Origin of the sequence: Oxalobacter vibrioformis (genome assembly GCF_027118995.1) — a bacterium.
Classification (GTDB): domain Bacteria; phylum Pseudomonadota; class Gammaproteobacteria; order Burkholderiales; family Burkholderiaceae_D; genus Oxalobacter; species Oxalobacter vibrioformis.
This window is the reverse complement of the sequence record NZ_CP098242.1, coordinates 683708-914393: the sequence shown is the minus strand read 5'-3', so window position 1 is coordinate 914393 and position 230686 is coordinate 683708. Positions and strand designations below refer to the sequence as shown.

Below are 230686 nucleotides of genomic sequence, written 5' to 3'. Positions count from 1 at the left end.
GCTGCAGGTAACCCTGCTGGATGAGATATGGCTCGAGTACATCCTCAATCGTATCCACTTCTTCGCTGATGGCGGCGGCCAGATTGTTGATGCCGACAGGGCCCCCGCCGAATTTGAACAGGACGGCTTCCAGAAGTTTGCGATCCATCACGTCAAACCCGACAGGGTCGACATCCAGCATTTTCAGCGCATCGTCGGCCATTTTCTGGGTGATCTCTCCCGTTCCCTTGACTTCGGCATAGTCCCTGACCCGTCTCAAGAGGCGGTTGGCAATTCGGGGGGTGCCGCGGGCACGGCGGGCAATTTCCTCTGCGCCGTCTTCCTGTATCGGGGTATTCAAAAGATTTGCGCTGCGCATGACAATCCGGGTCAGGTCTTCAGCGTTGTAAAACTCAAGGCGAGCAACGACGCCAAACCGGTCCCGCAGAGGATTGGTCAGCATGCCTGCACGTGTTGTGGCGCCGACGAGGGTAAAGGGCTGCAGATCCAGTTTGACAGAGCGCGCAGCAGGGCCTTCCCCGATGAGGATATCTATCTGGTAATCCTCCAGCGCCGGGTACAGGATTTCTTCGACGACCGGTGACATGCGATGAATCTCATCGATGAAAAGCACATCATTGGCTTCGAGATTCGTCAACAGTGCGGCGAGATCGCCAGGCCGTTCCAGCACGGGGCCTGATGTCTGACGCAGGTTGACCCCCATTTCCCGTGCGATGATATGGGCGAGCGTGGTTTTGCCGAGGCCCGGCGGTCCGAAAAGCAGGGTATGGTCCAGCGCTTCATTGCGCTTTCTTGCTGCAGCAATGAAGATTTCCAGCTGTTCGCGTGTTTTATGCTGGCCAACGTATTCATCAAGATGCTTGGGACGAAGCGCCCGCTCAATGGCTTCTTCGTTGGGGGAGGCCGGTGTCGATGAGATAATGCGCTGTTCGGAAAAATCGTCCGTCTGTATGCTCATGCGAGGGCTTTCAATAACATCATGTCAGTGATTATCCTTTTGACAGGGCCTTGAGTGCAAGCTTGATGCCGTCTGAAACCGAGCTGTCAGCCGGTACCTGCTTGAGTACGGCATTCACTTCCCTGGAAGAGTAGCCCAGGGCCAGAAGGGCATTGAGGATGTCGGCCATATTGTCGCTGCCTGCCGCGTTAGCACTGGCGATATCAAGATCAGCTCCCAGCTTGCCTTTGAGTTCCAGCAAGAGGCGTTCTGCCGTTTTTTTGCCAATGCCGGGAATGCGGGAAAAACGGGTCGTGTCCTGCAGGGTAACGGCCTGAACCATTTCCGCGACTGACATGCCCGAGAGCAGCGACAGTGCGGTTCTGGCGCCAATGCCGGAGATACGGATCAACTGGCGAAACAGGCTGCGTTCTTCAAGGTTGCCGAAACCATACAGGAGATGGGCGTCCTCCCTGACGGCAAGGTGGGTAAATAGGGTCACCTTTTCCCCAAGGGCAGGCAGATTGTAAAACGTGCCCATCGAAACATCGATTTCATAACCGACGCCCTGGCAGTCAACAAGGATGGTGGGAGGGGTTTTCTGAAGCAGGATGCCACTGATGCGACCTATCATATTCGGATCCGGAAAAAAGAATCAAAGTCATATATATACCACATCCCGCATCCCTACTGGATCAGACGACCGCGCCGGATGCGAAAGCCGCTCTTTGGTTTCAGTGAACCGGCCTCCTGCATGGCTCTCAAGGTATCAAAAGCATTGGCATGGCAGATGGCAACACCCAGGGCATCTGCGGCATCACTTTTGGGCGGCGCAGGCAGGGAAAGAAGGCGTTTGACCATATCCTGCACCTGCTTTTTTTGTGCCTTGCCATGTCCCACCACCGCCTGCTTGACCTGCAATGCCGTATATTCCGAAATGGCAAGATCGGCGCCGACGAGTGCGCAGATAGCAGCCCCTCTGGCTTGTCCCAAAAGCAGGGTGGATTGCGGGTTCACATTCACAAAAACTTTTTCAATGGCGGCACAGTCCGGCCGATATGTCTCAATGATTTCCCCGACACTTTTCAGGATGATTTTCAGGCGGTCCGGAAGATCGGCTTCTGTCGGGGTGCTGACTGTGCCGGACGCCACATAGGAAAGCTGCGCCCCCTGTTTTTCGATGACGCCAAAACCGGTGATTCTGAGTCCGGGGTCAATGCCGAGAATTTTCATAAGCAGTGTCTCCCTGACGGCTGGAAAAGAATCAGTGCCGGAAATGGCGTATGGCGGTGAAGGCCATGGTCAGCCCACGCTCATCTGCCGCATCAATGATTTCCTGGTCCCGTATGGAGCCACCCGGCTGGATGATGGATGTTGCGCCGGCATTTGCCACAATATCCAGCCCATCCCTGAACGGAAAGAATGCGTCAGAAGCCACAGCCGTTCCTGCCAGTGACAGTCCGGCATTTTTCGCTTTCATGACAGCCGTACGCGCAGCATCCACCCGGCTCATCTGGCCGGCGCCGATCGCCAGCGTCATGCCGTCACGACAGAAAACAATCGCATTGGATTTGACAAACTTGGCAACCCGCCAGGCAAAGAGCATATCCTGCATGGCCCTGTTGTCAGGCTGTTTTTTGGTGACGACTTTCAGATCGGGAACTGCAATATTGGTGGCATCGGGTGATTGCAGCAACAGGCCGCCCCCCACCCGCTTGACTTCATATTCATTCAGGTCTTTCCCCAACGGGATTTCCAGCAGGCGGACATTTTTCTTGCCAGAGAAAATAGCGCGGGCTTCCGGTGAAAAAGCCGGTGCAATCAGGACTTCCACGAAAAGCTTCGATGCCTCTTCGGCCGCATTTTTATCCAGCTCGCGGTTGAACGCGATGATGCCGCCAAATGCGGCTTCGGGGTCTGTCTGCAATGCACGCTCATAAGCGTCTTTCGGATCGTTTCCGACAGCAACGCCACAGGGATTGGCATGCTTGATAATGACACAGGCAGGTTCGTCAAACGTTTTGACACATTCCCATGCCGCATCGGCATCACTGATATTGTTGTATGAAAGTTCTTTTCCCTGCAGTTGCGTGTAGTCTGCCAGTGTCCCGTGCGGCACGCTGCGCTCACGATAAAAAGCGGCTGACTGGTGCGGGTTTTCGCCATAACGCATCTCCTGCACCTTTTCAAAATGCAGGTTCAGTGTCCGGGGATAAAAACTGCGGGCGGTATGTTCCTTGTCTTCCCCCAGGCTTGAGAGATAGTTGGCAATGGCGCCATCATACTGGGCGGTATGGAAAAAGGTTTTCCTGGCCAGATCAAAGCGGCTGTTTTCAGTCAGGGCGCCGCCGTTGTTTTTCATTTCCTGCAACACCTGGGCATAATCCGCAGGGTCGCAGATAACGGTGACATCACGGTAATTTTTTGCCGCGGAACGCAGCATGGCCGGGCCGCCGATATCAATATTTTCCACGGCATCTTCGAGTGTGCATTCAGGCGCTGCTATCGTTTGCTGGAAGGGATACAGGTTGACCACGACCATATCAATGGTGGAGATACCCTGGCTGGCAATGGCCGTGGTATGCGAATCCAGGTCGCGCCTGGCCAAAATGCCGCCATGCACCTTGGGATGCAGGGTTTTCACACGGCCATCCAGCATTTCAGGAAATCCAGTGTAGTCGGCTACTTCAGTGACGGCAATGCCGTTTTGGGCAAGCAGCTCTGCCGTGCCGCCGGTAGAGAGAATGGATATCCCCATCTCAGTAAGTGCACGGGCAAAGTCGACGACGCCTGTTTTGTCAGAGACGGAAATCAGGGCAAATCGGGTCATGATAATTCAGTGTAAATGAAATAACGGAAGCGGGAAAATACAGGGAAAACGCTATAACAGTTCATGCTCCAGCAGTTTTTTTCGCAGGGTGTTGCGATTAATGCCAAGCATTTCTGCTGCCAGTGACTGATTGTTTCTTGCATGTGCCATCACAGTGGCGAGAACCGGCTTTTCAACGGTGTGCATGATCATGTCATAGATACCGGTTGGTTTTTGCCCATCCAAAACATTGAAATAATCCTGCAGACTTTTTGAGATGGCTTCCTGAATTTGCTCTTTGCTCATTTTTGTCTTATTGAGTTTGCGAGAAATCGGCGTCAGGGCTAAGCGATTCTTGCGTTTGGTTCCTGTAGTGTAATCTTTCACCATGTTCGAGCTGTGATTCAAAAAAAACATCAACACGCCTGAGTTGCTCCTCACAGGAATCAATCTGGTTAATGTGTTGTTTGAATACATCCGAACCGGGAAGACTATTAATATACCATCCAATGTGCTTTCTGGCACTCCGGACACCGATTATTTCACCGTGAAATGCGTAGTGATCCAGTAAATGCTGGTGCATCAACCGGCGAATTTCCTCGACACGGGTGCCGGCATCAGTTCACCGGTTTGAAGATAATGGGTAATCTCACGAAATATCCAGGGGCGTCCCTGTGCCGCACGCCCGATCATGATGGCATCCGCATTGGTTGTCTCCAGTACTTTTCGGGCTTTTTCCGGTGAGTCGATATCGCCATTGGCGACCACGGGAATGGATACGGTTTGCTTGACCTGTGCAATGGTTTCGTATTCTGCCTCTCCCCGATAGGCATCTTCCCGGGTACGGCCGTGGAGCGTCAGCATGGCAATGCCTGCCGATTCGGCAATTTTGGCAATCGTCAGTGCATTTTTGCTTTCACGGTTCCAGCCGGTGCGGTATTTGAGCGTAACCGGAACATCAACCGCATTGACGACGGCATTGAGGATGTCTGCCACGCGCTTTTCATCCTGTAAAAGGGCGGAGCCGCACCAGTTGTTGCAGACTTTTTTTACCGGACAGCCCATGTTGATATCAACAATCTGGGCGCCCAACCCGACATTGTGGCGCGCGCACTCAGCCATCATTTCCGGATCGGCACCGGTGATCTGGATGGCGCGTGGCGCAGCTTCATCCTGATGCGCCATCCGTTTTTTGCTTTTTCGGGTCTGCCAGAGTGCCGGATTGGCTGCGACCATTTCGGAGACGGCATATCCCGCGCCAAGCTGCCGGCACAGTTGGCGAAAAGGGCGGTCTGTTACACCAGCCATAGGCGCAACAAAAACATTATTGGGCAGGGTATAAGGACCGAGCTGCATGGCGTGAAAGTCAAAAAAAGCGCTATTTTACCAAAGCCGGTATGCCAGAGACATCCCGAAAAAATGACAGATCAGAAATGTTTGAGGTAATCAGCCGGTTTTTGCTGTGGTTCAAGATGTCCATCATCTCCCCACGCAATGAGTTCTATGCGGTTTTCACAAACCCTGAAACGGTTGATGCTGGTGTTTAACACAGGTACCCGGCTTCTGACTTCGAGCGGCATGTCATGAGCCACGCGATAGGCGGACTCGATGATGCCGAAGTGGGCGATGAGCACAATTTTTTTACTGGCATAAGGCCGGGCGATCCGCTGGATTGCTTCAATGGCCCGATGGTGAAAAGCACGGATGCTTTCGGCAATCCGCTCTCCCGGCGGAAAAACATGATCCGGGTCAGCAGCATACCAGGCGGCATGGGATTCGGGATAGCGCGTTTTGATCTCATCACGGCTCAAGCCTTCAAAGGCACCATAAGAGCGTTCACGGAATGCCGGATCAACTGTGACAGGCAGATTGTGCCATTTTGCAATTTCTTCTGCCGTTCGCAGGGCGCGCTGGAGGTCACTTGAAAAAATGGCCTCCAGCTTTTCTTCCCTTAAGGTGTCGGCAAGCGCAAGTGCCTGCCCGATTCCTTTCTCGTTTAAAGGCGTATCGCTGTGCCCTTGCAGGCGTTTGGTTGCATTCCAGTCTGTCTGCCCGTGACGGATGATCAGTACTTCTGTTGATTGCATCATGTTGCCAAAGACTCAGATGGTGTCAGCCAGCTCCGGATTGAGTGTATAAATGCCGGTAATGCTGGCTTTGCCCAGAATGTGCCCTTCCATTGCCGCCATCATATCCGGTCCGGTGAATTTGTCTTCGACAGCCAGCCTGTCGATATCAAGGGCATACACCGTAAACACATAATGATGGGGAATGGTGTCATTCCACGGGGGGCAGGGGCCATCATAGCCGTAATAGTCGCCGGACATATCCTTGTCGCCGGCAAACCAGGGGCTGTAGTCATTGATACCCTGGCGTGCGCCATGCAATGTCGCCGGACCGCTTTTTCCGCGGGGGGTGACACTGCTGGAAAATTCACCATCACCTACAGATTGCACTGTCGGCGGCAGATCAATCAGGAGCCAGTGGTAAAAATCGACCCGTGGAAGGTCTGCCGGCACTTTTTTGCCTTCCTGATTGACGTCATCTCCCCTGGAAGGAACATCATAGTCATGACAGATGACGGCCAGTGATTTAGTCCCTGCCGGCACATCACTCCAGGCCAGGTGCGGATTGCGGTTGTCTGACAGCGCAACATGTGTTTTGGGGTCGATCAAGCCGAAAGCATATTGCGGGGGGATGGCCTGATTGTCCTTGAAAGAATCACTCCATATTTTCATGCGTCCTCCTGTGTCTGGTCGTTTTTATCATAATGTCCTGCTATTTTGCCAGATGAAGGCGGTTTTTCGCACAGTTTGCGCAAATTAATGAGTCCTGACCCTAAGCAGGGGTATCAGCCGGTGGTGTATGCAGCCAGATGGTAACCGGTCCGTCATTGACCAGTTCAACTTCCATATGGGCGCCAAATCGGCCCGTCTGAACGTGAGAGACTGTTGCTTTGGCCTGGCGGGTAAAATAGTCAAAGAGGCGTTGCCCGACATCCGGTGATGCGGCAGCAGAAAAGGAGGGGCGGGTTCCGGATCGGGTATTGGCCGCCAGGGTGAATTGGGGAACCAGCAGCAGATCGCCTTTAACGGTATCAAGCGACAGGTTCATCTTGCCGTCACTGTCATTGAAAACCCGGTAATTCACCAGGCGGTTCAACAGGGCATCCGCTTCTTTTTCAGTATCGCCGCGTTCTGCGCAAAGAAGGACAAGCAGGCCTTTTCCGATACGGCCAACAATTTCCTCCTCTACAACAACCTGTGCACGGCTGACACGCTGAAGCAGCGCGATCATTCAGCAGCTCCGGTTTTCCCGAAAAAAGCGGTCACGTCTTTATCCATCATGCCCGGATACAATGCGCCTAAGATACGCGGGCCATGTGCGCCGGTGACGCCTGGCAGGTTGCCGGGAAGGCGGTTGGTGAAACGATGGGCCAGCCATGCGAAAGCCAGTCCTTCAATATGGGTTGGGTCAATGCCGATGACTTCGCTGGTGACAACGTCAGTGTCAGGCATCGGTTTTTCCAGCGCAGCCTCAAGTCCGCTGACAAGATGGGTGTTTCTGGCACCGCCACCGCAGATAAAGATTTTATCGGCATCAGGCGCATAGCGGGTGATGGCGTCTGCGATGGTCGTGATGGTAAAGGCAGCCAGTGTTGCCTGGATATCGACTGGAGACAGAACGGTAAATTCCAATGCGGAAGCCAGTTTTGCTTCTACCCATTCCTCATTGAACAGGTCCCGCCCTGTGCTTTTGGGTGGAGGGAGTGACAGGAAAGGTTCTTTCAGCATAACGGCCAGCAATTCGCTGTCAGGTTCGCCGCTGGCGGCCCATTGGCCGTTTTCATCATAAAGCAGGCCCTGGTATTTTGCGATCCAGGCATCTAAAAGGACATTGCCAGGCCCGGTGTCAAAACCGATTGTTTTGCGATCCCGTGTCAATATGCTGATATTGGCAATGCCGCCGATATTGACGACCACACAGGAGTTGCCGCTGTTGCCAAACAGGGCATGATGAAAAGCCGGAACCAGCGGGGCTCCCTGGCCGCCTGCGGCCAGATCACGTGAACGGAAGTCCGCAATGACATCAATGCCGGTGAGTTCCGCCAAAAGCGCGGGGTTATTGGTTTGCCGGGTATAGCCCAGTTCAGGGCGATGACGGATGGTTTGTCCGTGCACGCCGATAGCGGTGACAAAACCGGGCGTGAGGCATGACTGCTCGAGCAGCCGGAAAACACAGCGGGCGTAAATGTTTGCCAGATCATTGGCAACAAGCGCTTCCCGCTCGATTTCATTGTCGCTGGGCAGTTGCAGGGACATTAAAAGACGGCGCAGATCCTCGTTAAAAGGGATATGCGCCGCACTCGTCAGCGGGAGAAACCCACCCGTGTAATTATCCGGAATTTCAACAAGCACCCCATCGACACCATCCATGCTGGTGCCTGTCATGAGGCCGATATAAAGACGGCCGGAAGTGTCTTGGCTGGGCAATGTTATTTCGAGGCGACTTTTTCGTAACTGCCACCCGGGTTCATCAGAGAGAAACGGTGGCGCATGTCAGCAACAACAATCCGGAATTTCTCCATTTCACTGGCAGTCAGCGGCTGGATATTCGGCATTTCAATCTGTCTCGGGTCACGCTGAACCCCATTGATCCGGAACTCATAATGCAGATGCGGTCCTGTGCTCATGCCGGTTGAGCCGACAAAGCCAATGACGTCACCCTGCTTGACCTTGGTGCCTTTTTTCATGTCAGGGTTAAAGCGGCTCATATGGCCATATGCTGTTGTATAGGCGCCCCAGTGTTTGACAACAATGAAGTTGCCATAGCCGTTTTGCCAGCCGATGAATTCGATGGTGCCATCAGCAGCTGAACGGATCGGTGTGCCGGTCGGGGCGGCAAAGTCAATGCCTTTATGCTGCTTCCACAAACCGGTGATGGGATGTTTGCGCATGGAGAATGCGGAGGAAACACGCGTAAATGCGAGCGGATATTTCAGGAAGGCTTTTTTCTGTGACTTGCCGTTGAAGCTGTAGTAGCCGCCGGGTCTTGCGCCAATACCATCAAACCAGACCGCCTGATAGATGTTGCCGGCATTGATGAATTCAGCAGCAAGAATACGGCCGGAACGCAGGAAGGTGCCGTTACGCCAGTAGGATTCATACACGACATTAAAACGGTCGCCACGGCGCAGATCCGAACTGAAGTCGATATTGGTGGCGAACATGTCAACCAGTTTGTTGGTGATGATGTCCGGGATTTCCGCCGTATCCGTCGCAGCGAACAGGGAAGAATAAATCACGCCGGAACGCATTTCGACACGGCGCTCAATTGCCGCATTGTCATTGGAGGAGACAAATCCCCTGTCAGTGCGTGTGACCACGATGTCACATGGCATGTCGTCCTTGTCCGTTGTCGACATATAAAGCCAGTGCAGTTGTCCGGCATTATCGGTTTTTGCCTGAATAATTTTCCCGGCCTTGAGATGCAGCATTTCCCTGGCGATGTCATCTGACTTGATGAAGGCGATCGCCGGGGCATCATCGACTCCCAGGCGGGTGAGCAAAGAACCGAGGGTGTCACCCGAGCGGACCTTTTCTTCACGCATGAAATAGTGTTTTTCCTGGCTCAGTGCAGCGATTTGCTCGGAAAGAGAAGGCAGCTTGATTTCTTCGGAAATCGAGCGGATTTCAATATGGCTGGTATCAGGTGGCGCGCCGGGGGCGACAGCGGCAGCACCAATGGCAAAAATGGCGAGGAGAAGGGATGCAGCAGAAATAATACGGGTTTTTCTTGTTGTGCCTAAAAGTGTTGAAGCTATTTTTTGAAAAACATCGCGCATGAAAATCCTCTTCTCTTCGTGGAGCAATCAGTTAAAATCTTTACTTTTAGGTAATGCGATTTCTGTTGCGAAGGAAATATTAACAGAAAGCAACATGGATTTAAAGCAAAATTATAGCAAATATAAAGCAAAAAAATGAATAAAAAACATGAATCTTCCGGTATTTCTGACGATTTGCCACTATCATCAGCCGTCAAAGAGGCAGTAGACGTTATCAAACGCGGTACAGAAGAACTGCTGGTTGATACAGAGCTTGCCCAGAAACTGGCGCGTTCTGAAAAGACAGGAAAGCCGTTGCGGATCAAGCTGGGACTGGACCCTACCGCCCCTGACCTGCACCTGGGACACACGGTTGTGTTAAACAAAATGCGGCAGCTGCAGGATCTGGGACATACGGTGATTTTCCTGATTGGCGATTTCACTTCCATGATCGGTGATCCGTCGGGCCGCAATGTCACTCGTCCGGAGCTGACCCGTGAGCAGGTCAAGGAAAATGCTATGACGTATTTCAACCAGGCCAGCCTGGTGCTTGATCCTGGCAGGACAGAAATCCGGTATAACTCCGAGTGGAGCGACAAGATGACCGCGCGGGACATGATCCAGCTGGCATCGCGTTATACGCTTGCCCGTATCATGGAGCGTGAGGATTTTTCAACCCGTTTTAAAAACGGCTCCCCCATTGCGATTCATGAGCTGCTTTATCCTTTGATGCAGGGGTATGACTCCGTGATGCTTGAATCTGACATGGAGCTGGGCGGTACAGACCAGAAATTCAATCTGCTGGTAGGACGGGAATTGCAAAGAGGGTACAACCAGGAGCCGCAATGCATTCTGACCATGCCGCTTCTGGAAGGGCTGGATGGCATTGAAAAAATGTCCAAGTCCAAAGGCAATTATGTCGGCATTACCGAACCGGCCAATACCATGTTTGCCAAAGTGATGAGTATTTCTGATGAGATGATGTGGAAGTACTATGACCTGCTTTCCTTCCGCTCACTTTCCGATATCGGCAATCTCAGGGATGCTGTGAAAAACGGCCGCAATCCGCGGGATGTGAAGGTGGAACTGGCGCAGGAAATCGTCACACGCTTCCATTCAAAAGCCGCCGCCGAATCCGCACTTGAGGATTTCATGCTGCGTGCGCGGGGCGGTATTCCGGATGATGTGCCTGAACTCAGCCTTTCCGGTGCGCCGATGGGTATCGGACAATTGCTCAGACAGGCCGGATTATGCGCATCCACGTCAGAAGCGCTACGCATGGTTGATCAGGGCGGGGTCCGTATTGACAGTGAAGCTGTCAGCGATCGGGGGCTGAAAGTGGAAGCGGGGACTTTTGTGGTGCAGGTCGGCAAGCGCAAGTTTGCCCGGATAACGCTGAACTGAGGAGAAAAGGCCGAGCGGATCAGTTCCGTTCCCGACCTATCTGCGTGACGCCGGGAATATGACGTACCCGGCGCATCAGATTCGCCAGATGCGTCCGGTCTTCTACCTGTACAGTAAACCGTAATACGGTGAAATCCTCCTGTGTTTCCATGCCGACATGGACAATATTGGCGTTGGACTCGCTGATTTCTGCCGCAACACGGGCAAGGATTCCTTTTTCCTCATGGACAGTAACTTTCAGGCGGCAGTCGAAACTGCGATTCAGGTCCTCACCCCAGGCGACATTGATCCATTTTTCCGGTTCTTTGGCGATCTGTCTTTTTGCCACAGGACATTCGGCCTGGTGCACGACCAGACCGCGTGTCATATTCAGTTCGCCCATGATGGTGTCACCCGGAATGGGAAGGCAGCAGGATGCCAACTGGACATTGACACCCTCACTGCCATAGATAATGACAGGCTGTGGAGCCGCCGTTTTCGGCTCTTCTTTCTGTCTGGTGCGTGATTCCTTTTTTCGCTTGACTTCGTCAGTCAGACCGATAATCCGCCGAGCCACCAGTGCGGCAAGCCGTTTGCCCACGCCAATATCCATATAGATATCGTCAAGCGTTTTTGAACCGGTTTCGTACAGCAGTTTGTCAATCACGGGCTGATCAAGGGCCGGATCCATGTCTACCGACTGCAGAGCCTGCTGCAAAAGTCGTTTACCCAATTCGATGGAGTCAGCCATGTTGACGGAACGCAGATGGCTTCTGATACAGGAACGGGCTTTCCCCGTCCGGACAAAGGAAAGCCAGGCAGGATTGGGGCGGGATGTGGGAGACGTGATGACTTCCACGATATCGCCGTTTTGCAGTTCGGTTCTTAAGGGGGCCGGCTCGTTGTTGATTTTGACAGCGACCGTCTGGTTACCCACATCGGTATGGATGTTGTAGGCGAAATCCAGTGCGGTCGCTTCACGCGGCAGGGCGATGATTTCCGCTTTCGGCGTAAAGACATAGACCGAGTCCGGAAAGAGGTCAACCTTGACGTGCTCGAGAAATTCAGCGGAATTACCGGTTTGCTGCTGGATGTCCAGAAGGGATTGCAGCCAGCCGAGACTGTGTTTCTGGATATCCGTCAGGTTTTCATTCGGATTCTTGTAAAGCCAGTGGGCGGCAACACCGGTTTCTGCAACATGGTGCATGTCGTGTGTGCGGATCTGAAATTCAACGGGGGCGCCATACGGGCCAACCAGCGTGGTGTGCAAAGACTGGTATTTATTCAGCTTGGGCATGGCAATGTAATCCTGCACCTTGCCCGGCATGGGTTTGTAGAGGGAATGCAGCACACCCAGCGTGGCGTAACATTCTGCGATCGTATTAACCACTACCCTGAAGCCATAAATATCGAGTACCTGCGAAAAAGCCAGATTCTGCTGGCGCATTTTCCTGTAGATCCCGAAAAGGGTTTTTTCCCGGCTGTAGATCTCGGCATGAATCCCGCTCTTTTCAAGAGCTGAACTGACCGTATCATGAATCCGGCCCAGCACTTCATGCCGGTTACCCCGGGCGGTACTGACCGCTTTATCCAGGGTTTCATAGCGGTAAGGGTGCATATTGTGAAAAGCCAGGTCCTGCATTTCACGATAGAGATTGTTGATGCCAAGACGGTGTGCGATCGGTACGTACACTTCCATGGTTTCCCGGGCAATACGCCTGCGCTTGGACATGTCCATGACATCCAGTGTGCGCATATTGTGAAGGCGGTCTGCCAGCTTGATCAGAATGACACGGACGTCTTTTGCCATGGCAAGCAGCATTTTTCGGAAGTTTTCTCCCTGAGCGTCCACATGGTTCTGAAATTGCAGCTTTTCCAGTTTGGACAGGCCGTCAACCAGTCCGGCAACGGGCGCGCCAAAGCGTTCGATCAGTTCTTCTGTTTTGACATCCTGATCTTCCATGACGTCATGAAGTAGCGCAGCCATGATGGCCTGGGTATCCAGTTTCCAGTCTGCACAGATTTCAGCGACTGCCAGGGGATGCGAAATATAGGGCTCCCCGGATTTTCGGATTTGTCCCAGATGCATTTCATCCGCGTAGCGAAAAGCTTCTCTCACGCGCTGCATGTCCGCTTTTGAGAGATAGGTTTCGAGCTTTTGTGTGAGGTGGGAAAACGTGGCAACGCCAGGGACAGGCTGAGAGCTAGCCACAACTGACGGTGCCGTCTGGGGTGTTTGCGGCTCGGTCAGTATCTGGTTTGCGGAGAAGACACCAGTGTCTTCTCCTTTGTGTGAAGATAACCCGGACTTGTCTAGCATCAGTGATTACGTGAAATATACCTTAATGCCTTAACAATAACACAGCTGTGTTATTTTGCATCACAGCCGTGTCGGGATATGATCCGGCACAAACAATCAGCCGGGTACTTTTTTCAGCATTTCCGTACCGACTTTGCCTGCTGCGATTTCACGCAGGGCAAGAACGGACATTTTGTCTTTTGCGTCAACCTGGGGGGTATGTCCCTGGAGCAGTTGGCGTGCGCGGTAAGTGGCACACAGGGTCAGCTCAAAATGATTCGGGATTTGCTGAAGACAATCTTCAATAGTAATACGGGCCATAGATACTCCTGCCTTGAAATAAAACGGAAAATTAACGGATATCAGAAATGATACCGAATTGCTCAAATAATCTGGTATGTGTCACGACTTGTCGGGGAAGTCTGCAGCGGGTGGCCTCTACAATGGCGGCAAGCTGGGAGAGCGCGTGATCAAAATCGTCATTGATGATAACATAATCAAAGCCACATGCATGGGATATTTCTTCGCTTGCAGCTTCCATCCGCCCGGCAATAATTTCGGGAGAATCCTGTCCACGTCTGTTCAGCCGTTCCTCAAGCGTGGCTATTGAGGGGGGCAGAATAAAGATACTCACGGTTTCTGCAATAAGCTTGCGTATCTGCATGGCGCCCTGCCAGTCGATTTCCAGCAGGGTATCCTTGCCGTTTGACAATCGCTCCAAAATGGCGCGGCGGGATGTTCCGTAGTAATTGCCATGGACTTCGGCGTATTCCAGAAACTCGCCTTTTTTCTGTTTTTCCAGAAAATCCGAAACGGTTGTGAAATGGTATTCCCTGCCGTCTTCTTCGCCAGGCCGTGGCGCGCGCGTGGTGTGGGATATGGAAATCCCCAGGCTGGGATCCTGTTTTGTCAGTGCTTTTAAAAGCGATGATTTCCCCGCACCGGAAGGGGCCGTGATGATAAACAGCGTGCTTCCCGAGAGCGGTGTGAGAGCAAGTTCGGTTTTCATGTGGTCATAAAAACAAAAACGGTTTCAGACAAAGCAACGAAAAACAGGGGTGGGAATCCGGGGTTACCAGAATTTCCACCAGACGGCTTCGGGCTCTTTCGTCCCGCCTGAAGGCAGGACACTGTCAGGGTAGTTTTGCTGGAAGATGCGGTTGGCATCATCGCGCAGATCGTTCAAGCCCATTTTGTCGTATGCGCGCACCATGATATAAAGCGCCTCCTCACTGGAGGAGGTGTCCGGATACTTGGCAACAGCGCCCTGCGCCCGGTTCAGCGCAGCGACATAGGCGCCACGCTTGTAATAATACTTGGCCACATGAATTTCATAGCGTGCCAGCATATTGATCAGATACTGCATGCGGATACGGGCATCTGCCGCATAAATACTGTCAGGGAAACGGGTTACCAGCAGCCTGAATGAGTCAAAGGCTTCCTGCGCGGCTTTCGAGTCGCGTTCTGACAGATCCTGTTTGAAGGCAAAGTTCATGATGCCCACACGGTCATTGAAGTTTATCAGCCCGCGCAGATAATACATATAGTCAATGTTGGGGTGGTTCGGGTGCAGCTTGATGAAGCGTTCCACAGCAGCAAGCGCCTGGGGCTGGTCATTGTCGCGGTAATATGCGTAGGCGATTTCGATCTGGGCTTGCTGGGCATAAACCCCGAAAGGATAACGGGCTTCCAGCTTTTCAAGATACTGGACGGCCTTTTCATAGTCGCCAGCATCCATCATTTGTTTGGCTTCCCGGTATAGTTTTCCGGCTGGCCAGGAAGCGGTTTCATCAATTTCATCAGGTAGCAGCCCACAGCCCGCAACCAGGAGTACCATGATAATAGCGAAAAATTTTAATAGATTCTTTTGCATGGTTTTTGCAAAATGCAGATAACGCGAGAAAATGATCGGATAATCGTGGAATTATAGCTGATAGTAACCCAAGTGAAAGAAAATGAAAGCCTGAATATGCCATATCCGGAAAAAACCCCTGTTGAGGAAGCCGAAGATTTTGATGAATTTTCAGAGCAGCCGACCATTCACCGCTTCCGTTTGACTCCTGAAGACGGTGGCGAGCGCTTAGACAAGGTATTGGCCCAGCTTTTGCCGCAGTTTTCCCGAAGCCGCATCCAGCGGTGGATTGATGAGGGATTTGTTACAGTTGACGGTGAGCGTTTTCTCAGGAAGCATACGATGATTGGCGATGAGGAAATCCAGGTTGTGCCGCAGCAGTCTGATGAAGAGATGGCTTACCAGCCCGAACCGATGGATTTACCGGTTGTGTATGAAGATCCGGATATTCTCGTTATCAATAAACCGGCGGGCCTGGTGGTGCATCCGGCGGCAGGTAACTGGTCCGGGACGTTGTTAAACGGGCTTTTGCATCATTTTCCGCCCATTGCAGCGGTGCCACGGGCAGGGATTGTTCATCGGCTGGACAAGGATACCAGCGGCCTCATGGTTATTGCCAAGACGCTGGAAGCACAGACCAGCCTGGTGCGGCAGTTGCAGGACAGAACGGTTCATCGGCAGTACCTTGCACTGGTCTGGGGTGAGCCCTCTCCCAAACGAATTATCAGTGCCGCAATCGGCCGCCATCCGCGCGACCGGGTGAAAATGGCGGTTTCTGAAAGTCCTTATGCCAAGCCGGCAGTTACGCATTATGAGCGTATAGCGACAGGCCGCCTGGGCAATATGGGAGTCAGTCTGCTGGTTTGCCAACTGGAAACCGGCCGCACCCACCAGATCCGGGTGCACATGCAGTCGCTGGGATTTCCGCTGGTCGGCGATCCGCTTTATGGCAAGCAGCACTTATCGTCATTTTTCGGGCGGCAAGCGTTACATGCGCAAAAGCTCGGGCTCATACACCCGGCGAGCAAAAAGGGGTATGAATGGGTGGCTCCGGTGCCTGATGACTTTGCCAGGTTACTTGATGATGCGGGAATAACGGAATATGAGAAATAAACCTGAGCTGATTTTTCCGGATTGGGATGCGCCTGATAACGTGCGCGGATTTTCCACAACCCGTGGCGGTGGCGTCAGCCTCTTTCCGTACCATGGGAAAACGGTGTCGGAGGGTGGTTTTAATCTGGCCTTGCACGTGGGTGACGATAGCGGCTGTGTTGAGCAAAACCGGAATCACCTGAGAAAATGGCTGCCTGCTGAGCCGCTATGGCTGAATCAGGTTCATGGCACCCAGGTGGTTCAGGCCGGGGCTGTCCCCGGTTTGCCGGAAGCGGATGCCAGTTTTTCAACAAATCCCCATGCCGTCTGTCTTGTCCAGACCGCGGATTGTCTGCCGGTGCTTTTTTGCGATGTGACCGGCCGTGTGGTTGCTGCGGCACATGCCGGATGGCGCGGGCTGGCTGAGGGTATTCTGGAAGAAACGCTTTCCCGGATGCGGCAGGTCGGTGCGGCTGAAATCCTTGCCTGGATGGGACCCGCCATTGGCCCCGAGCGCTTCGAGGTGGGAGAGGATGTGCTGGCGGCGTTTGCTGCCAGGGATGTGTCTCTCGCGGGATATTTCAGGCCCAGGGTTGGTGAGTCTGGGAAATATCTGGCGGATATTTATGCACTTGCGCGCCATATTCTTGAAAAACAGGATGTCAGCAGAATCAGCGGCGGAAATTTTTGCTCGGTCTCTGATGCCGCCCGTTTTTATTCCTACCGCCGTGACGGGGTAACCGGGAGGATGGCAACGGGTATCTGGCTGGTTTGACCGGTTTGGTGCAAGGTATGGTTATTTTCAGGATAATACCGTCTGCCGCATTATTTAAACAAAAGATATACGCGAAATGAATACATTAAAAAGGATCGGCTTTGTTTCACTGGGCTGCCCCAAGGCGCTGGTGGATTCCGAGCACATTCTGACCCGTTTGCGTGCAGAAGGGTACCAGACTGCTGCCACCTATGACGATGCCGATCTCGTTATCATCAATACCTGCGGATTTATTGACGCTGCCGTGGAAGAATCGCTGGAAACCATCAGCGAGGCGCTGGCTGAAAACGGCAAGGTGATCGTTACCGGCTGTCTTGGTGCCAAAAGGGATGATGCCGGTCAGGGCTTTATTCGCCAGGTTATGCCTGATGTGCTTGAAATAACCGGGCCGGATGCGCTGGAAGAAGTCATGCAGGCGGTCCATAAGCATTTGCCAAGACCGCATGAACCCTTTATTGATCTCGTTCCCCCGCAGGGTATCAAGCTGACGCCCCGCCATTATGCCTATCTCAAAATTTCCGAAGGCTGCAATCACAGCTGTACCTTTTGTATTATCCCCTCGTTGAGAGGCAGGCTTGTTACGCGTTCTGTCGGTGATGTTCTCTCTGAAGCCGAGCGGCTTTTCAATGCCGGTGTGAAAGAGTTGCTGCTGGTTTCACAAGATACCGGCGCTTATGGTGTGGATATGAAATATCGGACCGGGTTCTGGGAGGGGCGGCCGGTAAAAACGCATGTTACCCAACTGGCAGAATCCCTGGGGAAGCTCGCCCGGCGATATGATGCCTGGATTCGCCTGCATTATGTTTACCCCTATCCCCATGTCGATCATCTGGTTTCCCTGATGCAGGATGGATTGATTCTGCCTTACCTGGATGTGCCGCTGCAGCATGCGCATCCCGATGTGTTAAGGAGAATGAAGCGCCCGGCCAGTGGAGAAAAACATCTTGAGCGAATGATGGCCTGGCGTGACATGTGTCCGGATATTACGATTCGCTCTACCTTCATTACCGGCTTTCCCGGTGAGACCGATGCCGAATTTGATTATCTGATGGATTTTCTTAAAGTGGCCAGAATCGACCGGCTCGGGTGTTTCCCCTATTCACCTGTGGAGGGTGCTGCCGCAAATTATCTTGCTGATCCCGTGCCGGAAGCCATTCGTGAAGAACGCCGCGCGCAGTTGATGATCATGCAGGAGGAAATTTCTCGCGAAAAACTTCAGGAGAAAATCGGGAAAACCCTGCGTATCCTGACCGACGAGCCGGTACGAGGTGGCGCCATTGGCCGTTCGTTTGCTGATGCCCCCGAGATTGACGGTGTGGTTTATGTCAAAAAGCCGAAAGGAATGCGGAGAAAACTCAAGGCGGGAGAATTTGTCTCTGTCAGAATTACTGATGCGGATGCGCATGACATGTGGGGGGAGATGGTGCCCTGATTAGGCTTTGTCCTCACCGTCTGCACGTATCAGAAGGATACGGTAAGATGGGAACCATCAACCATACAGGAGAGTGAACATGAGTAAGTCAAAAGAACGTCAGACGAAGCTCCTTCACAGTGACTATCAGCCACCGGCTGATTTCGGGGCTTTCCCCACACCGGTATATCACGCCTCAACCGTGCTTTTCAAAAGTGTGGCTGCCATGCGTTCACGCGACTGGCAGAGCCGTGATTCTTACACGTATGGTTTGCATGGCACGCCAACGACTTTTACGCTGGAAGAACAACTGGCGCAAATTGAAGGCGGCAACCACTGTATTCTCGCGCCCAGCGGACTGGCGGCTATTGCCATTGTTGATTTTGCGTTTCTCCGTTCCGGGGATGATGTGCTGATCCCGGAAAATGTCTACAACCCGAATCGTGAACTGGGCAATTGGCTGACCCATGATTTTGGTGTCACCGCCCGTTATTATGATCCGATGATTGGTGCCGGCATTGCTGATCTGATTCGTCCCGATACGCGCTTGATCTGGGCAGAGACGCCGGGTTCTGTCACGATGGAAGTGCCGGATATTCCTGCTATCTGCAAGGCAGCACACGAAAAAGGAGCTATTGTCGCCGTGGATAATACCTGGTCTGCCGGTCTTGGTTTCGATGCGCTTTCGCATGGGGCTGATGTTGTCCTGCATGCGCTGACCAAATACCAGGGCGGTGCTTCTGATCTGCTCATGGGCGCGTTGATTACCCGGGACGATGATCTGCACCGGAAGCTGAGTGTTGCGCACATGCGTTTTGGCATGGGGGTGGGGGCAGACGATGTTTATCTTGTTTTACGTTCCCTGCCGACGATGAAACTTCGTTTTGAAAAACACGGCAAGGCAGCAATGGAGATTGCCAGTTGGCTGAAATCACGCCCTGAAATCAGCCGCGTTCTGCACCCGGCGTTTGAGGATTGTCCGGGCCATGAATTTTTCAAACGTGACTTCACCGGTGCCGGCGGGTTGTTTTCCGTTCTCTTTGACAAGCGGTATAGCGAAAAACAGACGGATCGTTTCGTTGAAGCGCTGCAGCTCTTCAAGCTCGGGTTCAGTTGGGGAGGCGCACACAGCCTGTGTGCGCCGTTTCGCATTATGGATGACCGCAAGGACTGGGGATATAACGGACACCAACTGGTGAGGTTTTATATCGGTCTTGAAGAAACCCAAGATCTGATAGCCGATCTGGAGCAGGCCTTTACGGTGTTTTCCTAAATCAAAAACCGGGCGGAAGCCTTGCTTTCGATTTCTTCGGGTGCGGATGCATCACGCAGTTTTGTCACGAGTGTCTTGGGATCTGCTGCGGTAAACAGCATGTCAGCATAACGGGTATCGACAAATCCCTGGTCAACCAAGTGGTCGATTAAGCCGATCAGGTTGTCATAAAAACCATCGATGTTGAGGATGCCGATCGGCTTTTCATGCACGCCCAGCATGCTCCAGGTGAATGTTTCAAATAACTCGTCCAGTGTGCCCATGCCGCCGGACAGGGTGATGAACCCGTCTGCCAGTTCGGCCATCATGGCTTTTCTTTCGTGCATGTCCTTGACAATGTAAAGACGGGTCAAACCATCGTGCCCGACTTCTTTTTCAAGCAGGTCCTTGGGGATAACGCCTGTGACCTCTCCGCCCAAACGCAAGACTTCATCTGCGAGAATTCCCATCAACCCGACATGTGCACCACCATAAACCAGCGCAATATTGTCATTGACCATTTCCTGGGCCAGTGCCCGAGCTGCATCAGCATGGATTTCGGAATTTCCCATGCGCGAGCCGCAATAAACACAAATTGATCTCAGCATTATTTTTATTTCTGTCCACCTGGCTGACCGGGTCACCCAAGTATGTGAAGAGGGTTACAACATACACGCCATGTTAGCGCAGGCAGGATGATATTTCAAAAGAAATATCAACTATTGATAAATGAAGGCGCTCTAAAAGCGGTGAATCAGATGGCTTTGATCGTCCGTGTAGTGTATTCCTCCACATAGTCGATCAGACTGTCGCTGGCTTTTTCCGCTTTTTCCTCGTTTCCTTCTGCAATAGCACTGGCAATGGCGGCATGGAGCCGGCAGACCTTGGGCAGGTCGCCAAAGTGCTTGAAATAGAGAAACCAGAAACGGCGGGTTTGTGCCTGGATGGAAGACATGGCCAGCCGCGCATATTTATTGCGGGCGGAATCTGCCAGCAACTGGTTGAATTCCCTGTCCGCCTGAATAAACATGCTTTCATCATTGGCTTTGGCGGTTTTCATAAATTCTTCGCTCAAGGCGGCAAATTGTTCTTTTTCCGTTACGCTGGCAAATTGTGCCGCCCGATTTGCCATGATACGTTCCAGTCCCCTTCTGACTTCAATCAGCCTGAACTGGTCTGTCATATCGATTTCCGAGATCGTAATGCCGGAGCGCGGTGTAATAATCACCGTTCCCTCATAAGCCAGCTTTTGCAAGGCTTCCCGAATAGGGGTTCTGCCAATGCCCAGCCGCTCACTCAACAGGTTCTCGGAAATTTTCTGGCCGGGTTCCAGTTTGAGGCTGACAATCATCTCTTCAATCAGTTCATAGGCTTTCTGGGCCTGGCTGGGCATTTTGTTTTCTGATGTATCCATTGGGGTTCCTGGGTTGGAGGGCCAATAGGGCCAAATGAAGATGCAGCATCTCAGAATTGTATTTTGAAAGTGCAAGAGAATGCATTTTTTCGTTTCAAAATGTTTGCCTTTTCTCAAAAAAATGTATACTGAAAATGCTCACCTGATATATCAGATATTAAAAATTCGTATATCAGGCGAGGGTGTTGCACGAAGAAGCGTTTTCATCATTCTTAAGGGGCTTGTATGAAAAAGACAAAGAAAAACATTCTGGTAGGCATGCTTGTCGCATTAGGCTGCCTGTCGGTTGCCGGTACGGCGCTCGCCGAAAAGTCGCCGGGGAAGTATTGTGAAACGGCCGGACGCTGCATTGATCCTATTGCCACCAATGGTGTTGTAACCACACCACATTACCTGGCCTCTGAAGCCGGGCTTGCTGTTTTGCGGCAGGGAGGCAATGCGGTTGATGCCGCGATTGCCGCCGCCTCAACGCTGGCAGTGGTTTATCCGCAGATGAACACCATCGGCGGGGATAACTTCTGGCTGATATATAACGCCAAAACGGGGGAAGTCAGGGCATTGAACGCCAGCGGCCGTTCGGGTGAAAAAGCCAGCATTGAATATTACAAGAGCAAGGGCCTGGATAAAATCCCGGCTCGCGGATATCTCGCTGCCAATACCGTACCGGGTGTGGTTTCCGGTTGGGATGCGGCTCACAAATATGCCAGAAGCAGTATGGGAAATACCGGTATGCCCTGGAACCGGCTGTTTGACAGCGCGATTTCCTATGCACAGAAAGGTTTTCCGGTCACACCGTCATTACAGCGGTGGGCGGAAATCAATGTGGACCCGAAGGATTCAGAATTCCGGAATCTGCAGCGCTTTGACGGATTCCGTCAGACCTATCTGAAACCGGATGGCGCACCTTACAAGGTAGGGGAAATCATGAAGCTGCCGGAACTGGCCACTTCGCTTGGATTGATTGCCAAAAGCGGTGCCGATGTATTTTATCGTGGCGTCATTGCGAAAAAAATCGTGGCAGACTTGCAAGCCAATGGCGGCATGCTGACCGAAAAGGATTTTGCCAGCCACAAGGCAGACTGGGTAAAACCGCTGACGGTAGATTATCGAGGCTACAAGGCATACAATCTGCCGCCGAATACCCAGGGCATGGCGTCACTTGAAATCCTGAATATCCTGAACAACTTTGATGTCAAGAAACTGGGCGAAGGCTCTGCGGACTATTATCACCTTGTGGTAGAGGCGACAAAGGAAGCCTTTGTTGACCGCGACAAGTATCTGTCCGACCCTGACTTTGTGCAGATTCCGTTGGAAAGGTTGCTGTCCAAACAGCATGGACAGCAACAGGCCAAGCGCATCAGAATGGATCAGACCGCACAGAACCTGAAGCTGCTGGAACCCAAGGGTGACACGATCTGGCTGGGTGTGGTTGACAAGGACGGCAATGCGGTTTCACTGATCCAGAGTATCTACCACGACTTTGGTTCTGCCATTGTGCCGAAAGGAACCGGTATCCTTCTGCAAAATCGTGGCAGTTTCTTCTCGCTTGATCCTGCACATGTGAACCGGCTTGAGCCGAAGAAGCGGACTTTCCATACACTGAACGCGGCCATGCTGCTGAAAGACAACAAGCCTTATCTCGTTTATGGCACGATGGGTGGTGAGGGGCAGCCGCAGACCCAGGCAGCCATTGTCACCCGCGTGGTGGATTTCGGTATGTATCCACAGGATGCGATTACAGCTCCCCGCTGGTTAAATGGCCGGACATGGGGCGCCGCCTCAAATGACCTGAAAATGGAAGGGCGTATTCCGGAAGAGGTGCTTTCCGAGCTGAAACGCCGTGGACATCCCGTAGTGAAGGTGGATGACTATACCGATACCATGGGGCATGCCGGAGCTATTATGGTTGATCCAAAAACTGGTCTGAAATATGGTGCAACCGATCCCCGTGGGGATGGCCTGGCTGCTGGTTATTGATCACGCATCCCGAGCGGGAAAATGAAGGCCGGCATGTCCGGCCTTCATATATTTCAGTGATTGGCAGTCTGTTTGTTCAGGTTTTGCGTATGCTGATTATAAAAGCGGATGAAGTCATCCGGTGGAAGGGGGGTGCTGAACCAGTAACCCTGGATGGCATGGCATCCCAGTTCTTTTAACAGGACATATTGTTCCGTTGTTTCGACACCTTCAGCAATAACCTGATATTCCAGACTGTTTGCCATATTGATGATGGCGCTGATAATGGCGCGATCATTGATATTTGTAACCATATCATTAACAAAGGCACGATCAATTTTCAGGACATTGGCATCGAATTTTCTCAGATAGGCAAGACTTGAGTAGCCGGTGCCAAAATCGTCAATACTGATTTGCATGCCAAGTTCCTGCAGTTCCTGAATAATCAGGAGTACCCGCTCGGTATCTGTCATCATGAGTGTTTCCGTCATTTCCAGTTCCAGTTGGCTCGGAGGAAACGTATTTTTTTCCAGCACCACCTTGATACTGTTAAGCAGATCCCGGCGCTGAAACTGGATGGGAGAAATATTGACCGCAACCCGGATAGAGGCGCTCAGTTCATCATTCCAGGCTTTCACCTGGCGACAGGCTTCATCAAGTATCCAGGGACCAAGCGAATTAATAAAGCCTGTGCGTTCGGCGACCGGAATAAATTCAGCGGGAGAAATCAACCCTCTTGTGGGGTGTTGCCAGCGGATCAAGGCCTCGCAGCCAATCAGTTTCCCGGTTTTTAAAGAAAGCTGGGGCTGGTAAACCAGGAAGAATTCCTTTTGCTCCAGGGCTTTTTCCATGTCTGCATCCAGTCTGTTGCGGGCGGCCAGATCAACAGACATTTGCGTGTGATAGAAAGCATATTCGGCACGTCCTTTTTCCTTGATACTGTAAAGCGCCGTATCGGCATGCCGAAGTATTTGCGATGCTGTCTGGCCATCGGTAGGATACATTGCGATGCCGATACTGGCGGTCAGGCGCAGTGTTACTCCGCTGACATCCAACGGTGCATGGATGGCTTCCTGAATTTTGATGGCAATGTTTTCCACATCTGAAGGAGAGCCAATATCATTCAAGAGCGTGATGAAGGTATCTTCGGTTCGGCGAATAATAGTGTCCGTTTTGCGGATAACTTCCTGGATCCGTTCGTTGATGACTTGCAGGATGTTGTCTCCGGTTTCATAATCGAAGGTGTCATTGACTTCCTTGAAAGCATCCATGTCGATGTACATCACAGCAAATTGTTTGCCTGACGCGTCCGCACGCGATATTTCCCGGTTGATCAATTGCTTGGCCATCGCCCTGCGCTGCCGAATGCGCTGGAGTATCTGGAACTGATAGGCCACGACAGTCAGCACCAGAAAGAAAAGCATCCCGCCACCGATCAGTATGATCAGAAAGAGGCGGTGTTCCGTTCTGGCAAGGAGACTTGACGCATCAATGGCCGTCATCAGTGTGAATTCATCGCCCATGATTTTTGTTGTCATCACATAAAAGGGTGATGACAGATCACCAATCTGCATGAGCTGGATTTTGTCGATTCCTTCCCATGGTGTAATTGACAGCACCGGAAATTCGGTACGGTTGTAACGATCCATGCGATGCTTTTCAGAAAGCATATGAACCGTTGCATCGGGCAGGGACATCATTTCAAACTGATGGTTGCCTGCCTGGATAATGACGCCGTACTTGTCAATGAGAATCCCGTTGATCTGACTTACCCAGTTGTAGAGATAGGAAAGATTGACCTTGCTGGCAACCACACCGATGGTGTGGTTATCCTGGCGGATGGGTGAGGCAAAAAAGAGGCCGGGAATCCCGGTGCGCACACCGAAAGCATACTGGTGCCTTTTCTTGCCGCTGATACCGTCAATAAAATAGTTGCGGTAATCAAAACGGGTACCCACGAAACTTTCGCGATCGGATGCATTGCCTGAAGCGATCGTAATGCCGTCTTTTTTCATGATCCAGATATTGCTGATCACATCGGCATCTTTGGCGGCATAAGCCAGCTCTTCGTTTATCAGGCGCAGGCGTGGCTGTTTTTCATAATAGAGTCGGCGCTGTTCTTCGGGCAATTGACTGATGGCTGAGTGACGGTTTTCCCGGTCTACTGCCTCCCGGATATTTTCATATCGGCTGAGAAGATCGGTGACATATTGCAGTAACCGGATCGTTCTGCCCAGTCCGTCTTCCAGCTCATGCATTCCTTCTTTGGCTCGTTCCTCAATCGTTTCCTGTGCCTGTTCGGCTTGCCAGGTGGTGTAAAGACGCGTTGAAAACCAGGCGAGCAGAGCCCAGATCAGTGAAGCGAACAGGAAAAAGAAGACAAACGGCTGGCGTTTCAGGGATTGTGGGCTCATTGTTATCTGGAGGGGACAGATATTACTCAGGGTTTCAGGGGGGCTACTCACTGGACAAATATGGACTAAGACATTTATCCAGATTACTCGGGTTCATAAAAAATACCACAAATACTCCAAGGACAGAAGTTTTAATACGATAGACGCAAAAAAAAGACAGGCGCCCCGTTTCGTGACGCCTGTCTTTTTTTGAATTCAAAGCGTTATTTTTTCTCTGGTATCAGACGGGTCTGTCCATTCATGTAGGGTTGCAGCACGGTGGGGATTGTGACGCTGCCGTCAGCCTGCTGAAAATTCTCCAGAAAGGCAACCAGTGTGCGGCCCACGGCCAGCCCGGAGCCATTTAAGGTATGTACCAGTTCGGGACGCCCTTTGTCATTACGGTAGCGGGCCTGCATCCGCCTTGCCTGAAAGGCCTCACAATTGGAAACAGAAGAAATTTCCCGATAGGTGTTCTGCGATGGCAGCCAGACTTCCAGATCATATGTTTTGGAAGCCGAAAATCCCATATCACCTGTGGACAGGGCAACGACACGGTAAGGGAGCCCCAGTTTTTCGAGAATGCGCCCGGCATTTTTGACCATTTCATCCAGGGCCTCATAGGATTTTTCCGGATGGACAATTTGTACCATTTCCACCTTGTCAAACTGGTGCATCCGGATCATACCGCGTGTATCGCGGCCATAACTCCCGGCTTCCGAGCGAAAACACGGGGTGTGTGCCGTCAGTTTGACCGGCAGATCATCTGCCGGGAGGATCTCATCCCTTACCATGTTGGTCAGCGTCACTTCGGCGGTGGGGATCAGGTACAGATTTTCTTCATCGCTTTCCTGTCCGCCCTTTTTGGCGGCAAAAAGATCATGTTCAAATTTGGGAAGCTGCCCGGTTCCAAAGAGGCTTTGAGCATTGGCGATATAAGGCGTATAGCATTCGGTGTAGCCATGTTCGCATGTCTGGACATCGAGCATGAATTGCGTCAGGGCACGGTGAAGCTGTGCCATTTTCCCTTTCATCACACAAAAACGGCTGCCGGTGATTTTGGTCGCTGATTCAAAATCCAGTCCCAGTGGCACGCCAACATCGACATGATCCCTGACCTCAAAATCAAACTCCCGCGGAGAACCCACACGGCGGACTTCCTGATTGGCTGATTCATCGGCACCCACAGGTACCGACTCGTGCGGCAGATTGGGAATATTCTGGACAAGTTCATTGAGTTTTGCCTGAACTTCTGCCAGCAGGGTTTCGTTGGATTTCAGGCTGTCTCCCAGCCCGCTGACTTCAGCCATCAGGGTGGAGGTATCCTCGTTTTTTCCTTTCAGGATGCCGATCTGCCTGGAAAGCGAGTTTCGTTTGGCCTGCATGTCTTCTGTTTGCGTCTGGATTTGCCGGCGTTCCTGTTCAAGAACGTTAAAGGCCGGAATATCCAGTTCAAAATGACGGGTTTTTAAACGTGCCGCAACAGCGTCAATGTCTTTGCGAAGAAGTTGAATATCGATCATGTCTGATGAGAAGGATAAAAAACCATCATTGTAGCCTCAGTGCGTCATTTTGACTGCTCATTCATCAATTAAAGGCGGCTTTGGCAAGCCGCCTGAGCTGTGCAGCGGATTTGCTTGTGATGGGCCTGTGGATAACCTGAAAATAGCCATTTACTTGCTGCCATTATCTTGTAATAATGGTTCCCCCTGCCATATATGGGGGAATGGGCGGTCTTTCCTTTCATGTGCAAAGAAAATCTGAAAGGGAGCTGCTCATTTTGTTGCAGAAAAAGCCATTTTTCTGTCGATTGGCAATTTTTTAGATTGGATGACTCAATGAAATTAAGAAGTCTCGAAGATTTTCTGGACGGGGTCAAAGCACGCGATCCCAATCAGCCTGAGTTTCATCAGGCTGTAACAGAAGTAATGGAAAGTCTCTGGCCTTTCCTTGAAAAAAATCCGCGTTATGCACAAAAAGGTCTTTTAGACCGTCTGGTTGAGCCGGAACGCCTGATTCAGTTCCGGGTTTCCTGGGTTGATGATAATGGCAATGTTCATGTCAACCGTGGCTACCGTATCCAGCACAATTCTGCGATTGGTCCGTATAAAGGCGGTTTGCGTTTCCATCCCTCGGTCAACCTTTCCATCCTGAAGTTTCTGGCATTTGAGCAGACCTTCAAGAATGCACTGACAACGCTGCCTATGGGCGGTGGTAAAGGCGGTTCGGACTTTGATCCGAAAGACCGCAGTGAAAATGAAATCATGCGTTTCTGCCAGGCCTTTATTACCGAACTGTATCGCCATGTCGGATCCGACACGGATGTTCCGGCCGGTGATATTGGTGTTGGAGCACGTGAAGTCGGCTTTATGGTGGGCATGAACAAAAAACTCACAAACCGCTCCGATTGTGTTTTCACCGGCAAAGGCCTTACCTACGGAGGTTCCCTGATCCGTCCGGAAGCAACCGGTTATGGCACGGTGTATTTTGTCGAGGAAATGCTCAAGCGTGCCGGCAAGGATCTGAGCGGCATGAAGGTATCGGTTTCCGGTTCTGGCAACGTGGCGCAGTATGCCATTGAAAAGTGCATCCAGCTTGGCGCGAAAGTGATTACCTGTTCTGATTCCGGTGGTACGGTTGTGGATGAAGACGGTTTCACGGCAGAAAAGCTGGCGACCCTGATGGAAATCAAGAATGTCCAGTATGGTCGTTGCAGTGAGTATGCATCCAAGGTTGGCGCCAAATTTGTCCCACAGGCGACGCCATGGCATGTCCCGGTAGAAATCGCTTTGCCATGTGCAACGGAAAACGAGCTTAATGAAGCGGACGCAAGAACGCTCGTCAAGAATGGTCTTATCAGTGTGGGTGAAGGTGCGAATATGCCTTCCACTGCAGAAGCTGTCAGGCTGTTTGAAGAAGCCCGCATTCTGTATGCCCCGGGTAAAGCCAGCAATGCAGGTGGTGTGGCAACTTCCGGTCTTGAAATGTCCCAGAATTCACTGCGGATGTCCTGGACCCGTGAAGAAGTTGACCGGAATCTGAACAACATCATGAAAAACATCCACAATGCATGCGTTCAGTATGGAGCACGTTCTGATGGCACAATCAGTTATGTCAATGGCGCGAATATCGCGGGCTTTGTCAAGGTTGCTGATGCAATGCTTGCGCAAGGTGTTATTTAAGCGAAGCCTTTCGCAGGAAGAGGGTCTGGTTTTCCAGACCCTTTTTTATTTTTTGCCGGCCTTTTTGTCGAGTTCAGCCAGCCAGGCCAGTTTTTCCGCAATCCTGCTTTCAAGGCCTCGCGGTGTCGGGCGATACCAGTAAGGTTCTTTCATTCCTTCCGGTAAATAGGTTTCTCCCGCCGCAAAAGCTTCCGGTTCATCGTGGGCATAGCGGTAGAGTTTTCCGTAACCCAGCTCTTTCATCAGTTTGGTCGGTGCATTGCGCAAATGTTCCGGCACCGGCCAGGTCTTGTCCTTGCTGATGAAGGAACGCGCGGCATTGTATGCCATGTAAACGGCATTCGATTTTGCCGCGCAGGCCAGATAAATCACGGCTTGGGCCAGTGCAAGCTCACCTTCGGGCGAGCCGAGCCTCTCGTACGTTTCTGCCGCGTCTAGCGCCAGGCGTAGCGCCCGGGGGTCAGCCAGGCCGATGTCTTCTGTTGCCATGCGGATAATACGTCTTGCCAGATAACGCGGGTCAGCACCCCCATCCAGCATACGGACAAACCAGTACAGGGACGCATCCGGATTGGAGCCGCGGACTGACTTGTGCAGCGCAGAGATCTGGTCATAAAAATTGTCCCCGGCATTGTCAAAACGCCTGACAGCATCCCCCAGCGTTTCCCCAAGCAGGACAGCATCAATTTCTGCCTGTCCTTTGACTTCGGCCGCATGTGCGGTTATCTCCAGTGTATTTAAGAGCCGTCGGGCATCCCCATCGGCATTGGCGACCAGTATATCGCTGGCATCAGCCGTAACGGTAAGCGGGGATAGCAGCGTTTCCAGCGCACGGTTCAAAAGGAAGAGCAGGTCACCCTCTTCCAGAGGGTGAAGGACATAGACTGTTGAACGGGACAACAGCGCATTATTCACTTCAAAGGACGGGTTTTCTGTCGTGGCACCGATAAAAGTGAAAAGACCGCTTTCCACATAGGGTAAAAAGGCATCCTGCTGACTTTTGTTAAAACGGTGTACCTCATCAACAAACAGAATGGTTCGCCTGCCGGACTGGCTCCGGGTATATTCTGCACGTTCAACCGCTTCGCGGATGTCCTTGACGCCGGATAAAACAGCAGACAGCGCAATAAATTCAGCATTGAACCCATCCGCCATCAGACGGGCGAATGTGGTTTTGCCAACGCCAGGCGGACCCCACAGGATCATGGAGTGGGGTTCACCGGACGCAAAGGCAACACGCAAAGGTTTACCGGGGCCCAGCAGATGCTGCTGACCGACCATATCGTCGATGGATCCCGGACGAAGGCGTTCTGCCAAAGGTACCTGTGTCATGAAAAAAACGGGTCAGATAAAAAGAATAGTCTAGCCGATAGCAGGGTAATGTGACAAAGAAAGCGTTAATATCATAAAAGAACCGATTACTGATTTTTTACGTTGAGACAAACCATATGATTTCTTCTGACAATGAGGCGGCACTGCCCGGGAGTAACCTGGATGAAACAGCGCTTGAGAGCCGGATCATGCACAAGGGGCTTTTTTTTGACGTGTATCGGGACAAAGTCCGCCTGCCGGATAATGAAACCTCCCAGCGTGAATATATCCGGCATCCTGGTGCAGTAGTGATTCTGCCCATGCTGGATGATGGCAGGTATCTCATGGAGCGGCAGTTTCGCTATCCCTTAAACCGGGTTTTTCTGGAATTTCCTGCCGGGAAAATCGATGCAGGGGAGGAGCCTTTCGACACGGCAAAAAGAGAACTGATGGAAGAGACCGGTTATACGGCCAGCGACTGGCAGTATGTGTGCACCATTCACAATGCCATTGGTTATTCGGATGAGGCGCTTACCATCTACCTGGCCAGGGGGCTTAAGTCAGGAAAAGAGCATCGTGATGAAGAAGAGTTTATTGAAACCTTTTCGGCAACGCTCTCCCAGTTGCTTTCATGGGTAAAGGAAGGACAGATTACGGATGCCAAAACCATTATCGGCACGTTCTGGCTCGAAAAAATCCATTCCGCGCAGTGGGAATTATCACATCCTGGGTAAAAAGGTAGCCAGAAGCGGTCTCTGTTCTGCTAAAATGGGCTGTTGCACTGGTTAAACATAATAAAGGTCGCCCAGGCTTTCCTGTGTGTTCTGGTGCAATAAATGGTTAGATGAAAACCTGGATTAACTGAAATAGGAAGAAGTAATGGCAACTGGTACTGTTAAATGGTTCAATGATGCAAAAGGTTTTGGTTTTATTACGCCGGACGAGGGTGGAGAGGATGTGTTCGCGCATTTTTCAGCCATCAAATCCGATGGTTTCAAGTCTCTCAAGGAAAATCAGCGCGTATCTTTTGAGATCAATACCGGTCCAAAAGGCAAGCAGGCTTCGAATATCGAAGCAGCTTAAGCGTGCATTGAGCATGGCAAACCCCGCTAAAGCGGGGTTTTTTAATGGGTGAGCGCCTTGTCCGGTTATGCGGTGATCATTTCACGCACGGTATCAGGCAATGGTGAAGACTTTCCGGTGCTTCTGTCTACCCATACGACCCTTGCACCGCCGCGGGCATATACGGTATCAGGATCATCCGTGCGGCGTATTTCCTGCAGGATTTCAAAACTGGTCCGACCGGGTGAGCCGGCGTAGGTACGGACTTCGATTTCACCCGGATAGGTGAGGGCGACCATAAACGAACAATGCGCATTGACGACAACGGTTTCCATACCGGCGTTTTTTTCACGGCCAATGAAAGCGTACCATTCGATACGCGCCTGTTCGAGATAACGGAAATAGACGGTATTGTTGACATGCCCCATGGCATCCATGTCTCCCCATCGCATCGGGATGATCGATGTATAGACATGTTTCATATTCTCAAGAAGGTCTTTTTTCATTGTGTTTTAATTCCATTTGTATCTGTCATGAAAAGGCTGCAGCCGATATGATTGCATGATTGCAGAGGATTTCGTACCCTGTCGGATAAAAATGACGTTGGAGTAAATGGTTTGACCAGGTAAAAATGGCTGAAAACAAACAGAACCTCTCAGAGTCACGAGACACAATGGATTACGACATTGTGATTGTCGGTGCCGGCCCTGCCGGCCTGGCGGCTGCCATTCGCCTGAAACAGCTTGCCGCTGAAAGTGAACGGGCGCTGTCTGTCTGTGTACTGGAAAAAGGGTCCGAACCGGGAGCGCATATTATTTCTGGCGCGATCATGGATCCAAAGGCTTTGGATGAGCTGCTGCCGGGCTGGGAAAAAAAGGGCGCGCCCGCGTCCGTTCCTGTCTCTGCGAACCGCTTTTCCTTTCTTACACAGGGGAAGGCTTTTCCGCTTCCGGATATGCTCTTGCCCCATTCGCTGAAAAATACAGGGAACCATGTGCTCTCGCTGTCGCGTTTGGTGCGCTGGCTTGCCGAGCAGGCCGAAATACTGGGGGTGGATGTCTTTTCGGGATTTGCCGCAACAGAAATCCTCTATTCGGAAAATGGCAGTGTTAAAGGCGTGGCGACTGGTGCCATGGGAATCGGGCGGGATGGCAGGAAGACATCACGGTATCAGCCAGGCGTTGAGATTTTTGCATCATATACATTTTTTGCTGAAGGTGCACGCGGACAACTGGGACAGCAGCTCGTTTCGCAGTTTTCCCTGGATAAGGGGCGCGATCCGCAGGGGTATGCCCTCAGCCTGAAAGAAATATGGCAGGTACCTCCCGAAGACCATAAGCCTGGTCTTGTCATTCATACCGCGGGATGGCCGCTTGACCATGCAACATACGGCGGTGGTTTTCTGTATCATATGCCGGGCAATCGGGTTGCGGTCGGCTTGATGGTCGGACTGGCTTATGACAACCCCTATCTTTCGCCTTACAGCGAATTTCAGCGGCTCAAGACCCATCCGGCTATTGCTGTTTTCCTCAAGGAGGGGAAATGCCTGGAATATGGCGCAAGAGCGCTGGCAGCGGGCGGCCTGCAGGCATTGCCGGAACCGGTTTTCCCCGGAGGCGTGTTGGTGGGCTGCTGCGCAGGATTCATGAATGGTGCCAGTCTGAAGGGTATCCATACAGCGATCAAGTCAGGCATGCTCGCCGCTGAAGCCGCTTTTGAAGCGCTGTGTGCCGGACGTAAGCAGGATGTGCTCAAGGCGTTTCCCCGCCTTTTCCGCCAATCCTGGCTGTATGAAGAACTCTACCGCGCCCGGAATTTCAAACCCTGGATGGGCAAAGGATTGCTGCCGGGCAGTTTCATGTTTGGCCTTGATCAGGTTGTCCTGCGTGGAAAGGCACCCTGGACACTTCACCGCCACCAGCCGGATCATGCAAGCCTCAAGCCTGCCGCATCCAGCCGCCGGTTGTCATACGATCAGGATGGTGTACCGGAAAATGCCATGCTGTCGTCACTTTATCTTTCCGGCACCCACCATGAAGAAAATCAGCCATCGCACCTGCTGCTCAAGAATGAGCAGGTGCCGGTTGCGGTTAATCTGGCAAAGTATGCCGGGCCGGAATCACGGTATTGCCCCGCGGCGGTCTATGAATTTGTTACGGACGAGACGGGAACACCTCATCTTCGTATCAATGCGTCCAATTGCCTGCACTGCAAGACCTGCGATATCAAGGACCCGACCGAAAACATCATCTGGGTTGCGCCTGAGGGCGGTGATGGCCCGGAATACCAGGATATGTAGTTTTCCGGCATTTCATTCTGTTTTGGCTGAAGCCTGTCATAAAACATACAGAAAAAACAAAAAAGTTGCTCCGGAATATCATTTTTCCCGGAGAAAATGTTTTACCATTGATTATAAGGTCGCCTTGACCTCGTTGTTGATCAAAGGCAGTTTTTCATCGGGTCGTTGTATTTTGAGGATAGACAATGCCAGAAACCATCATGCCGGATTCAGCCTTGCAGGCCCTGATAGCGGGAGATCATCGCGATCCGTTCTCTATCCTGGGCATGCACAGGGAAAAGGGGCGGCTTCTTGTCCGTGCGCTGATTCCCGGGGCATGGCATGTTTCCGTTATCGATACCGCCAGCGAAAAGGTGGTGATGGACCTGCCAAGGGTCAATAACAGTGCCCTGTTTGAAGGGTATTTTGACGATCGCCGTGAACCTTTCGCCTATCGTTTGCGTGTCAACTGGGGGACACATGAGCAGGATATGGAAGACACCTATCGTTTTCCCAACGTCCTGGGTGACATTGATGTCTGGCTGCTGGCAGAGGGAACGCATCACCGCCCTTATGAAAAAATGGGCGCCCATCCCAGGGAATTTGATGGCGTGCCGGGCGTAACGTTTGCCGTATGGGCGCCCCATGCGCGACGGGTATCTGTTGTCGGCGATTTCAATGATTGGGATGGCCGCCGCCACATGATGCGCTACCGGGTGGAGTGTGGTGTCTGGGAAATATTCATCCCCCATCTCATGCCCGGTGACTTGTATAAATATGAGATCAAGACACAGTCGGGAGACATTCTCCTGAAAGCCGATCCCTTTGCCTTTCGTGCAGAGCTTCGTCCGGATACGGCGTCCATTGTTCACTGGCTTCCCGAGGTTTACCCCTCACGGGAGGATCGCAAAAAAGCGAATGCGCTGAATGCGCCGGTGAGTATATATGAGGTGCATCTCGGCTCATGGCGGAAAAAGGATGGCTGGCGCTGGCTGACCTATCGCGAACTGGCAGAGGAACTGATTCCTTACGTGAAAGACCTGGGGTTCACCCATATTGAGCTGTTGCCGATTTCCGAGCATCCGCATGACGGGTCATGGGGATATCAGCCGATTGGCCTTTATGCGGTTACCTCGCGTTTTGGCACACCGGATGAATTCCGGGATTTTGTCGATGTGGCACACGATAACGGCATTGGCGTCATCCTTGACTGGGTGCCTGCGCATTTTCCTTCTGATGCGCATGGTTTATACCGCTTTGATGGCACCAGCCTTTATGAACACGAGGACCCGAAAGAAGGGGTGCACCAGGACTGGGGCAGCATCATCTATAACTATGGACGTTCAGAAGTCAGCAATTACCTGGTGGGCAATGCCCTGTACTGGATAGAGCGGTACGGTATAGATGGCCTGCGGGTTGATGCGGTTGCTTCCATGCTTTACAGGGACTACAGCCGGGCGCCTGGTGAATGGGTTCCCAACCAGTATGGTGGGCGCGAAAATCTCGAAGCCATCGTCTTTTTGCGGAAAATGAATGAAATCGTTGGTACCGAGAGGAAAGAAGCTGTCACGATGGCAGAGGAGTCCACCAGTTTCCCGGGGGTTTCCCGTCCTGTCTGGGATGGTGGCCTGGGTTTTCATTATAAATGGAACCTGGGATGGATGAACGACACGCTGTCGTATATGAGTGAAGATTCTGTCTACCGGAAATATCACCATGACAAGCTGCGCTTCGGCATTATGTATGCCTGGTTTGAGAATTTTATTCTGCCCCTTTCGCATGATGAAGTGGTGCACTGCAAGGGCTCACTGATTGGCAAGATGCCAGGGGATGAATGGCAGCGTTTTGCCAATCTGCGCTGCTATTACGGATTCATGTGGGGCTTTCCCGGGAAAAAACTGCTTTTCATGGGAGGGGAGATTGCACAGTATGCTGAATGGGATGCCAGCGGCAGTATTGAATGGCATCTGCTCCAGTACCCGCTGCATGCCGGTGTCCATCGCCTGATTTCCGATCTGAATGCGGTCTATACCCGTTATCCTGCCCTGTACGAACAGGATTTTGAGCCGGCAGGATTTGAATGGATCATTCATGATGATGTCGATAGTTCGGTGGTGTCTTTCATTCGATGGGATGCCAACGGTGATTTTGTGATGGTGGTGTGCAACTTCACCCCCATTCCCCGTTACGGATACCGGATTGGCGTACCCAGGGCCGGATGGTACCGTGAAATCATCAATACGGATGCCCATATTTATGGTGGAAGCGGCATCCACAATGGGGAGCTTCAGACGCAGGCGGTATGGTCAAATCACCATGATTTCTCATTGGAGATAACCGTGCCGCCACTGGCGACCTGCATGTTCATAAGAAAGGAATGATGAATGGCTTTCAGCGATCTGGGCAAACTGGAACCTGGCTCACATCTGCCTTTAGGCGCCCATTGGGATGGAAAAGGCATCAATTTTGCCCTGGTCGCGCCCCATGCGGAGTCGGTTGCACTCTGTATTTTTGATGATGCCGGCCAGCATGAAGTCAAACGCTATCGGCTGTCATCACGGGAAGAAGGCATCTGGCACGGTTATCTGCCGGAGGCTTCGCCTGGTCTTGTCTACGGCTATCGTGTTGCCGGCCCTTACCGGCCGGAAATGGGTCACCGCTTCAATGCAAACAAACTGCTTTTGGACCCCTATGCCAGGCGGGTCATCGGGCAATTCAGGGGGGAAGATGATTTTCGTGATGACAGCCCGGCTGATACGGGTGCCATCGCCCTGAAAGGGCAGGTTATCCATGAGGTGTATGATTGGGAAGGGGTTGCCCGTCCGGATATTCCCGTTGCAGAAATGATTATTTATGAAACCCACGTTAAAGGGTTTACCCGGCGGCATCCGGATGTGCCGGCGGCGTTGCAGGGAACGTATGCCGGGATGGCGCATCCGGCAGTACTGGATTATCTTGAAAATCTGGGCATTACGTCAGTCAGCCTGTTGCCGGTTCAGGCCCGTGGCGATGAGCCGCGCCTGCTGAAAATGGGGCTCTCCAACTATTGGGGATATTCCACGATTGGTTTTTTTGCACCGGAAAGCCGGTACTGGTCCGGCCGGCCGGGGACAACGCCGGTTTCGGAATTCAAGGATATGGTCAAAGCCCTGCACAGCCGGGGGATCGAAGTGATTCTGGATGTGGTTTACAACCATACTGTCGAAGGTGGCCGGGATGGTTCCATGCTGAGTTTTCGCGGGATTGATAATGCGGTTTACTACCATCTGCCGCCCAATAACCGGGCAGAGTATGTTGACTGGTCGGGTTGCGGAAATTGCGTGAATCTGGGGCATCCCAGGGTATTGCAGTTGGTGATGGATTCGCTGAGATATTGGGTTGAGGAAATGCATGTCGACGGATTCCGCTTTGATCTGGCGCCCATCCTGGGCAGGGACAGGGAAGCGTATTCCCCAACTGCCGGTTTTTTCACGGCTATTACGCAGGATCCTGTTCTCTCACGGGTCAAGAAAATTGCCGAACCCTGGGATCTGGGGCCAAACGGTTATCAACTGGGATACTTTCCGCCAGGCTGGATGGAATGGAATGATGTTTACCGCGATACGATGCGGGCATTCTGGCTGCATCAATGGCCAACACTGGGGGAATTCACCAGACGTTTTGCCGGATCAAGCGATATTTTCAGACATGAAGGCCGCATGCCTTCGGCTTCCGTCAATTTTATTACTGCCCATGACGGCTTCACCCTGCAGGATCTGGTCAGCTATAACCACAAACATAATGAAGCAAACGGGGAAGATAACCGGGACGGACATAACAAAAACCACAGTTGGAATTGCGGTGTGGAAGGACCGGCAACCGGGGCCAATGTGAATGCGCTGCGGGGGCAATACAAACGGGCCATGATGGCCACGCTGCTGTTTTCCCAGGGGACCCCCATGATTTTAGCCGGGGATGAGTTGGGGCAAACCCAGCAGGGCAATAATAATGCGTACTGTCAGGATAATGAAATTACCTGGTTGAACTGGCAGGATGCCGACACGGACTTCATGGAATATGTCCGTGAACTGATCCGTTTGCGTAAGCAATATCCTGCGCTGGGGTATTCACGATGGTTTGAGGAAGAAACGGTCGCTCTGGCCAATTCCGATTACACGATCCGCTGGCTGTCGAGTGCCGGAGGTGAAATCTCGGGAGATGCATGGAACAACAAGAGTAATTATTGTATGGGGCTCTTGATTCGCACCAATGGCGCATCACGTGATTGCCTGGTACTGATGAATGCATCAGCACAGGAAGTGGTTTTCCGGTTACCAGGAGGAAGATGGCAACTGGAGATGGATAGTGATGGTGAAATGGAAAAGGGAGCGCACCTGGAGTTTCAGGCGCTCTTGCACCCTCGTACCATACTGCTGGCAGTTCCTCGTTAAACTTGATAACATAGGTTAAGGCGTCACTGATAAGAGCGCATCAGTCCTGACTTCAGTTGATGAGACGACATTACCGGTTGTTTTTTCGAACAGGAGAGCAAACATGTCCATTCAGACGATATCAACAATACCAGTGGCAGGGCAGGAGCCCGGGACATCGGGTTTGCGCAAGAAAGTGACCGTTTTCCAGCAACCCCACTATCTTGAAAATTTTGTCCAGTCCATCTTTGATTCACTTGACGGGCTTTCCGGGCAAACGCTGGTGCTTGGCGGGGATGGGCGTTATTACAATCCTGTTGCCATTCAGACGATTTTACGTATGGCGGCAGCCAATGGATGGGGACGCGTTCTCGTTGGGCAACATGGCATTCTGTCTACCCCGGCAGTGAGTTGCATTATTCGTAAATATGAAGCATACGGCGGTATTGTCCTGTCGGCCAGCCATAATCCTGGCGGACCGGACGGGGATTTCGGCATCAAATACAACATCAGAAACGGCGGCCCTGCGCCGGAAAAAATCACTGAAGCTATCTATGCCCGTTCGCAGGTGATTACCGGGTACTGTATCAGCGATGCGCCCGATGTCGATTTGAGCCGGATCGGTACGACAGAAATGGAGGGGATGAAAATTGAAGTCATCGATTCCGTTTCTGATTATGCCGGGTTGATGCAATCACTTTTTGATTTTGATGCGATCCGTTCGCTTTTCTCAGGCGGATTCACCATGCGCTTTGATGCCATGCATGCTGTATGCGGCCCCTATGCCACCCGGATTATTGAGGGTGAACTTGGTGCGCCGGAAGGAACAGTTGTGAATGCGGTGCCGCTTGAGGATTTTGGCGGCCATCATCCGGATCCTAATCCGGTTAATGCGCATGAACTGATTGAAATCATGAATGGGTCTGATGCCCCGGATTTTGGTGCAGCAACCGATGGTGATGCGGATCGCAACATGATTGTCGGACGCCATTTTGCCGTGAGTCCCTCTGACAGCCTGGCCATTTTGGCGGCCAATGCCACCCGGATACCGGGATACAGCAAGGGAATTGCCGGTATCGCGCGATCCATGCCAACGTCAACGGCTGCCGATCATGTGGCTGCGGTACTGAAGGTTCCCTGTTATGAAACGCCCACCGGCTGGAAGTTTTTTGGCAACCTGATGGATGCCGGCAAAATCAGTTTGTGTGGCGAAGAAAGTTACGGAACCAGTTCGAGCCATATACGGGAAAAAGACGGGCTTTGGGCAATTCTTTTCTGGCTGAACCTGATTGCCGCTACCGGCAAATCAGTCAATGCGCTGGCCGCAGAACACTGGTCGCGTTATGGCCGGAATTACTATTCACGGCATGATTATGAGCACGTGGACGCTGAGCGTGCCAATACGCTCATTACGGACTTGCGGAAAAAACTGCCTTCTCTGGCAGGCATGCGCTTTGGCTCAAACGTGATTGAGCGGGCAGATGATTTCAGCTATACCGATCCGGTGGATGGTTCGGTTTCGGAAAAACAGGGTATACGCATTTTGTTTGCTGATGGTTCACGCATTATCTTCCGTCTCTCGGGTACGGGTACGGTTGGTGCGACATTGCGTGTTTATTTTGACCGGTATGAATCCGACAAGAATATGCATGACCTGGACCCGCAGGCCGCGTTGGCGGATCTGATTGGCATTGCATCAGAAACTGCCGGTATTCTTGAGCACACCGGGATGAAAAGTCCTACTGTGATTACCTGATTTTTTTATGACAATTAAAACAAGAAGTACGAGGGAGGCCTGAATGAAACTTGTTGTAGACAAGCTGTTGCTGGCAAGCCAGCTCCCCAGACGTACCATTGCCCTTGTCCTGGCAGGGGGACGGGGAAGCCGTCTGATGCAGTTGACGGAAAATCGCGCTAAGCCGGCGGTATATTTTGGCGGAAAGTTCCGCATTATCGATTTCGCCCTGTCCAATTGCATTAATTCCGGCATTCGCCGGATCGGGGTGATTACCCAGTATCGCCCCCATTCGCTTATCCGCCACCTGCAGCGCGGCTGGAGTTTTTTACGCGGCGAGCAAAATGAGTTTGTCGACCTGATGCCTGCCGGGCAGCAGATGGAAGAAGGACTCTGGTACAGGGGAACCGCCGATTCTGTTTCCCAGAATATGGGGATTTTGCGCTCCTATCAGCCAGACTATATTCTGGTTCTGGCAGGGGATCATATTTACAAGATGGATTATTCACAGCTGCTTTTGGATCATGCGGAGAAAAAATCCGCCTGTACCGTCGCCTGTGTTGAGGTGCCACGCGAAGACGCCTCGGGTTTCGGGGTGGTTGCTGTGGATGAAAACCGGAAAATAACCGGTTTTCTGGAAAAGCCGGAAAATCCGCCAAGCATGCCGGGCAACCCGAATATGACATTGGCCAGTATGGGCGTGTATGTGTTCAACGCGGATTATCTGTATGAGCTTCTGGCAGAAGATGCGGAAGATGCCACGTCTGCCCATGATTTTGGCAAGGACATCATTCCCAAGGTGGTTGGTCTGGGAGAGGCCATGGCGCATTATTTCAGCATGTCGTGCGTGCCGCCCTCCAGCCTTGTCAGGCCTTACTGGCGGGATGTCGGGACGGTGGATGCCTTCTGGTCCTCCAATCTGGATTTGACATCCAATATGCCCGAGTTGAACCTGTATGATGAAGACTGGCCTATCTGGACGTACCAGGAGCAGGAACCGCCCGCCAAGTTTGTCCCTGATCCGCATGGTATGGATGGGGTGATATCCAACACGATGGTTTCCGGCGGGTGCATCATTTGTGGATCCAAAATATCCAATACGGTTCTTTTTTCCAAAGTGAGGGTGAATCCTTTCTGCAATGTCGACCAGTCGGTGGTGTTGCCTGATGTTGAAATCGGTCAGGGATCCCGTATCAAAAAAGCGATTATTGACCGGGGATGCCGGATTCCGGAAGGTACCGTCATCGGTGAGGATCACGAACTGGATGCGCAACGCTTTTACAGAACACCGAATGGCGTCGTGCTGGTGACGGATGAGATGCTGGCAAAGCACTATAATTTTGAACATGTTCCCAGGGTCGAATAAGTGAGATCCAAAAAACGTGCCCTACGGGTTCTGCATGTCTGCAGCGAGATATTCCCTTATCTGAAAACAGGTGGCTTAGCCGATGTAACAGGGGCCCTGCCGCCTGCGCTTGCCAAAATGGGGTGTGATGTCAGGATGCTGGTTCCGGGTTTTCCTGATTTTGTTAACCCTATCCAGAACAAACATCTTGTGGCGGAGTTGCCCCCCCGTTTTGGTGCCCATGCGCTTCGGCTTTACTATGGTACGTTGCCGCAGACAGGACTGTCGGCCTACTACATTGATGCGCCGGGGCTTTATGACCGTCCAGGCAATCCCTATATTGATATTTATGGCCAGTCATACGGGGACAACCATCGCCGTTTTGCACTGCTTGGATGGATGGCCGCCCGCCTGGTTGAGGGATTTGATTTTTTCTGGCGGCCTCAGATCATGCATGGACATGACTGGCATGCCGGACTGGCTTTTGCCTATCTTCAGGTGCTTCAGCGGGCAAAGGGTGAAAAGCTGGCGGGTTCTGTTTTTACCATCCATAACATGGCTTATCAGGGGAATTTCCCGGGACATGTTTTCGGGGAGCTGGATTTGCCCGATGACCTTTTCAACCCGGAAGGGATGGAGTTTTATGGTCAGGTTTCCTTTCTCAAGACCGGTCTTTCCTATGCGGATAAAGTAACAACCGTCAGCCCCACCTATGCCCGGGAAATCCATGGCGGAGAGCAGTCATGCGGGCTCGGTGGTGTCGTCCAGAGGCGGGATCCGGATGTCGTCGGTATTTTGAATGGTATTGACACGCAGGTATGGAACCCTTCTACAGACGATACGCTGGCCACAACCTATAACGCAAGGTCCATTAACGGCAAAAAGCAGTGTCGGCTTGCCTTGCAGCAGGAGATGGGATTGCGTTCACAGAATACCGCCCCGCTTTTTTGCGTGGTCAGCCGTTTTGCGTCGCAAAAAGGCTTGAATCTCGTGCTGGGCGTGATGAATATGCTGCTGGAAAAAGGCGCTCAGATTGTGATTGTCGGCAATGGAGAACATCATCTGGAGCGGGCTTTTTCAGATTATGCCCATCATCATCCCCAGCAGGTTGCTGTCAGGATTGGCTATGATGAAGCCCTTGCCCACCGGGTGATTGCCGGCAGTGATGTCATTATGGTTCCGTCCCGTTATGAGCCGTGCGGTCTGACACAGTTTTACGGATTGCGGTACGGTACATTGCCCCTGGTTCATCGTGTGGGCGGGCTGGCTGATTCTGTTACCGACACGACGCCGGAAAATCTGATGGACAAAACGGCGACAGGCTTTATCTTTGATCATTTTGATATTTCCGCGATGGAAGATGCCGTTAACCGGGCATTTGCACTTTTCAGCCAGCCCCGTGAGTGGCGGGTGGTTCAAAGACAGGGAATGAAGCAGCAATTGGGCTGGAAGCATTCTGCCAGCGAGTATAAAAAGCTGTATGACGAAATCAGGGTATAAGCGGACATCATGTGATCCAAAAATGGACTGAGGCGGAATCGCTGACTTTTTGTTTCTTAATGGCAATTTTTTGACGTTCATGCTTGCCAAAGGGATGGCTGTAAGGTTATATTCATAGCATAAGGTTTCGGGCCTGCCCTGTTAGGCGGGCTGTGTTTCTGTCTAGAACTCATTTCATAAATCATTTTGGAGTAATTTTTAGCCGATCATGGAGATAAAAGTGGTGGAAAGTGCCACTAAAATGAGCAAAAAATCGCATTTTTAATGCAAAACGCTTTTTATATCGGTTCTCCGGCCGATTTATGAAATGAACTGTATACACCCGGACAGAGGAAATGGCCTGGAATCAGGCCGAAGCCGCTCCATTCACCCTTCGCTGGAGACTACTTATGGATGTCATTCGATCAGAGCAGGCAGGATTTTTGGCTAGTGATGTGGAGGCGCTGAAGCGGTCCATATCCAATAATCTGCGTTATCGTTCCGGCAAGATCCCCCTTACTGCAACACGCGGCGACTGGCTGCTTGCTGCCGAGTTGGCTGTGCGCAATCGCCTTGTTGAACGCTGGATGCGCTCAAACAGGGCCTATTATGAACAGAATTCCAAGCTGGTGTATTACCTCTCCATGGAGTTTCTGATTGGCCGCACTTTCCATAATGCCTTGCAGGCGTTAGATATCAGTGAAGACATGCAGGAAGCCTTAAAAGAGCTGTCGGTGGATATGGAAGAAGTTTCCAATCACGAGCCGGATGCCGCGCTGGGCAATGGCGGTCTTGGCCGTCTTGCCGCGTGCTTCCTGGATTCCATGGCGACCCTGAATCTGCCGAACATCGGTTATGGGATCCGTTATGAGTATGGCATGTTCAAACAGGAGATCCTCGATGGCTACCAGGTGGAAACACCTGACTACTGGCTCTTGACCCGTGGTAATCCGTGGGAGTTTCCGCGGCCTGAGGTTCAGTTCCATGTTCGTTATGGTGGGCATATCCGCCAGGAGGGCGGGCGCGCAAGATGGGTCGATACCCACAGTGTGCTTGCCATGGCGTATGACACGATCATCCCCGGGTATGGGACAGAATGTGCCACCACGCTCAGGCTGTGGTCTGCCAAGGCGGCATCTGAAATCAACCTGTCCGACTTTAATCAGGGTAACTATTCCAGCGCTGTCGAATCCAAAAATATGTCGGAAAACGTGACGCGCATCCTGTATCCGGATGATTCGACGCTGCATGGCCGTGAGCTGCGTTTGCGGCAGGAATATTTCTTCGTTTCGGCCAGTGTGCAGGATATGATCCGCCGTCACCAGTTGAACTATTCCAGCTTTGATGATCTGGCCGATAATATTTCCATCCATCTGAATGATACCCATCCGGTACTCGCCGTGCCTGAACTGATGCGTATCCTGGTGGATGAGCAGGGCCTGCGCTGGGATCATGCGTGGTCCCTGACGCAACGGATTTTCTCCTATACCAACCATACGCTCATGAGCGAAGCACTGGAGACCTGGCCGATCGATATGATGGGCCGTGTTCTGCCGCGCCACCTCATGATTATTTTTGATATCAACAATGAATTCCTGTCCAGGACAGCAGAAAAATTCGGTAATGATACGGAACTCATGCGCCGGATCTCGCTGATTGATGAGGCGGGTGAAAGACGGGTGCGGATGGCTTATCTGGCCGTGGTTGCCAGCCATAAGATCAACGGGGTATCCAAGCTGCATTCCGAACTGATGAAACAGTCCATTTTTGCGGATTTTGCGAAGATTTTCCCTGAGCGTTTCATGAATATCACCAATGGCATTACGCCTCGCCGCTGGGTCTCTCAGGCTAATCCGCTTTTGTCACAACTGATTGACGGGTATATCGGCAAGAACTGGCGCACTGACTTTGAGCAATTGAGCCAGGTGGAGCCGCTGGGTTCGGAGGAGCGCTTTATTACCGCATTCCGTTCGATCAAGCGGCAGAACAAGCAGCGGCTGGCCCGATGGGTGCGTAACAATGTGAACGTGAACCTGAATCTGGATTCACTTTTTGACGTCCATATCAAGCGGATTCATGAATACAAGCGACAGTTGCTCAATGTGCTGCACGTCATTACCCGGTATAACCGGATTGTGGCTAATCCGGAAGTCAACTGGGTGCCGCGTTCCGTTATTTTTGCCGGGAAGGCGGCATCGGCTTATCAAATGGCAAAAGACATCATCAAACTGATCAATGATGTGGCGGTCAAAGTCAATAATGATCCCAATGTGGGCGACAAGCTGAAAGTCGTGTTTATTCCGAACTATGGTGTGAGCCTGGCTGAAATGATTATTCCTGCTGCCGATCTGTCGCAGCAGATATCCACAGCAGGAACAGAGGCTTCAGGTACCGGTAATATGAAGCTGGCGGTCAATGGCGCCCTGACCATCGGTACGCTGGATGGCGCCAATATTGAAATCATGGAGAAAGTCGGGGCCGACAATATCTTCATTTTTGGCAATACGTCCGAGCAGATTGAGGATCTGCGCCTGAGCTATCAGCCTCGTGAGATTTATGAGAAAAATCCTGAGCTGAAGATGGCGCTTGACCAGATCCGGGATGGTTTTTTCTCTCCTGGTGACCCCGGACGTTTCCGCCCGATTTATGATTCCCTCATTAATTATGGTGACCGTTATCTGCTGCTGGCTGATTACGAGAGTTATGTTGCCACGCAGGAACAGGTGGATGCGCTTTATCGCCAAAGCTTGCGCTGGGACAGAAAGGCTATCCATAATATTGCCAATATGGGGTATTTTTCTTCGGATCGTTCCATCTCGGAATATGCACAGGAAATCTGGGGATCGGTGCCGATCCAGTTTTAAGTCACCGGCCGCCGGCTTTCAGGGGCCGGCGGCCTGACTTTTCTCACGTAAGCAGTTATGACAAAAACACCCTTGAGTCCCTATGAACAGGCCAGCTATGATCTGAATCTGTTTCGCGAGAGGCGGATTGCCGAACGTCGCAAAGCCGACCGTCACACGTCTGATCGCCGCAAAGGGAAGAAAAAAAACGGCAGTCAGCCGGATGCAGACACTTTCCCGGAAGGCATGCATTGACTGGTTCAGCGCATCCGGCAAAAAATTCCATCAGGGACGATGGAATTTTTTTATGCTGGCAGCAGGCTTTTGGCATGGTTTTTTTCATCAGGCGACTTTCTGGTACCTGGAATGACAGCCGAATGAGATTTAATTGGTATACTTGTCACCTTAAAAGGTGACAAACTCAATAACGTAAGGTTTTTTCATGGCGTTGGTTAAGTGCAAAATCTGTAAAAATGATGTGATTGAAACTGCGGACAAGTGTCCGCATTGCGATTCGCTTGGTCCAAAGAAAAACCGGCGTGTCATGTGGATGATGATCGGCCTGGTTATTGTTCTGGCAGGGGCAATGGGCCTGATAATCTTTAATCGCAGCCAGGAAAAAGTCCGTACCCGTGCAGAGATAGACGCAGCAAGACGCGCAGAAAAAATTCACCAGCGCATCATGTCAGCGACTTTCCTTCTTAAAACCAGCGTAGCTGATCCGGATTCGGTTCAGATGGATGACATCAAAACCAATATTGATGGCAGCGTGCTTTGTTATCAATACAGCGTGAAAGACCGCAACGGAAAAATGCAAAAGAAAAAGGCGGCTTTTGCCGAAGGTGATTTTCATTATTCCGCCGGCAGTTGGGGTATCTATTGCCAGAGCAAGGATATCATGGAGGTACCTGACAAACCCCCGCCAATTGATTAACAGGGCGCTTGCCCTTTCATTATGAGCGGCGGAAAAAAATCCGCCGTGTTGCCATCAGGATAAACCCTGCCGAAAGACAGGGTGCCCAGATCCATTTGAGTTCCGATATCAAAACGACGTAGCCACGCCGGGAAAGAAAATCAGAAATCCGGATGGGGGAAACTTCAATGACCTGCCAGGGAAGAAAATAACGCTTGTTTGACCAGGGCCAGAAAAAGACAACGCCCAGTCCTCCATTGGTTATGCTGTCAAGCAGGGTATGCGAAACCGTTGTCAGCAGCAGAAAGAAAAAAGTGGCCCTGGCTGTTGTACGAAACCACTTGAAAAACAGGGTGCCAAACAGCGCGAGCAGGACAGCAAAGACAAGGGAATGAGTCAGCCCCCGGTGGCCGATCGTGGAACCATATGCAATCCCTGTCCAGAAACCGATGCCATCAAAGTCCGGTATGACTGAAAAAAGGATGCCTGTCACCAGCAGGCGGGTTGGAATGGTTTTTTTCCCCAATCCTATACCCAGTCCCACAGGAATTGCGGCATGTGTGAATAGGGTTGGCATGGTGATGGTTAAAAATCAGGCGGGCCTACCGCTTGTGCCATTGAGCCCGCTTGTCTGGGACAATAAGCCAACATGCTGATTATTCGGCCATTACCTGCTGCATCATGTTGGAGAAGCGCTCCATCATCACGCCCATTTTCTCCTGGGAAATCGCTGATGTACGCTGGATGACCAGCGGCTGTTTCTTGATAAAGGACTTGCCTGACGGGGTTTGGTAAAAAGCGGCAAGATCATCAATTTCCTGCTGTGTGAAGGTTTCCATGTAAATCTGGACATACTGGGATTTCATTTTGTCCCAGCTCATCTCTTCCTTGATGATCGTGTCCAGTTGTGCCATGGCTTTTTTGAACTTGCCCTGCTTTTCTGGCGGGATACGGTTCATGATGCGGGCGGTGGACTGGTCAACCATTTTGGTCATTTCCTGCATGGTTGCTTCATACATCTGTTTGGTTTCCGTTATTTCAAGCAATTGCTCAATGGAAGCCTTGCTTGCCGGCTGGCTGGTCTGCGCAAGGGCGCCGCATGAGACAAAAGCAGCCAGAATAAAAATCATCAAACGTTTCATTGTTTATCCCTGGTTAAGTGTTAAAAAGAATAGTCTTGACTCATTGGCTGTCACCGGGAGTCATCTGCGCCCTTTTCCCGTTCCAGATCAGATCAGGACGAGTACCGCAATACGTTCCCCAGTTTCCGTCAAAAGATTCATACTGCTCATCAAAACGGACATCCATAATGCCCGCGCCATGCTTGTCATGCCACTGGCAGATAACCTGGTGTTCCGGCTTGAACTGGCAGCGGCTGATGGAGCCGGTTACCCAGTAATCATTTTCCCGGTACATGAAAGTGCCATACATCTGTTTATTTTCATCCAGCGGTTGTGCATAAAATGTCGTGAAAACAGGGACAATCCCGGCACTGAATATATTGCCGGCATAAGTTCCGTCAGGCGTGTCCAGTGTGGAGCAGCCGGACATAAGAAGCGATGCCATGCACAGGGCGAGCAATCCGGTTTTGGTTTTGGATGAGGTCATATCCTGTCTCCATGAAAGCAATTGCAAGAGAACTCACAGCTTATCAAAAAACATCACAGACAGGAATAAGGCAGAGCCATCAGAAACTTAAAGTGCATTATTCCCCGGACGCTTTTTCGGGAGGGGTTTCTTTCGTGCAGCATTCCTTGAGTGCCAGCAGCCGATGAAACTTTCGGCGAAGAGAAAAATACTTTTCAGGAGCGTATTCTTGTGAAGGTGGAAACGGCCCTTTTCCGAATAGTCCGGATCATCCAGTGGCGCGTTGCTGATGGCAAATGTGATTTCTTTCTTTTTCCCGTTAAAAAGCTGGGTTTGCGTTTCAAGAATATCGCGTCGGTACCGGATCTCAAACAGTGACTTGTCCATCAGCCCACATTATCAAAGAGAAAACATCAGTTTATCCAGCACATCATGATTCGGATAGCGATATAATTATTCCTGTTATCTTTTTGATGCGACAGGATATTTTGTTCTTGTCGCTCTGTTTTTTTGTCAGTCAGCCGCAGTTATGCCAGATGTTTCTTCTTTTCGCTCTTTTTTGGGGATATCCCTGCCGGATACGCCGGTTGAGATGGGCTGTTATGCGCTGACAGAAGGTCTGGATGAGCAGGCGCATCCGTTTTCGCCTGAAGCGCTTTTCGGGCCGGATGCACTGCTTGGTCCGGTTATGCCGGCTGTTGGTGATGCGGCAGCTTTTTTTCGTGTTCCCGCACCGGTCTATCTTTGTGACGAAGTGAGCTCGACCTTTGCGGTTGCCCATACACTGGCGCAAAAGGGGGTATTGCCTGCCTGGGGCGCTGTGCTGGCGGCCAGTCAGACAGCGGGAAGAGGGCAGTTTCGCCGGCACTGGCAGTCGCCGCGCGGCAATCTGTATGTCACATTTCGCCTGCCGGATACGCCGGTTTTTCAGTCGGATGCGGCAGCGCTTGTTATCGGGGTTTTGCTGGCGGCTGCTTTTTCGCGTTTGGGCTGCCCTGTCCGACTCAAGTGGCCAAATGATCTGCTGAATCCGGAAGCGGGAAAAGCGGCGGGGATTCTGGTTGAAAACCGGGATGGCGTCATGCTGGCAGGGGTGGGGGTCAACCTCCGTATTCTGCCGGAGGCTGAGCAATTACGCCGCGAGCGGGCCACACCGGCCGGACTCTTGCTAACGGGCGATAAAACGCCGATTTCGCAGGCACCATTTTCCCTATGGCAAGCACTTGTAAACGAGATGATTTTTGCGTATAGTCAATCGTTTGCCCAATCCGCAACAAAAATGTTGCCTGAATTGGCTGATCCGTTTCTCGCATGGAAGGGAGAAGCCGTCTCTGTCACTGACACGGACGGCGCCACGCTCAGCGGCAGACTGAGTGGTGTAAGCCCCAATGGAGGCCTGCTGTTACAGGCTTTCGACGGAAAGACTCATGAAATTTTCAGCGGGAGCCTCGCTCGGACCTGATGTGCCGTCAAAGCGATGGATGATTTGTCGCCGCGCACGATATATTGTGTGTGGTTGTTAGATAGTTTGCCGCCGTGCACCGTGGTGCGCGGTTATTAGTTTGTTGAGAGGAATAAGCATGTCCAGAAAAACATTTGAGCAAGTTGCAAAGGAACTGAAGGGAAAGGCTATTCTGGTAGCCAACCGGGGTATCCCGGCCCGACGAATTTGCCGCTCTATCCGTGAAAGTTTTGATGCGGTTGCAGTCATGACGGCGACTGATGTCGACAAAACGGCACCAGCAGCTTCTGCGGCACTGGAATTGATGCTCCTCGGCGAAGATCCGCGCGCCTATCTGGATGTGGAACGCATTGTAAGGCTCGCCAAGCAGCGCGGGATTTCGGCTATTCATCCCGGCTGGGGATTCGCCTCTGAAGATGAAAATTTTCCGCGTATCTGTAAAGAAGCCGGCATGATTTTTATTGGTGCCGAACAGGAGCCGATGCGGCTTTTAGGCAACAAGGTGCAGGTTCGTGCACTGGCAAAAACGCTGGATATTCCTGTTGTCCCCGGTTCGGATGGTGCAGTGGATGTGCCTGAGGCACGCAGAAATGCCCACGAGATCGGCTTCCCCATTATGCTCAAGGCAGAAGGCGGTGGTGGTGGCCGCGGTATTTTTGAAGTCCATGATGAAGCCGGACTGGAAGATGCCTTCTTCAAGGCATCCACCATGGCACAGGCGTCCTTTGGTAATCCGCATGTGTATGTGGAAAAATTCCTTCGCAATGTCCGTCATATTGAAATACAGGTAATCGCTGATAAATACGGCAATGTCTTCGCCTTTGATGAGCGTGACTGCAGCCTGCAGCGTAACAACCAGAAACTGGTAGAGATCACGCCTTCGCCGTGGGTCATGATTACCCCCGAATTGCGTGAAACCCTGAAGGAATATTCAAGAAAGCTCGTCAAGGCAGTGGGTTATCACTCCCTGGCGACAGTGGAATTTCTGGTGACGGCTGAAGGCCAGCCATACCTGATCGAGGTGAATACCCGTTTGCAGGTAGAGCACGGCATTACCGAGTGCCGCTACGGTATTGACCTGGTTGAAGAGCAGATTGCGATTGCTTTTGGCAGTGAGCTGCGCTTTAACGAAGAAAACACCAAGCCGTTCCACCATGCCATGCAGGTGCGTATCAATTGTGAAGACCCGCAAAAAGGCTTTTCACCCAATTCCGGGCTGATCAGCCGGTACGTTTCTCCGGGCGGTCCGGGTGTGCGGATTGACTCCAATATGAGTGCGGGCTATGAATTCCCGTCAAACTATGACTCAGCCGGCACACTGCTTATCACTTATGCGCATGAGTGGGACAAGGTGCTGGGTATTATGGAAAGGGCGCTTAGCGAATATACGGTCGCCGGTGTCAAAACCACCATTCCTTTTTATCGCGAAGTCATCAAAAATCCATTGTTCAGGCAAGGTGAATGCGATACCCGTTTTATCGCCGCCCATCCCGATCTGATGGACTATACCGACGCCTTGCGGGAGTCCGAGCGTACGGCCCGTCTGATTGCAGATATTTCCGCCCTGGGCTACAACCAGTTTGTCCAGCTTGGCCAGTACAGAACGCGTGAGACACCACGCATGCCCAAGTTTGAGCCGGTTCTGCCATCGATCCCGTCTTCGATCCGTCATGCCCCTTCACCGTATCCCCGAGGCGACAGAAAAGCGCTGCTTTCCTATATCCGGGATTCGGGTCATGTGCACTTTACCGACACGACCACCCGTGACAATACCCAGTCCAACAGTGGCAACCGTTTCCGTCTGGCCGAAGATCTGCTGGTTGCTCCTTACCTCGACAACTGTGATTTCTTTTCCCTGGAAACGGGCGGTGGCGCACATTTCCACGTCAACCTGATGGCTAACATGACTTCGCCTTTTATTGAAGCGAAGGAAATGAACCGGGTTGCACCCAAAACCATGAAGCAAATCCTCATCCGCTCCACCAACGTACTGGGTTACCGGCCGCAGCCTCGTAATCTCATGCATGCAACAGCAGAGAAGATTTGTGAAGATTTCCATATCATCCGCAGCTTTGACTTCCTGAACCATATCGAAAACATGAAGCCATTTGCTGAGGTGATACTGCATACCCCGAGCGTGGTATTTGAACCGTCACTTTCGCTGAGCTACGGACGTGGCTTCACGGTGGATCACTACCTTGGCGTGACCGAGGAAATCCTGAACCAGACCGCCCAGATTCTCGGCGTGGATCTGCAGGAAGCATCCAGAAATATCATCCTTGGTCTGAAGGATATGGCCGGTAACTGCCCGCCCCATTTCATGCGCGATCTGGTGACGGCACTGCGCAAACAATGGCCGGAACTGGTGCTGCACCATCATCGCCATTACACGGATGGTCTCTTTATTCCTGCAGTGGCTGAGGCTGCAAAAGCGGGTGCCCATATTATTGACACTTCCATGGGCGCTGCCATGCGCTGGTATGGTCAGGGCGAAGTCCTTTCCACTGCGGCCTACCTCGAAGAACTGGGCCTGAAAACCAATCTGAACCAGCGTATGTTAAGAGAAGGCAACTTCGTGCTCAAGCAGATCATGCCTTACTATGATCGGTATACTGCGCCTTACTTCCAGGGCATTGATTATGATGTGGTACACCACGGTATGCCGGGTGGCGCGACTTCCTCTTCGCAACAGGGCGCCCTTGATCAGGGGTATATCCACCTGTTGCCCCAGATGCTGCGCTTCCTTGCCGGTGCGAGACAAATTGTTCACTATCATGACGTGACACCAGGCTCACAGATCACCTGGAATACCGCTTTCCTTGCGGTTACCGGTGCATACCGGCGCGGTGGTGATGCGGCTGTACAGAGCCTGCTGGAAGTGCTTGAGCACGTAGCAGGCCGTGCCGAAGATGATATTTCTCCAGAGATGAAAGAAGCGCGCCTGACGATCTATCGCGATTGTAATGATGCCTTCCGTGGTTTGCTGCTGGGTGAATACGGCAAGCTGCCACTGGGATTCCCTGCTGAATGGGTGTATCAAAGCGCGTTCGGTGAAGAGTGGAGAAAGATGATTGCCAAGCGTACTGAGCATTCACCGCTTGATTCTCTGCCTGAGGTGGATTTTGATGCAGAGCGCGCTGCACTGCATGAACATCTGCATCGTGAGCCGACTGAAGATGAGCTGCTGCTGTACCTCAACCATCCTGCAGATGCCCTGAAGATGTTCGATTTCCGCCTTAACTACGGTAATCCGAACAACCTGCCGCTGGATGTCTGGTTTGAAGGCATGGAGCCGGGTGATGAGCTGAACTTTATGGACAGCCAGGGCAAGCCGCATCATGTGTCACTTCTGAGTATCCGCAGCCCGGATGAAAACGGCATGTCCATTGTCCGCTATGTGCTTGATTCCGAAATCATGAGTTCCGAAGTACAGGTGGCCAAGGCCGGAGAAGGTGGCAAGGGCAATATTTCCAAAGCCGATCCGGATAACCCTTATCACGTGGCCGCACCAAGCAATGGCGATCTGTGGGTGACATATGTCAGCCCGGGACAGGTCGTGAAGAAAGGCGATGATCTGTTTAACATCTCCATCATGAAACAGGAAAAGGCCGTGCTCGCGCCTATGGACGGTGTTGTCAAGCGTGTGGTGAAAACAGCAGACTACAGCGAAACCAAACAAATGGTACCCGTGCGTGAGGGTGAGCTCATTGTTGAACTGGCTCCGGTTCCGGCAAGCTGTACTTCCTGTGCCAAACCATTGCCGGCAGACAGCTTCACTTTCTGCCCGTATTGTGGTGAAAAAAGGGAAGGAGACGCCTGACGATAGAATGTGTCAGGATTTCTGATGACACAAGCCCTTCCTGGACCCGATCAGGAAGGGCTTGTTGTTTAGAGATAAAAAAACGGTTAGTGACAACCATCACTAACCGTTTTGTATTTTCTGGTCGGGACGGTGTGATTCGAACACACTACCCCTTGCACCCCATGCAAAAAAATGACCATCCACCGGTATTCACCGCTGTCCATTGATGGTTGTATTTATCCGTTAAAAACAGTAACATAGCGCATATTGTCGTCTGTGACTGTTCACAGCCGTTCATCAGAATCCACGAAAAAAGTGCTACCAAAAGGCTACCAGGAAGAGTTTATGAAACTGACCGTAACTTTTATCGAGCGTTACAAACCCGCGAAAGCGGATGAGCATATCCGTGACGGAGGGGGCCTTTTTTTACGGTTTCGAAGCACATCAACAGGTCTTTCCCGCAACTGGTTCTACCGATACAAAGTTGAAAATAAAAATGCATACCTGATTTTGGGAGAGTACGGTTCAGCGCTGCCAGATGCCCTGTCGGACTTGTACAAGTTAAACCAGGGCGAACGGCTAACGCTGGCGGTCGCCCGGCGGATAGCGGCAGAGCTGACCGATTGGCGGCGGCGTGGACTTGACCCGCGCGAACATATTGAAAGCGAGATGCAGCGGGAAAAAAAGGAAAAAGCTGCGGCAGCAAAAAAAGAAAAGGAAAATAAAAAGAAGGAGCAGGCGGAAAATCTGACGGTCGAGGATTTGTTTTCAGAATGGATAGAAAACGGCGTGCGGCGGCAGGACGATAATGTCGAACTGGTGCGCAGTTTCGGCGCGGATGTTATTCCGCAGATCGGTCGAAAAAAGATAAAGGAATTGTCAGAGGCGGACTTGCGGAACGTGCTTCGGCGCATGGTCGGCAGAGGGGTAAACCGATCCGCGGTTGTGATGAGAAACAACTTGGTGCAGATGTTTGGCTGGGGAGAGAAACGCCAACCGTGGCGGCGGTTGATGGTGGATGGTAATCCTGCTGATCTCCTGGAAATTGAAAAGATTGTGGACAAAGATTACGACTTTGATAACGTCCGAGATCGCATCCTGTCTGACAGCGAAATCCGCGAGTTGAGAGACATTTTTCAGCGGATGGAAGGGGAGTATGCAGCGGCCCCCGACAGACGTGCTACAGCACAGCCTTTTACGCGCACTTCGCAACACGCTGTCTGGCTCATGCTGGCAACACTTTGCCGCGTGGGCGAGCTTTCAATGGCGCGCTGGGAGAATGTTGATTTTGAAAAAAAAGAATGGTTTATTCCTCGGAAAAAATGTGAAGGGGAAACTGTCGGATTTGACTGTCTTTTTATCTGATTTTTCATTACAGCAGTTTCGCAAATTGCACGAACTGACGGGTAACAGCGAGTGGTGTTTCCCGGCAAAAAATAAAGACGGACATGTTTGTACCAAGTCGCTGACTAAGCAAATCGGCGACAGGCAAAGCCGGTTCCGACTGGGGCGCGACGGTCAGCCGCGGCAGCCGATGAAAAACCGCAGGAATGACGATACGTTGGTATTGGCGGGGGGCAAAAATGGAGGCTGGACACCACACGATTTGCGCCGCACCGGAGCGACGATGATGCAAAGTTTGGGAGTGGAGATGCACATAATCGACAGATGCCAAAACCACGTTTTGGAGGGCAGCAAGGTTCGCCGGCATTACCTCCACCACACGTACTCAGATGACATGCGCGCCGCCTGGCAAAAACTTGGTAAAAGGCTAGCTGCGATATTGAGAAAAAAGTAACCAGGATTCGGGCCGTAAGGCTGTAAATTTTGGTAGAAATCGTCCCCCCATCCCCTCCAATATTTTTCTGCTAGTTGCATAAAAACAGTGACTTGCGCGCGAAAAACGCGCGGACATATGTCCGGCAATTTGCACAAAAAAGTGGCAAGTCAGGCGGGGTTACGGCGTGGCGTCCTGGCTTGGCCTGGTTGGCTGGGATTCAGGCGAAAACTGTAAATTTTGGGAGAAATTCACCGCCTGTCTCCCCCGTTATTTTTGGGCGAACGCAATGAATACAAAACCTTGCAGCATTTTTTTTGCGGACACGTGTCCGCAAAATTAGCATAAAAAATAAGCACTTTGAAGAGCGGCCACCAAGCCGCTTTTTTTTTGCTTTACATGCTTTGCAGATTGCAACCCCTCCCACTTGACCTAGATCAAGATTCCCAAACACAACTCCCGAAAACCCTGTTTTCGTCGAAACGTGCCCAAAACGACCCACGTTTCGACCTTGCCCGTCGATTTTTTGATGGTGGAATAGGTGTGTGCATTCGGGCACATACCTTTTTTTTTTGGAGGACAAAAATGAATGAACTGGAACTGAATCGACGCTTGCCGACAAGGGAGGTTATGCGCGCCCTCGGCCTGGCGCGCTCCACCCTCTATAAGCGAGTGCGAGAAGGCCACTTGCCGCCGCCGGAGAAAGACGGCAGCTGCTCGTTTTGGAGGGTGAAAGACATCCTTCAATACATGAACGGGGGGGAGGGCGCAGAGTAAAAAAGAAGCAGAACGGGCAGTAAAAAATCACTCAATTTTTAAGGAAGAAAATATGAAAAATGCGAAAGAAACGATTCAAAAAAACTGGCAAAAATTCCTAGGGTGCTGGGGAGTGGCGTGGCTCGCGATTTTGATGGCGGCGGTCTTCGATGTCCTCACCAGCTCAAATTTCGGGTTTTCGGCGCGCCTCAAGGGTGAATTTTTAACCGCACTTTTTTATCAAAAAATCGGCCTTGGCTGGACGGAAATGAGGCCGGATCTGGTGATGAGAGAGAGTGGTGAGCAAGTGGTGACGACGGCGGGGGAGCTGGTGGACTGGTTTCTGAATTGCCGATTGGATTGCTCGGAATATGAAGTGTGGTTGCAGCAGTTCGAGATGCTATTAACAACGCCACTGGTCGCGGTGCCCCTCGCGTTCGCTGTGGTCGCGCTGCTCAACGCGAGCAAACGGGAGTGCATGCGATGAAGGCGGCGAAACAGCGATCGGAATGGGGCGTCGTGATCGGCAGGGGAATCGTCATGTTCATACTCCTTGTGGCGATGGGATGGGGCGGGTTGTTGTGGCATTACACCCGACCTCACTCGCTTCTGCCCGGCCAGAGCGCGAGCTGGAAAATTTCCGCGCTCACGGCCACGCTGGCAACCGGCTGGGGGCTGGGCGACACGGTGATGATCTGGCCGCCAGGCCACCGGCTGCCGGTCCGGGTAGATAAGTGGCTACCCGGCCAGTACGGATCGATGCCCGTGGCGCACCAGGAGCGGCTCGCGATGGAGTGGGTGATGATGAAAAAAGTTCCCTGGGCAGCGGGGGCGGTGGTGTTCATTATTTTTGCAGGTTTTTATACATATCGGAGATTTGGAGTTAGGCATGAAAGATGAAACAAAACAATCTCTATCAGAGGTAAAAGGGGCGGTATTTGAAACGCTGTGGCTCTCGAATTGGGGCCGCAATCTAATCACATTCCCCACCGTTTTTGCACTGCTCGCGTTCACTTTAATTGCCGCACTTTTCGGCGGGCAAGCGGGCTGGGGGGCGGGCGTTGGAATTTACGTTTTATTCTTTTGCTTTGGCCTTTTCGGTTGTCTGAAAGACGCGTTCTTCAGCAAGAAAAGTGGTGACGTTTTCCGCCGTGGGGCGCAGATCGAGGACCCAGGAAAAATCGCTCGGGCCACGGCCGGGAAGGGGCGATACAGCATTGGCGGCGTCACTATTCCCGCGTCAGCCGAGGCGCAAGGTTTTTGTTATGTGGGGAGCCCTGGCAGCGGTAAATCGACTGCCATTTTTCGCAATATGTCGCAGGATCGGGAGGAGGTGAAAGCGATTGTTTTTGACCTCGGGGGGGAGTCGCTTTCCCGCTTTTATCGAGGAGGTGATCGAATAATGAACCCGCTCGATTCGCGGGCTGCGCCAATCTCGATTTTTTCCGATCTGACGGACGAAATGGTGGACCCCGCGAGGCTCGCACAGGCGCTCGTCTCGGCAGACACGAACGATAAATTTTGGAGCGATAGCGCGCGCACATGCATCGCCGACCTGGCTGGGGCATTGATCGAGAGCGGCAAGAAAACTAATCGTGATTTGCTCGGGGCGCTGACCACAATGACGAAGGCCGAACAAGTCGCTTTGGTAGGCGGCAGGCCGGCTGCGACACTCCTGGGCGGTGAGGAAAAAATGTCGGCTTCCTTGCGGTCAATTATCTCGCAGGCGGGCCAAGTCTTGCGAACCCTGGACGGTGACGTTGACCAGTCAGGATTTTCAATCCGCCGCTGGATGGAGGACGACAATGACCGGTCGTGGTTGTTCTTTTCAGTACGCAACGATCAGCTCCCGCTGCTAAAAGGTTTGTACAGTTATCTTCTTGAGACGGCGATCAGTTGCCACCTGTCCATGTCATCGAATCTGGATCGCCGGATTGTCTATTATCTCGACGAATTTTCCACCCTTCCGCCCATGCCGAGCTTGCTCCAGCTCGCCGCGCTCGGGCGCAAATTTGGATCGGTGATGCAGCTTGGTTTTCAGAGTATGAGCCAACTGCGTAGCTGCTACGGTAGGGAAGATGCGCAGTCACTTTTAAGCTGTCTTGGCACGTGGACAATCCTACGATCGAATGATAGCGAGACCGCGGAACAGTTGAGCCGCATGGTCGGTCAACAGGAAATTTTGCGGACAAATATTTCCAGTGCCCACGGCGAAAAAGGGAGCAGCGAAAACCGCAGCCAGCAGGTCACGCAGACGCAGATTTTGCTGCCGAGCCAGATTCAAAATTTCGCCGATCTTCATGGCGTTTTAAAAATTCGTGGTGACTTCCCTCTGTGCGCGATCCAGCTGCGTCGCGTTGACTTTCCGGCAGTGACCGAGCCCTTCATCGCGAAGAAAAAGGCGGCTGCATTTGCTGCCGCGGATTGAGCGGGGAAAGTAAAAATGAAGAGCGCGATGCAAGCCATTAAAACGACCCTGGGGAGGTTTTTTAGTTTGGGTTGCAGCGAAGCTGCGGCCCACATTTCCCGCGCGTCAGCGCGTCTGGAATCGGTTCCTGCGAGCAAGGCCGGACGGCAGTCCGGCAAGGTAATGGATGGGATGGACAACCATCCCATCCATTACATCCTCACCTCCTTCTCATCCATCAATCCCTGTCAAAAATTTATCGCTCACCCTGCTCCAAAATCGGTCAGCATCTTCCACGAAATCGCAATTTTTAGCTCCGTCAAATCTCTGGTCGATTCTCTCCACACACCACGCTCCTTCGGTGCAGCACATGGCATACCGAAATCAGCCGCAGAGCCGCATGGCTGTTGGTTTTGCGCTGTGCCGACAAAATGCCGACACGGCAAACCTCAAATCAGCCGGAAACCCGCGCCAGTGCTGGTTTTCGGTCTGTCGACAAAACTCAATTAACACGAAAGGAAAAAATCATGAAAAAGCAAATCAAAAAATCAGACGCAATCGAAACAAAAATCAAGGCGTTGCAGCAGCAGCTTGTTGCCACAAAGAAACATGAGAAGGCAGCGGAAGAGAGGGCAAGGCTGGACGCGCTCATCGCCGCCGCGCGAGGCATCGGCCTGCTCGAAAAGTCGCCCGACGAAATCCGCCAGGCGCTAAAAAAGTTGGGAGGTCAAGCAGATGGCAATCAATAAAAATTCAGTGAAAGTTACCGCTCGGTTGGGCCGACAGGAAGCCGAAATTTTTGATGCGCTGCCAGGCAAAAGCCAAGCGGAAAAAGTGCGCTTCCTCATCCGTCTGGCGGCCGCAAAAGCAGCCGACCAGGCCGGACAGGATGAGCTCATCGAGCGCATCAAAACAGAAGTTTTTTCTGCACGGCCAGCGGCACCGGCAACTGAAAGTCAGGCCAGCGCTGACGCGCTGTCGGCCGCGGAGGCTAGGAAGATTTTTCACCAAATTTTTCATCTGCTTTCTCTCAATTTTTACTGCTTGCAATCGGGCGGGATCGAGGCCGCGCGCGACAAAAACAGCATGTCAAATTCAATAGGTGAGAGGGTCCTAAAAGGAGAATTTCAATGATGTCAATTTCTCAAAAATCGGCAGCCGGCGCGGAACATTACTACCTCCACATGCAAGAACGCAGCGGCAAAATCGAGGAATATTATTCGCGTGAAGGAGCCGGCGAATGGCATGGCGCAGGGGCGGAAAAACTCGGGTTGTCAGGAGAAGTTGCCGCCGAAGATTTCCGGCAAATGGTGCGCGGGTTCGATCCAAAAACTGGTGAAGCCATGACCCAAAATGCCGGCGCAGATAACCGTCGAGCCGGCTGGGATTGCACGCTGTCGGCGCCGAAAAGTGTGAGCGCTGCCTGGGCGGTTGCGAGCGACAGCGATAGGGAAAAAATCGAGGCCGCGCACAAAAATGCGGTGGCGGCTGCACTTGATATAGTTCAAGAAAAAGCCGCGTACACGCGGACCGGCGCCGGCAGTGTTGTCCACGAAAAAGCTGAGATCATCATTGCGAGTTTCGACCACTTCACCAGCCGCGCGGTTGAACCACAATTGCACACCCACAACTTTATTTTCAATGCCTCAATCCGCGCTGATGGCACGGTCGGTGCAATTGAGTCGCGCTACCTTTACCAATGGCAAAAAGTTGCAGGCACAGTCTACCAATCAGAACTAGCGCGCGGCCTCGAAAAAATTGGTTACACCACATCAAAGGATGGTGACGAATTCATCAAGTTAAGCGTTGTCCCTGAATCACTCTGCGACGCCTGGTCGAGCAGACGCGCCGCAATCGAAACCGAGCTTGAAAAACGCGGGGCAACGTCAGCCCGAGCGGCCGAAGTTGCCGCCCTGGGCACGCGGGAGGCAAAACAAAAAAACCATGACGCCCATGAGCTCCGTCAGCGGTGGCAAGCCGAGGCCAAGGAGCACAATTTCACCACCGAAAACGTGCAGTCAGGCCCTGAAATTGTTCGGCCTGATGTTGACCCTGCAGGCCTGGCCGACACGGGCCTGAAGGGCGCAACCGAGCTTGATAGTCTGGTGACTGAAAAAGATTTGTACTTGTCCGCCGCGAGGCAATCGCTCGACAGTGCCGGCGGCAAGGCGCAGATCGAAAAAGTCGTCGCAGAAATGAAAAGTCAGGCTATTGAAATGGTGCGCGACACCTCTTTCCAGAGCCGTGACGGTCGCACCATCGACCGCGAAGAAATCAAATACACCACCCGCGAAATTCTCGAAGCTGAGCGGTTTGTCTTGAACAATTCGCTCGTGCGGATGGGCGAGGGAAAGCATGTGCTGCCGGCTGAAACCGTTCGCCAGGCGGTTGCTGAATATCAGCAGCGGAAAGGGTTCGAACTGACGGACGATCAACTGCGATCAATCGAGCATATCGCGCACGGCAGGGATGGCGTCGGGCTGATCATCGGCGACGCCGGCACCGGGAAGTCAACGATGAGCGAGGTTGTAAAAAAAGCATTCGAGTCGGAAGGTTTTACTGTGCTCGGCGCAGCCCCAAGCAATAAAGCCGCCAGGGGGCTGCAAGAGAGCAGCGGCATCCGTTCTCAAACCATCGACAGGTTGCTTATCGACATTGAAAACAACCCGCAAAAAATCGATAGCAAAACCGTGATTTTGCTCGACGAGGCCGGGATGGTCGGCAGCCTGAACGCGGCCGCGCTGCAAAAGGCGGCGGACCAAGCAGGGGCGAAGCTGGTTTATCTCGGCGACAACAAACAGCTTCCGAGCGTTGCCGCCGGGGGGATGTTTTCGCGCGTCGCGGAGCAGTGCGGGTATGAACGACTGGACACGAACATGCGGCAAAGAGAGGCCGAACACAAGCAAGCCGTCACGCAAATGTCGAGAGGCGAAGCAGCAGAAGCCATGAAATTTTATGTGGAGAAAGGCAATGTTTGCGTCGAGGCAACGTACAGGGCGGCCGTTGAAAAATGCGCAGAGAGCTACCTCTCGGATCGTGCGAAGGTTGGTGCAAATAACACGATCTGCCTTGCTAGCACCAATAAGCAAGTTGATGACATTAACTCCAAAATCCGCGAGAACCTGAAAGAGCAGGGCGAACTGGGCAGGGAGAAAGAATATCAAATCGGGAAAGACGCCCAGCCGCTGTCCCTGGCGGTCGGTGATCGCATCATTTTCAATGAAAAGCATAAAGAGTCGGGCGCGCTGAAAGCCGATACGGCCACCGTCCGTGCCCACGCTGAAAACGGCCAGATTTTGATCGAGAGAGACGGCCGGCAGCAAACGGTTGACCCTTCAAGCATCGAAATCAAGCACGGGTATGCATCCACCACACATAAAGCACAGGGCGCAACGCTGGAAAGGGCGACGGTCTTTTCCTCGGCGCAAACCAGCCGCGAGATGGCGTATGTCCAGGCCAGCCGGGCGAGGGAGGAAACAACATTTGTTTTTACCAGCCACACGATCAGGGAGATGGAAAAACAGGCGCAGCCGACTCCTGAACTGATCGAAAAAGCAGAGCGGGCAGCGGCCAGACAGGGGCAGGAGTTGCCGGAATCTGCCCGCGAATCTTTCTATTCAGCAAAGCAATATTTGATCGACAACGGTATTGCTGACCTGCGCGTCAGGGATGCAAATGAAATGCGGCTGGAGGCCATGCGGGAGACCTTGGACGCCATGGCGCAGAGCCGACAAAAAGAAACCACCCACGATTTCACGCCGCGAGATGAATTCGAAAAGGCGAGACTTGCGAACGAGAAAACGGCTGAAACAATCGAGAAAAAACCAACAGAGAAGGAGGTCAAAGAACCAGCGAAAACCCAAGAAAAAACGGCTGCTCCACAAAAAGAGACAGCCGCAAAGGATGATTTTACTTACTCAAAATGAAGGAAACAACCATGAATACTACCACCATTAGCACCCGAATTTTCGCATTCCCGAGGCTCCAAGAAATCCTGCCGGCGGCCGAAAACTATATTTATCAATATGCTGACTGCACGGAAAAGAGGAAGGCGGCCTATTTCGAGGGAGTGCGCGCCGCGCTCAAGCCCGGTGAAATGCAAAACCCACACCGCGGCAACGAAGGTGATGGCGAGAAAGCCGCGATGTTCTACCTTGGTTTCACCCTCACCCGCGCCTACCGCGACGGGTACGAAAGCCCGACACCGCGTCCACCCGGGATTTACAGCTGGTCGGTCAGGGAAATGGAAACGTATTCGCTTGGCAGGGCCGACGCCAAAAAGGCCGCAGAAGCACAAGCAGAAGCAGCATAAACTTACGGAGAAAAAAATGCATTTAAAACAACAACTTCACCGAGCAAACGAGCGCGGCCACCTGGCCGCCGAGGCGCTCTACCCCGCGATTTTTTGTAAGGGGTCAGAAATGCCGATTTGCCCATACCCTTTTAAATCCATTGAATCCACCGCATTCTGGGAGGGATTCAATGAAAAAATGGTCTGGCTGGCGGGATACCGGGCGCCGCGTCACGGACTGTTTTCATCGGCAAATCCGCATACGTCATGCGAATTCCTGTCAAAAATCTGGCAGGACGGGTTTGAGGGGGGAGCGAGGAACATTGTCGCTGTGAGTATAACGAGGCGTTTGATACAACCATCGAAAATCCTTATTCGCACACGTCACCCGAATTTTTCTCGTTTCAGGCAGGCCGGCGGCATGTGGAATGGATGAACGAGGGAAACCGGCTTCGTCGAATCGAAAGGAAAAAGGAGAGGGCGGCGCAGCGCGCACAGCGGAAACGATAAACCCGCATAAAAAAGTGCTACCAAAAGTGCTACCAAAGCACCAGCCAAAGAAAAAGGGTTACAGCGTAAAATCTGTAACCCTTTGATTTTATTGGTCGGGACGGTGTGATTCGAACACACGACCCCTTGCACCCCATGCAAGTACGCTACCAGGCTGCGCTACGCCCCGACATCTCTTTATTATACCAGTTGTTACTGAAGCTTTCATGCTCCTTCATAGGGGAAAAGAAAGAAATATCAGGGGAAGGACCTGCTCTTTTCAGGAGGGAAAACACGCTTTATTGAATGGGTTTGATGGACCGGCACGATATGGTATAAAAGCTTTTCGATTGATAAGGGCAATGGCAATGGGAGTAGAGATTGAACGCAAGTTTTTGCTGGCGAATGACGGGTGGAAAAACAGGGTAAAGGGAGACACCATCCGGCAGGGATACCTGTCAGCGGATCATGATCGTGTGGTGCGTATCCGGGTCATGAACCAGCAAGCCTTTGTTACCATCAAAAGCAGTACAGACGGGTTATTCAGGAACGAATGGGAATATCCGATTCCGCTCGAAGATGCACAGGAGATGCTGGAGAACCTTTGTGTCAGGCCCCTTATTGAAAAGGTTCGTTACCGGATTCCTCATGACGGCATGATATGGGAAGTCGATGAATTTTTTGGGGAAAATGCCGGGCTTGTCATTGCGGAAATCGAGCTGGAGGCTGTGGATCAGACATTTGACCTGCCGGACTGGGTGGGGCGGGAAGTAACGGAAGACCCTCACTACTACAATACCAACCTGATGCGTAATCCGTATCAGGCATGGAGCGATAAGGGAAAATAAAACCGGCATCAAAAAAGGCGCAACGTGATGCGCCTTCTTGCTGATTGACCTGATGCAGGGATCAGGACGGCAAGTCGCTTGGCAGATTTTTCACGGACTCACGTCCATGTTCTTTTGATTTTGTTTTGTGTTTCACAATCTGCCGATCCAGTTTATCCATCAGAATATCAATCGCAGCATACAGATCCTGTGCAGCACTTTCTGCATGTATCGTCTTGCCACTTATGTTCATTTTGATCTCTGCCCGTTGTCTCTTGTCCTTGTCTGAATTATTGTCCACAGCCAACAGGACAGAGATGTCGATCACGTTGTCAAAATTCCGTTTCATCCGGTTCAGCTTGTTTTCTACATGACTGCGGATGGCCGGTGTTACTTCGAGATGATGTCCACTGATCGTGAGATTCATAAGTTTCTCCTAAAGATTGTCATCAGTTATCACCTGTTAAAACAGCATTCGGGTGATGTTTTTTGCTCTGCCAATGGAAGTTACAGAGACAGAGACTTTCGCATATGAGCGGAAGGAATTTTCAGGGTTTCGCGGTATTTCGCGACGGTTCGACGGGCAATCACCAATCCCTGTTCTCCCAGTATCTGTGCGATTCGGTTGTCTGATAAGGGTTTTTTCTGGTCTTCTGCTCCTATAAGTTGCCGGATTCGTTCCCGAATGGCTGTTGATGAAACGGTGTTGCCTGATTCCGTTGTCAGATGGCTTCCGAAAAAGGACTTCAGTTCAACTATACCATGCGGCGTGTGCATGTATTTCTGGTTTGTCACACGGGAAATCGTGCTCTCGTGCAGTTCTAGTGTATCAGCTATTTCGTGCAATACAAGTGGCCTCATCGATATGGGGCCATCAGAAAAGAACGGCTGCTGTCTTTCCGCAATGGCCTGTCCTGTTTTGAGAATGGTCTCATAACGCTGCTGCAGGTTGCGGATAAACCAGTTTGCTTCCTGTAACTGTGTATTCATGGTTTGGCGGTTTTCCGCATTTTTCATGATGTCGGCATACAGGGAGCTGATGCGGATCTTTGGCAGGGCTGCCGGATTCAGTCCGATTTGCCACTGGCCATCCTGATAAAAGGCCAGCAGTTCCGGCACCAGGGTATGGGCTTTTTCAGCAGAAAAGGATGCTGCAGGATGCGGATCACAGGAATGGATGGCTTTTCGGGCATCTGTCAGATCTTCATCATCGCAATCCAGCAGCTTCTTCAGCCGGGAAAAATCCCGTCGGGCCAAAAGAGGCAGATGATTTTCAACAATCGTAATGGCTCTTTTACGCGTGACATAAGGCAGTCCCGGCAGTTTTTTCAACTGGATAGCGAGGCATTCGACGCTGTTTCTTGCCGCAATGCCGGGAGGCTCGAGATCCTGCACTTGCCTTAAGGCCGTTTCCAGCTCGGACCGCTGGATATTGAGCGCTTCAGGTAGCCACTCAAGCATCTCGTCAAGCGTCTCAATGAGGAAGCCGTTTTCATCCAGCGCATCAATAATCAGCTCAGCCAGAGCCAACTGACGCTGCTCATTCAAACGCATGTGTATCTGGGTTGTCAGATGCTCTCGCAGAGAAGGGGATGGGGCTTCCATCGGGGAAGCCATATCGTCATTATTAGGAACCTGTGCGGTATGGGACGGGCTCCGGAAGTCCAGAGACCCATCAGCCGGCGCTTCGCTATCAATTGTTACCCGATTTGCGGCAGATTCGTTGCTGATAAGTGTGTCATCCGCGGTGAGATGCAGTGCACTGTCCAGCAGGTTGTCCACGCGTTCCAGAAACGGATTATCTTCCAGCGCCTTTTCAATTTCCAGGTTGAGGCTGGTGGCTGACAGCTGTAAAAGCCGGATGGCGCGCTGTAGACGGGGAGTGAGCGCAAGTTGCTGTGTAAGGCGGGATTGCTGTTTCAGTTTCATGCGCTCTTGTCTTTACAGCCGGAAGTTTTCTCCCAGGTAGACCCGCCGGACAGATTCATCCATGATGATTTCTTCCGGATGACCCTTGGCTAAAACGGTGCCCTGATTGATGATGTAGGCATGATCACAGATGCCGAGCGTTTCACGCACATTGTGGTCCGTGATCAGCACCCCGATTCCCCGTTCTTTCAAAAAGCGCACAATACGCTGAATTTCAATGACGGCAATCGGATCAATACCGGCAAAGGGTTCATCCAGCAGAATGAACTGTGGGTCTGTTGCCAAAGCACGGGCGATTTCAACACGGCGTCTTTCACCACCGGAAAGGGAAGAGGCGGAGTTTTCCCGCAGCTTTTCAATCTGGAGCTCAGCCAGTAACGCATCAAGCCGGGTTTCTATTTCATATTTTGAAAACGGTTGCCCATCCTTGTGCTGGAGTTCCAGCACGGCGCGAATATTGTCTTGAACATTCAGCTTGCGGAAAACGGAAGCTTCCTGCGGCAGGTAGGAAAGGCCCATCGCGGCTCTGCGGTGAATGGGAAGGTGAGAGATATCTTCCCCATCCAGGTCGATCGTGCCGGCATCAGAGGGTACCAGGCCGACAATCATATAAAACGATGTGGTTTTGCCAGCACCATTGGGGCCGAGCAATCCCACTACCTCCCCGCTTTTGACTTCCAGCGAGACATCATGGACAACCGTACGCTTGCCGTATGTTTTTTGCAGTCCCTGAACAACCAGCCTGTTCACATTCATTTATGGTGCCTTCTTTTCACGTGGCTCGATGACCGCCTTTACGCGTCCTGCTCCTGGCGCTGACTTGCCATCCGAGGTGTTGTGTACACGGTAAAACTCGCTTTTGCTGTCATAGGAAATGTATTCCCCTTTGATATCATCTGTTAGGGTTTTTCCATCCAGGCGTTTCAGGTTGGCGTGGGTAAAAAATTTGATGGTCTCGGTTTTGTTATCATATTCAATTCGCTCACCATAGCCTTCTGTCCACAGATTCGGACCCCCATCCCGTTTTTCACGCAGTGAGGCCAGTCCTCCCGGACCGGCATAAAGCGTTGTGTACTGATAACCCTGCGGATCCTGGACAAGCACAACCTTGGCGGCTTTGGCAACCCGGGATCCTTGCGTCATGATGACATTGCCGGTAAAAACCGTTACCTGCTTTACATCATCGGCAACCATCTGGTCTGCTTCGATTTCAGTTGGCTTGTCTCTGTCTGCTCTTTCCGCATAAACGGAAAGCGGCAGACTCAAGGCAAGGATTAAAAATAGGAAAAGGCGTCGCATGGGCTGATCATCCGGTTATTTTTTCTGGTTAGCAGGCGGATACACAACTTTTGCCCGGCTTAACAGGAAGAGCTCGCGCGTGGCATTATTGGATTCCATCCCGATTCCTGTCATGGTTGCGCTTCCCTGGTAGGCGATGACTTCCCTGTCTGTGCGCATGATGTCTTCATCCGGCAGCACCAGCAGATATTCGGTGGTCATCCGGAAAGCTTCCGTATCCCCTGTTGGCGGACGGATAACAACCACATTTTCATGCATGTGGATTTTACTGTTTACGTCTTCAATAAAGGCCCAGTCGGAATAAGTGATCTGCGGACGCTGCCGTTCATCAAGAGATTCCATGACCGGGAAATTGATCAGATAACTGTCATTATCCGGGTAGTGTGTCATTTTCTTTCCGGTAAGTTCGAAGTCTGCCTCACCGGTAAGCTTTAAGGTGAAGTGACGGAAATTGTCCATATAGTAGTCAGGATCTTCCCGTACCACTCCCGCTTTTTCATCTGCTGAGCTTCTTTTCAGCACCATATTGACCCATGCACTGCCGACAGCCAGTACGGCGGCAAAAGCAAAAATCGCTGTCAGCCGGAATCGGCGTGCAGAACGCGCACTCATTTCAGATAAGACTCCATCAGCGCAGCATATTTATCCTGCGCCTGCAAAATCAGGTCACAGACTTCACGAACAGCACCATTGCCACCCGTTGCTTCTGTCACATAATCCACTCGTGAACGAACCTCGATATGCCCGTTTGGCACGCTGGCAGAAAAACCGGCACGGGTCAGGATGGGCAGGTCAATGACATCATCGCCAATATAGCCGCAATGGGCAGCTGTCATGCCGGTTTTGCTCAACAGCATGGTAAATGCCGACAGTTTGTCCTGTATGCCGAGCTGGACATGTCCGATGCCCAGGTCTTCAGCGCGGCGCATGACCATATCGGATTTGCGAGCACTGATAATAGCGGTTTGTATGCCGGATTGTTGCAGAAGCTTGATACCGTGCCCGTCCAGGACATGAAAGATCTTGAGCGCTTCACCATCGGAACCAAAGACGAGTTTGCCGTCGGTCAGTATGCCATCCACATCAAATATCATCAGCCTGACCTGGCGGGCTTTGCTAAATGGTTTGTCGGGCATCAGATCACCTTGGCCTGGGTAAGGTCATGGATATGCACGGCACCAATCAGTTTTCCTTCTGTATCAGCTACGAGCAACTGATTGATCCGGTGTTGTTCCATGATGCTGATGGCTTCTGCGGCGAGCTGCCCCGGGCCGATCGTTCTTGGATTGCGTGACATGACATCAGAGATGGGGATATTGGCAAAATCCTGCACGGTTTCCAGAAGACGGCGTAAATCGCCATCAGTAAAGACACCGATGGCCTGGTGGTTTTCATCCACAACAGCGGTCATCGCCATCCCTTTTTTCGTGATCTCGAAAAGGGCTTCACGAAGGGGGGTATCGGATGTCACCGCCGGAACCGCATCACCGCTTCGCATCACATCACTTACCAGCGTTAACAGGCGGCGTCCCAGTGCGCCACCAGGATGCGAGCGGGCAAAGTCATCTTCACGAAAACCCCGTGCGTCGAGCACGGCAACTGCCAGTGCATCACCCAAGGCCATGGTTGTGGTCGTGCTGGCTGTCGGGGCCAGGTTGAGCGGACAGGCTTCTTTTTCCACCTGGATGCTCAGATGAATATCGGATAATTGCGCCAGCCCGGAATATTCCTTTCCGGTCATCGCAATCATCCTAGCTCCCATCCGCTTGATGAGGGGGCAGATTGACATCAGTTCGGCGGCCTCGCCGGAGTAAGAAATGGCAATAAAGACATCGTCCTGGGTGATCATGCCCAAGTCGCCATGCAGTGCTTCAGCTGGATGGACAAACATGGCAGGAGAACCGGTTGAAGCAAAAGTTGCCGCGATTTTGCGGGCAACATGGCCGGATTTGCCGATTCCAGAGACAACGATGCGACCGGTACAATCCAGCAGCATGGCGGTTGCTTTTTCAAAATGGTCGGCATCTTCGCCAGCCAGCCGTTTTTTCAGACTGTCCAGTGCGGCAGTTTCGATTTCCAGTGTTTCGGCAGCGAGATTCAATGCGCGTTTGGCATCAAAAGCTGGTGGTTTTTTTTGAGTATTTGCAGACATGTCAGCAGTATAAACGAATTCATTCAGGCAAGAATCCCGACATTAACAAAAGGATACAGAAAAGTGTTTGGCCATGTGCTGGCTGTGAAATAGCATAAAAAAAGGGAGTGAGGTGTTATCCCGATAAAAAGAATTGAAAGAAGCTTGAATTACATATGGAAAAACAAGAACTTTTCTTTGTATACTCTAGTGTTACCTGATGTTCATGCAAATTAAATTAAACAAGGGGAATATCAACTCGGGAAAATGGTTGTTTTTGACCCGATAACACCTTATGCAATCATCACTTTCGTTTGTCATCCTGATGCTTGGTGCCGCCGTTCTTGGCGTCGTGGTGTTTCGTATTCTTCAGTTGCCCCCGATTCTGGGTTATCTCACCGTCGGTATCATCATCGGGCCGCATTCGACCCGGCTGGTCAGTGATGCCGAATCGCTCAGTGGTCTTGCCGAATATGGCGTTGTCTTTCTGATGTTCTCCATTGGGCTGGAGTTTTCCCTGCCCCAGCTTTATGCCATGCGGCGACTTGTCTTCGGGCTCGGGCTAAGTCAGGTGGTTACCACTATAGCGGTCACTATGGCGATCTGTCTCGGGTGCACGTATCTCTTTTCCGCCATTGATATCAGCTGGCATGCTGCGCTGGCATTGGGTGGTGCCATTGCCATGTCTTCAACCGCGATCGTCTCCAAGATGCTGGCTGAGAAACTCGAACTGGAAAGCGAGCATGGCCGACGGATTATCGGCATTTTGCTTTTCCAGGATCTGGCCGTTGTTGTTCTGCTCATTTTAGTGCCTACCCTGGCAAACAATCCGGGCAATATCTGGATGGTGATCGGCTTGGCGTTAGGCAAGGCCATCCTGGTCATGGCAACGATTCTCTTTTTCGGGCAGAAGCTGATGAGCAAATGGCTGAGCCTTGTTGCACGGAGAAAGTCCCAGGAACTTTTCATGCTCAACCTGTTGCTTATCACGCTGGGTGCGGCATGGATAACGGAGCATTTTGGTCTCTCACTGGAATTGGGTGCGTTCATGGCTGGCATGCTGATCTCAGAGACGCGATACAAGCATGAGGTTGAGGCTGATATCAAATCATTTCGTGATGTCCTTTTAGGGCTGTATTTCATCACGATAGGCATGTTGTTGAACGTCCGGCTGGTGATTGCCCACTGGTGGGCAATCCTGCTGCTTATCATCGCACTTTTTGTCGTCAAGTTTGTCCTGATCGCCTGGCTGACCAAAATGTTTGGTGCTTCAAGAGGTGTCAGCATCCGCACAGGGCTGGCGCTTGCTCAGGTGGGTGAATTCGGCTTTGTTCTGTTGAATCAGGTGGGTGGGCTCAACATGCTGGAACCCTGGCTGGTTCAGGTGCTTCTGGCATCTATGGTGCTGTCGATGCTTACCGCGCCATTCATCATTGCTCCGTCTGACCGGGTTGTCATGAAATTTTCCGCCAATGAGTGGATGCTGCAGTCTTTAGCATTGACCCAACTGGCCAGCAGTACCATGGGAACCAAGCAACACGTCGTGATTGCCGGTTTTGGCCGGACAGGGCAAAGTGTCGCCAGGCTTTTGAGTGATGAAAAAATCGCCTATCACGCGCTTGACCTGGATCTGGAGCGTGTCAGAAGAGCCGAAGCCGCTGGTGAGCATGTGTCATATGCGGATGCGACAAGGCGTGAGAGCCTGATTGCGGCAGGTATTCATCGTGCGTCTTCACTGGTCATCACGTTTGCCAATACCCATGCTGCACTGACAATCATGCATTACGCCAAGGAGTTGGCGCCGTCATTGCCGGTGATTGTCCGCAGTCATGATGACACAGATTTTGAGCGCCTGAAGGAAGGTGGTGCTGACGAGATTGTGCCTGAGGCTATTGAGAGTAGCCTGGTGCTGACCTCGCATGCGCTTTTGGCGGCTGGCATTCCCATTCGCCGGGTGATGCGCCGCACCCAAGAGGCACGGATGGAGCGTTATGTCTCACTCAGGGAATATTTCCATGGCGAATCGGATGCCAGCCTGGTGGATGAAGATACCTACCGTCGCCTGCATTCATTACGGATACCCCCAGAATCCCATGCAGTGGGACAGACGCTACGCGATCTCGGGTTACCATCCTCCAATGTCGAGGTCACCATGGTACGCCGCGGCAAGGAAAAGCTGGAAACCTACGCCGACATGAAAATCGAGGCGGATGACGTGCTGGTGCTTCGTGGCACGTCTGAAGGGATTACCCTGACCGAAGAGCGTCTGCTCAAATAAGCGGTTTATTTTTTCTTCCTGCCCAGCATGGGCGCCAGATAGTGTCCGGTAATACTGTCCGGGTTTTTCGCGAGTTCTTCGGGTGTGCCGGTCGCGATAATACGGCCTCCGCCCTCACCGCCTTCCGGTCCCAGATCCACAATCCAATCGGCTGTCTTGATCACATCCAGATTGTGTTCAATGATGACAACGGTGTTGCCCTGGTCGCGCAGCCGATGGATGACTTTCAGGAGCAGGTCAATATCATGGAAGTGCAGTCCGGTGGTTGGTTCATCCAGAATATAAAGGGTGCGGCCAGTATCCCGTTTGGACAACTCAAGGGACAGTTTGACGCGCTGTGCCTCACCACCGGAAAGCGTTGTGGCGCTTTGACCGAGGCGGATATAGCCCAATCCCACATCCAGAAGGGTCTGCAGCCGTCTGGCGACCATCGGAACCGCTTTGAAAAACTCGAAAGCCTCTTCCACTGTCATGCCAAGCACCTCAGAGATGTTTTTATCCCGATAGTTGATTTCCAGCGTTTCGCGGTTATAGCGTTTGCCATGGCAGACATCGCAGGGCACGTAGATATCAGGCAGAAAGTGCATTTCCACCTTGATGACACCATCACCCTGACAGGCTTCGCAGCGGCCGCCCTTGACGTTGAAGGAGAATCGCCCTGGCGTATATCCTCTCTCACGAGAGGCGGGCACATTGGAGAAGAGTTCGCGTACCGGGGTGAAAAGCCCGGTATAGGTAGCCGGATTGGAACGCGGGGTTCGCCCGATGGGTGCCTGATTAACGGCGATAACCTTGTCAAAATGTTCCAGTCCGCTGATCGATTCAAAAGGCGCCGGTTCTGTCTGTGATCCGAAAAGATGCTGGGAGACTGCGGCATACAGGGTGTCATTTACCAGCGTGGATTTGCCGGAACCGGAAACACCGGTCACACAGGTCAGCAGTCCGACAGGCAGTTTGAAGGTGATGTCTTTCAGGTTGTTTCCACTGGCGCCCTTTATCACCAGTTGGCTTTTTTTATCCTGGCGGATGCGTTTTTTGGGAACCGGGATCGAGAGTTCGCCATTCAGGTATTTTGCCGTCAGGGATGTTTTGGATTGCAGGATCGATTCCGGCGCGCCCTGCACAACGACATTGCCGCCATGAACCCCGGCACCGACCCCCATGTCAATGATGTGATCGGCTGTGCGGATCGCATCTTCATCATGTTCAACAACAAGGACGGTATTGCCAATATCCCGCAGGTGCTTGAGCGTGGCTATGAGGCGGTCATTATCCCGCTGGTGAAGGCCGATGGAGGGCTCATCCAGCACATACATGACACCCGTTAAGCCACTGCCAATCTGCGAGGCCAGGCGGATACGCTGGGATTCGCCGCCAGAGAGGGTATCTGCTCCCCGGTTCAATGCGAGGTAGTCCAGCCCGACATTATTCAGAAAATGCAGCCGGGAAATGATTTCGCTCACAATCCGTGCCGCAATTTCCTTTTTGGCGCCGGTTAGGGCCAGTGTTTCAAAATAATGCAGCGTTTCATTCAGTGGCAGGCGCGTGATTTCATGGATGGCCCGCTCCTGCCCGTCATTACCGACCGTCACAAAACGGGCCTCAGTACGGAGCCGGGCGCCATGACACGACGGACACTCTTTTTCATTGATCAGTTTGGCCAGGTCTTCGCGTACCGCCATTGAGTCCGTTTCACGATAGCGACGCTGCAGGTTGTTAATGATGCCTTCAAAGGTGTGCTCACGCAGCCAGGGACGGCCTCTTTCATTGATATAGGTAAACGGAATTTTTTCTCTGCCTGAGCCAAAAAGCACCACATCACGAACATTTTCGGGCAATTCCTCAAATGGCGTGTCAATGTCGAAATCGTAATAGGCTGCCAGGCTTTGCAGCATCTGGAAGTAAAACTGGTTGCGCCGGTCCCATCCCTTGACGGCGCCTGATGCAAGCGAAAGGCCTGGAAAGAGCACAACCCGCTTGGGGTCAAAAAATTCGATATGACCCAGGCCATCGCATTCCGGACAGGCGCCCATCGGGTTATTAAAGGAAAAAATGCGGGGTTCCAGCTCATGCAGGGAAAATCCGCAGATGGGGCAGGCAAACTGGCTGGAAAAAATCTGTTCTTCACCGGAATCCATGTCTACGGCAAGTGCCTGGCCATCTGCCATCCGCAGCGCGGTTTCAAAGCTTTCTGCCAGCCGTTGCTTGATTTCCGGATTGATACGCACGCGGTCGACAACGACATCAATCGTGTGCTTTTCATTTTTTTTCAGTTTGGGAATGCTTTCCATATCAAAGACATCCGCTTTTTTGGTGCCACTCTGTACCCGGAAGCGGACAAATCCCTGTGCCTGCATCTGTTCAAAGAGGTCAACATGCTCGCCTTTACGATTGTTGACGACAGGCGCAAGAATCATGAGCCGGGTGCCTTCCGGCAGTGCCATGACAGCGTCCACCATCTGGGAGACAGACTGGGCCGCCAGTACGATTTCGGGATGGTTCGGACAGTGTGGCGTCCCGACGCGGGCGAACAGGAGGCGCAGGTAGTCATAGATTTCGGTAACGGTACCGATGGTCGAGCGCGGGTTGTGCGAGGCGGCTTTCTGGTCAATCGCGATGGCAGGCGACAATCCTTCTATCAGGTCGACATCCGGTTTTTCCATCAATTGCAGAAACTGCCGGGCATAAGCGGAGAGCGATTCAACGTAACGCCGTTGCCCCTCGGCATAGAGGGTATCGAAGGCGAGCGAAGACTTGCCGGAACCTGAAAGGCCGGTGATGACAATGAGCTTGTTTCGGGGGATGTCCAGATTGATGTTTTTCAGGTTGTGCGTGCGGGCGCCTCTGACAAGAATGATTCCGCGTTCTTCCATGATGAAAATCTTTATTGGTTAACTGATTATTTATACAGGTTAATTTGATACTATAGCGCATTTGCAAAACTTTGGCAGAGAGGCAGAACAAACCACATGCACATGCCAAAACTTCTGGCATAATGAACTTCATTTGGCGCCAGGCACATCAGAAACAGGCAAAATATCAACATCAGGAGAACTTATGGCATCAATCAACAAAGTCATCATTGTCGGCAATCTGGGACGTGATCCGGAAAATCGTTATATGCCGAGTGGTGAGCAGGTAACCAGTATTGCCGTTGCAACCACCGATCGCTGGCGCGATAAGGCTTCCGGTGAGCAGAAAGAGGCAACAGAATGGCATCGGGTGTCATTTTTCGGCAAGCTGGCGGAGATTGCCGGGCAGTATCTCAAAAAAGGATCGCAGGTATACATTGAAGGGCGGCTGAGAACCCGGAAGTATACCGACAAGGAAGGTATCGAGCGGTATGCGACGGAAATCATTGCCGATACGATGCAGATGCTGGGCAGCCGTCCGGGGCAGGGTGAGCCAGTGGAAGACAGGGGCGGATCAGCAAGGCAATCCTCCGGTAATGCACAGCGTTCAGCGCCAAGCCGAGCACCGAATCTTTCCGACATGGATGACGATATTCCGTTCTGATAATATAAATTTTTATAAATATGGAACAGGCTCAAGCGATTTCTTTGCTTCGAAGAATTCTCTCAGAAATTAGACTACCTTCAGGTGCCGTTGCATTTGAAAAATTCATTGGGCTAAGAGATGTTGATTCAAAAGTAAGAGATGTGAGACACATTATTGAGAGTGTTGATGGGCTTCCTAAAAATTTTGTAATTAGATTTGATGAAGACCATAACTTTCAAGAAAATAGCAGAAGAGTTAGATTAGAAGCGCTTGTTGGACATATACGAAGTGCTCTAACTTTTCTGGAAGCTAATGAAACGATTAAACCCAAAAAAATAATAACGTCACCACCAGATGTTTCTAAGCTTACTTCAACGCTTCCCTTATTAAATGATGTAATTACTCGCAGATGGCGTGAAGCACAAAAATGTGTCCATGTTGAATGCTACACAGCAGCGGTTATTATGATGGGGAGTATCTTGGAGGCTCTTCTCTTAGCTCGAGCTCAACTGGATCCTGCAACGGCTCACAAATCTTCAAAAGCTCAAAAAGACACTAAAACGGGAAAAGACATCGCACTTCAAAATTGGAGCCTTAATGTTTTGATTGAGGTTGCTGTAGATGTCGGCTGGCTGAAGAGTGATAGAGCTAAATTTGGACATGCTTTACGCGAATCTCGTAATGTTGTACACCCTTGGGTTGAGATAACTTCTAATGCAAATTTTGATAATGCCACTTGTAGAACTTCGTGGGAAGTTCTTAAGGCCTCAGTCAATGATTTGTTGAAATCAATTTAATAATTTTATCCCAATATAAATTTTTAGAATGGCCTGATCCAGACCGGGCGAAGGTTGGCATCATGAGGGGCATTGAGTGCCGTATCGATCTGGTCCATCAGCCGGGATTTATCCTTGCCCAGCACGCCTTTCAGCACCAATTGGTTGGAGGCATGATCACTTCTGAAAATGGTGGATTTCAGTTCCAGCGCACTGACAAACTGGCGCAATTCCCGAAAAAGAGAAGGCTGCTGCATGTAGTCAAACTGCCCTTCGAATGCTTTCTGGTGACGTGCATCCCCATGGGGAAGGTTGATCACCAGCGAGGCCAGAAATTCCGGCTGGGTCTGGTTGGCGAGAGCTGCCGAGTTGAGCGCATGCTGCTCACTGAAACGCTCGCCGCCGAGACCGTTGATAATCATGACAGAGCGTTTGACACCGGCATCTGCAAGCCGGTTGAGCGCATCCACGGTGCTTTGTTGTGTCTCACCCTTGTTGATGCTTTTCAGGACAAAGTCATCGCCGGATTCGGCACCCAGGTAGATAAGATCCAGGCCGGCTTTATGGAGTTGTTTCAGTTCTTCATCCGATTTGCCGGCGACGTTGCGGGGAAGGCAGTAAGATGCCACGCGGCTGACATGCGGCAGGTGTTCCCGGATAGCGTGCAGAATGTTCAGCAGGCGCCGTGTGGACAGGACCAGTGCATCCCCGTCCGCGAGAAAAACACGGCGCACACGGGACAGGTGCTGTCCGGCCCACTCGATTTCTTTCAAAACCGCATCTTCCGGTTTGAGGCTGAATTTTTTTGCGGCTGCGTATACATATCGCAATACGAGCACCGGCTCCAGCTGCATCCGTTGGTGATCTGCAGGATAAGCGAACGCGCCTCACTGGGCGGACGGAAAAGCGGCTCGATATAGGTGATGGGTGGCGTCAGCGGCATAATCAATCAGAGCGTGGCCTTGACACCATCCACTGACTGTTTCAATGCGTTGGACAGGTCATCAATTGCTTTTTCACGTGTCAGGCCGGTCTGATATTGCAGCATTTCCTGGGCCTTTTTCGTGCTGATGGGCCAGTCATCCGCCAAAAAGGCGCTGCCTTTCCATTCGTCATGGGGTACGGCGTTTACTTTTGCCTCGGGGTTGGCATGATTGATGATGAGTTGTGCCAGTTCCGCCCAGGTCAGGTAAACGCTGCCCAGATTGAAAAGCTCGCCTTTCGGGCGTTTTTCAAAGATAGCCAGTACGGCTGAGACAAAGTCATCCAACTGCAGGAAATTACCGCCACTGCCTGCCGGTACTTCCACGACGCCTTTTTCAATGGCGTCGCGTGCCATTGCCCGGATATTGCGGCCCCCGATGCTTTCCCCGTAGGCGTACCAGATCATGACGTTATTGACCGCCATGTCGTGCTGCACGGTATAAATTTTGCTCATTTCTTCCGTAATGAGTTTGGCCAGGGCATAGGCGGGATTACGGGATTGCTCGACCAGGTGGGGATGGGTTTCATCAACCGGATTGGTTACGGGTTTGCCATAGGAAACGGCTGTTGTTGCATTGATGATGTCCTTGACACCATATTCCACTGCGGCATCCAGAATATACTGGTAAGCCTTGATGTCGATATCGAGCAGGTCAATGAAACCCTCGGAAAAGCTCCATGCCAGATGCAGGACGGCGTCAACGCCATTGACGGCCTGCCTGACCAGCTCTTTGTCAGCCATATTGCCGGGTATCGTTTCGATATTGTCACCGGCCAGTTTTTTCAGGCCGTCTTCATCCTTGTCCAGAACGCGTACCTGGTGCCCTTTTTTCGCCAGCGATTTCACGACGTGGACGCCCATGTTTCCACAACCGCCGGTAACCAGAATTTTCATGTTCTTCTCCTTAATCAAAATGAATGACGCATAACAAGACACACAGGCACAAGATGACGTATCAAGGTGAAGCGCCCGGACTGAATCCTGAATATTACCCCATTTATTTAAAGAGTAAAATTGATGCGGATAAGTAAATATGGGGGAATCCCTTTCACGGGACAAAGCGGGAAATAATGGTATATTGCCTCAACCGGCCTGATGAGCCGCCTGTTATTTGAAGACTAACAAAACGAGACGAACAGCCAGTGGGTGAAAAAAACAAAAGTTTCATAGAGAAAACGCATCTGTCAGCCGTCATCAACGGCAGCTGGCGGACTGCGATGCGGCATCATGCCCGCAAACACTGGATGATAGCGCTCTGTATGTTCGTATCGTTTGCGGCGATTATCGTCATGCTGATACACAGCCTGATGAAAATTGGCGACCCGGTTTTTGATCAGGCGCTCAAATTGGCGATGATTGGCGGCACGGTTGCTTTTGTGATGACGGCTGCGGGCGCCCTTCCCGCCTTGCTGATCAAAAAAATTCCGCAGCCCGTTGAAGATACCATGCTGGGATTTGCCGCAGGCATGATGCTGGCGGCGAGCGCTTTTTCCCTGCTGCTACCAGGTTTGCAGGCCGGGGTGGAAATGACGGGCAGCAGGGTCATGAGTGCCGGGGTTGTTGTTTTCGGGATGGCGCTCGGGATTTTCCTGATGTTGAGCCTGGAGCAATTTACGCCACATCTTCACACCACCCTGGGAACATTTGGTCCCGGACACGAGCGGGTAAACCGGTTATGGCTTTTTGTTTTCGCCATTGCACTGCATAATCTGCCGGAGGGCATGGCTATCGGTGTGAGCTTTTCGCGGGGTGACATGAATGTCGGCCTGCCGCTGACGACTGCGATTATTTTGCAGGATATCCCCGAAGGGCTGGCGGTTGCCCTTGCCTTGAGAAGTGCGGGCATCTCACGGCTTCGTGCGGTGTTACTGGCGGGAGTGACAGGTCTTCCAGAGCTTTTTGGTGCGTTGCTCGGTGTCGGACTCACCAGCGGACTGGCCATTTCCTATCCGGTCGGCCTGGGACTGGCCGGCGGCGCCATGATTTTTATTGTTTCCCATGAAGTGATTCCCGAAACCCATCGCAACGGGCACCAGACCCCTGCAACGATCGGCCTTCTGGTCGGGTTTGCGTTAATGATGGTTCTTGATACCATGCTGGGGTAATCAATCAGGGTTGGGAGAACAAAACCATGCTTTCCGCAATTGACCTGGGGTCCAACAGTTTTCGCCTGCAGATCGGTGAATATGTGGATGGTGCTATCCGGGTCATCAGGGCCGCCCGGGAGCCCAACCGGCTGGCTGCCGGACTGGACAAAAACAATCACCTGACTGATGCAGCAATACAGGGCGGTCTGGATGCGTTGCGCAGCCTCAGTTCTATTTTAAAACCGTATCCTATCAGTGTGCTTCGTGCTGTCGCCACCAATACGCTGCGGGTCGCGGTCAATGCGCCGGATTTTCTGGTACAGGCAGAAGCAGCCCTTGGTTATCCGATTGAGGTGATTTCCGGTGAGGAAGAGGGCCGGCTTATTTATCTGGGGGTGGACAATCTGCTCGCCAGGCCGGATGAAAGACGCCTGGTGATTGATATTGGCGGGGGTTCAACCGAAATGATCCGTGGCAGGGGAGAGGCCATTGAAAGGGTGGAATCGTTCAGTGTGGGAACCGTGGGCCAAAGCCTGGATTTTTTCCCTGGCGGGGTGATCACTGCTGCCGGTTTTGATGCTGCGATTCTCTCGGCGCGCAGTCATTTTGAAGATGTCAAATCCTATTACCATAAACGTCACTGGAAGATGGCCTATGGCTCATCCGGCACGATGCGTGCCATTGCCGAGCTTATCAGCACGATGGGGATCGGGGACGGCAGGCTGACGGCAAAAAATCTGGATCTGCTTCGCCTGCAGATGATCCGGGCAGGAAAAATCAGCCAGCTCGGCTTTCCCGGCCTCAGGCCGGAACGTGCGGCATCGGTGGTTGGGGGGCTTTCCATCATGATTGTCCTGATGACCGACCTTAAAATGCCGGTGATGGTGCCAGTTGAATCCGGTTTACGTATGGGCATCATGTGGGATCTGTGCCTGCAGTCCACTGAGCATGACAGGCGAGAACAGTCGGTTTCGGGTTTTATGCGGCGGTACAAGGCTGACAGGAAGCGGGCTGCCCGCGTGGCAGATTGGGCCACCGTGCTTTATGAAAAAATGGCCCCTGATTCGGACAGGTATAAAAAGCTTCTTCACTGGAGTGCGCTCATGCATGAAGTCGGCATGTTTGTTTCGCCTTCCAACTACCACAAGCATGGTGCCTATCTGGTGGAAAATGCCGATCTTGCGGGGTTTACGGCGCGCGAGCAAAAGCAGATGGGTAAGCTGGTTCTTGCCCAGAAGGGTAATCTGCGCAAGCTCAACGGGATATTTGATAATCCGGATGCCGTCAAGGCGGTGCTGGCGATCCGCCTGGCCGTGATCTTCATGCATTCACGGGTCAGTGAAGCGGTGGATGCGGTCGGATTCCGGATGAAAAAACGGATTGAAATCCTGATGCCTGAGAAATGGCTCAAGCAGCATCAGACGTTGTCCTATTGGCTGGGAAGGGAGCGTGACTGGTGGGCGGATAGGGGGATATCCCTGCTGATTCGTGAATCCTGAGTGAAAATCGTCAGGACTTTTCCGGGTGGTTTTTTACCCTGGCAAGCCGGACAGCGCGTTCGACACTGAGTCGGCTCATGGAAACGTCCGGAAATTCTTTTCCGAGAGAAAACTGCAAAATGCCATATACCGGATCTTTCAGCCGAGCCAGAATCAGGCTTTTTTCCTGTTCCGCGACATAGGTAAAGAAATCCTGAAGCGCTTCCAGGCTGGTCGTGTCCATGTCATTGGTCAGCTCAAGGCTCAGGATCACCGTATGAACCGGATCAGTGTGCGTTGCCAGTATCTGCCGCGCCTGTTGCAGGATCCGTTCGGTATTGGCAAAAAAGAGTCCCTGGTCCGGGCGCATGATCAGGACGCCCGAGACCGGCCTCGCTTCCGGAAAAGCTGTCATGCTGACGAAATCATGACTTTGCCCCAAACGCCCCAGCTCGGATACGGTTGAGGCCGAAATCTGCCTGAGCATAATCAGGATGCTGATGCCAACGGCGATAATCAATCCCTGCAAAACGCCCAGGAAAAGCACCGCCAGGATAGAGACAATGGCAATCAGACGATCGTTTTTCCAGGCAAAATACACCTCGAATGTGGAAAGCTTCACAATCGTGAGCATGGTGTAAACGACAATGCCCGCAAGGACCGGTTGCGGGATGCGCTCGATATAAGGCAGCGCGGTTGCCAGGACAACCAGGGTGATGAGCATGGAAAAGATGCCCGACATGCGGGTTTTTGCGCCATATGCCTCATTGGCTGCCGTTGCAGAGTAGCCTGCGCCGACGGGCATGCCCTGAAAAAGGCCGGATACCAGGTTGGAAATTCCCAATGCAAAAAGGTCCCGGTTGGGCGCAATGGCGTCACCGTGTTTCATGGCAAAACTGCGAATGGAGCCATAGGATTCCGCATACAGGATGAATACCATGGCCAGCGACAGTTCAAACAGGTTGACCCATTCCCGCAGTGAAAACACAGGGATTTTGAGTTCCATCATTTCAATGCTGATGGAGCCGACCAGTGGAACACCATAAGAGGGCAAGTCGATGAACAGGCTGCCAATGATACCCAGCAGGATCACGACAATGCCGCCGGGCAGGTTTTTGATTTTTTCAAGAGAAAAAAGACAGCCGACAGTCAGGATGGCGATACCCATACAGGGCTGGTTCCAGTGTTCAAACTGGTAGGCCAGATCCAGCATGAAGTAAAACAGGTTGTCGTATTGTGACTGGATGCCGACAACCGGCGCCATCTGTTTGATGATAATGACGATAGCCAGGCCAAACGTAAAACCACGCAAAACAGGACGTGCGATAAAATCTGTAATACTTCCCATGCGGGTTGCTGCCGCCAGCAGAAAAATCACCCCGGCAGCAATGACAAGCCCGCCGGCAATGAGCAGTTTGTGGGCGGTGCTACCACCTGCCAGGGAGGCGGTTGCCGCCGCCAGAACAACAGCGGAAGAAGACGTGGGGGAAACCAGGGCAAAACGGCTGGAACCCAAAAGGCCGTAGCAAAGCAGTCCGGCGATGAGTGCAATAATTCCTGCCTGTGCGGGCAGATTGCCAATGCTGGAATATGCCAGCGCCTGGGGCAGCAGTAGCCCGGCAATGGAAATGCCGACGGCCAGATCCGGCCAGTTAAGGAAATTCCGGAAAAAACGAAACCGGGAGGCTTTTTCAGAGGGTTGGGTCATAATGGCGTATGCTGTCCCGTTCCAGAAGAAAGCGGCCATGGCCGGTCAGCCAGAAGCAGGGGAGAAATAACGGCTTTCAACCGGGTTTCTTCGTGGAGTTTCCCGCTGATATCAAACCACCAGACATTGCTCTTTTCTACATCCCATGCCTGCGGTTGTCCGCATAAAAGGAAAGAAGCCAGATAGCCCAGCAAAGGCTGGTGGCTGACAACCAGTACGGTTTTTTCACTCGCCGGCCAGTTTGCTGCGGAAAGAATCGCTTCCGGACTGGAGCCGATTGCCACGCTGCCATGGATTTCGTACCGGCGTCCAAGGGCATCAGCTGTCTGGCGGGTGCGAAGGGCCGGGCTGACCAGGATGAGCGGATCTGCCGGAAGGATGGCATTCAGCCATCGTGCTGTCAGCGCAGCTTCCTTCTGGCCTTCTGATGACAAGGGTCTTTCCCTGTCGGGCGTTCCGGGGCTGGCATCAGCGTGTCGCCATAAAAACAATTGCATGATGGTTGTTTATCCCTGAGTCTGCGGCGCACCGTAAATCTGCGTCAGTTGCTGCTGGGCGCTGTATTTTTCCTGTTTTTTACGCGGCTTTTTCTGGCGATACGTTCCGTCAGAACGCAATTCCCAGGCATTCTGGTTATCTTTCAGGTAAGCCATCAGTCCTTCTTCCATGACCCGTTTTTTCAGGGATTCATCCAGGACAGGAAAGGCGACCTCAACGCGGCGGAAGAGGTTTCTTGCCATCCAGTCGGCACTGGAGAGGTAGAGATCATGTTTCAGGTCATTACGGAAGTAATAGATGCGGGTATGTTCAAGAAACCTGCCAATGATGGAGCGCACGCGAATATTTTCAGACAGGCCGGGTACGCCCGGCTTTAAGGCGCATGCGCCGCGCACAATCAGGTCTATCTTGACGCCGGCCGAGGATGCCGCATACAGGGCGCGAATGACAGATTCGTCAATCAGCGCATTCATCTTGGCAATGATACGCCCTTTCCTGCCGGATCTGGCAAGCCGGGCTTCGTTCATGATGGCGCGGATAATTTCCTTGTGAAGATCAAAGGGGGCCTGCCACAGGTAGTCGAGTTTTGCCGGCCTGGCTAGGCTCGTCAGTTGAATGAAAACTTCGTTAACTTCCCTGCCCATTTCCTGATTGGCGGTAATCAGGCCAAAGTCGGTATAGGAGCGCGTGGTATTCGGGTTGTAATTGCCCGTTCCCAGATGGGCGTAGTAGCACAGCCGGTCATCTTCGCGCCGAATGACAAGCGCCAGCTTGGCATGGGTTTTCAGGCCCATTACGCCATAGACAACCTGTGCGCCGGCTTCTTCCAGGCGTTTGGCCCAGTCGATATTCTGCTCTTCATCAAAACGTGCCTTGAGCTCAACAACAGCAATGACTTCCTTGCCCTGCAAGGCCGCAGAGATGAGTGACTCCATCAGTTCGGATGTCATGCCTGCCCGGTAAATGGTCTGTTTGATTACAATAACAGCGGGGTCTCTTGCTGCTGTGTTGATAAAGTCGACCACGGTCTGGAATGACTGGAAAGGATGATGCAGCAGAATGTCTTTTTTCTTCAGGGCGTCAAACAGGGAAGCGCCGATGTAGGAGCCCTGCAAAACGGATGGGGTATAGGAGGGAAAATACAGTTCGGGCTTTTTGACGTGGTCAAAAAATTCGGTAAGACGAACCATATTGACCGGACCTTTTGCATAATAGACATCCTGCTGCTCCAGGTTGAATTGCTGCAGGAGAAAATCCGACATTTCCCGCGGGCAGTCCTGGGCGACTTCCAGCCGGACGGCTGCCCCAAAGTGCCTGCTGTAAAGACTGCTTTGCAGGGCTTCCCGCAGATTCTTGACTTCTTCTTCATCAACCCACAGGTCACTGTCACGGGTAACCCGGAACTGGGAATAAGCCACCACTTTCCGTTGGGGGAACAAACTGTCAATATTGGCCTGGATAATGGAAGACAACAGGGAGAAGGACATGCCATCTTCGGAGAACTCATCCGGCAGGCGGATGACGCGGGGCAGCACCCGTGGCGCTTTCAGGATGGCAATGTCACTGCCACGGCCAAACGCATCTTTACCGGAAAGAGAGATGATGAAATGCAGCCCCTTGTTAACGACTTGCGGGAAGGGATGGGCCGGATCTAAAACGATTGGTGTCAGGACGGGCCGGATATGTTCCCTGAAAAAAGTTTTTACCCATGCCTGTTGCGCCTCATTTCTTTCCTTGCGACCAAGCAGATGAATGCTGTTTTCTGCCAGCAGTGGGAGCACTTCCCGATTAAGGATGGTGTATTGTTTTTCGACGAGTGCATGGCATTCCCTGCTGATGTTTTTCAGTAGTTCGTCTATTTCAGAGGCAGTACGATTGGCATTTGAGTCGCGGCGCGCATGAAGGCTGGCAACACGAACCTCAAAAAACTCATCCAGATTGCTGCCGGCAATACATAAATAGCGCAGCCGCTCCATGACGGGCAGATTCGGGTTTTCTGCTTGGGCCAGCACACGGGCATTGAAGGCGAGCAATGACATATCCCGATCCAGGTACAGCCTGGGATCAAAAATATCCAGAGATAATTTGCGCATGGCCCTCATAAGCAGTTTGTTGTCAAAATAGTTCAGGAAAAGCGGGGCCTGAAAAGGTTTCGCTTCGTCCGATAACACAAGCATAACAGACACCGGTAACACCGTTTATGTTTAAGACAAGTCCTGTTTCCGGCAAGTCAAACGGGTCCTGACGCTTGGTATGATTCATACGATACCTAAATTGCCGGAAAGAATCAAAAATATTTGCCCAAAAGAAAGAGAATGCCCGATGGTGGATAAGCGGGAAAGGAAAAGGTACCAACGGGAAGTATGGTTTTCACAAACAAAAACCGGCACGGGAATTCCGTGCCGGTGTGCGGTCTGTATCAGGCGGTCTGATTACGAAACAGAGAGCATCTTTCTCGAAGAGCCGGGCTTTTTCGGCAGTGTGAGTTGCAGCACACCATCCGCGTATCTGGCTTCGGCTTTCGACTCATCCACATCCTGCGCCAGGGAGAAGCTGCGGGATTGCTTGCCAACATAGCGTTCGGTGCGGATAACCTTACCTTCTTCTTTTTCCTCAGACTCTTTTTTGATTTCAAACTCAATGGTGACCTGGTTGCCTTCCACGCTGACGTGGATGTCTTCCTTGCTGACGCCCGGGGCATCCGCCTTGACGACATAAGCGTCATCCGTCTCATTCACATCGATTTTGATTCTTGGTTCAACCATGTCCATGTTGCCCATGGATGGCATCATGCGAAAGCTGTTGAAGATTTCGTCCAGATTGCGGAAAGGCTCAAAGCGGGTCAATTCGCCAAACGGGGCGATACGTCTCAGATTATTTGCCATAATTTTCTCCAAATTGAAAATACATTTAAATAAAAATCACCTCAACTTTTATTCAGAAAAAACGACTTCGGATACATTTTCACTACAGACTAATCCTTTGCCGACCGGCAATGATGATGTGTATCAACGAAAAAGGAGGCATCATTAATAAATATAGGAGCGCCCTCCCTGATTTCAAGATCCTGTTCATGATAAAATAATAGGGTCAGAGTAATTAATGATAGGTGGCGATACATGGCCAGGGCAGCACGTCTGATTCTTCCTTATCAGCCTCATCACATCCTGCAAAAAGGAAATAACCGGCAGCCGGTTTTTCTGGATGATGAGGATCATTTTTCTTTTCTCCGGTGGCTTCGTGAGGCATCCACCCTGTATAACGTGGATGTTCATGCTTATGTGCTGATGGCGTCTCGTCTGCATCTGCTTGCCACGCCAAAAGATGCCGCCAGTCTGGGCCGGATGATGCAGTGGGTGGGGCGGCATTATGTCCCGTACTTTAATAAAAAATACCAGCGCAGCGGCACTCTCTGGGAAGGGCGCTACAGGACGTCGCCCATTGAGGCCGCTCCCTGTTTCCTGAGCTGCAGCTGCTTTGTCGAACTCCTGCCCGTAAGGCAGGGGCTGGTTCGTCGCGCATCCGACTATCGCTGGTCCAGCTATGCTCATCACACCGGCCTCCGGCAGGACCCGCTTATTCGTGACCATAAGTTGTACTGGGAGCTGGGCAATACGCCTTTTGCGCGCGAGGCCGCCTATAACAGGCTGATTTCTTCCCCTTTTTCTTCCGATGAGGCCGACAGGATAAGCCGGGCGTTTGAACAGGGCTGGCCGATCGGCTCGGAAGCTTTCCGGCTGGAGCTTGAAAGGCGGACGGCCCGTAAATTCCGCATGGGACAGCGGGGGCGTCCGGCCAAAGACCTTGTGGTGTGAGATTTTTCACATTGTTCTTCAGATAATATTACTCTGTCCCCTTTATCGCTTTTCAAATAAAAGGATGAAAATAAATTCGCTCTGACCCCTTTTATTTTTTTGCATAACGGCTTTTGAGGCGTAATATTTTCAGTGAAAACACGCTTGTCGGAAAACGGTGTGATGAATGTAATGACGTTGATGAAGGAGTAAGGTATGCGCCAACAGGGGTTATATCACCCGGCTTATGAACACGATGCCTGCGGGGTGGGGTTTGTTGCCCATATCAAAGGGCAAAAAAGCCATGCCATTGTGGAACAGGGGCTCATGATCCTGAAAAACCTGACGCACAGGGGCGCCGTGGGTGCAGACAAGCTGATGGGAGACGGCGCCGGTATCCTGATCCAGATACCCGACCAGTATTTCAGGGAAGAGATGGCGAGGCAGGGGGTGATATTGCCGCCGCCCGGAGAGTATGGTGTCGGGATGATTTTCCTGCCCAAAGAGCATGGTTCCCGGCTGGCCTGCGAACGGGAAATGGAACGGGCTGTCAGGGCAGAAGGACAGGTGGTTTTAGGCTGGCGCGATGTACCGGTGGACAATGATATGCCTATGTCGCCGGTTGTGCGGGAAAAGGAGCCTGTGATGCGCCAGATATTCATTGGTCGCGGGCCCGATGTTATGGTCACGGATGTGCTGGAACGCAAACTCTTTGTTATCCGCAAGGCCGCCGGTCATGCGATTCAGGATTTGAATCTGGAGCACTGCAAGGAATTTTTCGTGCCTTCCCTGTCTGCCCGCACGATCGTTTACAAGGGCTTGCTGCTGGCTGACCAGGTGCAGACGTATTACAGGGATTTGCAGGACCCGCGCTGCATGTCAGCGCTGGCTATGGTGCATCAGCGTTTTTCAACCAATACGTTTCCGGAATGGCCTCTGGCACATCCTTACCGTCTCGTTGCGCATAATGGCGAAATCAACACCGTCACGGGCAATTTCAACTGGCTCAGGGCCAGGGAAGGCATGATGAAGTCTGCGGTGCTGGAAGACGATCTTCAGAAGCTGTACCCGATCACCTATGAGGGGCAGTCAGATACCGCCTGTTTTGACAATGTCCTCGAACTGCTGGTCATGTCGGGCTATCCGCTGGCACATGCCGTGATGATGATGATCCCCGAAGCCTGGGAAAACCATAACCTGATGGATGAAAACCGGCGCGCATTTTATGAATACCATACAGCGATGATGGAGCCATGGGATGGTCCGGCGGCAATGGCATTTACTGATGGACGCCAGATTGGCGGCATGCTGGATCGCAACGGCCTTCGCCCGGCGCGCTATATCGTGACAGACGATGATCTGGTCGTCATGGCCTCGGAAACCGGTGTGTTGCCCATACCCGAATCCCGGATTATCAGGAAATGGCGTCTTGAGCCGGGCCGGATGTTCCTGGTGGACATGGAAGCCGGGAGAATTATCGATGATACGGAAATCAAGAATATTTATGCCAATGCCCGCCCTTACCAGGCGTGGATCAAGTCAGTCTGCATCAATCTGCATGAACTGAAAGAGCAGGTGAGCACTATCCCGGTTTCTTCCGTGCCGCTCCTGGATCGGCAGCAGGCATTTGGTTTTACGCAAGAAGATCTCAAGGTGATTCTTCCTCCAATGGCACTCACGGGAGAAGAAGCGATCGGTTCGATGGGCAATGATGCGCCTTTGGCCGTGCTGTCAAACCGTCCCAAGCTGATCTACAACTATTTCAAGCAGCGCTTTGCCCAGGTGACGAATCCGCCCATTGATCCCATTCGGGAAGAGATGGTGATGTCCCTCATTTCCTATGTTGGGCCCAAGCCCAACCTGCTGGATACCAACAATGTCAATCCGCCGATGCGCCTCGAAATCCGCCAGCCGCTTCTGGGGTTTGCTGAAATGGAGGCCATTCACAGTATCGACGCTTATACCAATGGAAAATTCCGCTCTTACGAGTTGGATATCTGTTATCCGCTTGCGTGGGGACGCGACGGAATTGAAGCGCATATTGCCTCGATTTGTGCCGAAGCCGTTGATGCCGTCAGATCCGGGCACAATATCCTGATTGTTTCCGACAGGTCCATTGATTCAGCAAGGGTAGCGGTACCTGCGCTGTTGGCGACTTCGGCAGTACACCAGCATCTCATCGCAAAAGGGATGCGTGCTTCGACGGGGCTGGTTGTTGAAACCGGATCAGCAAGGGAGACTCATCACTTTGCGCTGCTGGCCGGTTATGGCGCGGAAGCGGTTCATCCTTACCTGGCGCTGGAAACACTGGCAGAAATGGCTTCCTCGCTTTCACCTGATCTGACGGTAAAAGCCGCGCAGGACAACTTTATCAAGGCAATCAACAAGGGCATACTCAAGGTCATGTCCAAAATGGGCATTTCCACTTATCGCTCCTATTGTGGCGCACAGATATTCGAAGCAATAGGGCTGTCTAGTGCACTGGTGGATAAGTATTTCAAGGGAACGACAACCAGCGTGGAAGGGATGGGTGTTTTTGATGTAGCTGAAGAATCCCTGCGCCTGCACCGGCTGGCATTCGGACAAAGCCGGAAATATGCCGGGACACTGGACGTGGGGGGCGAATATGCTTTCCGGAGCCAGGGGGAGGCCCATCTGTTTTCGCCGGATGCGATTGCGACGCTGCAGCATTCCACGCGCTCCAATAACTACAATACCTACAAGGAGTTTGCCCAGATCATCAATGACCAGTCGCGTCGTCAGATGACACTGAGGGGGCTTTTTGAATTCAGGGTTGATCCCATGCGCGCGATTCCGATTGATGAGGTGGAACCTGCCAGGGAAATCGTCAAACGCTTTGCAACAGGCGCCATGTCACTGGGATCCATCAGTGCGGAAGCCCACGCGTCACTGGCGGTTGCCATGAACCGGATTGGCGGCAAATCCAATACCGGGGAGGGCGGAGAAGATCCCCGGCGCTATGAAAGCGAACTGGCGGGCATCTCTGTCAAAAAGGGCGAAACACTGGCTTCCATCCTGGGGAAAGACCGCATCGTAGCGGATATCGAATTGCAGGAAGGCGATTCGTTGCGCTCCCGTATCAAGCAGGTGGCTTCCGGCCGTTTTGGCGTGACAGCGGAATACCTCAATACTGCTGATGAAATCCAGATCAAGATGGCCCAAGGCGCCAAGCCCGGAGAAGGCGGGCAGTTGCCGGGGGACAAGGTATCGGAATATATTGCGAGCATGCGCTTCTCGGTGCCGGGTGTTGGCCTGATTTCCCCGCCGCCGCATCACGATATTTATTCCATTGAGGATCTGGCGCAACTGATACATGACCTGAAAAATGTCAATCCGCGCGCTTCTATTTCCGTCAAGCTCGTCTCCGAAGTCGGTGTGGGCACTATTGCGGCCGGGGTATCCAAGGCCAAGGCCGATCATCTGGTGATTTCAGGACATGATGGCGGTACCGGCGCATCGCCGCTTTCCTCGATCAAGCATACCGGTTCTCCCTGGGAAATCGGGCTTGCCGAAACACAGCAGACACTGGTGCTCAACAACCTGCGGGGACGTGTCCGCATCCAGGCTGACGGGCAGATGAAAACGGGGCGGGATGTCGCGATAGCCGCCATGCTCGGGGCGGATGAGGTCGGCTTTGCCACGGCGCCGCTGGTCACCCAGGGATGTATCATGATGCGCAAGTGCCATCTCAATACCTGCCCGGTCGGGGTGGCAACGCAGGACCCGGTGTTAAGAGCGAAATTCAATGGCAAGCCGGAGTATGTCGTCAATTATTTCTTCTTTGTTGCTGAAGAGTTGCGCCAGATTATGGCGCAATTGGGTATCCGCCACTATGCCGATCTGATCGGTCGGGTTGATCTGCTGGATAAATCCGGGGCGATTGCACACTGGAAGGAAAGGGGGCTGGATTTCAGCCGTCTTTTCTATGCGCCCGAAACGGATGAAAGCATTCATAAGAAGCATGCCGAAACACAGGATCACGGTCTGGAAGACGCGCTGGATCACCGGTTGATTGCGCAATCCATGCCGGCACTGGAAAAAGGGGAGAAAATTTCTTTTATTTCCCCTGTTAAAAACAGCAACCGTACAGTGGGTGCCATGCTTTCTGGCGAGGTCGCAAGGCGATACGGTCACCAGGGCCTGCCTGACGATACGATCCATATCCAGCTCCAGGGAACGGCGGGGCAATCTGTCGGTGCATTCCTGGCGCGGGGCATCACGCTTGATCTGGTCGGTGAAGCCAATGATTATGTTGGAAAAGGGCTCTCGGGCGGGCGCCTGATTCTGAGGCCGAATGCCCAGTTTCGGGGGCGTCCGGAGCACAATATAATCGTCGGCAATACCGTGCTTTATGGCGCGATTGCCGGGGAAGCTTTTTTTCACGGCATCGCAGGCGAGCGTTTTGCCGTGCGGAACTCCGGTGCGATAGCCATCGTGGAAGGTGTTGGTGATCACGGCTGCGAATACATGACTGGCGGCACCGTGGTGGTGCTTGGCCCGACAGGCCGCAACTTTGCGGCAGGCATGTCAGGCGGTATTGCGTATGTCTATGATCCGGCGGGTTCTTTCGAGCGGCGATGCAATCTGTCCATGGTAACGCTGGAGCCGGTTTTTTCACGGGTTGAGCAGGAAAAAAACAGGGACCGTGCCCTCTGGCACCGTATGAGCCGCCATGATGAGCTACAGGCGGATGAAATCATTCTCAAGCGCATGATCGAAAGCCATTTCATCCATACCGGCAGCATGACAGCACGTCAGTTGATGGATGACTGGCCTGGTGCGCGTACAAAGTTCGTCAAGGTGTTTCCGATGGAATACCAGCGCGCGCTTGTTGATCTGGATGCGCAAAGAAGTGTTCAAGAGACACAAGGTGTGACAGCCTGATGAGGCAGCATGTCATGAAAGAGGAAAGCGAAGGATAAAAATGGGAAAAATAACCGGTTTTATGGAGTTTGAGCGTCTGGAGGAATCCCACCTTGCTCCTGTTGAGCGCCTGAAAAATTACCGGGAGTTCACACTGACACTGACTCAGGAGCAGGCTTCTCAGCAGGGGGCGCGCTGCATGGATTGCGGTGTGCCTTTCTGTAACAATGCCTGCCCGGTCAACAATATCATCCCGGACTGGAATGACCTGGTTTACCAGGGCAGGTTTCGCGAGGCGCTTGAGAGGCTGCACCTGACCAATAATTTTCCGGAAATCACCGGCAGGGTCTGTCCGGCTCCCTGTGAGGCAGCGTGTGTCGCAGGCCTGATAACCGATCCGGTCGGAATCAAGTCAATTGAGCGCTTCATTATCGAGACCGGCTGGGAAAACGGATGGATCATGCCGGAACGGGCAACAATCAGGACAGGGAAACGGGTTGCCATTGTCGGCTCCGGTCCTGCCGGACTGGCTGCTGCCCAGCAACTGGCAAGAGCCGGGCATGATGTGGTGGTTTTTGAAAAAAATAACGGTATTGGCGGGTTGTTGCGCTATGGGATACCCGACTTCAAGCTGGAAAAGCATGTCATTGACCGGCGGATTGCACAGATGCGGGAAGAAGGGGTCGAATTTCGCACCGGTGTCCTGGTCGGCCGGAAGTTTCCCGAACGGATTGCCAACCAGTCAACCGAAACAATTGCACCAAGGGTGCTGCTTCGTGATTTTGACGCGGTGATCCTGGCTGGTGGTGCCGAGCAGCCCCGTGAACCGGATGTGCCTGGCAGCGATTTGGCGGGTGTACATTATGCGATGGAATTCCTCGTGGCACAGAATCTGAAGGGGCCGGGTAAAAAAGGGAGCAGCCGGATTTCCGCGGCGGGAAAGCGGGTGGTTGTGATTGGCGGTGGAGATACCGGATCGGATTGTGTGGGGGTTTCCAACCGGCAGGGTGCGGCCAGCATCCTGCAACTGGATCGTATGCCAAGGCCGCCGGAAGTGGAGAATAAATTGCTGGCATGGCCTTACTGGCCCAACAAACTTCGGGTTTCATCCTCTCACGAAGAGGGATGTGACAGGGACTGGCAGGTGTTGACCAAGCGTATTGAAGGAAAAAGGGGGCGGGTGGAAAAACTGGTTGCCTGCCGGGTGGATGTTATCGATGGCCGCTTTGTTGAACAGTCCGGTTCGGCGTTTGAAATTCCTGCCGATCTGGTATTGATCGCTGCCGGTTTTGCCAGCCCGGTTGCCCAGGTGCTGGATGATTTCGGGGTGGAAAAGGATATGCGCGGCAATGCCCTGGCGCTGGCAGATGCAAGTGAAAGATCCTATCGGACGTCTGTTGAAAAGGTTTTTGCTGCAGGCGACATGCGCCGGGGACAATCGCTGGTTGTCTGGGCTATTCGCGAGGGGCGGGAATGTGCACAGGCTGTTGACCGTTACCTGATGGGAGAGGCTGCGCAGCTTTGCTGAGGAACCGCCGCTTCACGGATTTTGCAAACGAATTGCTGCGCTCTTCGGTGCTCGCAAGCTTGTCTATCTTGGGATATGCCGCTCTTGCTGCGCGCCGTGCGCCTTGCTCTTCATTTCGAAAAACCCATGAAGCGGCGATTCCTGAATGGCTTTGCACGATGTGACTTGCGCACTATTCTGAAACATCATGTTACAGTAAGTTTTTTGCGGAATTATGCCATTTCAGTTTGGTATCCGCTACAATCAGGTTTTTCAAACACACGAGTAATAACGCCATGATTCAGGGTAGCTTAGTTGCAATTGTCACGCCCATGCAGCCGGATGGAAGTCTTGATCTGGATTGTCTGCGCAGATTGATTGACTGGCATGTTGCCGAAGGCACCGATGCCATTGTCATTGTTGGTACAACGGGTGAATCACCCACCGTTTCCTTTGAAGAGCATTGTGAGCTCGTCAAGGTGGCTGTGGAGCATGTCAATAAACGGGTTCCTGTCATTGCTGGTACAGGCGGCAATTCGACTGCAGAAGCCATTGAGCTGACTGAATATGCCAAAAAAGCCGGTGCGGATGCATCCCTGCAGGTCGTGCCGTATTACAACAGGCCGACCCAGGAAGGCATGTACCAGCACTTTAGCAAGATTGCAGAAGCGATTGACCTGCCGGTCATTCTTTACAATGTACCGGGCCGGACGGTGGCGGATATGTCCAATGAGACGATTCTTCGTCTGGCACAGGTTCCTGGTATTGCGGGTGTCAAGGATGCCACAGGCAATATTGCCAGGGGTATCGATCTTCTTCGCCAGGTACCGCAGAATTTCAGTGTTTATTCCGGCGATGATGCAACTGCGATGGCGCTGATGTTGTGTGGCGGCAAAGGTAACATTTCTGTTGTGGCCAATGTCGCACCCAGGGACATGCACCTGATGTGCGCTGCAGCCCTCAAAGGTGATATTGCCGCGGCACGCAAGATCAATGACCGTCTTTTCCCGCTGCATACCCAGCTTTTTGTGGAGCCTAACCCGGTTCCATTGAAGTGGCTGATGAGTGAACTGGGACTCATTCCGTCAGGCATTCGTTTGCCTCTGGTGCCGCTGGGTGCCGCCTGTCATGATGTGGTTCGCAAGGCATGGCAGGAAAGCGGCGTCAATCTCAAATAAACGGGCAGGCCGGTGGTGTTGCCAATCGAGGATGCCCGAATAATATGAAATCAATGAAAAGAATCACGCTTGCTGTATTGTGTTGTAGTGCGCTTGCCATGCTTTCCGGTTGTACCTCATGGGATGAGATGTTCCAGGCCGACAGGATTGATTACAAAAGTGAAAATGCCAAAAGTCCGACACAGCGGCTTGAGGTTCCACCCGATCTGACCCAGCTTCAGCGGGATAACCGCTACGCGGTTCCCGAGGCGGCATCAGGCACTATTACGGCGTCGGATTACCAGCAGAAGCTGGAGTCGCAAACCGGAACCAGGGCCGTTGTTGTCGGTCCGGGTTCAGGCATTGTGGTGGCCCCCAAGGAAGCAACCGATGCGCATATAGAAAGGGATGGCAGCCAGCGCTGGCTGGTGGTCAACCGGACACCGGAGGAACTCTGGCAGGAGATCAAGGAGTTCTGGCAGGATAATGGCTTCATGATTAATGTCGAATCCCCTTCCACCGGCGTGATGGAAACCGACTGGGCGGAAAACCGTGCCAAGCTGCCGCAGGATTTTATCCGCCGCACACTGGGCAAGGTGATTGATTCGCTGTATTCAACCGGAGAACGGGATAAATTCCGCACGCGCCTGGAACGCAATGATGACGGCTCTACCGATATCTTCGTCAGCCACCGCGGCGCGCAGGAAGAGCTGGTTGGTTCCAACAAGGATTCCACCATGTGGACGTCACGTCCTTCCGATCCGGAGCTTGAAGCCGAGTTTCTCTCGCGGCTTTTACTCCGCCTGACGGATAATAAGGAAAAAGAAGTGGCCCTGGCGAAAAAAGAGACCACGATACCTCAGTTGCGGGCCAATCTGGTCAAGAGCGACGGACAATCGGCTATTGTGGTGGAAGAAGGGTTTGACCGTCTCTGGCGCCGTGTCGGACTGGCACTTGACCGTGTCGGTTTCACGGTAGAAGACCGCGATCGCTCACAGGGTCTGTATTTTGTCCGTTATGTGGATCAGGACGAAGAGGCCAAGAGCCAGTCGGCCCAGGAAAGAGGTTTCTTCTCGAAACTCTTCTCTTCCTCCGACAAGGATAAGGATAAAAAAGCCAAACGTTATCGCGTTTCTGTCAGGGAGACGCAGAGTGGTTCAACACAGGTGTCGGTACTGGATAATGAGGGGAATCCCGAAAACTCATCGGCAGGTGAAAAAATCCTGTCCCTGTTGTACGGGCAGTTGAAATAAACCGTGGAAAACAGCGTCACGTCTATTCAAAAGTTAGGCAGACGGTTGAAATTTTCCAGTCTGGGAAGCGGAAGCAAGGGCAATGCGCTGCTTGTTTCCGCCTCTGACAGTACGACGACGACAAACGTTATGCTGGATTGCGGTTTTGGTGTGCGCGAAATGGAGCGGCGTCTGGCGCGTTCGGGTATGCCGCCTTCTGCCCTGTCAGCGATTATCATCACACATGAGCATAGCGATCATGCTGGCAGTGTTTTTCAGTTTGCCGCCCGGCATGACATTCCTGTCTGGATGAGCTACGGCACTTTTGATGCGCTTGGCAGAAAAAATCCCGATGTGGATGTGTGTTTTTGCCGGGATGGTGACAGGCTTGCCATTGGCGATCTTCAGTTTTCCGCTTTTACCGTGCCGCATGATGCGCGTGAGCCGTTGCAGTTTCATGTGACAGACGGAGACAGCAAGTTCGGGGTACTCACCGATGTCGGGCAGATTACTTCTCACCTGGTTGTGGAGCTGGGGGGATGTGATGCCCTTATGATCGAGTGTAACCATGATGTGGATATGCTGGCAAAGTCGGCTTATCCCTATTTCCTGAAAAAGCGGATCAGCAGTGTGCACGGGCATCTGTCCAATGAAGATGCGGCGCAGTTTATCGAAAGTCTGGACAAGGCTCGCCTGAAAACCCTTATTGGGGCGCACTTAAGCCAGCAGAATAATTGTCCCGGGCTTGTGCGGGACCGGCTTGAAACGGCGGTTAGCCATAGTGGGGTGGAAATCCGGGTTGCCTGTCAGGATGATGGGTTCAACTGGCTGGAGATTGTCTGAATTGCCTCGTGTGCTTTATGAACGGTTTCTGATGTAAAAAAGCCGACCCGAAGGTCGGCTTTTTCCGTACTACGTGTATTGCTATATTACTTCTTGGCAGCGTCTTTTGCGTCAGCAGCAGCTTCTTTCGCGTCAGCCTTTGCTTCTTTAGCGGCGTCTTTCGCGTCTTTAGCGGCGTCTTTGGCATCTTTAGCTGCATCTTTGGCTTCTGCTGCTGCGTCTTTTACATCAGCTTTTACGTCTTTAGCAGCGTCAGCGGCTTTAGCGGCATCGCCTTTAGCAGCGTCAGCAGCTTTGGCAGCATCAGTACCAGCGGCCTTAGCAGCTTCAGCTTCAGCTTTCTTGGCGGCGTCGCCTGCGGCTTTTTCAGCAGCCAGCTTGGAATCGATGTCAGCAGCTTCTTTTCTCAGTGCAGCAGCTTCTTCGGTCTTGCCTTCTTTTTCAAGTTTGATGGCTTCCTGGCGTTTCTTGTCTTGGACTGGCGGCTCACCAAACTTACAAGCTGATAACGCAACAGCCAGAATACCGACGATCAAAAGCGATTTTTTCATTTTTTTTCCTTCAAAAAATATAACAATAAGTATTACCGGTAATAAGTACTTCTATTTAGAGTGTTTTTTTGAAAGCCCTGCATCCGGAATGCAGGATGCGCTTCGAAAATACTCCAATAGCCGTGATTATAGCTATTTTTTGGTGCTTGCAACAGATGAGTTGTGCCTGTTTTGCAATTATTTTGATTGCCCGGCACTTCACTCATCAATATATCAAATCAAATACGTTGATGAATTTCTGTCACGTAAAGAAAGTTTATATCAAGACAAGGTGATTTTTAACACTCCTCTGCCAAAAAAGGGGAATTTAAGGTGAAGTAGCTTCAAAATGCTGACAAAAAAGAGACAGTTCGCCGGAAAATCATCCGTTTTGGGCGGATATCAAGGCACCGCCCTGTTTTTATGAGAAGGTACCGGATAAGGAAAAAGGTATAATCCTGATTTGGCAAACCCGCCTGATTGCACTGGAGATAGGATGAAAATTACCAAGAACACAGTTGTCACCGTTCATTACCAACTGTCGGATGCACAGAATAATCTGCTTGAGGATGGGCCGGAGCCAATTATCTATCTTCATGGCGGGTATGAAAATACTTTGCCGGCCATTGAAAAGGTACTTGAGGGACAAGAAGCCGGCTACTCCACCGTGATCCAGGTAGAGCCGGAAGATGCATTTGGCGATTATGATCCCTCCCTGGTCAGGGTTGAGGCGAGTGACAAATTTCCTTCCCCACTGGAAGTGGGCATGCAGTTTGAAGGAATTCCGGAAGACGGGGATGAAGATGATGATATGGTTATTTTCGCGGTAACGGATATTGCCGAAGGAAAGGTTGTTCTCGATGGCAATCACCCGCTTGCCGGCCTGGCATTGCGTTTTGCGCTGAACGTGCTTGATGTGCGCCCCGCAACGCCCGAAGAAATTGAGCACCGCCATGCGCATGGACCTGGTGTGCATGATGATGACGACGATGACGATGAAGGACAAGACGACGATCAGTATCGCAGCATCATTATCCATTGATCTCTCAGGAAAAAATGTCCTTTTTGATTGACCGTTTTTAATCCCCCACGCTAAAATAGCCGATTGGCAAAGTTCGAGGATGGTATGCGTCGCAAACTGTTTGTCGGTAACTGGAAAATGCATGGGAGCCTTGTCGCAAACGGCAGTTTGCTGCGGGACCTCAAAGCTGCGGCATGGGAAGCCCAGGGTGACCTGGCGGTGTGTGTCCCGGCCTGTTACCTTGCCCAGTGCAGTGAGATCCTGATCCGCTCAGGAATTGCGCTGGGGGCACAGGATGTTTCCTCCCACACGACAGGTGCCTACACCGGGGAGGTTTCCGCCCGGATGCTGCAGGATTTCGGTTGCAAGTATGTTATTGTCGGCCATTCCGAAAGACGCGAGTATCACGGAGAAACTGATGAGGAAATCGCGCATAAGGCACAAAGGGCCATGGCGGCCGGACTGACCCCCATCGTCTGTGTCGGTGAGACACTGGCAGAAAGGGAGGCCGGGCGTACGCGGGAAGTCATCAACATGCAGATGGATGCTTTTCTTTCCGTGCTGGAGCCTGAAGAAACCAACGACCTGATCGTGGCTTATGAGCCGATATGGGCAATCGGCACCGGTATGACCGCAACGCCGGAAATGGCGCAGGAAGTCCATGCCATGCTAAGGGAAAAGCTGGTGGAAAAGAGCGCGGAAGCCGGAGAACTTGTCCATATTCTATATGGAGGCAGTATGCGGCCAAAGAATGCACGGGAATTGCTGCAAATGCCCGATATTGACGGTGGCCTGATAGGCGGCGCATCTTTAATTGCCGCCGATTTTCTGGCAATTGCAAAATCTGTATTATAATTGCCCCCCTGGGCATATCTGGAATTAAACGGGAAAGAAGAAAACGGTTATGTTGTTCAAAATAGTTATCGTCGTACAGGTCCTTTCAGCACTGGCCATTATCGGGCTTGTTCTGCTGCAGCATGGCAAGGGTGCGGATATGGGCGCTGCTTTTGGCGCAGGTGCATCAGGCAGTCTTTTCGGGGCAACCGGCTCTTCCAATTTTCTCTCCCGCTCAACCGCAGTTGTCGCCGCGATTTTTTTTGTGGCAACGCTGGTTATGGCCTACATCGGGCACCGTCCGGCTCCCAGAGCGACAGTTGCCGATCAGTTGGAAACCATGACGGTTGTGACACCGGCGCAAAAAGAGAAAGCAGAAAAAACGGCTGGTGCCGGTATGGCGGCTGTTCCTGGTGTGCCAGCAGAACAGCCTGCGGAACAGAAAGAGACCAAATAAATCTTTCTTGACGCAATTCGCTTGAAGAAATATCCGGATACTGAGATAATTTACGTCTTTGCCGACGTGGTGGAATTGGTAGACACGCTATCTTGAGGGGGTAGTAACGAGAGTTGTGCGAGTTCGAGTCTCGCCGTCGGCACCAACAAGACATCCGAAGATGTCCGATAAAATTCAAAAACCCGCTAAAATACTACGCTTTAGCGGGTTTTTTCATCCAGTAACGTCCAGCAAGGGTTGTCTATATCCACAAAAATAGTCTATATTTTTGACTATATCTGCCTACATCTTAAATTGCTTCACAGGAATGAACTCGATTTTCATGGATGGTTGGTATGGCAACCAACAAGCTGAAACCCAAGTTCTAAACATCTCTAGAATTGGAGTGAAGCCCCGATTTCCGTATTAAAAAATTACTGCAATCCATTCACAATTGGTATTTGTTGAATCTGGACTGGATTAATACGATTTGATGAAATATTAATCTGAAAATCTTCTGGTGGAAAAAATAAGAATATATGATATACCTGATCAAGATGAAAAAATGTGCGGTTAATGAATAATGACAGAAGCAAGAATGAGTACTGGCAAAAGCAAAAGTAGCAATAGCGCAACGCTTGGGTTTGAGGCTGAACTCTTTAAGGCGGCAGACAAACTGCGCGGTAATATGGAGCCAAGCGACTATAAACACATTGCGCTGGGCTTGATCTTTCTGAAATACATCTCGGATGCTTTTGACGCCAAACACAAGAAACTGCTTGCAGAGGATAAACGCGCTGCTGAGGATAAAGACGAATATCTCGCCGAAAATGTATTCTGGGTGCCAAAGGAAGCGCGTTGGTCACACTTGCAAGCCAATGCAAGGCAACCCACTATCGGTATCCTGATTGATGATGCGATGCGCGTTATCGAAAAAGATAACGAATCACTCAAAGGGGTGTTACCCAAGGATTATGCTCGCCCTGCCCTGAACAAAGTCATGGTTGGCGAATTGATTGACCTGATTTCTGGTATTTCGCTGAAAGAAAATAACCGCTCCACGGATATCCTCGGGCGCGTTTATGAGTATTTTCTCAGCCAGTTTGCCGGTGCGGAAGGCAAGCGTGGTGGCGAATTTTATACACCACAGTCCGTCGTGCGTGTTCTCGTTGAAATGCTGGGACCTTATTCAGGCCGTGTTTACGACCCCTGCTGTGGTTCTGGCGGTATGTTTGTGCAATCGGAAAAATTCGTGCAGGAGCATGGCGGAAAAATCGGAGATATTGCCATTTACGGACAGGAATCCAATTACACAACCTGGCGTCTGGCGAAGATGAATCTGGCTGTTCGCGGTATTGATTCAGATATTCGCTGGAACAACGAAGGCAGTTTTCATAAGGACGAATTGCGTGATCTGAAAGCTGACTTCATCCTTGCCAATCCCCCTTTCAATGTATCGGATTGGGGGGGAGAACGTTTGAAAGATGATGTGCGCTGGAAGTTTGGCATACCACCTGTAGGGAATGCAAACTATGCATGGTTGCAACATATTTGCCATCATCTTTCTTTGCATGGTATCGCGGGAGTCGTGCTGGCTAATGGCTCAATGAGTTCCTCTTCATCTGGTGAAGGCGATATTCGCCGTATGATGCTTGAGGAAGACGTGGTTGATTGCATAGTGGCTCTGCCGGGACAATTGTTCTATTCCACGCAAATTCCAGCCTGCTTGTGGTTTCTGGCACGCGATAAGTCCAACGGTAAATGCGGGAAAAATATCTTGCGTGACCGCCGTGGCGAAGTACTTTTCATTGATGCCCGCAAGATGGGCGTACTGGTAGATCGCACACGGCGAGAGCTGACGGACGAAGAAATCCAGAAAATTGCCGATACTTACCACGCCTGGCGCAACGAAAAAGATGCGAGAGAGTATGTCGATGTAGCAGGATTCTGCAAATCAGCGACGCTGGAGGATATCCGTAAGCATGGGCATGTGCTGACGCCAGGGCGTTATGTCGGATTGCCGGATGAGGCGGATGATGGTGAACCGTTCGAGGAAAAAATGGCGCGCTTAACAAGCGAACTTTCCGAGATGTTCAAACGTTCCCACGAATTGGAGGGTGAAATACGCAAAAGGCTGGGGGCAATTGGGTATGAAGTATAGACTGAAGGATATATGCACAAAGATAACTTCTGGCGGCACTCCAAAAAGTAGCAATCCAAGTTACTACGGAGGGCATATTCCCTGGTTACGTACTCAAGAAATTAACTTTACTGATATTGTACAAACAGAATTACACATTACAGAAGAAGGTTTGAATAATTCGTCTGCAAAATGGATACCTGCTAACGCTGTAATAGTTGCAATGTATGGTGCGACGGCTGGTAAGTCGGCAATAAGCAAAATTCCACTTACTACAAATCAAGCTTGTTGTAATCTTATCGTTGATGATACTAAAGCCGATTTTCGTTACGTATATTATCAGTTGAAGCTAAATTACGAGAAAATATCTGGGCTAGCAAACGGTGGAGCCCAGCAGAATTTAAGCGCTCGAATTATTTCGGATTATGAAATTTACCTTCCCAGTCTTCCGACTCAGCACGCTATAGCCGACACGCTATCCGCCCTCGACATAAAAATTTCCAACAATACAGCGATAAATCATCATTTAGCAGCATGATTGGCAACGGACAGTTCGCCAGACATCAGGCGTGATAGAAGGGTATCGCGGAGAAAGGAAAGGGTATCATTTTCTCGCAAATTGTCTTGTATTTGCGCGAACTGAGTACCAACGATTTCCTCAAAACGAGCCAATTCTTCATCTGGTGGTATTACAACAGGCAATGTGTTTAGGATTTCAGTCGTCATACTTGGAACGGCAGCTCCGGTATTCATCGATGCCAAGTCCTTTGATCGCACGAAGAAGTACACAAATTTTGCAAGGTTCAGACGATTCATCTCAGTGTAAAACATGGTATCGACTGACCAGAAAGGCTGGTTAACATAAATAACGTTGTTTAAAGTTCCTTTTCGCGGTATCAGGACTGACTCGTTTCTATATAAGGCGATATCAACAAAGCGCATAATGCCACCAGAGCCGAAAACAGGAATGGAACCGTTGGCGAGTTTCTTATGGTCTTTACCATATTTCACTGTGATGAGTTCAGATAGCGTTCCAACCTGCCAACCCATGGGAATTTTGCCAAACTCGCTATCGATGAATTCACTGTCTGCAAAAGGCTCGAAATCCACAAACCAACTTTTGAAAATGGCCTGCGCCATCTGCTCTAAATGATGATTTATCGCTGTATTGTTGGAAAGTTTATCGTCCAATACCCGAAGAATTCGTCCAATCTCGCGCTGTTCCTCCAAAGGAGGTAACATTAATTCTAAACTTTCAATATCCGATGGCTTTATGGATGGGTATGCTGAAACACTCTGCTCACCAATGGCGTGCAGATTTTCGACAACATCATCCTGAGATAGATAGTAGTAGAGAAAATCACTATCTGCCACAGCTTTGTCAACCGAGATAACTGCAAAGCCTGTGGAAACAAGCATATTCGGCAGCATATCTTTTATGATGCCATAATGTCGCTGATTCGGACGTACTGTCGAGTAGAGAATATCGTCAATGTATACTTTGCGACGCGCCCTACTCGGCAAAGTATTTTTCCCTGTAACAAGGTACTGAATTTCGTTAATACGATTCTCAGTGATATTGCCCGTATCCAGATAATTAACGAACGACCATTTCTCCGATACGGAATAAGTCTGTTGGTTTGTTTTGCAGATGTCGCCTATCCGTACAGGCTTCCAACCTTGAGTCATCGTCGTGTCTTGTTTGTCAAAGGAATTTCCTATGCGAATTTTTGACATTCGCCTGATTGACCATCGCGTAATGCATGGTCGTATCTATCTTAACATGACCGAGTAAGCGCTGAACTTGCTCTATAGGCATCCCTTTGTCGATGGCTCTGGTGGCGAGCGTTCGTCGGAATTTATGCGGATAAACCTTTTGTATATTTGTCTGTTTGCCGATTCCCCTCAGACGCGTTTCTATACCGCCAATTAGTAGTCGCTCATGAGGACGAGTTAGTGACACAAATAGTGCAGGATTGTTATCTGTGCGGCTGGTCAGATAGTTTTTCAGATGGATTTTTGTTCGTGCATCGAAATAAACCACACGCTCACTTCTACCTTTACCAAATACGACACACTCCCGTTCGTGGAAATTAATATCTTCACGATTCAATCCGACCATTTCACCAACACGCATTCCCGTTGAGGCCAGCAGGTCAACCATTGCCAGATCCCGGATTTCAACGCAGGCATCACGGAGAAGCTCCAGTCCCTCATCAGAAAATGTTTCTTTAATCGTCTTATCCGTCTTTATTTTGCTGATCCGTCGCACAGGGCTTTTCAGGATGTAATCCTCATCTTCAAGCCAGCCGAAGAAACTGGAGAAGATGCGCCGCATATTATCAATCGTCACTTTACTTGAACCACGATCTTTCTGGTAGTTGGTCAGATAGGTGCGTAGATCATCTGTGGCAATTTCTCGTGCAGGCTTGCCAATGCTACCGAACATGGCTCGGATAGTAGCGCTATAGTATTTTAGCGATTTTTCTGAGCATCCTTCGATGTGCTTTGCCGATATAAACACTTCAAGCAATCCCCCGTTCTCAATGATTTCCAAAAGACCAGGAACTTCTTGCTTCGTAATTTTCACGTTATGGAGGGCAGTGCTGAGCACACGCCGCAACTCTTCCAGTTGTGGCATTGTGAGCATTGATGCCATGCTTATCTGAATATCTGTAATGAATTTGTCTTTCATGGTTTTTCCTGCCTTTCGCTGAAAAGTGAGTTTTTACGTTGAAGCAGGAATGGTAAATCATCATTTAGAGCAGATGGCGCAGGCCATTTTCAAAAGTTGGTTTGTGGATTTCGAGCCTTTTGCAGACAGTGAATTCATCGATAGCGAGTTTGGCAAAATTCCCATGGGTTGGCAGGTTGGAACGCTATCTGAACTCATCACAGTGAAATATGGTAAAGACCATAAGAAACTCGCCAACGGTTCCATTCCTGTTTTCGGCTCTGGTGGCATTATGCGCTTTGTTGATATCGCCTTATATAGAAACGAGTCAGTCCTGATACCGCGAAAAGGAACTTTAAACAACGTTATTTATGTTAACCAGCCTTTCTGGTCAGTCGATACCATGTTTTACACTGAGATGAATCGTCTGAACCTTGCAAAATTTGTGTACTTCTTCGTGCGATCAAAGGACTTGGCATCGATGAATACCGGAGCTGCCGTTCCAAGTATGACGACTGAAATCCTAAACACATTGCCTGTTGTAATACCACCAGATGAAGAATTGGCTCGTTTTGAGGAAATCGTTGGTACTCAGTTCGCGCAAATACAAGACAATTTGCGAGAAAATGATACCCTTTCCTTTCTCCGCGATACCCTTCTATCACGCCTGATGTCTGGCGAACTGTCCGTTGCCAATCATGCTGCTAAATGATGATTTATCACCGTATTGTTTTCAATCTCATCGTTTGGCTATATATAATGAGCGATGGATTGGTGTGCGGTCACTATACGCATAAAAAACCAGGAGAACCTTGATGGCCTTTCTATCAGAAGATGATGTGGAACAAGCCTTGCTGGAGCAATTCCGCTCGCTTGGCTACAGCATTGAGCGCGAGGAAGACATCGGCCCTGATGGCCATCACCCTGAGCGAGAAAGCCATGGTGAAGTTGTCCTAAAGAAACGTTTTGAGGATGCCGTTGCGCGGTTGAATCCAGGTTTGCCGCTGGAGGCGCAACAGGATGCCATCCGCAAGGTGATGCAGTCTGAATTACCTTTGCTTCTGGAAGAAAACCGCCGGATTCACAAGTTGATTACCGAGGGCGTTGATGTTGAGTATTACGCCCATGATGACACCCTGATGGCGGGTAAGGTGAAGCTCATTGACTTTGAGCAGCCGGAACTGAATGACTGGCTGGTGGTAAATCAGTTTACTGTGATTGACGGACAGAATAATCGGCGACCAGATGTGGTTGTTTTTGTGAACGGCTTGCCGCTTGCTGTAATTGAACTGAAAGCGCCGGGAAGCGACAATGCAACGCTGGTTGCTGCCTTTAACCAGCTTCAGACGTATAAAGGACAAATTACAGCGCTGTTTCATACGAATGCACTTTTGGTTATTTCCGATGGCATTACGGCGCGTGTCGGCTCGCTTTCTGCCGATTTTGAACGCTTCATGCCCTGGCGCACAACGGATGGAGAAGTCATTGTCTCCAAGGGATTGCCGGAGCTTTCCACGTTGATTGAGGGGGTATTTGAACCTCGTCGTCTGCTGGATTTATTGTGTCACTTCACGGTGTTTGGGGAAACCAGCTTCGGTCTGGCAAAAATTATTGCAGGCTACCACCAATTTCACGCTGTTATTCGTGCGGTGGCATCTACTATTCGTGCTTCTTCCAAATGGTATGGTGTTGCAGAGGAACCTGCTGCGTATGGGTTACCGAGCGTGAAAACCCAGCTTCCAGGCGATAAACGTGCTGGGGTAATCTGGCATACGCAAGGATCAGGAAAAAGCTTGTTGATGGTGTTTTATGCCGGGCAATTGATTTGTCACCCGAAAATGGAAAATCCCACGCTGGTGGTGTTAACCGACCGTAATGATCTGGATGACCAGTTGTTCGCCACCTTCTCGATGTGCCGCGATCTGATCCGGCAGACACCCGTGCAAGCAGATAGCAAGGAGGACCTGAAAAAACTATTGGCACGAGCGTCAGGTGGGGTGATCTTTACTACTCTGCAAAAATTCGATGAGGTGGACGATCCGCTGACGACGCGGCGCAATGTGGTGGTGATAGCCGATGAAGCGCACCGCAGCCAATATGGTTTCAAGGCACGGATTGATTCAACAACGGGCGAAATGTCCTATGGTCTTGCAAAGTATATGCGCGATGCGTTGCCTAATGCGTCATTTATTGGTTTTACTGGTACGCCGATTGAGGCGGATGATGTGAATACACCACGGGTATTTGGTCATTACGTTGATATCTACGATATCAACCGTGCGGTAGAAGATGGTGCAACAGTGCCAATTTACTATGAATCGCGGCTTGCTCGTATCGAACTTAACGAGGATGAGAAACCAAAAATTGATGCCGAAGTGGAGGAGCTTACCGAGGATGATTCCGAACTTGAACAGGAGCGTTTCAAGAGGAAGTGGGCAACGGTTGAAGCGCTAGTAGGAAGCGAGAAACGTCTAGCGCTAATAGCAAGGGACATGGTTGATCATTTCGAGAACCGTCTCTCTGCTCTGGATGGAAAGGCGATGGTGGTTTGTATGAGCCGTCGTATTTGTATCAGGTTGTACGAAGAAATTATCCAGTTGCGTCCAGACTGGCACAGCCCGGATGACAAGGCTGGTGCGATCAAGATTGTGATGACAGGGGCGGCTAGTGATCCGCCGGAGTGGCAGCCATATATCGGTAACAAAGCACGGCGCGAACTGCTTGCCAAACGTGTACGCGACCCGAAAGACCCACTTAAGCTGGTGCTTGTTCGGGATATGTGGCTGACAGGCTTTGATGCGCCATGTATGCACACGATGTATATTGACAAGCCGATGCGAGGGCATGGACTAATGCAGGCAATTGCTCGCGTAAACCGTGTTTTCCGTGACAAGCAAGGTGGGCTTGTCGTTGACTATATTGGCGTTGCACAAAATCTCAAGACGGCACTGCAACAGTATTCTCTTGGAGATCAGGCCAATACAGGTATTGATGAAGAGAAGGCCATCAGGGTCATGATGGATCAGTACGAAGTCGTACGGGATATGTATCATGGTTTTGACTATATCTCTGCGCTGAACGGAACACCTCAGGAACGACTGAAGATGATGGCAGGGGCCATTGAGTGGATTCTGGACAAGCAACAGCAATGGGCAGAAAAGGAAACGTCCCGTGATGGCAAAAAGACGGCGCACCGTCGCTATCAGGATGCCGTGCTGGTATTATCGAAAGCCTTTTCTCTCTCTTCTTCATCGGACAAGGCTAAAGAAATTCGCGAGGAAGTGGGTTTTTTTCAGGCGATCCGGGTGGCTTTGGTCAAGAGCGAGACAGGTTCAGGGGGGGGCGGTGCTGAGCGGGAACTGGCAATCCAGCAAATTGTGAGCCGTGCGGTTGTTTCGACTGAGATTGTCGATATTCTGAAAGCTACCGGAATCAAAAGCCCGGATATTTCTATTTTGTCAGAGGAATTTCTGGATGAAATCCAGAAAATGGACCGGAAAAATCTTGCAATTGAGGCATTACGCAAATTGCTTAATGATGGCATCCGCTCGCGCAGTAAGACAAACGTAGTGCAAACAAGGGCCTTCTCTGAACGTCTAGAAGATGCGATAGCACGTTATCACGCCAATGCGTTAACGGCACTTGAAGTTTTGCAGGAACTAATTTCTCTAGCGAAAGATATCCGTGCTGCCCGCCAGCAGGGGGAAGAGTCCGCCTTGTCAGATGATGAAATCGCCTTTTACGATGCACTAGCTGAAAATGAAAGTGCTGTGGATGTGATGGGTAACGACAAGCTCCGCGTGATTGCGCACGAGTTACTGGTGAGCCTAAAAGAAAACGTATCGGTTGATTGGGCGCAACGAGAATCCGCACGGGCGAGAATGCGCGTCCTTGTCAGACGCGTCTTGCGCAAATACGGCTATCCGCCTGACTTGCAGGATGCGGCTGTACAAACGGTGTTGCTACAAGCGGAAGCTTGGTCTTCAAATTGGTCCTCGTATGTCACGCAATCCATATAACCAATCCAATCAAGATCAATATTTCTGGATTGTCTTTCCGCTAAATGGTTGGAAGGCTGTGCATTTGAAATTGTCGTTATTTTGTGCTGGTAGCATCATGTAAAGCGAATAAATGAGTCAATTGTCAAACCCGACATAATCGGGATACGGCGTATTCGTGACGAAGTTTGTCAATGAAAGTGTACTTTCCCGGATGCTTCAGTAACAGGATGATTTTGCTTTATGATCTGACGAATTGCCTCAAGATTGAACTCTTCTCTATATTTCATATTGCTCATAAGCTCTTCTTTCGCAAGAATATTATGAGGCAATAATCTGTCTACTAAACTCTGGTCGATTTATCATGACAAAATCATGAGCATGTCCGAAAATGGCGAGTATTTCCCCGGAAAGAAGCGGATACTTTCCTTTAAAGAGGAGGGGTATGTTAAAAGGTGAAGAAAAAGTATGGTATGCGGCATTCAAGGCAAAGGATACCCGCTTTGACGGCCGTTTCTTTATCGGCGTGTCTTCCACGGGAATTTATTGCCGGCCGGTATGCCGTGCAAGGCTGCCAAAAGCGGAAAATTGTACTTTTTATGTCTCGGCTTCAGCAGCTGAGCAGGCAGGCTATCGCCCGTGCCTCTTGTGCCGTCCTGAACTCGCCCCCGGAAATGCACCTGTTGATGCGGTTTCTTCCCTGGCACGCAGGGCGGCAGGACTGCTGGAAGCGGATTACGGAAGTGAGCAAGGTATTGAAAAACTGGCTGATCGGCTTGGCTGCTCAAGCCGCCATTTGCGCAGGGCGTTTGCAGCAGAGTACAGCGTTTCTCCTGTGCAATATCTGCAAACGTGCCGGTTGCTTCTGGCTAAAAGCCTGTTGACGGACACGAATCTACCGGTAATCAGTGTGGCTATGGCGGCAGGATTCGGCAGTTTGCGGCGCTTCAATGCGCTTTTTAAAAAGCAGTACGGCCTTGCTCCGACGGCAATGCGGAAACAGGTCACCGGCAACAGCAGTCATGATACCCATGTCACACTGACATTGGGCTATCGTCCGCCGTACCAGTGGAAACAGATACTGGATTTTCTTGCCGGGCGTGTCATTGCCGGTGTAGAGAAAGTCGTTGATGATGAATATTTCCGCACGGTCCGGCTTGACGCGGGAGACGGACAGCCTGTGTATGGCTGGATAAAAGTCGGGCATCGTCCCCAAAAAAATGCCCTGGCCGTTACCGTGAGTGCAACGCTGTTGCCGGTGTTGTCCCAGGTTCTGGATCGGGTTCGTCATTTGTTTGACTTATGCTGCGATCCGGATGCGATAGTCGAAACCCTTGCGGTAATGAACAGTATCCGCCCCGGCCTTTGTGTACCGGGTATTCGTTTACCGGGCTGTTTCGATACCTTTGAAATGACGGTGCGTGCCGTGTTGGGACAGCAGATTACCGTGAAAGCAGCTGGGACACTGGCAACGAGGCTTGCACAGGTTTATGGGACAGCTGTCGATACCGGAATAAAGGGCCTCACACATGTTTTTCCTTCGCCGGAGACCCTCCTGTCGCTACAGGGACAGATAGCGGATCATCTCGGTTTGCTGGGGATTACCCGCGCCAGGGCAAACACGATCCTTGGGCTCGCAAAAACACTGGCAGAAGGCGAGATTGATTTGAGGTTTTGCGCTGAACCGCAAGCCGAGCTGGAAAAGCTGATGATGATACCCGGTATAGGGGCATGGACGGCGCAATATATCGCTATGCGGGCGATCGGGTGGCCGGATGCTTTTCCGCATACGGATTATGGTGTCAAAAAGGCGCTGTCTTCCCATGTGTCGGCCGAGATTCTGGTGTTGGCCGAATCATGGCGTCCCTGGCGCAGTTACGCGACGATCAATTTGTGGAATACATTATAAAAAGGAGACAGTCATGTTTTATCTGACAACCTGTTCATCCCCTCTTGGCAGGATTACGCTGGCAAGTGATGGCGCTCATCTGGTCGGCTTGTGGATCAAGGGACAGAAATACTTTGGGGCTTCTCTTGATGATAATGTGGCAGAAAAACCGGATTTGCCGGTATTTTCTCGTGCAAGGAAATGGCTTGATGCGTATTTTGCCGGTGAAAAGCCGCCCGTTTCCGGTTTGCCTCTGGCGCCACATGGCGGAAGGTTTCGCAAGGCTGTGTGGGATATCCTGTGTGATATTCCCTACGGGGAGTATATGACTTACGGGGAAATTGCCAGGAAAATGGCATCCCGCATGAACAAAAAAAGCATGTCCAGCCAGGCGGTTGGCGGTGCAGTGGGACACAATCCCATCTCTATTATCATTCCTTGTCACCGGGTAGTCGGAAGTAATGGAAGTCTGACCGGATATGCGGGGGGCATCAGCAAAAAAATCAGGCTGCTTGAACTGGAGGGGGTTGATACCTCTCGTTTTTCTGTTCCGGCCAAAGGCACGGCTTTGTGATTGATGCCTGTATGTTATCCTGCCGACCGCCCCTTTGAACGGCACTCTCCCTGAGATAAAAAGATATGATTTTTCTCATTTTCACGTTTCACTGGAAAGATAAAGTACTGCCTTTACTGTTATAGTTCAGGCAATTATGCCAACTGCAGGTTAGACAAGGAGTGAAACAGTAATGAAGCGAAATCTCAGGATGAAAAAACAGCGTCATCTTGTTATCGTATGGGCGTTGGCACTTTTATCCATGTATCCCGTTTCTCCAATTCTTATCATTTCATGATTGCACGGCTCAATTGATTCGTCTGTTGCCTGAAGTTGGTAACTATATCATTTGAAATGTTTTATTTTCTGTTTGTTGTATTAAAATCAATTCAGGGATCAGTCTGCTGCATGGTCCCGGGTACGGGGTTTTTATTATGGATAATCATCTCTTGAATGATCCGACAATATTTTAGGGAGGGACTATGAGAATAAAGACAATGGCAGGTTGTCTGTGCGGTTTGCCTCTTGCCTTGGCATTACTGTTTTCGTCACCGATGGCACTGGCCCAGGAGACTGCAGTAAAAGCTGAGGCCAAAGCTGCGGTAACACAGAAGGATGCGCTCGATTTTCCCGTGATGACGCTTCAGCACTGGAAAGAAGGGGCAACTGAAGCGCGTTACGGTTTTCTGATCGGGTTTACCTCTGCGATTGAAATGGAAAAACAGTGGCAGGGGAAAAAACCGCTGAAACTGGAGGACAGCCTTGTCAATACCTGGGTCAGGGGATTCGATGGCGTTACCCTGAAAAACATTTACGACAATATTGAGGCTTATGTTGCCGCCAACCCTGATAATCTCCAGCTTTCACTGGTAGAGTACCTCTGGTATGCCTATGCACAGCCGCAGGTTAAGGAAAAGGTCAGTAAGGCCAAACTGAACAGCCTGAATTACAAGGCAGAGAAAAGGCCGTTGAAAAATATTAAGCCTGCCGCCAGGGGAGGAAACTGATATGAAAAAAATGACAACAATGACACTGGTGGCCTGCTTTGCTGCGCTGGTTGGCTGTACGAATATGAGCAGTGGGCAGCAGGGAGCACTGTCCGGCGCAGCAGTTGGTGCTGCTGCGGGTGCCGGTATTGGCGCGCTGACAGGGGGACACGCCGGAACAGGCGCCCTGATTGGTGGCGCATTGGGTGGTGTTGCGGGTGGTATTTATGGCCACAACAAGTAACGCCGGTTGCTGGTAAAACCAAAAGCGGATCAATGGATCCGCTTTTTTATTTGCGCGTCGCTTTCATTCTTTTTTTGACAGTTCCCTGATCCGGTTTTGCGCATAGATGCTGTCGTATTCCCCCATGCACATTTCGTTGATCCACAACCCGTTTTCCGCGTCAATCATGGCGCTCATACCGGACAATCGGATGCTGATGAGTGTTTCTTCACGGGACAAGGCATCCTCAGCTGTTGTCTGATATTCCTCGAGCAGGCTGCGTGGTGTCAGGGGCATGATCTTTTGCTTTTTCCGGTTCAGAAGGACAGGTTATTTCTGATCGGGATTACCGTAAAGCCCACCGGGTCAGGCAGGCTGTCCGAATCCATCAAATTTCCCTTGTCATCATAACGGCTGTAGCCTTTGCCGATAACATGGCTGCGAACAGTGTAATTCCCCGGTGCCGTGGCATCCGGGTTGGGAATGATGAGGCGCATCTCGTCATTATTGAGGTAAATGAGCGATGGTTCGCCGCGCTGGGCAGTATACAGAATTTGCCATTCCCGATGGGCCGTGTTGTACCGGAAGGTAAAAATATTGATGAAATTGGACCAGAATTCACCGCTGATCAGCAGCACCTTTTCCTTTTCGCCGGCACAGCTGATTCTTACCTGGCTGCCACGGGAATGTTCAAGCGCTTCATAAGGCTTGACAATACTCTCTCCGGCAAAGAGGCTTAAGGGCCGCAGCCCTTTTTTACTTTCAATGTAATAGATATGGGAATCACCCACCGGTTGGCTTCGCAAAACGCGCAGGGTCTGTGAGTGGTCTTCACCCAATTCGCAGGAAGCCACGTTTTCAAAGGTGGCATCCCCGGCAGGGACGGGCATATCGGCCCGGACGTAAAGTCCCGTGATGTCTGTTCCCTGGGGACAGTATTGTGTGCCCTCACTGATTTCCACCCGTGCGCGGTATCCCTGGTCGTAAGGGATAATGGTGCCGGCAACCGGGTGGGTTCCTGTGGTATGGAAGGTGACGGTTCCGTTTTCATGCCTGGCGGATTCCGTATTGATTTCGCACTGGACAGGGTTTTCATCATGCCGGGTGAGGATAATGATATGCGTGTGACCGTCTTCATAGTGCCATACCCGCATGAAGCCAGTCATGGCATGCCCGGGGGTGAGCTGGTACTGATGATAGGAAAGAACCCGCCCTTTTTTGGTAATGGCATCCAGCAGGCGGACACGCTCTTTAGCCTGGGAGATCAATTCCCGGTTAAATGCCGGAGACCCCGGCGCACCTTTTATAAGCGCCTGGGCACGGCTTGCCTTGTCCCATGCCTGCTGCTCACGGGACAGCAGTCCGGCTTCAGTGGTTTTTTCACCCAGTGCTTTTTTTGCTGCCTGATAGGCAGTTTGAAGCCGTTTTTCCGCCTTTTTCAGTTCCTGGGTGGATATGACCTGCGCCTGCCACTGGTCGTATGAGGTGACATCGCTTTGGGCTATTGCGAAAACAGGCAGTGCTGCCAGAAAAGGCAGAATCGAGAAACAGAAGAGGCGGGCACAGATTTTCATGAGGGTCTCTATCCATTCGGTCAATGCGGATGACAGCGCTTTTCGTATCAAATATTTTACCGTTACATCAGTGGTACGGGGTGATTTTGATCTTTTGGGAAAAGCCATTCACGTGTATCATATAACCTTAGTATGAATGTTGATGGTTTTTCACTTTTTTCAGGCCGTTGCGCATCTTCCGGCTGCTTCCTGAACAGGCCCGATGCCTGTTTGAGCAAGGCAGATCCGATGCTTTTTTTCATTGTTCTTTCGACATCAAGGCCTTCAGGCAGGGGCGGCTTACGTGATCACTGAAACTTATTTCCCCGTCCTTCTGTTCATGCTGGTTGGCGTGGCTTTCGGAGGATTTTCCCTGCTGATGGGGCGACTGCTTGGCCCTCATCATCCCGATATGGAAAAAAATGCACAATACGAGTGCGGATTCCCTGCTTTTGATGACGCGCGAGTCAAGTTTGATGTGCGTTACTATCTGATTGCAATTCTTTTTATTCTGTTTGATCTGGAAACAGCGTTTCTTTTTCCATGGGCTGCCGCCATGCGCGATGTCGGTCTGGCAGGCCTGATTGCCATGCTGGTTTTTATTGCCGAGTTGGCCATCGGGCTCTGGTACATATGGAAAAGAGGGGCGCTTGACTGGGAGTGATATGGCGCTGGATGGTTTGTTCAATGAAGGATTCATAACGACCTCACTTGATACGGTGATCAACTGGGGGCGAACCAGCTCGCTGTGGCCGGTATCTTTTGGCCTGGCCTGCTGTGCGATTGAAATGATGCATGCCAGTGCCTCACGCTATGACCTGGACCGGTATGGCACGTTTTACCGGCCGACGCCCCGGCAATCCGATGTGATGATCGTGGCCGGAACGCTGTGCAACAAGATGGCGCCGGCCCTGAGAAGGGTTTATGACCAGATGGCTGAGCCGCGCTGGGTGATTTCGATGGGGTCATGCGCCAATGGCGGTGGTTATTATCATTACTCTTATTCCGTTGTGCGCGGCTGCGACCGGATCGTTCCTGTGGATGTTTATGTGCCGGGTTGTCCCCCGACAGCCGAGGCGCTCCTGTATGCCTTCATCCAGTTGAAAAACAAGATCAAGCGTACGAATACCATTGCACGATAGGATCAGGCAAAGCACATGACCAAAAGACTCAAACAGTTACAGGAAACGCTGCGGGAACATCTTGGCGACCGTATCCGTTCGTGTACCTGCCTGCTGGGAGAGGTTACCCTGGTTGTTGATGTTGCCGATTACCGTGATGTTATGCAGATGCTCAAAGAGACGCCTGCGCTGTCATTTGAAGAGCTGATTGACCTGTGTGGCATGGACTATGCGGAATATGGCAATGGCGCATATGAGGGGCCGCGCTATGCGGTTGTGGTCCACCTGCTTTCCCTGGCGCATAATCGGCGCTTGCGTGTGCGCGTGTTTGTCCCGGATGAAAATATGCCACTGGTGTCGACAGTGACCGGTATCTGGCCGGCAGCCAACTGGTTTGAACGCGAGGCATTTGACCTGTTTGGCATCCTGTTTGAGGGACATCCCGATCTGCGGCGGATTCTGACCGATTATGGTTTTGTCGGGCATCCGTTGAGAAAGGATTTTCCGGTTCATGGCTTCGTTGAAATGCGCTATGACGAAGAAAAACGCAAGGTTGTTTACCAGCCGGTGACAATTGAACAGCGTGAAATTACCCCCCGTGTGATCCGGGAAGATGATTACGGCAGACGATAATGGTTGAAATCAGGAATTACACGGTTAATTTTGGCCCGCAGCATCCCGCGGCCCACGGGGTATTGCGGCTGATTCTTGAGCTGGATGGTGAGGTTATCCAGCATGCCGATCCGCATATCGGCATGCTTCATCGCGGAACCGAAAAACTGGCGGAGCAGAAAACCTGGCTGCAGGTTTTGCCCTACATGGATCGGCTGGATTATGTTTCCATGATGGCTAATGAACATGCCTATGTCCTGGCGGTGGAGAAGCTTCTGGGCGTTGAAGTGCCGATTCGTGCACAGTATATCCGCGTCATGTTTGACGAGATTACCCGTCTGCTTAATCACCTGCTTTTTCTTGGGGCGCAGGCACTGGATGTGGGTGCCATGGCGGTTTTTCTGTATACCTACCGGGAAAGGGAAGACCTGTTTGATTGCTATGAGGCAGCCAGTGGTGCCCGCATGCATGCAACCTATTACCGCCCGGGCGGTGTGAATCGCGATCTGCCCGATACCATGCCCCAATATCAGCAGACGCACCTGAACAAGGAAAAACGGCTCAGGGCATTAAATGCCAACCGGCAGGGATCGCTGCTGGATTTCATTGAGGATTTCACCAACCGTTTCCCCGGATATGTGGATGAATATGAAACGCTGCTGACAGACAATCGTATCTGGAAACAGCGCCTGGTCGGGGTGGGTGTGATTTCGCCCGAAGAGGCGATGGCTGCCGGTTTTACCGGCCCGATGCTGCGGGGCTCCGGTGTGGAGTGGGATCTCCGGAAAAAGCAGCCTTATGAAGTGTATGACCGGATGGATTTTGCCATACCGGTCGGGACCAACGGGGATTGCTATGACCGCTACCTGGTTCGTGTGGAAGAGATGCGCCAGTCCAACCGGATTATCCGGCAGTGTATTGACTGGCTTCGCAACAATCCCGGACCGGTCATGACATCTGACCGGAAGGTGGCGCCGCCAAAACGGGAGGAAATGAAAACCGGCATGGAAGAAATGATCCATCATTTCAAGCTGTTTTCGGAAGGATTTCACGTGCCGCCAGGTGAAGTTTATGCTGCGGTGGAGGCCCCCAAGGGGGAGTTTGGCATTTATGTGGTGTCTGACGGGGCAAACAAGCCCTATCGCATGAAAATCCGTTCGCCGGGATTTGTCCACCTGCAGAATCTGGGCAATCTTATCAAGGGGCACCTGATTGCCGATGCGGTATCGGTTATCGGCAATATTGATATCGTTTTCGGGGAAATTGACCGTTAAGGTGGAGAAGAAAAATGAAACTCAGTGATGCGGCTTACGAAAAAATCGAGCGGGAAATTGCAAAATTCCCTGCCGGGAAGAAGCGGTCGGCAGCGATAGCAGCCATGGCAATCGCACAGGACGAAACCCGCTGGCTTTCACCTGAAATCATGCAGGAAATTGCAGACTATCTGGATGTGCCGGTCATTGCCATTGAGGAAATTGCCAGTTTTTACAGCATGTTTGATACCAGCCCCGTGGGCAAATACAAGATAACGGTCTGCACCAACCTGCCCTGTGAATTTTCCGGCAGCATACAGGCTGCCCAGCACCTGCAGATCAGGCTGGGCATCGGTTTTGGTGAAACCACGCATGATGGCATGTTTACCCTGATTGAAGGGGAATGTATGGGGTCGTGCGGGGATGGCCCTGTCCTGCTGATTAACAACAAGCGCATGCATATGCGCATGTCGAATGGCAAGATTGATCGCCTCCTGGAGGAGTTGAAAAAATGACCTGCCTGCATGGCCGCCACATCCAGCCCCTGCTGCTTGCCGGATTGAACGGCAGCAACTGGCGGCTGGCAGATTATGCGGGCCGTGGCGGGTATGCCGTTTTTGAGAGGATACTCACAGAAGGGGTGCCACCTGAAGCGATTATTGCCGAGATTACGACGTCATCTCTTCGGGGACGGGGGGGCGCGGCTTTTCCGACCGGCTTGAAGTGGGGGTTCATGCCGCGCGATTATGCGGGTCAGAAATACCTCATCTGCAATGCGGATGAAAGTGAGCCGGGGTCATTCAAGGATAAGGATATCCTGCGCTATAACCCGCATGCCATCATTGAGGGGATGCTGATAGCGGCTTATGCCATGGGGGCCAGTGTGGGATACAACTATATCCATGGCGAGATATGGGCGGAATACGAACGGTTTGAGGAAGCGATTGAAGAAGCCCGGGCCGCCGGATTTGTCGGGCAAAATCTGCTGGGAACGGCTTTCAGTTTTGAGCTGCATGCCTTTCATGGCTTTGGCGCCTATGTCTGCGGGGAAGAAACCGCGCTGCTGGAATCGATGGAAGGCAAGCGGGGGCAGCCCCGCTTCAGGCCGCCTTTCCCGGCAACCCGTGGCCTGTATGGACAGCCCACGACCGTAAACAATGTGGAAACCCTGGCCTATGTGCCTTTTATCCTGAAAATGGGCGGAAAGGCCTATGCGGATCTGGGCAGGGCCAACAATGGCGGCATGAAAATTTTTTCGGTTTCCGGGGATGTTGTTTCGCCCGGAAATTATGAAGTGCCGATGGGAACGCCATTTTCAGAATTACTGAAAATGGCGGGCGGCATGCGTGATGGCAAACAAATCAAGGCGGTGATTCCGGGGGGGGCATCTTCTCCCGTCGTACCGGGTCCCCTCATGATGCAAACGGCGATGGATTATGATTCCCTCCTTGAGGCCGGTTCCATGCTGGGCTCCGGTGGGGTGATTGTCCTGAATGAAACGCGCTGCATGGTAGCGGCATTGCTGAGGCTGGCGTATTTCTTTTACGATGAGTCCTGCGGACAGTGCACCCCATGCAGGGAAGGGACCGGCTGGATGTACCGCATCATCCAGCGAATGGAGCAGGGACAGGGCCGGCCTGAAGACATGGACCTGCTTGATTCTGTTGCGGCCAACATTCAGGGGCGGACAATCTGTGCACTGGGTGATGCTGCCGCCATGCCGGTCAGGTCTTTCCTGAAACATTTCAGGGGGGAATTCGAGCATCATATTACCTACAGACAATGTCTGGTTTTTGGTTGAATGGGCAATTGTGAAAGATCCGGTTGACATTGAAATTGACGGAAAGTGGCTGAAGGCCGAGCGCGGAGCCAATGTGCTCGAGGTAGCGCTTGAGGCGGGCCTGCAGATTCCGCATTTCTGTTATCACAAGAAGCTGTCCATTACGGCCAGTTGCCGGATGTGCATGGTGGATGTGGATGGTTCGCCGCGCCCCCAGCCTTCCTGCGCCACGCCGGTTGCCCTCGGCATGGTTGTTCATACCCATACGCATCGGGTGATAGAGGCGCAGAAAGCCGTCATGGAATTCCTCCTGATTAATCATCCGCTGGATTGTCCGATTTGCGACCAGGCCGGTGAGTGCCGGCTTCAGGACCTGTCAGTGGGCTATGGTGCCGGGGTTTCCCGCTACCAGGAAGAAAAGCGCGTCGTTCTCTATAAAGAGGCCGGACCGCTTGTGTCCATGCAGGAAATGAACCGCTGTATTCATTGCACCCGCTGCATTCGTTTTGGCGAGGAAATTGCCGGCATTCAGGAACTGGGTATGCTGAACCGTTCGGACCATGCAGAAATTGCACTGGCGGTCGACCGGATCATAACGTCTGAATTGTCGGGCAACATGATTGACCTTTGCCCGGTTGGCGCCATCACGTCAAAGCCTTTCCGCTTCAAGGCGCGTAACTGGGAATTGGTGCGCCACCATGCCATCAGCCCGCATGACAGCCTCGGCTCCAATCTGATTGTCCAGACACGGGATAACCGGGTCATGCGGATTTTGCCTGAAGAAAATGAAGCCATCAACGAGTGCTGGATTTCAGATCGTGACCGTTTTTCCTATGAGGGGCTCTATAGCGATCAAAGGCTCACACGACCCATGGTCAAACAGGATAACCAGTGGATTGAGACCGACTGGGCTACGGCGCTGGACTATATTGTTCACGGACTGAAGGATATTCGCGCAGACGACGGAGCAGATGCCATTGCCGCACTGGCATCACCGCAGGCGACGCTGGAAGAAATGCAGCTCCTGAAAAAACTTATGAATGGTCTCGGATCCTCAAATGTGGATTGCCGCCTTCGCCGGATGGATTTCTCTCTCGATGGAAAGATGACCCCCTGGCTGGGTATGCCGGTGACCGATATTGATGGACTGGACAGTGCTTTTATCATTGGCTCGTTTCTCCGGAAGGAACAGCCGGTCATGGCGATCCGTTTTCGCCGGGCTGCCGGGCGCGGGGCGGTTATCAGCAGCCTGCACGGGGTGGATGATGACTGGCTGATGCCGGTTTCCCACAAGCTGATTGCCGCACCGTCGCAATGGCCTGCCATGCTTGCCCAGGTGCTGGTTGCCGTTGCAGCGATAAAAGGCATGCCGATACCGGAAGGATTTGAACATATTGTGCCGTCTGATGCGGCCAGGGGAATTGCGGACACACTGCTTGAAGCGGGCAATCACGCCATTTTCATGGGGAATGTGGCGGCGCAGCATCCAAAGATGTCAGAACTGCATACCATGGCCGAGTGGCTGGCGAAAAATACCGGGGCAAAATTGGGATATCTGATGGATGGCGCCAACATGGTCGGCGGCACTTTGGTCAACAGCAATGGTCCCGCTAACGCCAATGCCGGAAAAATTCTCAAGAGATGCCACCAGGCTTACCTGCTTTTGCACGCCGAACCGGAACTGGATGTCGTTGATCCCCTGTTGACCCGGAAGAATTTTTTCAAGGCGAAAATGATTGTTGTCATGTCACCTTACCGGCATAGTGCGGATTATGCGGATGTCATGTTGCCCATATCCCCTTTTACTGAAACTTCCGGCACGTATGTGAACTGTGAGGGGCGCATGCAGAGCTTTCAGGGAGCCGTCAGGCCCCTGGGCGAAGCACGTCCTGCCTGGAAGGTACTCCGCGTCCTGGGCAATCTCCTGGAACTGGACGGGTTTGAATACGACAGTTCAGAAGACGTTCGTGATGCCTTTCTGGAAGAAATCGGTAGAGATATCAGTGGCAGGCTGAATAATTTTTCAGGCGTGCCGCCTGTGTACACACCAACTGAACCGATGGAACTGGAGCGGCTGACGGATGTGTCTGTCTGTTTTTCCGACCCGATTGCACGCCGGGCAACGTCTTTGCAGAAGACACAGGCTGATATGACCAACCGGGTTGATCTCCCCCTGGCAGTATGCGAAAAATTCGGGATCAAGGCCAATGATTTTGTCACCGTTCGCCAGGGGCAGGGCAACGTGCTGTTAAACGCCATGCCCGACAAGACCTTGCCGGATAATGTGGTACGGGTTTATGGGGGACATGTGTCCACTGCCATGCTGGGACCGATGTTCGGGCCGCTTCAGGTGAGGCCGTCATGATGACTGAAATCCTCGCCCTGATCCATGCCCATGGCCAGCAGTTTTTCGGGAAATTCTGGTTTCCCGTCTGGACGATGGTCAAGCTGGGTTTTGTGCTGGGGCCGATTCTGGGTCTTATCGCCTATCTGACCCTTTGGGAACGGAAAATGATTGGCTGGATGCATGTGCGTATCGGACCGGACCGGACCGGGCCATTCGGACTTTTGCAGCCGGTTGCCGATGGTATCAAGCTGATTCTGAAAGAAATCATCGTGCCGGAAAAAGCCGACAAAAAGCTTTTTTACCTGGCACCGGTGCTTGCCATGGCGCCCGCGCTTGCTGCCTGGGCCGTGATTCCTTTTGGACCGGAAATGGTGCTGGCTGACCTCAATGCCGGTGTCCTGTTTTTCATGACAATTACCTCTATCGGCGTTTATGGCGTGATCGTGGCGGGATGGGCATCAAATTCAAAATACGCGTTTTTAGGCGCCATGCGTGCGGCAGCCCAGATGATTTCCTTCGGCATCCCGATGGGGTTTGTCCTGGTGACGGTCCTGATGGTTTCGGGCAGCACAAATCTTTCAGACATTGTGGCGGCGCAGAACAGGGGCTTTTTCGCCGGGCATGGTTTGGGTATTTTTTCGTGGAACTGGCTGCCGCTTTTACCCCTGTACGTGATTTTCATCATTTCCAGCCTTGCCGAGACAGCACGCCATCCTTTTGATGCGGTTGAAGGGGAATCCGAAATTGTCGGCGGGCATATGGTTGAATATTCCGGCATCGGGTTTGGCCTGTTTTTCATGGCCGAATATGCCAACATGATTCTTTTTTCCGCCATGGCAGCTATCCTCTTTCTTGGCGGATGGCTGCCGCCGGTGGACTGGGCTGTGCTGTCATGGGTGCCGGGGTGGATCTGGCTGGGGGCAAAGACATTCGTTGTGGTTTCCACCTTTATCTGGGTCAGGGGAACGTTCCCGCGCTACCGTTATGACCATACCATGCGGCTGGGCTGGAAAGTGTTTCTTCCCATTACACTGGGTTATCTGGTGCTGGTGGCGTGCTGGATGCACTCGCCTTTCAATATCTGGGCCTGATGAGGGGAAAAAACAGGGCCATGATGAAAGCGATCAGAAAATTTTTCAGCACTTTCCTGCTTGTCGAGCTGGCAAAAGGGCTTGCCGTGACAGCGCGCTACCTGTTTTCGCGCAAGGTGACGGTCCAGTATCCGGAAGAGAAGACGCCGCTTTCCCCGCGCTTTCGCGGCATGCATGCCTTGAGGCGCTATCCGAATGGTGAAGAGCGCTGCATTGCCTGCAAATTATGTGAGTCTGTCTGTCCTGCCCTGGCGATCACGATTGAATCCGATAGTCGTGAAGACGGAACGCGAAGGACAGTGCGTTACGATATCGACCAGAACAAATGCATTTTCTGCGGCCTTTGTGAAGAAGCATGCCCGGTTGATGCGATTGTGCAGACACAGCTGTTTGAATATGTGAGCCACAGCAGAAGCGGGCTGTATTTTACGAAGGAAGAGCTGCTGGCAGTAGGCGACAGGTATGAAGACGATATCGCCAGCGCAAGGGAAGCGGATGCGCCTTATCGATAAAGACACAGGTTTGATCTGAATATGGAATTTCAAACGATATTGTTTTACGGGTTTTCGGCCATACTGGTCCTGGCCGCGCTGCGTGTCATCACGGCGCGCAACCCGGTGCATTCCGCGCTTTATCTGGTGCTCTCGTTTTTTTCGGCCGCTGCCATCTGGATTCTCTTGAAGGCGGAATTCCTCGCACTGGTGCTGATGCTGGTTTATGTCGGGGCGGTCATGGTGCTTTTCCTCTTTGTCGTGATGCTGCTGGATGTCAATCTGGCCACGCTCAGGGAAGGATTCCGGCGAAATCTTGCCGTTGCCATCCCGGTCGGTATCCTTATCGTTTTCGAAATAACGATGGTACTGATGAAAGGTTTCTGGGTGGAAGAACCAACGGTACCCAAAGCCTCGGATACGATCGGACTGACCCGCGAACTGGGGCGGGTGCTTTATACCGAGTACCTGTACGCTTTTGAAATCGCGGCTGCGATTCTGGTGGTTGCCATGGTGGCAGCGGTTGCCCTGACATTACGCCGCCGCAGTGATGTGAAATACACATCGGCAGCAGAAGCGGTCAAGGTCACGAAAAGCGACCGGCTGCGTCTGGTTGAGATGGAGGCGGATACCGATTATGGACGCCAGGCGGAAAATAATCCGCCGGATGAGGGAGGAAAAGCATGACGCTGTCTCTTGTCCACTACCTGATCCTGGGCGGCATCCTCTTTGCCATTTCAATCGTCGGTATTTTCGTCAATCGCCGAAATCTGCTTATCCTGCTGATGTCGGTTGAATTGATGCTTTTGGCGGTGAATATGAATTTCGTTGCCTTTTCCCATTATCTGGGGGATGCTGCCGGCCAGATTTTTGTCTTTTTCATCCTGACCGTGGCGGCGGCAGAAACGGCAATCGGCCTGGCGATTCTGGTTGTGCTTTTCCGCAACCTGAATTCCATCAATGTCGACGATCTCGACAGCCTGAAAGGATAGGTGGCATGAGATGAATGACATGAATCTAGCGTTGGCATATCCTGAAATTATCCTGCTTGTTTGCGCATTGGGCATTCTTGTCGTGGATATGTATCTCCCGCAAAAGAGGCGGGCCGTGACCTGGGGGCTTTCCCTTGCTGCGGTTGTTCTTTGTGCGCTCCCCTGTTTTCATCTGCTGCCGGTATCGGAAGTGACATATACCTTTAGCGGCATGTTTGTTTCTGATCCGCTTTCCCGCATGCTCAAGCTGTGTACCTGCCTGGCCATGTTTGTCACACTGGTTTATTCGCGCCGTTATATTGATGAAAGAAGGATGACCGGCGGATTCATCGGCGGCGAGTTTTACGTCCTGGCCCTTTTTTCCCTGCTCGGCCAGATGATTGTCATTTCCGGCGCCAATTTCCTGGTCCTGTATCTGGGCATCGAGCTGATGTCACTGCCGCTTTATGCGCTCACTGCCATGCGCCGCAACGATGTGCGGGTCTCAGAAGCAGCTATCAAGTATTTTATTCTTGGCATGCTTGGCTCCGGTTTTCTCCTGTACGGGATTTCCATGCTGTATGGTGCAACAGGATCCCTGGATTTTGCCGACATACTGAAGGCCTGTGTATCCGGCGAGATCAATGAGACCGTTCTGGTTTTCGGCGTGGTTTTTGTTGTTGCCGGCATGGCGTTCAAGCTGGGGGTGGCACCCTTTCATATGTGGGTGCCCGATGTGTATGAAGGGGCACCGTCATCGGTGACCCTGCTCATTGGCGGTTTGCCCAAGCTGACCGCTTTTGCCCTCTTTTTCCGGGTGCTTGTCGAAGGGATGTGGCCGCTGGTCATCAGTTGGCAGCAGATGCTGATCGTGATGGCTGTCTTGTCCATGGCGATAGGCAATATCATCGCCCTGCGGCAGACCAATCTCAAGCGGATGCTGGCTTATTCGGGTATTGCGCATGGCGGTTTCACCCTGCTGGGCATGCTTTCCGGCGTGTTTGATGGCGCTGTCCTACAGCACACGATTGATGGCTGGAGTGCCGCCTTGTTTTATACCCTGGCTTATGTCCTGGTTTTTTCGGGAGCTTTCGGCGTCATGCTGGCCATGGCGCGGGCCGGTTTTGAGGCTGAGTTGCTTGATGATATGCGCGGGCTGAATAAGAGAAGCCCCTGGCTTGCTTTCATGATGCTGCTTTTCATGCTGTCCATGACAGGATTGCCTCCCCTGATAGGGTTTTATGCCAAGCTGTCTGTTCTTGAGGCGGTGGTGGGTGCCGGCCGAATCTGGCTGGCGGTGATCGCCATTGTGCTGTCCGTCATCGGTGCTTTTTATTATCTGAACGTGGTTCGGCTGATGTATTTTGACGCGCCGTCTGATTCAGAAAAAATTGTCATGTCGGGCGAAGTCCGGGTGATGCTGGTGTTAAACGGCCTGGCGGTCCTGCTGCTGGGTGTTTTTCCCGGCGGCCTGATGAGCTGGTGTGAATCGGTTATTTACCGGGCCCTGTCGCACTCGCTGAGTGAAGGTGTTATTATCACCGTGTTATCTTACCCTTGATTTTTCCCATGTCCGGCAATACATTTGGCAGGCTGTTTACCGTTACCACTTTCGGCGAATCGCACGGAAAAGTGATCGGCTGCATCATCGATGGTTGCCCGCCGGGCATGTACTTGTCCGAGGCTGATATCCAGCCCGAGCTGGATCGCCGGAGGCCGGGCACGTCACGTCATGTCACGCAGCGTAATGAATCTGATACGGTGAAGATTCTTTCCGGCATTTACGAGGGAAAAACAACCGGCGCACCCATAGCGCTCCTTATTGAAAACGAGGATCAGCGCAGCAGTGATTATGGCAACCTGGGCGAGATTTTCCGTCCGGGACATGCCGACTACACTTACTGGCAGAAATACGGTATCCGTGACCCTCGGGGTGGCGGACGCTCGTCTGCACGGCTGACCGCCATGGCGGTGGCTGCGGGTGCGGTTGCCGGAAAATGGCTCCATGAACAATACGGCACGACAGTGAGGGCCTGCCTGAGCCAGCTGGGCGATATCGCGATTCCTTTCCGTTCCTGGGAACTGGCAGGAGACAATCCGTTTTTTGCGCCTACTGATGATGTCTCGTTGCTTGCAGAAATGGAAACAGCAATGGATGCGCTTCGGCGGGAAGGTGACTCAATAGGCGCCCGTGTGGATATGGTGGCACAGCAGGTGCCTGTCGGGCTGGGCGACCCGCTTTACAGCAAGCTCGATGCCATGATCGCCTTTGCCATGATGGGGATTAATGCGGTCAAGGGCGTGGAGATCGGTGCCGGTTTCGACGCGATTGCACAGCGAGGCTCTGAGCATGGCGATGAGCTGACCCCGGACGGGTTTACGGCCAATCGGGCAGGCGGTGTCCTGGGCGGGATTTCAACCGGGCAGGATATCACCGTATCCCTGGCGGTCAAGCCCACCCCTTCCATCCGTCTTCCCCGCCAGTCAATTGATATTCAAGGCAATCCTGTCACAATCGAAACCCACGGCAGGCACGATCCCTGTGTCGGTATCCGGGCGGTGCCGGTTGCCGAAGCCATGCTGAAGCTGGTCTTGATGGATGCGGCGTTGCTCAACCGGGCACAGTGCGGTGATGTGCAGGTCGCCACGCCAAAAATAGCCGGACCGGATATTTCTGTCCGCTAAAAGCCGTGCGCTCAAACGGATATCTCTTTTGTGAAATCCAGTTCCTGGCCTGAACAGGCGTTCAGCTTCGGTTTCTTTTTCTTCTGTTATTACAGCTTTGTCGGCGTGTTTCCGCCGTACGTAAGCCTTTTTCTTGCTTATCGTGGTATTGGTGCCGTTGAGATCGGTGTGCTGATGTCCATCATGCAGGGCATGCGGATCATTGGGCCCAATCTCTGGGGGTGGGCAGCGGATGTTACCCGGAAGCGCTCACGGGTACTGCAGGTCACAGCCATTTCCGCCTTTCTGGCTTTTTTTGGCCTCTTTTTCGGTGCCACTTTTTTCCAGTTTGCACTGATCATGGTTGCCATCAATCTTTTCACCAGTGCACAAGGCCCCCTGTCTGACGCCATCATGCTCTCCGAAATGCGGGGAAACCTCACCCGGTACGGACAGTTGCGCCTGTGGGGATCGGTAGGCTATATCGTGATGACATCGGCTGTCGGGTTTTTCCTGGATCGCTACGGGATTGAATGGATGCCCTGGATCGGCGCCATGATTTTAGCCTGTGTTTTTATTGTCAGCATGCGGATTCACGATAACCCCGCCATTTCCCTGAGCCGGGAAAAGACATCCATCTGGCCCGTTCTCAGACGGCGGGAGGTGATGGCTTTCATGATTTCAGCGGGCTTCATGCTGGCAGCCCATTCCGGGCTTTATGCCTTTTATTCCCTGTATCTGGCCCGGCTGGGGTACAGTAGCGTGACGATCGGACTGATGTGGGCATTTGGTGCGGCGGGTGAAATCCTCTTTTTTATTTACCAGTCTCCCCTGTTCAGCCGTTTCGGCATCAAACCGGTGATGCTGCTGAGCCTCTTTCTCGCCTTTGTGCGTTTTCTCCTGATCGGTGTGGGGGCAGAATCACTGATCATTCTGCTGGTAGCCCAGCTGCTTCATGCCGCGACTTTCGGTGCACATCATTCGGCATCCATCATCACCATGCAGCGCTGGTTTTCCGGTCCGCTCCAGGCGCGGGGACAGGCTGCCTTTATCAGTGCCTCTTATGGGATTGGCGGCACGCTCGGCGGGCTTTTCCTGTCACTGATCTGGGGGGCGTTGGGGCCGGAAGCGGTTTACCTGTTTGCGTCGGGCTTTGCCCTGCTGGCACTGGGGGCGGCTGTACTGTCTTACCGATGGCAGCAGATATAAGGGAGCCCTCACTTAATGGCTTTGCGAACGAATTGCTGTGTTGTGCGGTGTCCTTCATCTCGAAAAATCCGTTAATCAACGGTTTCCAGGAAATATAATATCGCTGAATATGGCATAATATTTTCCTTGTCAAAGCTACCTGCCGTTCTCGCCATGCCAAAAACACTTTACGACAAACTCTGGGAATCCCATGTTGTCCGTACCGAAGAAGACGGTACGGTGGTTCTCTATATCGATCGCCATCTTTTGCATGAGGTGACCAGCCCCCAGGCTTTTGAAGGCCTCCGGATGGCACACCGCAACCCCTGGCGTAATTCCGCCAATCTGCTGGTGGCGGATCACAATGTGTCCACAGCTGACCGTGCCGGACCGATCAAGGACCCGACATCCCGGCTCCAGATTGAAACGCTGGATGCCAATGCAAAGGCATACGGGCTGACCTATTTCAATATGCAGGATATGCGTCAGGGGATTGTGCACGTCATTGGACCCGAGCAGGGAGCGATACTGCCCGGCATGACGGTGGTCTGCGGTGACTCCCATACGGCTACCCACGGCGCGTTTGCTTGCCTGGCCATGGGTATCGGCACTTCCGAGGTGGAGCATGTGCTGGCGACCCAGACCCTGCTTCAGAAAAAGTCACGGGCCATGCTGGTTGAAGTGGAAGGCGAGTTGCAGCCTGGTGTCACGGCCAAGGATATCGTGCTTGCCATCATTGGAAAGATCGGTACGGCGGGCGGTACGGGATACGCTATTGAATTTGCCGGCTCAACCATTCGCTCGCTTTCCATGGAAGGCCGCATGACTATCTGCAATATGGCCATCGAGGCAGGCGCACGCGTTGGCATGGTGGCGGTGGATGACACGACCATCGATTATGTCAAGGATCGCCCTTACTCGCCAAAAGGTGGGGATTGGGAACGGGCTGTTGCCAGGTGGCGTGAATTGCATACGGATCCGGGCGCGACGTTTGATACGGTCGTGAAAATCGATGCAACACAGATACAGCCCCAGGTAACCTGGGGCACCTCTCCCGAGATGGTGACATCCGTCGTGGATCGTGTGCCTGATCCGGCAAAAGAGTCTGATGCCGTCAAGCGCGATGCCATGGAAAAGGCACTGAAATACATGGGACTTGAACCCAACCAGCCTATCTCTGACATCACGATTGACAAGGTGTTTATCGGGTCCTGTACCAATTCCCGCATTGAAGACCTGCGGGAGGCAGCCGAAGTGGTGCGTGGTAAAAAACGTGCAGCCAATGTCAGGCAGGCACTGGTCGTTCCGGGATCGGGGCTGGTGAAAAAACAGGCAGAAGCAGAAGGACTGGACAGGATTTTTATTGAGGCGGGCTTTGAATGGCGCGAGCCTGGCTGCTCGATGTGCCTTGCCATGAACGATGACAGGCTGTCACCGGGAGAGCGTTGCGCCTCAACCTCAAACCGTAATTTTGAAGGCCGGCAGGGGCCGGGAGGCAGGACACACCTGGTATCTCCTGCCATGGCGGCAGCTGCCGGGATTGCCGGTCATTTTGTCGATGTGCGTCATTTGTCTTGATAAGGAGAATAAGGATGAAAAAGCTTTTTGTGCTGATGGCGGTTATCGCTTTTCTGGCTGGTTGCAATACCGTGCAGGGTGTTGGCAAGGATATCCAGAAAGGTGGCGAAGCGGTTGAAAAAGCCGCGCAATAAAGGATTGCCCAATAAGCAGTCAGAAAGACTCTGGAATCATGGAAAAATTTACAACACATCAGGGAGTGGTTGTTCCGCTTGATCGCGTTAATGTCGATACGGATGCCATTATCCCGAAGCAGTTCCTGAAATCCATCCAGCGGACGGGTTTCGGACCCAACCTGTTTGATGAATGGCGATATCTGGATCATGGCGAGCCGGGCATGGATAATTCCAGGCGGCCCTTGAATCCGGATTTTGTCCTGAACCAGCCGCGTTACCAGGGAGGTACCATTCTCCTGGCACGGGAAAATTTCGGGTGTGGCTCCTCCAGGGAACATGCGCCCTGGGCCTTGCAGCAGTATGGTTTCAGGACCATCATCGCGCCCAGTTTTGCGGATATCTTTTTTAACAACAGTTTTAAAAACGGCCTGTTGCCGGTGATCCTGACGGAAGAACAGGTCTCCGCGCTCTTCAAGGAAGTGGAAGCAGAACCGGGGTACCGCCTGACGGTGGATCTGGAAAACCAGGTTGTGACAAATGACAGCGGCAGCATCCGCTACCCGTTCGTGGTTGATCCCTTCAGGAGGTATTGCCTGTTGAACGGCCTGGATGATATCGGCCTGACCCTGCGTCATGCCGATGAGATCCGCGATTTTGAAAAACGCCGGATACAGGATCAGCCCTGGCTGGCCAATACCATCTGAATAGCAGGCTTAACTGCCTGAAAAAACAAAAGTGAGGACGAAGTGAAAATTGCAATTCTGCCGGGTGACGGCATTGGCCCGGAAATCGTCGGACAGGCGGTTCGGGTACTGAAGGCGTTGGACGAGACATTCGAGATGGAAAGTGCGGATGTGGGTGGCGCCGGTTATGCCGCACACGGTCATCCCCTGCCGGAAGCAACACTCAAGCTGGCAAAGGAAGCCGATGCCATTTTGTTTGGCGCGGTGGGTGACTTCCAGTATGACAACCTGGAGCGACATCTGCGCCCGGAACAGGCAATTTTAGGATTGCGCAGCAACCTGGGATTGTTTGCCAATCTGAGGCCTGCCATCCTGTATCCGCAGTTGGCCGGTGCATCGACACTCAAGTTCGATATTGTCTCCGGTCTGAATCTGATGATTGTCCGCGAGCTCACAGGAGATATTTACTTCGGCCAGCCGCGCGGTATCCGCACAGCACCGGACGGCGCATTCAAAGGCGAGCGGGAAGGTTTTGACACCATGCGGTATGCCGAGACGGAAGTCAGGCGTATTGCGCATGTGGCTTTCCAGACCGCCATGAAGCGTGAAAAATGTCTGACAAGTGTGGACAAGGCCAATGTCCTGGAAACCTCCCAGTTCTGGCGCGAAATCGTCATTGATGTACACAAGGAGTACCCGGAAGTTTCGCTGGACCATATGTATGTGGATAATGCGGCCATGCAGCTGGTTCGTGCGCCCAAGAAATTTGACGTGGTCGTGACGGGTAATATGTTTGGCGACATCCTGTCGGATGCCGCTGCCATGCTGACCGGCTCGATCGGCATGCTGCCATCAGCATCTCTGGATGCCAACAACAAGGGGTTGTATGAGCCTTCCCATGGCTCGGCGCCGGATATTGCCGGGAAAGGCATCGCCAATCCGCTGGCCACCATCCTGTCAGCCGCGATGATGCTGCGCTATTCGCTGAACCGGGCTGAACAGGCTGCCCGTGTTGAGGCGGCTGTGCAATCCGTGCTCGAGCAGGGAATCCGAACCGCGGACATCCATGAGCCAGGTCTGAAGCTGGTCAGTACAAGCGAAATGGGTGACGCAGTTGTCGCGGCACTCTGATATACTGAAATTGTCTTTTAAATCAGGTAGTTGATATGAAACTCACAGGTCTCGTTGGCTGGCGCGGAATGGTCGGTTCGGTTCTGATGCAGCGCATGCAGGAAGAAAATGATTTTGCTCATATAGAGCCGGTATTTTTCACCACATCCAATGTCGGTGGAAAAGCGCCTGCCTATACCAAAAACGAGACGGTGTTGAAGGATGCCTTTGATATCGATGAGCTGAAAAAATGCGAAATCATCATCACGTGCCAGGGAGGCGATTACACAGGTGAGGTTTATCCCAAACTGCGTGCGGCAGGCTGGAATGGCTACTGGATTGATGCGGCTTCACGGTTGCGCATGGATGATGATTCCGTCATTGTGCTTGATCCGGTCAATGCCAATGTCATCAAGGATGGGTTGACAGCAGGCATCAGGAACTTTGTCGGCGGCAATTGCACCGTTTCCTGCATGCTGATGGGGCTGGGTGGCCTCTTTGAGCAGGACCTCGTGGAATGGATGTCGACCATGACCTACCAGGCGGCATCCGGCGGGGGCGCGCAGCATATGCGCGAACTGCTCGGCCAGTTTGGCCTGATTCATGCAGAAGTCGCGGCGAATCTCAATGATCCGGCATCTGCCATTCTTGAGATCGACAGGCTGGTACTGCAAAAACAACAGGGCATGACAGAGGAAGAGACACGCCAGTTTGGCGGCGTACCCCTGGCAGGCAACCTGATCCCCTGGATAGATACCGACCTGGGCAACGGCATGTCACGCGAAGAATGGAAGGGGAAAGCCGAGACAAACAAAATCCTTGGACGCTCCAGTGCTGCGGACATTATCCCGGTGGACGGGCTTTGTATCCGGATTGGCGCCATGCGCTGCCATTCACAGGCATTGACTATCAAACTCAAAAAAGCGGTGCCGATGGATGAGGTCAATGACATCATTGCCGGTTACAACGAGTGGGTGAAGGTGATTCCCAACAACCGCGAAGCTTCCATGCGTGAGCTCACGCCTGCGGCAGTGACCGGCAGGCTCGACATTCCTGTGGGCAGGCTGCGCAAAATGGAGATGGGCGAGTCCTATCTTTCCGCCTTTACCGTGGGTGACCAGCTTTTGTGGGGTGCAGCCGAACCCCTGCGGCGCATGCTGTGCATGATTATGGCCTAGGAGCCTCTCTTTTTAACTTGCCTGCTGGAAAGTGAACGGCAAATGAATGGGGGTTGTCCCTTGTTGGAGAAAAGCAATAAATTGTTGTAACTCTGCCACTGAATGGTAAAATACGTCCAGCAAAAATCCTGAAAAACAGAAAATGGCTTCCCATGTTGTTCATTGGAGACAGTGCGCTTGCGCAGCCTGCACCATGATGATATCGTCAGGTCAATTGCTTACTGTCAGCACAAGATAATTTTCGCGAAAAACCGGATCAATACAGCAAGTAACTTACCAGCAAATGCCTACAGAACAGCGCTACAGATTTGTGACTTCTGCTCTCAAGGTACTTTTTTTCCTCTTTTTTTCCGTCACGCTCTCCTTTGCCCACGCTGCCAACCTGGGCCGACTGACTGTTCTCTCCTCACTTGGCCAGCCATTACGCGCTGAAGTCGAACTCACTTCAATTACGCCTGAAGAGGCATCTTCACTGGCTGCCAGCCTTGCGCCTGGCGAAGCATACAAACGATCCGGCATTGACTACACCTCGCTTTTGCAGACACTGAACATCTCTGTCGAAAAAGACGGGGACCGCTATTTTGTCAGCATTCGCAGTACACAACCCGTCAATGAGCCCTATATTGGCATCCTGCTGGAACTTTCGACAGACAGCGAACGAAAAGGACGCGAGTATGTGATCATGCTGGACCCGGCAGAGTGGACCAACCTGCGTTCGGCGCCGCTTTCTTCTGCGGCTTCCATGCAAAGGCTTTCGCGACAGCAGCGTGCCGGGAGACTCTCATCTCAGGCATTTCCGGCCACTGCTGTCAGGCCGGCATCCGTCATCCCGGAAAAGAAAAACCGCGAATCAACTGACTACGTGGTATCACGCGGAGATTCGCTTTCCAAAATAGCCGGGCGTCTCGGTGAACGAAATATTTCATTGGAGCAGATGCTGGTAGCGCTTTACCGGAATAATCCGGATGCCTTCCTGGACAACAACATGAATCTGCTCAAGGAAGGGGCTGTCCTTTCCATTCCGCAGGCTGCTGATGCAGGGGATGTATCCCGCTCCGATGCCCGCCGGATTGTCAGGCTGCATGCATCCAATTTCCGTGGATACAGCCATCGCCTCGCCGGGATGGTACAGAAATCAGCGCCACGCACCACAGCAAAAACCGGTCCGGTGGCTGAAGGCAAGGTATCTGCCAGCGTCAGGGAGCAGGCGTCACCTGTCAGCAAAATGCCGGATCGCCTGGAACTTTCCAAAGCCCGGCAGGATGCCGTATCGGCAGGTATGACGGTAGAAGAGAAAAACGCAATGAACCGCGCGATTGAAGATGCCAATCGCCGGATCACGGAACTCGAAAAAAATGTCAGCGAACTGAGAAACCTGCTTGAGATCGTCAGCAAGAATGGCACTGCACTGACCAAGCCGGCAGAGGCGGTTTCCGGGCAGGAAGCGCAGATACCTGAAACCCAGCCGGAAGCGGTAAAACCGGAAGATGCCCAGCCAAAAGCCGAAGAACCCGCCAAGACAGACGCCGACTCTCCGCAGACAGCGACCGGAACCATTGAAAAGACACCCGCATCTGATACCGATGCCTCCTCAGAAGAGAAAAAAGCAGCCATCGATCCAGACCAGACCCTGGCAGGAAAAAAAGCGCAGGTATCCAAAAAGTCCGATAAAGACGATGACAATGAAGACGAAGATGATCAGGATGCAAAGAAAAAGCCCGGCTTTTTGAGTGGTGCTGTCTGGTACGTTGCCGCTGGCGTCACGCTGGCGCTGCTTGTTCTCATTATTCTGATGCTGCGGATGCGCCGCAAAAAACCTGCGCCACCGGCACCTGCGCCAACGCCTGTTGCGAAGCCGCAGGAAGAAAAAGCGGAAGATGCCGCCAATCCGAACATTATTTCAGGTCGTGATTTCCTGGAGAGCATCACAGGCCGTGAAGTTGTTGATGAAGAGGAAGATGAAGATGAGGAGTCGTATCGTCCCATGATGGATGACGACGACGAAGACGAAGACGATGATCCCCGTGCCCGGTATGAAGATGAAGAAGTGCTTGAGGAAATTGCCAACACGCCCGAGGAAGAAGACGGGCTGGAGGAAATAGTCGCAGAGCCGGAAGAAGTCATCCCTGAGCCAGAGGAAGAAGAGGACGAAGAAGAAGCGGAAATACCGGAAGAAGTAATTCCTGATCCTGACGAGGCAGCACCCGAGGAAATAGCCTCTGAACCTGAAGAAGAGGATGAGGAGGACGTCGAGGAAGAAGTTGCCCCTGAGCCTGAAGAGGAGAAGGAAGAGGTGGCTTCTGAGCCCGATGAAACAGCGGATGAGGACGATGTGGCCCTGGAACTGGATGACAGTGATGAGCCGGTGGAAGAAGTCGTTGAACCGGAAGAAGAGGAAGAAGACGGGCCGACACCACTTGAGCTTGATCTCTCGGATATCAATCTGGAGCCGGATACGGCAGAAGCCGAAGAGGATCTGCCTGATATGGCGCCACCGACTGAAGAGGAAAAACCCGAACCCTACAACGCCGAGATGGCTGCCAAGCTGGAACTGGCACAGGCCTATCTGGATATGAAAGACAAGGATGGTGCGCGGGAGCTCCTCGAGGAAGTTGTCGAGCGGGGGACACCCAGACAGATCGGTGAGGCGCAGCAGTTGATGCAGTACCTCTGATATTTTCTGATGCCGGATCGGGTATGGTAAGGTGCTGCCATGCCCGTTTTTTATTTCTGAACTGAAAAAGCATGAAGCGAATCGCGCTGGGTATTGAATATGATGGCAGCAGGTGGCGTGGCTGGCAGAAACAGCCTGATGGACACACCGTCCAGAACCAGCTGGAAGATGCCCTTTACCGGTTTACGCGTACGCGTATTTCCACTGCCTGCGCAGGCCGGACAGATGCGGGAGTGCATGCGCTTGAACAGGTTGTCCATCTCGATACCGAAATCGATCGTGACACCTTTTCCTGGGTAAGGGGCGTCAATTCCTTTCTGGATGATTCCATTGCAGTACGATGGGCCTGCGAAGTGCCTTATGGGGCTGATGGTTTTCATGCACGTGCCAGTGCGATTGCCCGCAGGTATCGTTATGTGCTGTATAACAATCCGATCCGTTCCCCTTTATTGAGAAAACGGGCAGGATGGATATTTCGTCCCCTGTCGCTGGCGCCCATGCAAGAAGCTGCCAGCTATCTTCTCGGAGAGCATGATTTCTCCGCTTTCAGGGCAGCGGAATGCCAGGCTCCCTCACCGGTCAAGACCATGAATCACATCGGCATTGAGCAGCAGGGCGATCTGTTTGTATTTACCTTCGAGGCCAGTGCTTTTCTGCACCATATGGTGCGTAATATTGTCGGCTCGCTTGTGTATGTGGGCAAGGGCGATTACGATCCGGATTGGCTCAATGTGCTGTTGCTAGGCCGCGAGCGCAAAAAAGCCGCGCCGACCTTTATGCCCGATGGCCTGTATCTGGCCAAAGTGATATACGATAAGCAATGGAACCTGCCTCAGGCAGCCGATGCGTTTATTCCGATTGTGTAAAAAGAACGGATACTTTTTCAAAAAATGAGACAGCGAACCCGAATCAAGATCTGTGGACTTACCCGAAACGCCGATGTGATGGCTGCTGTCGATGCCGGTGCCGATGCGCTGGGCTTTGTCTTTTACCCGGAGAGTCTGCGATATGTGACGGCTGATGCGGCAAGGGAACTCATTGCCGTTCTTCCTCCCTTTATTACCGCGGTGGGGCTTTTTGTGAATGCATCAAAGGATGATGTGATAACAACAGCACAACAGGCGGGGATTTCCCTTCTACAGTTTCACGGAGATGAGACAGCAGAATTCTGTGCGGATGTCGCTGCAGCGGCCAATCTGCCATTTGTCCGTGCTTTTCGTGTCAAACCGGAGACAAACCCACAGGATTTGATACAATACGAACAGAAGTATCGTGCTGCCGGTTCCCGTTTTTCCGGTTTGTTGCTGGATTCCTATTCGGAAGCTTACGGCGGTACAGGAAAGGCATTCAATTGGTCTCTCATATCAAAAGAAATCGCGCATCGGGTCGTTTTGAGTGGTGGCTTGAGCGCACAAAATGTAGCTGGCGCTGTTAAACGCGTACGGCCCTATGCTGTCGACGTCAGCAGTGGCGTTGAAAGCAGCCGGGGCATCAAGGATGCCGGAAAAATCCGCGCTTTTATCGACGCGGTCCGTGCGGCAGACCAGATTTCCTGAGTTATCCGCACAATCCGGTCACAGCTGTTTTCCTCTGACAGGAAAACCAAAGCCAGACAATGAGAGAAAATCATGAAAAACAGTTTGAGTAAACCTGACAGCCGTCCGCTGCACAGGAATGACGGCTATTCCCTGCCGGATGCCTGCGGTCACTTTGGCATCTATGGCGGTATTTTTGTATCCGAAACCCTGATTTATGCACTGGATGAGCTTGCCAGCGCATATGAGCGTTTCAGAAATGATCCGGCCTTCATGGCCGAATTCCGGCACGAATTGAAGCATTATGTCGGACGTCCTTCCCCGATTTACCATGCCGAACGCTGGTCTGACATGCTGGGAGGCGCCCAGGTTTATTTGAAGCGCGAAGACCTGAACCATACCGGGGCACACAAGATCAACAATGTCATCGGACAGGCGCTGATGGCAAAGCACATGGGCAAAAAGCGCATCATTGCCGAAACGGGCGCCGGGCAGCATGGCGTGGCTACTGCCACTATCTGTGCCCGTTTTGGTATGGAATGCATAGTTTACATGGGCAGTGAAGATGTCAAACGGCAGGCGCAGAACGTATACCGGATGAAGCTGCTCGGGGCAACTGTGGTACCGGTCGAGTCCGGCTCAAAAACACTGAAAGATGCCTTGAATGAAGCCATGCGTGACTGGGTCACCAACGTGGAGACGACTTTTTATATTATCGGTACGGTTGCCGGGCCGCATCCCTATCCCATGCTGGTCAGGGATTTTCAGACAGTGATCGGAGAGGAATGCCTCATCCAGATGCCGGAAATGACGGGAAGACAGCCGGATCATATTGTTGCCTGTGTGGGTGGCGGTTCCAATGCCATGGGCATTTTCTATCCTTATATCGGGCATCCTGATGTCACCCTGATTGGTGTGGAGGCGGCCGGTGAGGGAATTGAAACCGGCAGGCATGCCGCCCCACTGGCCGTTGGCAGGCCCGGTGTGCTGCATGGCAACCGGACCTACCTGCTGCAGGACGATGACGGGCAGATTATCGAGGCGCACTCTGTATCGGCCGGTCTGGATTATCCCGGCATCGGACCGGAACATGCCTGGCTGAAAGACAGCGGGCAGGCGCAATATGTTTCAGTAACTGACGAGGAAGCGGTAAAGGCGTTTCATGACTGCTGCCGGATTGAGGGCATTATCCCTGCGCTTGAATCCAGCCATGCCCTGGCCCATGCTGTCAGGATGGCCCCGGCTTTGGGGCGGGACAAGACGATCCTGGTCAATCTGTCAGGCAGAGGGGACAAGGATATGCATACGGTTGCCCAGCGGGCAGGAATCCAGTGGTGATTTCACGTCATGAAAATCATCAACGCTTGAAATCATCAGAAAGGATTCATTATGTCACGCATACAAAATACATTTACCGCCCTGAAAAGCAAAAACAGAAAAGCCCTTATTCCCTATATTACCGCCGGCTATCCTGATCCGGATACAACCGTTTCGCTCATGCATGCCCTTGTCAGGGGCGGTGCAGATGTTATTGAACTCGGGGTGCCGTTCTCCGATCCAATGGCGGATGGCCCGGTGGTCCAGCGCGCCTCTGAGGGCGCATTGAAAAATGGTATCAGCCTGCATGATATTTTCCGTTTTGTCCGGGAATTTCGACAGGATGATCCCGATACACCGGTGGTGTTCATGGGGTACGCCAACCTGATTGAACGGATGGGACTGGAGTCCTTTGTCAAAAATGCCCGAGAAGCAGGCGTGGATGGTGTCCTGGTTGTGGATTATCCGCCAGAGGAAAGTGAAAGCTTTTCCGCGCTGATGAAGGCGAATGAAATGGACACGATTTTCCTGCTTGCCCCGACCTCAACCGAGGCCCGTATGGAAAAAATCGGAAAAATTGCCACCGGTTATGTCTATTATGTTTCATTAAGAGGCGTAACCGGTGCCGCTACCCTCAATCTGGATGAGGTGAAGTCCGTCATCCCCTCAATCAGAAAGCATGTGCCCATCCCGGTTTGCGTGGGATTCGGCATTCGCGATGGGGAAACGGCAAAGGCAATTGGTTCTCTGTCAGATGGTGTTGTTATCGGCAGCCGATTGATACAAGTGCTTGAAAATTCAGAGAAAAGTCGGAGAGAGGCTGATCTGGAAAACTTTATGTCAGGTATCAGAAAAGCCCTGGATGGATAAAATGCCAGTTGGCGAAATGGCGCCAAAACAGTATGATTCTGCCCAGGGACTAAATGTCCCGGTTGACCTGACAGGTTAGCCGGGCAGAAATCATTGATATGCAAACCTGCTGTTTTTATTGTTACCTGAAACAGCAGGTTTACCAGGAGTTTTTATGAGTTGGTTAGACAAACTGCTTCCTCCGCGGATTCAGCCGCATGCAACAAGTGGTCGAAAGACGGTACCGGAGGGCTTGTGGGTCAAATGTCCATCATGTGAAATCGTTTTATATCGCACAGATCTGGAAACGAATACCCATGTTTGCCCGAAATGCAGCCATCATATGCGGATTCGTGCACGCGACAGGCTGGATGTCCTGCTGGATGCGGAAGGGCGGTACGAGATCGGGCAGAATACCCTGCCGCTTGATGCCCTCAAATTCAAGGACAGCAAAAAATATCCGGAACGCCTGAAATCGGCGCTTGAGGCAACAGGTGAAACTGATGCGCTGATTGTCATGGGCGGTGCCATCAAGACCATGCCGCTGGTCGTTGCCTGTTTCGAGTTTGAATTCATGGGCGGCTCGATGGGATCAGTCGTGGGTGAACGCTTTGTCAGGGGCGTACAGGCTGCGATTGAGCAGCGGGTGCCCTTTATCTGCATTACCGCCAGTGGCGGTGCACGGATGCAGGAGGGATTGCTTTCCCTGATGCAGATGGCCAAGACCAATGCGATTTTAACGAAGCTGGCGGAAAAAAGCCTGCCGTACATCTCTATTCTCACAGACCCGACCATGGGTGGGGTATCGGCATCTTTTGCCTTTATCGGAGATATCGTTATGGCCGAGCCGAAAGCGCTTATCGGTTTTGCCGGTCCACGCGTCATTGAAAATACGGTTCGCGAAAAGCTGCCGGAAGGTTTCCAGCGTGCCGAATTCCTGATGCAGAAAGGGGCGGTTGACCGGATTGTTGACAGGCGCGAGATGCGTGACGAGTTGGCCCATCTGCTGGCTATTCTGCAGAACCAGCCGGCTGAAGCCGTATCCTGATCATTTTCCCTATCCGCTCATGGCAGATATTTCTTTTTCTTTCAACTGTTTTACCCGGCCTGTTCTTTCCAGGCGAAATGGTGTTGCCTGTGGTGGAGATGACATGTCTGTCACACAGCTGAAAGGATGCCGGTGAATTCTATCCATGCGGATACTTTGCCGGAATGGCTGGCAGGTATTGAACAGCTTCATCCCAAAAACATTGAGATGGGGCTTGAGCGTGTTCATGTGGTCAAAGAGCGGCTGGGTATCCGTTTTGATTGTCCCGTCATTACCGTTGGCGGAACCAATGGAAAAGGCTCCACCTGTGCCATGATGCAGGCTATATGGCAGAAAGCCGGCCACCGTGTCGGGCTGTACAGTTCGCCGCATATTCATGATTTTGAAGAGCGCGTGAGGATAGACGGTCAGACCGTTCCTGAAAAAACGATTGTTCACACCTTCAAAAAAGTCGAAGCCGCCCGTGGGGATATTCCACTGACCTTTTTTGAATTCACAACGCTTACCATCATGCAGATACTGGCCGAGGCCAGTCTGGATGTCGTTATTCTGGAAGTCGGGCTGGGCGGGCGGCTGGATGCGGTCAATCTCATCGATTCACAGGTTGCCGTTGTCACGAATGTGGATATTGACCACGTGGATTTTCTGGGCCATACGCGGGAACTGATCGGCTATGAAAAAGCCGGTATCTTCCGCCAGGGAAAAATGGCCGTTTACGGGGATTATGATCCGCCGCACTCACTGGTGGCGTATGCCGATGAGATTGGTGCCGATCTTCGGGTGCTTGGACGGGATTACCATTCGATTTGCCAGGGAGATCACTGGAGCTATATCGGTGAGGCCTTGCAGTTTGACAACCTGGATCCGCCCAAGCTGCATGGCAAAAACCAGGTGAAAAATGCGACCAATGCGTTGATGGTCCTTGAGGCCATGCAGGATATCCTGCCATTTGATGAAAAGGTTGTCCGCGCCGGTTTGTCACAGGTTTGCCTTCCCGGGCGCTTTCAGGTGCTTCAGAAGGAGCCGCTGGTTGTCCTGGATGCTGCCCACAACCCGCATGCAGCAGTTGTTCTGGCGGACAATCTTCGCAGCATGGGCGAGTTTCATGCGACTTATGCGGTTTTTGGCGCCATGTCCGACAAGGATATCGAGGGAGTGATTGCGCCGATGAAGGATGCGGTCGATTTTTGGTATCTCACCGGGCTTCCTCTCTCTCGGGCGGCGACCACGGAAATGCTGAAGGAAAAGCTGATTGCCGCCGGTGTCAGGCCGGACCGGATACTGCTTTTTGAAACCGCGGCGGATGCGCTGGATACTGCGAAGATCAACGCACGGAAAAATGATAGAATAATCGCTTTCGGATCATTCTGGATTGTGACAGGTGTGACCCGGACTGTGCATTCAGATTCATCAACCTCATAAACGGATTACATGAGCCGGTTTCCCTTATTTCGCCGCAAGAAGCCCGAAACAGCAGACCAGGATTTACCTTATACCGATGGTGGCGGTTTCACACCGGATAACGCCGGCAGAAAAAAACCGGGAAAACCCGCTGACGTCGATGATCCCATCCTCCCTGAGAAAAAACGGGCAAGACGGCGTCTGGTCGGGGCTGTTACCATCACACTGGCAGCCATTATCGTGCTGCCCATGATCTTCGATTCCGAGCCGCAAACCGTATCGCAGGATCTCCTGATTGATATTCCCTCCCGGGACAAACCATCCCAGACAGTTTCCCGGGAACCGGTGAAGAAAAAGGCAGAAGAAAAGCCAGCGGTTGTTGCAGGCAGTGACAAACCTGCGGGCGATTCGTCAACGCCAGTGGCATCCGATAAAAAAAACACAACGGCCAAGCTGGCTGCTGATGACAAGACCGATACCAAACCGGTAGCAAAAACGGATGTGAAGCCAGAGTCAAAGCCGGATGCCAAACCGGAGTCAAAATCTGATACGAAAACCGATACCGCGAAAAAAACGGATGATCCCATTGGCCAGTTGATTGCGCAGCAACAGACAGACGCGAAAGCGGCAGATGCCAAGGCTGATGAGCAGGGGAAATTTGTTATCCAGGTCGCAGCGGTTTCATCGCAGGACAAGGCCAAAGAACTGCAGGACAGGCTTCAGAAAGCCGGGCTTACCTCTTACACACAGAAGGTGGCATTGAAGGATGGCGGTGAGCGTATCCGGATACGGATCGGGCCGCTGCCCACCAGAATGGAAGTCAACAGTACCTGTGCCAAACTGAGCCAGTTAAAGCTGCCATGTACGCTGGTTAACTGAAAACGATTGGGAATGGGTTGACGGCATTTGATTACGCATTGCTCTTTCTCCTGGGATGTTCTGTCATTATCGGAACCATGCGGGGGTTTCTCAGGGAAGTACTCTCCCTGGTCAGTTGGGTTGTCGCTTTTGTTGTTGCCAATATGTACGGTGAAGTCCTCGCACCCATGCTGCCGGCAGCATTACCTGGTGAGACAATTCGGTTGATTATTTCTTTTGTGGTGCTTTTCATCGGTGCACGGATAGCGATGATGCTGTTTGCGAAGGCGGTGGATGCACTGGTGAGTGCTGGCGGTTTGTCCGGGCTGAACCGTAGCCTGGGCGGTTTTTTCGGACTGGCGAGAGGCGCCTTGTTGAGCCTGGTGCTGGTACTTCTATGCGGTATGACATCCATTCCCCAGCAACCCTTCTGGCAAAATGCCATGTTCAGCCCTTATGCAGAGCAGGCAGCCATGATGGTGTTGCCTTTTTTGCCGGAGAGTATGGCGCAGAATATAAAATATTGAGGAATCTCTGATTAACGCGCCTTATGAACGAATTGCTGCGCTCTTCGCTGCTCGCAAGCTTGTCTATCGTAAGATATGCCGCGCTTGCTGCGCTCCGTGCGCCTTGCTCGTCATCTCACAAAACACGTTAATCAGAGATTCCTTGAAAAAACACGACTTTTACTAAAACTATTACAATAACGCTTTGGGCCTGTCCGGTCGATTTCAAGCAAGGAGTTTTCGATGTGCGGCATCGTTGGTATCGTTTCACAAACCCCCGTTAACCAGCTGATTTATGATGCGCTGTTGCTGTTACAGCACCGCGGACAGGATGCAGCCGGTATCGCCACTTCCGCCAACAATAAATTTGCCATGTACAAGGCCAATGGCCTTGTGCGGGATGTCTTTCGCACCCGGAACATGCGCTCGCTTCCCGGCAATGCCGGTATCGGCCATGTGCGTTATCCGACAGCAGGATCGGCTGACAATGAAGAGGAGGCGCAGCCTTTTTATGTGAATGCGCCTTTCGGCATGACATTTGCCCATAACGGCAACCTGACAAACTGCGACCAGTTGAAGGTCGAGATGTTCAAGAATGACCGCCGTCACATCAATACCAATTCAGATTCTGAAGTGCTGCTCAATGTGCTGGCACATGCAATTGAAGATACGACAACCGGATACTCACTGGACCCTTCCGCGCTTTTCCGTGCCGTTGCCGTCGTTCATAAACGGGTGCGGGGCGCTTATGCTGCAGTTGCCCATATTACGGATGCCGGTATTCTGGCATTCAGGGACCCTTACGGCATCCGTCCGCTTTGTATCGGATTTTCTGAAACAGACAAGGGCACGGAATACATGGTCGCCAGCGAATCGGTTGCCCTGGAAGGATTGGGATTCCGTTTCCTGCGGGATGTCCTGCCGGGAGAGGCGGTGTTTATCGACCATGACGGCAATCTGTACAACCAGCAGTGTGCCGAAGAGGCGAGCCTGAATCCCTGTATCTTTGAGTATGTTTATCTGGCCCGCCCGGACTCCCTGATTGATGGGGCTTCGGTTTATGCCACGCGCCTCAAGATGGGAGAACACCTGGCTGACAAGATCAAGCGGGAAATTCCTTCCGGCGGGATTGATGTGGTGATGCCGATTCCGGATTCTTCCCGTCCAGCGGCCATCCAGTTGGCGCTGAAGCTCGATGTGGAATACCGTGAAGGTTTCATCAAGAACCGTTATATTGGCCGCACCTTCATTATGCCTGGTCAGGAAAAACGCCAGCGTTCCGTCCGCCAGAAACTGAATGCCATTGGCGCTGAATTCAAGGGCAAGAGTATTCTGCTTGTGGACGACTCCATCGTGCGCGGAACCACCAGCCATGAGATTGTTCAGATGGCACGCGATGCGGGTGCTGCACGCGTGATTTTTGCTTCTGCTGCACCTCCCGTGAAATACCCGAATGTCTATGGCATTGATATGCCGACCCGCAACGAATTGGTTGCCTATGGCAAGACAGACGAGGAAGTGCGAATGGAAATGACTGCGGATGCACTGGTTTACCAGGATCTCGATGCCCTGAAGCAATCCATTACGGATGTGAATCCGGCGCTCAGGAGTTTTGAGGCTTCCTGTTTTGATGGTAATTACATCACCGGTGATGTGACGCCGGCTTATCTTGATCGCCTGGAAAGCGAGCAGCGCAGCCGTCCACCGGAAGTTGAAGATATTGCCCGCTCCCAGTTGCACCTTTCCCTGGCGCATGCGGATTAAAAAATACCCATAGAGATTATCATGTCTGCTGAAAAAAAATACGGATTCACCACATCCGTGCTGCATAGCGACCGCAGCAAACCCATTGAACACGGTTCACTCCATCGCCCGGTACACACCTCGGCCACCTTTTCCTATGCAAGTGCGTCAGAGCTTGCCGCTGTTTTCCAGGGAAAACAGCCGGGTTACCGTTATGCGAGACAGGGCAACCCCACGGTTGGCGCGCTGGAAGACAAAATCAACCGGATGGAAGACGGTGTGGCAACCACCTGCTTTTCCAGTGGTATGGCAGCTATCGGTTCCCTTTTCCAGGCGCTGCTGAAAGCCGGTGATCATGTGGTTTCTTCCGTATTCCTTTTCGGGAATACCCGTTACCAGTGGAATACGATAGCCGGGTTGGGCGTGGACGTGGATTTTGTGGATGCCACGGACGTCAGCCAGGTTGAAAAAGCATTGCGTCCCACTACCCGCATTGTATTTGTTGAAACGATTGCCAATCCGCGCACCCAGATTGCCGATCTGGAAAAAATCGGCAGGCTCTGCCAGGAAAAAGGCATTCTTCTGGCAGTGGACAATACGATGACTTCGCCCTGGCTTTTCAGGCCCAAAAGCATTGGTGCGGCACTTTCCATCAATTCCCTCACCAAATTTATCGGGGGACACGGCAATGCCATGGGGGGGAGTGTTACCGACACCGGTGTTTTTGACTGGGCTCGTTATCCCAATATTGCCGAGGGCTTCAAAAAACTCCCCGCTTCCCAGCGCGGCAATGCCCAGATTCGCGCCAAAGCGTTGCGCGATTTTGGTGCCTGTCTCGGGCCGGAAAGTGCGCACCATATTGCTGTGGGCGCCGAGACACTGGCATTGCGCATGGAACGGAGTTGTGCCAATGCACTGGCGCTGGCAAAAATGCTGGAAACAGAAAAGGCGGTGACAGCGGTTTACTATCCCGGATTGTCATCCCATCCCCAGCATGACCTCGCCTCGAGACTGTTTAGCGGATTTGGCGGCATGCTGAGTTTTGAGATTGATGAAAAAGTGGACCTGTTTGCCTGTCTGAATCGCCTGAAAATCGGAATTTTCGCCAGCAATCTGGGAGATACCCGGACACTGGTCAACCCGGTGGCACATACGATTTATTATGATATGAGCGATGCGGCGAAAAAGGAGCAGGGCATTGCCAGCTCGCTTGTCCGCGTCTCGGTTGGTATAGAAGACACGCAGGATATTCTGGATGACTTCCACCAGGCGCTTTCTTTTTAGAAAGTGATGGTGACGCAGGGAACATGAGGCGATGAGCAAAGCTTTTGTCAGGGAAACGGATGCGGATGATGATGAAGGGCCAGAGCTTCCTTCGTTGCCGGCTGGCTTCAAAAATTACATTACGCCTGCAGGCCTGAAAGCATTAAAGGACGAATTACTTCTCCTGATTGATGATGAGCGTCCTGAAGTCGTGAAGGTGGTCTCATGGGCCGCATCCAATGGCGACCGTTCAGAAAACGGGGATTATATTTACGGAAAACGCCGCCTGCGGGAAATTGACCGCCGTATCCGGTTCCTGATCAAACGGATTGAATCGGCAGAGGAATTTGATCCCAGCATCCATTATGGCAATGACCAGATTTTTTTTGGTGCGACCGTTACCTATGAGCGGGAAAACGGCGAGGAAAATACCGTGACAATTGTCGGGGTGGATGAGATTGATCCCCTGCAGGGAATGATCAGCTGGATTTCACCCGTTGCCCGTACCCTGACAAAGGCACGGGAAGGCGATACGGTCACACTGCTTACCCCGGCCGGGACAGAAGATCTGGTGATCCTGGAAGTTTCCTACCCCGAATCCGCCTGAGTTTTTCCGCCTCAGTGATAACTATGGCCCCTCGTTTCGACTTCGGGGCACGTGATCCGATACAATCATCCTGATGAACCAGCCACAGCATATTTTTTCTTATGTTCCCCGCCAGGTCCGGCGGGCGGAAAAAGCGCCATTTCTTCCTATGACAAGAGAGGAAATGGAGGTGCTCGGCTGGGATGCCTGTGATGTCATCCTCGTTACAGGCGACGCCTATGTCGATCATCCCAGCTTCGGCATGGCGATCATCGGCCGTTTTCTGGAAGCCCAGGGCTTTCGCGTCGGTATTATCAGCCAGCCGGACTGGCGTTCTGCCGAGGCATTTCGTGCACTCGGCCGGCCAAGGCTCTATTTTGGCATCACGGCCGGTAATATGGATTCCATGGTCAACCGGTATACGGCCGAGCGAAAAATCCGCTCTGATGATGCCTATACCCCGGGAGGCATGGCAGGCAGGCGGCCTGATCGTGCTGTACTGGTTTATTCCCAGCGTGCCAGGGAGGCCTATCCGGGCACGACTATCGTTATCGGTTCCATCGAAGCCAGTTTGCGCCGGGTGGCGCATTATGATTACTGGTCTGACACGGTCCGACGGTCCGTCCTGCCGGACTCCAAAGCCGACATCCTGCTTTACGGCAATGCCGAGCGGGCACTGGCAGAGCTGACACACCGCCTGGCGGCGGGCGAGAAAGTCGAGGACATCCGTGATCTGAGGGGAACCGCCTTTATGGTGCCCCGTGGCTGGAAACCGGCAGATGACTGGCTGGAAGTGGATTCAACACGGATCGATACACCAGGTAAGGTCGAGCAGCACAAAAACCCTTACGTGAGTGACCAGGACAGTGCTCCTTGCAGTGCTGACGAGGAAAAACCGGCAGGAGAAAAAGTCATCAACCTGCCGAATCGTGCAGATAAAATTGCGGCGCGGCTGAAACAGAATGCCCAAACGACGGTTCGTCTGCCGGCATTTGAAGCGGTAAAGGATGATCCCGTCCTGTATGCCCATGCCTCGCGCGTCATGCATCTGGAGTCCAATCCGGGTAATGCCCGTGCGCTGGTGCAGGCGCATGCAGACCGCGACGTGTGGTTGAATCCGCCGCCTTTACCGCTGTCGATGGAGGAAATGGATGGGGTTTATGGCCTGCCCTTTGCGCGTGCGCCCCACCCGTCCTATGACGGGCTGCGTATTCCGGCCTGGGAAATGATCCGTTTTTCGGTCAACATCATGCGGGGCTGTTTTGGTGGCTGTACGTTCTGTTCCATTACCGAGCATGAAGGCCGGGTTATCCAGAGCCGTTCCGAGCCATCCATCCTGCGGGAAATCGAGGAAATACGCGACCATACGGAAGGGTTTACCGGCATTATTTCCGACCTGGGTGGACCCAGTGCCAACATGTACCGCATGAACTGCCGGGATGACAATGTCCAGCGCCTGTGCCGCCGGCTCTCCTGTGTCTATCCCAGCATCTGTGTCAATCTCGATACGGATCACAGCAAGTTGATTTCCCTTTACCGCAAGGCAAGGGAGTTACCGGGCATCAAAAGAATTTTTATCGGCTCCGGATTGCGATACGACCTGGCTGTCCGTTCACCGGAATATATTCGTGAACTGGCAGCGCACCACGTCGGGGGATTGCTGAAAATCGCGCCGGAGCATACGGAAGAAAATGTACTCTCCAAGATGATGAAGCCCGGGATTGGCGCCTACGAGGAATTCAGGCGGATGTTTGAGCGGTTTTCACGGGAGGCGGGCAAAGAGCAGTATCTGGTGCCTTACTTTATCGCTGCCCATCCTGGCACAACCGATGAGGATATGCTGAACCTGGCTTTGTGGCTCAAGAAAAACAATTTCCGTCTTGACCAGGTTCAGACCTTCATGCCCACGCCGCTGGCGATAGCAACAACCATGTATCACAGCCGGAAAAATCCGCTGCAAAAAATCACAAAAGATGCCGAACCGGTTGAAACGGTCAGAAAAGGGCCGGTGCGCCGCCTTCACAAGGCCTTTTTACGGTACCACGATCCGGATAACTGGCAGCTGTTAAGGGAGTGGCTGCGCCGTAACGGACGCGCTGATCTGATCGGCAACGCACCGCACCACCTCGTACCAGCCTGGAAATCGGCGCCGGTAAGCCGGCATCAGTCACAAAAAGGACAAAGGGATAAACAGGCTGCTACAAGCCGTGCCGGGGGACAGGCAAAACCTGCTGCTTCCCCTGGTAACGCCAAGGCAGGAAAATTTGCTGCAGGAAGTCGCCAGCGCAAGGGCGTTCCGACCCGTTCCGGGCGAAAATAGCGGGACAGGCGACTGTTTTTGCATTATCATGAATTTAAAACAAAAAACGAACAGACAGCATCCGAAAAAAATGTGATAACGCCATGTTTTTTTGGTGAAATCCAGTAAAATGTGGGTTATATCGTAGTCATCATAAAAATGATAAGAACAACCGGATTCTTCCCCTGAAAGGGAGAAGAGTCCCTTATGTCATTCTGGGAAGTCAATGAACAATATCCGTAATTTTTCCATTATTGCTCATATCGATCACGGCAAGTCGACGCTTGCCGATCGTATTATCCAGATGTGCGGGGGACTTTCCGATCGTGAAATGGCAGAACAGGTACTGGACTCCATGGATCTTGAACGCGAGCGGGGCATTACCATCAAGGCACAGACGGCAGCCTTGTCTTACAAGGCAAGAGACGGGCAGGTGTATAACCTGAATCTGATCGATACGCCGGGACACGTTGATTTCAGCTATGAAGTCAGCCGATCCCTTTCGGCCTGTGAAGGCGCGCTTCTCGTCGTGGATGCCTCGCAGGGTGTTGAAGCGCAAACCGTCGCCAACTGCTATACAGCCCTTGATCTGGATGTGGAAGTACTGCCGGTCCTGAACAAGATCGATCTTCCTTCGGCTGACCCGGACAATGCGCGCTCAGAAATCGAAGATGTGATCGGTCTTGATGCTTCCGAAGCCATACTCTGCTCAGCCAAGACCGGGCAGGGTATCGAGGATATTCTTGAAGAGCTGATTGCCAAGGTGCCGGTACCTGAAGGAGACCCGAATGCCCCCTTGCAGGCGCTGGTTATCGACTCCTGGTTTGACAACTATGTCGGTGTGGTCATGCTGGTGCGCATCAAAAATGGCGTTGTCCGCCCGAAAGACAGAATCCAGCTGATGGCGACAGGATCACAGCACCAGGTGGAAAGCCTGGGGGTATTTGCGCCCCGCTCTCAGAACCGCGAACTGCTGTCAGCCGGTCAGGTTGGCTTCATCATTGCAGGTATCAAGGAACTCAAGTCCGCGCAGGTGGGCGATACGATTACACTGGTATCCAAACCGGCTGACAAGCCACTGCCGGGTTTCAAGGAAGTACAACCGCAGGTGTTTGCCGGACTGTTTCCTGTCGAGGCCAACCAGTATGACGCGTTGCGCGATTCACTGGAAAAACTGAAACTCAATGACGCATCGCTCCAGTATGAGCCGGAAGTTTCCCAGGCGCTGGGTTTCGGATTCCGTTGCGGGTTCCTTGGCCTTTTGCACATGGAGATTGTCCAGGAACGGCTGGAACGCGAATTCGACATGGATCTCATTACAACTGCACCAACGGTTGTTTATGAGGTGGTGATGAAAAACGGGACACTCATCCAGGTGGATAACCCGTCCAAGATGCCGGAGCCTGCCACCATACAGGAAGTACGCGAGCCGATAGTCACGGTCAATGTCTATGTGCCGCAGGAGTATGTCGGCCCGATGATGACGCTGTGCAACCAGAAGCGTGGACTCCAGATGGACATGCACTATCACGGCAAGCAGGTCAGGCTCGTGTATGAAATGCCCATGGCCGAGATCGTGCTGGATTTCTTTGATCGCATGAAGTCCCTTTCGCGCGGCTATGCCTCCATGGAATATGAGTTCAAGGAATATCGTCCATCAGATGTGGTCAAGGTCGATATGCTGATTAACGGAGAAAGAGTGGATGCACTGGCCATTATCGTGCATCGCACCAATGCGCAGTTCCGCGGGCGGGCCGTTGCGGCAAAAATGCGGCAGCTGATTCCGCGGCAGATGTTTGACGTGGCCATCCAGGCAGCTATTGGCTCCACGATCATTTCGCGCGAAAATGTGAAGGCATTAAGGAAAAAATGTGCTTGCCAAATGTTATGGCGGCGACATTACACGTAAACGTAAACTGCTGGAAAAACAGAAAGCGGGTAAGAAACGCATGAAACAGGTTGGATCGGTAGAGGTACCTCAGGAGGCATTTCTCGCAATATTACAAGTGGACGATAAATGAGTTTTCAGACCATCCTGAGTAATTTTGCACTAATCCTTTTTGTTTTAATGATCGGCACAGGAATCATCTGGTTCCTGGATGTCTTTCACCTCTCAAAGAAACGCCGTCAGGCGGCAGACCTTGCCTTGGCTGCATGGGATGCCCGACAGGAGAAGCTGCGCGCTGAAGGCATTCAGCCCGATGAAAACGGCCGCGAGGCACTGAAGGAAAAACTCCTCAAGCAGCCCATATGGATCGAGTATTCCGGCAGCTTTTTTCCGGTCATTGCCGTTGTCTTCTTTTTGCGCTCCTTCATGTATGAGCCATTCAAGATCCCGTCGAGTTCCATGCTGCCCACGCTGGAAATTGGTGACCTGATCCTGGTAAACAAATACACCTATGGCATCCGCCTTCCGATCATCAATAAAAAAGCGATCAGCATCAATGATCCGCAGCGAGGGGACATGGTGGTCTTCAAGTACCCCAGAGACCCTTCCCTTGACTATATCAAGCGCGTCATTGGTGTGGGGGGAGACAAGGTGGTGTACCGCAACAAACAGCTGACGGTTAACGGAGAAATTGCCCAATACCAGCCGATGCCGGATTACCTTGATACAGAGCGGCTCAGCTACTCCAGGCAGTTTCTGGAAAAAATCGGCCCAATGGAACACCGCATACTGAACGATGACAATGCCCCTTCCTATGTGCCCAATCCGGACCCCTTCCTGCACCGGAGCATGTGCTCGTACAACACAGACGGGTTTGCCTGTACCGTTCCCCAGGGATACTACTTCATGATGGGCGACAACCGGGATAACAGCCTGGACAGCCGTTACTGGGGATTTGTGCCGGATGACTACATTGTCGGCAAGGCATTTTTTGTCTGGATGAATCTGGGCAATGTGAAGCGGATCGGATCGGTGAACTGAAAGCAGGGACAGAATGATCATGTTGCTTGATATCAGGATGAGATAGGCGGTCATGGAAAAACTGGAATTGCTGCAAAAGCGGATCGGCCATGTTTTCAGGGACGAGACGCTCTTAAAAACGGCGCTGACACATCGCAGCTACAGCAGTCAGCATAATGAGCGCCTGGAGTTTTTAGGCGACTCTATCCTGAACTGCGTGATTGCCATCCTGCTGTACGAAAGATATGTCGATCTCGATGAAGGCAACCTCTCACGTCTGCGCTCCAATCTGGTCAGGCAGCAGGCACTCTTTGATGTGGCCCAGAATATCGAAGTCTCTGCTTTTCTGAGACTCGGAGAAGGCGAACTGAAAGCAGGTGGTTTTAACCGCCCCTCCATTCTGGCAGATACCATGGAAGCGCTTTTTGGTGCGGTTTTTCTGGACGCCGGATTTGATACCGTGCAGCAGGTCATCCGGACGCTTTTCCTCCCGCTTCTGGACACGATTGATCTCAAGACCTTTGGCAAGGATGCCAAGACCCAGTTGCAGGAATATCTGCAGGGTCGACGGATGGCGCTGCCGGAATACCATGTGGTTGCGACCCATGGTGCTGCGCATAATCAGGAGTTTGATGTGGAATGCGTCATTCCCAGGCTGGATATCCACGTGTTCGGTTCCGGAAGCAGCCGCCGGGCAGGGGAACAGGAAGCCGCCAAACAGGCGCTGGAATTGATAAAATTGATGCAGGATGGGGAAACTGTACCGGTATCCAAAAACAAAAAACGGGAGGCGCAGATGAAACTTGCCGGTATTGCTACCATACAGGAAAATGAAGCAGCTGATTAAGAATCGACCCCTATGCGAAAGTGAGGCCGGCAGATGACAGACAAAACAGGTTCAGATTTTCGTTGTGGCTATGTTGCGATAGTCGGGCGGCCCAATGTCGGAAAATCCACACTGATGAACGAGCTGATCGGCGCTAAGGTCAGTATCACGTCACGCAAGGCGCAGACGACACGGCACCGGATCATGGGGATTCAGACGGATGACGATGCCCAGTACATCTATATCGATACACCGGGTTTTCAGACACGCCATAACAATGCCCTGAACAAAAACCTCAACAAGACGGTCAGCAATACACTGCAGTCTGCGGATGTGATTTTGTTCCTGATAGAGGCGGGCACTTTTGGCCCGGCAGATGAGCAGGTATTGAACCTGATTCCCGACGATGTACCGGCCATTCTGGTTATCAACAAAACCGACCGGGTCAAGGATAAGACGAGCCTTTTTTCCTTTGCCCAAAACGTGACCAGCAGGCACAAATTTGCCGCTGTCCTGCCGGTTTCTGCCCGCAAGCGTTTCCAGTTGTCCCAACTGGAAGAAGAAATACGGAATCACCTGCCGGAAAGCGAACCGATATTTGAAGCCGATGATGTTACGGATCGCAGTGAACGTTTTATGGCGGCGGAAATTGTCCGCGAAAAAATATTCCGCTTTTGTGGCGACGAATTGCCCTACACCAGTACCGTCGTGATTGAACAGTTTGAAAAAAAGGACAGGCTTCGGCGGGTGTTTGCCGCCATACTGGTCGAGCGCACTGCGCATAAGGCCATGATGATCGGGCACAAGGGCGAACGACTGAAGGAAATGTCATCCGAGGCCAGGCAGGACATGGAAAAAATGTTTGGCGTACCGGTCTATCTGGAAATCTGGGTCAAGGTAAAATCCGGCTGGGCGGATAATGAAGCCGGCTTGCGGGCTTACGGTTACGAATGAGCCGGCCGGCACTTACCCGCGAAGGAAACCCCGCCGTCTCTCTCCCGTCGGCCGATAACATGACAGATACCCCCACCGATTTACCCCGTCAGCCCGCCGTTCGAAAGCGGGCATCACCTGAGTTGCGTATTCAGGAGCAGCCGGGATTTGTTCTCCACAGCTATATGTACAAGGAGAGCAGCCTGATTGTGGATGTTTTTTCACGGGATCACGGGCGGGTGGCGCTGGTTGCAAAAGGTGCAAAAAGACCCCAGTCCCGCCTGCGTGGCGTCCTGCAGACATTCCAGCCGCTTTCACTTAACTGGAGCGGCCGTTCTGAATTGCGCAACCTGATATCTGCGGAATGGGTGGGCGGCATGGTGCCGCTGGAAAGCTCGGTTCTGCTTTACGGTTTTTATCTGAATGAACTGCTGTTGAAACTGACCGCAAGGGAAGATCCGCATCCGGGTCTTTTTGACCATTACGTGACGACACTGACACGGCTGGGCAATACCGAGTCCGCACAGATTGTACTGCGACAGTTTGAGCTGGCGATCCTGAAGGAAACCGGTGTTGCCGCCGATCTTTCTGTCAGTGTCCAAGATGGAAAAAAGGTGGACCCGGAAGAAATCTACGTGGTGGACCCGGAAGGAGGGCCAAGACCTGCGCGGATGAGTGATATTGCGCCGCGGGTTTCCGGCAAAACCCTGCTGGACATGACAAACGAGGATTATTCTGACCCCATGACGCAAAACCAAAGCAAGCTGTTGATGCGTGCCCTGTTGGCACATCACCTGAATGGCGCGCAGATACAGACCCGGCAGATACTGATTGACCTGATGCAGCTATAAAGACACAAAAATGACAGATTCCAAAAATACGACAGATCCTCTCATTGAGCTGGGCGTCAATATTGACCATGTAGCCACCCTGCGCAATGCCAGGGGAACCGTGTATCCCGATCCCGTTCGTGCGGCGTTGCTGGCAGAAGAAGCTGGCGCTGATGGCATTACCCTTCATCTGAGAGAAGATCGCCGCCATATCAGGGATACGGATGTCAGAGCCATCCGCCCCTTACTGAAAACCCGCATGAATCTTGAATCGGCCATCACCACGGAAATGATAGATTTCTCCTGCGAAGTCAAACCGCAGGATGTCTGCCTGGTGCCCGAGCGGCGTGAAGAACTGACAACCGAGGGCGGCCTGGATGTCGTGCGGTATTTTGACCTGATCAAAAAAGCGGTGCACCAGTTGCAGGCAGAAGGCATCCGCGTCAGCCTTTTCATTGATCCGGAAAAAGAGCAGATCCTGGCAGCAAAAGAAGCCGGTGCGCCCGTCATTGAGCTTCATACCGGCACCTACGCCGAAGCAGAAGCTGAAAAAGATATCCGGCACGAACTGGAGCGGATCAGAGCCGGTGTGGCAGAAGGCGTGCGTGCCGGACTGAAGGTGAATGCCGGGCATGGCCTGCACTATACCAATGTCCAGGCGATAGCCGCCATTGCCGATATCGCCGAACTGAATATCGGCCATGCCATTGTCGCGCATGCCATCTTTGTCGGCTGGGAAAAAGCGGTTCATGAAATGAAGACAATCATGGTCATGTCCCGCCTTTCCGCATCCTGATCGGGAGATGGTTTGATGATTTACGGTATCGGTACCGACATTCTGCAGATTTCCCGCCTGAAGGCGGCGCTGGGGCGCAGGGGTGACCGCCTGGCGGAAAAAATCCTGGGACCGGAAGAAATGAAACGGTACCAGCACCGAAAAGCCAGAGTCGAGGTGCGTGGCCTGCGGTATCTGGCCACCCGTTTTGCTGCCAAGGAAGCTTTTTCCAAGGCCATCGGGTTGGGCATGCGTATGCCCATGACATGGCGTGCCATGCAGACATTGAATGCGCCGAGTGGCAAGCCCATTGTCGTCACCAGCGGCAAGCTCAAGGAGCACATGGAAAAGCACCGTCTGACCGCACAGGTCTCCATTACTGATGAAACCGATTATGCTGTTGCCTTCGTTATCGTTGAGCAGCAGGAAACCACTGAAACCCAGGATTGAGAAATCACCATGAAAACTGCACAAAACGCCACGAAAAAACCTGGCCCTGTCATGCTGGATGTTGTCGGCCTTACCTTGAATGAAGAAGATATCCGCCGCATACGTCACCCGCTGACAGGCGGTGTCATCCTGTTTGCACGCAATTACACCGACAGGGCACAACTCGTGGCACTGACAAAAGCCATCCGCGCCGTACGGGATGATGTGCTGATTGCTGTTGACCATGAAGGCGGGCGTGTACAGCGTTTTCGCGACGGTGGCTTTACCCACCTGCCAGCCATGCGGCGTCTGGGCGAATTATGGGATGAAAATCCATCCATCGCCTGCAAGACCGCGACAGCAACAGGCTATGTGCTGGCCACAGAATTGCGTGCCTGCGGCGTGGACATGTCGTTCACCCCGGTGCTTGATCTGGACTATGGCGAATCGGGTGTCATCGGAAATCGTGCTTTTCACAGCGAGCCGCGTGTGGTTGCCAAGCTCGCACAAAGCCTTAATTACGGTCTGGCAATGGCGGGAATGGCCAATTGTGGCAAACACTTCCCGGGGCATGGCTTTGTAAAGGAAGATTCACATCATGAAGTACCGATCGACAGCCGCAGTCTGGAAGAAATCATGGAAAAAGATGCCGCTCCCTATTTCTGGATGGGTATCGGGCTTGCCGGTGTCATGCCTGCCCATATCATCTATCCGCAGGTTGATCCCAATCCAGCGGGATTTTCGGCAAAATGGCTGACCATTCTTCGTGAAGAGCTCGAGTTCGACGGCGTCATATTCAGCGATGACCTGAGCATGGAAGGTGCCCGTGTGGCTGGTAGTACCGTTGATGGTGCGAAAGCCGCGCTCGCTGCCGGCTGCGATATGGTGCTGATCTGCAATTCACCCGACAAGGCCGATAAAATCCTTACAGGGCTTGAGTACCTCGAAAATGATGCCACTCGCCAGTCCCGCGAGCGCCTGATCCGTCTTTTCCCGGAAAAAGCTGCACTCGGCTGGGATGCGCTGCACCAGGAAGCGCAATACCGGCATGCCCTGGAAGCCGTATCGGCACTTATGCAAAGCTGATGAAAGTATGACCGATAGCGCTGATACCGACACTCGCAAGGAATTACTCAAGGTTGTCAGAAAACTACCCAACCTGCCGGGTGTTTATCGCTATTTTGATGCCAATGACCGGATACTTTATGTCGGCAAGGCAAGGGAGCTGAAAAAACGCGTTACCAGCTACTTTCAGAAAACCCTTCAGTCTCCCCGTATCCAGATGATGGTCGAGCGCATCGCACGGCTTGAAACAACGGTCACCCGCAGCGAGGCAGAAGCGCTGATCCTGGAAAACAACCTGATCAAATCGCTGCAGCCGCGCTACAACATTCTTTTCAGGGATGACAAATCCTATCCCTACCTGAAAATCACCGGGCAGGATTATCCCCGCATTGTGTATTACCGGGGAGCCATAGACAAAAAAAACCAGTATTTCGGCCCTTTCCCCAGTGCCTGGGCTGTACGGGAATCGATTGAAATCCTGCAGCGGGTTTTTCGCTTGCGCACCTGTGAAGACAGCGTCTTTTCCAACCGTACCCGTCCCTGCCTTTTGTACCAAATCAAGCGCTGTAGCGCACCCTGTGTCAGACTGGTCAGTGAAGCGGATTATCAGCGGGACGTGGAAAATGCCGCCCGGTTTCTCAGGGGGAGCAAACAGACGTCCTGCAGGAACTGGAGTCGAGTATGCAGGCCTATTCAGAAAGACTGGAATTTGAAGAAGCAGCCATCGTGCGCAACCAGATTGCCGCGCTTTCACAGATTCTTCATCAGCAGAGCATGGAAGCCGGGCGCGATACCGACGTGGATATCATCGCCGTGGTTGTCCAGGGTGGGCGTGCCTGTGTGAACCTTGCCATGGTAAGGGGCGGGCGTCACTTGGGGGATAGGGCATCTTTCCCCTCCAACGTGCAGGATGCAGTAAATGAGGAAGGTGAGGGCGTGGAGACACAAGTGCTCAAAGCCTTTCTTGCACAGCATTACATTGACAAGCCGGTTCCGCGTACTTTGATTCTCAATATCGAATTTGATGAACCAGCCCTCATGAGGGCACTGATGGACCAGTGCGGGCACAGCATCCATCTGGTCTTTCAGCCGCAGGGATTACGCCGTCAGTGGCTGGATATGGCGCAAAAAGGCGCGGAAATCGCACTGGAACGCATTTTGCATCAGGAAGGCGCCCAGTTGCAGCGGGTGCAGGCATTAGTTGAGCAGATTGGCCTTGATGTGGCTGATCCTGATACACTCAGAATAGAGGCTTTTGATATCAGCCATACGCAGGGGGAGTCCACGCAGGCATCCTGCGTTGTGTTCCAGCACCACGCCATGCAAAATGGTGAGTACAGACGGTACAACATCAGCAATATCGTGCCCGGAGATGATTACGCTGCCATGCGGCAGGTACTCATGCGCCGCTATGAAAAATTCGTCGGCAGTGAAAACAAAATGCCGGATCTGGTGCTGATTGACGGCGGAAAGGGGCAGGTCGAGGCGGCAAAACAGGTTTTTGCCGAACTGGGACATGATATCTCGCTGATTGTTGGTGTTGCCAAGGGAGAAGGGCGCAAGGTCGGGCAGGAAACCCTTATGTTTGCGGATGACCGTCCCCAAAAAGCGCTCGGCAAGGATTCTGCCGCGCTGATGCTGGTGGCCCAGATACGGGATGAAGCTCACCGGTTTGCCATTACCGGAATGCGCACACAGCGCGATAAAAAACGCCAGACTTCCCGGCTGGAAGAAGTCGAGGGTATCGGTGCCAAACGCCGTCAAAGGCTTCTGGCACGTTTTGGCAGCATGCGCGGTGTTGCTGATGCCACCGTTGAGGATCTGATGTCAGTTGAAGGAATTTCACGCAAGCTGGCACAGCAGATATATAATCAATTGCACTAGCATAAGCAGTGCAATAAAAACAGGTTAGGACAGGCAGTAAAAATGCAAAGTGTTTGTGACATTGAAAAAAAACGGTCGATACCATTTAACGTCCCCATCTTTCTGACATGGCTGCGTGTGGCAATGATCCCGCTCGTGGTGGGTATTTTCTACCTGCCGGATGGATGGCTTTCGCCCTGGACAATAAATTTCAGTGCCGGCATCATTTTTATCATCGCTTCCATCACCGACTGGTTTGACGGCTATCTTGCCAGGAAGTGGAACCAGACATCTTCTTTTGGCGCTTTTCTTGATCCGGTTGCAGACAAGCTGATGGTGGCTGGTGCGCTTCTGGTCCTGGTGCAGTTGGGACGGGTTCATGCCATTTTGGGTTTCATCATTATTGGCCGCGAAATCGCCATTTCGGCACTGCGTGAGTGGATGGCAGGGATTGGTGAAGGCCAGTCGGTTGCCGTGAGTTCTGTCGGTAAAATCAAGACTACGGCACAGATGTTTGCCATTCCCATGCTGCTGTATTACGACATGCTGTTCAATTTCCTCGATACCCGGATCATTGGCAACTGGCTCATGATCCTCGCGGCGACACTGACTGTCTGGTCCATGCTGTATTACCTCAAGAAAGCATGGCCTTTAATAAAAGAGAGAGGATGATCGTGTTAAGTGGCCTTGACAAGTAAAGGCCAGATGCTAAAATGCTCATCTTTGTTGTTGCGGGAGTAGCTCAGTTGGTAGAGCGCAACCTTGCCAAGGTTGAGGTCGAGGGTTCGAGACCCTTCTCCCGCTCCAGTTCTTCAAAAGCCTTTTTAGTGTTTGAAACTGGTTCAAGCCGGATACCTTCCGGTGAAAACCATCTCAGAATGCGGGAGTAGCTCAGTTGGTAGAGCGCAACCTTGCCAAGGTTGAGGTCGAGGGTTCGAGACCCTTCTCCCGCTCCAGAAGAATCCCAAAGGCTGGGTAGCAAAGTGGTTATGCCGCGGCCTGCAAAGCCGTTTACGTCGGTTCGATTCCGTCCCCAGCCTCCATCTTATCTTCCAATAACGTCCAGTAAAGTCCGGGATTCGCAGTAAACATGCGCTTTTGGAGGCGAATTCATGCGAAGCAAATATCCATTACAAAAATTCTGTAATGAGTGTGTCATTTTTCGTGAATTTCTTTAATGAGGCATGGTAATCCCCCCCTTTTTAGGGTGGATCGGAAGTAGGGTCATGCGGCCATGGCCAACCGCTGTTTAGGTGTGATGCCGCCCAAGGCCATGTTTGGGCGTTCATGATTATAATGCCAGACCCATCGGGTAGCGAAATCCTGTACCTCTGCAATTGAGGTAAACAGATATTGAGCCAGCCATTCATATCGCACTGTCCGGTTAAAGCGCTCCACATAAGCATTTTGTTGGGGTTTCCCCGGCGGGATATACTCGATTCGGATGCCTCTTTTATGTGCCCCATTCTGCAATGTGGCGCTGACGTATTCCGGGCCGTTATCGCAACGGATCACTTGAGGATGCCCCCGCCATGAAATGATTTGTTCCAGACAGCGAATAACCCTTTCTGATGGCATGGAGAAGTCGGCTTCGACACCCAGGGCTTCCCGGTTAAAATCATCAATGAGGTTCAATAACCGAAAGCTTCTGCCATCTTCCAGTTGGTCATGCATGAAATCCATTGACCAGACCTGGTTGCTCTTTTGGGGAACACTCAGGATTTCCGGCTTTTCCCGTGTCATGCGCTTTTTGGAACGGATACGAAGGTTTAATTCAAGTTCACGATAAATGCGATAGACGCGTTTGTGGTTCCAGCCAAATCCTTTGACGTTGCGCAGGTGCAGATAACACAGGCCAAATCCCCAGTTGCGATTGTTGTCTGTCAGTCGCATCAGCCATTGGGCAATCTGTTCGTTTGCAGTATTTCCACTGGCTTCATACCGGTAACAAGTTTGACTGACCCCGAATGTCTCGCAGGACAGACGGATGGATATCCTCTTGTCGGCAACGGCTCGCCTGGCCATCTCCCGCCGTTGAGATGGCCTTACCACTTTTTTTCGATGGCTTCTTTGAGTATCTCGGCTTTGATGCGCTCTTCAGCGTACATCTTCTTGAGACGGGTATTTTCAGCTTCGAGTTCTTTCATCCTGGTTATCATGGCAGTGTCCATGCCGCCATATTTGGCTCGCCATTTGTAAAACGCTGCTGAACTCATCCCATGTTCCCGGCATAACTCCGGTACGGGAATCCCGGATTCGGCCTGCTTTAATATCGCCATGATCTGGCTATCGGTAAATCTCGACTTCTTCATGTAGAACCTCCTTCATAAGAAAATTCTACTTCCAATTCAAACTAATCAGTGGGGGGATTACCTCATTATGCAATCAGCCATTGGCATTGAAGTGTCGTTACATTCCGTTTTTCCAGAAATCGGCTTTAAATGAAAGCCACCCCCAGCCCCTTCAGGTTTTCGGCACAAGAGGGAATTTTTCCATTTTTCAAATGAAAGAATTTGTTATGGCACACCAAAAATATCCCGGGCATATTCTGAGATTGCCTGATGTCCGTAAGGAGACCGGATTATCCAGAAGCACGATTTATTTCTGGATGAATGCGGGAATATTCCCCAGGTCGATTCGTCTGGGCCCTCGCGCAGTAGGGTGGTTATGGGCTGATATCCACGATTTCATCCGCTCACGGCAAGAGACTGGTTCTGAATCTAGAAATCAGTAAGTTGTTCCTTGTCTTAACCTTCCATCAGAACGCCAAGGCCGCTCATGAGTTCATGATGGCCTTGGCTTTTTTCTCATTTTTCTCGAAAATCTGGCGTGTACCTCTCAGGCAAACCTCACGCCCCGCCTTGCTTTCAGGACAACACGACAAACATTCGAACAAACAGCCATTAGGGGTTGCCCGCCAGCTTATATTGTGCTTATCCCGTGGACCTCATGTCCCGAATCATTAACCACCAATAAAGGATAAACATGTTTAGCAAAAACCGAAATGACCTCCTGTCGTGGGAGGACTATGACGAAACTCCTGCTGGCAGGGCTTTTCTCAAAATGCCGGAACTGTGGGAAGACGGCACCTACCCCCAAAAACCGGAAGCACCGGCAGTCACGCCTGTGCCAGAAGCACCCATAATCCAGTCGGTTGCATTCAAGCCGTCTGCGACACCGAACCCTTTCAAACAAACTTTTGTCGATCCGTTCAAGGCGGGTACCGGGACTTCATCCGGCTTTGACTATGGCGTCCCAACTTCCGCATCGAACCTGAACGATCCACTTGATCAACTCATGGATGCTTTCAAGATCCAACAGGCAGTTACCGAGCAGCGGCAGTCCAACCTGAAAGACAGTCCTCTTAACAGCGCCGCATACAAGCCGGCACAACCCACACCGGCAGCCGTCACGTCACCAGTATCATCCCAGCCCGTAATAACGCCGGAAGCGGCTCCAGCGCCTTTCAAAAAAGCCGAAACGAGCCCCAGCCAGTATCCCTACGAAGCGGTGGGCGAGCTGTTACAGGCCGCCAGCGACAAGGCGAGAATAGAGGTTGCGGAGCCGGTTGCCAGAAAAGTCGTCAATGCCGTCAAAAACAAGCAGCCGGTAAACTCGGCTGAACTGGATTCCGTGGAAAATGCCGGAAAGGTGACCAGGGCTGTGACAAAAGCTGTTGGTGATACCTACACCAAAGACAACTACATCAAAGCCACCGATGCCATCCATCAGGGAAAAACCGAGGCGAATGAAACCGCTTACAGCAACCCTGTAAATATAGAAGATGTGATGTCCGCAGTTCATGGCGGGGATACCTGGCAGCATGGTGACACCATGGCCAATTCCAACAGTACAGCCCACAACGGCTTTGAAAAAAGCCTGCGAGAAATCCGCATCTCACTCCAGGAAGTGCGCCTCATGGGCAACAAGCTCATCGATCCCAATGGCAAATACCTGGACACTAAAGGCCTGCAGCAATGGATCAACAGCGAAAGGAGATACCTCAAGAACATCGATCTGCCCGAAATCATGGACTTCACCAAACTCGACTGGAAAAAGGACCCTGACAAGTTCATTGAGATGGGTGGCAGGTACTTCCGGGAGTCTTTTTTGGGAAGTCACCTTTTCAGTTATGGGGTTGAAGCAATCAAGGGACCGGGCGGAGCGGTTCCCAACCAGTTTTTTGGTACCGTTGTCGGCATGGCGAAGTTTTACAACAAGTCAGACGACATGGTGGGTTCCATCCTGGGAGAAGGTGCGCTTGCCACAGCAGACATCGGCTGGGACAAATACGTAAACCTGCTCTCAAGCCATTTGCCAACCCTGTCGCGGCAGGCACTGCTCTTTGCCAACAGTGTCATGAGCAAGGAAGTGAAGGCGAAGATGTTCAACCTGATGACGGCTGACTACCGTCAACGTACTGAGCAGACTGAGCTTCAGGAAGCAAATACGACAGGTCGTTTGGTTAACGTTGTACCCAAGGGCACGCTTGACAGGATTGAATAATAATCCATCACATACAGCCATAAAAACAGCTTGGGCAAAAATGGCGTTTAACCGTTCCCATCCGTGGTTTTTCGGGATAAGCTTCGGCTTATCCCGAACCATAAAAAGGATTCGCATGAAAACCATTCTGAAATCGTTCCTTCTTTTATGTCTGTGCGGCATCGCCTGTTTGGCCAATGCAAATGACAAAGATACTGCAGATAAGCTCTATGAACAGGGAAAAATCAAGGAGGCATTGCAGATCTACCTGAAGCCTGAATACCGTGAGGACCCCCTCGTTCAGAACCGGATAGGAAATGCATACATGAAACCGGGGTTCATGGATGAAAAAAAATCTGCTGAATGGTTCAGGAAATCAGCAGAACAGGGAAACATGTTCGGGCAATACAACTTGGGACAGATGTATAAACAAGGCAAAGGTGTTAAGCGGGATTACCAGCAGGCATTCAAATGGTTCAGCAGGGCGGCAGAGAAGGGAAATGAAAAAGCCATGACAGCCCTCGGCAATATGTATGATGATGGTACAGGTGTAGAAAAGGATGAATTTAAAGCCGCTGAATGGTACGTGAAGGCGGCCGAGAAAGGAGATCTGATTGGCCAGTGTAATGCCGCTGGCATATTCACGCATCCCACCACTATCAAGAAGAATTATCACAATGCACGTGTCCTCCTGGAATACTGCCTGAAGGGCAATCCCAACAACGATTGCTGTCTGGATCGCATGGCAGACCTGTATTCAAACGGCTGGGGTGTGGAAAAAGACTCGAAGAAAGCCCATGAACTGCGTACAAAAGCGGCAACCAACGGCAGTGCCGTGGGCATGTATATGCTGGGCCGCGATTTCGATTATGGCATCGGCGTGGAAAAGGACCCAAAAGCCGCGATCGACTGGTACCATAAAGCGGCAGCCAAAGATCATGCCAAGTCGATGTACCGCCTGTATGAAGTCTATGAATACGGCAAGTTGGGGCAGCCGGTGGACAAGGCAAAAGCCAAAGAGTGGAAGGCAAGGGCTGAAAATGCCATGAAGGAGCAGGGACTGTCACGCAATGCACTCATGGATAAATTTCGTCTGGGGATGGAATAGCAGGAATAGAATCACTCCGCTGGAAGTGATAGAGAAGGAATGCATAGGGGCATTTTTCGGGGCATTCGAGAAAATTGAATATGAGCAAGTTAATAATTCATGCGCCTTTCAGCGCGTTATTCGATTGAGTCCCCACAATACCCCCTTCAGCAATATTTGATAAAGTCCTGTAGAGTATGCACTTGCCTTCACAGATGACAGCGTTGCTGTACGGCTATGCGAAAACCACTTTCCCTTTATCATCCTTTCCTGTATGCCCTGCGCGTCGCCCAGCGAAGGGTGTTCCGACATGTGGCCTGGCGTTTTTCTTCACGTCGGTACAGCCTCGTATTGAAACCGGAAGAGTCTTTGCCTTTCCGGGATATCAGGCATACCTCCAAACTCATCAGGAATCTGGGTGACAGTGATCTGGCGCTCCAGCATAACAAGGTGGTTAATTTACACATCGCCACGCAATGTATTCATGGTGTATTGATCCGGCCGGGCGAGTATTTTTCGTTTTGCCGTCTGGTGGGAAAACCAACTAAAAAACGCGGATTTATGGAAGGGATGGAGTTGTCTTTCGGTGAAGCGCGTTCAGGTATTGGCGGGGGTATCTGCCAGCTCAGCAATCTGATTCACTGGATGGCTCTGCATTCTCCGCTTACAGTGGTTGAACGCGCCAATCACAGTTTTGATCCTTTTCCGGATGATAGCAGGGCATTACCTTTCGGTTCTGGTGCTGCCATTTTTTACAATTTCATTGATCTTGTCCTGCACAATCCGAACGACAGGACTTTCCAGATATTATGTCGGGTTGGCGAGCATCAGCTGGAGGGGGGCTGCGGTGCAGCGAGGAATGGGATGTGAGGTATCACGTCTTTCAGAAAAAACATCGCTTCCTGCGGGAAAAGGGGCGCACATTCCGTAAAAACAAGATCTGGTGTGATACGCATACCAAGGGGCACGCCCCCCGGCTCATCAATTCAAAACCGCTTTATGCCAATCGGGTTGTCGTCAAATACCCCGTGGCAGATGAGATGCTGGAGTGAGAGGAGCAAGTGTTGTTGATGACTGAATCAGGAATAAAAAAGCCCCGGAATCCGGGGCTTTTTTCGTAATCAGGTCGAGATTACATCGGCTGAATGTTGGTGGCCTGGGGGCCTTTTTGACCCATGGCTGACACGAAACGCACTTTCTGACCCTCAGCAAGGGTTTTGAAACCCGCGCCTTCAATGTGGGAAAAATGCGCAAACAAATCTTTGCCGTTGTCGTCCGGTGTGATAAAGCCGAAACCTTTTGATTCATTGAACCATTTAACAGTACCTGTTTCCATTTGAAATTCCTTTTAAAAATATAAAACTAGAGCAAATGCCCGTCATGCAAAATAATCAAGAAAGACTAAAGGAACTATCAAAGTACTGCTTGAAATAGAACAACGATGGTACTTAAATCTGGTGCTTGAAAATAATGTACGTGCATCCTAGCACGAAAATGTCATTCGCACATTTTTAATCAACCGGTTTGTTCAGAAAAACAACAGACTCCTGCTTAAAGGAGGATCTGCACATTTTTTCTCCTCAAAAATGTTTCCCTTCTTTCAGGTGCGTCATCGCCCATCGTGCATAGGCAACAGCCTCATCATAGCCCTGCATATCAATGACTTCATCAAATGGTTTTTTATTCGGCCATTGTGCGTAGCGGATGCTGACCCTGGATGATGCATTGAGCTTTTCAATGATTGTCAGCCCGGTCTCCTTGTCAAAGACGCCTTTTTCCCCCTGTTTGGTTGAGAGCGGTTTTTCTCCATCAATCGTGATGCTTGTGGATGATTTCGGGTAAAGGTTGGGCCCGATGCTCACGCCATTATCCCCGCTGGCATAGAGATAAACAGACAATCCTTTCTTGCGGATCGGGCAGTGGACATCATTGATCGAGCCGTATTTTTTACAGGATACCGTCCAGTTGTCTGCGGGGTCAGATGCATTGCCGAAAGCAGCCTGGCCATCGGCGTAATAAATCACATAAGAAATACCATTGATTTTTCCCCTTTCAATTCTGGTTTCTTCATCAGAATCTTTCTTTTTTTCGATCTGGATCTGCCCGTTGTCCGTATAGGGCTTGTCTGAGGTGAGAAGGTCCGCCGCATGAAGCAGTGTGGCCGAAAAAACAAGACAAAAGAGGGCGAGCAGTTTTTCCATAACAGTATCTTTCTTTATAAGGCATGAAAAATCAGGAGCGGGTTTGAGAGGGCAATACCATTTATATTACCCGCAAGCACATCAGATAAGGGATTTTCTTCGCATCAGTATTTCTTCCACCTCCTGGTCATCTACCTGTGAAAAATCATGATAAAACTGCCCGACCGCGCGAAAATCCGGTGGTATCAGTACACAGGAGACCGCATCGGCAAAATTTTCCACAAGCCTGATACTTTCGTGGTGGCCAACGGGTACAGCGCAAATCAGTTCGGCTGGCTGCTGTGCCCGGATGGAACGCAGGGCCGCGATCATGGTAGCGCCTGTTGCAAGTCCATCATCAATGATGATCACCGTTCGTCCTGCCGGGTTTGCTGGTGGTCTGATAGGCGTATACTGGCGGCGGCGTTCCTGACAGATCGCCTGCTGCCGCTCCTTTTCTTTTTCTATGTAGGCAGCAATCGGCTCAAGCCGGGTGGGTTCTTCTGTCATATAAGTCCAGCCGTTTTCGTCCACAGCGCCAATAGCGTACTCAGGGTTGCCGGGCGCGCCGATTTTCCGGACCAGGACGACATCCAGTTCCCCTTCCAGTTTTTCTGCCAGTATTTCTCCCATGGGAACAGCCCCCCGGGGTATGGCGAGGACAAGCGGGTTTTTTCCGCGATAAGATGACAGCTTTTCTGCCATTTGCAGCGCCGCATCATGCCGGTTGGCAAATTTCTTTGCCATAAAAGGGTTTCGGAGCCAGCTCATGTTTTTTATCAATAAGGGTATAAAAGCGGATGACATTGAATATGAGTCATAACTGTTTCATTATAAAAAGATATCCTGATGAGGAAAATGGCAGAAAATCTGACGGGTATAAAAAATACCAGCGTACGCTGCAGTATTTGCTGCCAGCCCTTATAATAAATTTTCACATTGTGTGGCTCTCTCTCAAGGAAAGGAAACCTTATGGAACATAAATTGCCTCCCCTGCCATATCCAATGGATGGCCTGCAGCCCCATATCTCCCAGGAGACACTGGAATATCACTATGGGAAACATCATCAGGCTTATGTCACCAATCTGAACAACCAGATCAAAGGCACGGAATTTGAGAATGCCTCGCTGGAAGATATCGTCAAAAAATCATCCGGTGGTATCTTCAACAATGCGGCACAGGTATGGAATCACACGTTTTTCTGGCAGTGCATGAAGCCAAAAGGTGGGGGTACGCCATCGGGTGCGCTAGCTGATGCCATCAGTAAAAAGTGGGGTTCATATGACAGTTTCAGGGATGAATTCACCAAAAACTGTGTCGGCAATTTTGGTTCCGGGTGGACCTGGCTGGTCAAAAGAAGCGATGGCACCCTGGATATTGTGAATACCTCCAATGCTGCCACCCCGTTGACGGGTTCTGACAAGCCACTGCTGACCTGCGATGTATGGGAGCATGCGTACTATATCGACTATCGCAATGCCCGTGCCAAATTCGTTGAAGCATTCTGGCAGGTGGTGAACTGGGATTTTGTCACGCAAAATTACACCTGACAGATCAATGTGGTTTTAGCAGGAGGGGTGGCCGCGCCATCCCTTGCTTTTCCTGCTTTCCACAGAATTCCCGCTGATGATGTAAAATCGTTGCAGTAATAGTGCGACAGCGCAACTTTTTAAATCCCTGTGTGGCCGTCCGGCTGCCTTTACCCGTAAAAATGCCTCATGAAGACGCTTCAAATATATACATCGGATTATTGCCTTGAACATCGTCCCGGCCCAAGCCACCCGGAATCACCGGAGCGCCTGACTGCCGTGCGTCGCGCATTGCGTGCGCCCGAATTCAAGGGAATTCCCTGGAAAGATGCGCCTTTGGGAACGCATGAGCAGCTGCTTTTGGTGCACACCCCTGAATTTGTTGATCGCGTGGAGCGTATTCGCCCCAAATCAGGCTATGTGCCCCTGGATGGCGGAGATACCGTTATGTCGCCGGGGACGTGGAATGCCGTGATGGCCTGTGTTGGCGCGGCCTGTGCCGGGGTGGATGATGTCGTGAAAGGGGAGGTCAAGCGGATTTTCTGTGCGACGCGTCCGTGCGGCCATCATGCGGAGCCTGACCGGGCGATGGGTTTTTGCGTTTTCAATCAGGCAGCCATCGCAGCAGCCTATGCGATCGACACGCACAAGGTGCCGAAAGTCGCCATTGTGGATATCGATGTCCATCATGGCAATGGCACACAGGATGCGTTTTACTACAAGCCGAATATTTTTTACGGCTCATGCCACCAGTCGCCTTTCTATCCCGGAACGGGCGCCAAGTATGAGACCGGCATAGACAATAACATTGTCAATGTACTCTTGTCCCGCGGCTGCAATTCAGCCACCTTCCGTTCAAGGATGGAGGCCGAGATGCTGCAGGCGCTGCGCCGTTTCAAGCCGTCCCTGCTGATTATTTCTGCCGGTTTTGACTCCCACCAGAAAGACCCGCTGGGTGGTCTGAATTTCACGGATGATGATTTTTACTGGATTACGAAAGAGCTGGTAAAAATCGCAGATGAATTTGGTGAAGGCAAAGTCGTTTCCATTCTTGAGGGAGGCTATAGCCTTGATGGCCTGGCAACAGGCTCTGCCGCGCACGTTCGCGCACTGATGGAAGAATGACCTGCCTGTAGCCGAAATACCCCGATAACCGATATTTTTTCTGCCTGGAGGCCTATTTGAAAAAAGAGGCTTCCAATAAGTAAAATTATTTGTTACGATAGTAATCTTTTCAGTAAATTAGATAAACCTGATTATTTCATGACAACTATTCGCATTAAAGAAAACGAACCATTTGAAGTCGCCATGCGCCGCTTCAAGCGTACCATCGAGAAAACCGGCCTTCTGACAGAATTGCGTGCGCGCGAATTTTACGAGAAGCCGACTTCAGAGCGTAAAAGAAAACACGCTGCGGCTGTCAAACGCCACTACAAGCGAATTCGTAGTCAGCAACTGCCCAAGAAAATGTATTGATTCTGCCCTGCGAGGCAGATCGGGCATACCTGATGCAGACCCGCTCCGGATAATCCGCGGCGGGTTTTTGTGTTTCATAAACGTCGGGAGGAGGCCACATGAGCCTGAAAGAACAGATTGTTGAGGATATGAAAAACGCCATGCGTGCCAAGGACAGCGCAAGACTGGGCACGATTCGTATGCTGACAGCCGCCATGAAGCAAAAAGAAGTCGATGACCGCAAGGATCTGACGGACACCGATGTGCTCGGCATTATTGAAAAAATGATCAAGCAGCGCCGTGACTCCATTTCCCAGTTTGAAGCGGGTGGCCGCCAGGATCTGGCCGACCAGGAAAAAGCCGAGCTTGAAGTCCTTTCCGCCTATATGCCTGCGGCACTCAGTCCTGAAGAAATTGAAAAGGAAGTCAGTGCTGCTGTTGCTGGTGCAGCTGGGCCCCAGGATATGGGCAAGGTGATGGCCGTGCTGAAAACCAGGCTGGCTGGCAGGGCTGATATGTCAGCCGTATCCGGCATGGTTAAAAACGCACTGGCCAAATTCTGAGCAAAAGAACGCTAAAATAATCGAAGATAGTTTTTTGACAAAACATTTTTGATTCGTGATCCCTCAGTCATTCATCCAGGACCTCTTGAACCGCATTGATATTGTCAGTGTGGTGGAAAAACACGTGCAATTGAAAAAGGCCGGCGCCAATCTGCTCGGCCTTTGTCCCTTCCATACAGAAAAAACCCCCAGCTTTACGGTCAGTCCGGTCAAGCAGTTCTATCACTGCTTTGGCTGCGGCAAAAACGGCAGTGCCATCGGTTTTCTCATGGATTATGCGGGATTGGGATTTGTTGAGGCGGTGCAGGAGCTGGCAAACAGCGCCGGCATGATTGTGCCGGATGATGACCAGCGGTTTACCCCGGAAGAGCGTACGGAAAAAAAGGCTGTCAGCGTCGTGCAGGGAGAAGTCATGGCGCAGGCCGAGCGCTTTTACCGCCAGCAGTTACGGCAGGCCGAAGAAGCGATTACCTATCTGAAGAAACGCGGTGTTTCCGGCGAAATTGCGGCACGCTTCGGGCTGGGTTATGCCCCGGACGGACGCGACGGACTGCGGACGCTTTTCCCTGATTACGCGGCAAAGGAGTTGCAGGAATCCGGCCTGGTCATCGAGCGTGACCCGAATGAGGGGGGGGCATCGGCCAATTCCCGCTATGACCGCTTTCGGGACAGGATCATGTTTCCCATCAGAAATACCAAAGGCCAGGTCATCGGATTTGGCGCGCGCGTGATCAGCAAAGGCGAACCGAAGTACTTGAATTCCCCGGAGACGCCCTTATTTCAGAAAGGCAATGAGTTGTATGGTCTTTTCGAGGCACGCCAGGATATCCGGGATGCGGGCTATGTGCTGGTAGTGGAAGGGTATATGGATGTGGTTGCGCTTGCACAGCTGGGTTTTCCCCAGGCGGTTGCCACCTTGGGTACGGCATGTACACCGGTTCAGGTGCAAAAACTGATGCGTCAGACAGACCTGGTTGTTTTTGCGTTTGACGGCGACAAGGCGGGGCAAAGCGCTGCAAGAAGGGCGCTGGAAGCCAGCCTGCCTTATGTAACGGACAACAAGGGTGTGCGTTTCCTCTTTTTGCCGTCAGACCATGATCCGGACAGTTTTGTACGCGAATACGGTGCTGAAGCCTTTGAGAAAGAAATAAAAAATGCGGTGCCCTTTTCCGAATTTCTGTTTGACGTCATCACCAAAGGGGGAGACCTGAACACCCTCGAAGGCAGGGCGCGGGCACAATATGTTGCCAAACCGCTTTTGCAGGCAATCCAGCCTTCAGCATTGCGATTGCAGATTGTAAAAAAACTTGGTGAGCTGACTCATACCGCAGGTGACGAACTGGAATCGCTTTTGGGGCTGGCAAAGCCGGCCGTGAAAAAGCAGCGTGCCCCGCAACGCCAGTCGCGCCCGCAGATAGTCAGTCTGGGCAGGCAGGTGGTCCGTATTCTGCTCATGTATCCGGAACTGGTGCCTGAGCTGGAAGAAGAGGAAAGAAGCGCCATTGAACAATTTGATCCGGATGATGCTCAAACGCTATCGGATATTGTCAATGCGACACATGCTCTCGGGGAGAATGTGAGTTTTGCTGCATTGACCGAGTATTTCAGGCTGTCAGGCAGGGATTATGACCATCTGATTGCTGAAGTGATGAATGGCCACGACTTTGATATGGCTGCGGCCCGGCAGCAATTGAAGGGGTCTATGCGGCAGATCCGGATTCGCCTGATAACGGAAGAGCTCAATGACCTGATGGCGTCAGGCAAAGCCCTTGAAAACCGCCAGTATGTGCTGGATCTGCAAAACGAACAGCGTGTCTTGCAGCAGCAGAATATTGAAGACAAGGGGGTATCTTAAGGGCATGATTTTTCACAATAATAAGCAAAAAAACAAGTTGATTTGTGTTATAATTTAAGGCTTTACATGCGGGCATATTTATGCCCTGTATACCAATCAGTTGATTCTGGGGCGGACAGTGGACGACAAGAAGAAATCAAAGAAATCGCAACCGGTTAAGAGCAAGACAGCCGCTGAGGCTGCAAAAAAAGGTCGTGGAAGACCAAAACATGAGGAAACCGTTGTCGTGACAGCAAAAGCAAAGACCAAGCCCAAAGCGGCAGTCAAGGTAGCCGTAAAGGCTGAACCCAGGGCCAAAGCCAAAGCAGTACCACAGGCCGCGGTAAAAGCCACACCGAAGGCCAAGGCTGTGCCGCCCAAAGCGGCAGCCAAATCCAAGGTGATCGCCAACCCAAAGGCTGAGGTAAAGAAACTGAAAGCTGAGTCCCAAAAAACAACGAAGGCGAAAGCGCCAGCAAAGGCTGAGCCGGTTTCCCTGAAAAAGAAAAAAACGGCTGTTATTGAGGCAGCTGTTGATGCGCCAAAACGCCGGGGCCGGAAAAAAGCATCTGAAAAAGAAGCACAGGTTGTTGAGGCCGTTGCCAGGGCGCCTGCCGTGGCTGATGCGGCAGAACAGAAGAAACGTGGCCGCAAGCCAAAAGCACTCTTGATACAGCAACAGGCTGAGGCTGCCGCTGCGGCTGCTGAAAAAGGCACGATTGTCACCACTGACGCCAGCGCACTGGCACAGATCGACACGTCCAATTACGTTTTGCCGAAAGTCAAAGTGCCTGGCCGCCGGGGCAGAAAGCCCAAGGACTACCAGCCGGAGAGTGATGAAGATGTCGCACTGAATGCGGTTGAGCGTGCCGAGATGAAGGCTGCTGAAAGGACCCGGGCAAAAGACAGAAGGGCAAAAGAAAAAGCGCTCCTGAAAGATGCGCTTTCCAGCGATTCAGAAGCAACGGCAGAAGAAATCGAACGCCGCCGTGAGCGGCTGGTTGCACTGATCAAGCTTGGCAAGGAGCGTAATTTCCTGACCTTTGCTGAAATCAACGACCATCTTCCCGAGCATATTGTTGATCCTGATGCCATTGAGGGCATTATCAATACCTTCAACGACATGGGGATTTCGGTATACGAGCATGCCCCGGATGAGGAAGACCTGCTGCTGACAGATAATGTCATCAATGTCACTAGTGACGAAGAGGCGGAAGCCGCAGCGGAAGCGGCACTTTCCACGGTGGATTCGGATTTTGGCCGGACAACCGATCCTGTCCGTATGTATATGCGTGAAATGGGTTCCGTAGAACTGCTGACGCGCGAAGGTGAAATTGAAATTGCCAAGCGGATTGAAGATGGTCTGAAAGACATGATCCAGGCGATTTCTTCCAGCCCGACGACCATTACGGAAATTCTTGAGCAGGCAGAAAAAATCCGTCTGGGCGAGGTCAAAATTGATGATGTTATCGATGGCCTTACTGAAGATGACGAGGCGAATTCGCCGTCTGCCATGAGTGCATCGGCAGATGAGGACGAAGACGAGGAAGCCGAAGAAGAGGAAGCCGCTGACGAGGAGGAAGAGGATGAGGAAGAAGAAGAAACCTCTTCAGGCAACAGCAGCGGTGGCAGCAGTGGATTCTCTGCAGAGCAGCTCGAAAAACTGAAAGAGCATGTGTTGGACAGGTTCGATGTCATTGCCAAGTGCTTCACGCAGATGCAAAAGGCCACGGCCGCCGATGCCTACAATTCCAAGGGCTATATCGAAGCCCATGAATGTATCTCCGATGAGCTTTTGGGGATGCGTTTTACCGCCAAATTTATTGAGAAGCTGGCTGATACCTTGCGCGCCCAGATGGATGAGATTCGCCAGATCGAGCGGCAGATACTGGATGTCGTTGTCAATCGCTGTGGTGTGCCCCGTGCCCACTTTATCAAGACCTTCCCGGGCAATGAAACCAATCTGGACTGGGTTGATGAAGAGGTTAACGCCGACTATCCCTACAGCGCGATTCTCGGCCGGAATGTGCCGATGGTCAAGGAGCTGCAGCGCAAGCTTATTGAGATTGAAGAAAAAAGTGGTATGCCGCTCTCCGATATGCGTGATGTCAACCGGAAAATGACAGCCGGTGAGATGCGGGCGCGCAATGCCAAGCGGGAAATGACGGAGGCCAACTTGCGTCTGGTTATTTCGATTGCCAAAAAATATACCAACCGTGGCTTGCAGTTCCTGGACCTGATCCAGGAAGGCAATATCGGTCTGATGAAAGCAGTCGACAAGTTTGAATACCGTCGTGGCTACAAATTTTCCACCTATGCGACGTGGTGGATTCGCCAGGCGATTACCCGTTCGATTGCAGACCAGGCGCGCACCATCCGGATTCCGGTTCACATGATTGAAACCATCAACAAGATGAACCGTATTTCCCGTCAGATCCTGCAGGAAACCGGTTCCGAGCCAGATCCGGCAACCCTGGCGCTGAAGATGGAAATGCCGGAAGACAAAATCCGCAAGATCATGAAGATTGCCAAGGAGCCGATTTCCATGGAAACGCCGATTGGTGACGATGATGATTCGCATCTGGGCGACTTTATTGAGGACAACAATACGCTTGCACCGGCAGATGCCGCCCTGCATGTTTCCATGCGCAATGTAGTCAAGGATGTGCTGGATTCCCTGACGCCCCGCGAAGCCAAGGTGCTGCGCATGCGTTTCGGGGTTGAGATGTCCACAGACCATACGCTGGAAGAGGTGGGTAAGCAGTTTGACGTGACCCGTGAGCGGATACGCCAGATTGAAGCCAAGGCGTTGCGTAAATTGCGCCACCCGTCCCGTTCGGATAAACTCAAGAGCTTCCTGGAAAGTAATTGATAAGCCAAAAGGGGCCTATAGCTCAGTTGGTTAGAGCAGCGGACTCATAATCCGTTGGTCCCAGGTTCAAGTCCTGGTGGGCCCACCAATAAAATCAAGGGGTTACGTTAATTCGTAACCCCTTTTGTTTTTGGTTCTATGGTTTGGTGCCTGCTCGGTGCCTACAAAAATAGGAATAAACAGCATAAAAATTGCTTGCAGCACCCATCAATGAACATCATCGTATGACGAAGCGATATGCTGATTATTTCGGCGATATGAAAGCTGGAGCAAAAATTCTTTCCTTTCGTAGCACAAGTGCTTGTTGCACTAGATGTTTAGTCCCGGCCTTTGATGGCACAATCATGTCATCTGAATGGAAGGAAATATTATGGGACAGATTTTACACAGCAGCGCCACAACAACAGAGGCAGTGCGTCGAGCAATACAAAATAGTCAAGAGAGCGTGAGGGCGTTAGCAAAGCGCTATGGCATCAACCCCAAGACAGTGGCGAAATGGCGCAGGCGGGAAACCGTCAAGGATTTGCCCACTGGCCCGAAAAATCCTTCTTCAACTGTATTGTCCGTAGAAGAGCAAGCCATTATTGTGGCTTTCCGGCGGCATACCCTGTTTCCCCTTGATGATTGCCTTTATGCCCTGCAACCCACTATCGCTCACCTGAGCCGATCTTCATTACATCGCTGTTTACAGCGTCATGGCATATCCCGCTTGCCAGAAGTTCAGGGCGACAAACCAGTGCCAAAGAAATTCAAGACTTATCCTATTGGCTGCTTCCCTATCGACATAGCCGAAGTACGAACCGCTGAAGGTCGGCTTTATCTGTTTGCAGCAATAGACCGAACCAGCAAGTTTGCCTATGTGGAATTGCACCAGCGAGCAGGAAAAATGCAGGCGGCACAGTTTTTACGCAACCTGCAGGAGGCTTTGCCTTATGCCATTCATACTGTCCTGACGGATAACGGGATTCAATTCACCAACAGAGAAAAGGATCGGTTTGCCTTTGAGCATATTTTTGAGCGTGTTTGCAGGGAAAACGGCATTGAGCACCGACTGACCAAGGTAAAGCATCCATGGACCAACGGCCAGGTTGAACGAATGAACCGCACGGTCAAGCAAGCGACTGTCAATCGATATCATTATGACGATCACAAGCAGTTTGAAAACCATCTCCAGAATTTCATGAATGCGTATAATTTCGCCCGCCGATTGAAGTCTTTAAAAGGGCTTACGCCTTATGAATTTATTTGCAAAATCTGGACAACTCAGCCACATCGTTTTACTCTAAACCCTATCCATCAAATGCCGGGACTAAACAGCTAGGGTAATCCGAGGCAGACACAGATACTTTCCTTTTTAATTTATCTCTGGATATCCGCGTATTTCATCGTGAATCAGCAGCCAACATACGGCTGCAGTTAAAGGCCGAATGTAAGGCTGCATCGACTGCTGTGTTTCTCTTCCTTTTTTTTATTGCAATACGGGAGGCGTCCATGTAAGTTTCCGTCCCGTTTCATTCGCCACTGAAATGCCTGCCAGTCTTGGTGCTGAGTGCGCATTGAATGAAAATGCCAAAGCCGCAATCGGTTTTGTGTAGCCAGTCATATAAAACAACCGGGATGGTTGCGGTCAGATTGGAATTTTCAGGTACAAATTCGGTACACCTCTCAGTTTTGCCAATATTCGCTAAAATGCGCTAATGAACTGATTGGCAACTATTTTTCGGTTTGCCCGCTGCCAAAGCAAGGCCGCTTAGCTGGCAGGTGGCATCCGGTCACAACTGCTATGGGATCTGACTTTGTTGTAATCCCTGCTCCAGACAGTGAGCGTTTTGTCCACTACCTCTAGCTGTCATAGATATTCTGGATGATTGTCGAACCTTGCATAGCGTGGGTTGAAAGCCAGCCGGATTTTTCCAGTCTGACCATGCCGCTGTTTGGCAATAATAATCTCCGCAGTTCCCTTGTCTGGTGAATCCCAGTTATATACATCATCACGGTAAATGAACAGGAGCAGATCGGCCATCTCTTCTATGGCTCCAGGGCCACGCAAATCCGATAGATAAGGGCGTTTGTTTCCCCGACGCCTTTCAAGTGCTCGGTTAAGCTGCGAAAGAACAATAACCGGACAGTTAAGCTCCTTGGCAAGTGCTTTCAGGCCACTCAATATTTTATGGACGTCCGTGTAGTTTTTTTCTACATCGTATATAGAAAGCATCAATTGTAAATAGTCGACAATAATCAGACCCAGCTTGCCGTGTCGCTTGAAAAGATGCCTGGCTCTGGAACGAAGCGCATCAATGGATAACTCCGGTGTTTCATCGATATACAATGGAGCATCCTCCATTTTCTGGATCGCATGGGTCAGGCGCGGCCAGTCATCCTCTGTAAGCTGGCCTGTTCGCAGCTTGTGCTGGTCCAGCCTTCCGATAGAACCGATCATGCGTCTTACCAGTTGGAAACCGTTCATTTCCATGGAAAAAATCGCGACAGGCAGGCCACTCTCAATAGCGACATGCTCTCCGATATTGAAGGAAAAAGCAGATTTACCCATGCTAGGACGTCCTGCCACAATAATCAGTTCGCCTGGCGGCAAGCCGGAAGTTTGTTTGTCCAGATCAACAAAGCCTGTTGCTACACCAGTTACCTCATTTTTATCTTCACGACTATAGAGTTCGTCTATCTTCTCAACAACTTCCGCAATCAATGGCTTAACTTCATGGAGCGCATGCACTTCGCGTGAGGCATCCTCAGCAACCGAAAAGATTTTGGCTTCAGCCTCATCCAATATTTTTCTGACATCCTTTGCCTGCGGGTTAAAGACCGATCCAAAAATTTCACTGGAAACCGTCATCAGCTTTCGCAATACACTGCAATCTCTCACAATTTTTGCATAGTGCCGGATATTGTCAGTCGGCGGCGTGTTCTGCGCCAACATATTCAAATAGGACAGCCCTCTCACGTCTTCTGCCTTGCCTACATGAAAAAGTGATTCATAAACGGTAGTGGCGTCAGCCGGTTTCGATGCGGTAACCAGTCCTTCAATATGCTGGAAAATGAGACGGTGATCAAAACGATAAAAATCATCCTGCCCCAGCAAATCACCAATGCTATTCCATGCAGCATTATCAAGAAGCAAGCACCCCAAAACAGACTGCTCTGCGTCAATGGAGTGTGGCGGTATGCGCAGGGATTCCTGTTCAGAGTCTTTAAATTTTGTCATATCAAAATCTTTTCGGTATTGATTTGTTATTCATGCGTTCATTTAAACCCTCTCAATCAGGGCTTATTTTCCCTATGAAGTCTGCGTCACATATGCGACATAGAGCGTCGCGCAAAACAAATCCCGGTAAAAAATTTCCTTTCGTATAAATGACCTTACATAAAGCCAATAGGGGCCTTTGCATTTTCCTTTAACGCGCATTCCGGTCGGTGTTTTGTTTTTCCACGATGTCCGACAGATAGAGCAGCTTTCTAGTGGAGACGATAGCCCCGCAGAGCAGTATTTGTAGAGTGGACAACGGCCTGGTATGCAAGATTGCGACATGGTTTGTCGCGCTCTCCTGCTATTGTAAAAATATCCGTAAAACAGAAAAAATTGGCTGGTTGTGCATGATAGTTGCGTTCTAAAACAGAGGAGTCCTTTGCACATAAAGTCTTCGTGATGAAAGGTATGAAGGAAATGTTATATTCAGAAAAAATGTTAAAGTCTCTTCTCTCCGAAGCCAAGAGTAGCGAAGGTGTTTAAAGGGGTAATCCCCCCACAGAATCGTTGAGATTGGAAGTAGAATTTTCTTATGAAGGAGGTTCTACATGAAGAAGTCGAGATTTACCGATAGCCAGATCATGGCGATATTAAAGCAGGCCGAATCCGGGGTTCCCGTACCGGAGTTATGCCGGGAACATGGGATGAGTTCAGCAGCGTTTTACAAATGGCGAGCCAAATATGGCGGCATGGACACTGCCATGATAACCAGGATGAAAGAACTCGAAGCTGAAAATGCCCGTCTCAAGAAGATGTACGCTGAAGAGCGCCTCAAAGCCGAGATACTCAAAGAAGCCATCGAAAAAAAGTGGTAAGGCCATCTCAACGGCGGGAGATAGCCAGGCGAGCCGTTGCCGACAAGAGGATATCCATCCGTCTGTCCTGCGAGACATTCGGGGTCAGTCAAACTTGTTACCGGTATCAAAGCCGGAAAAATGCCGAAAACGAACAGATTGCCCAATGGCTGATGCGACTGACAGACAACAACCGCAACTGGGGATTTGGCCTGTGTTACCTCTATCTTCGCAACGTCAAAGGATTCGGCTGGAACCACAAACGCGTCTATCGCATTTATCGTGAACTTGAATTAAACCTTCGTATCCGTCCCAAAAAGCGCATGACACGGGAAAAGCCGGAAATCCTGAGTGTTCCCCAAAAGAGCAACCAGGTCTGGTCGATGGATTTCATGCATGACCAACTGGAAGATGGCAGAAGCTTTCGGTTATTGAACCTCATTGATGACTTTAACCGGGAAGCCCTGGGTGTCGAAGCTGACTTCTCCATGCCTTCAGAAAGGGTTATTCGCTGTCTGGAACAAATCATTTCATGGCGAGGGGCGCCTCAAGTGATCCGTTGCGATAACGGCCCGGAATACGTCAGCGCCACATTGCAGAATTGGGCACATAAAAGAGGCATCCGAATCGAGTATATCCAGCCGGGGAAACCCCAACAAAATGCTTATGTGGAGCGCTTTAACCGGACAGTGCGATATGAATGGCTGGCTCAATATCTGTTTACCTCAATTGCAGAGGTACAGGATTTCGCTACCCGATGGGTCTGGCATTATAATCATGAACGCCCAAACATAGCCTTGGGCGGCATCACACCTAAACAGCGGTTGGCCATGGCCGCATGACCCTACTTCCGATCCACCTTAAAAAGGGGGGATTACCACTCTTCCTTATAAAATGCTGTCATTTTGACAGCTAATCAATGGTGGCAACAGTCCATCCTAAAAGTCCTGCTCCTCGTTCAATAATTGAAAAATGGAATAGCGGGTTTTTAAAATAGAATATGTAACCGTAATTTGCCTGCCTTCCAAAAACAGACAGGCTCCACTAGCGCACAGCACAGCCAAGCACCCAGCCATTTTTCTGAACCGCCGCAAGGCAAAGTTCAAGCGTCCTGAATTTTCTGGGAACGCGCTGCAATGCCCAGGAATCCTGCTCAACGGCAGCAAAACAGTCTTCCAGTGTTTTGAATGATTGTGTCATCCCTCTCCCAGCTTTTTTCTGCCAAACACCTTTCGCTGAAACAGCCCTTACAGGCCGCTTTCCTCATCCTTGATAGTGTTGAGTTCTGATATTAATTATGCGTCACCTGCGCGACAAAGCATGTCGCAAACAGGCTAATAGGAGGTGGGCGTGCTGCCCAACGGCAGCAGATCAAAGTGTCGCTTTTCGAATTTGTTTGGTATGTGCTTCAGTGCTTCACCATTTTGCTCAACAGCAGCAAAGCAAAGCTCAGGTGTTTTAAACACCTTACCGCCTCAACGCATCCCCACGATCATAACCATGGCCAGGGTGTCGAGTTCACAATAGCGTAATAGTGCCTGTTTGATGTTGTCACGTTCTGCCTGGCTGATATCCTCAAACTGAAGGCGGGTATAGGCAGAAGCAGCAGCTCCGCCTTCTGCTATTTCAAAACGTTCAGCATCCAGTACTTCTTCAGCGGAGTCTCCCAGCATCTGTTCGGCATAGGTCTTCAGTTGATCATAAGGATCGACAGGTACACCATCCTTGTCAGTACGCAACCACACATACCCCGGAATTTCAGGAAGGAACCGTTCGACAGCTTGTCGACCATAGTCAATTATTCCAAATTACTTTACTTCAAGCCACGCAGTAAGATCAATCTCCGTTGCTATTCTTTTGTAAACCCTTACGCTCTCGGACGCATCGGCATAACGATCAAACGCATAAACACCAACGAATCTATAAGCCCTTTCTCCTAGTACATTTTTGGACTGGGCAAAGGTAATTCGCTTTTCATTCTCTAATCGGTCTTTCTTTAACTGGTCTTTTTTTGATGAGCCTTTTTTTGACGTGCTTGAGGATTCCTTTTTTTCAAAAAGCTCTTCTCGATCTGCTGAGAGTGTATTGATCCAATTTTTGGTCACAGGCCGAAATCCAACGTCCCCGTCAATCTCAATGGCAAGCTTCGGACACCATAAGTGGTATCCGTTTCCAATATCGAAATAGCTTCTTGGTTGAAAACCTCTTTTAGGGGCGGATTTCCTGAAGCTACGAGATATATCGTCAATTGTTTTGAACTCCAACTTGTCCGTAAAACGAATTTTACGGTTGCTTATGGCAATGTCATATGGAGGCTTATTGTGATCCCAGGCAATGAATTTACCTTGATGAATTTCATTTTCAATTTTATCTTTGATTTTTTGGACGACTTTGTCAATTTGCTTTTCAATGTCTTCTATATTCCTATGAGCTTCAATTCGTTTAATATCGAAATCCTTCGCTTCGTCATCAGCAAAAACCATTACCTCCATCGCATGCTGGCGAGCCATGTCTTTCTCTGTTATTTTGAGATGGAATTTTTCATCACATTCAATAGCAAAACTGATTTGAGGAAAATATAAATCTACTAAGCCATATCCTCCGTCAGACCTTTTTATGTATTGTTGTGTAACGGGTTGAATGTCGTCTCTATCGAGCTTGTGCCAGATCGCATTCAAAATATAGTTCTCGTATTTTTTGTTCGTGAGGGAGAATGTGCGAATCAAATATTCACGCTTCCAGTCGTCTACAACCGGCGTGTCGGTTTTCGTTTTTTTAGTCATAACAAATATCTTGGTTAGAGTAATTTCTTAACACAGAAATGGTACGCAGCAACAATGGCAGCATCCGTTTCCCGCTCCATTCCCTTAATCATAAAATCCTTTACTTTTCCAAGCGTTTTCCCGGAACCGGATCCTGCCCGTACAACTCCGTTTCTCACGTTAAAAAGTGATTTTCCGGAACCAGAACCCTCGCGAACAACATCATCTTTGATGTTGCACAAGCTTTTCCCAGAACCAGAGCCTTCAAGAAGCACGTTGTTCTTAAAGTTAGCAAGGGCTTTTCCTGATCCCGTGCCTTCACGGATCACACCATCTTTGTAATTAGCCATGTTCTGAACTCCTTTAAGGTTGAAATATATTGCAACATGATTTTTTAAAATAAAGACTTCTGAAAAAGAAGCACGTTTAATCGCAGGGTTTATAGCAGGTGTATTGTTAAAATCATTACGGTCAGTTTATCTACATTTTCGATAAAAAAACAGCATTTTTTTTCGGAGTGTTTTCGGTGCAAACTCAAGTGCTTCTTCGTCATTTCGAACAGCTATAAGGCAAAGTTCCAGCGTTTTGAGCTTCTCCGGCACATATTCAAGTGCCATGCCGTCATATTGAACAGCGGCAAGATAGAAATCCGGCGTTTTAAGCTCTTCTGGCACATACTCAAATACATCGATCCCATCAGCCAGGCAGAAATCCAATGACCGACCAGCCTCTGACAGAGAGAATCCACCGATTTCCTCATCCCAATCATCCTCATCCCAAAGATCAAGGCAGGCTTTCTGATACTGAACGCCCCAGATTGCTTGAGGCATGACCACAAGCCAAAGCTCCGATGTTCTAAACTCAGAAGGCACAAATTCAATTGCCCAACCATGCTCCTGAACAGCAGCAAAACAATCTTCCTGTGTTTTAAATGATTGTGTCATGCCCCTCCTCGATTTTTTTGCTTCGTAAGTATGAAATTCCTCTAACCTGCCAGAGAGGTAATCTTCTCAATCGCCTGTTCCATTTTTTTTCTGGCAGGTACATTCGCGGAGTGAACGCCCATCTCTGGGGCAATAAACCCTTCAACTGCAACGGCTTGTTCAATCCAGAGAAGCACGTCGTATCCTGTGCCTCTCTTGTCATCTCCCAAATCATGGTCAAGGCTGATTTCTTTAACACGCCCTGTCTCCAGCAGCGCAATGGCTTCGTCAGGCCAGCACACACGCACCCACCCTTCTGGCGCTTCTCTGACATCATCCAGATAAATTTTCATTATCATTGCTCACTAATCGACTCACACACCGAGGTATAACGTCAGGAAGTACCTCTGTTAATGCCTTTCGCTCCATCGTTTCCGCCTAGTATGTCACCTTCATACGACAAAACATGTCGCATGAAGGTGTTTTTCAGGTTATTCTGGTGATTGCAGATGTTAATATTGCTGAATAGAAATCAAAAGGATGTCGGATGAACAACAAAAGTGACACCATCTTGCGCCAATGGATGATTCTGCGAAACATACCTGTTTTTCCGCGCAAAATCACAGCAACGGAACTGACCAATCGCCTGAAGAAAGAAGGATTCGAGATCAGTAAACGCACAACCGAGCGGAATCTGCAAACGCTGTCACAAATATTTCCCTTGCAGTCAGATGAGCGCTCTCGTCCTTATGGATGGAGTTGGAGCCGTGATGCCGATATGTTTACAATTCCTGCCATGTCGCCTGTTCAGGCGCTGACACTGAGCCTTGCGCGTGACCATCTGACGTCATTGCTTCCGGCAAGCCTGATGGAAACACTGGCGCCTTATTTCAAGTGTGCAGACAATGTGCTTTTGAGTGGAGAAAGCATCAAAAACATGGCTGACTGGCGGGATAAAGTCGCCATTGTCCCATCAAACCAGGCGCTCATCCCGCCCCAATATGATGAAGAGATCATTGAAACCATCCATGCGGCACTACTGGAAGAAAAGCAGCTGGAAATCGAGTATGCCAACCGTGCGATGGATGAAAGCAAAACGCACACCATTCACCCGCTTGGGTTGGTGCAGAGAGGCGCGGTTATTTATCTCGTGGCAACCATGTACTCGTATGAAGATATCCGTATTCTGGCATTGCACCGCATTCGCTCTGCAACGGCACTGAAAACACCCTCGAAAATACCCAAGGATTTCTGCCTTGGACAGTATATCGCCAAGGGAGCCTTCGGCTTTGTTGCCAGAAAAGAAGCGATCCGGCTGGTTGCCCGCTTTGCTGTATCTGCAGCGGAACATCTGCGCGAGACACCACTCTCGAAAGATCAGGAGTTTATCGAGGAAGGCGAAACGGTTTGTATCACGGCCACGGTATCTGACGCACAGCAACTGCGTTGGTGGTTGATGGCTTTCGGTAACCAGGTCGAAGTATTGGAACCGGCGTTCTTGAGGGAAGAATTTAGGCAAACTGCGCAATCAGTCCATGCGCTTTATTTGACGCAATAATTACTGCGATTCCCTTCTATTGAAATCCCTCTGTGAGTAAAAGGAAAATGTATGCGAAAAATTGTGCCTTATGAGTCGCCACTAGGCTCAAGGACTCATTAATTGAGATAAAAGATAACATGGTGGCAATGCATATAGTGGAAAAGAAGATGTGCGCACAGTGATCATCGCGCATGGCTATTCTTCGCCAGACCTTGATCCTTGCAAACATGTTTTCAATTTTGTGGCGCTGTTTGTAAAGTTCACTGTCATACGGAACGGTTTTTTTCGGTTCCGTTTTGAGGGTTTATACCCTGACGAATTTCCATAACTTAATAATAGATTTCGCTTGCGACATAACATGATGCATGCGAAATCTGGTTCTGTATGCCAGTCAAGTTGTTTCTGGTGCAAGGTTCCCTACTTGGTAGATATTGGACAAGCCACTTATTTTCCGGATTGGGCTTCCCTGGATATTGCGCTTGCGGCTATCAGAAATTTTCCGGAGCAAAATCCTCGCCACGAAAAACATGCGTAGTGTTGCCGCGGCCACCGCGATAGTGCAAGTGCTTTGATTTATCTTGGCTCGGGTAATTTGACAAAATCCGGGTTCGCGAATCCGATGGGCAGAGATGGGGGGGAATTTTGAGGCTGGCGTTGTCTCTGTCTCTGATTCCCGGCACTGTGGAAAGGGGCAAAAAAAGAAGGTGTTTCTGTAGATCTAATTTTCGGTTACAAATTCGGTACATCTCTCAGTTTTGCCAATATTCGCTAAAATGCGTTAATGAACTGATTCACAACTATTTTTCAGTTCGTTTACGGTACCTTTAAAAATGTTAATAAACGCTTATTTATCATAGGCTTACGGAATTCTACCCAAACTCATAATTCGTTGGTCCCAGGTTCAAGTCCTGGTGGGCCCACCAAAATCAGAAAGGGGTTACGAATGAACGTAACCCCTTTTGTTTTCCAGCGGCTGATAGCGGCCGGATGAGCTTGTGATGATGATTCTGATCTCTCTGCCCGTCAGTAAAAAAAGGAGTATGATGAATTCTCCATCAGCCTTTTTGTGAATATCATGTCTACCCCAAATCCTTGCGAATTCAGAAAACAATCTCCCTTTCAAAAAATCGGCAAGCTGCTGGTTGTTTGTTGTTTCCTTGTTGCGGCCTATTATGGTTATAACGCACATAAAGAAACAGAAGCCGCACAGGCCAATGAGGCAAGCTTCAAATCAAACCGCAATCCGGTACCCGATAACGCCACTCCTTCATTGAAAAGCGCGGGGGAAAAAGGAGACACGAAGCCCCGGTAAATGCTTGCTGCGCAGAACGGAAAGGATTGGATGCTGGTAAATAACGGTTAGTTCAAGGCAATAGAGGGGGTACGAAAATTAGTAACCCCTTTTCTTCTATTGCCTTTCTCGGGGAGAGAAAGTGGGGAGGGATGCGATCTTTTGTTTTACATCCTTGAAGATCACCTGCTGAAAATAACGATTTGGGGGAGCCGAAGAAGAAACGAATTCTTCTTCGGTTAGGGCCAAGAAGGAAACACAGGAATTTACCCTCTTCTCAGGGAAACTATCAGAACTCCTCCCATTCAGCATTGTCATCCGTGACAGGAGCAGGAGCTGCCGCCTTGACAGGCGCTTTCAGTTGCCTGGCTGCCGGTTTAGCAACCGGTTTTTCCGCTGGCCGGGCAGCACTTGGCGATGACAGCGCGGCACGTGACGCGCCGCCACCGGTACCGACATTAAACATACTCACCACGCCAACCAGCGTACGGGCCTGGTCCTGAAGGCTCTCGGCTGCCGCCGCTGCTTCTTCTACCAGTGCTGCATTCTGCTGCGAGACGGTGTCCATTTCGGTCACTGCCTGGTTGACCTGCTCAATACCCTGGACCTGTTCCTGCGTGGCCATGGTGATTTCGTTCATGATGTCGTTGACCCGACGGATGCTCTCACCGATTTCGAGCATGGTGGTAACAGCGTTGTTGACGAGTTCGGTTCCCGTGGAGACTTTGTCTACTGAATCATCGATGAGGTCTTTGATTTCGCGCGCCGCTGTGGCACTACGCTGGGCAAGGCTCCGTACTTCGGTGGCCACTACGGCAAAACCACGGCCCTGTTCGCCTGCCCGCGCTGCTTCTACTGCTGCATTTAACGCAAGGATGTTGGTCTGGAACGCAATGCCGTCTATGACGCTGATGATGTCGACGATTTTTTTGGAGGAGTCTTCGATTTCTTTCATGGTGTCGGCAACAAGTCCGGCTGCATCGCCGCCTTTGGTGGCGATATCGGCGGCCTGGGTGGCCAGCTGGTTGGCCTGCCTGGCATTGTCTCCATTCTGGCGTACGGTGGAGGTGATTTCTTCCATACTGGACGCGGTCTCTTCGAGCGAACTGGCCTGTTCTTCGGTCCGCGCGGAAAGGTCCTGGTTGCCGGAGGCAATCTGAGAGGAAGCTGTCGCAATAGTATCCGCGCTCTGGCGTACCTGGGTAACGGCATTGAAGAGGCTGTCGTTCATGTCTTTCATGGCCTGCATGAGCTGACCGGTCTCGTCGCGGGAACGCACCTCGATACGGCTGGTCAGATCACCCGATGCTACTGTCTGTGCCACTCTCAGGGCCTCATTTAAAGGACCGGTAATACCCGATGTCAAGCGCCAGGCCATGAACAAGCCGACAATAACGGACGCGCAAGCCATGATTGCAACGATCAACAGGCTGCTCTCGTAAATTGCAGTGATGTGTTTTGCGGTTTTTTCGCTGATCTGGTGCTCGTAGGCAGATAATTTTGCGATGCTTTCGATATAGCTGTTTTGGGCCGGCAGCATTTGCTTGTGAATCATTTCCAGGGACTCTGCTGTTTTGCCGGCTTGCTTGAGCTGCAGGGCTTCTTTCCGGATACCGACATATTCCTGGCGTTTTTCCAGGATGGTTGCCATCATCTGCGTTTCGGTTTCATCCAGATTATGGGTTTGGAGCATTTTCTGGATGTCATTGATCGACGCACTGCTTTCCTTCATTCTCCGGCTGATTTCCGCTTCATCTTGCGCGCTGATCCCGGCCGCAACAGCCACGATATAGGCGCGCTCGCCATTCAGGCGTGTCTCGGTCAGCCAGTCTTTCGCTGCCAATTCAAGCGGAACCTCACGTTTTATCATGTCGTTTACGGCATGGTCGACCTGACGCAATTGCCAGCAACTGATAAGCGCTATGATGGTCATCAGAATAAGTACACTGATAAATCCGAATGCGAGTCGAGTGCCAATTTTGAAATTCTTCATCTATGTGTTTACTCTTTCTTCATCTATGTGTTTACTCTTTTCAGGGGTTAGATCAAATCCAAATGCCTCTTATATTGCTTAAAACACGCCATTTGCCTGAGCAAGAGGAATTACTGAAGCGGGGCCCTCTGCATTTGGTTGAGTTTTCAGACGTCTTTTATATTGCCCGTGTGTGATAAACAATCACCTACCCTTTGGCATCACGGTGAGCCATGGTAAAAACGCCTGATACTATTTATTATGTTTGCATGCCAAATTGTTGCAGTCAACTCAAATTCATATTAGTACAATTCATATCAGTACAATTCATATTAGTACAATTCATATTGGGTGTAAGACATCTGTTTGTTTTCTGCGATACATTACCCTTGGCCTTGAGTCGCAAACTCTTGCAGTCAGCCTATCTTTCCTGTCACTTGGCGTCTTGCCGGTTTGCGCTAGGAGGCGAGAGTGCTTCATCCGATGAAACGTGGTTTGAACAGCAATTTATTGTTGAAATAAGCTGTTCTAGTTGGTGGAGGGTTTTTTTGAAAGATGCGAGGTTTTCCACTCCCGTGAGGGAAATACGTACAGATTCAGGCGGCCGTTTGGCTCCCACAACAAATTTTTCTGCACAGAAGATTCTTATGCTATTTTTGGCGGCCTCGGCTTCCAGGATAGTACCTCTCCAGGGGGAGGGCAGTTTTAACCAGATAAACATGCTTTGCGAAGAACTCTCGAAAATATAGTCAGCAAAAATTTTCTCGAAGATAGCCCTCCGCTTGATAAGAGCAAGCTTTTTATTACGGATGGAGATATCTGCCAGACCTGTTTTGATACATTCAGAGGCGATCTCCGCGCAGAAGGGAGACACGGTAAGCATATTGTCGGCAATGCCCTGGGTCAGTTTTTTGACGATATGTGAAGGGGCTGCAACATAAGCGATACGAAGACCGGCATAAAAGGCTTTTGACAGGCTTGAGATATAGATGCTGTTGTCTGGCAAAAGGGCCGAGAGCGTTTTGCTCCTGCTATGGCTTAAAAATCCGTATGAGTCGTTTTCGATGATGACGAGTCCGTGACGGCTGATAACCTCCCTGAGTTCCAGTCGGCGGGTAGTCGACATTTCACGATTGGTCGGGTTTTGAATCCTGCCGGAAAGATAGACAGCCTTGATATTCTGCCGTCTGCATAGGAGATCTAACTCTTCGGGCAGCATGCCATCAGCATCCATGTGCACGCTTTCGAGTCGGATTCCATTGCGCTGTGCCGCTGTTTTTATTCCCGGATAGGTCAAAAAATCTGTCGCTATGCGATCTCCATAGGCCAGCAGGCTGTTACAGATAATAAAAAGTGCATGATGCGCACCTGCTGTAATGACAATGTTTTGTGGCGGGGCTTTTATCCCGAAACGGGCGACCCAGTCTGAGCCGGTCCGGCGATGTTCGGGCAAGCCTTGTGGTGAAGAGTATGACATGAGGTAGGGAAACCTCTCCTTATGCATGACCACTTCCGCAAGGGGCAATATATCCGGGTCTGTCTTCGAAATCGGGCTGCCAATACCCAGGTCCCAGTCAAGCATGCTCTGGTTCACGTCAATGACAGCGGCTTTTTTGCCGGCATCCGCTGTAATGAAGGTACCCCGTCCGACGACAGCGGTTATGAGGCCTCGTTTTCCTGCCTCATGATAGACACGGCTGGCTGTACTCAGTGTGATGCCGACTTTTTTTGCAAGGCTCCGGTGTGTTGGCATCCTGTCGCCGGGCTGAAGTAATCCGGAAGCGATATCACGCTCAAGTGCTTCAACTACCGCCAGATAGAGCGGTTTACTGATATCAATTACTTTCAAATCCCACATGGTCTCACCAATAGCTTATATGGAATGCAAGCTGCATTGCCACTTATGTCATATGTTGTTGAAAATTATTTGAAAATGACAAAAACGAAGGAAGAGTGCTCTTTTGAATAGAGCGGTACTACAGATTTGGATGTGTTCTTTCCAACGGCCATCTCTTCAAACTCCATAAGGGAAGCAGCGGGGATATAGTCCCTGGATCAGGTTGCACCGGATCTTTCGCAAAAACTCCAGTTGATCCATGGTTTCCTCCTCTTCCAATATCGTGGTTATGTCGATTTTTTTTGCCAGCTGCACGACTGACTGAATAGCATCCCGGCTTCTTTCATTGTGTGATTTTTGAGAAACCCGGAATACATGATCCTGCTTCAGAATGTTTGTGTTGAGATCCTTGAGGATATTGAGTGGGGAATAGACGCCATCAAAATCATCCAGACACCTGAATCCCTGTTTGTGCGTTATGGTGTTGAGTTTTTGTGCAAACAGATAGCAAACAACAACGACACTCCATATAACGAAAAGGGTCAGTAAGAAGAAGAGAGGCGGGGTTCGGTAATTCTTTAAAGCGCTCACAATAATGATGCCCGGGAAAAACAACAGCCCAGGCTTTTCAGGAAATATTCAAATTCTCAGGGTTACATCTTGGGCATTGTTATTTTACATTGACAATTTGTACTGCATCAATACAAAATTGTAGCCCATACAATAAATGAAGGCGGGAAACATGTGGAATATTCATATATCCGATGATGAGAACAAACCGTATTATCTGGTGATTGCAGATGCACTTGAACGCGACATTTTATCGGGGGAATTGCTGCCAGGTGCGAGACTGATGACATACCGGGAACTGTCTGCCATGGCAAAAGTAACAGTTTCGACCATATCGAAAGCCTATGCGGAAGCAAAAAGGCGTGGACTGATCAAAACTCATATCGGCAGAGGCACTTTTGTCCAGAAAAATGTGCTTTTGAAGCCATCAGAACAGGATATCAAAGCGAATTCAATTGTTGAATTTGGTGTGGCAATGCCGCTTTTTTCGGAGGAGCCGAGTATTAAACCCATTCTGCAGAAAATCATGCAATCGGATGAAGTGGATGCGTTGGTCAAATACTTTTCACCGTTGGGACGTCTTGCTCACCGAGAAACTGGTGCAAGCTGGTTGTGCCATCAAATGCCGGGACTAAACATCTAATACCTTCGGACAGGCGCGCCGTTGAGATTTCATAAGAGTCATTTCGCGAAACAAGGAATATTTCTTTCGGGAGAGGGCCTGCGGCCTTTTTTTCGTGACGGGTCAAGAGAAGAGGCGGCACAGAAAAAAGAAGTCGAGCGGGCCAGAAAAGAAACCGAAAAATCGCGGATTGCACAGGAAAAGGCGGCGGCAAAAGAAGCCGCCCGGCCCCAGCGCTTTTGGGGAGGTATTGCGAAATCCGTTCTGCTGCCCCTGGCCCGTCAGGCCCTGGGAAGTCTTTTCAAGCACCAATAGTGTTGCGTGAAATAACGGTTGTTATGACCGGTTACTCGCCATCCTTTTCAAAAAAGCCTTGAGATAGTCACCAACTTGGTCCAGCCGGTGCTGGAGACGGTGCTCATCGTCAACCAGGTGCAGGGTACAGTTATGCTCCTGGCTGAAGCGCACAACATGCTGATACGGGATCAGGCTGTCATGCCAGCCGTGTACGATTTCAATGGCATTGCCCGGACAGCCAACCTCATGTGGCGGATAGTCATCCATATAGACCGCCGGGGCGAGGAGAAACAGGCCATCAACAGAAATGGCCGCGCTGGCGGTGAGTGCTACCCACCCGCCCATACTGGAACCCACGAGATAGGTAGCAGGCCGTTTTGCATGGGATTGGGCCAGCATCTGCACCCGTTTGGCCGGATCGAAGGTGCCCGAGTAGTCGATGCTGTCAACGTCATATCCCATTTCCCGGACAATTTGGGCGAGATAAGTGATTTTGCTGCCCCAGGGGCCGCTTTCTTTTCCATGTATAAAGTGAACAAGCGGTTTCATGTCTATTCCGTTGATAAGAAGATGAAAGGCGAGTGCCAGCCGGAATCTGCCTGATGATTTATTTTTATCCGTCACTATACTTCAGGCAGCAAGCTTGAAATGGGCGAGGCTTTTCTTTTGACTTGCCTTAAGTGTTACAAATTGTAACAGCAGCGCGGGTTTTGGAGGGATATGTAATCCCATGTTTTTAATAATTTTTTTTAAAATGCAAAAATAATGCCCTTTAAAAAATACATACATGAATGTCAAAAAGGAAAGGGGCATTGTCAACCTGACGAAAGCGTCAGCCGTTAGGAGAGTGATTCAAGAGAATCTGACACGTTCTAATTTTTGCTTTTAAAGGATAAAGAAAATGAAAAAACTGATCGCTGTTTTTGTTTCCGCCCTGTTTGCTACCGCTGCTTTTGCACAGGCGCCAGCCCCGCAAAAGGCACCTGCTCCTGCAGAAAAGGCAGAAGTCAAGGCTGACATGAAAGCTGAAAAAGCTGAAGTCAAAGTTGAAAAAGCCGATGCTAAAAAATAATCAATTCCATCAATAAGACACCTCCCTCATTATTTCTAAAGGATAAAGAAAATGAAAAAACTGATCGCTGTTTTTGTTTCCGCCCTGTTTGCCACCGCTGCTTTCGCTCAGGCACCTGCTCCTCAAAAGGCACCAGCACAGGCTGAAATGAAAGCTGAAAAAGCGGAAGTCAAGGCAGAGAAAGCCGAAGCCAAAGCTGAAAAAGCTGAAGCCAAAAAATAATTGCAGTTTGGGATAAAAATCGCTGAATCACTGTCAACCGGATGAAACCGTTATCCGTTAATGGCAGTGATTCAGTTATTTACTGAATCCAATTTATCCCAACTTCAATTTTAAGGATGTGCAAAATGAAAAAGCTTATCGCTGTTCTGATCTCCGGTTTGTTTGCTACCGCTGCGTTTGCCCAGGCACCTGCTGAAAAAGCACCTGCCGAGAAAGCACCTGCTGAAAAAGCTGCACCTGCCAAGAAAGCGCCTGCCAAGAAAGCAAAAGCCAAAGCTGACAAGGCAGAAGTCAAAGCTGACAAGGCAGAAGTCAAAGCTGACAAGGCAGAAGCCAAAGCTGGCAAGGCAGAAGCCAAAGTCGAAAAAGCAGACGCAAAAAAATAATTTTTTGCCAGTCCGTTTAAAAAAGGCAGGGGGTTTCCCTGCCTTTTTCTTTATTGGTATTGTATGATTTTCATATTAATGATGCCGGTTGCTCATGATATGAAAAGAATTTCCTTTATTGTCACCTTATTATTCTCGTTGGCGGTATCTTTTTCCCCGGCTGTTGCTGCAGAACCTGTATCTGAATTTCCTGTCGTTAATCTGAAAATCGGAAAGCATGTGATAAAAGCCGAGCTTGCCAAAACAGAGGATCAGCGTACAAAGGGTCTGATGTTCAGAAAGCGACTGGATAAAAACGGCGGGATGCTGTTTGATTTTGGCGCGCCGGCAAAAGTCTGCATGTGGATGAAAAATACCTATATTCCATTATCTGTTGCATTTATTGATCAGGATGGGGTTATCGTCAATATAGAGGATATGGAACCGCTGACGACCACTTCGCATTGCAGCAGCGGATGGGTTGGTTATGCCCTGGAAATGAATCAGGGCTGGTTTGCCACCCGGAAGATCGAACCGGGCAGCAAAATTGAAGGCATTCCCAAATCCGACTGAGCTTTTGAGCGGCAGCAGTAAGGGAAATACACAATAACCGGCAGTCGGAGTCGGCTGTCTACAGGTGCTGGCTTGTTTTTGTACAGGCTGGCATACCAGGGTAAAAGACAGAAACCATGTCATACTTTTTCCGGGCGTTGCGATGAAATCAGTGATCAGATGGCTGGTCGATGTAACAAGAATGCAATTTCGTCCCGGATTGCGTCTGTTTCTGACATTCATCCCTATTGCCGTGGTGATTTGCGTCGGCAGTTATTTCTACTATCAGCACGAACTCCGTCATACCCACGATCAGCATGCAAAAACAGAGTATGCCACGGTGATGGCCGGTGTCATCTCCCTGGACCGAAGTCTGCAGTATGCCACCCGGGATTTGCTCGATCTGTATGACCGGACCGACTTTCACCAGATGCTCGATAACCCGACCAGCCGCAATATTGATCAGGTGGCGGTTGACTGGATAACCTTTTCAAGGATCAAGCAGGTTTACCACAAAATCCGGTGGATAGATGAAACGGGTAATGAGCGACTCAGGGTGAACTACCAGACACCTGAACCACAGCGCGTGCTGCCAAAAAAGCTGCAGGACAGGAAAGACCGGTACTTTTTTGCCGACACATTCAAGCTCAACAAGGGAGAGGTCTATGTTTCCCCTCTTGATCTGAATATTGAGCATGATGCCATCGAAGTACCTTATGTTCCGACGATTCGTCTGGGTGTTCCGGTATTTGATCAGTGGGGCAAAAAACGCGGCATCCTGATGATCAATCTTTTTGCCAGTGATATGCTTCAGCGCTTTGAGCAGTCGACAAGTCTGCTCAGTCACCAGATCTGGCTGCTCAACCAGGATGGGTACTGGCTGAAAGGACCTGCATCAGAAGATGAGTTTGCTTTCATGTTCCAGCAGGGTGAGCGCAGTATGCTGAGCCGCTATCCTGATGCCTGGGAAATGATCAGCCATGAGGATTCAGGGCAGTTTCTGACCCGGGAAGGCCTGTGGAGTTTCCAGACATTGCGCCCGCTTGAAGCCTGGCACAAGTCAAGTACCGGCAGTACCAAAATATTTTCTCCCAGTGACGCCCAGGTGGATATCAGAGCTTATCAGTGGAAGATCGTCTCGCTTTTGCCGATAGCCAAATACAACACCGGCATGCCGTATTCCATTGCCAAGCATATCGGCATCACGTTTTTTGTCCTGCTGATTTCATTTGTGCTTGCATCACTTCTGGTCCGTGTTCAACAGGCGAGAAATAATCTGCTGTCCAATCTGGAAGAAATGGTACAGGTCAGAACAGAGGATTTGCAGAAGGTGAATACCGACCTGAGAGAGAGTGAGGCGCGTATCCGGAGTCTTTTCGAGAATATTCCGGATCTTATCTGGTTGAAAGACCAGCATGGCACGTATCTCAAATGCAATACGGCTTTTGAAAATTATCTGGGGCTGAAAGAAAGTGAGATTGATGGCAGGACCGACTTTGAATTACCGCACCAGGAATTTGCCGACCTGTTTCGTGAAACGGATGACCTGGTACTTGCTGATGGCATATTGCGAATTCGTGAGGTCTGGTACACCTATCCAGCCACCGGAAAGCGCGCGCTCTTTGAAGTGATCAAGGTACTCGTCAAGACACAGGAGGACGAGACTATCGGCGTACTTGGCATTGCACGGGACATTACCGAACGCAAGGAAGCGCAGGAAAGACTGGAGCTTTCCGCACTGGTATTCAAAAACAGCAGTGAGTCCATACAGATCACAGATGCGGATAACAGGATTGTTGCGGTTAATCCGGCATACGAGCGTGTGACGGGCTTTACGCAGGAAGAGGTGGTGGGGAAAGACCCCAAAATCGTAAATTCCGGCCGGCACGACAAGGCCTTTTTCCGGGCAATGTGGGAATCCATCAAAACTATCGGCGGCTGGCAGGGGGAAATCTGGAACCGACGCAAAGATGGTGAGCTCTACGCGGCATGGGTGACCATTAATGCGGTGTATAACGATGACGGGTCGGTCAGAAACTATATCGAACTCAGCAAGGATTTCACCAAGGAAAAAGAAGCGGAGGATCTGATCTGGCGTCAGGCAAACTTTGATTTCCTGACAGGTCTTCCCAACCGCAGCATGTTTATGGACCGCCTGCGGCAGGAAATTATCAAGGCACATCGTACGGACAACAAGCTGGCTCTCCTTATCATCGGACTGGATAATTTCAAGGGGGTCAACGACGCCTATGGCCATGAGATGGGAGATACGCTTTTAGTGGAGGCCGCGAGCCGGATCAGTAAAACGATCAGGGATATTGATGTTGTCAGTCGTGAGGCCGGTGATGAGTTCGGTGTGATTCTGACCGAGGTCGACGATCTTAATGATGTCGGACTGATTGCGCGTGAATTGCAGCAGATACTGGCCACCCCATTCCCGTTGGGTGATGAGATGGCTTATATCACGGCCAGTATTGGTGTCTCTATTTATCCTGATGATGGAAAAGACAACGAGTCCCTGTTCAGGAATGCCGATCAGGCCGTCCATGTTGCCAAGAAAAGCGGACGCAACCGGATCAGTTACTTCAAGCAATCGATGGAAGAGGTTGCGCGCAGCCGCATGGCACTGACCAATGATTTGCGTAATGCCATGGAGGAAGGCCAGTTTGAGGTGATGTATCAGCCGATTATCGAATTATCCACCGGCATGATTCACAAGGCAGAGTCTTTGATTCGCTGGCACCACCCTGTCCGTGGCATTGTCAGTCCGGGGGAGTTTATTCCGCTGGCTGAGGAAACCGGCATGATCTTTTCGATCAGTGAATGGGCCTTTAGCGAGGTGATCAAACAGGTGGCATTATGGCGGGAACGCTTTTATCCGGATTTCCAGATCAGCTTCAATATGTCGCCTGTTGAGTTTCATGATGAGGAGGATAATCACAACACGCTTTTTGATATCCTGCACAAAAACACGGTTCCAGGAAAAAGCGTGGTGGTGGAAATCACCGAAGGCCTGCTTCTGATCTCCAATGAAAGTGTCATAGATAAGCTGTCTCGTTTTCATCATGAAGGAATAGAAGTGGCGCTGGATGATTTTGGTACCGGCTATTCTGCACTTTCGTACCTGAAGAAATTTGACATTGACTATCTCAAGATTGACCAGTCATTCATTCATGAACTTGAGACAGAACCCCGGGACATGGCATTGACCGAGGCGATTATTGTGATGGGACACAAGCTTGGCATGAAAGTGATTGCCGAGGGCGTGCAGACAGAGACACAGGTTGCATTACTCAAGCAGGCGGGATGCGATTATGGCCAGGGGTACATTTTTTCCGAGCCGGTTCCTGCAAGAGAATTTGAGGTGTTGCTCAGAAAACGCAATGCCCCGAATACCTGATGCCAGATATCCGGGGAACGTGTTATTGCCGATTATCCAGCCAGCTTTTTGCGTAACAGTTCATTAACCTGTGCGGGATTGCCTTTGCCTTTGGTGGCTTTCATGACCTGGCCGACAAGCGAGTTGAAAGCCTTGTCCCTGCCGGCGCGGAATTCCTCAACCGATTTCTGGTTGGCGGCAAGGACTTCATCAATAATTTTTTCCAGCTCGCCTGCATCTGAAATCTGTTTGAGGCCTTTGGCTTCAATGATTTTGTCAACACTGTCCGCTTCACCCGATCCGGATTCCCACATATCGGCAAAAATTTCCTTGGCAATCTTGTTGGAGATGGTGCCGTCCGAGATACGGGTCATCAAAAGCGAAAGCTGCCCGGCTGTGACAGGCGCTTCATCAATACCGATATTTTCCCGGTTCAGTGCGGAAGAGACATCGCCCATCAGCCAGTTTGCACTTTGCTTGGCAAGCGGCATTCCCGACCGGGCAACCAGTTTCTCATAATAATCAGCCATGGCTTTTGACTGTGTCAGGACAGTGGCATCATATTCAGACAACCCATAATCGGTGATAAAACGCTCACGCATGGCATCCGGCAGTTCGGGCATCTGTGCCTTCACCTTTTCAATCCATTCAGGCGAGATGACCAGTGGCGGCAGATCCGGGTCAGGGAAATAACGGTAGTCCTGTGAATCTTCCTTTGTCCGCATCTCGCGGGTTTCCCGCCTGTCCGGGTCATACAGGCGGGTTGCCTGGACAACAGAACCACCGCTTTCAATCAGTTCGATCTGGCGCTGTACTTCGTAGTTGATGGCATCTTCCAGATTGCGGAATGAGTTCAGGTTTTTAATTTCGCAACGGGTGCCGAATTCGGCCTGTCCTTTTGGCCGAACCGATACATTCGCGTCGCACCGGAAGGAGCCTTCCTGCATATTGCCGTCACAAACACCAAGCCAGGTAACCAGTGAATGCAGGGTTTTTGCATAGGCCACGGCTTCTGCTGCACTGCGCATATCAGGTTCTGTCACGATTTCCAGCAGTGGCGTGCCGGCACGGTTCAAGTCGATGCCGCTCATGTCCAGATAATCCTCATGAAGCGATTTGCCGGCATCTTCTTCCAGATGGGCGCGCGTCAACGGTATGGTCTTGATTTCCTGTTTACCGTTTTGTTCAAGCATAAAGGAAACTTTTCCACCGGCCAGGACCGGTTTTTCAAGCTGGCTGATCTGATAGCCTTTGGGGAGATCGGGGTAAAAATAATTTTTGCGGGCAAAAATCGATACCGGGGCAATATCCGCCCCAACAGCCAGGCCGAACCGGATCGCTTTTTCCACTGCGCCACGATTCATTACCGGCAATGTGCCGGGCAAGGCCAGATCAAGCGCACTGGCCTGCGTATTCGGCCCGGCGCCAAAATGGGTGGATGCGCCACTGAAGATCTTGGATTCGGTTGACAGTTGTGCATGTGTTTCCAGGCCGATCACTACTTCCCATTGCATGATGTTTCCTCTATTTTCGTCATGTCATTAAACGGTTATCTTATTCCTGTTCCGGTATCAGGCAGGCGAGCGCAAGTGCCAGTCGGTTGCGCACTGGTATTGATGTGCGATATTCAAAAGTCTCATCTCATCAAAATAATTGCCTGTCAACTGCAACCCTACCGGACGGCGGGAATTGATTTCGCCCTGGCCAAAACCACAGGGAATGGACATGCCAGGCAGGCCGGCAAGATTGGTCGAGATGGTATAAATATCGCCCAGGTAGCTGGCTACCGGATCATCCGCTTTTTCCCCGATATTCCACGCGACAGTTGGTGAGACAGGGCCCATAATGACATCGCACCGGGTAAAGGCGGCACGAAAATCCTCGGCAATCAGGCGGCGGATTTTTTGCGCATGAATGTAGTAGGCGTCGTAGTAACCGTGGCTTAATACATAGGTGCCCATGATAATCCGGCGTCTGACTTCTTCGCCAAAACCTTCTGTCCGGGTTTTGCGGTACATATCCTGCAGGTCGGTATAGTTTTCCGCACGGAAGCCATATCGGATGCCATCAAAACGGCTGAGATTGGATGATGCCTCAGCTGAGCCGATAACATAATAGGCAGGGATGCACATGGTCGTATTCTGCAGGGAAATGTCTACCAGGGAGGCCCCCAGCTTTTCGTATTCAGCAAGGGCATTTCGTACAGCCTGTTCCACATCGGCGGCCAGGCCCTCACCAAAGTACTCGCGCGGGATACCGATTTTCAGGCCGGTCAGCGGTTTGTTCAGGTCACGCGTAAAATCCTCGGTTTCGCGCTCAACACTGGTAGAGTCACGCGGATCAAATCCGGCTATTGCGGTTAACAGCATGGCACAGTCTTCTGCCGTTTTGGCAAGCGGACCGCCCTGGTCCATTGAGGAGGCGTAAGCCATCATGCCATGGCGCGATACACGGCCGTAAGTGGGCTTGATGCCGGTGATGCCGCAAAATGAAGCAGGCTGCCTGATCGAGCCGCCAGTATCGGTTCCGGTCGCAACGGGTGTGAGACCGGCGGCAACAGCAGCCGCCGAGCCGCCGGATGAGCCGCCTGGTATTGCCGTTTTATCCCAGGGATTTTTAACCGGACCGAACCATGACGTTTCATTGGAGGAACCCATGGCAAATTCATCACAGTTCAGCTTGCCCAATGTGACCATGCCAGCCTGTTGCAGTTTTTCAACGACGGCGGCGTCAAACGGGCTGGTGTAATTGGCCAGCATTTTTGAGGCGGCGGTTGATCGCCAGCCCTTTGTCACAAAAACATCCTTGTGCGCAACCGGAATACCGGTCAGTTTGCCGGCTTCTTTTTTTGCGAATTTTTCATCAGCAGCTTTTGCCTGCGCTAGCGTCAGTGTGTCATCCACATGTAAAAAGGCATTCAGATCACTTTGATGAATGCGTTCAAGAAACAGCCGGGAGAGTTCAGTTGCGGAAATCTGGCCGGCATGGAGCAGGGATGAGAGTTCTGAAATGGTTTTGGTATACATGAGGTTGTCAGCGGCGAAGGTTCAGCTTGTAGTAAAAAATGAATTCCTGAAAAAGTGCCAGGCCATTATTCAATGACCTTCGGGACCAGATAAAGGCCGTTTTCCACCGCCGGCGCTGATTTCTGGTACTCCGCATGATGATCCGTTTCTGTAATCTGGTCTTCCCTCAGACGCAAGGAAAGATTGTCATAATAAGCAGCAATAGGATGGCTGAGTGGCTCAACACCTGCTGTATCAATGGCCCGCATTTTTTCGATAAGAGAAAAAATATCGTTTAACTGATCCAGATTTTTTTGCAGCTGATTTTCAGGAACTTCCAATTGAGACAGTTGGGCAATATGGAGGACATCGGATGGCGTGAGATGCATAATTTTTGTGATTTCGAGTCTGAAAAAAGTTAAAAAAGCGACAAAACTGAAAAAAGTCAGCAGAAAGCAGTGGTTATGACGTAATAGTACTGAATATCAAGCAAATTATAAGGTAGAATATCGCGTTTATGTTTGGTTCGTTTTTTTTTAAACGAATTGAGGTTATTATTTGCATCGTACAAATTCCCGGTTTCGGGGTTTATTTAAAGTTAACGCGCTTGCTAATGCGCATCAGGATTGTTCATGTTTGGATTTTTACGCAGCTATTTTTCAAATGATCTGGCAATAGATCTGGGTACAGCAAATACACTGATATACGTCAGGAACTCAGGCATCATTCTTGATGAGCCTTCAGTTGTCGCTATCCGCCAGGAAGGCGGACCCAATGCGAAGAAAAATATTCAGGCAGTCGGCCATGAAGCCAAGCAGATGCTTGGCAAGGTTCCGGGCAATATTGAAGCCATCCGTCCCATGAAAGACGGCGTGATTGCGGATTTTACCGTTACCGAGCAGATGCTCAAGCAGTTCATCCGTATGGTGCATGATTCCAAATTTTTCAAACCCTCACCACGTATTATCGTTTGTGTTCCCTGCGGTTCAACCCAGGTGGAACGCCGGGCCATTCGTGAGTCAGCGCTGGGTGCCGGTGCCTCCAAGGTCTATCTGATTGAAGAGCCGATGGCTGCTGCTATTGGCGCCGGCCTGCCGGTTTCCGAGGCAACAGGTTCCATGGTGGTGGATATTGGCGGCGGTACGACCGAGGTGGGCATTATTTCGCTTGGCGGTATGGTTTACAAGGGTTCTGTCCGTGTTGGCGGTGATCGTTTTGATGACGCGATTGTCAACTATATCCGTCGTAACTACGGCATGCTGGTAGGTGAGCAGACAGCGGAAGCCATTAAAAAGAGCATTGGTTCTGCTTTTCCCGGCACGGAAGTCAAGGAAATGGAAGTCAAGGGCCGGAATCTTTCCGAAGGTATTCCCCGCTCTTTCACCATTTCCAGCAATGAAATTCTTGAGGCATTGACTGATCCGCTCAATCAGATTGTGTCGGCTGTCAAAAATGCACTGGAGCAGACGCCGCCGGAACTGGGCGCCGATATTGCTGAAAAGGGCATGATGCTGACCGGCGGTGGCGCCCTCTTGCATGACATTGATCGCCTGCTCATGGAAGAAACCGGTTTGCCGGTTCTGATCGGCGAAGATCCGCTGACCTGTGTTGTGCGTGGTTGCGGTATTGCACTGGACAAAATCGATCAGCTTGGTTCCATTTTCTCCTACGAATAATAGTCTGTATGACCAGGCCGGTTTGGAGTAACGATACTCATCAGTTTTTATTCACAGATGACATCTGTGAGATGTGGTATTTATAACCGGCGCTGTTATGCAATACGCACCACCGCCCCTATTCAAACAAGGCGCACCGGCTCGCGTAAGAGTTGCTGTCTATATCCTTGCAGCCATCATCATGCTGATGATTGATTCACGGCTGCATGCGCTTGTCCAGGTACGCCAGGCAATCTGCTTTGTTTTATATCCCTTCCAGAAAGCAGCCCTTATGCCAAGGGATATGTTGTATGGCGCTGGAGACTATTTCACATCAGTGACTTCCCTGCAGGAGGAAGTGGATGTGTTGCGCAAGCGGGAACTGGAAAATGCGCAGACATTGCAGCAGGCTGAGCAACTGGCAAGCGAAAATGCCCATCTGAGGCAATTACTCAAACTGAATGAACGGCTTTCCGTTAAATCCGTGCCGGCTGAAATTCTCTATGACGCAAGAACATCCTATGCCCGCAAAGTGGTCTTGAACAGGGGCAGTAACGACGATGTCGTCGCCGGGCAGCCGGTTATTGATGAAAATGGCGTTATCGGGCAGGTTACCCGTGTTTTCCTTTCCACTTCCGAAGTTACCCTTTTGACAGACAAGGACCAGGCCATACCGGTCCTTGCCGCCAGGACCGGTATACGCAGTATTGCCTATGGCCGTGGTCAGTCCGGTTATCTTGAATTGCGATTCATGGAGGCCAATGCCGATATCCAGCCAGGTGATGTCGTCGTGACTTCAGGTATTGACGGCCTGTATCCGCCAGGGCTGGCTGTTGGTGAGGTCGTGGATGTCAGTGATAATGCATCCGGATCGTTTAACCATATTCTTTGCCGGCCATTAGCAGGTCTGGACCGGAACCGGCAGGTGTTGGTTTTATTGACCGACACCAGTGTTGCTCCTCCTCCGCCTGAAGAAGGTGAAGATGAAACGGGTGGCAAAAAACGCCGAGGGGCTGATATTACGGCGGCCAGGAAAAAAGCGGGGGTGAAATGAGTCGATCACAGCTTGCAAAAACCATTTTATTGCCTGCCAGCCCGGTTTTTATTGCCATTACCCTTTTTATCGCGTTTTTGCTGAATCTGCAACCCTGGGGACAGATAGTCGGTATGCCCGATTTTGTGGCACTTTGTCTCGTATTCTGGGGCGTTCACCAGCCAAGGCGGGTTGGGATGGGCACGGCATTTTGCATGGGCTTGCTGATGGATGTGAACAATGCGACGCTTTTTGGTGAAAATGCACTGGCTTATGCTGTTCTATCCTATCTGGCTATCACCATTCACCGGCGTGTCTTGTGGTTTCCGCTCAGGAAGCAGGTATGGCTTGTTTTGGCCCTGCTGCTTTTAACGCAGTTGATACAGATGTTTGTCCAATTCCTGATCAATGACCGTTTTTCCAGTTGGCTGTATCTGTTGGACAGTTGTGTTGCCGCTGCCCTGTGGCCGCTTTTGACCGTTGTCCTCCTGGCACCACAACGACGGGCTATTGACAAGGATCTGGATCGCCCCCTGTAAAACCGGCAGGGTTTTCCGGTTTGACCCTTATTGTTGATTGAAAAAACGCTAATCAGTTCCTGGCATGGCAAATCTGAACGATACAGACCGCGACCTACACTTTTTTCGCTGGCGACTGGCGGTGCTGGTCGGGCTGGTTCTGATTTGTTTTTTCGTTCTGTTTGTCCGTTTTTTCTGGCTGCAGGTTGTTCGCCATGATAAATTTGCCTCCCAGGCAGAGGAAAATCGCATCTCCATTGTGCCCATTGTCCCTAACAGGGGATTGATCATGGATCGAAACGGCGTTTTGCTGGCACGAAATTATTCTGCCTACACGCTGGAGATAACGCCATCAAAAATCCGGGGGAAACTGGATGACGTCATTAATGAACTGGCCGAAATTGTCACGATCAAATCACGTGACCGGAAACGTTTCAAAAAACTGTATGAAGAGTCCAAGCGGTTTGAAAGCATTCTTATCCGAAGTCGCTTGACCGATGAGGAAGTGGCGCGTTTTATTGTGCAGCGATATCGTTTTCCCGGCGTTGATATCCAGGCAAGGCTTTTCAGGCAATATCCGATGGGCAGCGCGGCGTCGCACGTGATTGGGTATATCGGCCGGATGAGCCAGAAGGATATCGAAAATCTCACTGAAGAGGATGAGGCCAATTACCGCGGGACCAATTACATTGGTAAAGAAGGTGTTGAAAAGAGCCATGAGCGGGAATTGCATGGCATAACCGGATATGAGGAAATGGAAGTTTCCGCGGGCGGCAGGGCAATACGGACGCTTTCTCATAGCGCGCCGGTTCCGGGTAACAACCTGTATCTGTCGATTGATATCGAGCTTCAGAAAGTGGTGGAAGAAGCCTTTGGCAATCGCCGGGGGGCGCTGGTGGCGATACAGCCGGAAACGGGAGAGGTGCTTGCTTATGTTTCGACACCGACTTATGATCCCAATCTCTTTGTGGAAGGCATTGACCAGCAAAGCTGGGATGAACTCAATAATTCACCCGATCATCCATTGATCAATCGTCCGTTGCGGGGCGCCTACCCACCGGGTTCCACTTACAAGCCCTTCATGGCCCTGGCTGCGCTTGAGCTGGGAAAGCGGACGCCGGAGTCTGCCATTTCTGATCCAGGCTATTTTTATTTTGGCAACCACCGCTTCCGTGATGACAAAGTCGGTGGGCACGGTATTGTCGATATGTACAAATCCATCGTGCATTCCTGCGATACGTATTACTACATCCTCGCAAACGACATGGGTGTGAATATGATGCACGATTTCATGAAAAAATTCGGTTTCGGTCAGTTGACCGGCATTGATCTGGCCCATGAGAGAAAAGGGCTGTTGCCGTCAACCGAATGGAAAAGAACCGCATTCAAGACACCGGAACAGCAGAAATGGTATGCAGGCGAAACCATTTCACTGGGAATTGGACAGGGATATAACTCGTTCACGCCGATGCAACTGGCCTATGCAACCGCGATGTTAGCCAATGGTGGCAAGACGCGAAAGCCACATCTTGTTCATGCGCTGGAAAACAGTGTGACACGCGAAAAGGTTGCGGTTGTGGCAGAGTCCAGAGAGGTCGCACTCAAACCGGAAAATGTGGAGGTCATCAAGCGTGCGATGGTGGGGGTGACCAAGGAAGGAACCTCAGCCAGGATATTTGGCAGGGCGGGCTATGAATCGGCCGGAAAAACCGGGACTTCCCAGGTTATCGGTATGAAGCAGAATGAGAAATATGTTGCCAGCCGGATTGCTGAAAAACACCGTGACCACGCCCTGTATATTGCTTTCGCTCCTGTCGACAAGCCGACAATTGCCATTGCCCTCATTGTAGAAAATGGAGGATTCGGGGCGACGTCAGCAGCGCCAATCGCAAAAAAAGCGCTGGATTATCATTTACTGGGCAAACGTCCTGATAAGAATGAAAGGGCATATGTACCGGAGGTTCCGGCAGAGACAGAAGAAGAGGATGACGAGGATATTGAAGAAGATGTCGTGCCAGCCGTGGGACGGGAAGAGGAATTATCTCCGGTAGTGCCTGAAGAATCAGGCAGTGCGAATGGCAGAAAAAAGAACAACAGTGGCAATAACGGGTTGGCGCAATGAATATACCTGACAGAACAACGATAGTGAATTTTTTCAGAAGGTATGTGACAGTTCTGGATGGACCGCTGGCACTGATTGTTTTTCTGATTGTTTCTACCGGACTGATTACGCTTTATTCGGCAGGGATTGATTTCCCGGGGCGCATAGAAGACCAGTTGCGCAATATCCTGCTGGGTTTTGTTATCATGTGGATTGCTGCCAGTGTGCCGCAGCCGGTCCTGATGCGGTTGGCCGTCCCGCTGTACACTATTGGCATTGCCCTGCTTTTGGCAGTTGCCATGTTTGGCCTGATCAGAAAAGGCGCTCGCCGCTGGCTGAATGTCGGCATTATTATCCAGCCTTCCGAGATGATGAAAATAGCCGTTCCCATGATGCTGGCGTGGTTTTTCCAGCGTCGTGAGGGACAGCTCGGCTGGCGGGAGTTTCTGGGTGCGGCAGTTTTGCTTGGCATTCCTGTCGCGTTTATCATGAAACAGCCTGATCTGGGTACCGCGCTTTTGGTTACCGCATCCGGCTTTTACGTTATTTTCCTGGCAGGCCTGTCGTGGAAAGCCATCGCGGCGCTGGTGGCGACGGTGGCCGCCAGCCTGCCCCTTGCATGGAGCATGCTCCATGACTATCAGCGCCAGCGAGTCATGATGTTGATTGATCCTTCTTCCGATCCGCTTGGAAAAGGATTCCATATCATCCAGTCCATGATTGCCATTGGTTCGGGAGGAGTGACCGGAAAGGGGTGGTTACAGGGAACACAGGCATATTTGCATTTTGTGCCCGAACGAACGACAGACTTTATCTTTGCGGTTTATGCCGAAGAATTCGGTCTGATTGGCAATATTGTGCTGCTTATTTTATACCTGATACTTATCGGGCGCGGCATGACGATTACCATGCAGGCGTCATCGCTTTTCTCACGCCTGTTGGCCGGTGCCATTACCATGATGTTTTTTACCTATGCATTTGTGAATATGGGAATGGTGAGCGGTATATTGCCTGTTGTGGGGGTTCCACTCCCCTTCATGAGCTATGGCGGGACAGCAATGGTTACCCTGGGCTTCGGTACCGGTATTCTGATGAATATCCAGCGACACCGGAAGCTGGTGCAGACTTAGGGGCAACCTAAGAAAGACCAGTGAGCGCATCATTTGGTTTACAATGGCAATGTTGCTTTAAAGAATGATTTTGCCGTATGGACTCAAAACAGATGAATGCTATTGTTGATCGCTCTGTCTCAGACAACACACAATCTTTCTCTATTTCCATCAATCTGCTGGTTGTATTGTTCGCCGTGTGTTGCTTGATGCTGGCAGGGTGTTCCACTACCCCGAAATCGTCCGGAAGATATCCGGGAAAAACATCCGGAACAACCGCTTCTGCCGGAACCGGTTCAGGCCTTCCCAAGGCCGGCTCCGGACGGGGAGGGTACTATCTGGATGATGGTCCGATGGAATACACACCGGAAGACCTGATGAATACGCCCGATGCCATTCCCCGTGTAGAGCCCTATGCCCGTGCAGCCAACCGGCCCTATACTGTATTTGGCAAAACCTATGTGCCCGTCACGAACAACCGCCCTTATAAAGTTCAGGGGCATGGCAGTTGGTACGGCAAAAAATTCCATGGCAACAAGACCTCATCCGGTGAGGTTTATGACATGTTTAAAATGACAGCAGCCCATCCGACATTGCCGCTTCCCTGCTATGTGCGTGTAACCAATGTCAATACAGGAAAACAGATTATTGTCAGGGTGAATGATCGCGGCCCGTTCCATTCTGACCGGATTATTGACCTGTCCTATACCGCAGCAATGAAGCTGGGATACCTGAATCAGGGAAGTGCGCTTTTAGAAGTTGAGCATCTTTTGCCTGATGAAATCGAGCGCATCAATCTGGCAAGAACCAGTAATCCACCACCTATACAGCAAAGTACGCGCCAGACGGTTGCTGTCGCCCAGCAACCTGCTGTAGAGCAACAGACAAAACCGGCTGTCGTTGTGGCGGTGGCATCAACCGGTGCGGCCGGTAGTGTCGTTACGGCAAACCAGCCGTCAAAAGTGGTTGCCTATTACCTACAGTTGGGCGCCTACCAGCAAATCGGAAATGCACAGGCAACGCAGGCTGAATATGCCTTGAACTGGGCGCACATCCTGCCAGGAATGGAACTTGTCATGGCAGACGACTATTACCGTTTGTTTGCCGGGCCGTTTGGTTCACAGGAAGAAGCGGATTATGCCGCCCAGCAAATCGAGAGCACCGGACGTCGTCCATTGGTTGTCAGGCGCTGATTCGTAAAGAGAGATGAAAAAGTATTGATACTTGGCTTTTACAACACCTCAACCAAGTGTGGTTTCGCCCCTCGAAAAATGGAGACAGTAAATGAGTGTCAAAACCGATAAACTGATCCGAATTGTTCGCAGTTTTCTCTTATTATTTACCGTCACCTATTGTACGGCTGCATTTGCTTACGATCTTCTCGATTGTCTGAATGATATAGCAATAGTAGATTCGGAAATTACCATCAGCAACAAAGCTTTGCTCGGGAACGTGGACATCCGAGCCTGTTAAGTGTTATCAAAAGGTAGCCGAAATAGACAACAGCATACCTCGTGGTATCGCCGTAGATTTATGCGCGGGCTCAATTAGTGCAAAAAAGACTATTGATTGTTATTATCAAGCTGGTACGAGAAGGCAGTTGAACCGTGGTTTGGCAACGACTCTTTGTGGTGCAAAAAAACTTGAAAAATAGTTCTGACTAATGATGTTTAAAAGTATTTACCCGAGCGTTTAATTAAGAGGTAGATTCTAAAGGCTTAAGTATGTAATTTCAAAAAAAAGCGCATGATGATCATGCGCTTTTTTTATATGGTGTCAAAAAAGTAAAAGCGAATCAGTCGCCATACAATTTCTGTTTGAGTTCACGGCGCTGTTGTGCTTCGAGCGACAAGGTAGCGGTTGGACGAGCCAGCAGTCGCGGAACACCAATAGGCTCACCTGTTTCTTCACACCAGCCATATTCTTCAGCATCAATGCTGGCAATGGATTGCTGTACTTTTTTCAGAAGCTTGCGCTCACGATCCCGCGTCCGCAGTTCAAGTGCATGTTCTTCCTCAATGGTGGCACGATCAGCCGGGTCCGGAACCAGTGGAGTGTCCCGAAGGTTTTCTGTCGTCTCACCGGCATTCTTGATGAGCGTGCTTTCAAGTTCTTTCAAACGGTTCCTGAAAAAAGCAAGCTGGGCAGGATTCATATAATCCTTCTCACCCATTTTCAGAATCTGCTCTTCAGTGAGGAGTACATTATCTGCTGATTTTGCAGATGCCGCCTTTTTCGCTTTTGTCTTCACGTTGCTTACTCCCTTCACTTTGTGTGGGTTAATTATAAAACCGGGCAACTTTATAAATAAGATAAGTATTGCACAATGGATTCAAAAGTTCTGCAAGTAAATTTATTTGCAGAAATGACCCCAGTCAAGCTCCACAAAATTAATTAATCCATAATACTACTGTTTTTTCATCCATATATCCAGTTTATATCAGACACCCCGTCAACCCTTCCCTGAAAGCAGACTCCGGCAGATCCTTTCCGATGAAGACCATTGTGCTTTGACGCGTTTCACCATCTGCCCATTTTTCCACGATATCCGAGCCCATCAGCTGGTGCACGCCCTGAAAGACGACCTTGCTGTCCGCATTTTCCATATAGAGAATGCCCTTGTATCGCATCATCTGGCTGCCGTATGCCTGAAGCATTTTTGACAGGAAATGATTCAGCATGTCCGGATTGAAAGGGCGTTCGCTCCGGAAAACGAAGGCCCGGATATCATCCAGATGACGGGCATGTCCATGATGGCAATCCGGTCCACAGGGTCCCTCGTGATGATGACTGTGATCGGCAATTGGTATGGTGACATCCAGGCGGCTGTTCAGGTGAAAGCCTTTCAGGCCCAGTACCTTGTCCAGTGCAATGCATCCGAAATCAACCCTGTCGATAGTTGCTTGCGGATTGATCCGGTGAAGACGCGCAATCAGTATGTCGATTTCATCTGCGGAGACAAGATCGGTTTTTGAGAGCAATATGCGATCGGCAAATCCTGCCTGGCGTCTTGCTTCTTCAAACTCATCCAGTTGTTGCATGGCATGAACGGCATCGACCAGTGTGACAATACCGTCTATCAGGTAGGCACGCGAGACATCCGGGTCCATGAAAAAGGTCTGAACAAGAGGGCCGGGGTCAGCCAGTCCGGTCGTTTCAATAATGACGCGGTCAAAATCCAGTGTACCGGTGTCACGTTTTTCTGTCAGCGAATTCAGGGCAATAACCAGATCACCCCGCACAGTACAGCAGATACAACCATTGCTCATTTCAATGATTTCTTCGGCGCGGGTTTCTACCAGAATGGAACTGTCGATATTTTCCGGCCCGAATTCATTTTCGATGACAGCGATTTTCTGCTGGTGATTATCAGTCAGAATCCGGTTCAAAAGCGTGGTTTTTCCGGCGCCGAGAAAGCCGGTAATGATGGTGACGGGAATCAGTGCCATAGTGTTTTGTGTTATTTCTTTTTTGCCCGGGGATGGGCGGCATCATAAATACGGGCAAGGTGCTGAAAATCCAGGGCGGTGTAGATCTGTGTCGAGGCAATGGATGCATGCCCCAGCATCTCCTGTACGGCACGCAGATCGCCGGATGACTGGAGAATGTGGGATGCAAAAGAATGCCGCAGGACATGGGGATGGACATTGAGTGGCAGGCCCAGTGCCTGTGCATGCGCCTTCAGTCGCATCTGCACGATACGCGGTGTCATGCGGCGTCCGCGCTGATTGATGAAAAGTGCGCGCTGTCCATCAGCTTCTTTTGGTTGTATCAATTGCTCACGCACAGACAGCCATGCCTTGATGGCGTCGATGGCAGCCTGGCCAACCGGCACAATCCGTTTTTTATTGCCTTTGCCTGTTACAAAAATTTCCTGGTCATTCAGGTTAATCCAGCTAAATGAGGTATAGCCGTTTTCCTGGATATGGCGCACATCCAGCCCGGTCAATTCAGATACCCGCAAACCACTCGAATACAGCAGTTCAAACATGGCCTGGTTGCATATCGGGGTGATCGTATCATCCTCTCCGTGGTGAGGAGGCGCTGATGGCGTGGCAACCAGTTGTACTGCATCGTCTACTGAGAGCGCTTTGGGCAGGCCCTTCACCCGCCGGGGTGCCTTGATGGTTTCTGCCGGGTTGGCCGGCAGCCCGGTCTGTTCAGCCAGCCACTGATAAAAACCCCGCCAGGCAGAGAGCTTGCGGGCAATGGAGCGGGGATTCATTCCTGACGCGTGCAGCCTGGAAACAAAACGGCGTATCTGGTGATGTGTCAGCTTCCCCAGCGGGATATCCTCTGACATCTTCTGGAGCTGGAAGAGATCCCGCCGGTAATTATCCACCGTATGGCCTGACAATTTTCGTTGTGTCAGCAGGCCATCCAGATAGGCATTGATAGCTGCCTCATCTGTCTGGAATACCTGACGGGCGGGCATACGGGTTTCAACCAATAAGACACATCAGGGCTGCGCTTGCCGTCTGGGAAATTTCAGACAGAAAATCCGTCGCCATATCGGCACGGAAACGGGCGGCATCGGGCGAACCAAGAACCAGCAGTCCAAAGGTGCCGGTTTCTGTTTTGAGTGGAATCAGGGCAATGGATTCAATAGAAACCGATTCGCCAAACCAGTGGCTGGCTTCAAAATCATTGTTTTTTCCGCAGTAAGGCGCCTGCAGGCCCTGGGCAAAAATCCGGATAGCTTCTGATACATCCTGCGCGAACCATTCGTCTGCATACGGTTCATCAATATCCCAGAGCCGGAGCGTTGCCTGCGGAATGGAGAAAATGGTCTGTAATTCTGAAACCAGCGTTTTTGCGCGGTCTGACTCCTGCTGTACTTTCAGGATAGCGCGTGTCCATTCCTGAATGCGGTGCATCAGGGTGTCATTATCCCGGGCGATCCGGACGAGCTCAGCAATGCGCAATTCCAGTCCCTTGTTTTTTTCCCGCACGATTTCGATTTGCCGTTCATGCAGCGAAATGGCTTTACCCAGAAGCGGGCTTGTCAGTTGGACATCAGCCAGCAGTTCTGCATGCTCATTAAAAAAATGCGGATTATCCTGTAAATAAGCGGCAATGATGGTGGAATCAAGGTTTTGTGTCATGATCGGATTAAAATAAGGACGGGGTTGGCTAAAAGACTGATTTTACATGACATGCGCCAGCCTGTGCCATTTTCAAAAAGAAAGACAGCGTATGAAAACGTATGCCATTGGCGATATACAGGGGTGTCTGGAGCCGCTTAAGATGCTGATGAAAAAAATTGAACACGATACGCCCGATGCCCGTTATCTTTTTGCCGGCGATCTGGTGAATCGGGGGCCGCATTCGCTTGAAACATTGCGCTTTGTCCGGGATATGGGGGAGATGGCGGTGTCTGTTCTGGGAAACCATGATTTGCATCTTCTGGCTATTGCTGCCGGGGCACGAAAAAAGGAGAGGCTGGGTTCACTCCAGGCCATCTTTGATGCGCCTGATGGTGACGAGCTGATCGACTGGCTGCGCCGCCGCCCGCTGGCGTATGCCGAGAGCGGGATGTTGCTTGTTCATGCGGGCGTACTTCCCCAGTGGACAGTGGAGCAGACGCTGATGCTGGCAAAAGAAGTCGAGTCGGTATTGCAGGGGCCCGACTGGATGGTTTTCATGCAGGAAATGTATGGCGATCAGCCCGCAACATGGCAGGATGATCTGACCGGGACTGATCGGTTGCGTTGCATTGTGAATGGCCTGACACGCCTGCGTTTTTGCAGTGAAGACGGGGAAATGGAATTCGATGCCAAGGAAGGGTTATCCGAGGCACCGGCCGGTTTTATTCCCTGGTTTGATGTGAAGGCCCGCCAGACGAAAAACGATACCATTATTTTCGGGCACTGGTCGGCACTGGGATTGCTGCTGCGTCCCGATCTGATGGCACTGGATACGGGATGCGTCTGGGGGCGGCAGCTTACGGCGGTGCGTCTTGATGACCGGGCGCTGTATCAGGTGGATTGCCAGGGCCTTTGTACGCCGGATGTTTTTTGAGTTCTGTCTGGATGACCTCATGCGCTTGCTGTGAAAGCACCCTGCGCTGCATGCCGGCAGATTCAATAACAGGCAGGATAGTCAGTTCAGCCCGGATGGTGTCGGTGTTTAATACGCGCATGATGTTGTCAACCAGGGACAGCTTGGTTTCTGACTCAATGGAAGGGTGGAAATGATCGTTTTCATCCACGTAATGCAAAACACATGGCTGAACCGGTGCGCCGGCTTCAATGGCGGCCTCAAAAAGATTGGAATGAAAAGGAAGCAGCCGGTTCTGGCTGCCGCCGGATGTGCCTTCCGGGAAAAAAACAAAATATTCCCCCTGGTGCAGATGAGTAACCAGGGCCCGAAACGTATTCCGAAGGTCCCGGGCATTGTTGCGTTTCAGGTAAACGGTGCCGGCTCGGGTTGCCAGCCATCCGATCAGCGGCCATGAGCGGATGGAGTCCTTGGCGATAAAGCGGCTGGGCTGTGCCGTATTGATCAGGAAAATATCCAGCCATGAGAGGTGGTTTGAAACAATCAGGGCATGCGGCGCCAGCAGGTGCTCATTGATAACGGTAATCCGAATGCCGATGATCCGGAAAAGTTTTCTGGACCAGTTCTGGATATATTCCCGCTGTTTTTCGGGTGTCCATGACGGGTAACGGAAAATACCGGTCAGTACTGCCGAAAAGGCATGCAGCAGCATTTTCAGAACACGGAAATAGGCTTTCATGTCAGTTGCTGTCAGCCGGTGATACTTTCATAGGCGATCCGGCCTTCCACAATCGTCATTTTCACCTGTCCTGTGACTTCTTTTCCTTCATAGGGCGTATGTTTGCCCTGGCTGGCAAATGCGGACGGCTTTACGATCCATTTGACAGCCGGATCGAAAAGGCAGATATCAGCAACGTAATCCGGTGTGAGTTGTCCGCATTGCAGTTGAAGGATACGGGCCGGATCGCTGGTTATTTTGGCAATTGCTCGTGAGAGTGCATCGGGTGAATTTGCTGTGTGCTCTTCTGCCCATTTGAGTGTCAGAGGCAAGAGCAGTTCAAGTCCGGTCGCTCCAGGGGTTGCCTCGCCAAATGGCAGCATTTTTTCATCATCATCCACCGGGGTATGATCCGAGCAGATGGCATCAATCGTGCCATCCAACAGGCCAAGCGAAATCGCATCACGGTCTTCCCGTGAGCGAAATGGCGGTAGCATGCGGGCGTTGGAGTCGAAAAAATCAATATTGTCTTCTGTGAGGTGAACGTGATGTGCACCGACATCACACGTAATCGATAGCCCCTCTTTTTTGGCTTCACGGACCAGTTCAATCCCTTTGGCTGTGGAGAGGCGGCACAGATGCAGACGAACGCCTGTTTGGCGAACCAGCTCAAACAACATATAAAGTGCAATCGTTTCGGCAATGGAAGGAACACCAGACAGCCCCAGCCTTGCCGCAACCGGTCCTGCATGCGCGATGCCTGAGCGTCCCAGCCAGGCATCCTGCGGTCTTAACCACACGCAATAGTCATAGGTCTTTGCGTATTGCAGGGCGCGCATCAGCATTTCCGTATTACGGACGGGTTCGGCTGCCTGCGAAAAGCCGATACAGCCGGATTCCCTCAGCTCCGCCATTTCGGTAAGGGATTCGCCTTTCAAGCCAACCGTCAGTGCGCCCAGTGGATAAACATGCGCCTGATAGAGCGATTTTGCCCGGTATTTCAGCATTTCAACAAGACCGGGCTCATCCAGAACCGGATCAGTATCCGGCGGGCAGACCAGGCTGGTGACACCGCCATGCATGGCGGCATTCATCTCAGACTCAAGGGTTGCCTTGTATTCATATCCAGGTTCACGCAAACGGGCGGACAAATCGACAAAACCGGGTGAAACGATGAGTCCGCTGGCGTCAATGATGCGATCCGGCGTGAAGTCGGGCCGGGATTGGCCGGGTTCTGTCACCGCCAGTATGTTGCCATCGGCGATGAAGATCTCCTTTTCGCCGTCTACCCCATTGGCCGGATCAATCAGGCGTCCGTTTTGAATGTGCAGTTTCATGTAATGTGTCCCTGGAATCGCTCTTTATCTCTCAACTGATCAAAACCTGCCGGTGTTCAATTTCCTGCCAGGATGCTCATGACCGCCATTCGCACCGCGATACCGTATGTCACCTGGGAGAGAATGACCGCCTGGCTGCCATCAGCCACTGCCGAGTCAATTTCCACCCCCCGGTTCATCGGGCCGGGATGCATGACAATCGCATCGGGTTTGGCCATTGCCAGCCGTTCAACCGTCAGGCCGTAATTTTTGAAGAATTCCTGTGCAGAGGGCAGCAGGGCACCGTTCATCCGCTCGTTTTGCAGACGCAGCATGATGATGACATCAACATCTTTCAGGCCTTGGGCCATATCCGTGTACAAACGGATGCCCATTTCCTCCATATGGGAGGAGACCAGGGTTCTCGGGCCAATCACGCGGACTTCAGGCACCCCCAGTATTTTCAACGCATGGATGTCAGAGCGGGCAACCCGGCTGTGCAATACATCACCAACGATAGCCACGGTGAGATTGGAAAAATCCTGCTTGTAGTGGCGGATCGTAAACATGTCCAAAAGCCCCTGTGTCGGGTGCGCATGCCGTCCATCACCGGCGTTGACGACATGGATATAGCGCTGCTTGTGTGCGTTCAGGTGCTGGGCAATCAAAAAAGGCGCGCCTGACTGGGCGTGTCTGACAACAAACATGTCAGCGTGCATGGCCCTCAGGTTATCGATGGTGTCTAACAGGGACTCTCCCTTGCTGGCACTGGACGCATCAATATTCAGATTAATGACATCTGCCGAGAGGCGTTTTGCTGCGATTTCAAAGGTGGTGCGTGTCCGTGTGGAATTCTCGAAAAAGAGGTTAAAGACACTTTTCCCGCGCATCAGGGGCACCTTTTTGACTTCCCTGTCTGAAATGCTCAGAAAAGAAGCCGCAGTATCCAGAATATGGGTCAGCACTTCACACGGAAGTCCTTCTATGGTCAGCAGATGCTGTAACTCACCGTGCTGGTTTAGCTGAGGATTAGGCATGTTCTACCGTCAGTGAAAAGATATTGTCATCAGTCCGGTGCAGTTCCAGCACCTGGTTTTTGGGAATGGATACTGTCAGGGCAACAAAATTGGCGGCAATCGGCAATTCCCTGTCGCCTCTGTCGATCAGGGCGGCCAGCAGGATTTTTCCCGGGCGGCCATAGTCAAACAATTCATTGATGGCAGCGCGGGTCGTCCTGCCGGTATACAGCACATCGTCGATCAATAAAATGGTCGCCCCTCCCACATCGAAAGGGATCTGGGTGGGTTTTACCGCAGCAGGCAGGCCTTTCTGTGCGTAATCATCCCGGTAAAAGGAGACGTCGATAAAGCCGGGAGGATTTTCCAGCTTCAGGTCTTTTGCCATACGCTCAGCAATCCAGGCGCCACCGGAATGAATGCCTACCAGCGCCAGATTGGGCTCGTCAATGAGTTCAGCCTGTATTTGCTGCAAGAGTGTTTGATACAGGGCTTCTGCATCAAGATTGTCAAGAGGTGGATTCATCAAAGTATTGTTGCAAAATAAGGGCGGCAGCATGCGCGTCATCTGCCTGACCCTGTTTAAAATTCAAAATACATGAAGAAAAACGCTCGTCAACCAGCACAGTACCAAGACCGAAGCGTCCGTGCAACTGGTTGGCGAAACGGCGGCAGCGTTTTGTCATGTCATGTTCTTTCCCATCCGCATGAAAAGGCAGCCCGATAACAAGGCTGGCCGGTTGCCATTCCATGATGAGGGATTCTATCGCATTAAAGCGGCCGGTATTGGATTCTTCATGAATAATTGTCAGCGGCCGGGCCTTTTTTAACAGCGTATTGCCTACAGCCACACCGATGCGTTTGAGACCAAAGTCAAATGCGAGTATGACGTCTTCCATTTCAGGATCGCGATGCGTTAAAAATCCAGGTAAAAGTTACGCATGGCCGCCTTGCGGTACCAGCATAAGCGGATCAATTCCCAACAGTTTCATGGCGGCAACATAACGCTCGCCAATGGGCATGTCAAAAATGACATCAGGGTCTGCCGCTACGGTCAGCCAGCCATTGCGGCCGATTTCCTCTTCCAGTTGCCCCGGACTCCACCCGGCATAGCCGATACTGACTAAAACCCGCTCAGGGCCTGAGCCGGAAGCCAGCGCTTCCAGCACATCACGCGATGTGGTAAAGGCAATCTCATTGGTAATTTGCAGCATGGATGAAAATTTGCCTTTAGGAGAGTGCAGAACAAAGCCCCGATCATCCTGTACCGGGCCGCCGAACATGACAGGTCTGCCCATCAGGGCATGTATTTCCAGTTTCAGATCCAGGCGCTCAAGCAGGCTGTCAATCGTGATTTCTGTGGGCTTGTTGATCACAATACCCAGCGCACCGCGCTCGTTGTGCTCGCATAAATAAACCACCGTGCCGCCAAAGACAGGATCATGCATTGACGGCATTGCAATCAGAAAATGATTTGAAAGATCCATGGCATTCATGTTCCTGGTTTCAAGGTAAAAACAGGGAAAGAAACAGGCGCTTCCCTGCATAAATAAAAGTCCATGCTTTCATTGTATCAGTCTTGCTCCCAATTCTCTTCATGCCGGGCAGACAAACCGTTTTTTCAGCGACATGTTAATAATTTTTCATTCCTGCACAGACCAAAGCAAGGTAAAATGGCGGCAGCTATGACAGTTTATCTTCTTATCCGGGCTGGCTGGCATGATAAAAACCACCTTTACTTGCAATCGATATGAGTATCAAATCTGATAGATGGATTCGGCAGATGGCCGAAGAACACGGCATGATTGAGCCGTTTGAAAAAGGGCAGATCAGGACATTGAATGATCAGAGAATCGTCTCTTACGGTCTGTCTTCCTATGGTTATGATATCCGGTGTGCTGATGAGTTCAAGGTTTTTACCAATATCAACAGCACTATTGTCGATCCGAAAAATTTTGATGAGAACTCGTTTGTCGATATTAAAAACGATGTCTGCATTATTCCGCCCAATTCCTTTGCGCTGGCACGAACGGTCGAATATTTCCGTATTCCGCGAAATGTGCTGACCATCTGCCTTGGCAAATCCACTTATGCGCGGTGCGGCATTATTGTGAATGTCACCCCTTTTGAGCCGGAATGGGAAGGGTATGTCACGCTTGAGTTTTCAAACACAACACCGCTGCCAGCCAAGATTTATGCCTGGGAAGGGTGTGCACAGGTCCTGTTTCTGGAAAGTGATGAAGTCTGTGAGGTTTCCTACAAGGATCGTGGCGGCAAATATCAGGGCCAGGTGGGCGTGACGCTGCCCAAGACCTGATGGTTGCGGTATCTGTTTGAGTCGGGTGGCGTTCAATGGAGTGAAAGAATCCGGGTTTCCTCGTTAGAATAAATTATGCCAATTCTCTACCTGCGCAGACTCACGGGACTGGAGCGCAGTCTCAGAGCTGATATCCATTTGGGGTTATCACTGGCTTTTATTGCCGGCGCCATCAATGCAGGTGGATTTGTTGTTGTCAATCAGTACACATCCCATATGACGGGTGTTGTTTCATTCATGGCTGATGGGCTGGTTTTAGGCGATTTGCGATTGGCGCTTGCGGCACTCGGTTCATTACTCTGTTTTATTTTTGGCGCAACCTGTACCGAGTTGCTGGTGAACTGGGCGCGGGGCAAGCGGCTGCAGAGCGAATATGCCATCCCCCTCATACTGGAGGCGATCCTGCTTCTGGTTTTCAGCTTTGTCGGCCAGAAACTCCATGAGCACATGGGACTCTTTGTTTCCTTTACCGTCATGCTGCTTTGCTTTCTGATGGGATTGCAAAACGCGATTATCACGCGTATTTCCAATGCGGTTATCCGGACAACCCATGTCACCGGTATTGTGACGGATATCGGCATGGAATTCGGCAAGATGCTTTTCTGGAACCGGGGTGTTGGAAAAGAAGATGAAACCTATGTCCGTGCCAACCGGGGCAAACTGATTTTGCTCATCAATCTGCTTGTCATGTTTTTCCTGGGGGGCGTTACCGGTGCGCTCGGTTTTCAGTTTATCGGATACATCACCACCATTTTTATTTCGGCAGCACTTTTTCTGCTTGCCATCATACCGGTCATTGATGATTTCCGCCTGCGCTGGAAAAAGAGATGAACCGTTCCGATGAGGGACAGCGCCTGACTGGATAGCCTGCTTTATGTCATATTTCCAAAAAAAAACCGCTTCTGTTTTTGAATGGCCGCTTCGGGTTTATATCGAAGATACGGATATGGGCGGGGTCGTCTTTTATGCCAATTACCTGAAGTTTTTCGAACGTGCCCGAACAGAATGGCTGCGAAGCCTTGGGGTATCGCAACAGATGCTGATGGATGAGTATTCGCAGATTTTTGTTGTCGGCCGCCTGTCGGTTGACTATATCAAATCCGCCCGGCTGGATGATGCGCTGCGAATCACCGTTGAGGTTGAACGGATGGGAAAAGCATCCGTTCATTTTTCACAGAAAGCCTGGTGCGGTGACACCCTTTTGGCCAGCGGCCTGATACAGATTGTTTCAGTTTCGTTACCACAGATGCGGCCGGTTGCGATACCATCCGGTATTCTGGAAAAAATGCAAAATTAACAAGATGGTTTTTTTAATAAATTTCTAACTGTTTTCATATTATCCTCATGAGTGTCTCCCAAGATCTTTCCTTTGTTTCCCTGATCCTTAACGCATCCCTGCTGGTTCAGCTGGTGATGGCGTTGTTACTGATCGTTTCCGTCATGAGCTGGATGTACATTTTCCGGAAAATGTTTGCCATCAGGGATGCGCATGTCCAGACAGCGGCTTTTGAAAGTGCGTTCTGGTCCGGCGGCAATCTCAAAAGCCTTTATGACCGTGCCAGCAGTAATAATCGCACCGGTGCGCTGGAACGGATATTTCATGCCGGTATGAGTGAGTACATGAAGGGTAAATCGGCAACAACCATGTCAGGAACCGACATGGTTGCACTGCTGGATGGTGCGCGCCGTGCCATGCGGGCAGCTTACCAGCGTGAAATGGATAACCTGGATTCCCATCTGTCTTTCCTGGCATCCGTGGGATCGGTTTCCCCTTATGTGGGGCTATTTGGCACGGTCTGGGGCATCATGAATGCGTTTCGCGGACTGGCCAATGTCCAGCAGGCAACCCTTGCCGCTGTTGCGCCCGGTATTGCAGAAGCGCTCATTGCCACAGCAATTGGCCTTTTTGCCGCCATTCCGGCCGTTCTCGCTTACAACCGTTATTCGCACGAAGTGGATCGCCTTGCCATCCGCTTTGAGAGTTTTATTGAAGAATTCTCCAATATTCTTCAACGACAGTCGAAATAGGAAAACGCTATGTCATATCAGATTTCCGGACAGGGCTCCCTGCGGGGTGGCCGTAAAAGCAAGCTTAAATCCGAAATCAATGTGGTGCCATACATTGATGTCATGCTGGTGCTCCTGGTTATTTTCATGGTGGTGTCGCCCATGACCATTCCTGGTGCGATCAACCTGCCATCAGCTGAAAAGACCGCATTACCGCCAACCAGCTATATCCATATTTCGTTGCGCCCTGATGCACAGGCGGAAATCGGCGTAAGACAGGATGGCAAAGACGGCGGAAAAATTGAATCCGTATCAGACCATGATGTCCTGATGCAGAAGCTGCGCACCCTGCATGCGGCCAATCCCGACTATCCTGTCCTGATCTCCGGCGACAAGGATATTCGTTACGAAGAAGTGGTCAAAACTATCTCGGATGCCAAGAAAATGGGCATAAGCAGGGTGGGGCTGGCAACCCGTTAGGGTGCGGTGCAGGATTTATGGAGGCTTCAGGATTACACGCCATCCCGAAAGAATCAAAGACAAAACAGTCCTTGATTCTGGCGCTGTTCGTCCATATGGCGCTTTTTGCCTTTTTATGGATTGGGGTAAGCTGGCAAAGCGAAGAAGGCGGGTCCGTCGAGGCTGAGGTATGGGATATCAAGGTAAGCGAAGCCGCGCCAAGAGCGCAAATACCCGAGCCGGTCGTTAAAGAGGCGGCTGAAATGCCTGAGCCGCAGGTCAAGGCGCCGCCACCGCTAGAAGCGAAAACCGATGCCAAGCCGGATATTGCCCTGAAAGAAGAAAAGAAACGCAAGGAAGAAAAAAAGAAAGAAGAAGAAAAGCGCAAGGAAGAAGAGACAAAGAAAAAAGAGGAAACGAAGAAAAAAGAAGCTGAGGAATCGAAGAAAAAACAGCTCAGGCAGGCTGACCAGAAAAAAGCGGACGCTATCATGGCGGAGGAAGCCAAGCGTCTTGCGGCGAAAAGCGGGACAGGGGGAAGCGGTACGTCGGCTTATTCCACTGGCAGTATTCGTGCTGACAGCGGTTATACCCAGAAAGTCAGTGCTAAAATTAAGTTGAACACGATCTTTAATGTTCCTGACACCTTGAGCGGCAATCCCCCGGTTGAGTATGATGTGGAATTGCTGCCTGATGGCTCAATAAAGAGTATCAGGATACGGAAATCATCTGGTGTGCCCGGTTTTGACGAGGCCGTACTTCGGGCGATTGAAAAATCCGCACCCTACCCGCAGAATAATGCAGGCAGGGTGCCATCGAGATTTGAAATCTCGCACAAACCAAAAGGCTAGGTAATGCTGAGAAAAAGAAACCATTTTTTGCATCCCGTTTTTCTGTTGAGCTTGTTGTTGCTGATGTTTTCCCAGGCATCGGCACAGGACAGCATCCGAATTGAGATTTCAGGCGTGGGTGCCCGCCAGATTCCTGTCGCCATTGCGGCGTTTTCCGGAGAGACATCCACCAAACAAAAGCTTTCAGCCATCATCAAGGCCGATCTGGCGCGTAGCGGGATGTTCAAAATAATTGATACGACAGACACACTGGCTGAAGATGCAACGATTAATTATGCTGACTGGCGTTCAAAAGGGGCTGAAGCCCTGGCAACAGGCAGTGTGAAAAGTACGGCAACCGGGCGCTATGAAATCCGGTACAGCCTGCATGACATTGCTAAAAAACAATCCATTTCAACCTTGTCGCTCGGCTCATCTGACAAGGCGCTGCGGTTATCGGCACACAAGATTGCTGACGACATTTATGAAAAGCTGACGGGTCTCAAGGGTATTTTCTCTACCCGTATTGCCTACATCACCAAGGCAGGACGGGAATACCGGCTTGAAATTGCCGATGCGGACGGTGAAAACCGGCAGATAGCGCTGCGCTCCAATGAACCGATCATTTCACCTTCCTGGTCACCTGATGGAACGAAAGTCGCCTATGTTTCATTTGAAGCGAAAAAACCGGTGGTCTATGTGCAGAACCTGGTTACCCGGCAACGCACGGTGGTGGCCAACCACAAGGGCAGTAATTCCGCGCCCTCCTGGTCCCCGGATGGCTCGAAGCTGGCCGTTGCGCTTTCCCGTGACGGGCTCACCCAGGTATACATTGTCAATGCCGATGGAACGGGATTGCGCCGATTGACCAAAACCAACAGTATCAATACAGAACCCCAATTTTCACCGGATGGACAGTCGGTATACTTTACCAGTGACAGAAGCGGCTCTCCCCAGATATACCGCAGTTCAATCAGCGGAGATAATGCCCAGCGCGTGACTTTCTCCGGTGGTTACAGCATCAGTCCACGCGTATCACCTGATGGCAGGCATCTGGCATATATATCAAGACGTGGTGGACAATTCCAGCTTTATTTGCTTGATCTCACGAACAGTCAGGAACAACGTCTGTCCGATACATCAAAAGATGAATCCCCGAGCTTCTCTCCGAACGGCAAGTACATTATGTATGCAACGGAAAAAGGTCGTAGAGGCACGCTTTCTGTTGTCTCGGTGGATGGGCTTATCAAACAGAATATCTCAGTGCAGGCAGGCGATATCCGTGAGCCTTCATGGGGACCGTTTATGAAATAATTGTTAAAAAGGAAAAAACATGGACAAGCTGAAAAAATTACTCATTATCCTCTCGGCAGCTGTTTTTCTGGCTGCCTGTGAGTCATCCGTCAAACTGGATGAGGATGTGCGGCCTGAGACTGACTCCAGAACGGTTTCCACGGTGAGTACCGGTTCGACGGATCCGTTGAATGACCCGAAAGGAGAACTGGCCAAGCGCAGCATTTATTTTGAATTTAACAGCTACGTCGTTCAGGATGAGTATCAGTCTTTGGTACAGGCTCATGCGCGTTACCTGAACAAAAACAAGAACCGCCGTATTCTCATCCAGGGCAATACCGATGAACGCGGTGGCCGTGAATACAATCTGGCATTAGGGCAAAAGCGTGCAGAAGCCGTGCGCAAATCCATGTCACTTCTGGGCGTGAGTGACAGCCAGATGGAAGCTGTATCGTTCGGCAAGGAAAAGCCAAGGGCACAGGGTAGCGATGAAGCATCCTGGGCTGAAAACCGTCGTGCCGATATTGTTTACCAGTAAGCCATGAAAAAGACACCTTATTTTCTTTTATCGCTGATTATTGCCTGTCTGCTGCCATGGCAGGCGAAGGCGGCCCTGTTTGAAGATACCGATGCACGGCGCTCCATCCTTGATCTGCGTGCGAAAGTCAATGACAAGGCAGACAAGTCTGCCTTACTCGAACTTTCCACGCAAAACGAGGCATTGAAAGAGGAGGTGGCCAGATTGCGTGGCAAGGTTGAGGTACTGACCAATGAGCTTCAAAATCTGCTGCAGAAACAGAAAGACTTTTATGTTGATCTGGATAACCGGCTGGGTAAATTTGAGCCGCAGCACGTGACGGTGGATGGAAAGCGTTCTGTCATACAGCCGGAGGAAAAACAGCTCTTTGACAAGGCTGAAGTGGCCTTTCAGGCAGGGAATTACAAGGAAGCGGCTTCGGGATATAACGCCTTTTTGCGCAAGTACCCGAAATCAGGGCTGGCAGTACTGGCACAATACGGGCTTGGCAATTCCTGCTATCTCTTACAGGATTACAAGAGTGCATTGTCAGCACATGCGGTACTCGTCAAACGTTACCCGGAGAGCGAGAAAACCCCGGAAGCCATGCTGAGTATGGCAAGCAGTCATCTGGGGTTGAAAGATCTCTGGGCAGCCAAAAAAACATTGAATACGATTGTTGAAAAATATCCTGACTCCGAATCAGCCGCCGAAGCAAAAGAGCGCCTGAAAAAGATGGAGTAAAGCCAGTCGGACTATCAGGGGCAGGACAGGACGCCTTAAATTGCCTGCTGCAAAGCCGTTGTGCCCCAAATGGTGGTGTTGCATCGAAAAATGGGAGACATCAGTCTCCCTTTTTTGATGAATGATTCCAGCGGCTTATGCTGTCGGGCGCAGCACGCTTTCGTAGTATTCTGTGCCGGTACGCTGGTTCAGATTAACAGCTGGCATGATGGCTTTGTCTGTTTTTGCCGCTTTTGCCTTGTCTTTTGCGCGTGTCTTGGCATTGGGTAGCCTTCTCAAATTACGCAAGGCCTGAATATCCTTGATCTCGATGGTTTTCTGATCAACACTGATCCAGCCGATTTCATGCAGCGCGGAAAGTGTCCGGCTGACGGTTTCCAGCGTCAGTCCAATATAGCTGCCAATCTCGTGCCGGGTCATGCGCAGATTGAAAATACGGTGGGAATATCCCATCTGGGCAAAGCGATCAGAAAGAGATACCAGGAAACGGGCAACACGTCCTTCCGCACTGAGTGACCCCAGCATGGAAATCATGGCCTGTTCACGAACCAGCTCCCTGCTCATGACACTGTACATCGCATTTTCCAGTTCGGGATAGGTTCTTCCCAGGGTGGTCAGCTTTTTAAAGGGGATCAGGATGAGATCACAGGCTGAAAGGGCCACTGCTTCTGACGTATAAAACCTGGAATTAATGCCATCCACGCCCAACAGGTCGGATTTCATCGGAAAGCTGAGGATTTGTTCATTGCCCAGCTCATCAATCAGTACCGTTTTCAGAAAGCCTGAATTGACGACATAGAGCATTTCAAAGGGCTGTCCAATCATATGGATCCGTTGTCCTGTCTTGAACTGGACATGCTGGAAAAGTGTTTCTTCGCTTGCAATGGATGAATTGGGGGAGACCGGGATACGCAGCAGGTCACAGACTTCCTTCAGGTTGGACCACAGTTTTCCGTTTTTCTGCCTGCCGGCTTCCAGAGATACGGACTTCAATGCATCAGAAATTGTTTCATTTGATTTTGTTGGAAACATAATTTCACACCCTCCCGTTTTATTGAATAAATGAATTTCAAAAACCATCTTGTTTAAATACTTCTCCATTCAGGATGGTTTGAATTATGTCAATATTAAAAACTGCTTAATATCAGCGATTGCTTAATGTGTTTGTAGGAAATCATGGGAATGTCTATAGGAAAATTCTTACATTTACCAATATGCTGTTTTGAGCGGGTGATGATTTTGAAATAAATCAAATTTATCAAAAATCATGAAAACAAATAATGAGAAATTTTGAATGATGTTTTTTAACATGATGATTTATTTGATTAAAATCATTAATTTTTAGAGTTGATTTAAAACAATGTGCGTTAAATAAAATATTAATTCGGGTAAATTTATAAAGAATAAAGAGGTATTGCTGAATCGTTGTTTTTTATTGTGGGTATTTTTATTTTCGGGAACTTTTAATATGCCTTTCTCTCCAATCTGTCGTGGTTTTATATAAAGTTTTTTTTCTGATAGCATCTCATCCGGAAAAATCAATATCCGGGGAGATATATTACGTGTAAAGGGGATTACTATGCGTTCAGAATCAAGGAGTCAGGCAAGTGCTCACAAAACACCGGCAAAACGCGGTTTTGCCGCTATGTCCAAGGAAAGACAAAGGGAAATTTCCAGCATGGGTGGCCGTGCAGCACATGCCCAGGGAAAGGCTCATGTATTCACATCTGAAGCAGCGCGTATTGCCGGCCGTAAAGGCGGTGCTGCTGTGAGCAGAAATCGTGCCCATATGGCGGCGATTGGGCGCAAGGGCGGTGAAAACAGCCGCTCAGGCAAATCGCGGGAAAGCGCATAACTCCGTTATTTCTGAAAGTGCTGCTTCGTCTTTTTCGTGTCGTGAACGTGGGCAGGCGTGACAAAAGAAAAGGGATGCTGTGTAAAGACAGTATCCCTTTTTTCGTATGGTTCGCTCAATTGGCCTGATCTGTTTTTCAGCGGCGTATTCTTTATTGAGGTGATGTGTTTTGATAAGATAAAAACGATGATCAAACGGCAAACAGGCCGCCAGCAGACCAGTCCCCGGGATGAACGATATGATGCCTTTTAGCATGACGGAAAACCTCAAATACCAGGAAGAACTGATTCATGCCTGGAAGGAGACGTTTCGTGGCATCCAGCCATTGCCTTATCCTGAGTTGATTGAAACCCATGTGTCATGGGTTTTGCTGACCAAAGAAAATGCCTACAAAGTAAAAAAGGCCCTCAAACTTGATTTCCTGGATTTTTCCGACCTGGCTTCCAGGCGTTTCTATTGCGAAGAGGAAATCCGGTTGAACAAGCGAACGGCGCCCGATATTTACCAGCGGGTTGTGTCTCTTGGCGGAAGTCTTTCTGCCCCCCATATCAATGCCGAGCCTGTTTTTGAATATGCTGTGGAAATGAAGCGCTTTTCCCGAGAAAATGAAATGGCGCACATGCTCGAAGACGGGAGATTACAGGCGCTTCATATTGATAGCCTGGCAGAGAAAATTGCGTATTTCCATGAGAGCCTGCCTTCCATTACCGGAGGGGTTGCCGGGATGGCTTATGGTACTTATGATTTTCTCCTTCATGGACTCGAAAATAATTACAGCGAACTGGGCACGATTTTTTCCGGTTCGGACCTGATGCCGGAACGGGAAAAACTGGATGCGCTTGAGGCACTTCATTTCGCGGTGTTGGAGGAAAGAAAAGAAACCATTGAAAAACGTCACCGGGATGGATTTGTTCGCGAATGCCACGGTGACCTGCATATGGGAAATATCGTCTTCATTGATGATGAGGCTATTCTTTTCGACAGTATCGAATTTTCGCCGGATTTCCGTTGTGTGGATGTGATATGCGATCTGGCTTTTGCTTTTACTGACCTGCATTATTTTGGCCGGGCTGATTATGCGTGGCAGCTTTTAAACCGCTACCTGGAAGAGACCGGGGACTATGAGGGAGCCGCCCTTGTAGATGTTTTTGGCGCTTCACATGCACTGGTGCGTGCAAAAGTTGCTGCCATACGCTACCGCCAGCTAACGGATGACGCACAACAAGCGGCCAGCCTGAAAGAAAGCCGTCGTTACATGGCATTGGCACGGGAGATGCTTGAAGACAGAAATGCCGGTCTGCTGATTACCTGCGGTTTGCCCGGTGCCGGCAAGAGCGTATTTTCACGGGCCGCCCTCGGCACAATTCAGGCCATCCGGATACGGTCGGATATCGAACGCAAACGGCATTATGGTTTCAGATCGCTGCAAAGCAGCGCCGGGGGGAAAATAAATATCTACAGTGAAACCGCATCAGAAATAACCTACGGACTGCTGGAAAAGCTGGCGGATACACTGCTGGATGCGGGATTTAGGGTGATTGTGGATGCGGCCTTCCTCAAGAAAGCAGAACGGGAGCGCTTCAGGCACCTGGCTGCCGACAGATCGGTACCCTTTGTGATAGCCATGATTACTGCCAGCCCTGAAACACTCTTGAGGCGGGTAACGACAAGACAGATGCAGCGAAATGATCCTTCTGAAGCCGGCCCTGATGTACTGGCAAAAAAACAGGCGCAGTTTGAGCCGCTTTCGTCAGAGGAATTGTCCTGCACCATTGAAATCGTCAACGAAGACGGTCATGACTTCATGTCAGATGAAAGCGGCTGGAAGCACCTGAACCAGATGCTGTTAGCGCCCTGATTTCTCAGCCGTTCTTCAGATGAACTGATCCAGCATCAGGATTTGCCCCAGTGCGGCAACTTCCAGTGAGCGATCAGGAAGGCTGACGCGTTCCCATGCGTCGTGAAGCAGACGAGGAGGTTCATCCAGCGGTTCATCCGACAGCTTGAAGGTGCCCCAGTGCATGGGGATCAGCCGTTTTGCGCCAAGTGCTGTCATGGCATCAACCGCTTCATCCGGGTTGATATGCTGTGGTTTCATGAACCAGCGGGGTGCATAAGCGCCAATTGGCAGCATGGCGGCATGAATTTCACCAAAACGCCGGCCGATGTCGGTAAATCCGTCAAACCAGCCAGTGTCGCCGGAATGGTAAAGACGCATCCCATCCTTTTCAATGACAAAACCACCCCACCAGCTGGTGTTGACATCATTAATACCGCGGCGACTCCAGTGTTCCGCGGGGACGAAAGTGATGTGTAGTCCGGCTACTTCCTCCTGTTGCCACCATCCCATTTCAATCACGCGTGTAAAACCGTTTTTCAAAAACCACTGCCCGAGCCCTTGCGGTACCAGATAGACAGGGTCTGGCCCCAGCTTTTTCAGTGTGGGCACATCCATATGGTCGCGATGATTATGTGTGATCAGTACCAGATCAATTTTGGGCATGGCTGGCCAGGCGATACCTGGCGGGCTGTTTCTCCTGATCCAGCCGATATTCATCGACATGACAGGATCAATCAGCACATTTATTCCGGCAAGCTGGACAAGAAAAGACGCCTGCCCGATCCAGGTCAGCGTATCCTTGTCGCCTTTTCCGAGCTGTTTGCCATCATTATGAACAAAAGGAACAGAGACACCGGTGGCGGAAGCCTTCGGACGCTTTTCGTTATGCAATCCCAGCATCCAGCGTAGGACATGGCTGGTTTGGGGTTTGCGGAAATTGCTTTTCAGATTGGTAAAACGCATACAGCTGACTATCAGAAAAAGCTTATTTTACTCCCGGGCGCACCCTGACGTCATATTTCCTTTCCGTTGCGGAAAGGTGGCAGCATTTGCCTTATACCGTCCTCATCGCTACAATCTTGTTGCTCTGGTGCTCGTGAAAATATTCCTTTTCGCGGTTAAACGGGAAACACGAAGCCGGTTTGTACCGGCCAACGTGTGCTGCCCCCGCAACGGTAAGCAAGTGTCTCCCGACAATCTGTCTCATTACGTCACTATGCGGTTTCGCATGGGAAGGCGAGGCGGATTTCGTATGTGTAATACGAAGACTTGCAGCCCGGATACCGGCCAGACACAGGATAAGTGCTGAAAACGGGTGGTTTTCGCAATTGTTTTTGCCTGGTGTTGGCAATGCATTGTTGTACCCATGCTGTTTCACACTTTTATTTAATGGGGCTTGCGGGGACGCGAGCCTGGCATTTTCATGGAACAGTCATGTTTTTTTCATCCTTAAGCAATCCCCTGCCGGTGTCAAAGCCGGTTCTTCTTGTTTCCGTCCTTGCAGCCTGTCTGGCAGCGCCTGCATGGGCACAATCTGATACAAACGAAGACCCCATACCAGTTGTTGTTACGGCATCGCGTATCGAGCAATCGCAGAAAGATGCGATTCCTTCCACGAGTGTCATTACATCGGAGATGATTGAGAAAAAAAAGGGCGCCTGATGTCCTGACACTGTTGCGGCAGGAAGCAGGCGTCAGTATTGCCAGAAATGGTGGCTATGGCACAACGTCATCCGTTTTCATGCGAGGTGCCAATTCAAATCAGGTGTTGATCCTCATTGATGGGGTGCCGATTCGGGATACCAGTTCGACCGGTTCCCCTGTCGCTCTGGAGCATCTTTTGCCTGATCAGATTGAACGGATTGAGGTTGTGAGAGGCAATGTCTCAGCAGTCTATGGCTCCGGGGCTATCGGTGGCGTGATTCAGATTTTTACCAAACGGGGTGAAGGGCCGCCAAGCGTCAGTCTGACAGCAGAAGCAGGTACTGACAGCACCACAAGACTGAGTGCGGGCATTTTCGGAAAACAGGAAGAAATACGCTATAACCTGGGGGTGACGCGCTACAAAACAGAAGGGTATTCAAGCATGAATACACACCAGTACCCTAATGCCAACCCGGATGATGACGGTACCCGGAACATCAGTGTCAATGCCGGTATTTCCCGCGAATGGGGGCCGGGAAATGAGTTTGGCGCGAGACTGTACGCTTATGATGCCAAGTATCAATACGATGGAAGTTCGACCAAACGAGACCAGTGGGACCACGGCACCTCCAAGGAATGGACCGCTGCCGCATTCAGTAAAAACCGCTTTACTTCCAACTGGGATTCAACCGTTACGCTTTCACAGACTGAAATCGAGCGCTGGATATATTCCAAAAATGGGGCAAGTGGCGATTACACCGGTAAATTCAAAAGCCAGGCTTCCATGGCGCAATGGAATAACCAGATTGCCCTCTCATCTGACTGGGTGGCAACAGTCGGAACCGACATTGCCAGAGAAAAGGCACAGACAGGTGCACCCAAAACCTTTTCACGAACCAATCACAGTGTGTATGCGGGGGTAAATGGCGACATGGGCAACCACCACCTGCAGCTGAATGCCAGATATGACCATGTAGAGGAGTCTGGTTCGGATGTGACCGGATACCTGGGATATGGCTATGATCTGACATCTTCCTGGAAACTGGTAGCAAGCGTATCCACGGCTTTCTTGGCGCCGACACTTTACCAGGTCTATGACCCTTATTCGGGAAGCAAGGATCTGGAAGCTGAGAGGTCCCGTTCTTATGAAGCGGGTATACAGTATGCCAGCGGCAAGACGCTGGTGCGCGCTACCTTTTTTGATACACATACCCGTGACATGATTGATTGGGTCAGTACAGGAGGGTGGAGTGGACAATATTTCAACGTGGGGCGAACGAAAAACAAAGGCTTCGAATTAAACGGCACAACCCAGTTGGCAGGGATTGATATCCGGGGCAATCTGACGATTCAGGATCCAAAAAACCGGGATACGGACAAGCAGCTGAATCGCCGCGCAAAAAAACTGGCATCACTTGATGTATCCAAAACGTTAGGAGCATGGTATTTGGGCGGTGATGTGCATTATGAAGAGCACCGCCCGGATATCGGTGATAAACGGTTACCGTCTTATGCTATCTTTAATTTGAATGCCCGTTATCAGATAAATAAGGAAGTCTCGGTATTTGCCCGCATTGAGAATCTTTTTGACCGGGACTACCAGACTGCGTATGGTTATGACATGCCCGATCGCGGGTTTTTCGCGGGTGTAAACTGGAAAATGTAGCGCTAATCCTTGAGGCAATAATGTGCTGAACCAGACCGGTATTCAGACTGGCAATATACAATGGAAAAGACGGCCGCTCGGCATGCTGGTCGTGCTGGCCGGACTTTCCATTTTATGCCTTCTGGGGGCCTGTTTGGCTGGTTCTGAAAGTGTGAACTGGCACATTTTGCCTTCTGCTTTTTTTGAAATGATACAGGGTGAGTCGGTTTCACTGACGGCAATCCTTCTCTCCTTACGCTTGCATCGCGTACTCGCCGCTTTTCTGACAGGCGGCTCCCTGGCTCTTGCGGGTGTGATGATGCAGGCGCTGCTTCGTAATCCACTGGCTGATCCCTATGTGCTTGGCGTGTCTGGCGGTGCTTCAGTCGGGGCACTCCTGATGCTGTTTCTGGGCGGGGCGGCATGGATGATGGATGCCGCTGCCTTCACCGGTGCTGTCGCTGTTGCAGTATTTTTATACTGGCTGGCCAGAAAGGAATTGGGTCAGTATGCTGGTTCGGATGGGGGAACCCGTCTTTTGCTGACGGGGGTTATTCTGGCATTTGGTTGCGGTGCGTTGGTTACCCTGCTGCTTTCCATTGCGCCCGATGGCAGCCTGAGAGGCATGGTTTTCTGGCTGGTGGGCGATCTGGAAGGTGCGAGCATGAACGGGTTATCCGTTGTTGTCCTTCTTGTGGTGCTGGCAATTATTCTCAAAATGGCCCGCTCTGTCAATCTGCTGGCATTGTATGCGGAAGACGCGGCGGCGTTGGGCGTCAATGTCGCATGGGTCAGGAAGTCGCTTTTTATCGGCAGTGCATTACTGACAGCCTGTGCAGTAAGCAATGCCGGCAGTATTGGTTTTGTCGGTTTGATCGTGCCGCATCTGTGCCGTATGGCACTGGGCTCCGATCATCGTCTGCTGTTGCCAACTGCGACACTGGTTGGCGGCAGTTTTCTCGTACTGGCGGATACGCTGGCACGTATCCTGATGGCGCCCCAGCAGCTGCCGGTCGGTGCGGTGACCGCCCTGATTGGTGTGCCGGTTTTTCTCTTTCAACTGTATCGCTTCCGAGGTAATTGATATGCTGCGTATCCGGAATCTGAGCCTGGCAACAGAAAAAAAGCAGCTGTTAACACACTTGAATTGCGAGATCCTGCCTGGCGAATGCTGGGTGGTATTCGGTAAAAATGGCGCAGGCAAGACGACGCTGATGAGGACCCTTGCCGGATTGCGTCAGCCGGATTCAGGAGCGGTCTGTCTGGATGAAAAACCGCTTTTTTCATGGGGCATGCCTGCACTTGCGCAGCAGCGGGCTTATCTCCCCCAGGCCTATCACGATGCGTTTGCATACCCTGTCATGCAGATCGTGCTTGCCGGACGGCATCCCTACCATGCAAGGCATTACTGGGAAACGGATGCGGATTGGGTGGCTGCCCTTTTCGCCATGGAGCAGATGGACATCCTGTCACTGAAAGACCGGGATGTACGGTCGCTTTCAGGGGGCGAACGCCAGCGGGTGGCGCTGGCGGCTGTACTGGCGCAGGATACGCCGCTTATGTTGCTGGATGAGCCGGCGGCATCTCTGGACCTTGCCCACCAGGCCGGCCTGATGCAGCTTGTTGGCAGGCTGTGCCGTGAACAGGAAAAAAGCGTGGTAATGGTTGTGCATGATCTCAATCTCATACACGATGTGGCAACGCATGTGTTGTTGATAGAAGAGGGGGGGCATGGCTTGCCGGTCCGGTATCTGAAATAATGAATACCGATCTGCTGACCCGTTGCCTCGGATATCCCATTACCATGCTGCAGCATGAGGGACGTGCAGTTTACATACCTGCCTGATACGGAAAAGCACCATGAAGAAAATACTGCTGTTGCTTTGTTTCGTTGTGACATCGGCTGGTGCGGTCAGTGTGGTGGATGATGATGGCCGCACGGTTACCCTCCCAAAACCCGCAGGGCGGATTATTTCCACGGCGCCGCATATCACGGAGTTCCTTTTTGAGACCGGCGGTGCAGGACACATCGCGGGGGTGACCAGCTACAGCAATTATCCTTCCGAAGCACAATCACTTCCGCTGGTGGGAGATAACCGGCGGATTGATATGGAGCGGGTACTGGCATTAAAACCGGATCTGATCATCGCCTGGCGCGGGGGTAATCCGGTTCGCCAGATTGATCAACTAAAGCGCATGGGGATTCCGGTTTTTTACAGTGATCTGAAAACCATGGAAGACATACCGAAAACACTGGAGCGATTCGGTACGCTGGTCGGGCAGGCGGAAAAGGGAAAAAAACAGGGAGCGCTATGGAAGATGCGCTTGGAACGCCTGAAGAAACAATACGAAAACCGTCCTGTATTAACCGTGTTTTACCAGATTTCGGAAAGGCCGCTTTATACCCTCTCCGGAAAACATATTATCAGTGAGGCTATCCGGATTTGTGGCGGGGAGAATATTTTTTCCGGTCTGGACACCATTGCACCTCGTATCAGCATTGAGTCCGTACTGGAAAAAAATCCGGATGTCATTTTCATTTCACGCAGTGGCGGCAGTGCAAATGGCATCAATTTCTGGCGCCGGTTTGGGGTTATCAAGGCGGTCAGAAAAAACAATGTGTTTGAAATCGATGCAGATCTGATGGACAGGCCCGGTCCCAGATTCATTGATGGCGTTTCTGCACTTTGCGAAAAAATAGACAAGGCTCGCACCAGTCAGCGCGATCAGTAAGCCGCATTTACTGAGGGCGTATAACTACGCTCTAATTGATTGAGTGGGTACAGACGAAATCGAAAAAGTTTTCGCCGATGGTTTCCTTCTCGACCTTCTCAAACTTGATATCACTTATTTTTCCGGAGAATGTCATATCGGATTCACCTGCGCCATTGGGCTTGGAGTAAAGGATCTGGGTGGCCCGGCCATATCTTCTCTTTTTGCAGTCAAAGAAGAAAAGCGAGCGGTCGGAAATGAAATCAAATTTGGTGCCTGGTGCCCTGGCTGAAACAGAATAGTTGAAAATACTCCAGGCTCTTCTGTATTTGCCGACAGTGGCAATGGAATCGACATCCACATAAATTTCCTGGTTGTCAGAGGCAATGACATATTTCCAGTTTTCTGCATAGGCATTCAAAGAGAGCATGAAAAGAAAAAACAGGGCTACTTTTTTCATCGCTATATCTCCAGATTGTCAATCAGCCGGGTATCCCCCAGTCTGGCCGCCGCCAGCACAACAAGCGGCTCACCTTCTGCAATATCACCAGCGGTGGGCGGCTGCAGGTTGATCTGCTTGCGGATGGAGACATAGTCGGGAATCCAGCCGCGTTTTGCCAGGTTATCCATGGCATGTTTTTCCAGTTTGAAAACATCAGGATATCCTCCCTGAACCTGTGCTGCGACATATTGCAGCGTCTGGTACAGAAAAGGGGCTTCCTT

216 protein-coding genes, 6 tRNA genes, 4 pseudogenes and 1 riboswitch (2 of these 227 cut by a window edge) are annotated in these 230686 nt (G+C 51.3%); of the genes and pseudogenes, 147 read left to right on the top strand and 79 right to left on the bottom strand.

Annotation, left to right across the window (positions count from 1 at the left end):
* From ruvB to NB640_RS04465, 11 genes and pseudogenes are all read right to left on the bottom strand, one after another.
* Nucleotides 1-958: the 5' portion of a Holliday junction branch migration DNA helicase RuvB gene (gene ruvB, locus NB640_RS04515; protein ID WP_269309981.1), read on the bottom strand. Its footprint begins 116 nt before the window's first position; the window shows 958 of its 1074 coding nt (coding positions 1-958); its start codon is at nucleotides 956-958; its stop codon lies beyond the left edge, outside the window.
* 31 nt (nucleotides 959-989) lie between these two features.
* Nucleotides 990-1571, bottom strand: a complete 582-nt coding sequence (gene ruvA / locus NB640_RS04510) for a Holliday junction branch migration protein RuvA (protein WP_269309980.1) — start codon at nucleotides 1569-1571, stop codon at nucleotides 990-992.
* Between the two features lie 53 nt (nucleotides 1572-1624).
* The gene (gene ruvC, locus NB640_RS04505) at nucleotides 1625-2170 is read right to left on the bottom strand and encodes a crossover junction endodeoxyribonuclease RuvC (RefSeq protein ID WP_269309979.1); all 546 of its coding nucleotides are present in this window, start codon (nucleotides 2168-2170) and stop codon (nucleotides 1625-1627) included.
* Nucleotides 2171-2201: 31 nt separating this feature from the next.
* Nucleotides 2202-3767, bottom strand: coding sequence for a bifunctional phosphoribosylaminoimidazolecarboxamide formyltransferase/IMP cyclohydrolase (gene purH / locus NB640_RS04500; protein ID WP_269309978.1), 1566 nt, complete (start codon nucleotides 3765-3767; stop codon nucleotides 2202-2204).
* A 51-nt stretch (nucleotides 3768-3818) separates the two neighbouring features.
* Nucleotides 3819-4052 (bottom strand): helix-turn-helix domain-containing protein, encoded by a 234-nt coding sequence (locus NB640_RS04495; protein ID WP_269309977.1) that lies wholly within the window; start codon nucleotides 4050-4052, stop codon nucleotides 3819-3821.
* 7 nt (nucleotides 4053-4059) lie between these two features.
* Nucleotides 4060-5102 (bottom strand): annotated as a pseudogene (gene dusB / locus NB640_RS04490) (tRNA dihydrouridine synthase DusB).
* Between the two features lie 71 nt (nucleotides 5103-5173).
* Nucleotides 5174-5836, bottom strand: a complete 663-nt coding sequence (locus tag NB640_RS04485; protein ID WP_269309976.1) for a histidine phosphatase family protein — start codon at nucleotides 5834-5836, stop codon at nucleotides 5174-5176.
* Between the two features lie 12 nt (nucleotides 5837-5848).
* Complete coding sequence (locus tag NB640_RS04480) at nucleotides 5849-6484, bottom strand: YbhB/YbcL family Raf kinase inhibitor-like protein (protein ID WP_269309975.1); 636 nt, start codon at nucleotides 6482-6484, stop codon at nucleotides 5849-5851.
* Between the two features lie 100 nt (nucleotides 6485-6584).
* Nucleotides 6585-7043 carry a D-aminoacyl-tRNA deacylase gene (gene dtd / locus NB640_RS04475; protein WP_269309974.1) on the bottom strand — a complete coding sequence of 153 codons (459 nt, stop codon included), beginning with the start codon at nucleotides 7041-7043 and terminating at the stop codon, nucleotides 6585-6587.
* Nucleotides 7040-8239 carry an anhydro-N-acetylmuramic acid kinase gene (locus NB640_RS04470; RefSeq protein ID WP_269309973.1) on the bottom strand — a complete coding sequence of 400 codons (1200 nt, stop codon included), beginning with the start codon at nucleotides 8237-8239 and terminating at the stop codon, nucleotides 7040-7042. Before NB640_RS04470 ends, dtd begins: the two co-directional genes overlap by 4 nt.
* Nucleotides 8240-8241: 2 nt before the next feature.
* Complete coding sequence (locus NB640_RS04465; RefSeq protein ID WP_269309972.1) at nucleotides 8242-9591, bottom strand: M23 family metallopeptidase; 1350 nt, start codon at nucleotides 9589-9591, stop codon at nucleotides 8242-8244.
* A 135-nt stretch (nucleotides 9592-9726) separates the two neighbouring features.
* Here NB640_RS04465 and tyrS point away from each other — a divergent pair, with 135 nt between their 5' ends.
* A complete protein-coding gene (tyrS, locus tag NB640_RS04460) occupies nucleotides 9727-10974 on the top strand; it encodes a tyrosine--tRNA ligase (protein WP_269309971.1) in 1248 nt (415 codons plus the stop codon).
* A 19-nt stretch (nucleotides 10975-10993) separates the two neighbouring features.
* Here the strand turns inward: tyrS and NB640_RS04455 are convergent, their stop codons facing one another.
* From NB640_RS04455 to NB640_RS04440, 4 genes are all read right to left on the bottom strand, one after another.
* Nucleotides 10994-13273 carry a RelA/SpoT family protein gene (locus NB640_RS04455; RefSeq protein WP_269309970.1) on the bottom strand — a complete coding sequence of 760 codons (2280 nt, stop codon included), beginning with the start codon at nucleotides 13271-13273 and terminating at the stop codon, nucleotides 10994-10996.
* Nucleotides 13274-13369: 96 nt separating this feature from the next.
* On the bottom strand, nucleotides 13370-13573 hold the full coding sequence (rpoZ, locus tag NB640_RS04450; RefSeq protein WP_269309969.1) for a DNA-directed RNA polymerase subunit omega: 204 nt from the start codon (nucleotides 13571-13573) through the stop codon (nucleotides 13370-13372).
* A gap of 31 nt (nucleotides 13574-13604) precedes the next feature.
* Nucleotides 13605-14261 carry a guanylate kinase gene (gene gmk, locus NB640_RS04445; RefSeq protein ID WP_269309968.1) on the bottom strand — a complete coding sequence of 219 codons (657 nt, stop codon included), beginning with the start codon at nucleotides 14259-14261 and terminating at the stop codon, nucleotides 13605-13607.
* A 63-nt stretch (nucleotides 14262-14324) separates the two neighbouring features.
* The gene (locus NB640_RS04440) at nucleotides 14325-15125 is read right to left on the bottom strand and encodes an outer membrane protein assembly factor BamD (protein WP_269309967.1); all 801 of its coding nucleotides are present in this window, start codon (nucleotides 15123-15125) and stop codon (nucleotides 14325-14327) included.
* A 96-nt stretch (nucleotides 15126-15221) separates the two neighbouring features.
* On the opposite strand from NB640_RS04440, the gene NB640_RS04435 reads away from it, so the two are divergent.
* The 4 genes from NB640_RS04435 to NB640_RS04420 all read left to right on the top strand — a co-directional run bounded on the left by NB640_RS04435 (nucleotide 15222) and on the right by NB640_RS04420 (nucleotide 19655).
* Nucleotides 15222-16217 carry an RluA family pseudouridine synthase gene (locus tag NB640_RS04435; RefSeq protein ID WP_408637957.1) on the top strand — a complete coding sequence of 332 codons (996 nt, stop codon included), beginning with the start codon at nucleotides 15222-15224 and terminating at the stop codon, nucleotides 16215-16217.
* Nucleotides 16207-16971, top strand: coding sequence for a peptidoglycan editing factor PgeF (pgeF, locus tag NB640_RS04430; RefSeq protein ID WP_269309965.1), 765 nt, complete (start codon nucleotides 16207-16209; stop codon nucleotides 16969-16971). Before NB640_RS04435 ends, pgeF begins: the two co-directional genes overlap by 11 nt.
* A 76-nt stretch (nucleotides 16972-17047) precedes the next feature.
* Nucleotides 17048-18403 carry a 30S ribosomal protein S12 methylthiotransferase RimO gene (gene rimO, locus NB640_RS04425; RefSeq protein ID WP_269309964.1) on the top strand — a complete coding sequence of 452 codons (1356 nt, stop codon included), beginning with the start codon at nucleotides 17048-17050 and terminating at the stop codon, nucleotides 18401-18403.
* Nucleotides 18404-18482: 79 nt separating this feature from the next.
* The gene (locus NB640_RS04420) at nucleotides 18483-19655 is read left to right on the top strand and encodes a cystathionine beta-lyase (RefSeq protein WP_269309963.1); all 1173 of its coding nucleotides are present in this window, start codon (nucleotides 18483-18485) and stop codon (nucleotides 19653-19655) included.
* On the opposite strand, the gene NB640_RS04415 is transcribed toward NB640_RS04420, so the two are convergent.
* Entirely contained in the window at nucleotides 19652-20239 is a 588-nt protein-coding gene (locus tag NB640_RS04415; RefSeq protein WP_269310392.1) for an LOG family protein, read from the bottom strand. The genes NB640_RS04420 and NB640_RS04415 overlap by 4 nt on opposite strands.
* Before the next feature lie 149 nt (nucleotides 20240-20388).
* Nucleotides 20389-21048 (bottom strand): GntR family transcriptional regulator, encoded by a 660-nt coding sequence (locus NB640_RS04410; RefSeq protein ID WP_269309962.1) that lies wholly within the window; start codon nucleotides 21046-21048, stop codon nucleotides 20389-20391.
* A gap of 225 nt (nucleotides 21049-21273) precedes the next feature.
* On the opposite strand from NB640_RS04410, the gene ggt reads away from it, so the two are divergent.
* Nucleotides 21274-23025: a gamma-glutamyltransferase gene (gene ggt / locus NB640_RS04405; RefSeq protein ID WP_269309960.1), complete on the top strand. Its 1752-nt coding sequence runs from the start codon at nucleotides 21274-21276 to the stop codon at nucleotides 23023-23025.
* A gap of 53 nt (nucleotides 23026-23078) precedes the next feature.
* On the opposite strand, the gene NB640_RS04400 is transcribed toward ggt, so the two are convergent.
* On the bottom strand, nucleotides 23079-25418 hold the full coding sequence (locus NB640_RS04400; RefSeq protein ID WP_269309959.1) for a bifunctional diguanylate cyclase/phosphodiesterase: 2340 nt from the start codon (nucleotides 25416-25418) through the stop codon (nucleotides 23079-23081).
* A gap of 203 nt (nucleotides 25419-25621) precedes the next feature.
* Complete coding sequence (gene serS, locus NB640_RS04395; RefSeq protein WP_269309957.1) at nucleotides 25622-26920, bottom strand: serine--tRNA ligase; 1299 nt, start codon at nucleotides 26918-26920, stop codon at nucleotides 25622-25624.
* 315 nt (nucleotides 26921-27235) lie between these two features.
* Between serS and gdhA the strand changes: the two genes are divergently transcribed.
* Entirely contained in the window at nucleotides 27236-28579 is a 1344-nt protein-coding gene (gene gdhA / locus NB640_RS04390) for an NADP-specific glutamate dehydrogenase (RefSeq protein WP_269309956.1), read from the top strand.
* A gap of 45 nt (nucleotides 28580-28624) precedes the next feature.
* Here gdhA and NB640_RS04385 read toward each other — a convergent pair whose 3' ends face one another.
* Nucleotides 28625-29911, bottom strand: a complete 1287-nt coding sequence (locus tag NB640_RS04385) for a replication-associated recombination protein A (RefSeq protein ID WP_269309954.1) — start codon at nucleotides 29909-29911, stop codon at nucleotides 28625-28627.
* 116 nt (nucleotides 29912-30027) lie between these two features.
* Here NB640_RS04385 and NB640_RS04380 point away from each other — a divergent pair, with 116 nt between their 5' ends.
* Nucleotides 30028-30624: an NUDIX domain-containing protein gene (locus NB640_RS04380; protein WP_269309953.1), complete on the top strand. Its 597-nt coding sequence runs from the start codon at nucleotides 30028-30030 to the stop codon at nucleotides 30622-30624.
* A 145-nt stretch (nucleotides 30625-30769) separates the two neighbouring features.
* The gene (locus tag NB640_RS04375) at nucleotides 30770-30973 is read left to right on the top strand and encodes a cold-shock protein (protein ID WP_269309952.1); all 204 of its coding nucleotides are present in this window, start codon (nucleotides 30770-30772) and stop codon (nucleotides 30971-30973) included.
* A gap of 65 nt (nucleotides 30974-31038) precedes the next feature.
* Here the strand turns inward: NB640_RS04375 and NB640_RS04370 are convergent, their stop codons facing one another.
* The gene (locus NB640_RS04370; RefSeq protein WP_269310391.1) at nucleotides 31039-31434 is read right to left on the bottom strand and encodes an acyl-CoA thioesterase; all 396 of its coding nucleotides are present in this window, start codon (nucleotides 31432-31434) and stop codon (nucleotides 31039-31041) included.
* 191 nt (nucleotides 31435-31625) lie between these two features.
* Between NB640_RS04370 and NB640_RS04365 the strand changes: the two genes are divergently transcribed.
* From NB640_RS04365 to NB640_RS04325, 9 genes are all read left to right on the top strand, one after another.
* Complete coding sequence (locus NB640_RS04365) at nucleotides 31626-33251, top strand: electron transfer flavoprotein-ubiquinone oxidoreductase (RefSeq protein ID WP_408637942.1); 1626 nt, start codon at nucleotides 31626-31628, stop codon at nucleotides 33249-33251.
* A gap of 185 nt (nucleotides 33252-33436) precedes the next feature.
* Nucleotides 33437-35611: a 1,4-alpha-glucan branching protein GlgB gene (gene glgB / locus NB640_RS04360; RefSeq protein ID WP_269309949.1), complete on the top strand. Its 2175-nt coding sequence runs from the start codon at nucleotides 33437-33439 to the stop codon at nucleotides 35609-35611.
* A 3-nt stretch (nucleotides 35612-35614) separates the two neighbouring features.
* Entirely contained in the window at nucleotides 35615-37660 is a 2046-nt protein-coding gene (glgX, locus tag NB640_RS04355; protein ID WP_269309948.1) for a glycogen debranching protein GlgX, read from the top strand.
* A 103-nt stretch (nucleotides 37661-37763) separates the two neighbouring features.
* Entirely contained in the window at nucleotides 37764-39395 is a 1632-nt protein-coding gene (locus NB640_RS04350) for an alpha-D-glucose phosphate-specific phosphoglucomutase (protein WP_269309947.1), read from the top strand.
* A 43-nt stretch (nucleotides 39396-39438) separates the two neighbouring features.
* Nucleotides 39439-40740 (top strand): glucose-1-phosphate adenylyltransferase, encoded by a 1302-nt coding sequence (gene glgC / locus NB640_RS04345; RefSeq protein WP_269309946.1) that lies wholly within the window; start codon nucleotides 39439-39441, stop codon nucleotides 40738-40740.
* The gene (glgA, locus tag NB640_RS04340) at nucleotides 40741-42219 is read left to right on the top strand and encodes a glycogen synthase GlgA (RefSeq protein ID WP_269309945.1); all 1479 of its coding nucleotides are present in this window, start codon (nucleotides 40741-40743) and stop codon (nucleotides 42217-42219) included.
* A gap of 389 nt (nucleotides 42220-42608) precedes the next feature.
* Complete coding sequence (locus NB640_RS04335; protein ID WP_269310390.1) at nucleotides 42609-45062, top strand: glycogen/starch/alpha-glucan phosphorylase; 2454 nt, start codon at nucleotides 42609-42611, stop codon at nucleotides 45060-45062.
* A 57-nt stretch (nucleotides 45063-45119) separates the two neighbouring features.
* Nucleotides 45120-45296, top strand: a complete 177-nt coding sequence (locus NB640_RS04330) for a hypothetical protein (protein ID WP_269309944.1) — start codon at nucleotides 45120-45122, stop codon at nucleotides 45294-45296.
* 223 nt (nucleotides 45297-45519) lie between these two features.
* Nucleotides 45520-45975 carry a hypothetical protein gene (locus NB640_RS04325; protein WP_269309943.1) on the top strand — a complete coding sequence of 152 codons (456 nt, stop codon included), beginning with the start codon at nucleotides 45520-45522 and terminating at the stop codon, nucleotides 45973-45975.
* A gap of 19 nt (nucleotides 45976-45994) precedes the next feature.
* On the opposite strand, the gene NB640_RS04320 is transcribed toward NB640_RS04325, so the two are convergent.
* The 4 genes from NB640_RS04320 to NB640_RS04305 form a co-directional block, all read right to left on the bottom strand.
* Nucleotides 45995-46531, bottom strand: coding sequence for a metal-dependent hydrolase (locus tag NB640_RS04320; RefSeq protein WP_269309942.1), 537 nt, complete (start codon nucleotides 46529-46531; stop codon nucleotides 45995-45997).
* Nucleotides 46532-46610: 79 nt separating this feature from the next.
* Entirely contained in the window at nucleotides 46611-47096 is a 486-nt protein-coding gene (locus NB640_RS04315; RefSeq protein WP_269309941.1) for a DUF2059 domain-containing protein, read from the bottom strand.
* A 40-nt stretch (nucleotides 47097-47136) separates the two neighbouring features.
* Entirely contained in the window at nucleotides 47137-47562 is a 426-nt protein-coding gene (locus NB640_RS04310; RefSeq protein ID WP_269309940.1) for a hypothetical protein, read from the bottom strand.
* A gap of 87 nt (nucleotides 47563-47649) precedes the next feature.
* Complete coding sequence (locus NB640_RS04305) at nucleotides 47650-47928, bottom strand: hypothetical protein (protein WP_269309939.1); 279 nt, start codon at nucleotides 47926-47928, stop codon at nucleotides 47650-47652.
* A gap of 142 nt (nucleotides 47929-48070) precedes the next feature.
* Here NB640_RS04305 and NB640_RS04300 point away from each other — a divergent pair, with 142 nt between their 5' ends.
* The 13 genes and pseudogenes from NB640_RS04300 to NB640_RS04240 all read left to right on the top strand — a co-directional run bounded on the left by NB640_RS04300 (nucleotide 48071) and on the right by NB640_RS04240 (nucleotide 62057).
* Nucleotides 48071-49003, top strand: coding sequence for a biotin--[acetyl-CoA-carboxylase] ligase (locus NB640_RS04300; protein ID WP_269309938.1), 933 nt, complete (start codon nucleotides 48071-48073; stop codon nucleotides 49001-49003).
* Between the two features lie 118 nt (nucleotides 49004-49121).
* Nucleotides 49122-52823, top strand: coding sequence for a pyruvate carboxylase (locus tag NB640_RS04295; RefSeq protein WP_269309937.1), 3702 nt, complete (start codon nucleotides 49122-49124; stop codon nucleotides 52821-52823).
* Nucleotides 52824-53150: 327 nt separating this feature from the next.
* Nucleotides 53151-53405 (top strand): annotated as a pseudogene (locus tag NB640_RS04290) (Arm DNA-binding domain-containing protein); the annotation flags it as partial.
* 69 nt (nucleotides 53406-53474) lie between these two features.
* Nucleotides 53475-54170: a tyrosine-type recombinase/integrase gene (locus NB640_RS04285; protein WP_269310473.1), complete on the top strand. Its 696-nt coding sequence runs from the start codon at nucleotides 53475-53477 to the stop codon at nucleotides 54168-54170.
* Complete coding sequence (locus NB640_RS04280; protein ID WP_269309936.1) at nucleotides 54130-54603, top strand: site-specific integrase; 474 nt, start codon at nucleotides 54130-54132, stop codon at nucleotides 54601-54603. The genes NB640_RS04285 and NB640_RS04280 overlap by 41 nt, the downstream gene beginning before the upstream one ends.
* Before the next feature lie 808 nt (nucleotides 54604-55411).
* The gene (locus NB640_RS04275) at nucleotides 55412-55825 is read left to right on the top strand and encodes a hypothetical protein (RefSeq protein WP_269309935.1); all 414 of its coding nucleotides are present in this window, start codon (nucleotides 55412-55414) and stop codon (nucleotides 55823-55825) included.
* On the top strand, nucleotides 55822-56238 hold the full coding sequence (locus NB640_RS04270; RefSeq protein ID WP_269309934.1) for a hypothetical protein: 417 nt from the start codon (nucleotides 55822-55824) through the stop codon (nucleotides 56236-56238). The genes NB640_RS04275 and NB640_RS04270 overlap by 4 nt, the downstream gene beginning before the upstream one ends.
* Nucleotides 56228-57766 (top strand): type IV secretion system DNA-binding domain-containing protein, encoded by a 1539-nt coding sequence (locus NB640_RS04265; protein WP_269309933.1) that lies wholly within the window; start codon nucleotides 56228-56230, stop codon nucleotides 57764-57766. The genes NB640_RS04270 and NB640_RS04265 overlap by 11 nt, the downstream gene beginning before the upstream one ends.
* A gap of 15 nt (nucleotides 57767-57781) precedes the next feature.
* Nucleotides 57782-58255, top strand: a complete 474-nt coding sequence (locus NB640_RS04260; RefSeq protein ID WP_269309932.1) for a hypothetical protein — start codon at nucleotides 57782-57784, stop codon at nucleotides 58253-58255.
* 17 nt (nucleotides 58256-58272) lie between these two features.
* Nucleotides 58273-58494 (top strand): hypothetical protein, encoded by a 222-nt coding sequence (locus tag NB640_RS04255; protein WP_269309931.1) that lies wholly within the window; start codon nucleotides 58273-58275, stop codon nucleotides 58492-58494.
* Nucleotides 58481-58879 (top strand): hypothetical protein, encoded by a 399-nt coding sequence (locus tag NB640_RS04250; RefSeq protein WP_269309930.1) that lies wholly within the window; start codon nucleotides 58481-58483, stop codon nucleotides 58877-58879. Before NB640_RS04255 ends, NB640_RS04250 begins: the two co-directional genes overlap by 14 nt.
* Nucleotides 58876-61671, top strand: coding sequence for a MobF family relaxase (gene mobF, locus NB640_RS04245; protein WP_269309929.1), 2796 nt, complete (start codon nucleotides 58876-58878; stop codon nucleotides 61669-61671). Before NB640_RS04250 ends, mobF begins: the two co-directional genes overlap by 4 nt.
* 11 nt (nucleotides 61672-61682) lie before the next feature.
* Complete coding sequence (locus tag NB640_RS04240) at nucleotides 61683-62057, top strand: hypothetical protein (RefSeq protein WP_269309928.1); 375 nt, start codon at nucleotides 61683-61685, stop codon at nucleotides 62055-62057.
* A 581-nt stretch (nucleotides 62058-62638) separates the two neighbouring features.
* Here NB640_RS04240 and NB640_RS04235 read toward each other — a convergent pair.
* A tRNA-Pro gene (locus NB640_RS04235) sits at nucleotides 62639-62715 on the bottom strand.
* 178 nt (nucleotides 62716-62893) lie between these two features.
* Between NB640_RS04235 and NB640_RS04230 the strand changes: the two genes are divergently transcribed.
* Nucleotides 62894-63373 (top strand): CYTH domain-containing protein, encoded by a 480-nt coding sequence (locus NB640_RS04230; protein WP_269309927.1) that lies wholly within the window; start codon nucleotides 62894-62896, stop codon nucleotides 63371-63373.
* Nucleotides 63374-63434: 61 nt separating this feature from the next.
* Here the strand turns inward: NB640_RS04230 and hpf are convergent, their stop codons facing one another.
* From hpf to NB640_RS04195, 7 genes are all read right to left on the bottom strand, one after another.
* Entirely contained in the window at nucleotides 63435-63779 is a 345-nt protein-coding gene (gene hpf / locus NB640_RS04225; RefSeq protein WP_269309926.1) for a ribosome hibernation-promoting factor, HPF/YfiA family, read from the bottom strand.
* An 80-nt stretch (nucleotides 63780-63859) separates the two neighbouring features.
* Entirely contained in the window at nucleotides 63860-65281 is a 1422-nt protein-coding gene (gene rpoN / locus NB640_RS04220; RefSeq protein ID WP_269309925.1) for an RNA polymerase factor sigma-54, read from the bottom strand.
* Nucleotides 65282-65293: 12 nt separating this feature from the next.
* Entirely contained in the window at nucleotides 65294-66037 is a 744-nt protein-coding gene (gene lptB, locus NB640_RS04215) for an LPS export ABC transporter ATP-binding protein (protein ID WP_269309924.1), read from the bottom strand.
* Nucleotides 66038-66580, bottom strand: a complete 543-nt coding sequence (gene lptA, locus NB640_RS04210; RefSeq protein WP_269309922.1) for a lipopolysaccharide transport periplasmic protein LptA — start codon at nucleotides 66578-66580, stop codon at nucleotides 66038-66040.
* Nucleotides 66581-66595: 15 nt separating this feature from the next.
* Nucleotides 66596-67192, bottom strand: a complete 597-nt coding sequence (lptC, locus tag NB640_RS04205; RefSeq protein WP_269309921.1) for an LPS export ABC transporter periplasmic protein LptC — start codon at nucleotides 67190-67192, stop codon at nucleotides 66596-66598.
* A complete protein-coding gene (locus NB640_RS04200; RefSeq protein WP_269309920.1) occupies nucleotides 67189-67716 on the bottom strand; it encodes a KdsC family phosphatase in 528 nt (175 codons plus the stop codon). The genes lptC and NB640_RS04200 overlap by 4 nt, the downstream gene beginning before the upstream one ends.
* Nucleotides 67716-68732 carry a KpsF/GutQ family sugar-phosphate isomerase gene (locus NB640_RS04195; RefSeq protein WP_269309919.1) on the bottom strand — a complete coding sequence of 339 codons (1017 nt, stop codon included), beginning with the start codon at nucleotides 68730-68732 and terminating at the stop codon, nucleotides 67716-67718. Before NB640_RS04195 ends, NB640_RS04200 begins: the two co-directional genes overlap by 1 nt.
* Before the next feature lie 274 nt (nucleotides 68733-69006).
* Here NB640_RS04195 and NB640_RS04190 point away from each other — a divergent pair, with 274 nt between their 5' ends.
* Entirely contained in the window at nucleotides 69007-70989 is a 1983-nt protein-coding gene (locus NB640_RS04190; RefSeq protein WP_269309918.1) for a monovalent cation:proton antiporter family protein, read from the top strand.
* A gap of 5 nt (nucleotides 70990-70994) precedes the next feature.
* On the opposite strand, the gene uvrA is transcribed toward NB640_RS04190, so the two are convergent.
* Nucleotides 70995-73862 carry an excinuclease ABC subunit UvrA gene (gene uvrA, locus NB640_RS04185; protein WP_269309917.1) on the bottom strand — a complete coding sequence of 956 codons (2868 nt, stop codon included), beginning with the start codon at nucleotides 73860-73862 and terminating at the stop codon, nucleotides 70995-70997.
* A 184-nt stretch (nucleotides 73863-74046) separates the two neighbouring features.
* Between uvrA and ssb the strand changes: the two genes are divergently transcribed.
* A complete protein-coding gene (gene ssb / locus NB640_RS04180) occupies nucleotides 74047-74505 on the top strand; it encodes a single-stranded DNA-binding protein (protein WP_269309916.1) in 459 nt (152 codons plus the stop codon).
* Between the two features lie 20 nt (nucleotides 74506-74525).
* Nucleotides 74526-75284: a hypothetical protein gene (locus tag NB640_RS04175; protein WP_269309915.1), complete on the top strand. Its 759-nt coding sequence runs from the start codon at nucleotides 74526-74528 to the stop codon at nucleotides 75282-75284.
* Between the two features lie 23 nt (nucleotides 75285-75307).
* Here the strand turns inward: NB640_RS04175 and NB640_RS04170 are convergent, their stop codons facing one another.
* On the bottom strand, nucleotides 75308-76117 hold the full coding sequence (locus NB640_RS04170) for a radical SAM protein (RefSeq protein ID WP_269309914.1): 810 nt from the start codon (nucleotides 76115-76117) through the stop codon (nucleotides 75308-75310).
* Between the two features lie 95 nt (nucleotides 76118-76212).
* Nucleotides 76213-77142, bottom strand: a complete 930-nt coding sequence (locus tag NB640_RS04165; RefSeq protein WP_269309913.1) for an NAD-dependent epimerase/dehydratase family protein — start codon at nucleotides 77140-77142, stop codon at nucleotides 76213-76215.
* A 323-nt stretch (nucleotides 77143-77465) separates the two neighbouring features.
* Here NB640_RS04165 and NB640_RS04160 point away from each other — a divergent pair, with 323 nt between their 5' ends.
* On the top strand, nucleotides 77466-78353 hold the full coding sequence (locus NB640_RS04160; RefSeq protein ID WP_408637941.1) for a ZIP family metal transporter: 888 nt from the start codon (nucleotides 77466-77468) through the stop codon (nucleotides 78351-78353).
* Nucleotides 78354-78379: 26 nt separating this feature from the next.
* The gene (locus tag NB640_RS04155) at nucleotides 78380-79834 is read left to right on the top strand and encodes a Ppx/GppA phosphatase family protein (RefSeq protein WP_269309911.1); all 1455 of its coding nucleotides are present in this window, start codon (nucleotides 78380-78382) and stop codon (nucleotides 79832-79834) included.
* A 10-nt stretch (nucleotides 79835-79844) separates the two neighbouring features.
* On the opposite strand, the gene NB640_RS04150 is transcribed toward NB640_RS04155, so the two are convergent.
* The 4 genes from NB640_RS04150 to NB640_RS04135 form a co-directional block, all read right to left on the bottom strand.
* A complete protein-coding gene (locus tag NB640_RS04150) occupies nucleotides 79845-81521 on the bottom strand; it encodes a SulP family inorganic anion transporter (RefSeq protein WP_269309910.1) in 1677 nt (558 codons plus the stop codon).
* A complete protein-coding gene (locus tag NB640_RS04145) occupies nucleotides 81518-82018 on the bottom strand; it encodes a SixA phosphatase family protein (protein ID WP_269309909.1) in 501 nt (166 codons plus the stop codon). Before NB640_RS04145 ends, NB640_RS04150 begins: the two co-directional genes overlap by 4 nt.
* A 9-nt stretch (nucleotides 82019-82027) precedes the next feature.
* Nucleotides 82028-84112: a polyphosphate kinase 1 gene (gene ppk1, locus NB640_RS04140; protein ID WP_269309908.1), complete on the bottom strand. Its 2085-nt coding sequence runs from the start codon at nucleotides 84110-84112 to the stop codon at nucleotides 82028-82030.
* A 339-nt stretch (nucleotides 84113-84451) separates the two neighbouring features.
* Entirely contained in the window at nucleotides 84452-84904 is a 453-nt protein-coding gene (locus tag NB640_RS04135; protein ID WP_269309907.1) for an Hsp20/alpha crystallin family protein, read from the bottom strand.
* A gap of 234 nt (nucleotides 84905-85138) precedes the next feature.
* Here NB640_RS04135 and NB640_RS04130 point away from each other — a divergent pair, with 234 nt between their 5' ends.
* The 6 genes from NB640_RS04130 to NB640_RS04105 all read left to right on the top strand — a co-directional run bounded on the left by NB640_RS04130 (nucleotide 85139) and on the right by NB640_RS04105 (nucleotide 95436).
* Entirely contained in the window at nucleotides 85139-85834 is a 696-nt protein-coding gene (locus tag NB640_RS04130; protein ID WP_269309906.1) for a transposase, read from the top strand.
* A gap of 195 nt (nucleotides 85835-86029) precedes the next feature.
* The gene (locus NB640_RS04125; RefSeq protein WP_269309905.1) at nucleotides 86030-90718 is read left to right on the top strand and encodes a glutamate synthase-related protein; all 4689 of its coding nucleotides are present in this window, start codon (nucleotides 86030-86032) and stop codon (nucleotides 90716-90718) included.
* Nucleotides 90719-90758: 40 nt separating this feature from the next.
* Nucleotides 90759-92225 (top strand): glutamate synthase subunit beta, encoded by a 1467-nt coding sequence (locus NB640_RS04120; RefSeq protein ID WP_269309904.1) that lies wholly within the window; start codon nucleotides 90759-90761, stop codon nucleotides 92223-92225.
* 275 nt (nucleotides 92226-92500) lie between these two features.
* Complete coding sequence (gene dapA, locus NB640_RS04115; protein WP_269309903.1) at nucleotides 92501-93382, top strand: 4-hydroxy-tetrahydrodipicolinate synthase; 882 nt, start codon at nucleotides 92501-92503, stop codon at nucleotides 93380-93382.
* A gap of 44 nt (nucleotides 93383-93426) precedes the next feature.
* Entirely contained in the window at nucleotides 93427-94614 is a 1188-nt protein-coding gene (gene bamC, locus NB640_RS04110; RefSeq protein ID WP_269309902.1) for an outer membrane protein assembly factor BamC, read from the top strand.
* A gap of 45 nt (nucleotides 94615-94659) precedes the next feature.
* Complete coding sequence (locus tag NB640_RS04105) at nucleotides 94660-95436, top strand: MBL fold metallo-hydrolase (RefSeq protein WP_269309901.1); 777 nt, start codon at nucleotides 94660-94662, stop codon at nucleotides 95434-95436.
* Between the two features lie 86 nt (nucleotides 95437-95522).
* Here the strand turns inward: NB640_RS04105 and NB640_RS04100 are convergent, their stop codons facing one another.
* Nucleotides 95523-95987 carry a hypothetical protein gene (locus NB640_RS04100; RefSeq protein ID WP_269309900.1) on the bottom strand — a complete coding sequence of 155 codons (465 nt, stop codon included), beginning with the start codon at nucleotides 95985-95987 and terminating at the stop codon, nucleotides 95523-95525.
* 475 nt (nucleotides 95988-96462) lie between these two features.
* Between NB640_RS04100 and NB640_RS04095 the strand changes: the two genes are divergently transcribed.
* From NB640_RS04095 to NB640_RS04070, 6 genes are all read left to right on the top strand, one after another.
* On the top strand, nucleotides 96463-97008 hold the full coding sequence (locus NB640_RS04095; RefSeq protein WP_269309899.1) for an FKBP-type peptidyl-prolyl cis-trans isomerase: 546 nt from the start codon (nucleotides 96463-96465) through the stop codon (nucleotides 97006-97008).
* Nucleotides 97009-97092: 84 nt separating this feature from the next.
* Nucleotides 97093-97842: a triose-phosphate isomerase gene (gene tpiA / locus NB640_RS04090; protein ID WP_269309898.1), complete on the top strand. Its 750-nt coding sequence runs from the start codon at nucleotides 97093-97095 to the stop codon at nucleotides 97840-97842.
* 49 nt (nucleotides 97843-97891) lie between these two features.
* Nucleotides 97892-98278 (top strand): preprotein translocase subunit SecG, encoded by a 387-nt coding sequence (secG, locus tag NB640_RS04085; RefSeq protein WP_269309897.1) that lies wholly within the window; start codon nucleotides 97892-97894, stop codon nucleotides 98276-98278.
* Nucleotides 98279-98338: 60 nt separating this feature from the next.
* Nucleotides 98339-98423 (top strand) — tRNA-Leu (locus NB640_RS04080).
* Between the two features lie 432 nt (nucleotides 98424-98855).
* Complete coding sequence (locus NB640_RS04075; RefSeq protein ID WP_269309896.1) at nucleotides 98856-100418, top strand: class I SAM-dependent DNA methyltransferase; 1563 nt, start codon at nucleotides 98856-98858, stop codon at nucleotides 100416-100418.
* Complete coding sequence (locus NB640_RS04070) at nucleotides 100408-100935, top strand: restriction endonuclease subunit S (RefSeq protein ID WP_269309895.1); 528 nt, start codon at nucleotides 100408-100410, stop codon at nucleotides 100933-100935. The genes NB640_RS04075 and NB640_RS04070 overlap by 11 nt, the downstream gene beginning before the upstream one ends.
* Here the strand turns inward: NB640_RS04070 and NB640_RS04065 are convergent.
* Both NB640_RS04065 and xerA read right to left on the bottom strand, forming a co-directional pair.
* Nucleotides 100920-102134: a restriction endonuclease subunit S gene (locus tag NB640_RS04065; protein WP_269309894.1), complete on the bottom strand. Its 1215-nt coding sequence runs from the start codon at nucleotides 102132-102134 to the stop codon at nucleotides 100920-100922. The two genes, NB640_RS04070 and NB640_RS04065, sit on opposite strands and share 16 nt — an antisense overlap.
* Complete coding sequence (xerA, locus tag NB640_RS04060; protein WP_269309893.1) at nucleotides 102103-103092, bottom strand: site-specific tyrosine recombinase/integron integrase; 990 nt, start codon at nucleotides 103090-103092, stop codon at nucleotides 102103-102105. The genes NB640_RS04065 and xerA overlap by 32 nt, the downstream gene beginning before the upstream one ends.
* Nucleotides 103093-103117: 25 nt before the next feature.
* Here xerA and NB640_RS04055 point away from each other — a divergent pair, with 25 nt between their 5' ends.
* The 6 genes from NB640_RS04055 (at nucleotide 103118) to NB640_RS04030 (ending at nucleotide 110740) form a co-directional block, all read left to right on the top strand.
* Entirely contained in the window at nucleotides 103118-103783 is a 666-nt protein-coding gene (locus NB640_RS04055) for a restriction endonuclease subunit S (protein ID WP_269309892.1), read from the top strand.
* Between the two features lie 103 nt (nucleotides 103784-103886).
* Entirely contained in the window at nucleotides 103887-107090 is a 3204-nt protein-coding gene (locus tag NB640_RS04050; protein ID WP_269309891.1) for a type I restriction endonuclease subunit R, read from the top strand.
* Between the two features lie 424 nt (nucleotides 107091-107514).
* The gene (locus NB640_RS04045) at nucleotides 107515-108978 is read left to right on the top strand and encodes an AlkA N-terminal domain-containing protein (protein ID WP_269309890.1); all 1464 of its coding nucleotides are present in this window, start codon (nucleotides 107515-107517) and stop codon (nucleotides 108976-108978) included.
* Between the two features lie 13 nt (nucleotides 108979-108991).
* Complete coding sequence (locus NB640_RS04040) at nucleotides 108992-109531, top strand: methylated-DNA--[protein]-cysteine S-methyltransferase (RefSeq protein ID WP_269309889.1); 540 nt, start codon at nucleotides 108992-108994, stop codon at nucleotides 109529-109531.
* Nucleotides 109532-109992: 461 nt separating this feature from the next.
* Complete coding sequence (locus NB640_RS04035; protein ID WP_269309888.1) at nucleotides 109993-110517, top strand: hypothetical protein; 525 nt, start codon at nucleotides 109993-109995, stop codon at nucleotides 110515-110517.
* Nucleotide 110518: 1 nt separating this feature from the next.
* The gene (locus tag NB640_RS04030; protein WP_269309887.1) at nucleotides 110519-110740 is read left to right on the top strand and encodes a YMGG-like glycine zipper-containing protein; all 222 of its coding nucleotides are present in this window, start codon (nucleotides 110519-110521) and stop codon (nucleotides 110738-110740) included.
* 63 nt (nucleotides 110741-110803) lie between these two features.
* On the opposite strand, the gene NB640_RS04025 is transcribed toward NB640_RS04030, so the two are convergent.
* From NB640_RS04025 to NB640_RS04015, 3 genes are read right to left on the bottom strand one after another with little or no spacing between them, the layout of a single operon-like run.
* Nucleotides 110804-111016, bottom strand: a complete 213-nt coding sequence (locus NB640_RS04025; protein ID WP_269309885.1) for a hypothetical protein — start codon at nucleotides 111014-111016, stop codon at nucleotides 110804-110806.
* A gap of 20 nt (nucleotides 111017-111036) precedes the next feature.
* Entirely contained in the window at nucleotides 111037-112344 is a 1308-nt protein-coding gene (locus tag NB640_RS04020; protein ID WP_269309884.1) for a lysozyme inhibitor LprI family protein, read from the bottom strand.
* A gap of 11 nt (nucleotides 112345-112355) precedes the next feature.
* On the bottom strand, nucleotides 112356-112535 hold the full coding sequence (locus tag NB640_RS04015) for a hypothetical protein (RefSeq protein WP_269309883.1): 180 nt from the start codon (nucleotides 112533-112535) through the stop codon (nucleotides 112356-112358).
* A gap of 77 nt (nucleotides 112536-112612) precedes the next feature.
* Here NB640_RS04015 and ndhC point away from each other — a divergent pair, with 77 nt between their 5' ends.
* From ndhC to NB640_RS03790, 45 genes and pseudogenes are all read left to right on the top strand, one after another.
* Nucleotides 112613-112936: an NADH-quinone oxidoreductase subunit A gene (ndhC, locus tag NB640_RS04010; RefSeq protein WP_269310389.1), complete on the top strand. Its 324-nt coding sequence runs from the start codon at nucleotides 112613-112615 to the stop codon at nucleotides 112934-112936.
* Between the two features lies 1 nt (nucleotide 112937).
* Nucleotides 112938-113414 (top strand): NuoB/complex I 20 kDa subunit family protein, encoded by a 477-nt coding sequence (locus NB640_RS04005; RefSeq protein ID WP_269310388.1) that lies wholly within the window; start codon nucleotides 112938-112940, stop codon nucleotides 113412-113414.
* A 15-nt stretch (nucleotides 113415-113429) separates the two neighbouring features.
* Nucleotides 113430-114026: an NADH-quinone oxidoreductase subunit C gene (locus tag NB640_RS04000; protein WP_269309882.1), complete on the top strand. Its 597-nt coding sequence runs from the start codon at nucleotides 113430-113432 to the stop codon at nucleotides 114024-114026.
* A complete protein-coding gene (locus NB640_RS03995; RefSeq protein ID WP_269309881.1) occupies nucleotides 114026-115279 on the top strand; it encodes an NADH-quinone oxidoreductase subunit D in 1254 nt (417 codons plus the stop codon). The genes NB640_RS04000 and NB640_RS03995 overlap by 1 nt, the downstream gene beginning before the upstream one ends.
* Before the next feature lie 14 nt (nucleotides 115280-115293).
* Nucleotides 115294-115773 carry an NADH-quinone oxidoreductase subunit NuoE gene (gene nuoE / locus NB640_RS03990; protein WP_269309880.1) on the top strand — a complete coding sequence of 160 codons (480 nt, stop codon included), beginning with the start codon at nucleotides 115294-115296 and terminating at the stop codon, nucleotides 115771-115773.
* Nucleotides 115770-117059, top strand: a complete 1290-nt coding sequence (nuoF, locus tag NB640_RS03985) for an NADH-quinone oxidoreductase subunit NuoF (RefSeq protein ID WP_269309879.1) — start codon at nucleotides 115770-115772, stop codon at nucleotides 117057-117059. Before nuoE ends, nuoF begins: the two co-directional genes overlap by 4 nt.
* A 10-nt stretch (nucleotides 117060-117069) precedes the next feature.
* Nucleotides 117070-119403, top strand: coding sequence for an NADH-quinone oxidoreductase subunit NuoG (gene nuoG / locus NB640_RS03980; protein WP_269309878.1), 2334 nt, complete (start codon nucleotides 117070-117072; stop codon nucleotides 119401-119403).
* On the top strand, nucleotides 119403-120476 hold the full coding sequence (gene nuoH / locus NB640_RS03975; protein ID WP_269310387.1) for an NADH-quinone oxidoreductase subunit NuoH: 1074 nt from the start codon (nucleotides 119403-119405) through the stop codon (nucleotides 120474-120476). The genes nuoG and nuoH overlap by 1 nt, the downstream gene beginning before the upstream one ends.
* Nucleotides 120477-120496: 20 nt before the next feature.
* Nucleotides 120497-120988 carry an NADH-quinone oxidoreductase subunit NuoI gene (gene nuoI / locus NB640_RS03970; protein WP_269309877.1) on the top strand — a complete coding sequence of 164 codons (492 nt, stop codon included), beginning with the start codon at nucleotides 120497-120499 and terminating at the stop codon, nucleotides 120986-120988.
* 21 nt (nucleotides 120989-121009) lie between these two features.
* Entirely contained in the window at nucleotides 121010-121654 is a 645-nt protein-coding gene (locus NB640_RS03965) for an NADH-quinone oxidoreductase subunit J (RefSeq protein WP_269309876.1), read from the top strand.
* Nucleotides 121651-121959 (top strand): NADH-quinone oxidoreductase subunit NuoK, encoded by a 309-nt coding sequence (gene nuoK, locus NB640_RS03960; protein ID WP_269309875.1) that lies wholly within the window; start codon nucleotides 121651-121653, stop codon nucleotides 121957-121959. The genes NB640_RS03965 and nuoK overlap by 4 nt, the downstream gene beginning before the upstream one ends.
* 10 nt (nucleotides 121960-121969) lie before the next feature.
* Nucleotides 121970-123499 carry an NADH-quinone oxidoreductase subunit NuoN gene (gene nuoN / locus NB640_RS03955; RefSeq protein WP_269309874.1) on the top strand — a complete coding sequence of 510 codons (1530 nt, stop codon included), beginning with the start codon at nucleotides 121970-121972 and terminating at the stop codon, nucleotides 123497-123499.
* 8 nt (nucleotides 123500-123507) lie between these two features.
* Nucleotides 123508-124623 carry a chorismate synthase gene (aroC, locus tag NB640_RS03950; protein WP_269309873.1) on the top strand — a complete coding sequence of 372 codons (1116 nt, stop codon included), beginning with the start codon at nucleotides 123508-123510 and terminating at the stop codon, nucleotides 124621-124623.
* A gap of 30 nt (nucleotides 124624-124653) precedes the next feature.
* The gene (locus tag NB640_RS03945) at nucleotides 124654-125811 is read left to right on the top strand and encodes an MFS transporter (RefSeq protein WP_269309872.1); all 1158 of its coding nucleotides are present in this window, start codon (nucleotides 124654-124656) and stop codon (nucleotides 125809-125811) included.
* Between the two features lie 153 nt (nucleotides 125812-125964).
* Nucleotides 125965-127368 (top strand): 3-isopropylmalate dehydratase large subunit, encoded by a 1404-nt coding sequence (leuC, locus tag NB640_RS03940; RefSeq protein ID WP_269309871.1) that lies wholly within the window; start codon nucleotides 125965-125967, stop codon nucleotides 127366-127368.
* Nucleotides 127369-127382: 14 nt separating this feature from the next.
* On the top strand, nucleotides 127383-127502 hold the full coding sequence (locus NB640_RS03935) for an entericidin A/B family lipoprotein (protein WP_269309870.1): 120 nt from the start codon (nucleotides 127383-127385) through the stop codon (nucleotides 127500-127502).
* A gap of 38 nt (nucleotides 127503-127540) precedes the next feature.
* A complete protein-coding gene (gene leuD, locus NB640_RS03930; protein WP_269309869.1) occupies nucleotides 127541-128188 on the top strand; it encodes a 3-isopropylmalate dehydratase small subunit in 648 nt (215 codons plus the stop codon).
* A gap of 42 nt (nucleotides 128189-128230) precedes the next feature.
* The gene (gene leuB / locus NB640_RS03925) at nucleotides 128231-129298 is read left to right on the top strand and encodes a 3-isopropylmalate dehydrogenase (RefSeq protein WP_269309867.1); all 1068 of its coding nucleotides are present in this window, start codon (nucleotides 128231-128233) and stop codon (nucleotides 129296-129298) included.
* 35 nt (nucleotides 129299-129333) lie between these two features.
* The gene (gene asd, locus NB640_RS03920; protein ID WP_269309866.1) at nucleotides 129334-130455 is read left to right on the top strand and encodes an aspartate-semialdehyde dehydrogenase; all 1122 of its coding nucleotides are present in this window, start codon (nucleotides 129334-129336) and stop codon (nucleotides 130453-130455) included.
* Between the two features lie 283 nt (nucleotides 130456-130738).
* A complete protein-coding gene (locus NB640_RS03915; RefSeq protein ID WP_269309864.1) occupies nucleotides 130739-133129 on the top strand; it encodes a FimV/HubP family polar landmark protein in 2391 nt (796 codons plus the stop codon).
* Nucleotides 133130-133200: 71 nt separating this feature from the next.
* A complete protein-coding gene (truA, locus tag NB640_RS03910) occupies nucleotides 133201-133995 on the top strand; it encodes a tRNA pseudouridine(38-40) synthase TruA (RefSeq protein ID WP_269309862.1) in 795 nt (264 codons plus the stop codon).
* A gap of 24 nt (nucleotides 133996-134019) precedes the next feature.
* Entirely contained in the window at nucleotides 134020-134685 is a 666-nt protein-coding gene (locus NB640_RS03905; protein ID WP_269309861.1) for a phosphoribosylanthranilate isomerase, read from the top strand.
* A 72-nt stretch (nucleotides 134686-134757) separates the two neighbouring features.
* Nucleotides 134758-136002: a tryptophan synthase subunit beta gene (gene trpB, locus NB640_RS03900; protein ID WP_269309859.1), complete on the top strand. Its 1245-nt coding sequence runs from the start codon at nucleotides 134758-134760 to the stop codon at nucleotides 136000-136002.
* Nucleotides 136003-136053: 51 nt separating this feature from the next.
* The gene (trpA, locus tag NB640_RS03895; protein ID WP_269309858.1) at nucleotides 136054-136851 is read left to right on the top strand and encodes a tryptophan synthase subunit alpha; all 798 of its coding nucleotides are present in this window, start codon (nucleotides 136054-136056) and stop codon (nucleotides 136849-136851) included.
* 154 nt (nucleotides 136852-137005) lie between these two features.
* Complete coding sequence (gene accD / locus NB640_RS03890) at nucleotides 137006-137878, top strand: acetyl-CoA carboxylase, carboxyltransferase subunit beta (RefSeq protein ID WP_269309857.1); 873 nt, start codon at nucleotides 137006-137008, stop codon at nucleotides 137876-137878.
* 132 nt (nucleotides 137879-138010) lie between these two features.
* Nucleotides 138011-139300, top strand: a complete 1290-nt coding sequence (gene folC / locus NB640_RS03885; protein ID WP_408637940.1) for a bifunctional tetrahydrofolate synthase/dihydrofolate synthase — start codon at nucleotides 138011-138013, stop codon at nucleotides 139298-139300.
* Between the two features lie 9 nt (nucleotides 139301-139309).
* Nucleotides 139310-140158 (top strand): SPOR domain-containing protein, encoded by an 849-nt coding sequence (locus tag NB640_RS03880; protein WP_269309854.1) that lies wholly within the window; start codon nucleotides 139310-139312, stop codon nucleotides 140156-140158.
* 17 nt (nucleotides 140159-140175) lie between these two features.
* Nucleotides 140176-140664 carry a CvpA family protein gene (locus tag NB640_RS03875; RefSeq protein WP_269309852.1) on the top strand — a complete coding sequence of 163 codons (489 nt, stop codon included), beginning with the start codon at nucleotides 140176-140178 and terminating at the stop codon, nucleotides 140662-140664.
* A gap of 222 nt (nucleotides 140665-140886) precedes the next feature.
* Nucleotides 140887-142407 carry an amidophosphoribosyltransferase gene (purF, locus tag NB640_RS03870; protein WP_269309850.1) on the top strand — a complete coding sequence of 507 codons (1521 nt, stop codon included), beginning with the start codon at nucleotides 140887-140889 and terminating at the stop codon, nucleotides 142405-142407.
* A 21-nt stretch (nucleotides 142408-142428) separates the two neighbouring features.
* On the top strand, nucleotides 142429-143670 hold the full coding sequence (locus tag NB640_RS03865; RefSeq protein ID WP_269309849.1) for a cystathionine gamma-synthase family protein: 1242 nt from the start codon (nucleotides 142429-142431) through the stop codon (nucleotides 143668-143670).
* Nucleotides 143671-143701: 31 nt separating this feature from the next.
* Complete coding sequence (greB, locus tag NB640_RS03860; RefSeq protein WP_269309848.1) at nucleotides 143702-144256, top strand: transcription elongation factor GreB; 555 nt, start codon at nucleotides 143702-143704, stop codon at nucleotides 144254-144256.
* 73 nt (nucleotides 144257-144329) lie between these two features.
* Nucleotides 144330-146555: a YgiQ family radical SAM protein gene (locus NB640_RS03855; RefSeq protein WP_408637939.1), complete on the top strand. Its 2226-nt coding sequence runs from the start codon at nucleotides 144330-144332 to the stop codon at nucleotides 146553-146555.
* A gap of 205 nt (nucleotides 146556-146760) precedes the next feature.
* Nucleotides 146761-148555, top strand: a pseudogene (gene lepA / locus NB640_RS03850) (translation elongation factor 4).
* Nucleotides 148552-149463 (top strand): signal peptidase I, encoded by a 912-nt coding sequence (gene lepB / locus NB640_RS03845; protein ID WP_269309847.1) that lies wholly within the window; start codon nucleotides 148552-148554, stop codon nucleotides 149461-149463. Before lepA ends, lepB begins: the two are co-directional and overlap by 4 nt.
* A gap of 52 nt (nucleotides 149464-149515) precedes the next feature.
* Nucleotides 149516-150289 (top strand): ribonuclease III, encoded by a 774-nt coding sequence (gene rnc / locus NB640_RS03840; protein ID WP_332880229.1) that lies wholly within the window; start codon nucleotides 149516-149518, stop codon nucleotides 150287-150289.
* A 33-nt stretch (nucleotides 150290-150322) separates the two neighbouring features.
* Nucleotides 150323-151222 carry a GTPase Era gene (gene era / locus NB640_RS03835; protein WP_269309845.1) on the top strand — a complete coding sequence of 300 codons (900 nt, stop codon included), beginning with the start codon at nucleotides 150323-150325 and terminating at the stop codon, nucleotides 151220-151222.
* Nucleotides 151223-151281: 59 nt separating this feature from the next.
* The gene (recO, locus tag NB640_RS03830) at nucleotides 151282-152052 is read left to right on the top strand and encodes a DNA repair protein RecO (protein ID WP_269309843.1); all 771 of its coding nucleotides are present in this window, start codon (nucleotides 151282-151284) and stop codon (nucleotides 152050-152052) included.
* Between the two features lie 10 nt (nucleotides 152053-152062).
* Complete coding sequence (gene pdxJ, locus NB640_RS03825) at nucleotides 152063-152827, top strand: pyridoxine 5'-phosphate synthase (protein ID WP_269309842.1); 765 nt, start codon at nucleotides 152063-152065, stop codon at nucleotides 152825-152827.
* 15 nt (nucleotides 152828-152842) lie between these two features.
* Nucleotides 152843-153256: a holo-ACP synthase gene (acpS, locus tag NB640_RS03820; protein WP_269309841.1), complete on the top strand. Its 414-nt coding sequence runs from the start codon at nucleotides 152843-152845 to the stop codon at nucleotides 153254-153256.
* A gap of 9 nt (nucleotides 153257-153265) precedes the next feature.
* Complete coding sequence (nagZ, locus tag NB640_RS03815; RefSeq protein WP_269309840.1) at nucleotides 153266-154321, top strand: beta-N-acetylhexosaminidase; 1056 nt, start codon at nucleotides 153266-153268, stop codon at nucleotides 154319-154321.
* Nucleotides 154322-154328: 7 nt separating this feature from the next.
* Nucleotides 154329-156184 (top strand): annotated as a pseudogene (uvrC, locus tag NB640_RS03810) (excinuclease ABC subunit UvrC).
* A gap of 78 nt (nucleotides 156185-156262) precedes the next feature.
* Nucleotides 156263-156835 (top strand): CDP-diacylglycerol--glycerol-3-phosphate 3-phosphatidyltransferase, encoded by a 573-nt coding sequence (gene pgsA / locus NB640_RS03805; RefSeq protein WP_269310385.1) that lies wholly within the window; start codon nucleotides 156263-156265, stop codon nucleotides 156833-156835.
* A 59-nt stretch (nucleotides 156836-156894) separates the two neighbouring features.
* Nucleotides 156895-156970 (top strand) — tRNA-Gly (locus tag NB640_RS03800).
* Nucleotides 156971-157043: 73 nt separating this feature from the next.
* Nucleotides 157044-157119 (top strand) — tRNA-Gly (locus NB640_RS03795).
* Between the two features lie 13 nt (nucleotides 157120-157132).
* Nucleotides 157133-157206: transfer RNA gene (locus tag NB640_RS03790), tRNA-Cys, on the top strand.
* A gap of 181 nt (nucleotides 157207-157387) precedes the next feature.
* Here the strand turns inward: NB640_RS03790 and NB640_RS03785 are convergent.
* Nucleotides 157388-158475, bottom strand: a protein-coding gene (locus NB640_RS03785) for an IS3 family transposase (protein WP_269309838.1) whose coding sequence is annotated in 2 segments (ribosomal slippage) — nucleotides 157388-158223 and nucleotides 158223-158475 — 1089 coding nt in all. Because the reading frame shifts where the segments join, the coding sequence is not laid out codon by codon here.
* A 191-nt stretch (nucleotides 158476-158666) separates the two neighbouring features.
* Between NB640_RS03785 and NB640_RS03780 the strand changes: the two genes are divergently transcribed.
* The 5 genes from NB640_RS03780 (at nucleotide 158667) to NB640_RS03760 (ending at nucleotide 162787) form a co-directional block, all read left to right on the top strand.
* Entirely contained in the window at nucleotides 158667-158897 is a 231-nt protein-coding gene (locus NB640_RS03780; protein ID WP_332880236.1) for a helix-turn-helix transcriptional regulator, read from the top strand.
* A gap of 251 nt (nucleotides 158898-159148) precedes the next feature.
* Nucleotides 159149-160669, top strand: a complete 1521-nt coding sequence (locus tag NB640_RS03775) for a hypothetical protein (protein ID WP_269309834.1) — start codon at nucleotides 159149-159151, stop codon at nucleotides 160667-160669.
* A gap of 115 nt (nucleotides 160670-160784) precedes the next feature.
* Complete coding sequence (locus NB640_RS03770; protein WP_269309832.1) at nucleotides 160785-161756, top strand: tetratricopeptide repeat protein; 972 nt, start codon at nucleotides 160785-160787, stop codon at nucleotides 161754-161756.
* Nucleotides 161757-161972: 216 nt separating this feature from the next.
* A complete protein-coding gene (locus NB640_RS03765) occupies nucleotides 161973-162605 on the top strand; it encodes a VanW family protein (protein ID WP_269309831.1) in 633 nt (210 codons plus the stop codon).
* Nucleotides 162602-162787 (top strand): hypothetical protein, encoded by a 186-nt coding sequence (locus tag NB640_RS03760; RefSeq protein ID WP_269309829.1) that lies wholly within the window; start codon nucleotides 162602-162604, stop codon nucleotides 162785-162787. Before NB640_RS03765 ends, NB640_RS03760 begins: the two co-directional genes overlap by 4 nt.
* A gap of 80 nt (nucleotides 162788-162867) precedes the next feature.
* Here NB640_RS03760 and NB640_RS03755 read toward each other — a convergent pair whose 3' ends face one another.
* The 3 genes from NB640_RS03755 to NB640_RS03745 form a co-directional block, all read right to left on the bottom strand.
* Nucleotides 162868-163071, bottom strand: coding sequence for a cold-shock protein (locus NB640_RS03755; protein ID WP_269309828.1), 204 nt, complete (start codon nucleotides 163069-163071; stop codon nucleotides 162868-162870).
* A 244-nt stretch (nucleotides 163072-163315) separates the two neighbouring features.
* Complete coding sequence (locus tag NB640_RS03750) at nucleotides 163316-163936, bottom strand: hypothetical protein (RefSeq protein ID WP_269309827.1); 621 nt, start codon at nucleotides 163934-163936, stop codon at nucleotides 163316-163318.
* Between the two features lie 81 nt (nucleotides 163937-164017).
* Nucleotides 164018-164662 (bottom strand): phosphoribosyltransferase, encoded by a 645-nt coding sequence (locus tag NB640_RS03745; RefSeq protein WP_269309826.1) that lies wholly within the window; start codon nucleotides 164660-164662, stop codon nucleotides 164018-164020.
* Between the two features lie 225 nt (nucleotides 164663-164887).
* Between NB640_RS03745 and NB640_RS03740 the strand changes: the two genes are divergently transcribed.
* The 8 genes from NB640_RS03740 to NB640_RS03705 all read left to right on the top strand — a co-directional run bounded on the left by NB640_RS03740 (nucleotide 164888) and on the right by NB640_RS03705 (nucleotide 173490).
* Nucleotides 164888-165466, top strand: a complete 579-nt coding sequence (locus NB640_RS03740; RefSeq protein ID WP_269309825.1) for a superoxide dismutase — start codon at nucleotides 164888-164890, stop codon at nucleotides 165464-165466.
* Nucleotides 165467-165634: 168 nt separating this feature from the next.
* The gene (locus tag NB640_RS03735) at nucleotides 165635-166570 is read left to right on the top strand and encodes a histone deacetylase family protein (protein WP_269309824.1); all 936 of its coding nucleotides are present in this window, start codon (nucleotides 165635-165637) and stop codon (nucleotides 166568-166570) included.
* Between the two features lie 138 nt (nucleotides 166571-166708).
* The gene (gene rpsU, locus NB640_RS03730) at nucleotides 166709-166921 is read left to right on the top strand and encodes a 30S ribosomal protein S21 (RefSeq protein ID WP_269309823.1); all 213 of its coding nucleotides are present in this window, start codon (nucleotides 166709-166711) and stop codon (nucleotides 166919-166921) included.
* A gap of 98 nt (nucleotides 166922-167019) precedes the next feature.
* The gene (locus NB640_RS03725; protein ID WP_269309822.1) at nucleotides 167020-167463 is read left to right on the top strand and encodes a GatB/YqeY domain-containing protein; all 444 of its coding nucleotides are present in this window, start codon (nucleotides 167020-167022) and stop codon (nucleotides 167461-167463) included.
* 55 nt (nucleotides 167464-167518) lie between these two features.
* Nucleotides 167519-169318, top strand: a complete 1800-nt coding sequence (dnaG, locus tag NB640_RS03720) for a DNA primase (protein ID WP_269309821.1) — start codon at nucleotides 167519-167521, stop codon at nucleotides 169316-169318.
* Nucleotides 169319-169913: 595 nt separating this feature from the next.
* Complete coding sequence (rpoD, locus tag NB640_RS03715) at nucleotides 169914-172169, top strand: RNA polymerase sigma factor RpoD (protein ID WP_408637956.1); 2256 nt, start codon at nucleotides 169914-169916, stop codon at nucleotides 172167-172169.
* 11 nt (nucleotides 172170-172180) lie between these two features.
* A tRNA-Ile gene (locus NB640_RS03710) sits at nucleotides 172181-172257 on the top strand.
* Nucleotides 172258-172539: 282 nt separating this feature from the next.
* Nucleotides 172540-173490 (top strand): IS481 family transposase, encoded by a 951-nt coding sequence (locus NB640_RS03705; protein ID WP_269309820.1) that lies wholly within the window; start codon nucleotides 172540-172542, stop codon nucleotides 173488-173490.
* 429 nt (nucleotides 173491-173919) lie between these two features.
* Here the strand turns inward: NB640_RS03705 and NB640_RS13020 are convergent, their stop codons facing one another.
* Nucleotides 173920-174006, bottom strand: a complete 87-nt coding sequence (locus tag NB640_RS13020) for an integrase core domain-containing protein (RefSeq protein ID WP_408637955.1) — start codon at nucleotides 174004-174006, stop codon at nucleotides 173920-173922.
* A 12-nt stretch (nucleotides 174007-174018) separates the two neighbouring features.
* Nucleotides 174019-175389, bottom strand: coding sequence for a replicative DNA helicase (dnaB, locus tag NB640_RS03700; RefSeq protein ID WP_269309819.1), 1371 nt, complete (start codon nucleotides 175387-175389; stop codon nucleotides 174019-174021).
* A gap of 590 nt (nucleotides 175390-175979) precedes the next feature.
* Between dnaB and NB640_RS03695 the strand changes: the two genes are divergently transcribed.
* Nucleotides 175980-177067, top strand: a protein-coding gene (locus tag NB640_RS03695; protein ID WP_269309818.1) for an IS3 family transposase whose coding sequence is annotated in 2 segments (ribosomal slippage) — nucleotides 175980-176232 and nucleotides 176232-177067 — 1089 coding nt in all. Because the reading frame shifts where the segments join, the coding sequence is not laid out codon by codon here.
* Nucleotides 177068-177269: 202 nt separating this feature from the next.
* On the opposite strand, the gene NB640_RS03690 is transcribed toward NB640_RS03695, so the two are convergent.
* The 6 genes from NB640_RS03690 to NB640_RS03665 form a co-directional block, all read right to left on the bottom strand.
* A complete protein-coding gene (locus NB640_RS03690; RefSeq protein ID WP_269309817.1) occupies nucleotides 177270-177425 on the bottom strand; it encodes a DUF4116 domain-containing protein in 156 nt (51 codons plus the stop codon).
* A 275-nt stretch (nucleotides 177426-177700) separates the two neighbouring features.
* On the bottom strand, nucleotides 177701-177970 hold the full coding sequence (locus tag NB640_RS03685; RefSeq protein WP_269309816.1) for a hypothetical protein: 270 nt from the start codon (nucleotides 177968-177970) through the stop codon (nucleotides 177701-177703).
* Nucleotides 177971-178033: 63 nt separating this feature from the next.
* Nucleotides 178034-179008 (bottom strand): AbaSI family restriction endonuclease, encoded by a 975-nt coding sequence (locus NB640_RS03680; RefSeq protein WP_269309814.1) that lies wholly within the window; start codon nucleotides 179006-179008, stop codon nucleotides 178034-178036.
* A 14-nt stretch (nucleotides 179009-179022) separates the two neighbouring features.
* Nucleotides 179023-179337: a hypothetical protein gene (locus tag NB640_RS03675; protein ID WP_269309813.1), complete on the bottom strand. Its 315-nt coding sequence runs from the start codon at nucleotides 179335-179337 to the stop codon at nucleotides 179023-179025.
* A 126-nt stretch (nucleotides 179338-179463) separates the two neighbouring features.
* Nucleotides 179464-179931, bottom strand: coding sequence for a DUF4116 domain-containing protein (locus NB640_RS03670; RefSeq protein ID WP_269309812.1), 468 nt, complete (start codon nucleotides 179929-179931; stop codon nucleotides 179464-179466).
* Nucleotides 179932-179972: 41 nt separating this feature from the next.
* A complete protein-coding gene (locus tag NB640_RS03665) occupies nucleotides 179973-180263 on the bottom strand; it encodes a cyclic-phosphate processing receiver domain-containing protein (RefSeq protein WP_269309810.1) in 291 nt (96 codons plus the stop codon).
* Between the two features lie 194 nt (nucleotides 180264-180457).
* On the opposite strand from NB640_RS03665, the gene NB640_RS03660 reads away from it, so the two are divergent.
* Complete coding sequence (locus tag NB640_RS03660; protein ID WP_269309809.1) at nucleotides 180458-181468, top strand: helix-turn-helix transcriptional regulator; 1011 nt, start codon at nucleotides 180458-180460, stop codon at nucleotides 181466-181468.
* 1057 nt (nucleotides 181469-182525) lie between these two features.
* Entirely contained in the window at nucleotides 182526-182762 is a 237-nt protein-coding gene (locus NB640_RS03655; RefSeq protein ID WP_269309808.1) for a hypothetical protein, read from the top strand.
* Nucleotides 182763-183030: 268 nt separating this feature from the next.
* On the opposite strand, the gene NB640_RS03650 is transcribed toward NB640_RS03655, so the two are convergent.
* The 3 genes from NB640_RS03650 to NB640_RS13015 all read right to left on the bottom strand — a co-directional run bounded on the left by NB640_RS03650 (nucleotide 183031) and on the right by NB640_RS13015 (nucleotide 186967).
* Complete coding sequence (locus NB640_RS03650; RefSeq protein ID WP_269309807.1) at nucleotides 183031-184734, bottom strand: methyl-accepting chemotaxis protein; 1704 nt, start codon at nucleotides 184732-184734, stop codon at nucleotides 183031-183033.
* Nucleotides 184735-185146: 412 nt separating this feature from the next.
* Nucleotides 185147-186571 carry an aminotransferase-like domain-containing protein gene (locus NB640_RS03645; protein ID WP_269309806.1) on the bottom strand — a complete coding sequence of 475 codons (1425 nt, stop codon included), beginning with the start codon at nucleotides 186569-186571 and terminating at the stop codon, nucleotides 185147-185149.
* 156 nt (nucleotides 186572-186727) lie between these two features.
* On the bottom strand, nucleotides 186728-186967 hold the full coding sequence (locus NB640_RS13015) for an EAL domain-containing protein (protein WP_408637954.1): 240 nt from the start codon (nucleotides 186965-186967) through the stop codon (nucleotides 186728-186730).
* Between NB640_RS13015 and NB640_RS03640 the strand changes: the two genes are divergently transcribed.
* The 3 genes from NB640_RS03640 (at nucleotide 186926) to NB640_RS03630 (ending at nucleotide 188057) form a co-directional block, all read left to right on the top strand.
* Nucleotides 186926-187099: a hypothetical protein gene (locus tag NB640_RS03640; protein WP_269309805.1), complete on the top strand. Its 174-nt coding sequence runs from the start codon at nucleotides 186926-186928 to the stop codon at nucleotides 187097-187099. The genes NB640_RS13015 and NB640_RS03640 overlap by 42 nt on opposite strands.
* Nucleotides 187100-187277: 178 nt before the next feature.
* Nucleotides 187278-187763, top strand: coding sequence for a GntR family transcriptional regulator (locus NB640_RS03635; protein WP_332880228.1), 486 nt, complete (start codon nucleotides 187278-187280; stop codon nucleotides 187761-187763).
* Between the two features lie 21 nt (nucleotides 187764-187784).
* On the top strand, nucleotides 187785-188057 hold the full coding sequence (locus NB640_RS03630) for a hypothetical protein (RefSeq protein ID WP_269309802.1): 273 nt from the start codon (nucleotides 187785-187787) through the stop codon (nucleotides 188055-188057).
* Nucleotides 188058-188078: 21 nt separating this feature from the next.
* On the opposite strand, the gene NB640_RS03625 is transcribed toward NB640_RS03630, so the two are convergent.
* Nucleotides 188079-188588, bottom strand: a complete 510-nt coding sequence (locus NB640_RS03625) for a YqiA/YcfP family alpha/beta fold hydrolase (RefSeq protein WP_269309801.1) — start codon at nucleotides 188586-188588, stop codon at nucleotides 188079-188081.
* A gap of 352 nt (nucleotides 188589-188940) precedes the next feature.
* On the opposite strand from NB640_RS03625, the gene NB640_RS03620 reads away from it, so the two are divergent.
* From NB640_RS03620 to NB640_RS03600, 5 genes are all read left to right on the top strand, one after another.
* The gene (locus tag NB640_RS03620) at nucleotides 188941-189111 is read left to right on the top strand and encodes a hypothetical protein (RefSeq protein WP_269309800.1); all 171 of its coding nucleotides are present in this window, start codon (nucleotides 188941-188943) and stop codon (nucleotides 189109-189111) included.
* A gap of 51 nt (nucleotides 189112-189162) precedes the next feature.
* Nucleotides 189163-189333 (top strand): hypothetical protein, encoded by a 171-nt coding sequence (locus NB640_RS03615; RefSeq protein ID WP_269309799.1) that lies wholly within the window; start codon nucleotides 189163-189165, stop codon nucleotides 189331-189333.
* A gap of 125 nt (nucleotides 189334-189458) precedes the next feature.
* Nucleotides 189459-189719, top strand: coding sequence for a hypothetical protein (locus tag NB640_RS03610; RefSeq protein ID WP_269309797.1), 261 nt, complete (start codon nucleotides 189459-189461; stop codon nucleotides 189717-189719).
* Between the two features lie 219 nt (nucleotides 189720-189938).
* On the top strand, nucleotides 189939-190271 hold the full coding sequence (locus NB640_RS03605; protein WP_332880227.1) for a DUF192 domain-containing protein: 333 nt from the start codon (nucleotides 189939-189941) through the stop codon (nucleotides 190269-190271).
* A 142-nt stretch (nucleotides 190272-190413) separates the two neighbouring features.
* A complete protein-coding gene (locus NB640_RS03600) occupies nucleotides 190414-193650 on the top strand; it encodes an EAL domain-containing protein (protein WP_269309795.1) in 3237 nt (1078 codons plus the stop codon).
* 32 nt (nucleotides 193651-193682) lie between these two features.
* Here NB640_RS03600 and gatB read toward each other — a convergent pair whose 3' ends face one another.
* The 3 genes from gatB to gatC all read right to left on the bottom strand — a co-directional run bounded on the left by gatB (nucleotide 193683) and on the right by gatC (nucleotide 197023).
* A complete protein-coding gene (gatB, locus tag NB640_RS03595) occupies nucleotides 193683-195143 on the bottom strand; it encodes an Asp-tRNA(Asn)/Glu-tRNA(Gln) amidotransferase subunit GatB (RefSeq protein ID WP_269309794.1) in 1461 nt (486 codons plus the stop codon).
* A 57-nt stretch (nucleotides 195144-195200) separates the two neighbouring features.
* Nucleotides 195201-196655, bottom strand: coding sequence for an Asp-tRNA(Asn)/Glu-tRNA(Gln) amidotransferase subunit GatA (gene gatA, locus NB640_RS03590; protein ID WP_269309793.1), 1455 nt, complete (start codon nucleotides 196653-196655; stop codon nucleotides 195201-195203).
* A gap of 65 nt (nucleotides 196656-196720) precedes the next feature.
* The gene (gene gatC, locus NB640_RS03585) at nucleotides 196721-197023 is read right to left on the bottom strand and encodes an Asp-tRNA(Asn)/Glu-tRNA(Gln) amidotransferase subunit GatC (protein WP_269309792.1); all 303 of its coding nucleotides are present in this window, start codon (nucleotides 197021-197023) and stop codon (nucleotides 196721-196723) included.
* A gap of 243 nt (nucleotides 197024-197266) precedes the next feature.
* On the opposite strand from gatC, the gene NB640_RS03580 reads away from it, so the two are divergent.
* The 6 genes from NB640_RS03580 to NB640_RS03555 all read left to right on the top strand — a co-directional run bounded on the left by NB640_RS03580 (nucleotide 197267) and on the right by NB640_RS03555 (nucleotide 204243).
* Nucleotides 197267-198310 (top strand): rod shape-determining protein, encoded by a 1044-nt coding sequence (locus NB640_RS03580; protein WP_269309791.1) that lies wholly within the window; start codon nucleotides 197267-197269, stop codon nucleotides 198308-198310.
* A gap of 97 nt (nucleotides 198311-198407) precedes the next feature.
* Nucleotides 198408-199343: a rod shape-determining protein MreC gene (gene mreC, locus NB640_RS03575; protein ID WP_269309790.1), complete on the top strand. Its 936-nt coding sequence runs from the start codon at nucleotides 198408-198410 to the stop codon at nucleotides 199341-199343.
* On the top strand, nucleotides 199340-199861 hold the full coding sequence (mreD, locus tag NB640_RS03570) for a rod shape-determining protein MreD (protein WP_269309789.1): 522 nt from the start codon (nucleotides 199340-199342) through the stop codon (nucleotides 199859-199861). The genes mreC and mreD overlap by 4 nt, the downstream gene beginning before the upstream one ends.
* Before the next feature lie 64 nt (nucleotides 199862-199925).
* A complete protein-coding gene (gene mrdA / locus NB640_RS03565; protein WP_269309788.1) occupies nucleotides 199926-201962 on the top strand; it encodes a penicillin-binding protein 2 in 2037 nt (678 codons plus the stop codon).
* The gene (rodA, locus tag NB640_RS03560) at nucleotides 201959-203071 is read left to right on the top strand and encodes a rod shape-determining protein RodA (RefSeq protein ID WP_269309787.1); all 1113 of its coding nucleotides are present in this window, start codon (nucleotides 201959-201961) and stop codon (nucleotides 203069-203071) included. The genes mrdA and rodA overlap by 4 nt, the downstream gene beginning before the upstream one ends.
* Nucleotides 203072-203148: 77 nt before the next feature.
* A complete protein-coding gene (locus tag NB640_RS03555) occupies nucleotides 203149-204243 on the top strand; it encodes a septal ring lytic transglycosylase RlpA family protein (protein ID WP_269309786.1) in 1095 nt (364 codons plus the stop codon).
* A gap of 602 nt (nucleotides 204244-204845) precedes the next feature.
* On the opposite strand, the gene dksA is transcribed toward NB640_RS03555, so the two are convergent.
* The 4 genes from dksA to NB640_RS03535 form a co-directional block, all read right to left on the bottom strand.
* Nucleotides 204846-205301: an RNA polymerase-binding protein DksA gene (gene dksA, locus NB640_RS03550; protein ID WP_269309785.1), complete on the bottom strand. Its 456-nt coding sequence runs from the start codon at nucleotides 205299-205301 to the stop codon at nucleotides 204846-204848.
* Nucleotides 205302-205485: 184 nt separating this feature from the next.
* Complete coding sequence (locus NB640_RS03545; RefSeq protein ID WP_269309784.1) at nucleotides 205486-206499, bottom strand: CobW family GTP-binding protein; 1014 nt, start codon at nucleotides 206497-206499, stop codon at nucleotides 205486-205488.
* Nucleotides 206500-206510: 11 nt separating this feature from the next.
* A complete protein-coding gene (gene xerC, locus NB640_RS03540) occupies nucleotides 206511-207485 on the bottom strand; it encodes a tyrosine recombinase XerC (protein WP_269309783.1) in 975 nt (324 codons plus the stop codon).
* Nucleotides 207486-207492: 7 nt separating this feature from the next.
* Entirely contained in the window at nucleotides 207493-208155 is a 663-nt protein-coding gene (locus NB640_RS03535) for a DUF484 family protein (protein ID WP_269309782.1), read from the bottom strand.
* A gap of 91 nt (nucleotides 208156-208246) precedes the next feature.
* Between NB640_RS03535 and NB640_RS03530 the strand changes: the two genes are divergently transcribed.
* The gene (locus NB640_RS03530; protein WP_269309781.1) at nucleotides 208247-209071 is read left to right on the top strand and encodes a symmetrical bis(5'-nucleosyl)-tetraphosphatase; all 825 of its coding nucleotides are present in this window, start codon (nucleotides 208247-208249) and stop codon (nucleotides 209069-209071) included.
* Here NB640_RS03530 and NB640_RS03525 read toward each other — a convergent pair.
* From NB640_RS03525 to NB640_RS03500, 6 genes are read right to left on the bottom strand one after another with little or no spacing between them, the layout of a single operon-like run.
* Nucleotides 208995-209789 carry a lysophospholipid acyltransferase family protein gene (locus NB640_RS03525; protein ID WP_269309779.1) on the bottom strand — a complete coding sequence of 265 codons (795 nt, stop codon included), beginning with the start codon at nucleotides 209787-209789 and terminating at the stop codon, nucleotides 208995-208997. The two genes, NB640_RS03530 and NB640_RS03525, sit on opposite strands and share 77 nt — an antisense overlap.
* 11 nt (nucleotides 209790-209800) lie before the next feature.
* On the bottom strand, nucleotides 209801-211105 hold the full coding sequence (locus tag NB640_RS03520) for a dihydroorotase (protein ID WP_269309777.1): 1305 nt from the start codon (nucleotides 211103-211105) through the stop codon (nucleotides 209801-209803).
* A 56-nt stretch (nucleotides 211106-211161) separates the two neighbouring features.
* A complete protein-coding gene (locus tag NB640_RS03515) occupies nucleotides 211162-212121 on the bottom strand; it encodes an aspartate carbamoyltransferase catalytic subunit (protein ID WP_269309775.1) in 960 nt (319 codons plus the stop codon).
* Nucleotides 212114-212626: a bifunctional pyr operon transcriptional regulator/uracil phosphoribosyltransferase PyrR gene (pyrR, locus tag NB640_RS03510; RefSeq protein ID WP_269309773.1), complete on the bottom strand. Its 513-nt coding sequence runs from the start codon at nucleotides 212624-212626 to the stop codon at nucleotides 212114-212116. The genes NB640_RS03515 and pyrR overlap by 8 nt, the downstream gene beginning before the upstream one ends.
* Nucleotides 212610-212999 carry a Holliday junction resolvase RuvX gene (gene ruvX / locus NB640_RS03505; protein WP_269309771.1) on the bottom strand — a complete coding sequence of 130 codons (390 nt, stop codon included), beginning with the start codon at nucleotides 212997-212999 and terminating at the stop codon, nucleotides 212610-212612. Before ruvX ends, pyrR begins: the two co-directional genes overlap by 17 nt.
* Nucleotides 213000-213035: 36 nt before the next feature.
* Nucleotides 213036-213596, bottom strand: a complete 561-nt coding sequence (locus tag NB640_RS03500; RefSeq protein ID WP_269309770.1) for a YqgE/AlgH family protein — start codon at nucleotides 213594-213596, stop codon at nucleotides 213036-213038.
* 254 nt (nucleotides 213597-213850) lie between these two features.
* Here NB640_RS03500 and dcd point away from each other — a divergent pair, with 254 nt between their 5' ends.
* The 9 genes from dcd (at nucleotide 213851) to ybgF (ending at nucleotide 220267) form a co-directional block, all read left to right on the top strand.
* The gene (dcd, locus tag NB640_RS03495) at nucleotides 213851-214417 is read left to right on the top strand and encodes a dCTP deaminase (RefSeq protein ID WP_269309769.1); all 567 of its coding nucleotides are present in this window, start codon (nucleotides 213851-213853) and stop codon (nucleotides 214415-214417) included.
* A gap of 75 nt (nucleotides 214418-214492) precedes the next feature.
* Entirely contained in the window at nucleotides 214493-215248 is a 756-nt protein-coding gene (locus NB640_RS03490) for a YoaK family protein (protein ID WP_269309768.1), read from the top strand.
* Between the two features lie 43 nt (nucleotides 215249-215291).
* Nucleotides 215292-215714, top strand: a complete 423-nt coding sequence (ybgC, locus tag NB640_RS03485; RefSeq protein WP_269309767.1) for a tol-pal system-associated acyl-CoA thioesterase — start codon at nucleotides 215292-215294, stop codon at nucleotides 215712-215714.
* Between the two features lie 47 nt (nucleotides 215715-215761).
* On the top strand, nucleotides 215762-216445 hold the full coding sequence (tolQ, locus tag NB640_RS03480; RefSeq protein WP_269309766.1) for a protein TolQ: 684 nt from the start codon (nucleotides 215762-215764) through the stop codon (nucleotides 216443-216445).
* A gap of 9 nt (nucleotides 216446-216454) precedes the next feature.
* A complete protein-coding gene (locus tag NB640_RS03475) occupies nucleotides 216455-216904 on the top strand; it encodes an ExbD/TolR family protein (protein ID WP_269309765.1) in 450 nt (149 codons plus the stop codon).
* Nucleotides 216905-216921: 17 nt separating this feature from the next.
* Nucleotides 216922-217734: an energy transducer TonB gene (locus tag NB640_RS03470; protein ID WP_269309764.1), complete on the top strand. Its 813-nt coding sequence runs from the start codon at nucleotides 216922-216924 to the stop codon at nucleotides 217732-217734.
* Nucleotides 217735-217737: 3 nt separating this feature from the next.
* Complete coding sequence (tolB, locus tag NB640_RS03465) at nucleotides 217738-219027, top strand: Tol-Pal system beta propeller repeat protein TolB (RefSeq protein WP_269309763.1); 1290 nt, start codon at nucleotides 217738-217740, stop codon at nucleotides 219025-219027.
* 19 nt (nucleotides 219028-219046) lie between these two features.
* Complete coding sequence (gene pal, locus NB640_RS03460) at nucleotides 219047-219544, top strand: peptidoglycan-associated lipoprotein Pal (protein ID WP_269309762.1); 498 nt, start codon at nucleotides 219047-219049, stop codon at nucleotides 219542-219544.
* Nucleotides 219545-219547: 3 nt separating this feature from the next.
* On the top strand, nucleotides 219548-220267 hold the full coding sequence (gene ybgF / locus NB640_RS03455) for a tol-pal system protein YbgF (protein ID WP_269309761.1): 720 nt from the start codon (nucleotides 219548-219550) through the stop codon (nucleotides 220265-220267).
* Between the two features lie 135 nt (nucleotides 220268-220402).
* Here ybgF and NB640_RS03450 read toward each other — a convergent pair whose 3' ends face one another.
* Nucleotides 220403-221299 carry a Crp/Fnr family transcriptional regulator gene (locus tag NB640_RS03450; protein ID WP_269309760.1) on the bottom strand — a complete coding sequence of 299 codons (897 nt, stop codon included), beginning with the start codon at nucleotides 221297-221299 and terminating at the stop codon, nucleotides 220403-220405.
* Nucleotides 221300-221846: 547 nt separating this feature from the next.
* Here NB640_RS03450 and NB640_RS03445 point away from each other — a divergent pair.
* Together NB640_RS03445 and NB640_RS03440 are read left to right on the top strand one after the other, a co-directional pair.
* Nucleotides 221847-222122: a KGG domain-containing protein gene (locus tag NB640_RS03445; RefSeq protein WP_269309759.1), complete on the top strand. Its 276-nt coding sequence runs from the start codon at nucleotides 221847-221849 to the stop codon at nucleotides 222120-222122.
* A 238-nt stretch (nucleotides 222123-222360) separates the two neighbouring features.
* Complete coding sequence (locus tag NB640_RS03440) at nucleotides 222361-223980, top strand: bifunctional aminoglycoside phosphotransferase/ATP-binding protein (RefSeq protein ID WP_269309758.1); 1620 nt, start codon at nucleotides 222361-222363, stop codon at nucleotides 223978-223980.
* A 15-nt stretch (nucleotides 223981-223995) separates the two neighbouring features.
* On the opposite strand, the gene NB640_RS03435 is transcribed toward NB640_RS03440, so the two are convergent.
* Nucleotides 223996-224925, bottom strand: coding sequence for an MBL fold metallo-hydrolase (locus NB640_RS03435; RefSeq protein WP_269309757.1), 930 nt, complete (start codon nucleotides 224923-224925; stop codon nucleotides 223996-223998).
* 108 nt (nucleotides 224926-225033) lie between these two features.
* A riboswitch (cobalamin riboswitch) is annotated at nucleotides 225034-225268 on the top strand.
* Nucleotides 225269-225396: 128 nt separating this feature from the next.
* On the opposite strand from NB640_RS03435, the gene NB640_RS03430 reads away from it, so the two are divergent.
* The 5 genes from NB640_RS03430 to NB640_RS03410 all read left to right on the top strand — a co-directional run bounded on the left by NB640_RS03430 (nucleotide 225397) and on the right by NB640_RS03410 (nucleotide 229984).
* Complete coding sequence (locus tag NB640_RS03430; RefSeq protein ID WP_269309756.1) at nucleotides 225397-225624, top strand: hypothetical protein; 228 nt, start codon at nucleotides 225397-225399, stop codon at nucleotides 225622-225624.
* Nucleotides 225602-227272 (top strand): TonB-dependent receptor domain-containing protein, encoded by a 1671-nt coding sequence (locus tag NB640_RS03425; RefSeq protein WP_269309755.1) that lies wholly within the window; start codon nucleotides 225602-225604, stop codon nucleotides 227270-227272. The genes NB640_RS03430 and NB640_RS03425 overlap by 23 nt, the downstream gene beginning before the upstream one ends.
* An 82-nt stretch (nucleotides 227273-227354) precedes the next feature.
* A complete protein-coding gene (locus tag NB640_RS03420; protein WP_408637953.1) occupies nucleotides 227355-228335 on the top strand; it encodes a FecCD family ABC transporter permease in 981 nt (326 codons plus the stop codon).
* Nucleotide 228336: 1 nt separating this feature from the next.
* Nucleotides 228337-229011 carry an ABC transporter ATP-binding protein gene (locus NB640_RS03415; protein ID WP_332880226.1) on the top strand — a complete coding sequence of 225 codons (675 nt, stop codon included), beginning with the start codon at nucleotides 228337-228339 and terminating at the stop codon, nucleotides 229009-229011.
* Between the two features lie 100 nt (nucleotides 229012-229111).
* Nucleotides 229112-229984 carry a cobalamin-binding protein gene (locus NB640_RS03410; RefSeq protein ID WP_269309753.1) on the top strand — a complete coding sequence of 291 codons (873 nt, stop codon included), beginning with the start codon at nucleotides 229112-229114 and terminating at the stop codon, nucleotides 229982-229984.
* Nucleotides 229985-230015: 31 nt separating this feature from the next.
* Here the strand turns inward: NB640_RS03410 and NB640_RS03405 are convergent, their stop codons facing one another.
* Entirely contained in the window at nucleotides 230016-230423 is a 408-nt protein-coding gene (locus NB640_RS03405; RefSeq protein ID WP_269309752.1) for a surface-adhesin E family protein, read from the bottom strand.
* A 2-nt stretch (nucleotides 230424-230425) separates the two neighbouring features.
* Nucleotides 230426-230686, bottom strand: partial view of a pantoate--beta-alanine ligase gene (gene panC / locus NB640_RS03400; protein WP_269309751.1) — the 3' portion only. It continues 579 nt past the right edge of the window; the window shows 261 of its 840 coding nt (coding positions 580-840); the start codon falls outside the window, past its right edge; its stop codon occupies nucleotides 230426-230428.

Bases quoted from the DNA above. Each gene is read 5' to 3' on its own strand.
- ruvA (WP_269309980.1), bottom strand. From the start codon at position 1,571: ATGATAGGTCGCATCAGTGGCATCCTGCTTCAGAAAACCCCTCCCACC.
- ruvC (WP_269309979.1), bottom strand. From the start codon at position 2,170: ATGAAAATTCTCGGCATTGACCCCGGACTCAGAATCACCGGTTTTGGC.
- purH (WP_269309978.1), bottom strand. From the start codon at position 3,767: ATGACCCGATTTGCCCTGATTTCCGTCTCTGACAAAACAGGCGTCGTC.
- NB640_RS04495 (WP_269309977.1), bottom strand. From the start codon at position 4,052: ATGAGCAAAGAGCAAATTCAGGAAGCCATCTCAAAAAGTCTGCAGGAT.
- NB640_RS04485 (WP_269309976.1), bottom strand. From the start codon at position 5,836: ATGATGCAATCAACAGAAGTACTGATCATCCGTCACGGGCAGACAGAC.
- NB640_RS04480 (WP_269309975.1), bottom strand. From the start codon at position 6,484: ATGAAAATATGGAGTGATTCTTTCAAGGACAATCAGGCCATCCCCCCG.
- dtd (WP_269309974.1), bottom strand. From the start codon at position 7,043: ATGATCGCGCTGCTTCAGCGTGTCAGCCGTGCACAGGTTGTTGTAGAG.
- NB640_RS04465 (WP_269309972.1), bottom strand. From the start codon at position 9,591: ATGCGCGATGTTTTTCAAAAAATAGCTTCAACACTTTTAGGCACAACA.
- tyrS (WP_269309971.1), top strand. From the start codon at position 9,727: ATGAATAAAAAACATGAATCTTCCGGTATTTCTGACGATTTGCCACTA.
- NB640_RS04455 (WP_269309970.1), bottom strand. From the start codon at position 13,273: ATGCTAGACAAGTCCGGGTTATCTTCACACAAAGGAGAAGACACTGGT.
- rpoZ (WP_269309969.1), bottom strand. From the start codon at position 13,573: ATGGCCCGTATTACTATTGAAGATTGTCTTCAGCAAATCCCGAATCAT.
- gmk (WP_269309968.1), bottom strand. From the start codon at position 14,261: ATGAAAACCGAACTTGCTCTCACACCGCTCTCGGGAAGCACGCTGTTT.
- NB640_RS04440 (WP_269309967.1), bottom strand. From the start codon at position 15,125: ATGCAAAAGAATCTATTAAAATTTTTCGCTATTATCATGGTACTCCTG.
- NB640_RS04435 (WP_408637957.1), top strand. From the start codon at position 15,222: ATGCCATATCCGGAAAAAACCCCTGTTGAGGAAGCCGAAGATTTTGAT.
- pgeF (WP_269309965.1), top strand. From the start codon at position 16,207: ATGAGAAATAAACCTGAGCTGATTTTTCCGGATTGGGATGCGCCTGAT.
- rimO (WP_269309964.1), top strand. From the start codon at position 17,048: ATGAATACATTAAAAAGGATCGGCTTTGTTTCACTGGGCTGCCCCAAG.
- NB640_RS04420 (WP_269309963.1), top strand. From the start codon at position 18,483: ATGAGTAAGTCAAAAGAACGTCAGACGAAGCTCCTTCACAGTGACTAT.
- NB640_RS04410 (WP_269309962.1), bottom strand. From the start codon at position 21,048: ATGGATACATCAGAAAACAAAATGCCCAGCCAGGCCCAGAAAGCCTAT.
- ggt (WP_269309960.1), top strand. From the start codon at position 21,274: ATGAAAAAGACAAAGAAAAACATTCTGGTAGGCATGCTTGTCGCATTA.
- NB640_RS04400 (WP_269309959.1), bottom strand. From the start codon at position 25,418: ATGAGCCCACAATCCCTGAAACGCCAGCCGTTTGTCTTCTTTTTCCTG.
- serS (WP_269309957.1), bottom strand. From the start codon at position 26,920: ATGATCGATATTCAACTTCTTCGCAAAGACATTGACGCTGTTGCGGCA.
- gdhA (WP_269309956.1), top strand. From the start codon at position 27,236: ATGAAATTAAGAAGTCTCGAAGATTTTCTGGACGGGGTCAAAGCACGC.
- NB640_RS04385 (WP_269309954.1), bottom strand. From the start codon at position 29,911: ATGACACAGGTACCTTTGGCAGAACGCCTTCGTCCGGGATCCATCGAC.
- NB640_RS04380 (WP_269309953.1), top strand. From the start codon at position 30,028: ATGATTTCTTCTGACAATGAGGCGGCACTGCCCGGGAGTAACCTGGAT.
- NB640_RS04375 (WP_269309952.1), top strand. From the start codon at position 30,770: ATGGCAACTGGTACTGTTAAATGGTTCAATGATGCAAAAGGTTTTGGT.
- NB640_RS04370 (WP_269310391.1), bottom strand. From the start codon at position 31,434: ATGAAACATGTCTATACATCGATCATCCCGATGCGATGGGGAGACATG.
- NB640_RS04365 (WP_408637942.1), top strand. From the start codon at position 31,626: ATGGATTACGACATTGTGATTGTCGGTGCCGGCCCTGCCGGCCTGGCG.
- glgB (WP_269309949.1), top strand. From the start codon at position 33,437: ATGCCAGAAACCATCATGCCGGATTCAGCCTTGCAGGCCCTGATAGCG.
- glgX (WP_269309948.1), top strand. From the start codon at position 35,615: ATGGCTTTCAGCGATCTGGGCAAACTGGAACCTGGCTCACATCTGCCT.
- NB640_RS04350 (WP_269309947.1), top strand. From the start codon at position 37,764: ATGTCCATTCAGACGATATCAACAATACCAGTGGCAGGGCAGGAGCCC.
- glgC (WP_269309946.1), top strand. From the start codon at position 39,439: ATGAAACTTGTTGTAGACAAGCTGTTGCTGGCAAGCCAGCTCCCCAGA.
- NB640_RS04335 (WP_269310390.1), top strand. From the start codon at position 42,609: ATGGATGTCATTCGATCAGAGCAGGCAGGATTTTTGGCTAGTGATGTG.
- NB640_RS04330 (WP_269309944.1), top strand. From the start codon at position 45,120: ATGACAAAAACACCCTTGAGTCCCTATGAACAGGCCAGCTATGATCTG.
- NB640_RS04320 (WP_269309942.1), bottom strand. From the start codon at position 46,531: ATGCCAACCCTATTCACACATGCCGCAATTCCTGTGGGACTGGGTATA.
- NB640_RS04315 (WP_269309941.1), bottom strand. From the start codon at position 47,096: ATGAAACGTTTGATGATTTTTATTCTGGCTGCTTTTGTCTCATGCGGC.
- NB640_RS04310 (WP_269309940.1), bottom strand. From the start codon at position 47,562: ATGACCTCATCCAAAACCAAAACCGGATTGCTCGCCCTGTGCATGGCA.
- NB640_RS04305 (WP_269309939.1), bottom strand. From the start codon at position 47,928: ATGGACAAGTCACTGTTTGAGATCCGGTACCGACGCGATATTCTTGAA.
- NB640_RS04300 (WP_269309938.1), top strand. From the start codon at position 48,071: ATGCCAGATGTTTCTTCTTTTCGCTCTTTTTTGGGGATATCCCTGCCG.
- NB640_RS04295 (WP_269309937.1), top strand. From the start codon at position 49,122: ATGTCCAGAAAAACATTTGAGCAAGTTGCAAAGGAACTGAAGGGAAAG.
- NB640_RS04285 (WP_269310473.1), top strand. From the start codon at position 53,475: ATGCAGCGGGAAAAAAAGGAAAAAGCTGCGGCAGCAAAAAAAGAAAAG.
- NB640_RS04275 (WP_269309935.1), top strand. From the start codon at position 55,412: ATGAAAAATGCGAAAGAAACGATTCAAAAAAACTGGCAAAAATTCCTA.
- NB640_RS04270 (WP_269309934.1), top strand. From the start codon at position 55,822: ATGAAGGCGGCGAAACAGCGATCGGAATGGGGCGTCGTGATCGGCAGG.
- NB640_RS04265 (WP_269309933.1), top strand. From the start codon at position 56,228: ATGAAAGATGAAACAAAACAATCTCTATCAGAGGTAAAAGGGGCGGTA.
- NB640_RS04260 (WP_269309932.1), top strand. From the start codon at position 57,782: ATGAAGAGCGCGATGCAAGCCATTAAAACGACCCTGGGGAGGTTTTTT.
- NB640_RS04255 (WP_269309931.1), top strand. From the start codon at position 58,273: ATGAAAAAGCAAATCAAAAAATCAGACGCAATCGAAACAAAAATCAAG.
- NB640_RS04250 (WP_269309930.1), top strand. From the start codon at position 58,481: ATGGCAATCAATAAAAATTCAGTGAAAGTTACCGCTCGGTTGGGCCGA.
- mobF (WP_269309929.1), top strand. From the start codon at position 58,876: ATGATGTCAATTTCTCAAAAATCGGCAGCCGGCGCGGAACATTACTAC.
- NB640_RS04240 (WP_269309928.1), top strand. From the start codon at position 61,683: ATGAATACTACCACCATTAGCACCCGAATTTTCGCATTCCCGAGGCTC.
- NB640_RS04230 (WP_269309927.1), top strand. From the start codon at position 62,894: ATGGGAGTAGAGATTGAACGCAAGTTTTTGCTGGCGAATGACGGGTGG.
- hpf (WP_269309926.1), bottom strand. From the start codon at position 63,779: ATGAATCTCACGATCAGTGGACATCATCTCGAAGTAACACCGGCCATC.
- rpoN (WP_269309925.1), bottom strand. From the start codon at position 65,281: ATGAAACTGAAACAGCAATCCCGCCTTACACAGCAACTTGCGCTCACT.
- lptB (WP_269309924.1), bottom strand. From the start codon at position 66,037: ATGAATGTGAACAGGCTGGTTGTTCAGGGACTGCAAAAAACATACGGC.
- lptA (WP_269309922.1), bottom strand. From the start codon at position 66,580: ATGCGACGCCTTTTCCTATTTTTAATCCTTGCCTTGAGTCTGCCGCTT.
- lptC (WP_269309921.1), bottom strand. From the start codon at position 67,192: ATGAGTGCGCGTTCTGCACGCCGATTCCGGCTGACAGCGATTTTTGCT.
- NB640_RS04200 (WP_269309920.1), bottom strand. From the start codon at position 67,716: ATGCCCGACAAACCATTTAGCAAAGCCCGCCAGGTCAGGCTGATGATA.
- NB640_RS04195 (WP_269309919.1), bottom strand. From the start codon at position 68,732: ATGTCTGCAAATACTCAAAAAAAACCACCAGCTTTTGATGCCAAACGC.
- NB640_RS04190 (WP_269309918.1), top strand. From the start codon at position 69,007: ATGCAATCATCACTTTCGTTTGTCATCCTGATGCTTGGTGCCGCCGTT.
- uvrA (WP_269309917.1), bottom strand. From the start codon at position 73,862: ATGGAAGAACGCGGAATCATTCTTGTCAGAGGCGCCCGCACGCACAAC.
- ssb (WP_269309916.1), top strand. From the start codon at position 74,047: ATGGCATCAATCAACAAAGTCATCATTGTCGGCAATCTGGGACGTGAT.
- NB640_RS04175 (WP_269309915.1), top strand. From the start codon at position 74,526: ATGGAACAGGCTCAAGCGATTTCTTTGCTTCGAAGAATTCTCTCAGAA.
- NB640_RS04170 (WP_269309914.1), bottom strand. From the start codon at position 76,117: ATGCAGCTGGAGCCGGTGCTCGTATTGCGATATGTATACGCAGCCGCA.
- NB640_RS04165 (WP_269309913.1), bottom strand. From the start codon at position 77,142: ATGAAAATTCTGGTTACCGGCGGTTGTGGAAACATGGGCGTCCACGTC.
- NB640_RS04160 (WP_408637941.1), top strand. From the start codon at position 77,466: ATGCGGCATCATGCCCGCAAACACTGGATGATAGCGCTCTGTATGTTC.
- NB640_RS04155 (WP_269309911.1), top strand. From the start codon at position 78,380: ATGCTTTCCGCAATTGACCTGGGGTCCAACAGTTTTCGCCTGCAGATC.
- NB640_RS04150 (WP_269309910.1), bottom strand. From the start codon at position 81,521: ATGACCCAACCCTCTGAAAAAGCCTCCCGGTTTCGTTTTTTCCGGAAT.
- NB640_RS04145 (WP_269309909.1), bottom strand. From the start codon at position 82,018: ATGCAATTGTTTTTATGGCGACACGCTGATGCCAGCCCCGGAACGCCC.
- ppk1 (WP_269309908.1), bottom strand. From the start codon at position 84,112: ATGCGCAAATTATCTCTGGATATTTTTGATCCCAGGCTGTACCTGGAT.
- NB640_RS04135 (WP_269309907.1), bottom strand. From the start codon at position 84,904: ATGGCAAATAATCTGAGACGTATCGCCCCGTTTGGCGAATTGACCCGC.
- NB640_RS04130 (WP_269309906.1), top strand. From the start codon at position 85,139: ATGGCCAGGGCAGCACGTCTGATTCTTCCTTATCAGCCTCATCACATC.
- NB640_RS04125 (WP_269309905.1), top strand. From the start codon at position 86,030: ATGCGCCAACAGGGGTTATATCACCCGGCTTATGAACACGATGCCTGC.
- NB640_RS04120 (WP_269309904.1), top strand. From the start codon at position 90,759: ATGGGAAAAATAACCGGTTTTATGGAGTTTGAGCGTCTGGAGGAATCC.
- dapA (WP_269309903.1), top strand. From the start codon at position 92,501: ATGATTCAGGGTAGCTTAGTTGCAATTGTCACGCCCATGCAGCCGGAT.
- bamC (WP_269309902.1), top strand. From the start codon at position 93,427: ATGAAATCAATGAAAAGAATCACGCTTGCTGTATTGTGTTGTAGTGCG.
- NB640_RS04100 (WP_269309900.1), bottom strand. From the start codon at position 95,987: ATGAAAAAATCGCTTTTGATCGTCGGTATTCTGGCTGTTGCGTTATCA.
- NB640_RS04095 (WP_269309899.1), top strand. From the start codon at position 96,463: ATGAAAATTACCAAGAACACAGTTGTCACCGTTCATTACCAACTGTCG.
- tpiA (WP_269309898.1), top strand. From the start codon at position 97,093: ATGCGTCGCAAACTGTTTGTCGGTAACTGGAAAATGCATGGGAGCCTT.
- secG (WP_269309897.1), top strand. From the start codon at position 97,892: ATGTTGTTCAAAATAGTTATCGTCGTACAGGTCCTTTCAGCACTGGCC.
- NB640_RS04075 (WP_269309896.1), top strand. From the start codon at position 98,856: ATGAGTACTGGCAAAAGCAAAAGTAGCAATAGCGCAACGCTTGGGTTT.
- NB640_RS04070 (WP_269309895.1), top strand. From the start codon at position 100,408: ATGAAGTATAGACTGAAGGATATATGCACAAAGATAACTTCTGGCGGC.
- NB640_RS04065 (WP_269309894.1), bottom strand. From the start codon at position 102,134: ATGTCAAAAATTCGCATAGGAAATTCCTTTGACAAACAAGACACGACG.
- xerA (WP_269309893.1), bottom strand. From the start codon at position 103,092: ATGAAAGACAAATTCATTACAGATATTCAGATAAGCATGGCATCAATG.
- NB640_RS04050 (WP_269309891.1), top strand. From the start codon at position 103,887: ATGGCCTTTCTATCAGAAGATGATGTGGAACAAGCCTTGCTGGAGCAA.
- NB640_RS04045 (WP_269309890.1), top strand. From the start codon at position 107,515: ATGTTAAAAGGTGAAGAAAAAGTATGGTATGCGGCATTCAAGGCAAAG.
- NB640_RS04040 (WP_269309889.1), top strand. From the start codon at position 108,992: ATGTTTTATCTGACAACCTGTTCATCCCCTCTTGGCAGGATTACGCTG.
- NB640_RS04035 (WP_269309888.1), top strand. From the start codon at position 109,993: ATGAGAATAAAGACAATGGCAGGTTGTCTGTGCGGTTTGCCTCTTGCC.
- NB640_RS04030 (WP_269309887.1), top strand. From the start codon at position 110,519: ATGAAAAAAATGACAACAATGACACTGGTGGCCTGCTTTGCTGCGCTG.
- NB640_RS04025 (WP_269309885.1), bottom strand. From the start codon at position 111,016: ATGCCCCTGACACCACGCAGCCTGCTCGAGGAATATCAGACAACAGCT.
- NB640_RS04015 (WP_269309883.1), bottom strand. From the start codon at position 112,535: ATGAAAAAAAGCATCGGATCTGCCTTGCTCAAACAGGCATCGGGCCTG.
- ndhC (WP_269310389.1), top strand. From the start codon at position 112,613: ATGCTGGTTGGCGTGGCTTTCGGAGGATTTTCCCTGCTGATGGGGCGA.
- NB640_RS04005 (WP_269310388.1), top strand. From the start codon at position 112,938: ATGGCGCTGGATGGTTTGTTCAATGAAGGATTCATAACGACCTCACTT.
- NB640_RS04000 (WP_269309882.1), top strand. From the start codon at position 113,430: ATGACCAAAAGACTCAAACAGTTACAGGAAACGCTGCGGGAACATCTT.
- NB640_RS03995 (WP_269309881.1), top strand. From the start codon at position 114,026: ATGGTTGAAATCAGGAATTACACGGTTAATTTTGGCCCGCAGCATCCC.
- nuoE (WP_269309880.1), top strand. From the start codon at position 115,294: ATGAAACTCAGTGATGCGGCTTACGAAAAAATCGAGCGGGAAATTGCA.
- nuoF (WP_269309879.1), top strand. From the start codon at position 115,770: ATGACCTGCCTGCATGGCCGCCACATCCAGCCCCTGCTGCTTGCCGGA.
- nuoH (WP_269310387.1), top strand. From the start codon at position 119,403: ATGACTGAAATCCTCGCCCTGATCCATGCCCATGGCCAGCAGTTTTTC.
- nuoI (WP_269309877.1), top strand. From the start codon at position 120,497: ATGATGAAAGCGATCAGAAAATTTTTCAGCACTTTCCTGCTTGTCGAG.
- NB640_RS03965 (WP_269309876.1), top strand. From the start codon at position 121,010: ATGGAATTTCAAACGATATTGTTTTACGGGTTTTCGGCCATACTGGTC.
- nuoK (WP_269309875.1), top strand. From the start codon at position 121,651: ATGACGCTGTCTCTTGTCCACTACCTGATCCTGGGCGGCATCCTCTTT.
- nuoN (WP_269309874.1), top strand. From the start codon at position 121,970: ATGAATGACATGAATCTAGCGTTGGCATATCCTGAAATTATCCTGCTT.
- aroC (WP_269309873.1), top strand. From the start codon at position 123,508: ATGTCCGGCAATACATTTGGCAGGCTGTTTACCGTTACCACTTTCGGC.
- leuC (WP_269309871.1), top strand. From the start codon at position 125,965: ATGCCAAAAACACTTTACGACAAACTCTGGGAATCCCATGTTGTCCGT.
- NB640_RS03935 (WP_269309870.1), top strand. From the start codon at position 127,383: ATGAAAAAGCTTTTTGTGCTGATGGCGGTTATCGCTTTTCTGGCTGGT.
- leuD (WP_269309869.1), top strand. From the start codon at position 127,541: ATGGAAAAATTTACAACACATCAGGGAGTGGTTGTTCCGCTTGATCGC.
- asd (WP_269309866.1), top strand. From the start codon at position 129,334: ATGAAACTCACAGGTCTCGTTGGCTGGCGCGGAATGGTCGGTTCGGTT.
- NB640_RS03915 (WP_269309864.1), top strand. From the start codon at position 130,739: ATGCCTACAGAACAGCGCTACAGATTTGTGACTTCTGCTCTCAAGGTA.
- truA (WP_269309862.1), top strand. From the start codon at position 133,201: ATGAAGCGAATCGCGCTGGGTATTGAATATGATGGCAGCAGGTGGCGT.
- NB640_RS03905 (WP_269309861.1), top strand. From the start codon at position 134,020: ATGAGACAGCGAACCCGAATCAAGATCTGTGGACTTACCCGAAACGCC.
- trpB (WP_269309859.1), top strand. From the start codon at position 134,758: ATGAAAAACAGTTTGAGTAAACCTGACAGCCGTCCGCTGCACAGGAAT.
- trpA (WP_269309858.1), top strand. From the start codon at position 136,054: ATGTCACGCATACAAAATACATTTACCGCCCTGAAAAGCAAAAACAGA.
- accD (WP_269309857.1), top strand. From the start codon at position 137,006: ATGAGTTGGTTAGACAAACTGCTTCCTCCGCGGATTCAGCCGCATGCA.
- NB640_RS03880 (WP_269309854.1), top strand. From the start codon at position 139,310: ATGAGCCGGTTTCCCTTATTTCGCCGCAAGAAGCCCGAAACAGCAGAC.
- purF (WP_269309850.1), top strand. From the start codon at position 140,887: ATGTGCGGCATCGTTGGTATCGTTTCACAAACCCCCGTTAACCAGCTG.
- NB640_RS03865 (WP_269309849.1), top strand. From the start codon at position 142,429: ATGTCTGCTGAAAAAAAATACGGATTCACCACATCCGTGCTGCATAGC.
- greB (WP_269309848.1), top strand. From the start codon at position 143,702: ATGAGCAAAGCTTTTGTCAGGGAAACGGATGCGGATGATGATGAAGGG.
- NB640_RS03855 (WP_408637939.1), top strand. From the start codon at position 144,330: ATGAACCAGCCACAGCATATTTTTTCTTATGTTCCCCGCCAGGTCCGG.
- lepB (WP_269309847.1), top strand. From the start codon at position 148,552: ATGAGTTTTCAGACCATCCTGAGTAATTTTGCACTAATCCTTTTTGTT.
- rnc (WP_332880229.1), top strand. From the start codon at position 149,516: ATGGAAAAACTGGAATTGCTGCAAAAGCGGATCGGCCATGTTTTCAGG.
- era (WP_269309845.1), top strand. From the start codon at position 150,323: ATGACAGACAAAACAGGTTCAGATTTTCGTTGTGGCTATGTTGCGATA.
- recO (WP_269309843.1), top strand. From the start codon at position 151,282: ATGACAGATACCCCCACCGATTTACCCCGTCAGCCCGCCGTTCGAAAG.
- pdxJ (WP_269309842.1), top strand. From the start codon at position 152,063: ATGACAGATTCCAAAAATACGACAGATCCTCTCATTGAGCTGGGCGTC.
- acpS (WP_269309841.1), top strand. From the start codon at position 152,843: ATGATTTACGGTATCGGTACCGACATTCTGCAGATTTCCCGCCTGAAG.
- nagZ (WP_269309840.1), top strand. From the start codon at position 153,266: ATGAAAACTGCACAAAACGCCACGAAAAAACCTGGCCCTGTCATGCTG.
- NB640_RS03780 (WP_332880236.1), top strand. From the start codon at position 158,667: ATGAAAGAATTTGTTATGGCACACCAAAAATATCCCGGGCATATTCTG.
- NB640_RS03775 (WP_269309834.1), top strand. From the start codon at position 159,149: ATGTTTAGCAAAAACCGAAATGACCTCCTGTCGTGGGAGGACTATGAC.
- NB640_RS03770 (WP_269309832.1), top strand. From the start codon at position 160,785: ATGAAAACCATTCTGAAATCGTTCCTTCTTTTATGTCTGTGCGGCATC.
- NB640_RS03765 (WP_269309831.1), top strand. From the start codon at position 161,973: ATGCGAAAACCACTTTCCCTTTATCATCCTTTCCTGTATGCCCTGCGC.
- NB640_RS03755 (WP_269309828.1), bottom strand. From the start codon at position 163,071: ATGGAAACAGGTACTGTTAAATGGTTCAATGAATCAAAAGGTTTCGGC.
- NB640_RS03750 (WP_269309827.1), bottom strand. From the start codon at position 163,936: ATGGAAAAACTGCTCGCCCTCTTTTGTCTTGTTTTTTCGGCCACACTG.
- NB640_RS03745 (WP_269309826.1), bottom strand. From the start codon at position 164,662: ATGGCAAAGAAATTTGCCAACCGGCATGATGCGGCGCTGCAAATGGCA.
- NB640_RS03740 (WP_269309825.1), top strand. From the start codon at position 164,888: ATGGAACATAAATTGCCTCCCCTGCCATATCCAATGGATGGCCTGCAG.
- NB640_RS03735 (WP_269309824.1), top strand. From the start codon at position 165,635: ATGAAGACGCTTCAAATATATACATCGGATTATTGCCTTGAACATCGT.
- rpsU (WP_269309823.1), top strand. From the start codon at position 166,709: ATGACAACTATTCGCATTAAAGAAAACGAACCATTTGAAGTCGCCATG.
- NB640_RS03725 (WP_269309822.1), top strand. From the start codon at position 167,020: ATGAGCCTGAAAGAACAGATTGTTGAGGATATGAAAAACGCCATGCGT.
- NB640_RS03705 (WP_269309820.1), top strand. From the start codon at position 172,540: ATGGGACAGATTTTACACAGCAGCGCCACAACAACAGAGGCAGTGCGT.
- dnaB (WP_269309819.1), bottom strand. From the start codon at position 175,389: ATGACAAAATTTAAAGACTCTGAACAGGAATCCCTGCGCATACCGCCA.
- NB640_RS03690 (WP_269309817.1), bottom strand. From the start codon at position 177,425: ATGACACAATCATTCAAAACACTGGAAGACTGTTTTGCTGCCGTTGAG.
- NB640_RS03680 (WP_269309814.1), bottom strand. From the start codon at position 179,008: ATGACTAAAAAAACGAAAACCGACACGCCGGTTGTAGACGACTGGAAG.
- NB640_RS03675 (WP_269309813.1), bottom strand. From the start codon at position 179,337: ATGGCTAATTACAAAGATGGTGTGATCCGTGAAGGCACGGGATCAGGA.
- NB640_RS03670 (WP_269309812.1), bottom strand. From the start codon at position 179,931: ATGACACAATCATTTAAAACACAGGAAGATTGTTTTGCTGCTGTTCAG.
- NB640_RS03665 (WP_269309810.1), bottom strand. From the start codon at position 180,263: ATGAAAATTTATCTGGATGATGTCAGAGAAGCGCCAGAAGGGTGGGTG.
- NB640_RS03660 (WP_269309809.1), top strand. From the start codon at position 180,458: ATGAACAACAAAAGTGACACCATCTTGCGCCAATGGATGATTCTGCGA.
- NB640_RS03655 (WP_269309808.1), top strand. From the start codon at position 182,526: ATGTCTACCCCAAATCCTTGCGAATTCAGAAAACAATCTCCCTTTCAA.
- NB640_RS03650 (WP_269309807.1), bottom strand. From the start codon at position 184,734: ATGAAGAATTTCAAAATTGGCACTCGACTCGCATTCGGATTTATCAGT.
- NB640_RS03645 (WP_269309806.1), bottom strand. From the start codon at position 186,571: ATGTGGGATTTGAAAGTAATTGATATCAGTAAACCGCTCTATCTGGCG.
- NB640_RS03640 (WP_269309805.1), top strand. From the start codon at position 186,926: ATGATCCTGCTTCAGAATGTTTGTGTTGAGATCCTTGAGGATATTGAG.
- NB640_RS03635 (WP_332880228.1), top strand. From the start codon at position 187,278: ATGAAGGCGGGAAACATGTGGAATATTCATATATCCGATGATGAGAAC.
- NB640_RS03625 (WP_269309801.1), bottom strand. From the start codon at position 188,588: ATGAAACCGCTTGTTCACTTTATACATGGAAAAGAAAGCGGCCCCTGG.
- NB640_RS03620 (WP_269309800.1), top strand. From the start codon at position 188,941: ATGAAAAAACTGATCGCTGTTTTTGTTTCCGCCCTGTTTGCTACCGCT.
- NB640_RS03615 (WP_269309799.1), top strand. From the start codon at position 189,163: ATGAAAAAACTGATCGCTGTTTTTGTTTCCGCCCTGTTTGCCACCGCT.
- NB640_RS03610 (WP_269309797.1), top strand. From the start codon at position 189,459: ATGAAAAAGCTTATCGCTGTTCTGATCTCCGGTTTGTTTGCTACCGCT.
- NB640_RS03600 (WP_269309795.1), top strand. From the start codon at position 190,414: ATGAAATCAGTGATCAGATGGCTGGTCGATGTAACAAGAATGCAATTT.
- gatB (WP_269309794.1), bottom strand. From the start codon at position 195,143: ATGCAATGGGAAGTAGTGATCGGCCTGGAAACACATGCACAACTGTCA.
- gatA (WP_269309793.1), bottom strand. From the start codon at position 196,655: ATGTATACCAAAACCATTTCAGAACTCTCATCCCTGCTCCATGCCGGC.
- gatC (WP_269309792.1), bottom strand. From the start codon at position 197,023: ATGCATCTCACGCCATCCGATGTCCTCCATATTGCCCAACTGTCTCAA.
- NB640_RS03580 (WP_269309791.1), top strand. From the start codon at position 197,267: ATGTTTGGATTTTTACGCAGCTATTTTTCAAATGATCTGGCAATAGAT.
- mreC (WP_269309790.1), top strand. From the start codon at position 198,408: ATGCAATACGCACCACCGCCCCTATTCAAACAAGGCGCACCGGCTCGC.
- mreD (WP_269309789.1), top strand. From the start codon at position 199,340: ATGAGTCGATCACAGCTTGCAAAAACCATTTTATTGCCTGCCAGCCCG.
- mrdA (WP_269309788.1), top strand. From the start codon at position 199,926: ATGGCAAATCTGAACGATACAGACCGCGACCTACACTTTTTTCGCTGG.
- rodA (WP_269309787.1), top strand. From the start codon at position 201,959: ATGAATATACCTGACAGAACAACGATAGTGAATTTTTTCAGAAGGTAT.
- NB640_RS03555 (WP_269309786.1), top strand. From the start codon at position 203,149: ATGGACTCAAAACAGATGAATGCTATTGTTGATCGCTCTGTCTCAGAC.
- NB640_RS03545 (WP_269309784.1), bottom strand. From the start codon at position 206,499: ATGGCACTGATTCCCGTCACCATCATTACCGGCTTTCTCGGCGCCGGA.
- xerC (WP_269309783.1), bottom strand. From the start codon at position 207,485: ATGCCCGCCCGTCAGGTATTCCAGACAGATGAGGCAGCTATCAATGCC.
- NB640_RS03535 (WP_269309782.1), bottom strand. From the start codon at position 208,155: ATGACACAAAACCTTGATTCCACCATCATTGCCGCTTATTTACAGGAT.
- NB640_RS03530 (WP_269309781.1), top strand. From the start codon at position 208,247: ATGAAAACGTATGCCATTGGCGATATACAGGGGTGTCTGGAGCCGCTT.
- NB640_RS03525 (WP_269309779.1), bottom strand. From the start codon at position 209,789: ATGAAAGCCTATTTCCGTGTTCTGAAAATGCTGCTGCATGCCTTTTCG.
- NB640_RS03520 (WP_269309777.1), bottom strand. From the start codon at position 211,105: ATGAAACTGCACATTCAAAACGGACGCCTGATTGATCCGGCCAATGGG.
- NB640_RS03515 (WP_269309775.1), bottom strand. From the start codon at position 212,121: ATGCCTAATCCTCAGCTAAACCAGCACGGTGAGTTACAGCATCTGCTG.
- pyrR (WP_269309773.1), bottom strand. From the start codon at position 212,626: ATGAATCCACCTCTTGACAATCTTGATGCAGAAGCCCTGTATCAAACA.
- ruvX (WP_269309771.1), bottom strand. From the start codon at position 212,999: ATGGAAGACGTCATACTCGCATTTGACTTTGGTCTCAAACGCATCGGT.
- NB640_RS03500 (WP_269309770.1), bottom strand. From the start codon at position 213,596: ATGAATGCCATGGATCTTTCAAATCATTTTCTGATTGCAATGCCGTCA.
- dcd (WP_269309769.1), top strand. From the start codon at position 213,851: ATGAGTATCAAATCTGATAGATGGATTCGGCAGATGGCCGAAGAACAC.
- NB640_RS03490 (WP_269309768.1), top strand. From the start codon at position 214,493: ATGCCAATTCTCTACCTGCGCAGACTCACGGGACTGGAGCGCAGTCTC.
- ybgC (WP_269309767.1), top strand. From the start codon at position 215,292: ATGTCATATTTCCAAAAAAAAACCGCTTCTGTTTTTGAATGGCCGCTT.
- tolQ (WP_269309766.1), top strand. From the start codon at position 215,762: ATGAGTGTCTCCCAAGATCTTTCCTTTGTTTCCCTGATCCTTAACGCA.
- NB640_RS03475 (WP_269309765.1), top strand. From the start codon at position 216,455: ATGTCATATCAGATTTCCGGACAGGGCTCCCTGCGGGGTGGCCGTAAA.
- NB640_RS03470 (WP_269309764.1), top strand. From the start codon at position 216,922: ATGGAGGCTTCAGGATTACACGCCATCCCGAAAGAATCAAAGACAAAA.
- tolB (WP_269309763.1), top strand. From the start codon at position 217,738: ATGCTGAGAAAAAGAAACCATTTTTTGCATCCCGTTTTTCTGTTGAGC.
- pal (WP_269309762.1), top strand. From the start codon at position 219,047: ATGGACAAGCTGAAAAAATTACTCATTATCCTCTCGGCAGCTGTTTTT.
- ybgF (WP_269309761.1), top strand. From the start codon at position 219,548: ATGAAAAAGACACCTTATTTTCTTTTATCGCTGATTATTGCCTGTCTG.
- NB640_RS03450 (WP_269309760.1), bottom strand. From the start codon at position 221,299: ATGTTTCCAACAAAATCAAATGAAACAATTTCTGATGCATTGAAGTCC.
- NB640_RS03445 (WP_269309759.1), top strand. From the start codon at position 221,847: ATGCGTTCAGAATCAAGGAGTCAGGCAAGTGCTCACAAAACACCGGCA.
- NB640_RS03440 (WP_269309758.1), top strand. From the start codon at position 222,361: ATGATGCCTTTTAGCATGACGGAAAACCTCAAATACCAGGAAGAACTG.
- NB640_RS03435 (WP_269309757.1), bottom strand. From the start codon at position 224,925: ATGCGTTTTACCAATCTGAAAAGCAATTTCCGCAAACCCCAAACCAGC.
- NB640_RS03430 (WP_269309756.1), top strand. From the start codon at position 225,397: ATGTTTTTTTCATCCTTAAGCAATCCCCTGCCGGTGTCAAAGCCGGTT.
- NB640_RS03420 (WP_408637953.1), top strand. From the start codon at position 227,355: ATGCTGGTCGTGCTGGCCGGACTTTCCATTTTATGCCTTCTGGGGGCC.
- NB640_RS03415 (WP_332880226.1), top strand. From the start codon at position 228,337: ATGCTGCGTATCCGGAATCTGAGCCTGGCAACAGAAAAAAAGCAGCTG.
- NB640_RS03410 (WP_269309753.1), top strand. From the start codon at position 229,112: ATGAAGAAAATACTGCTGTTGCTTTGTTTCGTTGTGACATCGGCTGGT.
- NB640_RS03405 (WP_269309752.1), bottom strand. From the start codon at position 230,423: ATGAAAAAAGTAGCCCTGTTTTTTCTTTTCATGCTCTCTTTGAATGCC.